The following is a 230,686-nucleotide window of genomic DNA, read 5'->3' as shown; positions in this document are numbered from 1 at the left end:
TGGCGGAATAATTACAATTGAAGAACACGGACAAACCGACAGTGTTACAACAGCCCATGCCCAAAATACCGATCCTGTTCAAATGGCTCATGCCAATCCTGGCGTAAATAAACCTATACCTAAAGCTGATTACCCGGTTGTAAATCATATTACAATTGAAAACATTGAGAACAGGAAGAATTTCACTCCGGTGAAATCCGGTGAAACAAATACTGTCGGAAAATTTTACGTACGGCCTAATGAAAACTGCAGTTTTACGGCAAATATAGCCAAAGGGAATAAAAATCTTGCTTCTTGGGTGGTTTACGACGGATTTGAAGCCGGTAAAGATAAAAAGCTCTTGACCAAAGAACAAATAGGGACTTCTTTCTCCAACTCTTTTCCTGCTTTAGGCAATTACAGGATAGAAGGTTATGGAAAGCCTAAAACAAAAGAATTCGAAAAAGGAAAATTTGATAAAAATTACCCTTCCTGCTCCATTGATATCACAGTAGCTGTTAATAAGCTGGATGATAAAACGTTACTGCCCCATGGAGGTGATGATTTTACAGCAAAAATTGGTAGTGTAGTTAATTTAAGAAAAGATTTTCCGGCAACGTTCACTGCTAAATTTTTAATGCATCCCACAAAGGAGGAACTTGCCCGGTTGGAAATGTATGTGACAGATGAAGCGGGTAACAGGTTAACCGATTTCAAACAGGAAGGAAGATTTCTGACTTTTACCCCAACGAATTCAGATGCGGTATACAATTTTTATGCAGTTTACCAGGATGCGGAAGGAAATAGCTGGACACAAACTTTTAAAGGAAAAACGCTGGCTAAAAATTATGTGGTATCTATCAGTCATACAGATCAGGTGGTGCGTGAGTTCACAGGAATTAACTTTGAAGTGAAACAAATGAGAATCAGTTCTCAAATCCTGGCCGATGGAGATTTGACTACAGCTGAAATCCAAAGCATAAAATGGAATCTTAATAATGTTTATCAAGGAAACGGCAGGGTTTTGTCAATACAGGAAGGACTTCCGGTAGGTAGTTATATTGTAGAGGCCTATTGTATCAGCTCAAACGCTATTGGTACAAAAGCAGCTAAACAGGACGACGACTGGCGTTTTGAAGTCAAACGCAATGACGTTGTCGAAATCCAGTCGGATCCGATTTTAAAAATTGGAAAAAAAGCTGTTTTTACTGCAGGCGGATTTATATTTAAAGACTTGCTTCCTTCCGAAAAAGTGAATTGGACATACAATGCACAATCGCTGCCTAATACAAAAAGTATAGAAGTTACCCCTTCTATTGTAGGTAATGTAACTGTAACAGCAAAAATTAATACCGAAAAAGGAATCACTAAAAAGTTTGAGGTTGTTCAGCCCGTATTGCAAAAAGTGATGTTTACGGATAATAACGGAATTGGAATAGAAAAATCAGCTTGGGGAAATAAAATCAATATTTGGTTGAAAGAAGAATATCTGATAGGTGAAAAGCTTAAAGTTTCATTGCAGGACAAAGGCACTACGGTACATTATTTTCCTGAAAAAATTTATGATGGAGGTTTAATTCCATTAGAACTTAATGATGCTTTACGAAAATATACAAAAGATTATGCCGAATTAAAAGTCGTGGTTTCGTCTGATAATTTAACTTTTACTAATGAAAAAGTAGCGTTAGGATTGCTAAAAGTCAATTTTGCCCGAGAAGTTTACAGCGGACTGATAGGAACAGAAGACGCACGCTACAGACATGACAAAGTAGATTATGACATGATAAGCTGGTTTTACGGAAAATCAAGAGGAATTAAAGAAAGTGAAAAAGTAACGATTGAAATTTGGGAAGATAATTTATTAATCGATGAAAAACTTTTATCAGGCGAAGTATCCCCGGATAAAAGTGGTTGCATAAAATTTAAAATCGATTGGGGTAAAATTTCAAAAGGGAAACAAACCAAATGGAAGAATGTTTATGTTAAAGTATTTGATAATGTAAACCAAAAAGCACTACTATATGACGGTAGTAGTTTTTTAACCAGAAACCTTGTGCCGCTGATACAAAATAGTAAAGTAACCAATATTACAGGTTACAGTAGCGCGGCGATTGTGGGGAGCACAAATTTAAGCATTGCTTCAAAACCTTCATCGTGTCAATGTAAATTTAATGATTTAATATGGAGTTCAAAAGTTAGTTGTGAGTTTTTAAGGAAAGTTGAAGATATTTCTAAAAGGCAAAATATTGATCCAAATATTTTTATGGCAGCTATGGCACATGAAACAGGAGGAACTTTTGATCCAACTTGTGGAACATTTGATTCTCATAGAGATGAGTCTAAAGAAGCCTATGTTGGTTTGATTCAAATAGGGAAAGATGCTGCTAAAGATATTTCAACAACAAGAACAAAGCTTTTAAAGATGTCGCAAATCGAACAATTAGATTATGTTGAGAAATATTTACAATTGCCATGGCTTAAAGGGAAATTAAACACATTGGTTGATTTTTATTTAGCAGTAATTTTTCCTTATGATTGCGGTAAAGGAAATGAACCCAACCACATTGTTTTTGATAACAGTTTACCAATTACTTATCAAGCTAATGGAAAACCAATCCAAAATATAAATTATTGGAGAAATGTTGGTTATGCTGCTAATAAGCCTTTTTTGAAAGAAGGGAAAAATGAAAATGGTAAAACATATGTTTGGGAAATTGAAGAAAATATTAAAGAATGGTATGATAGAGGTAAATTAAACAAGAAAAGAATATTAAAATGTGATTATGATTTCCTTTACAAAGGAGTAAAGAAAGAAAATAACTGGCATGATCCAGTTGATAATCCGATGCTTTGTTTGTATACTCAAAATGGAAATTATAGACCAAGATATAATGTTTTTGGAACAGTTCGTAAAGAGCGTTCAAACCATAATCATCAGGGTATTGATTTATTGGCAATTCCAGGTAGTAATGTCTACGCTTGCGTTGATGCTGAAATTGAGTTCGTATCGATTCAAGACGGATACGGAAAAGTTATTTGCTTAAAAGTAAAAGATACAAAAGCATTTTTGGAAAGAAAAAAAGATTACAAATTAATTTATGAAAGTGAAGGAGAATTGCTTCAAGGTGATGGATTTGATTTTAATGGTGACATTTTCTTGTTTTATGCACATTTACAGTCAACATATATTAGGGCTATTGATAAAGAAGTAAAATGCGGGGATATAATTGGAACCAACGGAACAACTGGATATGGTACCACTAAAGATCCGCATTTGCATTTTGAGATTAGAAATAAATCAGCTGCACCAGGACTAACTCATAGATGTCATCCAGGTTATTTTATTAATTTTAAAAACGAAACCGAACAATCAGTTGAAGAGAAAAAGTATCAAGAAAACATTGCTAATTATGGATGGGATTAAAATTATGATTAAAATATTAATTGTTTCTTTTATGTCTTTTTTTATTTTCTGTACAGAAAACAAAAAAGACATTGCTAAAGTTGAAAGTAGTTTTAAAATTGATGAGATGCTATCTCAATCAGGTTCGCTTTATGAAAAAGTGAATCTTAAATGTGATAAGGTTGATTTACCTAATTCTTGTAACTATCAGGATTTTAAAATTAAATTTAATTATAATGATCATTTAAATTTTTTAACTATTTCAAATAGAGTAGAGGAAAAAAAGTTTTCAATAGAAGAAAATTTTAGTGGCACTGGATTAAGGTGTAGTCTATTTGAATCAAAATCAAAAAAATATAAATTAGTTATAGTCGAATTGGAATATGAATATTCCCTTGAAAGTTATTTTTATTTGATTTCAAGTAAGGAAATAAAATTTAGAGGAAAATTTTTATCTGAAATTCAATCTGATGATTTTCAAGGATTGGAATATAAAGTTTCAGATAATCTTACCTCTGCAAGAATTCAAATAAAGAATGGGAGATCAATTAAAACATATACTGTTAACTATGCTGAAATTTCTAGGAATAATTCAGTGTCCAATGTAAAAGCAGATACTCATTTAAGCGATCAAGAATCTAAATCAATAATCGATTTAAAGAATATAAAAGGAGAGTATTATTTGGATATTGAAAAAGATGAAGTTCAACTTCTTTTGGAATTTGAAAAGGATTTTGTTTTTCTGATTGAATCTGGAAACATGGGAAGATTGTATAATAAACATTTGTTAAAGACAATTATAGAAGCTCAAAAAATGAAATTATATTATATTGAAACAAAAAATGGAAGTCCAAAACATCTTAGAGCAAATCTAAAGATTGGAGAATTGTTTATTGAAAATAATACTCTATTCATTGATTCTGATTTTTTGAAAAATGAGTATGATTTGAATAATAAGGTAAGAGTGGTTAAAAGCAAATAAAACTTTAATAATTATAATTTCATGAATTATGGTTTAACTAAAAACAAACCAATTATATTAACTGAATGTAATTAGTAGAAATTATTTAGTTAATATAATTGCATGTTAGTTATCAAGTAAATTCTTCTTTCATAAGTTAAAATTAAGGTTTTAGTCTTAACTTGAACTGTAAGCTAAATTATTATATCCAATACAGTATTGCTTAAAAAATGTATAGACGATTAAAATAGTTCTAGTTTTTTTGTGTTAAGGTTTGAATTAAGAATTGCAAAAAAATGAAAAATGAGAAATAGAATTTTAGTGTTATTAGTTGCATGCGTATTATTGTTAAGCTGTAAAAGTGATAGGGAAGAGATAGAAAAAAACAGAGTCAGAGAACAATCAGATGTTGACAGCTTAAACACCGCTCAAGCTAAAAGTAAACCAGAAACCAAAAGGTGTGAGGATTATGTTTTTCAGATTGTTAAATCGAGTGACTTGGAACTAAATGATTATCCGGAATATTTTGTAAGGATTGAAAGTATTGAAAATGATGAGGTAAAGATTCAGGTTTATGTGGAAAATAATATTTCAGATAATCCAGAAATAAAGCAAATGGTAGAGAGTACCATTGCTTGGCTGGTATTTGTGCCCAATGAATCAAAACTATTAAATATTACTGCCGACCCGGAATTCCCTACAGAAGTGCATTTCAATAAAAAAATAGTGACTAAAAACATTTTTGAAAGCTGCAATATCAATTTCAAGCCTAAAAAAGAAAATAATAAAATTGATTGTCAGACAAATCAATTAGAAATGGGGCAAGAAGAAGTATGCAGATTTAAAAACGCTGTTTTGAAAGATGTTTATTTCTCCATCATTCAAAACAAAGAAGTCGATGGTTCACATAGTCTAAAAAAAGAACTGCCTTCAAAATCTGATTATTGCAGCATTAATTCAGATGGATTGATTGCTGTCGAATATAAAATAACTAAAGATCAGGCTGAAATAAGAATGTCATTTGATGGAGGAGAGACAACAATAGTATTAAAGCAAACAGGTAATGATGTGAAGAGAACTATTGTGTATAGCGCAGATTAATTTTTGAACTTTTAATAAGTAGTTTTTTTGTTTGATTGAGAATGAAAAATATATGCACAAAACAGTTTTATTAAAAGCGGTCAAAGACCATTTGAGTTCATATGATTTCTATGCAAGGAAACATACAAGAAAATAGATTTAAAATGAAAAAATATTTAACCGCTGCAATATATGCAATTGTTATTTCTGCTGGATTGTTGAGCTTCACTTCATATAGTGCCTATACAAAAAGCTATTGGTGCCAAAGTAGAAATGATTTAGGAGATAAGAATATGATTAACTGTGAGTTCCCATTGAAATGGAGCGCTTTAAATGAGGTTGATGATCAAAATCCCGATTTTAAAATTAAAAGTCTCAATAAAGGATATGATACAATAATGTATTTTTTGGAAAAGCATTATTATGATCTCTATGATCAAGCAAAAATCAACAAGAAAAAAGAGATTGAATTTTCTTTTTTTAAAGATGGATCGGATATAAAGAACAAACGAAATTATATAAAAGCAGATAACGCATATTTTGTAAAAACAATTAAAAACTCGAATGGTGTTAAAATTGATTTATATAAAGATGGAGGTAAGTTTGATAATTTCTCAATTACTGAGCAATTTAAAGTTTTAAATTACCTTGCCTTAATAATAAGTGGAGAGAATGGGAGGATTATTGATAGCAAAATAATTTATTATAATTGTAAAAACATTATTGAAAGTGATAATTCGTTTTTTTATTTAACTGATGATTTATTTTTATTTATCAAGAAATTCCATTCGGATGAAACAGATCATTATTACAAAGGCGAAGAAAAATATGAAATAACTGCTGAAGGGATAAAAAAACATAAAAAAAAATAGGTGGAAGAGTTGAAGCCCTGTCACATGAATTTATAAGCTTTTGGATATCCATTCTAGTAAACGCAAAATAAAATGAGACTATTGAATTATCTATTCGTAGCAATTTGCTTTTCATGTAATCAAAAATCAAATTCTAGTATATCAACAACAAATAAATATAATAATGGAGATACATTAATTAGCAGTAATGTATCTCAGGAAAGTGTTATTAAAGAAATAAAATTGCCTTTTGATTCTAAGCAATTGAATTATTCAAAAAGAGATAAGAACGGTTATTATATATATGATAAGAGTTTTATAAAAAACAAGAACAGATTTTCAAGAGCTGTAGGGAAATATAAATCAAACGAAAATGTTGAAATTGTTATTGTTGAATTGAAGCCAAATGGGGATGAACATATTGACCCGATTGTTAAACTTTATTCTTATTTCAAAAACCAAATTACTGATTCACTTACGATATACGAAAATGTGCAATGGGAGGGAACAAAGAAAAAAGAATTTGAGATAAATCAAAATAAAATTATAAAAATTACTGAAAAGTCAGTTGGAGTTGATTTTGATGAAAGTGGTAAAGAAATAGAGATATCTTCAAATAGTTCTGATATATATGAGGTTACAAGTAAAGGTCTTTTTGTTGCAAACAAATGGAAAGGAAAATATTACTTCGAAACAACAAATAGAGATGATTTAAAAACAAGTTTTGATATTACTATAGAGAGTTTAAATAACATAACCGTTAAATATGTTGGAGATGGAAGTGCCGTTGAAATATATAAAAACCTTAAAGCTGAAGAATTATCGGTAAATAAGATTAAAATAGTCTTCAATGAAAAATACGAAGAAATGGGTGAGATATATCTTCAAAAATACAAAGATAGTTATGAGATTTCCGGAAAAGTTATATACTTCATAAACCCAGGAAATGATACTTATGAAATTGAAAAAGTAAAATTATAAGATTTAATAATGAATTTTGCATATTTAATCATAATCTTATTAATGTTTTTTATCTCATGTAAAAATGAAAGTAAAAATATAGTTAGTCTAAAGAATAGAATTGAAATCAAAGAAAATGGTAAGAACAACTCATCAACTTATAAGTTTATTGAAGTGAAAATAGGGAGGAAAGATTTCATAGAACAAGGGGAAAAATATTCCAACGAATATAAGGTTGATAATTTAAATATTAAGATTGCTGATAATCTCGATGTTAAAAATAATTATAATCTAAAACAAGTTTATATTAATAATAAATTGATTTTTTCTACAAAAAGTGAGACATGGATTTTTAAACCTTATTATTGTAAGAATTCAAAAAATAAAATACTTTTTTTTGAAGAAGGAGATGAAAGCGGAACTTGGGGATATAATATTTTTCTTTTAAATGATAATAATGTTAAAGAAGTAGTTTTTTTAGAAATTTCTTCATTGAATAATTCAGAGTTGAACAAATATGTTTCTTTGTTTGGACATAATAATCTCATTCAATTTAAATTTTTAGAAGATGAGATTTTTTTAGAAACAGAAAACAATGTGATTAAGACTAAGGATGCAGATATCAAAATAGATACTAATACTTTTAAAATTTTAATAAATAATAAAAAAGGGAAGCCTACACAGTATTGAAAATAGCGTGAATGAATAGGTTTTAACAATCAAATTATCTGCAATTTCAGTTAGTCGGTAAATGAATTTTATTAGTGCATGTGTAATGATTTTAAGAATAAAAAGAAGCCACCTTTTCAGGTGGCTTCCATTTCGAAAAATAAAACATATTCAACGTTAAAACTGTGCTGTTTCAGTTGAGTCTTTCATCGCAACCGTTGAGGCTAAACCTGCGGTTACGGCATTTTGTACTTCATCAAAATAAGTGGTGCCAACAAAGTTTTGGTGTTTAACCGCTCTGAATCCTTCAGCTTGTAAAGCGAATTCTCTTTCCTGTAATTCAGAGTAGCCTAACATGCCTTTGCGTTTGTAGGCTAAAGCCAATTCAAACATTGAGGTGTTCAGGGCATGGAAGCCGGCAAGGGTGATAAACTGGAATTTGTAGCCCATTTTTGCCAACTCTTCTCTAAAAGTTTCCATTTGTCTGTCGGTTAGTTTTGCAGCCCAGTTGAATGACGGCGAACAGTTGTAAGCCAGTATTTTGCCCGGATATTGTGCATGAATGGCTTCGGCAAATAAGCGTGCCTGTTCTAAATCCGGTGTTGAGGTTTCCATCCAGATCAAATCGGCATATGGCGCATACGATAAACCACGGTCGATTCCTTGTTCTAAACCTGCATTTACATAAAAGAAACCTTCTGAGGTTCTCTCGCCGGTAATAAATTTTTTATCTCTGTCATCAATGTCACTTGTTATTAAATTGGCCGCATCTGCGTCAGTACGTGCAACGATCAGTGTTGGTACACCCATTACGTCAGCTGCTAAACGAGCTGCAACCAATTTATTAATCGCTTCTTGCGTAGGAACCAATACTTTTCCACCTAAATGGCCGCATTTTTTTGCTGAAGAAAGCTGGTCTTCAAAATGAACACCTGCCGCGCCTGCTTCTATCATTCCTTTCATTAACTCAAAAGCATTTAGATTACCGCCAAAACCTGCTTCTGCATCGGCTACAATCGGTACTAAATAATCTTTTTTCTTTTCAACTTTATTGACTGATTGTATTTGGTCTGCACGCAGCAAAGCATTGTTGATTCTTTTAATTACCTGCGGAACACTGTTTGCCGGATACAGGGATTGGTCAGGATACATTTCGCCGGCCAGATTTGCATCAGCGGCTACCTGCCAGCCACTTAAATAAATGGCTTCCAATCCGGCTTCAACTTCTTGTATTGCCTGATTTCCTGTCATAGCACCTAAACCTGCTACCCAATCCTGTGTGTGTAGTTTTTTCCAAAGTGTTTCGGCACCATGACGCGCGATAGAGTGTTCAATCAGATAAGAACCCTGGAGCTGGACTACTTTTTCGGCAGTATAAGGTCTTTCAATGCCTTTCCATCTTGGGTTTGTAGTCCAATCAGTAATTAATTGTTGAATTCTTTCTTGAGTTTTCATAATTTTGTTGTGCTTTAAATAGTTATTTATAATTATTTTAATGATGGACTGTCAAGTGTTGCCGCACTTGGCAGTTTTGTTTTTATATGTATTGATAAGCTTTTGTAGTTAAAAAATCTTCTAATTCATCATTTAATGATAATTCGGTGAAGAGTTGTGTTGCCAATTCGAATTTTCCCGATTCAAACCGTTCTGTGCCCACGTACTCTTTAATTTTATCCAGTTCTTCGGCTACTAAAAGATCCAGTAATTGAGAGGTGAAAACTTCTCCTGATGCAACCGTTACTTTTTTGTTTAACCAATGCCAGATTTGCGTTCTGGAAATTTCAGCCGTGGCGGCATCTTCCATTAAATGATATAAAGCAGCGGCGCCGACACCCATCAGCCAGGATTCTATGTACAGAACCGCTACATTGATGTTTTTTCGGATGCCTTCAAGTGTGATTTCTCCTTTAGGTAATTCCAGTAATTGCGCTTCTGTAATAGTCAGTTCGCTTCGTTTAATATGCATCTGGTTTTTTGTCGGCATATTTTCATTAAAAACTTTCATAGCCAGCGGTACCAAAGCCGGATGTGCCACCCAAGTGCCGTCGTGTCCGTTTTTAACCTCTCTTTCTTTGTCGGCTATAACTTTGTTAAAAGCTATTTGGTTGGCTTCTTCGTTGTTTTTAATCGGAATTTGTGCTGCCATTCCACCAATAGCCAAAATGTTTCTTTTGTGGCAAACCTGAATAACACGTAATGAATAAGCACTCATGAACGGACTTGTCATAGTGATTTGGTCACGGTCAGGCGCAATAAAGCTGTCTTGTTTGTTTAATTTTTTGATATAGGAAAATATATAATCCCAACGCCCGCAGTTCAAACCGGCAATGTTTTCTTTTAGTTCGTAAATGATTTCGTCTAACTGAAAACTTGCTGTGATAGTTTCAATTAAAACCGTGGCTTTGATAGTGCCTTGTGGTAACCGTAAATAATTTTCTGCGAAAGTAAATACATTGCTCCACCATCTTGCTTCATAATAATGTTCTAATTTCGGTAGGTAGAAGTAAGGCCCCACACTGTTTTCGATTAATTTTTTGGCATTCAAAAAGAAAAAGATTCCAAAATCGACTAATGAACCCGAAGTGATTTCGTCGTTGATTAAAATGTTTTTTTCTTCCAAGTGTAATCCACGCGGGCGGACTAATAAAACAGTTTCTGTATTGTTTAATTGGTACGTTTTGCCATTTTGTTCTAATGAAATGGTTTTGTTTACGGCATCTCTTAAATTGATTTGTCCTTCCATCAAATTAGTCCAAGTAGGAGAACAACTGTCTTCAAAGTCGGCCATGAAGGTTTTTGCGCCAGAATTCAATGCGTTAATTACCATTTTGCGATCCACTGGTCCAGTGATTTCAACTCTTCTGTCAAGTAACGCTTCAGGAATTGGATTAGCAGTCCAAGTAGAAGTGCGAATGTTTTCTGTTTCTAAAGGGAATATAGGTGATTCTCCTTGGTTAAATTTATCTTGTTGCAGTTGTCTGTTTTCAAGCAACGCCAGTCTTCTAGTGTTGAAGTTGTTGTGAAGCGCTGTTAAAAACTCTTTTAATTCTTCATTGAAAAGTGTTTCGAACTGATTTTCATTTTTGAATTCTAGTTTAGATAACAGTATGTTTTCCATAACGTTGGTTAGTTTATTGATTGTGCGAACAAACATATAAAATAGTTTTTTAAAAAACAAGCGAACGTTCGCAAAATATTTTAAAATTGCGAAACAGATTAAAAAAGCTATATTTGTATATCCTATTTAAGAAGCATGATTGAAGAAGAATACATCCGATTGATTTTTGGGTTAAAACTCAAACAGATCCGTACAGAAAAGAATTTGTCATTGTTTGGTTTGGCAAAAATTACAGGGCTTTCAAAGTCGTATTTGAATGAAATCGAAAAAGGGAAAAAGTACCCTAAGCGGGATAAAATTTTAGTATTGGCCGAAGCTTTAGAAAGCAATTACGATCATTTGGTTTCGTTGAAGCTGGATAAAAATCTGGCTCCCATAGGGGAGATACTGCAATCCAATATACTGAAGGAAATTCCGCTGGAGCTTTTTGGGATAAAAGAAAGTGATTTGATTGATATTATCGCCGAAGCACCTCTGAAAGTAAATGCTTTTATAAGTACCTTGTTTGAAATAGCGAAGCACTATAATCTGACACGGGAAAGTTTCTTTTTGGCCGCATTACGCTCGTATCAGGAGGCTAACAACAATTATTTTGAAGAGATTGAGGCTAAAGTTGAGCAATTTGCAAAAGCCTATTCGATAGATCTGAATAGAAAACTTACGGTTGAAGAGTTGGAAGAAATACTGATTGAAGAATACGGCTATACAATAAACAACGAAGAATTGTCACAGCATAAGGAATTGGTTAATTTGCGTTCTGTTTTTGTGCCAACTTCCAAAACGCTGCTGGTTTCGAATGATACAGATGCATCGCAGCGTATGTTTATTTATGCCAAAGAAATTGCATACAATTATTTGAATATAACAGACAGGCTGTATACCTTTTCCTGGATAAAGTTTGAACGGTTTGATCAGGTTTTGAATAATTTTCTGGCTTCTTATTTTGCAGGAGCTTTGCTTATTCCTAGAAAAGCATTGGTTAAGGATTTAAAAGTGTTTTTTGCGCATGATGTTTTCAATGCACAGGAATTTCAGACTTTAATGTTCAAGTATACTGATTCACCCGAAACGTTTTACCAGCGTTTGACCAATATACTGCCGAAAGATTTCAATTTAAAAAATCTGTTTTTTCTGCGTTTTAGTTTTAAACCTGAACGCAGTGATATCAAGCTCACCAAAGAATTGCATATTACCAACTTATTGGAACCACATGCTAACGAAAGCAATGAGCATTATTGCCGTAGATGGATTTCGCTGCAGACATTAAATAAACTGCCAGAGACAAATGAAGAACATTTGTTTGACAGTCAGATTTCGAGTTATGCGCATAGTGAAGTGGAGTATTTTACAATGTCTTCAGCAACTAAAGATCCTTTTAGAAAAGGATATTATAGAAGTATAGGTTTTGGGATTATGATAACGGCAAATTCGGCTTCTAAAATCAATTTTTTAAAAGATAGTAGTATAAAAAGGAGAGAGGTAGGAGTGACCTGTGAATCTTGTCGTATTTTAGACTGTCAAGAACGTGTGGCACAGCCTAAAACTTTAGAGAAAAAGATACGGTTTACAAAAACTGACGAAGTAGTAAAAGGGATTTTTGAAAAGTATAAATAAAAAGAGCGTTCAATTGAACGCTCTTTTTTTATCATATATGTTGTATTAGAACATTTCTCTTCCTGCAAAATGGAAAGCACCTTCAATAGCAGCATTCTCATCAGAATCTGAACCGTGAACTGCATTTTCGCCAATTGAAGTAGCGTATTTTTTACGGATAGTTCCTTCAGCAGCATCAGCCGGGTTTGTAGCGCCGATTAAAGTACGGAAATCCTCAACAGCATTGTCTTTTTCTAAGATAGCCGCAACAATAGGACCACGGGACATAAATTCTACTAATTCACCGTAGAATGGTCTTTCAGCGTGAACTGCGTAAAATTTTTGTGCATCAGCAACTGTTAATTGAGTTAATTTCATAGAAACAATTCTGAAACCACCTTCAGCAATCATATTTAAAATTCCTCCGATGTGTCCTTTTTCAACAGCATCCGGCTTAATCATAGTAAAAGTTCTGTTACTTGCCATTTTATATTTTTTTAATTTGCGTGCAAAAATACAGTTTAAAAACCGAAAGTCAAAAATCAAAAGTTAAAAAGATGTTACTTTTTTGAAAAAAGCTTCGTCTGACTTTTGAAATTATAAAGTGATAATAGTGAATTGGTTTTCAAGAGGTTGAAGTTCTTGAAGTAACTTTGTGAAAAAGTCATCCCCATATTCGATATAAAACTCCGCAAAATTAAGTTGGCGTTCCTGTAAACTCTTATTTGGGAACAATTCATTTTGAAGCAGTGTTATTCTTTCCAGTTTATCAGCATGAATTCTTTTTTCGGCTTTTAATAAACGCTTTTCTAAATTTTCAAGACCTTTGATTTGTTTTGCCAATTGCGCTTTTACGGCACCGGTAAAAGATTTGTCAGTTTGTGAGGCCATTTGCTCCAATTTCTCAAATTGTTGTTTTAATGTTGATTTTTGGTCAGTGAAATCAATCTCAAATTGAGAGAATTCTTTTGTTTTGCGCTTCAATAATTCGTTTTGTTGTGAAAACAAATCTTTCCACTGCAATTCTAAATTATCTGCTTTTTTAGCCTGTTTTTCACTGGCTATTAAAACCGAATTACGCAATAATACTATTGGGAATGGTATTGTAAAGGCTTCAAACATGGATTTTAATTCCAACCAGTACGCAATTTCTCCGCCACCGCCTATGTAAGCTAAATTAGGTAAGATGGTTTCTTGATATAATGGGCGTAAAATTACATTTGGACTGAATTTTTCCGGTGTGTTTTCAACCATTGTCAGAATTTCGGTTTCAGTAAATTCTAAAGTAGTATTGTTGACTTTGTATTTGTTGTTTTCACATAAAATACGCTCGCGTAAATTATCTTCTATATAAAATAGATTTATTTCTCTCGGATTTACCTGTATTGGATACTTGAAATCAGAAATGGTTTCGGTTACTTTTACGAATGAAGTTTGCTGTAACAATTCTTCTTTTATTGCAGGAACAAATAGTTTTTTCAGATTTTTATCATCGCCATCAATAATAACCAAACCTTCATTTTTGAAAAATTCGTTGACTAAAAAGCGTGTTGCTTCAGTTAGCGTGTCTCTTTTTAAATAGGCTTCTTCAAAGAGAGAAAGCAAATGTTTTGCATTGTCATTTGTTCCAAAAACAGTTTTTATTTCTTCGAAAATTGCTTCTAATTCTTTTGTTTTAATTCTACCAACCGGACCTGAAGTGTTTTTTTTCCACAATATTTTTTGATTGTGGAATTTAAAATGATTGATTTCCTCAAAATCATGATCTTCAGTTGCCATCCAATAAATTGGAACGAAATTACAGTCGGGATATTCTGCTTTTAATTGTTTGCACAAGTTAATAACTGAAACAATCTTGTAAATAAAATACAAAGGACCTGTGAATAAATTCAGTTGATGTCCGGTGGTTATGGTAAAAGTGTTTTTATGTTTTAAAAGTTCAATATTATGTGAGCTTGTTTCACTTACTTCAATCGAATTGTTTTGTTTTGTAAGAGAATCAACTAAAACGTTTCTGTTTTCCTGAGAAAATTGAATTGATTTTTCTTCAATCTGGTTTTTGAAATTTTCAATCGAAGGGAAACGGTTATATAATGACTGTAATTCAGTTTTTTGGTTTAAATAATCAATAATGAGTTTTGAAAAATATCCTGAATTTTGATAAGTGATACAGTCGGTAGGCATGTTTGAAAATTATTTTCGCTAAGTTAACAAAAATTGAAATAGTAAAAATCGGTTTAACAAGGCATTATGATTTTCGTTTTTTAGAGTTACTTTTGCAAACTAAATTGTTTAATTTTGAAAGACATCCTTCTCATCACACCACCTTTTACCCAGTTGAATACGCCGTATCCGGCTACAGCTTATTTAAAAGGTTTTTTGAATACCAAATCTATTCCTTCTTTTCAAATGGATTTGGGGATTGAAGTGATATTGGAATTGTTTTCAAAAAATGGATTGAGTTCGGTTTTTAATAGTGTTGAAGCTATAAAAAATGAGTTGTCTGATAATTCAAAGCGGATTTTATCCCTGCAAAATGACTATACAAGTACGATTGATAGTGTAATTGAATTTTTACAAGGTAAAAAGCCAACATTAGCCAGACAGATTTGTTCCGGGAATTTTTTGCCCGAAGCCTCTCGTTTTAATCAACTGGAAGATTTGGAATGGGCATTTGGTTCCATGGGAATGCAGGACAAAGCAAAACATCTGGCTACTTTGTATCTTGAGGATTTGTCTGATTTTATTGTGGAATGTGTAGATGATAACTTTGGTTTCAGCCGGTATGCCGAACGTTTAGGTCGAAGTGCCAACTCGTTTGATGAATTATATGGATTTCTGCAAAATGAACCGACTTACATAGATACTATTACTCTTCAGATTCTTAAAAAAAGAATTATTGAAGTCAGTCCTAAACTTATTTGTTTTTCTGTTCCTTTTCCCGGGAATTTGTATAGTGCTTTTCGATGCGCTCAATTTGTTAAAAAGTATTTTCCGCAAATAAAAACATCAATGGGCGGCGGTTTTCCTAATACGGAATTGCGAGACTTAAAGGATGCTAGAGTCTTAGAATTTTTCGATTTTATTACGCTTGATGATGGAGAACTTCCTGTAGAATTATTATATAATTCAATTTGTCATTCTGAAACTGAATATAAAAGAACTTTTTTGCTTGAAAATAATCAGGTAACCTATAATAATAATTCTGCCCGCCACGATTATAAGCAGAGTGAAGTAGGAACCCCTGATTATACGGACTTACTTTTAGATAAATATATTTCGGTAATTGAAGTAGCCAATCCAATGCATAGTTTGTGGAGTGACGGACGATGGAATAAGCTTACCATGGCACATGGCTGTTACTGGGGTAAATGCACTTTTTGTGATATTTCACTGGATTATATAAAAGTGTATGAGCCTATCCATGCAAAAATTCTTGTGGATAGGATGGAAGAGCTTATTGCTCAAACTGGTGAAAACGGATTTCATTTTGTTGATGAAGCGGCACCACCTGCCTTAATGCGTGAAGTTGCTTTGGAAATTTTGCGACGGAAATTGGTTGTGACCTGGTGGACAAACATCCGTTTTGAAAAGAGCTTTACGTACGATTTGTGCCAATTATTTAAAATGTCAGGTTGCATCGCTGTTTCTGGTGGACTGGAAGTGGCTTCTGATAGGTTGTTGGAACTGATTAAAAAAGGAGTGACCGTAGAACAAGTGGCTCGTGTTACAAGAAACTTTACAGAATCAGGAATTATGGTGCACGCTTATTTGATGTACGGTTATCCTACGCAGACTATTCAGGAAACAATTGATAGTCTGGAGATGGTCCGTCAGATGTTTGAGTTGGGAATTCTTCAAAGCGGGTTCTGGCATCAGTTTGCTATGACAGCCCATAGCCCTGTAGGAATGAATCCGGAGGAATTTGGGGTTGTCCCACAATTAAACGAAGTTACTTTTGCGAATAATGACGTTCAGTTTAAGGATAAAACCGGGATTAATCATGATAAATTCAGTTTTGGCTTAAAAAAATCATTGTTTAATTATATGCACGGGATGTGTTTTGATTTTGAACTGCAGGAATGGTTTGATTTTAAAATTCCAAAAACTAAAATAGCACCTGATTATATTCAAAACTGTCTGGATGTTGAAAACACATTCGAAACAAAACCCAATGCTAAATTGATTTTTACAGGAGCCAAACCTCAGATATCTTCTTTTGTAAAGACTAAAAAAGGGAAAAGCTGGAATATGACTTCTTTGACCTTTCATTCTAAAATGGATGTCACAGAGATTGTATTGGAGGAAGATAAAGCAAATTGGTTTTTAGCTAAGTTAGATTTGCTTTCTTTTGAAAATAGTAAACCAATTACCTTTCAGCTGCTTAAGAGCGATTTTGAAAGTGAGTTTTCCGATTTTGAATTGTTTTGGTTTTCTAAACCAATTTTGAAATTTAGAGAAAATCATTTATTTACTATCTGATTTTGTAATAAATACGTAAAATTTTGTTAAAGTTGTAAATATTTATTATGTTTATATGGCATAAATTATTTTTTTTATTATGATAAAAATTGACAAGCTTTCTATTTATTCTAAGTTGTTGTTGTTGATTTTTATTATTAGCATCTCTTTTGTAATACTTTTTTTTTCCTTATCCTATTATACTTCAAAACAGGAAGAGGAAGTTTATTCTCTTACCCAAAAACAATTGAATGATGAGGTGAATTCTGTTATGCAGTTGAACTCTGAGACCCATTTGTCTATTCTGGCAGATATTACCTATTGGGATGAGTTAGTGAAATTTGTCAAGAGTAAAAATGTCAAATGGTTTGATAATGTTATAGGAAGTTCAATAAATATGTATTTTGTTGAATATCTTGGAGTATATGATTTGCAGGGTAATGAAGTAGGTAGTAAATATACGGGTAAGATTAAACAGCCTGTTGAGTTTGTTACCGCGTCATTGCTGGAAAAGGTTTACAAGGAAAAAAACATGAACTTTTATGTGAAATTATCTGAAGGTTTTGCAGAAGTTTTCATGGGAACCATTCATCCTAATAATGATCCTGAAAAAAACAAAACAAGGCCTGAGGGATATTTTGTAATGGTCAGACTGCTGGATGATATATATGTCAAAAGACTGGAAAAAATTACAAGTTCTGAAGTTACTTTTACTCAGACAGAAAATAGTTTGATATTCAGAGATAATTTTATAAACGATGATTATGTGTTGAAAGGATGGGATGGTAAAAAAATCACCAATCTGTCTTTTAAGCGGAGATTTTTTGTGAACTTCAAAAGCACAGAGAATATTCTTTTGATAATAGTTGTTTTCTTTGTCGTGTTTTTACTGATATCGGTTTCTAAATTAAGAAAATGGATTTCCACTCCTTTGATGCTTACGACAAAAATTTTGGAAACCGGAAGTAAAAAGGCTGTCAAACAGTTAAAAAGATCGCCCGGGGAGTTCAGTAAAATTGGTTATTTGTTTGAGGAGGCTTTTTCACAGCGCAAATTGCTGGAGAAAGCAAAAGCAAAAGCTGAAGAAAGCGATAAGCTTAAAACAGCTTTTTTAACCAATCTTTCGCATGAAATACGAACACCTATGAATGCTATAATTGGGTTTTCCGAATTATTGAATCATAAAGATATTGATGAAAAAGAAAAATCAGAGTATATCGAAATCATCACAAAAAGCGGTAATAATCTCGTTTCAATTATAGATGATTTGATAGAAATGTCCAAAATTGATTCCAATCAGGTTGTGCCTAACTTATCGAGTGTTAATATTGATGATTGTGTGCATGAAATTTTTGAATCGGTTAAGATTACAATTCCTAAGAGTAAAAAAATGGAATTTGTTCTTGAAAAACCCGAAGAAGATTTGCCTTACTGTCTGTTTACCGATGTGGTAAAACTGAAGCAGATTCTTATCAATTTGCTTACAAACGCCATTAAGTTTACAGATACAGGATGCGTTAAACTGTCTTATGAATGGAATAAAAAGAAAAATCAATTGGAGTTTTTTATTGAAGATACCGGTTTAGGGATAGAAAAGAGAAATCAGGAATTTATATTTGAACGTTTCAGAAGGGTTGACAGCGATTATTCCATCAAAGTGGGTGGATTGGGACTTGGACTTGCAATTACAAAAGCGTATGTGGAATTGCTTGGCGGCGATATTGCTTTGAAATCTGATATAGGCAAAGGTTCTAAGTTTAAATTTACTTTACCGGTTATGTTTGATAAAAGAGAGGACAGTTTGCTGGAAAAAATAGAAGTTATAAAAGAAGATGTTACTGCTTCTTCTAAGACTAAAACTATTCTGATAGCAGAAGATGATAATATTAACTTTCTGCTCTTTGATAAAATCATGAGAGATTCAAATTTTTGGATTATAAGAGCAAATGACGGTGAAGAGGCGGTTAGTCTTTTTAAGGAAAATCCAGATATAGATTTGGTTCTTATGGATATCAAAATGCCTAAAATGAGCGGTTATGAAGCTTTGAAAGAGATTAAAATGTTTAAGTCTGATGCTGTGGTGGTTGCACAAACGGCCTTTTCTTCTTCAGATGAAATTGAAAAAATAAAACATGCAGGTTTTGACTCTCACATTACCAAGCCTATCAATAAAGAAAAACTATTTGATGTTATTTCATCAGTTTTACACTAAAAAATAAAAGCCTTCAATTAATGAAGGCATTTTATATAGAGAACAAATATGGATGGATGTACTTTTTTAAACAGCTACTTGAAATGGATTGATATTAGTGCTGTTTGCAATCATGTTAATCATTTGTGCCAAATCTTCTTTTTTGAATGAATACTGATCGTTGTCAAGTAAATACACCTGATATTCCAGCATCTTTTTATATTTGGATAATTGATTTTCATCAGCTGAGATAAAATAAGTTTCTGTATATTCATCCCACTGGTTCGTTTTCTCAACTAAAAATCCAAAATAATGATAGTGAGGATTTCTTCTGGCATTGAATCCTTCAAATTTGATTACATCCAGATTCAGCTGACTTTTTTCAATCTCTGATAATGATTTGATTGTCTCATTAAGTCTTTTGTACATGTATAAAATCTGTGTGGTTTCCTCACAAACTTCTAAAGCGATTTCTTCTGTATTCACATCAAATACTTCATAGTATTTTTCTGTGTATCCATTAGTCAGGATTTCTATTTTGGTTTCATAATCCTCAGTCGGGTCGCCTATTTTAGACAGTATACGGTATTGATTGGAAAGAATTTGTCTCTCAACCATTGTTAGTGTTTCTGGAATCATCTTTAGTTTAGTTTTATGAGGCTAAGTTAGTGTCATATTTTGAAATTGCCTTACGGTTTTCCCGTAAAAAATGTTAAACTTAAGGTTAAGAAATTGCTTTTTAAGGCAGTGTAGTTGGACTTTATTCTTTGTGGCTTAGGTGTTTAAGTTTGCCTTTCCTGTAATTTTTTAACTAATATTTTAATAAAGTTTATAAGATCTGATGCAGAGTTGGTTTAAAAATGATAATTATGTAATTAGTGTCATTTTCTTGACTTTAATCTAAAGCCTATTCCGTGTAAATTTTCAATTGTAATATTATCTTGCGATGATAATATTTTTCGAAGTCGGGATATGAATACATCAAGACTTCTTCCTAAAAAATAATCGTCGCTTCCCCATAATTTTGTCAGGATTAATTCTCTTTTTAAAACTTCGTCTTTATTGTCTAAAAACAACTGTAACAATTCGGCTTCCCGCTGCGTTAAAATAGTTTTTGTGTTTTGATCAGTTACGGTGTAATTTTTAGCATCAAATATTAAGTTTTCTAAAGTGTAAATTTGGTCTTCATGTATTGTGGTTTTTAAAGAACGTCTGATAAAAACCTGTATTTTTAGTTCCAGTTCTTCAATACTGAAAGGTTTAATCAAATAATCATCGGCACCTGTTTTTAACCCTTTTATCCGGTCATCTTTATGTGTTTTTGCGGATAGGAAAATGATGGGAATATCATTGTTGACTTTTCGTATGCTTTCTGCTAATGAAAAACCATCCATTTTGGGCATCATAATATCAAAAATACAAAGGTCAAAATTGTTGTTTGTAAAACTCAGCAGTGCTTCCTGGCCATTTTTACAATGGGTAACCAGATATTTTTCTTCCAATGCATCTTTGGTTAAAAGAGCAATGGTATCATCATCTTCGGCATATAATATTTTAAACCTTTCCATAATATTTTTGCGGGATTTTAATGTGTATTGATAATCCACTTGGCTGGTTGGTTTGAGCTTCTAACTGCCAATGATGGGCTTCAATAACTTTTTTTGCATAGAATAAACCTAACCCAAAACCATTGGTTTCATTACTGAGTTGATTCTTTTCACGATAAAATTTTTCAAAAAGAAAAGGAATATTCTTTTTGTCGACTCCTAATCCGTTGTCTTTAAATACTATTTGCAACGAGTCTCTTTGGTTGGAAACTACTATAGTTATTTCAGGCTTGTTTTCACTGTATTTAACGGAATTGTCGATTAAATTATAACACAAATTGGTTAAGTGGAATTTATCTGCTTTTAACTGATAATCAGCATCCATAGTCAGATTAATTTCCAATAAATCATATCTGGTTTTTGCATTTGTAATCAATTCTTCTAAAAACGCTCTTAAATTTATTGAATCAATGTTTAGATGAAAAGCAGTGTCATCTGATTTTGCAACATTTAAAACCCTTTCGATATGCTGATTCAGCTTTTGTCCTTGTTGAATAATAATTTGGGTGTACTGATTAAGCTTTTCATCATTAGTTATGACGTTCTGTTTGCTTAAATAATTTGATGCCAATAATATTGATGATAGAGGTGTCTTGAATTCATGGGTCATGTTGTTTACAAAATCCCTTTGCAGTTCACTGTATTTTTTTTGTTGGATTAGAGTGTATACTGAATAAACATATATGATAAGTATGAATAACAGCATTAGGGTTAATACCAGCCAAAATTTCATTGAGCCTAATAAAAAACTTTTTTCTGTTGGAAAACGAATGGCAAAATAATACACTAAATCCTTGTGTTTGGGGAAATGTATGCTTTTGTCTTCTGTTTTTGAATCTGACATTGAGATGTATTTCCCATAAACCATTTCTTCACTTTGACAATTGTACATGGCGTATTCAAAATCAGTATTAATCGAGAAACGTGTGAATTCCTCTTTTAAATAATGTTCTAAAATGTCGGGTGCGAAATCATTTTCTACATTAGCGATATAATAATCATTCGAGATTTTTTTTACCGGCTGGTCGGCTGGGATTTCTCTGTTTGTTCCTTGGTATAATTTTTTAACTACTTCCAATAAAGCGATATGTACTTTTTGAGAGAATTTCTTTTCCTGTATTTGAAAAGCTTCTTTGGTCCATAACAATTGGGCAATCAATATCCCAACGATTGCAATCAGACCTAAAAGTATGAGTATGTTTAGTTTGTTTTTCTTCATGACATTTTCAGTATGTAATATTACTAAAAATTAAGGTTTGTTTTTTCCATTAACAAGTCGTTAACAAACGTTAGATAGTGGTTAACAAGGAGGTGCTTAAATCTGTTCTACTTTTGAATTATTAAACTTAAAAAAACTTTATTATGAGAAACTTAGTTCTAATTACATTGACATTCATTGCAGTGGTATTAATGTCATTTTCGGTTAAAGAGTTAGTGGTGTGGAAAACAGATGTGATTGATTCAGGTACTATTTCGCAGGGTGTTCCTAAAACTTTTGAATTTGTATTGACTAACGAAAGCAGCAAAGATCTGGTAATTACCAGTGTAAGGGCTTCTTGCGGCTGTACCGCATCAGAATATACTAAAGAAGTTATTAAGCCGAACAGTAATGGTGTTGTGAAAGCAGTTTATAATGCTTCAGTAAAAGGGGCTTTCAACAAAGTGATTACTGTTTATACATCGGTTGATTCTAATCCAAAAGTATTGACTTTAAAAGGAGTTGTGAATTAATTTTAATAAAAAGACCTGACAGTTTAACTTTGCCAGGTCTTTTTTTATTCATTTAAAACTGCAATTAAGCAGGTTCACCGTATAAGTCGAATTCAGTAGCATCGATAATTTTGATGTTGGCAAATTCGCCTGTTTTAAGGTAAAATTTAGAAGCATCAATCAATACTTCATTATCTACATCCGGACTGTCAAATTCTGTACGTCCTACAAAGTATTGTCCTTCCTTACGGTCAATAATGCATTTGAATGTTTTGCCGATTTTCTCCTGATTTAGTTCCCAAGAAATTTGAGCCTGAATTTCCATGATTTCATTTGCTCTCGCTTGTTTTACATCATCAGGAACATCGTCTTCCAAACTGAAAGCATGAGTGTTTTCTTCATGTGAATACGCAAAACATCCCAAACGTTCAAAACGCATTTCTTCAACCCAATTTCTTAAAATCTGAAAATCTTCTTCCGTTTCACCTGGATAACCAACAATAAGCGTTGTTCTTATGGTCATATTAGGAACGGCTTTACGGAAATCTTTCAATAATTGCGTGGTTTTTTCATACGTAGTTCCACGACGCATTGATTTAAGAATTTTATCAGATATATGCTGTAAAGGAATATCTATATAGTTGCAGATTTTTGGTTCGCGGTTCATCAATTCCAAAACGTCCATAGGGAAACCAGTCGGAAATGCATAATGCAATCTAATCCATTCGATACCTTCAACTTTTGCAAGATTTTCAAGTAATTCAGCCAGATTTCTTTTTTTGTATAAGTCTAAACCGTAATAAGTTAAGTCCTGAGCGATAAGAATTAATTCTTTTACACCGTCTTTGGCAAGATTTTCAGCTTCTTTAACTAATTTTTCAATAGGCTGCGAAACGTGTTTTCCACGCATTATAGGAATTGCACAAAAACTGCAGGGACGGTCACAGCCTTCGGCAATTTTTAAATAAGCATAATTTTTAGGAGTTGTAGTTAAACGTTCTCCTAATAGTTCGTGCTTATAATCGGCTCCTAATGCTTTTAAAAGCAACGGTAAGTCAGTAGTTCCAAAATATTGATCTACGTCCGGGATTTCTTTTTCTAAATCCGGTCTGTATCGTTCAGACAAACATCCGGTTACGAAAACTTTGTCAACAATACCCTGGTCTTTCTTTTCAACATACTCAAGGATAGTGTTAACCGACTCTTCTTTGGCGTTATTAATAAAACCGCAGGTGTTAATTACAACAATATTGCCTTCCTGTTCATGAGCTACATCTTTTCCGCTGGCTTTTAACTGCCCCATTAAAACTTCGCTGTCATAAACGTTCTTTGAACATCCAAGAGTAATTACGTTGATTTTGTTTTTCTTTAATGATTTGGTTCTCATTGACTTAAAAATTGGAGTGCAAAATTACGATAAATATTTTAATATCTTATTTGTATAATAATAATTCCATAAAAACTTAAATCAAGTTTTTATGGAATTGTCTGTTTTGGGTACGATATTAATTTTTGATAAAATCTGATAATGAATTTTTATCTGCTTACGATTTTTGTTCTTTGTTGAAGTAAACTAAGTAATAATACATTTGTTTTTCCTCATCCCAGCCTTTTTCTACAAATTTTTCGGCACTTTCGGGATTTACAAAATCCAATTTGATTTGAATATTTGTATCCAATTCGATTACATTTTTCATTTTACGTCGTGCGTCAGTAACCGCGGCATTTGCAATAGGGAAGGTGGTTAAATCTTCAATGCTGTATTTTTCACCTTTGTCTACTTTGAAATTTTTGAACTCTGATATCAAATCTGGATTGTCAATTACTTCGTTTAAGAAATTGGTTTCTTCAAAATTATCGTTTTTAGCAAAATGGTTTACCGCACGGTTCATGAATAAAACTTCTTCTTTTTTGTCTTCTGCCGGTAAAACAACTTCTTTTGCAAAATCCTGACAGAATTTCAAATACTTTTTAGTCATGAAATTTTCATCCTGAAAAGCATCTACTGAAAGGAAATGCTCCAGCCAATAACGGGCATCATATCTGTTGCTGTCAACGGTTAGAATTTTGTAGCCTTCTTCTTTTTTATAGTTGAAGATCAAACAGCCTTTGTCTAATTTTTGAAGATTAATTCCTTGCTGTAAAATCATTTCAAGGTTAGTGTCTTTTTCTTCAAACTGAAGGAAATCCGATTTAATTTCACTTTTAAAAATTCCAATGGCATCTACTGGTTTGTTATCGATAGAAACATTGGTTAAGTATGCCACATAAACTTCTCCGTTTTTTATATGCGGATGGTTAGATTGCTCAAATAGATGTTGAGTGATTTTTTTAGAAATTCCATGAACATTACCAGGGTTATTGAAAATTTCAGTAGCCAGGTTGAACATTTCATTGTATTCTAAATCTACATCGTGTGCAAATTGATAGTAGTTTTCTTCTCCGCTTCTAAAAGGTTTAAAGAAAAATTCCTTCAATAATGGCATAATCTCATCGTTTAGACCATAAGGTTGGTCTGAAAGGAATATTGCTTCGTTACGGCTTTTATTTCCTACACGATGGATGGATAGATTTTCTATGTGGGTGTTGAATAAGTTTATCATTTGTTTTGATTGCTGGCTATTAGCAGTAAGCTTTTAGCTTTTTAAAATAATAATTAATGTATGGAAGCTTAAAGCATATTGCTTACAGCTTTTAGCTGAAAATTAATTCCAGTTTTCTTCAAAACCGTAATCTTCAAACGAATCGTCTCCGTCGAACATATCGAGATCTTCCTCATCATAATCGTCTTCAAATTCGTTGAATGAATCGTCATTATCGGCTTCAAAATCTTTGTTGGGTGCCAATGAAGGCATAATACCGTGTGTAAATAATAAATCAGGGTAGCTGACACCGCTTTCTGCTTCTTCGACAGCTGCCAATTCTACAAAGAATGTCCACATATTCATGAAATCATACACATAAATCATTTTTGTGTTTTCTTTGTCAAAAGTTGATGACAGTATATGATCAGCCATTGTAAGACCTTCGCCGGGGTTATCACCTGTGTCAAACAAAGGAATTTCCTCATCCTGATTCCATTTGTCATCACAAGTATAAAATGCTGCCATTTCCATACCGTCAAACCCAAAGGCGTTTACGATAGTGTTGTGTAAATCTTCTAAACTATCATTTTCATCAATTGCAATGTCTCTAAAAACATCTTCTTCCGCGTCAAGAATGACTCTGAATTTATATATCATAACACTAATTAATTTGCGAGGGTCAAAGGTAATTATAATTTTAGATTTTAGATTTTAGTTTTCAGATTTGTTGAAAACATTTTGGTTACTTTTGATAAAATTCGATTGGTAAATTGTCAGGATCAGCAATAAAGAAGAATTCCTTTTTAGTGTATTCGTCTATTCTTATGGTTTCTGATTCAATGTTTTGCGAAAGTAAATAATTTCTGGTTTCTTCTATATTATCTACTTCAAAAGCCAAATGTCTCAAACCAGCAGCTTCGGGTCTCGAAACTCTTTCCGGCGGATGAGGGAATGAAAATAATTCGATGGCATAGTTTCCATTGATGGCCAAATCAAGTTTATAGGATTGTCTTTCGGTTCTAAAAACTTCCCGAACAATTTCCAAACCTAAAATACGGGTGTAAAAACGCTTCGATTTTTCATAATCGGAACAAATTATGGCAATATGGTGTACTTTATTTAACTTCAGCATTATAAGAAATAAGTCATTGCAGGTAAATTGGCACCAGGATTTTCTGCCAATGCATCTGAATGTAATTTATCAATTAAAATTTTAGTTGCTGTGATATCATCAATTCGGAAAAGGAATTGGACTTCATTTTCAACATCAGCGTTCTCCCAAATATGTTCCAGATACATTCCCTGAGAAGCGTGGAATTCAGCATCTTTATGTAATACTTCTTTTATAACTTCCAAAGGTACATTGGTAAGTTTAGCTAATAGGTGCGGCATCGTTGTTTGGTTTTATTCGGTTACTGATTTTGTTTTTAAATTTAGTAAACTTTTTGCTGGTAGGATACTGCCTGTTGGAAGTCATATTATTAAAAACCAATGCGACTGAAAAAAGTATCAGAGCTCCCGTCAAAACAGGTGTTATGACATACCAATAGCCTAATTTTAAAATGGCCGGTGATCCCGTTACCGCAATCAAGGCGGTAGCCCCGCCCGGAGGATGCAGTGTTTTTGTAACCTGCATTAAAACTATAGCTCCCGCAACTGCCAAAGCTGAAGCCAGCCAAATGATATCAGGAAAAAGTTTAGCGGCAGTAACACCGGCAATGGCTGAAATTACATGGCCGCCTATTAAATTCCGGGGTTGTGCCAGCGGACTCTGAATTACACCGTACACTAAAACACATGAGGCTCCAAAAGACCCAATGAGGAATACAAAGTCTTCTTTAGGGAAGGCATTATACTGTAAATAAGCAATGATTCCCATGCCTGTAAAAGCGCCTGTAAATGCCCAAAAGTGTTCTTTAAAATCAACTAAAGTTTCTTTGTAAAGAATATAGCGTGTTTTGCGATACCCTTTTTTAATTTTGGTTATTGGCATGGCGTGTTGTAAGTAAAAATTTATTTAAAACGATTTTTTGGCTACTTTATCGTGTAATTCCGGAGTAAGCATTAAAGCTGCTGAAGAATACCAAGGGGTAAGTTCCACATCAAAAATTTTAGCTCGAACAGCCGGATCTGTTTCGACCAGTTTTTGAGCTTCTTCAACTGTTTTGCAGTTAAAAATAAAGATACCCCGATAGTTTTTGTCATTTTTCATGAAAGGTCCGGCAATAACCAATTTGCCTTCTTTAGCTAATCTATTAATGTTTGCCATGTGTCCTTCAAAATATTTTTTCTTTTCTTCAGCTGTTGCAGTTGTGTTGCTTCCTGTTTTTAAAATACAAAAAACATAGTTTTTCATACCGTGCTCATCGGCACCAACTTTAACAGCTAGGGTTTCGTCATAAACAGATTTGTTTTCTTGAGCAAAAATGGTTGTTGAAATTAAGAATAAAAAGTAGATAGCGTTTTTCATCATTCATTGAATTTACACAAAGATATTAAATGTCTTTTTATCTTTTTTTCTATTCTTTTACTCTAAAGAAAACATTTCGTCCATCAAAATCGACAATTCGGTCAACTTAAATTTAATTGGTAAGGATTTCATGGCAATTTTGGTTCATCAAATAAACAGAATCATGAAATCTTTATTACAACTTACATTATTGCTTATTTCTATAAATGCTTTCGCTCAGTTTAAAATTGAAGGAAAAGTAATTGACAAAAAAAATAAACCTTTAGTTGGTGCTAATGTATTTATTGAAGGTACTTATGATGGGGCAACGACCAACGAAAAAGGTGAGTTTTTATTTGAAACAACTGAAAAAGGAAAACAAATACTAAATATTTCATTACTTGGATTTGATGATTTGAAAACTCCTGTTGAAATTGAGAAATGCATTTTTCAGACGTATGTTTTAAAAGCCGGCATGAATTCTCTTGATGCTGTTGTAATAACAGCCGGCTCATTTAAAGCAGGGGATAACAGTAAAGGTTCTGTTTTAAAACCTTTGGATATTGTAAGTACTGCCGGTTCTGTAGGTGATATTGTGGGAGCATTGCAAACGCTTCCGGGCGCACAGGTTGTCGGCGAAAGCGGCCGGTTATTTGTCAGAGGCGGTGAAAGCGATGAAACACAAACATACATCGATGGGGTAAGAGTGGCTCAGCCTTACGGGGTTAGTGCCAATAATATGCCCACACGAGGAAGGTTTTCACCTTTTTTATTTAAAGGTATGACTTTTTCAACCGGAGGATATTCAGCCGAATATGGTGATGCCCTTTCCAGTGTTTTATTAATGAATTCAATTTCTGAACCCGATCAGGATCAGACTGATGTAAGCTTTATGACTGTTGGTTTGGGCTTAGGAAAAACAAAAAAATGGCAGAAAAGTTCTTTAAGTTTTAATACTTCCTATATCAATTTACAGCCTTATCAGTGGTTAGTACCTCAAAAAGCGGATTGGAATAAACCATACCAATCTATCTCAGGGGAAAGTATCTATAGATATAAGTTTAATAAAGGATTATTCAAATTATATGCTGCCTTTGAAACAGCGGCTTTTGATTTGAATCAGGATGATATAAATAACACCAACCCAATACGAATCGATAATAAAAACAATAACTTATATGTGAATAGTAATTATAAAGGGAAATTTGGAAATGGATGGACAATTACTACGGGAGGAAGTTTAGGAATAAACAATGTAAGGATTGGGATTGAACAGGACCAACTGAAAAATCAGGAAATTGCATCACATTTGAAGGCTAAATTGGAGAACAAACTATCTGATAAGATTGGGATTGCATTTGGAGGGGATTATTTTGTTACTGATTTTGATGAGAGCTTTAAACCAAAATCGGGTGAAAGTTTTAAATACGGATATAAAAGCAATGTAGGCGCTTTGTTTGCTGAAACTGATTTCTTTTTCTCTCCTGAATTTGCTCTAAAATCAGGCGTTAGAGTGATGCGGAATGATTTGTTGAATAAAAATGTTTTTGAACCCAGAATTTCTTTAGCTTATAAAGTGTCAAAAGCAAGTCAGTTTTCTTTGGCTTATGGTGATTTTCATCAGGCTCCTAAACAGGATTATTTGAAATATTTTCAAAATCTGGACTTTGAGAAAACACAGCATTACATTTTAAATTATATGCATTCTGTTGCTAAAAGAACTTTACGTGCAGAAGTATATTATAAAAAATATGATGACTTAATAAAGTATAATACTGCCACTCCTGTATTTAACAGTGATTATAATAATCAAGGTTTTGGTTACGCAAAAGGATTGGATATTTTTTGGAGAGACAGCAGGACTTTTAAAAAAATAGATTATTGGATTACCTATACTCTAACTGACAGTAAACGGAATTTTAAAAATTACAGCAAAGAAGTTAAACCAACGTTTGTGGCTGATCATACACTTTCATGGGTTGGTAAATATTGGATTCAGGACTGGAAATCGCAAATAAGTGTCACTAATACATTTGCTTCGGGCAGACCTTATAATAATCCTAATCAGACACAATTTATGAACGGAAAAACAAAAGAATACAACAATTTGAGTATGAGCTGGGCTTATTTGTTATCACAGCAAAAAATTCTATTCTTCTCGGTGACTAACATTTTAGGAAGAGATAATGTATTTGGGTATCAATATGCCAACTCGCCTGATTTGAGTGGTGTTTATCAAAGACAGGTAATAGGGCAGCCGGCAGATCGATTCTTCTTTGTGGGTTTCTTTTGGACTATCAGTAATGATAAGAAAACAAATCAATTGGATAATTTGTAGACTGGATTATTAGATGGTTGGATTTTTAAATCATTGGACTTCTTGGATTATTAGAAAAGAAGAGAAAATAAATTATTATAAATCCAATAATCTAAAAATCCAACCATCTAAGAAGTCTAAAATAAAACAATTCATCATCAAAAAACGACAGTTCGGTAAGTATAAATTTTAAAAGAGACAGTACCAAAGTAATTTTGGTCAGGAATAATAAAAGAATCAATAATCAATAAAAAACAATTTTAAACTAAATTATTATGGTACGATTAATCACAACAGTATTAGTGTTAGTTTGTTCAGCAGTTTTTGGACAGGATGGAAAATTTGAGCAAGGGATGGGAAAAGCCTTCGGGGTTTGGAAAGAAGGTAAATCGGCAGAAGCTTCGGCTTTATTTGAAAGAATTGCAACCGCTGAAAAAGCAAATTGGCTGCCGGATTATTATGTAGCTCTAATCAATTGTACTGAAGCTTTCAAACCGGAAAACAGAGAAAAATCAACCACTTTAATTGAAAAAGCACAGACAGCATTAAACAATGCAGGTTCAAAAAGTCAAAACAACGCCGAGATCAATGTAATGCAGGCTTTGATTTACACAGCAACCCTAGTTCAGGATCCAATGACAAACGGAATGAAATATACAATGCTTGCAAACGGTGAATATGCAAAAGCAAAAGCTATTGCTCCCAACAATCCACGTGTTGTTTTTTGTTGCGCTGAATTTGCATTGGGAGGAGCAAAATGGTCAGGAGCCGATACACAACCTATTTGTGCAGAAGTTAGCCGTTCTATAGATCTTTTTGCTAATTTTAAACCTGAATCTTCTTTTCATCCAAACTGGGGATTGGACAGAGCAAAACAAACTGCAGAAAACTGTAAATAATATAATAACAAAAGCATAGCTTAATGAAAATAAGTAATAAGGAAATAGGTAAAGTATTCTTTTTTGGGATAATTGTATTTATTATCATTCAATTAATCAATTTGGCCTACGGTAGCGAGATAAAATTAAACAATCATCTGCTGATAAGTTTTCTTTACACCATGCTTTATACCTTTTCATTAGGTTATGCCAACAAAGCGGTCTTTGTTTTACTGGATAGAATTTTCGAAGAAAACAGATTTTCGGTTAAAAGAATTGTCATCGGTTTTGTAGCTTCATTTATGGTTTCGCTGCTGGTTATTTTTCTGCTCCGGATTACCGAGGATGTAATTGTCAAAAAGAAAACTTTTGCTGATTTTATAGCCAATGAAAGTGCTTCAAATTATGTGTTTGCTATCGTAATTACTTTTATAGTTTCCGTTTCGCTCTACGCTTTTCATTTTTACAGAGCCTATCAGGAAAATAAACTGAAAGAACAAAAAGTAATTGCAGGAACGGCTTCGGCCAAGTTTGAAACACTGAAAAATCAAATAGATCCGCATTTCTTGTTCAACAGCTTGAATGTGTTAAGTTCTTTGATTGAGGAAAATCCGGATCAGGCACAACGGTTTACCACTTCGTTATCTAAAATTTACCGATACGTTTTGGAACAAAAGGATAAAGAACTGGTTTCGGTTGATGAAGAATTATCGTTTGCAAAAACGTACATGAATTTACTGAAGATGCGGTTTGAAAACAGTATCACATTCGAATTGCCTACCGATTTTAATAACAGCGAAGCTAAAGTGGTACCACTCTCTTTACAATTGCTTTTGGAAAATACGATCAAACATAATGTGGTAAGCGAAAAGAAACCGCTGCACATCAAAATTTATATTCAGAATAATTATCTGATTGTAGAAAATAATCTGCAAAAGAAAGAAGTGCTTCAGGATCGTAAGGGCGTTGGTTTGCAGAATATTGTAAACCGTTACGGATTGATTTCTGAACGGAAAGTATTAATCGAACAAAATGAGTCGGTCTTTAGAGTTATGATTCCGATTTTAACAAAACAAATTGCATATATGGAAAGTCAAAATATATATAACGAAAATACAGCTTACGCCCGTGCAAAAGACCGGGTGGAAAAACTGAAAGGATTTTACGGAAATTTAATTTCATACTGCTGTGTGATTCCTTTTCTAGTGTTTATTAATCTTCAGACATCTTCAAAATTTCAATGGTTTTGGTTTCCGTTGCTGGGTTGGGGTTTTGGGTTGCTGATGCATGCTTTCGAAATCTTTGGTTACGGTAAAAACTGGGAGGAAAGAAAAATTAAAGAAATCCTTAATAAAGAAAACAAGATAAACAATAAATGGAACTAATGATGGAAAATAGTTATACAACTCAATCAGAATTGGAAAAAAATGCTCGAAAAAAAGTTGAGGAAATTAAAAACTTCTACATCCATTTGTTCATCTTTTGTATTGCTGTGGCTGTTTATTTGGGTAAGACTTATTTTGGGGTAAGAATAAATTTTTTTCCTTTCACACTTATAGGTGAAACAGTAATGTTTTTTTGGACAATAGCAATTTCAATTCAGGGTTTTTCATTGCTTTTAAAAGAAAAAGTATTAGGTAGAAATTGGGAGCAAAGAAAAATTCGACAGTTAATGAATAAAGAAAAATTGGAAAACAATAAATGGGAGTAATTATGGAAAGCTTTAACAGAGAAGAAATGGAAAGTTACGAACGTGCAAGAAAACACGTGGAAGAAATAAAAGGATTTTACGGAAATTTGATTGCCTACCTGTTGGTAAATGCTTTTTTAGTGTTTATCAACCTGAAATTCACACCGGATCATTTATGGTTTTACTGGCCTATGCTGGGGTGGGGTATAGGTGTTTTATTTCACGGCTTCAGAGTCTTCAGTTGGTTTCCTTTTTTGAATAAAGACTGGGAGCAGAAAAAGATAAAACAATTCATGGAAGAAGAAAAAAAGAAGCAGGATTTTAAATAAAAAGATAATGAATACAACAGAAGAAATAAAATACCAGCAGGCTCTGAAAAGAGTTAAGAAAATAAAAGGGTTCTATACTCATGCAGCAGTTTATGTAATTATAAATATCATGATTGTTGTTTTTAATATACAGGAGTTGGACGAAGGTGAAAGTTATTTTCAGTTGCATAATTTTTTCACCGCATTTTTCTGGGGACTGGGACTATTGGCACACGGACTTTCGGTGTTTATGCCTGGTATGGTAATGGGAAAAGATTGGGAGGAAAGAAAGATTAAAGAATTAATGGAAAAGGACAAACAAAATAAGTGGCAGTAATTATATAAAGAGGTAAAGTGAAAAAACAGCAAAGCAGCAAAATTTTTATATTAAACATTTTTTAAATTTTAATCTATTTCACTTTTAACTCTAAATCTTTGACACTTTGTGACTTTGTAACTCTGTCACTCAAAAAATAAAAAAATGAACATCATTATCATAGAAGACGAAAAGCCTGCAGCACGTTTGTTGCAGCGGAAAGTTGAGAAATTAGGATTGCATGTCAATGAAATGCTGCATTCAGTGGAAGAAGCGGTCAATTGGTTTCAAAATAACACACACCCTGATTTGATTTTTCTGGACATTCAGCTTTCGGATGGTTTATCGTTTGAAATTTTTGAAACTATCGATATTAAAAGCGCTGTGATTTTTACCACTGCTTATGATGAATATGCATTAAGAGCCTTTAAATTAAACAGCATCGATTATTTGTTAAAACCTATCGATGAGGATGATTTGGAAGTGGCTATAAACAAATTCAAGCAACGTAATCAGCCACAAAATTTATCATTGGATTTTGAAATGATAAAACGGATGCTGATCAATCCTGTGGAAAAAGAATATAAAAAACGCTTCACAGTTAAAATCGGCCAGCAGTTAAAACTGATAGATATTCAGGAGGTGGAATGTTTTTTCAGTCAGGATAAAGGAACGTATTTACATACTTTGGATAACCGGGATTATTTACTTGATGGAACTTTAGAACAGCTGGAAACAGAGCTTAACCCCGAAGATTTTTACCGTGTTTCCCGAAAATTTATCGTGCCAATGAAAGCCATTAAAGAAATCCAAATGCACAGCAATTCGCGTTTAAAACTCATTTTGCCTACATACAAAGATGATGAGGTAATTGTAGCCCGCGAGCGTGTTGGTGATTTTAAGGACTGGATTGGGTGATTAGTTGAGGTAGTTATCAATAAGTTTTGAAAAATCACTTTTCATCTCATCAGAAATATCGTGTTTAACCTCTTTATATGTGTTGATTTTTGCTTTGAATGAATTTGTTTTAAGAAGTTTAATGTGTTTTTTAGCATCATTAATGTTTACAATTGGATCGTTCTCACCATGAAAAACTGCAATAGCTGCTTTAGGTTTTGTTTTGGCTTTATTGATAAGCCGGTTGTCAATAGTTGCCATTAACGGACAGGAAAGACCTATTAAAGTGTTATGATGTACAGCAATAAAATAGCTTAAGTCGCCTCCTTGTGAAGCACCTATGATAACAGGTTTTTTATTTGAAGGATATTTTTTAGAAATAAAATCAATGAAATCAGCAAGTTTTTCTCCCTCTGTTTTAAGGACATTCATTTTGTGGTCTTCATCCATTTTGTAGTAGTTTTGAAGCTCTACAGGATAAAAAGAAAAACCTTCCTTGTAAGGATAGCGGCCTTCAGGCAATATAATTCTGGCTGGTTTTTTGATGTCTTTTAAAAAAGTAAAGAACTCATCGGGATTGGAACGCATCCAATGCAATCCAATAATTAACGGGAGACTGTCATGTGCTGAAGCAGTATTTACAATCAGTTCCTTATACCGAAATCCTTCAAGTTCTTTTACTGTATTTTGAGACCAAATTAAGTTTTGGCTTAAAAAAAGTAAACCAATAAGAATTGAATGGATTTTTGTCCTCATTTTTTATTTTGTTTGTTTCTTCGTTTCTAAAATCATATAAAACTGTACTCCAAATAGAATTGATGCAATGACTAAGTGGATTGTCTGGCTTCCAAATGGAAAATGTGAGTAATACATTGCCATTCCTGAAACAATTTCAGCCATCAGAAGCAATATTACCCAATTGATTTTAGTAACGCCCAGATTAAAACGTTTATTACGCAGATATAAAAATAAATTGGCAAGGAAAACGACAACTGAAAAACTTCTATGGAAATAAAAACTGACTTCGGGCTTACTTAACCAAAGCGATTGATTGTTAACTCCGGATTTAACCTGCTCATCTACAAACTGACGGACTTGAGTGCCTAAAACCACCTGAACTAATGTCATAATAAGGGTTAACCACAGCACATACTTAAAAGCGGCGTTTACTGGTATTGCTTTTTCTTTAGGATTAGCCAGATAAATTATGTACAGAATTACACCTACAATGATTAAAGCCATAACCATATGCAAAGTAATTTTGATAGGATTTAAAACAGAATAAACCACTGTAGCACCTAACCAGGCCTGAAATCCCATCATGAAAACCACCAACCAGGAAAGCAAGGTAACTGCTTTGTTTTTTTTCCAGAATCTGAAAGAGGCAACAGCCATTGCAAGGCAGGCTAAACCTGATAAGGCTCCAAAAAGACGGTTAATGTACTCGACCCAGGTGTGTGTTGGGTTGAAAATCGCATAATCATGTTTTGTATAAAGTTCCCATTGAGAAGCATCAAAAGTTTCTCCGGTAAGACAGTCTTCCTTAGCGACAAGAAGTTTCTCATCTTTAATAATAACCATTCCTTTTTTGAAAACACGATTTTCAGACCAAGTCAGTTCCTTAACATCTGTTGGAGGAATATAATAACCAAAACATTTTGGCCAGTCTGGACATCCCATTCCGGAACCAGTCATGCGAACAAGCGCTCCTGCAATGATTACTAAATAAACCAGGATTAAAGCGGTTTTGGCAATTTTATTAAAGTTCATAGTAAATTATATTTGATGCAAATTCACGAATGTTTTTTTACTTATAAAATGATTTTGGTCATTATTTTAGACTTTGTTATTTTGAAACTCTTTTTAATCCCATTTTTTCAGCTTTTTTCATTACAAAATCATAAGCTGCTTGATATTCGTTAGGTATTTCGCCTTCTAAAATTGCTTCTTTTACAGCTTCTTTTAAAATACCAATTTCGCGTGAAGGTTTTAAATTGAATAGTTCCATAATTTCTTCACCGGTAATTGGCGGTTGAAAAACACGCACCTTGTCACGTTCTTCTACTTCTACAATTTTCTCACGGACAATCTTGAAGTTGTTATGGTATTTCTGAAACTTTTTAGGGTTTTTGGTCGTAATATCGGCTTCACACAGCGTCATTAAATTTTCTACATCCTCACCTGCGTCAAAAACCAGTCTGCGCACGGCACTATCAGTAACGATATCCTGCGCCAAAACAATCGGACGTGAACTCATCATCACCATTTTTTGAACAAATTTCATTTTTTGGTTCAAAGGCATGTGCAGTCTTTCGAAGATTTTTTTAACCATTTTACCACCTAAAAACTCATGGCCATGGAAAGTCCAGCCTTGCTTTTTGTGAAATTTTTTGGTTGGCGCTTTTCCTATGTCATGTAATAATGCAGACCAGCGCAACCATAAATCATCCGTGTTAGGGCAAATATTGTCAACCACTTCCAGCGAGTGGTAAAAGTTGTTTTTATGTGTGTGCCCTTCAACTTCTTCCACATTGTTTAAGGCAGTTAATTCGGGTAAAATAATGTTTAATAAACCGGTTTTGTGAAGGAGTAAAAATCCAACAGAAGGTTTTACTGAAAGTAAAATTTTATTGAGCTCATCTACAATTCTTTCCCCGGAAATTATCTTGATGCGTTCTTTATTTCTTGAAATGGCTTCCAAAGATTCAGTTTCAATTTCAAAATGTAATTGTGTCGCAAAACGGATGGCACGCATCATTCGAAGCGGATCGTCAGAATAGGTGATATCCGGATCGAGTGGTGTGCGGATGATTTTATTTTCCAAATCAGAAACACCATTAAAAGGATCAACCAAATCCCCAAAATTATCTGAATTTAAAGAAAAAGCCATCGCATTGATGGTGAAATCCCTACGGTCCTGATCGTCTTTTAAAGTACCGTTTTCAACCAAAGGTTTACGACTGTCAAAATTATAACTTTCCTTACGGGCACCCACAAATTCGATATCCATATCTTCAAAACGAAGCATGGCGGTGCCGTAATTTTTAAATACCTGTACTTTAGGGTTGTGGGGAATCAGTTCGGAAACTTTTAAAGCCAGATCAATGCCACTGCCTACGGCAACAATATCAATATCTTTTTTATGTTCCCTTTCTAATAGAATATCACGTACAAAACCACCAATTACATAACATTCTACGTTAAGTGATTCAGCTGCTTGTGATACAATATCAAATATTTTATGGTCTAAATGCTGTTTGTAGTTCATTTTTTATAAAGCCACGAATTCACGAATGTTTTTATAAAACTATTCGTTTATATTCTAAGTTGTCTTTTGTGAAATTGGCTAGAATAGCCAATTTGTTATTCGATATTTTTAAATAATTAATGCATTGGGCAATGTGAGCGTCTATAATTGATTCACAAGATTTTATTTCAAGGATAATTTTATCAAATACAACAAAATCTGCATAAAATTTGTGCTTCAATATTGTGTCCTTGTAATTCACAACGTATTCTTTTTCTCTTTGGAAAGGAATAGTATACGTGTTTAATTCATATTCAATGGCGTCTTTATAAACAATTTCTGAAAAACCACTACCCAGTTGATTGTGGACTTCAAAATGAATCCCCATTAATTTATAGCTTTCTTCCTGATAAATTATTTTAGACATTTATTCGTGTATTCGTGGCTTATAAATTTATTTACGTATAATCTTAACCTGACTGTCATTCGTTAGTTTGATAATAGTCGAAGGTTTATCGCAAATTTTATCGTGGTGCAAATTTACTACATAGTCAACACCTTTTATAATTTCGGGAGAGATTTCTTTAAATGATTTTGGTGTAGGTTGTCCTGAAATATTTGCTGAGGTGGAAACCAATGGTTTTTTCATGCGTTCCATCAATTTAAAGCAAAAAGGTTCTTTTACCATTCTTACCCCAAGGGTCTTGTCTTCGGCAATGATATTTTCTGCTACATTCCGTGGATTGTCAAGAATTAAAGTAGTAGGTTTTTCGGACAAATCCAGAATCTGCCAGGCTACTTCGGGAATTTCCTTAAATACATTATACATCATTCGCTCACCATTCATCAGTACAATCATGCTTTTGGTTTCTTCACGTTGTTTTAAGGCAAAAATCTTTTTGATGGCTTCCGGATTTGTTGCATCACACCCTATTCCCCAAACCGTGTCAGTAGGGTAAAGGATGATTCCGCCATTTTTTATGATTTCAAAAGCGTTGTGAACTTCGGTGTTGATGTCTTGCATTATTTAAATTTTTTAACAAAAATAAGTAATGTTTTTAAGATTTTAAAAATTCTTAAAACTTCGTTAAATTATAATACATTTGCTTATATATTTTAGTTATGAGATTGATACAATTTACTGCCGCTGATGGCTGGAGAGGGCACGAACAAAAGATAATTTACCTATATGAAGCCTTTAGGGATATGAATCTGGTTGAAGACCAGTGGATTGTCTGCAGGAATGATTCAATGGTTAAAAAAGTAGCTCTTGAACGCGGATTTAAAAATGTTTTGAGTTTTGATTTCAAATCGGAATACGATCTTGTATTTGCTAAAAAATTAAGGGATTTGTCTCATGAACTGAATGCTGATATAATTTTTATGCATAGCAGTAAAGCCCATACATTAGGCGTTTGGGCAAAATTACTTTTTGGATTAAAATCTTCATTGGTACTTTGCCGGACAATGATTGAAAGAGTTGATACCAACTTTTTCAGAAAATGGAAATATAACTACAGCGGGATTGAGAAAATTATCTGTGTATCACAACCAGTTGTTGATATTTTGAAGTATGCTGTTAAAGATGTTTCCAAAATGTGTGTGGTAGGAAGTGTAACAGATATCAATAAATTTCAAAAACAGCACAAAACGGGTTTGCTGCATGCAGAATTTAATATTCCGTCTGATTATAAAATCATTGGGAATATTGCCGCTTTTGCAGGGTTTAAAGACCATATTACCTGGATCAGAACTGTAGCTGAATTAAAGAAAAGAGGACTGAAAGCAAAATACATTTTAGTGGGTGAGGGACCTTTGGAAGGACAAATCAGAGACTTGGTTAAAGAGCTTGATTTGATTGATGATGTAATTTTTGCCGGTTTCAGAAAAGATATACCTGAAATTTTGCCGGAATTCGATTTGTTTTTGTTTACGTCAAATAATGAGCCAACAGGGGGGGTGTTGTTAGAATCTTACGCCTGTCATGTGCCAATTGTAGCAGCAAAAGCAGGTGGTATTCCAGAGGTGGTTGTTGATGGGAAAACCGGGTTTTTAGCAGAAGTAGGTAACCCTATAAGTTTTGCGGACAAAGTAGAAGAGCTTTTAAGCAATAAAGAACTGCAAAACGAGTTTGTAAAGAATGGTTATCAATATTTGGTGAATAATTTTACAAAAGAAGTTATTGCAAAAAAAATGTTTGCTGAGTTGAATGACGTTTTAATTAAAAAACAAAAATGATAAAATTCTTAAAAAGAAAAGCACTGCAGCTTTACGTTGGGTTATTGAAGCTTACAGGAGCAAATGATGTTGCTGTATCTAAGGCAAAATATTACCTTAAAAACAATAAGCCACTTAATTTGGGAGCTCCTGAAGAGTTTATGGAAAAATTACAATGGCTTAAACTTTATCATTACAAAGAAGAATTTGCCAGATATGTTGATAAATACGAAGTCAGAAAATTTGTTGAGGAAAGAGTAGGTGAAAAATATCTCAATAAAATAATAGGTGTCTATAATAATGTAGAAGATTTGAATTACAATGATTTTCCAAATCAATTTGTTTTAAAATGTACGCATGGATCCGGATTAAATGTTATTGTGACTGAAAAAGAAGGTTTTAATGTTAAAAAAACAAATAATTTGCTGAATAAATATTTAAAAGAAGATTACAGCAAAGAAAATCAGGAAGCTATTTACAAAGGCGTAAAACCAAGAATTATAGCCGAATATTATTTGTCAGAGTTAGGGGAAGAAAATATAATTGATTATAAGTTTTTTTGTTTCAGTGGAGTGGTAAAAAGTGTTTGGGTAAAAACTTTTGATAAAGGACTTTACAAAAATTGTTACTATGATTTAGACTGGAATAAAATTAATGAAGATGAAAAGCGTAATAATTTCCTTGATGTTGATGTGAAAAAACCTGAAAATTTTGAAGAAATGATTGAAGTAGCTCATCAATTATCAAAAGATTTCTTGTTTATGCGGGTTGATTTGTACTCTATTCAAAATAAAACATATTTTGGAGAGTTGACTTTTTTCCCTTGGGGAGGAAAACAAAGGCTTACTGTAGAAAAATTTAATAAGGAGTATGCGAGATTAATTGAATTGCCGGTTAAAAACTACGCTTAATCTTTTATTAATAATTTTAAAAAAACAGATGAATTTAATTAAACGTGAATTTTTTAAGGTTTATTTAGAAATTTTAAAAAAATATTCTAAAAATGATCTCTTAATATGTCAGACGGAATATCTTATAAAAAATAGAGTAGCATTAAATTTAAAAAATCCACAGGAGATTGCAGAAAAAATCCATTGGCTCAAACTTTATTATTATGATGAAAAATTCAAGCAGATTGCTGATAAATACGAGTGCAGGAAATATGTTGAAGAGAAAGTTGGAGATCATATATTGGTAAAAAATCTCGGCGTTTATTCAAAATTTGATGAGATAGATTTTGATGCATTGCCCAATCAATTTGTGTTGAAGGGTACTCATGGCTCAGGATATAATTTAATTGTGACCAATAAAGAGAGTGAGAATTTTAAAGAAGCCAGATACAGATTTGACAAATGGTTGAAACAAAATTATTACTACAAGTTCAGGGAACGTGTTTATAAAGATATTGAACCCAGAATAATCTGTGAGCAATTTTTAATTGATAATGAATTAAATGAATTAGTGGAGTATAAGTTTTACTGTTCAAATGGTAAGCCCTTCAATGTAGTTGTCAAAGCTAAAGAAGAAGGAAAGTATAAAATGGCTTATTATAATATGGATTGGGTGAAAATTGCTCCTGATGATTCAACAAAAAACTACCTGAACAGGGAAATTAAAAAACCTGCCAACTTCGAAGATATGAAGGTAATTGCTTCCAAGCTGTCAGAGGATTTTTATTTTATCAGAGTTGATTTATATTCTGTTAATGGTAAAATTTATTTTAGCGAATTAACTTTTTTTCCAAACGGTGCCATGAAAAGATTGATGATCGAACATATGAATAAAACTATGGGTGAATTTGTTGATATCAGTCATTTAGTTTCCTGATTTTATTCTGTTTTTAAAAAGTTTAATGTAAGCATAAATTCTTCTCTTCGCTGGTATTCTAAATTTTAATCCTTCAGTAAATGCCGTCAGACAAGGTTTGCATTTTCCGCATGGTTTGTTGTTTTTGGGTTTGTGGCAAAACCAGGTAGAATCCATAATTTCCATCCATCCGTTTTCTTTGGATATATTTAAAATGTCAACTTTTGTAACTTCAAATAAATTGAAATTGAAATAGTTAAATATACGGATGACTTCTTCTTTTAAAAGTGAATTTGGATTTGGTAAATTTTCTTTGAAAAAAGGGGAAATAAAGTTGAAGAAAGAATCTGTTCTATTGTCTTTTTCAATACTTAATTCAATTGAATCAATCTCGTTTTGTTTGCAAAAAGAGGCTAACCAAAGATATTGAGAGCCAATTTTTTTTACATCACATATTTTGTCGTAACATTCTTTTAAATCAGGATCAATGACAATTTGATTTTTGTCAATTACAATCAGGGGTTTTATATTTTTTATAGCCTCAGGATGGTGCTTTTCAATTTTATCAAGAATAAGATCAATGGTTTCCAGTTCTTTTCTATATGATTTACGGTCAATATCCTTGACATAGACAGGTTGAACTTCCCTTTTTTCAGTTAAAACCAATTGAAGGAGTCTAAATGTAGAGTCCCATCCTCCCGTCCAAAGTATTTTTGTCATTTCTTAAATTTGTAAATCCCTAATTTACGTTTTAAAATCTTACTGTACAACACCATTTTAACATACAGTAAGTTTTTTAAACTCAAAAACCACCATTTTGAAAAAGAGACCTGTTTGTTCAATATAGTTTCATTCATTGATGGACTAAGAACAAAATCGTTATTGATAGCATTCCAGTTTACATTGCCGTAACCGTCAAATTCATTGACTTTGTTTTTCTGGTGAATAATAGACATCCATAATCTTTTATCAGTAATCCGGGTGATTCTGTTTTCTTTTTTCCACATGTTATGGTCACTCAGCCAAACTGTTTTAGGATTGTCATTCTTTTCAATTAGACTGATAAAAGGATTAAATATGTGTTCTTTTTTTCCTAAGATTATTTCTGGTTCAATTTGTAAAGAATATCCTTTTATAATATCTATTGCCTGAAAATTTTGTTGGTTAAAATTTTGTTGAATTGTTTTTATAAAATCTTTATGGATACAATCATCATTATCAATTCTTGAAGTAATCAAAAATGGAGTTGTAATATTTTTGATATATTCTTTTATAGAAGGATAGAAAGCATTCATTCCATCAATAAAAAAAACTTTTATATTGTTTTTTTCTTGAACCAACTTACTGATTTCTTCTTTAAATATTTCGGAAGTTGTAGTGTCAAAATAAATCAGCCACTGGAAATTATCCGTTGATTGCGCACATACTGAAGGTAAGCAGAAGTTTTTAAATAACTGCATTCTGCTGTGCATCCATTCATCATTTAAAAGACTTTCATTGTTTTTTGTGAAATCCCATTTTGGGTTTCTTAAGTTAAAACGGGTAATTAATAAATGTTTAAACATAAAATGTGAGCTGAAATGCAAAAGTAACAATTATTGCAGAATATAAATTAATGATTGATTTATTTATAAATTTGCACAAAACTACAATATGCAATTTCTCGTCTATATACTATTTTACCCTATAATATATTTTATTTCTATTCTTCCGTTTAGAATATTGTATCTCCTGTCAGATTTTGTTTTTCTTTTAGTATTTCATGTTTTTAAATACAGAAGAAAAGTAGTTGTGAACAACTTAAAACTTGCTTTGCCACATTTGTCAGATAAAGAAAGAGGTGATGTTGAAAAGAAATTCTACAAACATATGTGTGATATGTTTTTGGAAATGATTAAAACCATGAGTATTTCTGATAAGGAAATTGAGGAGCGTTTTAAATTTAAAAATCTTGATGAATATCTGGAGCTTGAAAAACAAAATAAAAGTGTAGCTTTATTGGCATCTCATTATGCAAGTTATGAATGGGTTATTTCTATGAACAGAAAAATTAAGTTCAGAGGTTTTGCCATATATAAAAAGCTTAGCAATAAATATTTTGATGATTTGGTTAAAAAAATCCGTTCCAGATTTAAAGCAGATTTAATTGTGAGTCAGCACACAAAAAGAATAGTAGAAAAAAATGAAATAGAGGGGATAAGAGGAATATATGGTTTTGCAAGTGATCAATCGCCACAATTAAAACCACATATTTATTGGACCAATTTTATGGGAATTGAAGTACCTGTGCATACGGGTGCTGAAATGCTTTCAAAACGCTTTGATATGAATATGGTGTATCTTAAAGTTGAAAAAGTTAAAAGAGGCTATTATGAAGCCGAATTAGAGGTTTTAACAACAGATGCAAAATCGGTTCCTGATTATCAAATCACAGATACCTTTTTAAGAAAAGTGGAGCAGCAGATTTATGAGAAACCCGAGTATTATTTATGGACTCATAAAAGATGGAAACACCGTGGAAAAAATAAGAAAGCAGTTGCTCAGGAATCAAATTAAATTTATTAATAAATTTGTAAAAAAATCAAATGAAGATATCAGTAGTTGTCAGTACCTATAATGCTGAAGAATGGTTAGAAAAAGTTCTGATTGGATATAGTGTCCAAACCTATAAGGATTTTGAAGTAATCATAGCTGATGATGGTTCCCGTCAGTCTACAAAAGACTTAATTGATAAATATGCGGTAAATTATCCGGTGCCTTTGCGTCATTTATGGCATGAGGATATGGGATACCGCCGTCAGGAAATTTTAAATGTAGCCATAATTGAAGCGGCTAATGAATATATTATTATGACTGATGGTGATTGCATTCCGCGTGAAGATTTTGTTGAAGTTCACGCAAAGGAAGCGGAAAAAGGAAAGTTTTTATCCGGAGGTTATTGTAAACTTACCATGAAAACGAGTAAACATATTTCTAAAGAAGATATACTTAATCAAAACTGTTTTGATGTTAAATGGTTAAAAAATATTGACAAAATAGGGTTTTCTAATTTTTTGAAATTGGGTTCCAAAAAACCAATTACCTCACTCTTAGATTTAATCAGTCCAACCACACCTTCGTTCAATAACTGTAATTCTTCAGGTTTTAAAGCAGATATGATTGCAGTGAATGGTTATGATGAGCGAATGAAATATGGTGGGCCGGACAGAGAATTTGGTGAGCGTTTGGAGAATTTTGGTGTTAAAGGAAAGCAAATCCGTCACAATGCTATTGTACTGCATTTGGATCATGCACGCGGATATAAAACTCCGGAATCACTGGCTGCGAATTTGGCAATCAGAAAAGAAGTAAAAGATAAAAAAATCAAATGGACACCATTTGGTATAAAAAAACAAGAACAACCAGCATAATGAGAATATTAGTAACTGGGGCTGCCGGATTTATTGCATCACATTTGTGTGAAAAATTACACTCATTAGGTCATGAGGTTGTCGGAATTGACAATATCAATGATTACTACGATGTTAATTTGAAAGAATTAAACGCTAAAGATTTAGCAGATAAAGGAATTTATATTCATAGAATTGATTTGAACTCGGATTTGAGTGCTGTCTTTGATAAACCATTCGATTATGTGTACCATTTGGCTGCACAGCCGGGAATATCTTCAACCACTTCTTTGAAAGAGTATGTGGATAATAATATTTATGCAACACAAAACTTGCTGGAAGCAGTTTTGGAATATAATCCAAACTTGAAGTCGTTTGTTAACATTGCTACATCATCTGTATATGGAATTGAAGCCACTGTTGATGAGGAAGTGCCTGCAAAACCGGTTTCTTTTTACGGTTCGACCAAATTAGCTGCAGAGCAGTTGGTGTTGGGATTACAGCGTACTGGTAAACTGAAAGCGTGTTCTATCCGTTTGTATTCTGTTTTCGGACCAAGAGAGCGTCCGGAAAAGCTGTATACTAAGCTTATCGAAAATCTATATTATGATAAACCGTTCCCTTTATTTGAAGGTAGTGTTAAGCATGAAAGAAGCTTCACGTATGTTGGCGATATCGTTGATGGTTTAGCGGCTATTATTGGTAAAGAAGATAAAGTTGACGGTGAAATCATTAACTTAGGTACGGATGAAGTAAATACCACTGCAGAAGGTATCAAAGCTGTAGAAGAAATCATGGGAAAAACATTGATTATCGATAATCAGCCACCAAGAAAAGGAGACCAGCAAAGAACAGCAGCTGTTATTGATAAAGCCAGAAAATTATTAGGTTATGAACCTAAAGTAAGTCTGAAGCAAGGGTTGCAGGAACAGGTTAACTGGTATTTAGAGAAATTTACGAAGTAATTCTTTTAATAAAATCAACTAATGACGCTCGGTATAAATCGGGCGTTAATTTTTTGTACAAATCCAATGCCTGTTGTTTGAAATGTTTTGAATGTTTGCCATTGTAAATCTCCGGATAATAATCATTCAAATGAACCGCGACATGGTTCTTATCGTCTGTAAGCATATTCCATGAAGACTTGTTAATCCATGGAGAGAAAATGGTAAATGTAGGTATATTTAAAGCTTTAGCCATATTTACCGCGCCTCCTTCGTTACCAATCATGGCATCACATTGCGATAATACAGCTAAGAAGGTACGTAGGCCTTTGGTATAAAAATCTAAAACTATTTGATTTTGTGTTTCAGGTAAGCAAGCATCATAAATGGCTTTTGCTTCTGCGTCTTGATTCGGCATGAAATTGAATAATAATTGGGCACTGCTTTCTGCTGCAATGTGATCCAATGTTGCTGCCATTTGGTTTGTGGGTAAACTTTTATTGGTATCACTTCCTAAAACACTAATCATAAAGATAAATCTGGTAGTATCCAGACGATCCTGAATATTTTTTTGTGCAGATGTTATTTCTTTATCGGTCAGATAAATTTTAGGAAATAGGACAGCAGCAGGTTTTTTTAGTAAGGCTTCGGCCAACTGCAGTCTATGTGCAATGGCCGAACCTTCAATATTTTTTTTGGGAACAATAGTTTGGGTGTAAAGCAATTTGGTGTACCATTTTTGATTACCAATTCTGATTTTCGCTCCGGAAAAATAAGCAGGAATAATACTTTCCCATTTTCCGTAAGCGTCGATAACCGCATTGTAGTTCTCTTTTTTGAGTTGAAGACCAAATTGGATTAACTGAAGTATTCCATCTTTTTTTTTCTTCTCAAAATAAATTATTTTATCAATGAAAGGATTGTGTTCTACAACAGGCTTCGTGTTGGGTTGTATCATATAATGAACTTTCCAGTCAGGATGTTGTTTTTTGATGGCTTCGCAAATCGCTGTACTGGCTAGTACGTCGCCAATCATTTTGGGTTGAATCACTAATACTTTCATGAAGGATTTTATACCGCTACGTTATATTCTCTTAACGCATCGTTAAGTGACGTTTTTAAATCAGTTGATGGTTTTCTCTTTCCAATAATCAAAGCACAAGGAACCTGAAACTCACCAGCTTCGAATTTCTTTGCATAACTTCCTGGAATTACTACTGAACGTGCTGGAACAACACCTTTGTATTCTACAGGTTCTGAACCAGTAACATCAATTATTTTTGTAGATGCAGTTAAACATACATTTGCACCTAATACCGCTTCTTTTTCTACACGAACACCTTCTACGACAATACAACGTGAGCCAATGAAAGCACCATCTTCGATAATTACAGGAGCCGCTTGTAAAGGCTCTAATACACCACCTATTCCTACACCACCACTCAGGTGAACATCTTTGCCTATTTGCGCGCAGCTTCCCACAGTTGCCCATGTATCCACCATAGTTCCTTCATCTACATAAGCGCCAATGTTTACATAACTAGGCATTAAGATTACTCCTTTAGAGATGTAAGCACCGTGACGTGCTACAGCGTGAGGTACCACACGGATTCCTTTTTCTGCATAGCCTCTTTTCAATGGAATTTTATCATGATATTCGAAGATACCCACTTCAAAAGTTTCCATTTTCTGGATAGGGAAGTACATTACAACAGCTTTTTTAACCCATTCGTTTACCTGCCATCCGTTATCTGTTGGTTCAGCTACACGAAGTGTTCCGGCATCTAATAAAGCAACTACTTCTCTGATCGCATTTTGTGTTGGTTCTTCCTGTAACAATGCTCTGTTTTCCCAGGCCTGTTCTATAATTGGTTGTAAGTTTTGCATTATAATTGATTTTAAAGCAAAGATAAAAGATTCATAAATGTTTAGCTACTCTTATACTAAAAATGTTGAAATTGTTAAATATTTCTTTGTGAAGAAAGTTAATTAGTAATTGGAGGTTGTGAAAAAAAAGTTTTTTTGTTGGATTATTCACATCTTCGTTCTTCAGATAGTTGGGAATTAACTAAAAGAGCTGCTTTTGTTTAATAGGCAGGGAATAGTTGTATTTTAAAAACACTTAAAATATTTTTCTTTCAAACAATTCGCCTCTGTGTGGTTTTAAAGCATCACGTACAGCAATCATATAGCTGTCAGTAACAACCATCCAGGCAATAGCATGCGTGTCGTTAATAATTTCAAAACCAGTAGTCTTAATAGGCAGTTTTTCTATTTCAATATATTCTTTTAAATGAATTTCGTGGTGTTCGGCAGTTTTTGTTGCTGCAGGCCCGCGGAAATCCCAAATCAATTTTATCTTACGTTGCATTATATTTTTTTACAAAAATAAAAAAACGGCTGCTAAGTTTTAAGCAGCCGTTCTAATTATTTGATTGATATTATTCTATAATTATTTGTTTCTTTAAAACTCCTTCTTCTGTATCTATCTGTAAAATGTAAACGCCTTTAGCTATTCCGGTTATGTCTAAAGCATTATTTGCATCTGACAGTTTGTTGGATTTTAACTTTCTCCCGTGAATGTCCAAAATTGTTGCATTTTTAGGGATTAGTTCGTTAAAGTTAATATTTAAAATAGAATTAGCAGGATTAGGGTAAACAGCAATTTTGCGTTCTAACTCAAAATTATTGCTGCTTAAAACTGTTGCATAGTTAAAAACTAGTAGGTCACATCTATTAGAATTAGTAATGCTGCCATTTCTTTTTAACCATTCATTTCTATCGTTGATAGTTGCTGCATTTATTTGTGAAATTGTTTTTCCTGAATAATTAAAAGATGCATTGTCAGATTCTGTATAAGGAGCTTCGGTCCCATCAACTACCATAATAGCGTTTACTCCATTTGTGAGTTGAGAAGGCAATGCTGATTTTGAGCCGGAACTGGTGTAATTATCCCATGTTGATAACTCACTGGTTGGTTCAGCATTCATTTGAATACCGGTTATAAATTTTGGGTTTCTGGTAGTACCCTGATGTACGAAAATCTGGTCGCCATCCTGACTGATTGACATAGTAAAACCTACTTTGTTAGTTGTGGCAGTGCCGGATGGTAAATAGGCAATATAAGGATCAGATACAAGTAGAGGTATTGTTACTCTGATATTGTCATATTGATTAACAGCATCGTTAAAATTTAAAATAAAACCACCTTCAATATTTGATAAACTGGACGTGTTGTTGTTGTATCCGCTATCAGTAAAAAAAAGTTTCGTTCCTGCCGGCAAACCGCCGTTTTTTAAGACAACAAAGCTGAAATCCGCTGAAAATTGTGGGTCAGCAACATAGTTATAACTATTGTAGCCGGTGAAAGCGATATCTCCAGCATTTAAAGTCAAAGGTGCTGTGTATGAGTTAAAGTAGTCACTTCTGGCTACTGCACCACAACTTATCAGGGGGGTACAACCCAAATCGTTTGTCAAATCCAATCGTATATCACCTTCTCCGGACCAATCTATTGTCACATTCCAGATATTTGTATTTGTTGTTTGTGTAACAGAACTGATATTTGCAATAATATCACCTCTGGTTTGAAGAGTAAAATTTGAACTGCTTAGATTGTTCAATTCTGATATAAAAGTTACAGTATAAGTTACCGTGTTTGCAGTTTCTGAGCTCATTAAAATAGTGGGTGTATTTATTACTGGAATAGCATCATTGCCCCCAAGGGTCAAAGTTCCTGAGCAAGAGTCAGATAACCAGCAAATAGTAGGAGGGAGATCCGAGTTTTTGTCATTGTAAAAAGCTGTAGTCCAGGTGTCTTCATAATACTCCTGTAATTCCCATCTGTAAAAAATGTCCGACCATACAATTTTTAAGTCAGTGCCTAAAACGTATTTGTTTTTTCCGTTTTCCTGACCATCAAGAGTGTAAGTTCCTGCTTTTGGCAGAATGTTTAAGCAATTGTCAATATCAAGTGTAGCGTTAATAGTTTGAGCAAATTGAACAGAACTTATTAGTAGAAAAACTAACGAAAATATTTTTTTCATCATGTTTGTTTTGATTTGTTTGAAAAGTAAAAATAAGTGTTTTTTTTTAACAAAAAATAAAAACTTAATTTTGCCAAAGAAATAACGATACATGTCAAGAGAACTTCAAATACAAGTACCGCCGGAAATTGCGTCAGATGAAACAATGCTTAAAGAACATTTGGCAAAATTAATGCAGGTGTCTTCAAAAGAAATTAAGCATTTAAGTATTGAAAAGCGTTCGATAGATGCACGCCAGAAAGCGGTAAAATTTAATTTAAAAGTAAATGTTTTTTTTCAGGATGAAGAGGTGGTTGTTGATAAACCGGAACTTCCTGAATATAAAAATGTTTCAAACGCTCCTGAAGTGATTGTCGTAGGGGCAGGTCCTGCGGGACTATTTGCGGCTTTACAGTTAATTGAGCTTGGAGTAAGGCCTATTCTGATTGAAAGAGGAAAAGATGTGCGAGGACGCCGCAGGGATTTGAAGGCAATCAATAGGGATCATATTGTAAATGAAGATTCTAATTATTGTTTTGGAGAGGGAGGAGCAGGGACTTATTCTGACGGGAAATTATACACCCGTTCTAAAAAAAGAGGGGATGTTGACAGGATTTTAAAGTTATTGGTGGCTTTTGGAGCGTCATCTGAGATTTTAGTTGATGCGCATCCGCATATCGGAACCAATAAATTGCCTCAGATAATTCAGGATATCAGAGAAAAAATAATAGAATTTGGAGGTCAGGTTCTGTTTGAAACCCGTGTAACTGATATTTTACTGAAAAATAACGAAATCGACGGAGTAGTTGTTCAGAACGGAGATAAAATACATGCCAAAAAGTTAATTCTGGCGACAGGGCATTCAGCTCGTGATATTTTTGAATTGCTGGACAGGAAAAAAATATTGATAGAAGCAAAACCGTTTGCTCTTGGTGTTCGTGCCGAGCATCCGCAGACATTAATTGACAGTATTCAGTATTCCTGTGATTTCAGGGGTGAATATTTGCCACCGGCACCATATTCTATAGTGAAGCAGGTTAATGGCCGTGGGATGTATTCTTTTTGTATGTGTCCGGGTGGGGTGATTGCTCCCTGCGCAACCAGTCCGGGTGAAGTGGTTACAAACGGATGGTCACCGTCAAAACGTGATCAGGCAACTGCCAACTCTGGAATAGTAGTTGAATTGAAACTGGAGGATTTTAAACCTTTTGCAAAATTCGGGGCATTGGCAGGGATGGAATTTCAAAAAGCAATCGAGCAAAAAGCGTGGCATTTAGCCGGTCAGACTCAAAAAGTACCCGCTCAAAGAATGGTTGATTTTTCACAAAAAAAGATTTCTTCCAGTATTCCTAAAACTTCATACGTGCCTGGTACGGAAAGCATTGAATTAGGTGAGGTGTTTCCGGGATTTTTAACACAGATAATGCGTGAGGGATTTGTTCAGTTTGGCAAATCAATGAAAGGATATTATACAAATGATGCTATTCTACACGCTCCTGAAAGCAGAACCTCTTCACCGGTTAGAATTCCGCGTGATAATTTTACATATGAGCATTTACAGATCAAAGGGTTGTATCCATGCGGTGAAGGTGCAGGTTATGCAGGTGGGATTATATCGGCAGCAATTGATGGTGAAAAATGTGCTGTTAAAGTTGTAGAGTCTTTATAAAAAGAAAACAGAGAGTAAAACTACTCTCTGCTTGTTTTTTAAAATACAATTGTTGGGACTGACATGGTGAAGGATCCTTCCGGTCCTGCAGTGGCATTTGTGGTTGAAATTAAAGTGTCGCCTCTGAAAACTTTGATAGTTAAAGTCTTTCCGCTTGTGCCACTGTTTCCTGCGGCTGCAAAAGATGCGCTTGTGACAGTTGAATCGTAAGTTATGCTTAAATTCCATGGTAAACTGGAAATGTTCCCATTTACAACGCCGCCACTTTGAGTTGTATAGCTTATACCAATACTTCCGTCGAAAGTACCGCTGACTTCATATCTGACATCTCTCGATAAATTGCTTTCTTCGCTGCCACTGTCGCATGAAACCAACAGCAGAATTGTCATGAAGAAATAAATGATTTTTTTCATAGAATTGATAATGTTTAATTATTTGGGTTTTTATTGAAAACTAAAATAATAAGAGTTTATTTTATGTGGTATGAAAAAAAGTTTTTTTGGTAGACATATCTTTATAGAACGTAGATTGAAATAACTAAGTGCAATCCCTGTTAGGTTTTGGTATAGTTTTCGTATTTTTACCCGGCAAATTAATTTTATGATTGAAGAGAAAGTAATTTTAGTTAACGAAAAAGATGAGCCGATTGGCTTGATGCCAAAAATGGAAGCTCATGAAAAAGCCTTATTGCACCGTGCTTTTTCTGTTTTCGTATTAAATGATAAAGGTGAAATAATGCTGCAGCAAAGAGCAAATCACAAATATCATTCACCATTGCTTTGGACAAATACCTGCTGCAGTCATCAGCGTGAAGGTGAAACGAATGTTCAGGCGGGGAGAAGAAGATTACAGGAAGAAATGGGGTTTGATGTTGAGCTGAAAGAACTTTTTAATTTTATTTATAAGGCTCCTTTTGATAATGGTTTGACTGAACATGAGCTGGATCATGTTATGATTGGTTATTATAATGATGAACCGGTTATTAATCCTGAAGAGGTTGAATCCTGGAAATGGATGCCTATAGAAGATATTAAAAAAGATATTGAATCCAACCCGGATATTTATACGGTTTGGTTTAAGATTATTTTTGACGAGTTTTATCATTTTCTGGAAGAACACACATTATGAAAGTAACAGTAAACAGAAAAGCTCATTTCAATGCAGCGCACCGCTTGTACAGAAAAGACTGGAGTGATGAGCAGAACCAACGTGTTTTTGGGAAATGCAATAATCCCAATTTTCACGGACATAATTATGAGCTGATAGTTGGTGTGACGGGAGAAATTAGTCCAGAGACCGGTTATGTTATTGATATTAAAGATTTGGCAGATATTATTTACGAGGAAGTTGAAGTTGCTTTTGATCATAAAAATTTGAATCTTGATGTCCCTAATTTTTTTAATTTGAATCCAACTGCAGAGAATATTTCAGTGGTGATTTGGAATAAAATCAGAAAAAGAATCAAACCGGAACTGGATTTAGAGGTGACTCTTTATGAGACTCCCCGTAATTTTGTAGTATATAAAGGAACTTAAAAAATGCAGGAAGGATTAAAAGTTGGAGATAAATTACCCTCATTTGGTGCAAAAGACCAAAACGGGAATGATTTTTATATTGACTCTGTTTTAGGAAAGAAAGTTTTGGTGATTTATTTTTATCCAAAAGATGATACGCCGGGCTGTACTAAACAGGCATGTTTTTTACGCGATCAGTATGAGGAATTTAAAGCTATTGGTGCCGAAGTTATAGGTATCAGCGGTGACAGTGTTCCAGCGCATAAAAAATTTGCCAGTAAATACGATTTGCCTTTTATTTTATTGTCAGATGGAGATAAGTCACTTCGTAAGCTTTTTGGTGTAAAAGCCAATCTTTTAGGTATTTTGCCAGGTAGGGTTACGTTTGTGGTGGATAAAAAAGGTATTATTCAGATGGTTTTTAATGATATGAATGCTGAAAACCATTTGGAAAAAACGGTTGAGAAAGTAAAAAGTTTGATTTGATGATGAAGATGTATCCTTTAGTTTTCGAGCCAATTTTGAAAGAAAGAATTTGGGGAGGAAATAAATTAAAGTCTGTTTTGAATAAAAAATCAGTAAATGAAACTACCGGTGAAAGCTGGGAGTTGTCTGCTGTTTCAGGTGATGTGAGTGTGGTGGGTAACGGATTTTACAAAGGAATGTCGCTAACTTCTCTTTTAGAGCAATTTCCTGAAGAAATACTTGGTAAAGAAGTTTATAAGCGTTTTGGAAGTGAATTTCCATTGCTGTTTAAATTTTTAGATGCCAAAGAAGATTTGTCTATTCAGGTGCATCCAAATGATGAGCTGGCAAAGCAAAGACACAATTCATTCGGTAAAACTGAAATGTGGTATGTGATGCAGGCTGATGAAAATGCAAAGTTGATTATAGGTTTTAAAAATGATTCTTCAAAAGAGGAATATCTCAGCCATTTGGAAAATAAAAAATTGGTTTCCATTTTAGATGAAATACCGGTTAAAAAAGGAGACGTTTTTTTTCTTGAAACAGGAACAGTACATGCTATAGGTGCCGGGACTTTAATAGCTGAAATTCAGCAGACATCAGACATTACGTACCGTTTGTATGATTTTGAGAGAAAAGATGCGAACGGAAATTTACGTGAATTGCATGTGGATTTAGCGCTTGATGCTATAAATTACAAGAAGACCAATGCTCGTAAAGAATATAGTTTAAAAAGCAATGAATCGGTAAGTATAGTCGATTGTCCTTATTTTACAACAAATGTGATTGTGCTTGAGGGAGAGATAAATAAGGGTAATTCCGGAGATTCATTTTTAGTATATATGTGTACAGAAGGCAGTTTTTCTGTAAATATAAACGAAGAGAATTTTGATTTTAAAAAAGGCGATACAGTTTTAATTCCGGCTTCAATTTCTGATTTTCAGTTGGTTGGTAAGGCAAACTTGTTAGAAATAACGATTTCCTAATGATTATTCAGAAGAATAATTGTACTTTTGCAACCGTAATTTAAAATAAATACAAATGGCAAGTGTTAGAAACTTAAAAAAAGACATCAACTATGTAATTGGTGATATCATTGAAGCAGTTTATTTATATGAAATGACTTCAACAGGACAACCTACAGAAGCTACTAATGGAATCATTGATGAGGCTTTAACTGCTTTTGATGGCTTAATTAAAAAAGTAAACGCTAATAATGTAGAAAATAAAAAAGCACATTTCAGACAAATCAATAAAGATTTAGAAGTGACTGCTAACCAATTAGTTGATAAAATCAACGCATTATAATTGAAAAAAAGCTATAAAAATTAGGGTGTAAGGTTTTGGAAGTTTAAAAAACTCTATTATATTTGCACCCGTATTTGAGTCGCCGGTGTAGCTCAGCTGGCTAGAGCAGCTGATTTGTAATCAGCAGGTCGTGGGTTCGAGTCCCTCCATCGGCTCCAATAAAATTTAAAGTTTCAGGACGAGAAATTTATCCTGAGCTTGTCGAAAGGAGTCCCTCCATCGGCTCAAATTTTTTAAAATATTGTAAATACACTTTGCCGGTGTAGCTCAGCTGGCTAGAGCAGCTGATTTGTAATCAGCAGGTCGTGGGTTCGAGTCCCTCCATCGGCTCCAAAAAAGGTCTTCATTTGAAGGCCTTTTTTATTTTTATAATTATTCTGATTCTACAGAAGGACCAGGGGATGTTTGAAACAAGGCGTTTGCTTTAGATGTAGTTCCAGAAATCTTTTCGCTTGTTAAGTAAAGTTTTTCATATCTTGAGGAGTTCTGTTTGTTTTATTCGCTTTCTTTAATTAGTTAGTTCCCTTTTTTAACATCTTTTTCGAGATAAATCCCTTCAGTATATAACTCTCCAAATTTATGTTGACATTCACGATTTCTTTTTTTAGCGCCTTTTTTCAGTATGTCAATTGCTAACTTTCTGGTTTCTTCATTTAGCGGTTCCAATTCATGTTCGCCAAATTTTCTATCAACATCAGTTAAACAATCATATGTGTCCGAAAAAGCCAAATGGTATTCTTATTTGTTAGCCATTATGAGTGCAGTTTCTAAAAATCCTTCATATGGTGAATCCGCATAATCTTTACTTAAATTATAATAAGCATTTGTATCGCCTTTGGTTAATGCATCTTCTTTCCATCTGGCAATGTCTGAATTATTAACATTCCACATTGGTACTGATTCCTTCTTTTTGTTTTTACATGAAATAGTAAAAAAAGTGAATATGATTATAATTTTCGAAATTATTACAGTCATATTTGATTCATTTTTTTCTTTTTTTTTTGACTTCTGACTAATGTTTCATGGTTTGGTACAGTAGTGACCCGGATGGAGTGATTTATTTTTTGATAAGATTAGATTTTCAACGGAAAACCGGTGTGTGATTAAGATAATTGCGGCTGTTGGGACAAATCACTGTTAGTGGCTGGTGTTATTTTAGAGATTAAATTGATAATATAAATATCCTGGTAAGTATTCTTGTTTTACAAAGCCAAAGTTCTCATAAAGTTTTTGAGCAGAATAATTGTCAATAGCGGTATTCAATGAAATGAAATTAGCTCCTTCATTTTTTGCAAAACTTAAAGCTGTATTTAGTAATTTTTCTCCAATACCTTTCTTTCTTTGATCCATTTCAACATATAAATCTCCAATATGCCAATTCTTTTTAGCTGAGACTGAAGAGAATTTTGGATATAACAGTGTAAATCCTATTGGTTTTAGATTTTCTTTTATGAATGCAACATAGATTTGTGCTTCATTTTGTTCAAGGCGTTCTTTTATATATATATTTGCGAGTTCTATATCTGAAGGTTGTTTGTAAAATATTCGATATTTATCAAATAGTTCAGTTACTATTTCACTTTCAGTGGAATTAATTTTTTTGATTTCAATATCCATAATATGTTTTCTTGTTTTTTAGTTTCGTTTTAGTGTGCTTGTCACTAATTCATAAATATACAATGTTCTTTTAACAAGCTAAAATAAAAATCTTTCGTTGCAATGTGCATCTACCCGTGGACGCAAAGAGAGTGAAAATATAGTCTTAGTTAGCTGATTTTGTCAATTTTTGATTAACAGTTGTAAATCTTGCGTTTTTTATCCTGAGTGGATATCTAATGTGAATTCTCTAATTCTTGAAGTATTGATGATGATTTACGCAAAATAAAACGAAACTAAAGCACATGTTTAGCTTGTTATGCAGATTCAGAATGTGATGTTTTAGAAATGAATTTATGGATATATTATGTGGTTTGTTTTACTATAAAAGTGTTTATATTTCTTCCGTTCAAAATATTTAAAATTCTACAAAATATTCCTTTGAAATAAAATTTTTAAAATAGTAAAAAGATACCATTTGATAATTGGCTTTTATGTAAATAAACTTAATTTTAACGTTGAAATATACAATTCAATAATCCTCATTTTTATGCAACACCTTTTTTTTGGTATACTATTTTTAGTATTGCTTGTCTCTTGTCATGATAATAAAATTGATAGAGTTGAACGTGCTTTTTATTATTGGAAATCAGGTGAATATAGTTTAAGTGATGATGAAAATAAATGCTTAGACACCTTAAATGTTAAAAAGCTTTATGTTAAATTTTTTGAAGTCACACATGATGAAACAATGGGTAACATTCCTATTTCAAAAAACAGATTGGATATCTATAATTATGAGGGTAAGAATGAAGAAGTTAATAGTAATGTTGTCCCTGCTGTTTTTATTAAAAATGAAGTTTTTATCAAAAGTTCAAAGAGTGAAATAGATACTTTAATTTCAAATGTTGAATTTCTTGTAAAAAAATACAAGAGGGAGCACTTTTCTACAAAGAACAATGAGATTAAGGAAATTCAATTTGATTGTGATTGGACATTAAAATCTAAAGAAAATTATTTTTACTTTTTGAGAGAATTTCATAAAAAATCGAAAATTGATTTGAGTTGTACTTTACGCTTGTATCCATATAAATACAGAAGTAAGATGGGGGTTCCTCCCGTTAAAAAGGTCACTTTAATGTGTTATAACTTAATGCAGCCTTTTGAAAGTAAATCAAAAAATTCTATTCTTGATATTGAAGAATTAAAATCATATTTAACTGTAGTTGAAAAATATCCACTGCATATGGATATCGCTTTGCCGATATTTTCTTGGTGTTATCACTATCAATATGACCAATTTCAAAGATTTACAAATTTAAATGCAGGTGATTTAAAAAAAATTGCAACAAGAAAAAGTAGTCTGTGGTATGAAGTTACTAAGGACAGTGTTATAAATGAAGTTTATTACCGACAGGGTGATAAATTAAAGTTTGAAGAAGTCAATCAAAATACTGTGCAGGATGTTATAAAAATATTGAAGTCAAAAGTACAGCTTGATAAAAAAAGTACAGTAATATTATTTCACTTAGATTCTAACAATTTAAAATCTTACAATTATGAAACTTTGGGTAAGTTTTACACTTCTTTTAGTATTTAGTTTTATACCAAATACTTATGCGTGTTATTTTTATCCATACGGTGAAGATATACGGTTTAGTGTTTTTAATCCTCAAAACTTTAAATATGATCGTTTTTGGATGTATAATTATACTTATTATAATTATTATTCAGGAGATGATACTAAATTGAACAGCAATATTACAGAAAATGATGTCGAATGGCAAAAGCATTGTGAATACAAGGTTTCATTGCCTGAGATTAGAAAAGCAATTTTTGAAATTGGGATCGAAGAATGTAATGGAAAAAGCAAAAATTTATTTATTCAATATTTATTTAAAAGCAAAGATTTTGAGACAATAGATTATTTGAAATTTGCCAAAGAAGTTGAAAAAATTGCTGAGACAAACAGTAATGAACTTTGGGAAAAAGAGGATTACAAGAAAAATCAGTTTATTCAGAAAAAAATTGCATTTGCTAAAAAAAAGATAGTATCCATAAAAAAAAACAATAGTTAAGAAAAGATATTATTACCAAATTTTTAAACTTTTAGACTATTCTTCTTATGCAAACCAAGAATCAATTGACTTGTATCGCGAATATATAAATCAATTTAAAACAAAAGATTTTATTGATAATTGGGCATTGTATTACAGGATGAACGCCGAAGAGGATAAGGTGAAGGCTAACTTTTTGGCAGCTCAGGTTTTTGTTAGAGGTACTGATAATAGGTTTAATATTCAATGGCATTTCAATAAAAATATTCCTTTAGGACAAGTTTTAAAGTTTGCAAAAACAAATCAGGAAAAAGCAAATGTTTATGTTTTGTATTCTTTTAAAAACATCAAACCTAACTTAGATGCCATACAAAAAGTAATTGAACTAGATCCTGCTAATATTGGTTTAAGTTTTCTTTTATTAAGAGAAATTAATAAAATTGAAGACTGGGTGCTAACTCCAATTTATACTATGTTTTTACCGGCTTTAAGGCCTGATTATTGGGAAAATACAAATTCAGGCAGATTATTAAATAGGGTAGAAGTAGATAGGAAATATGCGGAAAAACTTTTAGAAGTAGTAAGTAAATTAGATTTCGAAAAAGTAGAGAATAAAAATTTTTATTTGCTAGTAAAAAGTTATTTAGAATTTTTGACCAAAGATTACAATAGTTCCATTCAAACATTGAAACCTTTAGAGAGAAAGGGCATAGATAAAGATATAAAAAGACAATTAGATATAGTAAAAGCCTTGAGTTTAACTGCTAATCAAAAAATAGATAAAGCAATTATTTTAGGTGAAATAAAACCTATTGTTTTAAGAGAATCAAAGAATAAAAATTTTTCCTTTTTGTTTGCGATAGCAAAAGAACTAGAGTTTTTAAATAATAAAGTAGATGCTGGGTATTTAATTTCTCAGATAATATTGGATGGAGAATACGATAGTGTAAACTCAATCTTTTGGAAATCACGTACACGTAAAATTACATTACAAGATGATTTTTATAGTGATTGGTATGGATATATAGATGCAGATTTAAATACACTTGATCTTCAAAAGATTGTTAATGAAATGAATTTGAAATCAGATTCATTTGATAGATGGAAAAAAAGAATATTGAAAAATGATCCCAATCGGGTTTATGATTTATTAGGTGTTAAATATATGAGGGAAGACAAGCTGGAACAAGCTTACTTTTATTTTTCTAAAATTAGCAAAACACATTACACAAACCTTTTATTTAATGAAAATCCTTTTTATAAAATAAAGGGTTATATGAATTATGATTCTAAGCAAACGGCAAACAATTTTACAAAAGCTAAAGTAACTCTTGAATTAATAAATTATTTAAAAAGAGCAAAAAACGTTAAGAACGCTAGAAGAGATATAGATTATTTTCTTGCTGCTAACTGTTATTACAATATGAGTTATTATGGTAATTCTTGGATGCTCAAAAGGATTTATTGGTCATCTTCTGCCGCTGAAGCTAATATGAAGGATGAGAAGGAATATTATACATGTTCACAGGCAAAAAATCTTTATGAACAAGCTTTTAAATATACTAAAGATGATAAGTTTAAGGTGCTGTGTGCTTACATGATTGCAAAATGTGAAGCCAGAAAAAATGAGTATGAATACTTGACCAAAAGAGACTATTTCTGGGATATGGAGTATTATAAATTAAAGGAGAAGTTGAATGGAAAATCATTTAAAAATTTTAAATTTAAATATAAAGATGAATATGAAGAAATGATTTCAAATTGTGAAATATTTACTAATTATTACAAAAACAGAATTAGAAAGAAAGTGTAAACCAAGTTATTTGTTTTTACATTGATTGAGATGTAGAATATATTAACGTTTAATGTGTGTAGAATTAAGTTATGATTTAATTTATATTACATTTATGATTAATATGTGTATTCTATTTTAAATGCATAGTCATACTTGACTTTTTTCCAAAATAGTGTCTAACTTTTTTGGGCAGTGCAAAACCGGCTCTTTTTTTGTTAATAAACCATTTCATTGACAATTTTTAAACTACCGAATAAGTTACAAATACAGCATAAAAAATCCCTAACTACTTTAAGTAATTAGGGATTGGTATAATTTAGATTGTGAGATTACTCATTTACGATAACCCATTCTCCAGAAGCTAAAAGCGGTTCTGCTTTTTTGAACTTCATGGTTTCTGATTTACCGCTCATGATGTGTTTGATAGTAACGTTATCATTACGGTTAATCTTAGGCTGGTCACGAACAATAGTTTCCGTTACATGGTGCTGCTGTGGATGTCCTGCATTTTGCACAGCTTCACGGCTTCTTCTTTCAGCTTGTTCTTCCATGTTTAATACTTCTTCTTTGCTTTCAATATAGCTGTCATGTTGAACATCTTCGATTGCTTCCTGAATCGAATCGTTTTGATGTGGTAAATCTGCTTTGAATAAGAAAGAAATAACATCTTTATTGATCCCATCCAACATGTTTTTGAACAAATTGAACGATTCAAATTTATAAATCAATAACGGATCTTTTTGTTCGTGTACTGCAAGTTGAACTGATTGTTTTAATTCGTCCATTTTGCGTAAATGCTTTTTCCATGCTTCATCCACAATAGCCAGTGTGATGTTCTTTTCGAAATCGGCAACCAATTGCTTTCCTTGAGATTCATACGCCTTTTTCAGGTCGGTAACCACGTTCAAAGTTTTGATGCCGTCACTGAAAGGAACTACAATACGTTCAAACTGATTGTTTGGATTTTCGTAAACATTCTTGATAATCGGGAATGCTTCATTGGCATCACGGTTGTTTTTGTCATGATAATATTCGGTTGCCGCACTGTAAATTAATGAAGTGATTTTTGCATCCGGTAATTTGTCAAAATCAGCTTGTGATATAGGAGATGTGATTGATAAATAACGGATTAATTCAAATTCGAAATTTTTGAAGTCTTTCGTTAATTTATTTTTTTCTACAATGTTATCACAAACATCATAAATCATGTTAGCAATATCCAGTTTTAAACGCTCTCCGTGTAATGCATGGCGGCGGCGTTTGTAAACCACCTCACGTTGTGAGTTCATTACGTCATCATATTCCAATAAACGCTTACGAACGCCAAAGTTGTTTTCTTCAACTTTTTTCTGTGCTCTTTCGATAGATTTGGTCATCATCGAATGCTGGATAACTTCACCTTCTTTTAAGCCCATGCGGTCCATGATTTTTGCGACACGGTCTGAACCAAATAAACGCATTAGGTTGTCTTCCAATGAAACATAGAATTGTGAACTACCTACGTCTCCCTGACGGCCTGCACGACCACGTAACTGACGGTCAACACGACGAGAATCGTGACGTTCAGTGCCTATGATAGCTAAACCACCGGCAGCTTTTACTTCGTCAGTCAATTTGATGTCGGTACCACGACCGGCCATATTTGTTGCGATCGTTACCACCCCTGGTTTACCGGCTTCGGCAACAATTTGTGCTTCTTGTTTGTGTAATTTAGCATTTAATACATTATGGTTGATGCCTTTCATTTTAAGCATACGGCTTAATAATTCAGATATTTCAACCGAAGTTGTACCAATTAACACCGGACGTCCTTGGTTTACCAATTCTTGTACGTCATTAGCTACTGCATTGAATTTTTCACGTACCGAGCGGTAAATCAAATCCTCTTTATCATCACGGGAAATTTTTCTGTTGGTAGGAATTTCAACTACGTCTAATTTATAGATTTCCCAGAATTCTCCAGCTTCTGTAACAGCTGTACCTGTCATACCGCCAAGTTTGCTGTACATACGGAAATAGTTCTGTAATGTAATGGTTGCGTAAGTTTGCGTAGCTTCTTTAATACGAACATTTTCTTTAGCTTCAATCGCCTGGTGTAGCCCGTCAGAATAACGGCGGCCATCCATGATGCGGCCTGTTTGCTCGTCAACGATCATTACTTCGTTATCCATTACTACATACTCAGTGTCTTTTTCAAACAAAGCGTATGCTTTTAATAATTGTGTTAACGTGTGTATACGTTCGCTTTTTACAGAGAAATCAGCAAATAAAACTTCTTTCTTCTCAGCTTCTTCTTCCTTCGAAAGATTAGCTTTTTCTATGTTGGCGATTTCTGTACCTATATCCGGTAAAACGAAGAATTTATCATCAGTGTTTTTAGATAATTCTTTAATACCGCTTTCTGTAAGTTCAACCTGATTGTTTTTCTCTTCAATAACAAAGTACAATGCTTCGTCAACTTGGGGCATTTTACGGTTGTTATCAGCCATATATTCATTTTCAGTTTTTTGAAGTAATTGTTTTACTCCTTCTTCTGATAAGAATTTGATTAAGGCTTTGTTTTTTGGTAAAGCACGGTGGGCACGTAATAATTGAAAGCCCGCTTCTTTTGTGTTGCCTTCTTTCATTAATTTTTTAGCTTCAGATAAGAATCCGTTAGCTAATTGACGCTGCATGCCAACTAAATTATCGATGAAAGGTTTTAATTCGTTGAATTCGTGACGGTCACCATCAACAACCTGACCTGAGATAATTAACGGAGTACGCGCGTCATCAACTAATACAGAGTCAACCTCGTCGACAATTGCATAGTTGTGTTTACGTTGTACCAAGTCGCTAGGCGAGTGAGCCATGTTGTCACGTAAATAGTCAAAACCAAATTCGTTATTGGTTCCGTAAGTAATATCAGCTTCGTATGCTTTACGGCGTGCTTCAGTGTTAGGTTGGTGATTGTCAATACAATCAACTGTTAAACCGTGGAATTCGAATAAAGGTGCTTTCCATGTGCTGTCACGGCGTGCCAGGTAATCGTTTACGGTAACTAAATGAACACCATTTCCAGTTAAGGCATTTAAATATAATGGCAATGTCGCTACTAATGTTTTACCTTCACCTGTTTGCATTTCGGCAATTTTACCTTGGTGAAGTACAACACCACCAATCATTTGCACATCATAGTGGATCATGTCCCAGGTAACTGTTTTACCTGCAGCGTCCCATGAGTTAGCCCATACTGCATCGTCACCTTCAATTGTGATGTATGATTTTGCAGCTGAAAGTTCGCGGTCTTTAGGTGTTGCTTTTACTTTAATCTGAGTATTTTCTTTAAAACGGCGTGCCGTTTCTTTAACTACTGCAAAAGCTTCAGGAAGAATTTCGTTTAAAGTTTTTTCGGAAATTTCATAGGCTTCTTTTTCAAGCTTGTCAATTTCTGAATATACGTCTTCACGTGCATCAATATCTTCGATAGCTTCTACATCTATTTTCAGTTTTGCAATTTTAGCATCTTTTTCTTCACGGGCTTGTTTGATTTTTTCTTTGAACTCGACAGTTTTAGCTCTTAATTCATCATTTGATAATGCATTAAGTGTGCTTTCAAAAGATCTTATTTTGTTAATAATAGGCTCAATAGCTTTGACGTCTTTTTGTGATTTGTCGCCTACAAAAACTTTTAATATATTGTTAATGAAACTCATACGGTTTGTTTTAAAAAATGTCTGTAAAAATACCAAAAAAAAAGCCTCTGACGAGACTTTTTTAGTAGGTTTTATGATTAATATTCATCCTCGTTCCAAAGATAATCTTCGTCTGTTGGATAGTCTGGCCAAATTTCTTCCATCGATTCATAGATTTCTCCCTCATCTTCGATAGATTGTAGATTTTCTACCACCTCCAGAGGAGCGCCTGTTCTGATAGCGTAGTCGATTAATTCGTCTTTGGTAGCAGGCCACGGAGCATCACTTAAATACGATGCCAATTCTAATGTCCAATACATCTCAGTTAAATTTTTAATTTGTGCAAATATAATTTTTCTACTTAAAAAATCAAGTTTTTTTTGATTTATTTTCAGTTAAATTTTAAGAACTTATTGATTTTTGATTTTAGAGTTTAGATGTTAGATTTTTGAAGGATATTTCATAATTCTAAATTCTGAAATCAGCAATCTGAAATCACTTTCTAGGTATCCATGGTACCTCGTCAGCGTGCAAATCAAGTGACAACTTTCGTGCCAGTACAAAAAGATAGTCAGAAAGTCGGTTCAGGTACTTCAAAACAAGCTCATCGGTAGGCTCAATTTCATGCAAATGGGTAGCTAAACGCTCGGCACGACGGCATACACAGCGTGCTATATGACAATATGACACAGTGGAGTGGCCTCCTGGTAGGACAAAATGTGTCATAGGAGGTAAATCGGCTTCCATAGCATCGATTTCATTTTCAAGATATTCAATATCGGCTTCTGATATTCCTAAATTTTTAAGTCGTTTTTCTCCATTTTTCAAAACTTCCTTTTCAGGTGGAGTGGCAAGAACTGCACCGAGAGTAAACAATCGGTCCTGAACTTCAATCAAAACATTTTTGTATAATGGATTAATCTCCTGATCACGGATTAAACCAATATGTGAATTTAATTCATCAACGGTTCCGTAGCTTTCAATTCGGATATGGTGTTTAGGAACGCGGGTGCCTCCAAATAAGGCTGTGGTTCCTTTATCTCCTGTTTTTGTATATACTTTCATTTTGAGTTTTTTGTTTCACAGAGTTCAGTACAGAGCTTTACAAAGTTTTTATTGCGTCCTTTGTGTAATTCTTTGCAAACTTAGCGGTTAAATTTTTCCAAATCCAAAAATATAAAATTGTTATCGATTAAAACCTTTTGTATAGTTTTTTAATGTTTAATTACACTTTTTGCTGTTGTTGTGTATGTTTTCATTTGGAAGTTTTGTTTCACAGAGTTACACAAAGTTCAGCACAGAGTCACACAAAGTTTATATTGCGCGCTTCGCGTAATTCTTTGTGGACTTAGCGGTTAAATTTTTAAATAAAAAAAGACCATTCTTTCGAACGGTCTTTTCAGAAATTATTTTAAAGGATTTTAGTATCCAAATAACTCTTCCAAAGAGATTTTCTTCACTTCACCTAATTTTTTCATATCATCCATAGTAACTTTTTTCTCAGAAGCTACAATAGCATACGTATATGGCTTTCCAGAGAAATTGTTTTTGTGGAAATTTTGTACATCCTGCATCGAGATTGCATCTACAGAGTTGTAGATTTTCTTTCTGATATCAGTCGTTTCACCCAATTGTTTATTCGCTAAATAAGTGAAAATGATATTGTCCTGCGTGATACGTTCTGTTTGAATGTCTTTTTTAACACCTGTTTTAGCTAAATCTAAATTGTTAGGTAATTCAGGCATTTTTGTCAATAATTCATTCATTGCAACTGTCGCTTCTTTGAATTTGTCTGCCTGACTTCCTACATAACCTAACATGTAATATTGTTGATCTTTCTTTTGCGGAGCAACATAAAAACCGTAAGTACTGTAAGCTAAAGCTTTACTTTCACGAATTGTCTGGAAAACTAATGAACCCATACCGCCGCCAAAGTAGTTATTGAAAACATTTACCATTGGTGCTTTGTTCGCATCATAATTTTCAGTGTTTCTGATCCAACGTGTTTCAGCCTGAACCATGTCATAATCAGTGAATAATACTTGGTTTGCTGTTTGAGCAATTTGTTTGAAATCCTTCATAGCCGGCGCCACTGCAAATGCTGCAGGTACTGTGTGCGTAGTTTTTAATTTACCAACAATAGCTGTTAAAGGCTGCGGACCGTAATAAATGATAGTCTGCTCGTAATTGTTTAAGTTCTTGATACGATCCAACAATTCCTGAGCAGTGATAGCTTCCAGGTCTTTATCAGAAAGTGTATTGTTGAATTTGTTTTTAGGACCAAACTGAGCATAGCTTGTTAATCCTTGAAGAATTGCTCCTTTATTAGCTTTTGCATCTTTACGGGCTTTCGCTAAACGAGCTTTTAATGCTTTTAATGCAGCTTCGTCAGCTTTTACACCACTTATTACTTCTTCGTATAATTTAACCGCTTTTTCAAAGTTTTCCTGTAAACCTTCAACAGAAACTGTAGTGTATTCTTCTCCGGTGCTTACATTGAAGCTGCAGGCAATTTTGTAAAACTCTTTCGAAATTTGTTCAGCACTCATTTTATCTGTTCCTAAAAACTGTACATATTGAGAAGCTATTGATTGTTTTAAGTCGTTTAATGAACCAATTTTATAACGGTATTTTAAACGGAAAATATCATTGTCTTTGTTCGCTACATATAATACTTCCGCTTTACCGATTTTAGATTTTTCAATGTCTTTGTTAAAGTCTAAAAATACAGGCTGTGCAGGAGTACTAGGCATTTCATTAACCATTTTTACAAAAGCTGATTGTTTGTCGGCATTTGTTTCAACCGGTGTGATTGATGGTTTTTCAATTTTATTCGATTTAGGAGCTTCTCCCTTACGTTTTAAAATGGCAACATAGTTTTCACCTAAATATTTGTTGGCAAATGCAACAATGTCTTCTTTTTTGATTTTAGATAAATCGTTTACATATGCAACTTGGTCTTTCCAATCCAATTCAGAAGTAAAAGCATCCATTAAAGTGCTTGCTCTGTCTGAATATTTCTCAGTTTCATAAATTTTGGACTTTTTGATGTTGTTGATGATTGAAGGAATCAAATTGTCATCAAAATTTCCTTTTTTCAAGTTTTCAATTTCAGCCAATACTAAAGTCTTCACTTCTTCAAGCGATTGTCCGTTTGTAGGAGCTGCTGAAAAATAAAGAACACCATGATCGATTAATGTATAAGTGAAAGCACTGGCTCTTAGTAATTTTTGTTTTTTAACTAAGTTTAAGTCTAATAAACCTGCTTTTCCGTTAGTTAGGATTTGGCCTACTAAATCAGCTAGCAATGCATCTTTGTCTTTGTTTCCAGGTAAACGGTAACCAATAGTTAAACTTTCAGCATCCGGTCCAACAATTTCTTTTATTATAGGGGCAGCAATAGGAGCTTCAGGCTGGAAAGTATATTTTTCAATAGTTTTGTTTTGCATCGGTCCAAAAGCCTTGTCAATTTTTACAATAATTTCATCCGGATTGAAGTCACCTGATAAAATTACCCCCATATTATTTGGAACATAGTATTTGTTAAAATATTTTCGGATTTCAACTAATGATGGATTTTTCAAATGTTCAACAGTTCCAATAGTTGTTTGTAATCCATAATTATGTTTTTGAAATAAGTTGGCAAATAATGTTTCAAAAACTTTACGGCCATCATTGTCCAAAGTACGGTTTTTCTCTTCGTAAACAGCTTCTAATTCTGTATGGAAAATACGTAAAACCGGGTTGCGGAATCTTTCAGCCTGAACCGTTAAGTATTTGTCAATTGAGCTGCTTGGAACATCGTCTGTATACACTGTTTGTTCAAAAGAAGTGAAAGCATTTGTGCCTTGTGCTCCCATTGCGCTCATCATTTTGTCGTATTCGTTGGCAATAGCATATTTACTTGCTACTCCTGAAATAGAATCGATTTTTTTATAGATGGCTTTACGTTTTGCTTCGTCAGTTGTTTTATTGTACTGTTCGTATAAACCATCAATTTTGTTTAATTCAACTTGCTCTTTAGCCCAATCTAAAGAACCATATTTGTCAGTTCCTTTAAACAACATGTGCTCTAAGTAGTGTGCTAATCCTGTGTTCGTAGAAGGATCTGTTTTACTACCTGCTTTCACAGCAACATAAGCTTGAATTCTAGGATCTTTTTTTGTAGGGCTTAAAATTACAGTTAAACCGTTTTTTAAAGTGTAAAAGCGTGCTTTTGTTGGGTCATTGGTCACATACTTGTATGTGTAACCATTTCCAGAGGCTTCTTTCCACTGGTACTGACTTTGGGCAAATGTTACAGTTGATAAGGCTACTGCAACTAAAGCTAATTTGAATTTGTTTAGCATTTTAGTTAAAAATTAATTTATAGAGTCAAAAATAGTTTTAGATTTTTTTAAACTGATAACAAAATGTTAGATTGTTGTTTTGAATGGTCAGTTTCAATTAAACCGTCTTTTAAACGAATAATTCTATGGGCATGCTGTGCAATGTCTTCTTCGTGAGTTACCAGAATCACAGTGTTTCCATTGGCATGAATTTCACCAAATAGTTTCATGATTTCCTCAGATGTTTTACTGTCAAGATTCCCTGTAGGTTCATCTGCAAGTATTATTGATGGATGATTGACTAATGCCCGTGCTACGGCTACACGCTGACGTTGTCCTCCTGAAAGTTGATTAGGTTGGTGGTCCATCCGGTCGCCTAAACCAACTTGTTTTAGAACTTCTTCAGCGCGTTCAGAACGTTCTTTTTTAGAATAACCGGCATAAATCATTGGTAGGGCCACATTGTCCAGCGCCGTTGTTCTTGGTAAAAGATTGAAAGTCTGGAAAACAAATCCTATTTCCTTATTCCTGATTTCTGCCAATTCATCATCCTCCATTTTAGAAACATCTTTCCCGTTAAGAATGTATTGTCCGGAAGTAGGCGTGTCCAAGCAACCTAAAAGGTTCATTAAAGTTGATTTTCCAGAGCCCGATGGTCCCATTAAGGCAACGTATTCGCCTTTGTTGATTTGAAGATCAATTCCTTTTAAAACATTAATGGTTTCACTGCCTAGCTGGAAATCACGTTTGATATTTTTTATGTTAATTAATGAATTACTCATTTGATTTTTGAATTAAGATCTACTATTAGTAAAATAAAATCGGTTTTTGTTACAAAATGGAGATTGTTTTTTAACCGCAAAGTGCGCCAAGTTTTCGCAATGTTCGCAAATAATTTGGAAATTCACTCAAAAATATTGCAAGACAGCATTTAAGTAAAAAAATAGAACTTAGTGTTCCTGGCGGAAACTTGGCGCACTTTGCGGTTAAATAGATTAAGCTCTGATTGTAAAATGCTCTTTTTCCTGTTCTCTTCTGAAAAAAACGAAACCCCATTGAAAAGTATCAATGGTAACGGTGACTTTTGGATGGGTTTTGATTATTTCCCAAGCTTCTTCCATATCTTTTGACCAATGGATATCATCGAAAATCCAAACAGAATCATTGGTTATAGTAGGAAGTAATAATTCGAAGTATTCTAAAGTTGCTTTCTTTGAATGATTGCCGTCGAAATAGATGAGTTTCCAGTGTTCAGGATTTAGTGAGCAGTTGGTTAAATAACTTGAAAATTCAGTATTTACCGATTCGATGTTATTGAAATTGAATTTTTGAAATTGAGATTGCGCTTGTTTTAATGTGTTTGGACAACCTTCTAAAGTAGTTATTTTTGTTTTTTTATTTCCAAAAACCAAAGCAGAAGTAGCTAATCCTAATGAAGTTCCAATTTCTAAAATATTATTTGGTTGAAAATATCTTACAATTCGAAATAACAACTCAGCTCTTTTTTTAGATATGCCCGCATTCTTAGCTATGGCTGAAACTTTTCTATGATTGGATTTAAAAACTCTTGACCCAGCACCAAAATCGGTTACTTCAATTATGTTGTGGTTTTGTAATAAGCTATTTCGGAACTCTTTTAAAAGTTTGTATTCAGGATAGTTGGTTTTGTCGTAAAAACATTTGGTAACTAAACTAAATACAAAAGGAGAGTGGACTCCATGTTGATTGGTGGAGTTTTTTAAGAAATTCAGATAGGATTTTAAGATGGCTGACATTTATAATTGCTTAAAATTTATATCCAATGCGAAGCCCAAAAGCAATGTTTTCTCCTTTGCCCGATGCCTTTTCTTCGTCATTAAATCTTATAAAACCATGAATGTCGTCGTCTTCAACGTGTCCTAAGCTTTCATTATAGGTTCTGTCGAAATTTTTAATATTTCTTTTAAGAGCACCAATATAAAGATAAGGTTCTAGAATAAGATTGTTTATTGGAATTTGATATCCGAAACACAAATTAATTCCATAAACTTCTTTTTTGATTCCATAATCATCAATTATCTTATTTGTGTTATTATCATAACTATTTTGATCAGGAAAATAGTAAAATCGTTCATTGTAATTGTTTTTTCTGTAGAAAGCTTGTATTCCGGTATATAATCCATCTGATTTTCTTTTTTTTGTATTATCTTTTTTAAGATAGTTAAAAAGATAAAAACGACCTTCTGTAATTAATCTAAAACCAGAATTGTCAACAGAAAGTGTATCTGCATTGTTTCTAAAACTATAGGCTTGAATTCCGGCTTCGGTTTGAATACTGAAATATGGTTTTATTTTTCGCTCGACTGCAAATTGGATAGTGGGGAAAGAAAAACCATCAATTAATGCTGTTGCATTGATTTTAGCGATCCATTTTTTTTCCAATATTGATGTTTGCTCTGTTTGAGCAATAAGATTTAAGCTTGTTAACGAAATAAAAAATAAAAGAATAAGTTTTTTCATAAAGGTTTTTATAAACGTACTAATTTCCCTCCATTTTTGCGCTTAACTCAAACCATCGTTCCTCTTTCTCTTCCATTTTTTTGATGATGTTCTGCAATTCGTTAGCTTTCTTTTCAATATCTGCATCGGATAATTTTCCATCAGAAAACAATTGCTCGATTTCTTTTTTCTTCTGCTCTAAATCCTTGATTTCGCGTTCTATTTTTTGAAATTCTTTCTGTTCGTTAAAGGATAGGCCAGAAGTCGAAGGATTATTTTGTTTCCAGTTTACTTTTTCCTTAGGTTCTTCTTTTACAGGCTCAACGCTATCTTCATAAGCTCTGAAATCAGAATAGTTGCCTGGGAAATTTTCAATTTCACCTTCGCCTCTAAATACAAACAAATTATCCACGATTTTATCCATGAAATAACGGTCATGAGAAACCACTAGTAAGCATCCAGGATAGTCTAAAAGGAAACTTTCAAGAACATTTAATGTTACAATATCCAAATCATTGGTTGGTTCATCCAGAATTAAGAAATTTGGGTTTTGGATTAAAACCGTACACAAATACAAACGTTTCAATTCGCCACCACTCAGTTTTTCTACGTAATCGTATTGTTTTTTAGAATCGAATAAAAAGCGTTCCAAAAGTTGTGAAGCAGAAATAATTCGTCCTTTAGCTAATGGTATATATTCTCCGTATTCTTTTATAATGTCGATTACGCGCTGACCTGGTTTAGGATCTATACCGCTTTGTGTGTAATAACCTATTTTGATGGTCTCTCCTTTAATTACTTTTCCGCTATCCAAAGGAATGGTTCCAGTAAGTAAATTAAGGAAGGTTGATTTTCCGGTACCGTTTTTACCAATGATGCCAATGCGTTCGCCACGTTGGAAATCGAAACTGAAATCATTAAGAATGATTTTGTCTTTGAATTTTTTAGAGATTTTATGAAGCTCGATGATTTTGGTTCCCATACGCTCCATATTAATTTCCAATTCCACAACATTTTCCTTGCGTCGGCTTTGTGCTTTTTCTTTGATAACATAGAAGTCGTCTTGGCGTGACTTTGACTTGGTGGTACGTGCTTTGGGTTGGCGACGCATCCATTCCAATTCTTTTACGAATAAGTTTTTGGCTTTATCAATGCTGGCATTTTCTGAAGTAATACGTTCTTCTTTCTTCTCTAAATAGTAAGAATAGTTTCCTTTGTATTGGTATAATTTTCCGTTGTCTAATTCGATAATTTCATTACAAACTCGCTCTAAAAAGAAGCGGTCGTGCGTTACCATGAACAAGGTGATGTTTTCTTTGGCAAAATAACTTTCCAGCCATTCAATCATTTCAAGATCCAAGTGGTTGGTTGGCTCATCTAGAATGAGTAAATCAGGACGATTTATCAAAATAATAGCTAACGATAAACGCTTTTTTTGTCCACCAGAAAGGTTCTTAACTTTTAGTTTGAAATCTTCCAATTTCAGTTTGAATAAAATCTGTTTGAATTGTGTTTCAAAATCCCAGGCATTGTGGCGGTCCATGTCGTCAAAAGCTTTTTGGTAAGCTTCTTCATCTTCTGGATTTTCTAATGCTTTTTCATATTTTTCAATAACTTTCAAGACTTCATTGTCTGAAGCAAATATGCTTTCTTCAATAGTTAATTCGTCTTGTAGATTATGATCTTGTGACAAGAAAGCCATTTTGATATCTTTACGTACAACCACCTGTCCGGTATCCGGTTCATCTTCACCATTGATGATTTTCATGATGCAGGTTTTGCCTGATCCATTCTTGGCAATGAAGGCTATTTTTTGGTCTTTGTTGATTCCGAATGAGATATTCTCAAACAAAGTGCGTTCGCCAAAAGACTTCGATATATTTTCTACTGATAAGTAATTCACTTTGGTAATTTTTTTGCAAAAGTAATCTTTTGTATTGAGTTAATTAAGAGGAAATAAAAAAGCTGCCTAAAAAGACAGCTTTACTATTATTTGATGACATCAACTTCCAGATGACTATCGTTAAAAACTTTGATAAAGGCTTTTGTGTAATCTTCTTTGTTGGCCAGATACTGGTTTTCTAAAAACTTTTGCGGGTTGACAGCCATTAAAGGATACCAGGTACTTTGTACTTGAATTTGAATTTTATGTCCTTTTTTGAAGGTGTGTAACACATCTTGTAAACGGAATTTTACTGCAGTTGATTGATTAGGTGTTAACGCTTCTGGTTTTTCAAAACTATTTCTAAAACGAGCAGGCATGATTTCACTGCGAACCATTTGGTGGTAATTAGCATATACTACGTTAGGTTTGTCTTTATTCTCAGGTTCGTCAGCTGGGTAAATATCTATTAGTTTTACCACAAAATCGGCGTCTGATGAAGAGGAAGCGATATCTAAAATAGCATTTATTTCTCCTCCTAAAGTCAGGTCTTCGGTCAAATATTCAGTAGTAAAAGTCAATACATCAGGACGGTTTGCAGTAAAACGCTGGTCTTCCGACATATAATTTCTTGGTGTGAAACCGTTCATTTCAGAATAAATCATAGTACTTGGAACAGGTTTGTTAGGGTCGCTGTAGTATTCTGAAAAACCGTTAATATCAGACTTTGTATTGGTCAGTTTTCCGTTTTCTGTTAAGAAAAAATTTACTTTTTTAGATTCTTTTGGAGGCCAGCTTGTAAATTCATTCCATACTTTTTTTCCCGTATCAAACATATAAGCTTCAGGTAAAGAAACTGGAGTTTTTGAATTGTCTTTTAAATAATGGTAAAAGAATTTTCGTTCTACATTTTTCTGAAAATGGGTAGTTATGCTATCTCCAAAATAGATATCGTTATGGAAATGTTTTCCTTTTTCAAGAGCCCAGCCACCATGAGAAAATGGCCCCATTACAATTGTATTTTGTGTTTTAGGGTTGTTTTTCTCTAATGTTTTGTAAATGTTCAGCGGTCCGGTTAAATCTTCTGCATCATACCATCCGCCAACAGTCATGACAGCATGTTTAACGTTTTTAAGATGAGGCAGTAGGTTTCTTTTTTTCCAGAAATCATCATAACTCGGATGATTAACAACTTCCTGCATAAAAAAGTTGTCCTTGTAATATTTGTCAACAGCTTCTTTAAGAGTGCCTATTCCTTTATAAAAAACAGAACCGTCTTTTGATGTGGGTTTGATCATTTGGTTTTCATACCAGTGCTGACTTGTTGCAGTTGTTTTCTGCACTCCAAAAACAGGGAAAGTTCTAAAATAACTCATTAAAAATGCACCATTATGGTGAAAATCATCAAAAAAGAAATCGGATATTGGCGCTTGTGGTGAAGAGGCAACTAATGCCGGATGATTAGCTAATGTTCCTACGGCAGTATAGAATCCAGGATAAGAAATGCCGTATTGACCTGCTTTTCCGTTGTTGTTGGCAATGTTTTTGATTAGCCAGTCTATAGTGTCGAAAGTATCAGTACTTTCATCAATATCTTTTTTTGTTTTATGATCCACTTGTGGCGTCATATTGGTGAAAGTACCCTCACTCATGTATCGCCCTCTGACGTCTTGAAAAACAAAAATATATTTATCTTTTTCTATGAATTTGTTGTACGCTAAATACTCCGGGAATTTATCTTCTCCGTAGGGTTCAATACTATAACAAGTTCTTGTCATTAGAAAAGGATATTTGTTTTTGGTAGAAATATCTTTCGGGATATAGATGCTTGTAAAAAGTTTAACACCATCTCTCATGGTTATATAAAGTTCTTTCTTGGTGTATTCTTTTTCCAGGTTCGTCTGTGAGAATGTATTAAAAGAAAATAAAAAGAGTAAAAATTGAAGAGTTAATTTCATTTTGAATTTTTTTTCGAATTTACTAAAAAATAAAAAATATCAAGATTTAGTACTGAGTTAATTTCTGAATTTACGTGTTAATAGTTATTTTCGCAATATGCAACTCTCAGTAATCATCCTAAACTATAATGTCCGCTACTTTTTAGAACAATGTGTTTTAAGTGTTCAAAAAGCACTTGGAGGTATTGAGGGGGAAATTATTGTAGTGGATAATTTTTCTGAGGATGATAGTTGTCAAATGATGAGAAGCCGGTTTCCTGATGTAAAACTGATTGAAAACAAAGAAAACTTTGGTTTTCCTAAAGGAAATAATATTGGTGCAGCAGAAGCCAAAGGAGAATATATTTGTATTCTTAATCCTGATACCGTAGTAGCTGAAGATACTTTTTTAAAAATACTGAAAAGCGAAAACTGGAAACCTGCCACCGGAATAATAGGTTGTAAGCTCATTGACGGAACCGGGAATTTTTTGCCGGAATGTAAACGTGGCGTACCAAATCCCTGGGTGGCATTTACCAAAATTTTCAGTTTGTATAAATTGTTTCCTAAGACATCTTTATTTAATCAATACTATGCACAACATTTATCTGAAAATGAATCAGGTGAAGTTGATATTCTCGTGGGAGCTTTTATGGTGATGAAACGTGATTTGTATTTGCAGGTTGGTGGATTTGATGAAAACTGTTTTATGTACTCTGATGATATCGATTTAAGTTATCTGATAAAAAAAGCGGGTTATCAAAATTATTATTTCCATGAGACCAGTGTAATACATTATAAAGGGGAAAGTACCGTTAGAGATGAGAAGTATGTAGAGCGGTTTAGGGAGGCAATGCGGTTCTTCTATAAAAAGCATTTTGGAGGTTCCTGGATTTTTGATGTTTTTATGAAAATTGGAGCTTTTGCATTTGCATTGTTTAAAAAAAGTCAGCAAAAGCAAATTTATTATCAGGTAGATGAGTATGTTTTGATGTCAAAAGATGAAAAATTGTATCGGCATTTAATGAAAGTCTTACAAAAAAATATAGTGAACGTTACAGATATTTCTCAAAATCCGTTATTTTCGCAAACAAATAACTTAAAAAGGCATACCGAATTTATATTGGATAACAATAGTTTTTCTTTTAAAGAAATCATTGCTTTTTTAGAAAAAAATAAAAATAAAGGCTTTACCTTTAAGATTCTTCCAATGGATTCTAAATTTATGCTGGGAAGTAATAGTAGTAATGACAAGGGTGAAGTAGTAAAAGTTGATTAAAATTATATTTTGTAAAATTTTTAATCAAAATAATTAGTAATTTCGCAATCTAAATACGAAAACACAACTTTAGTTTAAAAATATGGCAAAGTTTGAATTGAAATTACCTAAAATGGGTGAAAGTGTTGCTGAAGCAACAGTTACAAACTGGTTAAAAAATGTAGGCGACAAAATTGAAATGGACGAAGCAGTGCTTGAAATTGCTACCGATAAAGTAGATAGCGAAGTGCCAAGTGAGGTTTCAGGAACATTAGTTGAAATTTTATTCCAAAAAGACGATGTAGTTCAGGTTGGTCAGACTATTGCAATCATTGAAACTGAAGGTGGTGCGGTAGAGTCGGCCCCTAAAGCAACTGTTGTGGCATCAGAAACTTCGACTCCGGTTGCTGAAGTGGCTAAAACTGTTGAAACTGCAAAAGAAATCGCAGCTCCTGCTGATTTTTCTTCGTCTGATAAATTCTTTTCACCATTAGTGAAAAACATCGCAGCTGCCGAAGGTGTTTCTTTAGCAGAATTGGAATCAATTACAGGTTCAGGGAAAGATGGAAGAGTAAATAAAGAAGATATCTTAAATTATATAAAAAATAGAGGAAGTAAGTCTGCAACGGCTGTGTCAGAAGCTCCAAAAGCAGTTCCGGCTCCGGTTCAAACATCAACTCAGGCAGTTCCCGTATCTGTAAACGGTGCTGATGAAATTGTGGAAATGGACAGAATGCGTAAGCTTATCTCTAAATACATGGTGGAATCTGTTCAGACTTCCGCTCACGTGCAGTCATTCATTGAAGTTGATGTGACAAACATCGTAAAATGGAGAGATAAAGTGAAAAATGCTTTCGAAAAAAGAGAAGGAGAAAAATTAACTTTTACCCCAATCTTTATGGAGGCAGTTGCAAAAGCTTTAAGAGATTTTCCTGGAATGAATATTTCGGTAGAAGGTGATTATATCATTAAAAAGAAAAATATCAATTTGGGTATGGCTGCGGCGTTGCCAAACGGGAATTTAATTGTGCCTGTAATTAAAAATGCAGACCAATTAAACTTAGTAGGAATGGCTAAAGCGGTTAATGATTTAGGAAACCGTGCTAAAGCCGGGAAATTGAAACCGGATGATACACAAGGAGGAACATATACAGTAACAAATGTGGGTACTTTTGGTTCTGTATTTGGAACACCAATTATCAATCAGCCACAAGTAGGTATTTTGGCTTTAGGTGCTATTAGAAAAGTGCCTGCAGTTATTGAAACGCCTGAAGGAGATTTTATAGGAATTCGTCAAAAGATGTTCTTATCACACTCTTATGATCATAGAGTTGTTGATGGAGCTTTAGGAGGAAGCTTTGTAAAACGAGTTGCTGACTATCTTGAGGCTTGGGATATTAACAGAGATATTTAAAATGAATAATTTTTAAATAATAAACCCGACAGTTTTTAAACCAGTCGGGTTTTTTTATATTTGCTTTACAAACTAAACTAATTAATGGAATTAAAACTAAATAGACCAATCTGCTTTTTTGATCTTGAAACTACGGGTACAGACATTACTAAAGACCGGATAGTGGAAATTGCGATCATAAAAGTATATCCTAACGGAAATAAGGAAAGTAAAACATGGTTGGTAAATCCTACTATTCCTATTCCGTATCAGGCAACTGCAATACATGGAATTTCTAATGAAAAAGTAGCTAATGAGCCTACATTTTCAGAATTGGCTCCTATGGTTCACAGTATGATAAAAGATTCTGATTTGGCAGGATTTAATTCTGACCGATTTGATATTCCTTTATTAGCGGAAGAGCTTTTGCGTGCCGAAGTTGATTTTGACATGAAAAATAGGGTTTCAGTAGATGTGCAGACTATTTTTCATAAAAAAGAAGAACGTACTTTGGGTGCTGCTTTTAAATTTTACTGTGGGGAATCGCTTGAAAACGCTCATAGTGCAGAAGCTGATACTCATGCTACGTATGAAATCTTAAAAGCACAACTGGACCGTTATCCTGATTTGGAAAATGACATGAAATCATTGTCGGAGTTCACTACCAGAAAGAAATCGGTTGATTTTGCGGGTTTCATAGCTTTCAACGAAGATGGTCAGGAATTCTTCACATTTGGTAAGCATAAAGGAGCTTTAGTGGAAGATGTTTTTGATAGAGAACCAGGGTATTTTGGCTGGATTCAAAATGCTGATTTTCCTCTTTATACTAAAAAAGTACTTACGGCAATCAAATTGAGAAAGTTGAATACAAAACAGTAACTTCGAGAACCTCAGTTACCGTTTAGTAAATTCCATTTTAAAATTTGTTGGCTGAGGTTCTCAGACATGTTGGCTGAGGCTCTCGAAGCCAACTATTAATGAAGAAAATAAAATGAAAATAATCTGTATAGGTCGCAATTATGTAGACCATATTTCTGAATTAAATAATGAACGTCCAAGTGAACCGGTAATTTTTATGAAGCCGGATACTGCAATTTTACCAAAACAATTTCCTTTTGTTTTGCCTGAATTCAGTAATGATGTGCATCACGAAGTGGAAATTTTGGTTAAGATTAATAAAGTCGGTAAATATATTGATGCCAAATTTGCTCACAAATACTACGACGAAATTGGATTGGGAATCGATTTTACGGCTCGTGACTTACAGGGTAAACTAAAAGAAAAAGGACTGCCTTGGGAAAAAGCAAAAGCTTTTGACGGTTCAGCGGTTATAGGTGACTTTTTATCGAAAAAAGATTTTAGTTCGCTTGAAAATCTTAATTTTGAGTTAAGAAACAACTCCCAAACTGTTCAAAAAGGCAATACGAATCAAATGTTGTGGAATATAGACGAAATTATCGCTTGTGTTTCACAATATTTTACACTTAAAACAGGTGATATTATTTTTACAGGAACTCCTGCTGGTGTGGCAAAAGTAAATCCTGAAGATGTTTTGGAAGGATTTATAGAAGATAAACAACTATTTAAGATTCAGGTTAAATAATGGCAATACACTATAATTTAGCAAAAGTATATGCGATTTCTGACGACGACGAGGATTTCGTACGTCAAATTATAACGCTTTTTGTGGAAGAAGTTCCGGGGGACGTAAAGCAAATGAAAGAAGGTATTAAAGAGAAGGATTATGCGAAAGCGTATGGTTTTGCGCATAAGACTAAACCGACTCTGGATTTGCTGGGAATGGATGCTGCAAAAGATGAAATACTTCAAATCGAGCAATGGACTCGTGATAAAGGCAAGAAAAAAGAAATCAAAGAAGTTTACAAAAGCTTAAAAGGGCGTATTGATGCTGCTCTTGATGAGGTGAAGAAAGATTTCAATGTATAAGTGTCTTTAGGTGAATTCTAAAATCTAATATCTAAAATTTAATGAACGCAGCTATTGTAACTATAGGTGATGAAATCCTTATTGGTCAGATTGTAGATACTAATTCGGGTTTTATTGCTAAGGCATTGGAGAAAATTGGTATTCGGGTTCATGAAATGCTTTCGGTTTCTGATGAAAAACAGCATATCTTAAATACACTTGCGAGCCTTCAGAACAAAGTGGATTTGGTTGTGATTACAGGTGGGTTAGGACCTACAAAAGATGATATTACCAAAAAAACTTTGTGTGAATACATGGATGATACTTTGGTTTACAATAATGAGGTATTGGCTCATGTGACTGAATTGATTGAGGCATATTTTAAGAGACCGATAACTCAGGTTAATAAAGATCAGGCCTTGGTGCCTTCAAGGTGCGAAGTGCTTTTTAATAGGGTAGGTACTGCTCCGGGAATGTGGATGGAAAAAGAGAATACTATTTTTATTTCCCTGCCCGGCGTTCCTTATGAGATGAAGTATTTGGTTGAAAACGAGATAGTATCTCGTTTAATTGAGAAATTCGACCGCCCTTATATTATTCACAAAACGTTACTGACTTATGGAGTAGGTGAAAGCTTGTTGGCTGAACGGATTGAAGATTGGGAAGATAATCTGCCTGGATTTATAAAGCTGGCATATCTGCCAAATCAAGGAAGTGTTCGCCTGCGCCTGACAGCTCGCGGTACAGATGAAAAAGTACTTCAGGATGCAGTTGAGGCCGAAATTGAAAAATTGCAGCCACAAATTCAGGATTGTTTAGTAGGTTTTGAGGAAGAAGATACTTTAGAAGTTGTGTTGGGAAGACTGATGACGAAAAAAAAGTTAACCATTGCAACGGCTGAAAGCTGTACAGGGGGAAAAATAGCATCATTGCTTGCTTCTGTCCCGGGCGCTTCAGTGTATTTTAAAGGAAGTGTGGTGAGCTATGCCACTCAGGTCAAAGAAGATATTTTGAAAATTCCTTCAGAGATTATTCAAAAATATTCTGTCGTAAGTGCTGAAGTTGCTCAGGTCATGGCGCTAAATGCTCAAAAACTTTTTAATGTAGATTATGTAATTGCCGTAACAGGAAATGCAGGACCTTCAAAAGGAGAAGCAGATGCTGAAGTTGGTACTGTTTTTATAAGTGTAGCTACGCCGCAAGGTGTTTTTACTGAAGAGTTTAATTTTGGCCAGCCCCGTGAAAAAGTAATTGACAGGGCTGTGAATAAAGGAATGGAGCTCGTTTATAAAGAAATTTTAAAAAACTAATAAAAATATTTTGCTTAATCGTTTTATTTTTTGTTACTTTGCACCCTGATTTTGAATAACGATAAAAGATAAGATAATGTCAAGAGTTTGTGACCTTACAGGAAAAAGAGCGATGGTAGGAAACAACGTTTCTCACGCTATGAACAAGACAAAGAGAAAATTCTCTGTTAACTTGGTTAAAAAACGTTTTTACCTTCCTGAAGAAGATAGATGGATTACTTTAAGAGTAGCTGCTTCTACTATTAAAACGATTAATAAAAACGGAATTTCAGCTGTGTTGAAACAAGCACAGGCTAACGGATTAATTAAATAATCTATTCCTAAATAAATATATATCAAGATGGCAAAGAAAGGAAATAGAATCCAAGTAATTTTAGAATGTACAGAGCACAAAACTTCTGGTGTAGCTGGAACGTCTCGTTACATTACAACTAAAAATAAAAAGAACACTCCGGATAGATTGGAAATTAAAAAATTCAACCCTATCTTAAAAAGAGTGACTGTTCATAAAGAAATTAAATAATTAGAAGTTTTTTATAAAATTTCAGTAAATAGTATAAGTCATGGCAAAGAAAACCGTTGCAACCTTACAAACAGCTTCTAAGAGATTATCAAAAGCTATTAAAATGGTAAAATCTCCTAAAACTGGCGCTTACACTTTTGTTGAGGCTATCATGTCTCCAGAAGAAGTTGATGAATTTCTAAAAAAGAAATAATTTTATCTATTCAATATAACTGAGCTACTTTCTTTAGGAAGTAGCTTTTTTATTTTATATTTGCTCGGATTTTCGACCAACCAATTTTATAATTTTTTAATTCATCATTAAAAATGAATTTCTTTAAAAAAATATTTTCTTCTGATAAAAAAGAGACTTTAGATAAAGGACTTGAAAAATCAAGTACTTCCTTTTTATCTAAGCTGACCAAGGCTGTTGCGGGTAAATCTAAAGTTGATGATGACGTATTGGATAACCTTGAAGAAGTATTGGTTACTTCTGATGTAGGTGTGAATACAACCTTGAAAATTATTGAGCGTATTGAGGAACGTGTTTCTAAAGATAAATATTTAGGAACTGAGGAGCTGAATAAAATTCTTCGTGAGGAAATAGCCAGCTTACTTTCCGAAACAAATACCGGTGAAGAAACAGAATTCACTATTCCTGCCAACAAGAAGCCGTATGTAATTATGGTGGTTGGGGTAAATGGTGTTGGAAAGACTACAACCATAGGCAAATTGGCAAACCAGTTTAAAAAAGCCGGATATAAAGTTGTTTTAGGGGCAGCCGATACTTTCCGTGCGGCAGCTATTGACCAATTGCAAATTTGGGCTGATAGAGTAGGTGTACCAATTGTAAGACAGCAAATGGGCAGTGATCCTGCTTCGGTAGCGTTTGATACTTTGCAGAGTGCTGTGGCACAAGATGCAGATGTTGTTATTATTGATACTGCCGGGCGATTACACAATAAAGTTGGTTTAATGAACGAGCTTACCAAAGTGAAGCGTGTAATGCAGAAAGTGATTGGAGATGCGCCACATGATGTTTTATTGGTTTTAGACGGATCAACAGGGCAAAATGCTTTCGAACAGGCAAAGGAGTTTACTGCGGCTACTGAAGTAACTTGTCTGGCAGTTACAAAGCTTGACGGAACCGCAAAAGGAGGTGTGGTAATAGGTATTTCCGACCAATTCCAGATTCCGGTAAAATATATTGGTGTAGGTGAAGGAATTAACGACCTTCAAGTGTTTAATAAATACGAATTCGTAGATTCATTCTTTAAATAATATGCAAAGTTTTAAAGCCTTTCATTTTTTCTTATTTGCCACTTCTGCTTTGTTGCTGGCACAGACAGTAAAAAACATTTATGTGTCAATTGGTTTTTACGGATTAGCTTTAGTATTGTATATTTTAGCCTGGATAAAGTTTAATAAAGAGAAGAAACTGTAAAATCTAAAAATAAAAAAAGGGCCATTCAAATTTGAATGGCTCTTTTTTTATACAGCACCTAAAGTGTATAATTGTTCCATGGTAGGGGTTTTGCTGCCTCCTTTAGGTTCTAATGTTATACCAAAAGCTTCAGCATCACTGGTTGTGTTAACTTCAAATATTTTGATGTCATTATTTGTAAAATCCGATAAAAGTCCAATGCTCGTCGGGGTTAAAGCAGGTTTTAATTTTAATGACCATATTTGATATTCTTTTCCGCTTGGCGGTTCCGGTAAGCCGGAGGCATCAATATATACTTTTTGTGTTTTTTTATTCCAATAGACTTTAGCCGAAGCTTTTGGCGCTGCTGTTTGTCCCGCCAGGGATACTATAGTAGTTTGATTATCAGTAATCGCATCAAGATATTCTAAAAATTTTTCGTTTTCATTTTTCGAACTAACTACTATTTCATTCAATTTTTTATTGTTTTCTTTCAGCTCTGCTTGTTGTTGGTACTGATAACCTATGAAAACTAAAAACACCGCGGCCGCCGCCCATCCGATATATCGCGATATAGCTACTGTTTTAGTCGTAGACTTGTAATTTGTATCAAAGTTATTCCCGTGTTTTATTTCAAGCTTATTTTTTATCTTTTCAAAGTTTTGTGAGGATAAAAATGGTGAAAAACTTGTAGATAATGATGATATAGATTTTTCTATTGATAAAATTTCTTCCTCAACTTCTTTATTCGTCTTTGATAGTTCATAAATTTCTTGATTTTGTTTTTCATCAAGTAATCCATAAACATAAAGTTCTAATATTCCGGATTCTATATATTCTTTACTGTTCATTATATTTTTAAAAAAGCCCTTAAATCGTTAATACAATTCCTGTTTTGAGTTTTTACTGTTCCTAATGGTATTTCTAATTCCTCAGAAGCCTCTTGTTGTGTATATCCTTTAAAAAACAGTAAATCGATTAAAGCAATGCATTTGGGTTTTAGTTTTTTTATAAATTCCTGAATGCCAATGGCTTCTATTTTAAAAAGTGATTTATTGCTTTCATCAAAGAGATGTACGAAATTATCGGTAGTTAGGTTTTTTTTATTGTTGTTAAAGTTTTTAGAACGTAATTTATCTATAGCTGTATTTCTGGCTATGTTGATTACCCAAGTATAAAAACGGCCTTTGGATTCATGGTAAGTATCCATGTTTTTCCAAATTTTGATAAAAACTTCCTGAAGTATATCTTCTGCTTCTTCTCTATTATTTATAATATTAGTAATCACTGCAAAAAGACTTTTTGCATACATATCGTATAAAATTGAATATGCCCTGTCGTCTTTTTTTTGGAGTAATACAACTATTTCTTCCTGGCTCATATTTGGATTATGAATACTTATACATCTGTAAATATAGCACAAAATCAAATGATTAATATTTTTTTTTAAAAAACATTACTTTTTTAAAACCATGGTTGAAGTATTTACGTAAGTGTTATTATAAATCATTAAAAAACAAAAAAATGAAAAACACAAAATTGTATTTAGGTTTATCTCTGGTAATTGCAACAGGCTTGTTGTTAATTGCTGCAGATCATGCTGACGCACCGGCAGTAACAGGAAACGGTAATGATATTACTGATGTGTATGCTTTTCAGGGGCAGGATAGCAACAACATGGTATTTGTCATTAATAGTCAAGGACTTTTAAGCCCAAATGCTACGGCTACGGCAGCATTCAGCGAAAATGTTTTGATGGAAGTTAACATCGACAATAATGGCGATAATGTTGAAGATTTAGTGATTCAAGCAATTAAAAAAGGTAGTAAAATGTATTTCTTTGGTCCGGTAGTTCCAGGAACAACTGGAACTTCCAGTACAATTAAAACTAACGCCGCTTCAGGAAGTGTTGATATTTCTAAGTATGGTCAATCACCTGTAATTGCTACTAAAAATGGAATGAAATTTTTTGCAGGACCTAGAGATGATCCATTCTTTTTTGATTTGAATCAGTATAAAGCTATTCTAGGTGGTACTGCATCAGGATTTAATGATCCTGGAACCGACACTTTTGCTGGGACTAATGTGCTTTCTACAATAGTTGAAATGCCTAAAACATTATTAGGAAATTCTTCTTCGATCAATGTATGGGTTGAAACTAAACAAAAACAATAATTCACATTTTAAAATATATACTTATGAAATCAAATATTTATAAAATCACGACAGTTCTTTTTTTTGCGACTTTTTTATTCGTTAGTTGTAATGATGATGATTCAATGAGTTATGATCCTGATTTTTCAGGAACATACATGCAAAAAGATCAAATGGCTAGACCTGCAATAAATACAGTTTTTATCGAATCTGGTTCGCCTAAAGATAATTTCAATATGACAATTCCTTCTTCAATGGCTTCAAGTTATCAAACAGTATTTAAAAACCGACTGTTGGCTCTAAATTCTGGTTATACAACCAATGCTCTAGGACAAAATGCAGATCAATTTACAGGTTTGTTAGCAACAGATGTTTTAAATGTAAGCAAATCAGGTAAGACAACTTTTTTTGATGGAACAAATGTATTAACAGGTAGAGCACTTGCTGATGATGTAATTGATGTAGAATTATTATTAATTTTTGGAGGGCCATCTGGAACGTCTAATTCAGGTTTAACATCTGATAATGTTGATGTAAATGATAAAGCTTTCTTATCGAGTTTCCCATACTTAGCTTCTGCTTGGTAAAAGCTTTAAAGAGCATGCTTAATTAGCATGCTCTTTAAATTTTCAAACTTTAAATTTTAATCTATGAAATCAGGTTTTGTCTTTTTTAGTGTCTTTTTACTATTCATCATTGGATGTAATAAAGAAAATAGTAATGTTATGAATTCTTCTGATTATAATTCTTTTTTAGAATTAAAAGATAATAACACAATTGATTTTGCTCAAAAAGAAATTCTTTTTTGGGAACAAAAATTTAAAAATGCCCCAACTCAAATAAACTATTTAAATATTATAGCGTCTAACTATACAGTACTTTTCGAACAAACCGGAAAAATAAAATATTTGTATAAAGCAGAAAATTATCTCTTTGAGTCTTGTGAAAGACTTAATTATTCTGATGCATCATCTATAAGAGCTTTAGCCCGAAATTATATAACACAACACAGATTTAGTGAAGCATTACTTTTAGCGCAAAAAGCGTTGAAGACAAAAAGTAAAATTACCGAGACACACAAACTTTTATTTGATATTCAAATGGAGTTAGGTGATTATAAAAGTGCTCATAAAAGTTTAAAGCAAATTTATAATATGGATGATTTTGATTATTTGATTCGTTTAGCAAAATGGAGCGATTATAAAGGTAATCTTGATTCTGCGATTTCAATGATGGAAAAAGCGACTTCAATTGCGTTAAAGTGGAATAATAAAAAAATAATAGCTTGGTCGTATTCTAATTTAGGAGATATGTATGGTCATGCCGGTAAAATTGAAAAGGCATACAATTACTATCTTAGAGCGCTTCAAATTGAACCTAATAATTTTTATTCCTTAAAAGGTTTGGCTTGGATTGCTTTTTCTCATGAGCAAAATACAAAAGAAGCAAAACGAATTATTGAAAATATTTCTAAACGACATAATTCCCCCGATTTTTATTTGTTAAAGGCAGAGATTGCCGAATTTGAGAAGGATTACGATCGCCAAGAACAATATTTGAAAGACTATTTTAAAATGCTTGTTAAAGAGGATTATGGGGTTATGTATAATTCGTATAACGCTTTATTGTTCTCCAAAAAAAAAGATACACATTCATTCGCTTTTTCCATTGCTACTAATGAAGTAAAAAGCAGACCAACACCCCAATCTTATGATTTGTTAGCTTGGGCTTACTTTAAAAAAGGTGATCATAAAAAAGCTCTTGACATAGCTCAAAAATTTGTAGCCAACAAAACTTTTGAGCCTGAAGTTCTATATCATTTAGCAAATATTTATAAAGCCAATGATATGCCAAATGAAGTAGCGCCAATTAAAGAAGAATTAGAAGCAAGTGTTTTTGAGTTAGGACCTAATATGAAAAACAAAATTCAGTATTTATAATGAAACATTTATTAAGTATAGTTTTTATTTTATTTGTAACTGAAGTCCATTCTCAAATGCAAAAAGGTATAGTTTTGGATTCATTAGGTTACCCAGTTGAAAGCGCTTATTTGGTGAATGCCAAAAATAATAAACATGCACATTCTGATGAAACAGGAAATTTTATAATAGAAAATACCAGTTCAAATGATGAGATACTTGTTTCAGCTTTGGGTTTTAAAAAGAAGACATACTTAGTAGATAAGGTAAATGATTTTAAAATTATTTTAACTCCAGATGTATATCGATTAGACGAAGTAACTATTTCTTCTAAAGTAAATGTTTTGAATGAAATAGCAAGGATAGATTTGCAAACGTCACCTGTAAAATCATCTCAGGAAATTTTAAGAAAAGTTCCAGGACTATTTATTGGACAACATGCTGGTGGTGGGAAAGCCGATCAGATTTTTCTTCGAGGTTTTGATATTGATCATGGAACTGATATAGCTATATCTGTCGATGGAATGCCTGTTAATATGGTTTCCCATGCTCATGGTCAGGGGTATGCCGATTTACATTTTGTGATTCCGGAGACTATTGATAAAATTGATTTTGGAAAAGGAAGTTATTATGCTAATAAAGGTGATTTTGCTACAGCAGGATACGTTTCATTTAAAACAAAAGAGTATTTAGATAAGAGTTTTATAAGTGCAGAAATAGGACAGTTTAACACCCTAAGAACCGTTGGAGCTTTCAATTTACTGGATCAAAAATCGAAAGACAAAGCATATTTCGCTACGGAGTATGTTTTAACTGACGGACCTTTTGATTCGCCTCAAAATTTTAAAAGAATTAATATATTAGGAAAATATACAACGAATTTGTCTAACGCAGGAAAAGTATCTTTTTTTGCTTCAAGATTTAGTAGTAAATGGGATGCTTCAGGACAAATCCCACAACGATTAGTAGACAATGGAACTATCTCGCGTTTTGGTGCTGTTGATGATACTGAAGGAGGAATTACTTCAAGAACTAATTTTAATGTTAGTTTACTAAAACCTTTAACAGAAAAGACAAATATCAATGCAAATGTTTTTTATTCGAATTATCAATTTGAATTATACTCTAATTTTACATTCTTTCTTGAAGATCCAGTAAATGGAGATCAAATACGACAAAAAGAAAATAGAGATATTTATGGTTTGAATGCTGAATTAAGCCATAAAATGAATGGGAGTCAATTGCAATTCGGATTTGGATTTAGAGCAGATGAAACTATAGATTCTGAATTATCTCATACCAAAAACAGACAGCAAACTCTCGAAAGAATTAAACTGGGAGATATTAACCAAACTAATATTTTTTCCTATTTGAATGCCGAATTTAATTTCGGAAAAATTAAGATAAATCCGTCTTTGCGCATTGATTTTTTTAAATTCAATTATCAGGATAAGTTAGTAGATACTTATAAAACACAATCAGAGGGTAAAGCAAAATTGTTGCCTAAACTAAATTTAATTTATGCTCAAAATAATAATTTTCAATTGTTTTTGAAATCAGGTTTCGGCTTTCATTCAAATGATGCCAGAGTTGTAGTTGAGCAAAATGGAAAGAAAATACTGCCAACCTCATTTGGCGCTGATTTAGGATTTGTCTATAAGCCATTGCCTAAATTAGTAGTAAATACCGCTTTATGGATGCTCGATTTACAACAGGAATTTGTTTATGTGGGTGATGCAGGAATCGTTGAACCAAGTGGTAAATCGGTTAGAAGAGGTATTGATCTAGGGATTCGATACCAATTGAATCAATATTTGTTTTTTGATGCTGATGCAAATTATACGTATGGAAGAAGTGTAAATGAACCTCAAGGTCAAAATTATATTCCTTTGGCACCTGATTTTACAACAACCGCGGGACTAAGCCTGAAAAATTATAAAAATTGGTCAGGAGGATTGCAATACCGTTATTTAAAATCTCGTCCTGCAAATGAAGATAATTCAATCGTTGCCAAAGGATATATGATGACTGATTTTAATCTGAATTACAAATGGAAAAATATGACTTATGGATTAACTATCGAAAACCTTTTCAATACGGAATGGAACGAAACGCAGTTTGCTACTGAATCACGCTTAGAGAATGAATCACAAAGTGTAGAAGAAATACACTTTACACCTGGAACTCCTTTTTTTATCAAAGGAAAAGTTGTTTATAGTTTTTGATATAGTGCAAATTTAAACCCTGAGTACTCCTCTAAAACCTCTGGCCGCATAATAGGATGAAGCGCCGTTGTGATAAATAAAAACAGTATCATAACGAAAATCAGCAAATAAAGCCCCTCCCAGCTTTCTGATGGCTTCAGGAGTTTTTATCCAGCAGGAGGTTTTAGCATCAAAAATACCCAGTTTTTGCAATTCTCTATATTGTGTTTCATCAAGTAATTCAATTCCCATGGCTTGTGCAGAATCTAGTGCCGAATTTTCGGGTTTGTGTTCTTTTCTGGAATCTAAGGCTTCGCGATCGTAGCAATAACTTCTACGTCCTTTAGGGGATTCAATACTACAATCGCAAAAAAGATATTCACCAGTTGTTTGATCTCGTCCTATAACATCAGGTTCACCACCAGTCTTTTCCATTTCATTGAGTGACCATAGCTTTTTAGGGTTTGCTTCAAGTTTTGCTTGTATGGCATCCCATTGTAAGTCATTATGACGAGAGTGGTTTTTTGTAAAGCGGTTTTTTAGTAGTATTATAAGTGCTTCTTTTTCTTCTACGGATAAATCGTTAGCCATGATTTGCTTTTATTTGATTTATACTAAAGTAGTAATTTATTTACAGATAGAAGTTGAATTGATTTAAGAGAAGATATTCTTATAAAAAAACGTTAGTTTTGCTGATTGTATTGCTTCAATATCTTCTCCAATTCTTTATATTCGCCTGATTGACCAAATTGCGAATCGTTATAACGTTCACCTATCATTTGGTGTTTCATGCAATTAAAATCAACTTTTGCCATACCAATTATATGGTTGTTTTTTCTGAAAATCAAAACATCTCTATATTCTGAACTGCAATTGTTTTTTTTAGGTTCTGAAGTTTCTCTGAAGGAAAACAAATGTGATATTTTTAAATGCATTTTGGTGTCAATAGTATCTTTTTTAAAATTAAGAATTTCCATGTTTTTTATAAACATTGTGTCTTTTATGGATACGGGTACATTACCTGTTACGATTTGTAATAATGCCTGTTCTTCTCTTGTTTTATTTGACTTTGTTATTATTGTATGAAGCTCTTCTTTTGTAATAGTAGGGCGGTAGTATTCTACTTTGTCAAAGTGAAAAAAGGGTAAATCAGTATTGGTTGCTGATTTTTTATTTTCATTGCAGGAAAATAGTAGTAATGATATAAGAAGAGCTGAGAAGTATTTCATTTTTAGTTTAGAGACTTGAATTAACTTATTGATAATTAGTTAGATTTTGTTTTGCTGAATAGAGATTAAATCCTTTATTCCTGTAGTTTTAAGATGTAATTGATATTAATGTTTTAAAAAAACCTTAAATCTATTTAAGTAAATGAATTTAAGGTTTTTTGAGTTAATTAATTTTAAAATAGAAATTTTTAAATCCCATTTATAATTCCAATAAAATCATCTGCTTTTAATGCTGCACCGCCTATCAATCCACCGTCAACATCAGGTTGAGAGAAAATTTCTTTTGCATTATCTGGTTTTACACTACCTCCATAAAGAATTGATACATTTTCAGCAACTTCACTGCCATAACGCTCTAAAATTGTTTCTCTGATGAATTTATGCATTTCCTGAGCCTGTTCCGGTGAAGCAGTTTCGCCGGTACCAATAGCCCAAACTGGTTCATAAGCTAAAACTATGTTTTGCCAGTCTTTTTTATCTAAATGGAACAAAGTATCTTTTAATTGGTATTCTACCACATTAAAATGTTGTTTATCATGACGGTCTTTCAGTTCTTCACCAAAACAAAAAATGATTTTCATCTCATGTTTTAAAGCAGTATCAACTTTATTGGCTAATAAAGAATCTGTTTCGTGGAAATAAGCACGACGTTCTGAATGTCCTAAAATAACAGTTTTAATACCAATGCTTGTCAGCATATCTGCCGAGATTTCGCCTGTAAAAGCACCGCCTTCTGCCTGATGCATATTTTGTGCAACAACTTCAATTGCTGTTCCTTTTGTTTGATTAACAGCTTGTGCCAGATTTACAAACGTAGGTGCAATGATTATTTTTGCAGTTGTTTGCGGAACTTTTTGTAATAATTCGGCAATCAATTCTTGAGTTTGTAACGCATTTTTGTTCATCTTCCAGTTTCCGGCTACTATCTTTTGTCTCATTTCTTTATTTTTTTATGTCTTTCAAACTTTATTCAACCACTTAAATTAGTTCGCTAATCCTTTTAGTAATGCTTCTACTTTTTCATTATCTGTTTCAATAGCTCTATAAAGCTCAACTTTCCCTTTTTGGTTCAATACCATATAACGAGGAATCCAGTCTATACCAACAGCTTTACCAAAATCACCTTTCATGGTTTCACCCACATAGTACTGTTCGCCCACTAATTCATGTTTCTCAATACCAGCTTTCCATGCTTCAGGTGTTTTGTCAAATGAGATGAAAACAAAATCGGTAGTTGGATTTTCAGTTTGTAATTTCTTTACATTTGGCATATTCTTTACACAATCACCACACCAAGAAGCCCAAAATTCTAAAACCACAGCTTTTCCTTTATGGTTTTTGATGATTTCCTTTAAAGCTACTTTTTTGCCTGCTGCATTTGTTAATTCAAAATTTAAGGCTTTATCTGATAATTTTTCTCTTGTATTAGAACAAGAAAGGTTTAAAATTACTGCTAATGCAAGTATTATTATTTTTTTCATGATTTTATAATTTCGTTACTGTTATTTCTTATTCAAATATTTTATTTATCTGTTTTTTGTTGTGTAAAATATTTATAAAGTTTTATACAATGTAAAAAAGCCAATGTTCCCCAAATTATTTTGGTTGTATTTGAATTTTCAGTTAAAGGGATTAAAATAAAACCTAAAACGATAAATGCAATTGATAGATATAAATGAATTTTAGAATTTCCTATTTTGAACATGATTATTTTTTATTTAATTCTTGATACGTTTTATTTATTAACTGTTCATAATCTTTTGGATTGAACTGATTTTCTGTAATTCCAAAATAGTATTTGTACTCATTACCATTCCATAAATATTTTACGCCAGGGGTGTCTTTTCCTGTTCCTAATAATTTCCAGAACGGGATGATTTCCACAATCTTATAAGGATATTCTGCGCCGGCTTCTTTAAAGAAATCAGGGATTTTGTCTGCTTCCTCATTCATGAAAAGAACAAAGACTTCAGGAGCATTTTTATTTGTTTTCTTTAGTTCAGTAAGTTCTTTGGCAACTAAACGGCAATGGTCGCACCCAGGAACAAAGAAACAAAGCGTTTTACGTCCGTTATCTATTTTAGAAAAGAATTGGGCATAACCTGATTTCTTTTTAGGCGGTTCATTTGCAGCTTTTTCTTCTACTTTTTTAGGTTCTGTTTTTGCGACAGAATCTTTCTTAATTCCTGTTGGGATTATCGTATCTTTAGTTACAACTACTGAATCTACAATTGAAACGGACGAACTATCTGTAGGAAGTTCTGTAGGTAAAGCTAATTCTTCATTTGACTTTATTGGAGCAATTACAAAAATAGTAATGATAGTCAATAGGGTTACCACTGCTAAAGGCCAGAATTTATGTGTTTGATTTGAGTCTTTAGGAATCATGAATAATAATAACCCAAGAAGAATCATGGCAATTAAATTCTTGAAAATAGCCTCAATAGGTGTCATAGGTATTAATTCACCAAAACAGCCACAGTTTCCTGAATTGCCGCCGTTGATGAAACTTTCATACGATAAATGAATCACAAAAACAGCTAATAGTGCAATTGTCGCAGGGATAATTATCTTCTTTAGGTAATTATTCTGAAGTAGTAAAAATCCAAGGGCTAATTCGATTCCGATTAATATCCTTGAAAACCAGGGAGCGATACTTTCAGAAAAACCTAATGGATATAATTGTTTTACTTCAAAGGTGGAAATTGCAAAATAAGGCGAAGGATACATTTTTGCCACTGCTGATACAATGAAAAGCAAAGCAATAATTACTCTAAAAAGGATGGTTATATTTTTTTTCATAATTAAATAAATACAAGGCGAATTCTATTTGTTATTTCCTAATAGTATTAAAGCAAACACAGAATAATTAATCATATCCTGATAATTAGCATCAATACCTTCTGAAACTAATGTTTTTCCTTTATTGTCTTCGATTTGTTTTACTCGAAGAATTTTTTGTAAAATCAAATCTGTTAATGAGCTAACTCTCATATCACGCCATGCTTCACCATAATCGTGATTTTTAGCTTCCATTAAATCTTTGGTAAGCTGCACTTTTTCGTCATACAGCTTTACGGCTTCTTCTACATCTAAATCGGGTTGATCAGCCACACCTTTATCCAATTGAATCAAAGCCATTATTGAATAATTGATTATACCAATGAATTCGGAAGCTTCACCTTCATCTACTTTTCTTACTTCATTTTCCTGTAACGAACGGATGCGTTGGGCCTTTATAAAAATCTGGTCGGTCAATGAAGGCAGACGTAAAATACGCCAGGCGCTCCCGTAATCTTTCATTTTTTTACTGTATAAATCGCGGCATATAGCAATTATTGCATCGTATTGTTGAGAGGTATTACTCATTACTATAGTATATTTGTATCAAAATTGCTCAAAAATAGCGAAAATTCAATAATAAGCTGTTAATAAATTGCTAATGGCAACAATAAATTGCAAAGATCAACTCATAGACTTGTCGGTTCCTAAAGTGATGGGGATTGTAAATATTACTTCGGATTCTTTTTATGATGGTGGAAAACTGTCTTCTGATGCCTTGATTTTAAGTCAGGTAGAAAAAATGCTGGCTGATGGCGCCGCATTTATTGATTTAGGTGGACAATCAACACGCCCTGATTCAACTTTTTTAACCGCCGAAGAAGAATTGGAACGACTGGCACCTGCTATGGAACTGATTTTAAATAAATTTCCAGAAACATTGATTTCTATTGATACGTTTCACAGCAAAGTGGCAGATGAGTGTCTGAAACTTGGCGCTACAATGATTAATGATGTAGCGGCAGGAGGACTGGACGATCAAATGTTTGAAGTTGTGGCTAAACATAAGGTTCCGTATATAATGATGCACATGCGAGGTACGCCCAATACCATGAATACGCTTACGGATTATGAAGATTTAACCAAAGAAGTTTTGTTTTATTTTTCCCAAAAAATAGAAAAAGCCAGAAGTTTAGGAGTTAATGATTTGATTTTGGATCCTGGTTTTGGTTTTGCCAAAACACTTGAACAAAATTTCGAACTGCTTTCAAAAATGGAATTGCTTCAAATTGCTGAACTTCCAATTCTTGTTGGTGTTTCAAGAAAATCTATGGTTTGTAAAACTTTAGGGGTTACACCGCAGGAAGCTTTAAACGGAACTACTTTTTTGAATACTATTGCTTTAACAAAAGGAGCAAAAATTTTGCGGGTTCACGATGTGAAAGAAGCTGTGGAATGTGTAAAACTGTATTCTGAATTATAAGAAAAGGAACCTTTAAGGTTCCTTTGTGTATTTTAGTTCATTATCAGGCTTTCTATCTGCGGAATAGTATCCGGTGCCACAGGTCTACCGTTTTTAATGGCAACTCCGGTTACTTTTGCTGACAAAATAGGTTTATTGTCTTCCAGTCTGATAATATCCTGATTGAAAACTACTTTTAGATTTCCTTCTTTCTCAGCTGAAACTTCAATTTTAAATTTATCACGGCTAACCAATGAATTCTTGAAATTCATTTCGATGCTTTTTACTACCAGCATTATGTTGTTTTGTGCAAAATCAACAAAATCAATTCCGTGGTGGTGTAAAAACTCATGACGCGCATGTTCTAAATAATTTTGATAAACCGAATTGTTTACGATGCCTTGTACATCTAATTCATAATCTCTTACAGATAATTCGATTGAAAATTTTTCCATTGTTTAGTATTAGTTGTTTATAATGATTTTTAAATTTCTTCCGCATGATTTACAAACTGAGCTTCGTACAATTTGCGGTAATAACCGTTTTCATTTTGTAGTAACTGCTGATGGGTGCCTTCTTCTACTACAGTTCCTTTGTCTAAAACTATAATTTTATCTGCATTGACAACAGTTGCCAGACGGTGTGCGATTACAATAGAAGTTCTGCCTTTTGTTAAAGTATCAGTTGCTTTTTGAATTAACTCTTCCAAGTAGGCATCTATTGAAGAAGTTGCCTCATCCAATATCAGGATACTCGGATTGCTCACATAGGCACGCAAAAAAGCAATTAACTGACGTTGGCCTGAAGACAGCATTGCGCCGCGTTCTTTGACATCATAATCATAATTTCCCGGTAAGCTCATAATGAAATTATGGGCACCAATTGCTTTTGCAGCTTCAATTACTTCTTCACGGGTTATTGAAGGATTGTTGAGTGTTATATTGTTGTGAACGGTGTCTGCAAATAGAAATACGTCCTGCAGCACCACCGCAATTTGCCTGCGTAAGCTGTCTAAGGTGAAATCTTTTATGTTTTTATCATCTATAGAAATTGTCCCCGATTTTATGTCGTAAAAACGGTTTAATAAATTGATGATTGTTGATTTTCCGGCTCCGGTTGCTCCCACAATTGCTATGGTTTCCCCTGAATTGACATTCAAATTGATGTTTTTAAGAACATCCTCATCAGGTTTATAACCAAAAGTTACGTTTTTGAAGTCAATTTTTCCGTCAAACTTAGCAGCTGTTTTAGAGCCGCTGTCTTCTGCATCAGTATTTTTATCAAGAACTTCAAAAACACGGTTTGCGGCAATCATCCCCATCTGCATCTCATTGAATTTATCAGCAATTTGGCGTAGCGGCGTAAAAAATATTGAAATGTACATAGTATAGGCAAACAAATGGCCAATATTTGTAAACGGATCGTGATTTAACAGCAGAATAGAACCGTACCAAATGATTAAACTCAAAGTCAGATATGTTACAATATCAGCAATAGGGAAGAAAATAGAGTTGTACCAAACGTTTTTCACCCAGGCTTTACGATGCAGATGGTTTATTTCTTTAAACTTTTGATATTCGGTTTCTTCACGGGTAAAAAGCTGGACGATTTTCATTCCGGTAACACGTTCCTGTACAAAAGTATTCATGTTAGCCACCTGGGTACGCACTTCTTCAAATGCCGACTTCATTTTAATCTGAAACACGCGGGTAGCATAAATCAATATGGGCATAGCACCTATAACAATAAGTGTCAGTTTCCAGTTCATGGCCAGCATAAAGACTAAAATGGCCAGCATTTTAAGTAAGTCACTTAAAATCATGAACAAGCCCTGACTGAAAATACGGGCAATAGCTTCTATATCTGAAACTGAACGGGTGATTAATTTGCCTACTGGCTCATGGTCAAAATATTTTACCTTGAAACTTGTAATATGTTTGAAGAGCTTAATGCGGATGTCTCTGACTATGTCCTGTCCCAATATATTTGCCCAATACACGAAATAAAATTGAGCTAAAACCTCTAAAACGAGCGTTACAGCCATGAAACTAATCATGATTATAAATCCATTCACTTTTTTTGGGATTACATAATCATCGATGATGTCTTTTAGTAAATAAGGGCGTAAAGCAGCAAAAACTGAAAGTAAAACTGCCCATACAATAACACTGTAATAGCGCCATTTATAAGGCTTGGTATATTGAAGAATGCGTTTAAAAAGGTGCGTATCAAATGCTTTCATCTATGTATGGATAGGTAATTTTACTTAAAAATAATCCTTGAGCTGGTACTGAAAATCCAGCTTTGCGCCGGTCTTTGCTTTCTATAATAGTAACCAAATCCTGTTTAGTGATTTTATGAGTTCCAATGTCCACCATGGTTCCTACTATGGCACGAACCATATTTCGCAAAAAACGATCAGCAGTGATGGTAAAGATAAGTTGATTATTTTCTTTACGCCAGTAGGCTTCTGTTATTTTACAGTTAAAAGTATGAACATCAGTATGTGTTTTTGAAAAACATTCAAAATCAATATGATCAAACAAAACTTTACAAGCCTCATTCATTGATTCAATGTCTAATGGCTGATGATTGTACCAAACAGTTTCAGTGGTAAAAACATCTTTTAGACTTGTAATATAATAATGGTAGGTTCTTGAAGTGGCATCGAATCTGGCATGGGCTTCATCATGTACAGGAAGAATTCTGAATATGGCTATATCCTTAGGTAAAAATGAATTGGCTCTTTGTTTTAATTTAGCCCGATCGATTTGTTTTTCTGTATCAAAATGGCCAAACATCTGCGAAGCATGAACTCCGCTATCAGTCCTTCCCGCACCAACAATTTCAATTTCTTCTTGGAGTAGGGTAGAAAAAACTTTGTTCAGGGTTTCCTGAACAGATATGGCGTTAGGCTGGTATTGCCAACCATGATAATTTGTCCCTTTGTATGCGAATTCAATGAAGTATCTCAAGAGGTATTTTTATTTGCAAAGATAAAGCAAATGATTGAAAATAGACATCGCCCTGTGTTTGGTTATTTCTTAAAGATGATATAAAAAAAACAGAGAGCCTTAGCTCTCTGAATTTCATATTTAAGTAGATGAAAAATTATCTTCTTCCGTGACCGTGACCATTTCCATGTCCGTTTCCTCTTCCGTTTCCACGTCCTTGATTGTCGTCATTGTCTCTTCTATACTCTCTGCGATCATCATCGTTTCCTCTTCTGTATTCTCTATGATCATTATCATTACCTCTTCTGTAATAGTTGTCATTGTCTCTGTAATTTCTATAATCACGTCTGTCAACAACAGCTACATGATTTCCTCTGCGGTTGTAATTAGGACCGTAATATTCTCTGTGGTAATTTCTGTAATTGTTTCTCCAGTAATGTTTACTGTGGTAACCAAAATTTACCCAAGGAGAAGCCCCTCTGTAATCAATTACAACTCTCGGTGCTCTGTGAATATCATATCCGTGGCAGTAATCAGGTAAGTATGAAGAACGAACCCAACCTCTTGGACCATAGTAAATGTAAACTTGTGCAAAATTATCGTAGTAACATTCTAATTCAGGTAAATATACATACTGTACTCTATCTTCATGATAATGATCGCACCAATCCGGGCGTCCGCCAATATTTAGACTTACTGAAACCTGCGCATTTGACTGCAGTGTAAACAGGACTAAAAAGGTTCCGATAATAAATTGTAACTTTTTCATAATTCTATATTTTTAAAAGATATTGGGTTAATACTATAACGAAATCATTTTTCAATTAGTATCCAATTACTGTGCCAAAAGAATTATAATGGAGTTAAAAACTTAAAATTTTAATAGATAACGATAAACTTTTTCGGTAGGTAAACCAACTACGTTTGTGTAGGAACCATCAATTTTGGAAATACCGGTAAGTCCTATCCAGTCTTGGATTCCGTAGCTTCCGGCTTTGTCAAAAGGCTTGTGGTTTTCTAAATAATAGTGAATAGCTTCATCGGATAAATCACTAAAAGTAACTTTTGTAATTTCGTTGATAATTTCTTCTTTTTTTGAAGTTTTAAAACAAACCGAAGTAATTACTTCGTGGGTTGCATCCGATAAACTTTTAAGCATATTGAAAGCATCGCTGTAATCAATAGGTTTACCCAATGCTTTATTTTGATGCCATACCAAAGTGTCGCTGGTAACAAGAATTTCGTTCTCTTTCAATTCGCCGTCAAATGCCGAAGCTTTCAGCTTCGCCAGATAATCTGTAATTTCCAAAAACTGCAGCGATTCAGGGTAAACTTCTTCTATTTCTTTGATTCTGATTTCAAAATCAACATCAAAATCCCTGAAAAATTGTTGGCGTCTTGGCGAACCTGAAGCTAATATAATTTTGTGTTCTTTAAATTTGTTACGAAGCATAATAGTGCATGTTTATTCCAATAACGCCAATAGCCAGTATTCCAAAAAAGACTACCAATTTTAGTACATTACTTAAGTGTTTGTAATCTTTTTGACTGTCGGCTGTCCATATTTTTATAGCAAAATACAGTAACGGACCAATTACAAATCCTAAAATGTATAAAGTGGCGTAAGTTAATTCGAATAAATTTATGTAGATGTAAAATAATATCAAAACAATAGGAATAAAGCTTAAACCAAATACAAGTTTCAATGTTCTGTTGATTCCTAAAATAATTGGCAGCGTTTGAATGCCTTGATTGTAGTCACCTTTCACATCTTCTACGTCTTTTACAATTTCCCGCAAAAAATTAATCATAAATGCCATGATAGAAAAATCAATCAATACAGAAAATACGGTGCGCATTTGGTCACGGTTTGTATAATCTGTAGCTGGAAAAATCATGTATAATCCAACAATAATGATGCTGAATGCCAATAGTGACGATACAATTATGTTTTTAAGCAATACTATCTGTTTTAAATTTGTTGCGTATAAATATAGTAATGCAGCGCAGAGTATAAAAACTGTTACAAACGCCGGTCTCATGATTACATTGGATAAGTAAAAGCCTATCCCCACACCGGTTAGTGTGAATCCAACATAAAGATTGTAGGCTGCATTTTCTGAAATTTTTGTACCGATGACTCTTTTTTCAGGTTTGTTTATGGCATCGGTTTCCTGGTCAAAAATATCATTAATGATATAACCGCCTGCAGTAATGAATATCGTTGCAATAATTAATAGGTAGTATTGCCATTTTGCCAATGCTAAAGGTATTTCCTGCATTTCTAAAAAACCGTAAAGCACAGTCAGTTGCATTACAGCAATCATTAGCAGGTTTTTATAACGGATAAGATTTAGGTATTTCATTTTCTGTTATTACTGTTTGTTGAAGAATTCATTAAAAAAACTTCCCGTTAAAATAAGTGTTCCATTTTTCCTGAACTTTCATAACCTGTTCTATTACATCACGTACCGCTCCTTTGCCGCCATGTACATGAGAGATGTATTTTGAAATTCCTTTAATTTCAGGACTTGCATCCTGCGGGCAGGTAGGTAAACCCACTAACTGCATTACATGATAATCAGGAATATCGTCACCCATGTATAATACTTGTTCCGGTTTGATATTATATATGTCTGTATATTCTTTAAATGTTTCCACTTTATCAGGCGAACCCAAATAAATGTCTGTGATGCCTAAATTGCGTAATCGTATACGGACACCTTCATTGCTTCCGCCTGAAATAATACAAACATTATAGCCACTTTCTATAGCCGCTTTCATAGCAAACCCATCACGGATATTCATTTCACGAAGCATTTCACCTGTAGGGGTAACATGAACGGTACCATCAGTAAGAACACCATCTACATCAAAAACAAAAGTAGTGATGCCGTTCATGATTTCTTTATAACTCTTAGACATTGTCAATAATTGATTTGGTTAATATTTTATAGATTTCTTTTTTATTGGCATCATTTAAAAAATTAAGATGCGAATTTATCGTTACAGTATCATTTCTTCTTGCTGGTCCGGTTTGTGCTTCCTGAGGAGACAGTGTTTTTATTTTATTGGCGGTTTCTTCAATCAGCGGATGCAGAATTTCAAAGGGAATATTGTTCTCTTTGCATATTTCATTTCCTAATTGGTATAAATGATTTACAAAATTGCAGACAAAAACTGCCGCAACATGAATTGCTTTACGTTGTTCTGAATCTATTTGATAACATTTTGAACTGATTTTTCCAGCCAAAGTATTCAATAACAAAAAGTCTTTGTCATTTTCAGCCTCTAAACAAATAGGGATTTCTTTAAAATCAACTTCTTTGTTTTTTGTAAACGTCTGCAAAGGATAAAAAACACCTTTTCTGTTTTTATCAGAGAGTATGTTCATAGGCATACTCCCGGAAGTATGGACTACAAATTTATTTTCAAAAGGAATTTGGTTTGCCAGTTCATTTATAGCAGCATCAGTAACTGAAATTATATAAACATCAGCATCTGTAAGCTGGTCTATCGAATGGATAACTTTTTCTTTTGGGAAATCAGGAATTGTAACCGATGTATTTCTGGCAAAAACCTGCTTTATTACTATTTCATTGCTTTTCTGAAAAGCAGAAATCAAATGGGAAGCCACATTTCCAGAGCCCAAAATAACTATTGAAATCATTTTGCTAAAATACGAAAAAATGTAAATAGCCTGAAATCTTGTACTGCGCTGATTTTTAAAGCTTTTAACAAAAAATGTTGATATTTTTTTTAAAAGATTGGTGAATTAATGAAGAAAGATTTTATATTAGCGTCCATAATTTAACCTTAAATCATATACTTATGAGAAAATTATTAAGCTTAGCTGTAATGTTATTCTGCTCAGTGGCAGGATTTAGCCAAATTAAAGTTCTTCCTACAACTCCATTAGAAAGATTGGGAAGAGTAGGGCAAAGTAATATTTATGTGCAAAAAGAAGGTACAAACTACACCTTTTTCTATAAAAATATTGAAGATGCAGAAGAATCTGGTATCCGTACCTTTTCATTCAAAAATGTAGACAATGATTATGAAAACTTTTTCAAAATCATTGCAGATGGATTTAATGCGTCACCTATGTATGATATTAAATTAGAATTGCCTAATGATTATGTGTGGCTGCATTATTCAAAAACAACTGCAAAAACAACTGTTCAGTTCATGACGACAAACAAAGTAACAGGAATGACTGGTATTTCTGAGATGATGACTGTCGAAGATGTGAAAAAATTATTTGAGAAAGCGTAAGTTTCTTAATATTGACTTTGAAGGCGGAATCTGTTTTGGATTCCGCCTTTTTTATTTTGATAAAAAACTCTTAAAATATTATTGGTTTTGATAATCTAAAGAAACTAATTGAGTATTTTTGTGCGACTTTAAATTGAATCTCCAAATCATGGATAAAAAAATATTCTCTTTCCTATTTTCAACCCGTTTAATGGCTGTTTTGTTCTTGGTTTTTGCAGCAGCAATGGCAGCGGGAACTTTTATCGAAGATGCATATAATACCGATACAGCAAGGCTTATAATTTACAATGCCTGGTGGTTCGAGGTTATTATGGTGTTTTTTGTTATAAATTTTGTTGGAAACATTGTAAGATACCAACTGTACAAAAAAGAAAAATGGGCAACTTTATTACTGCACTTATCTTTCATTTTTATTTTAGCGGGGGCATTTATAACGCGTTATATCAGTTATGAAGGGATTATGCCTATTCGTGAAGGGGCAACTGAAAATCAGTTTTTTTCTGACAGAACGTATTTAACGTTGTTGGTTGACAGTATGCATGAAGGTGAGTTTAAAAGACGCACTTTTGAAAAACCACTTTTATTGTCAGGAGCTGTTGATAATAGTTTTACGGACGAAGATAAGTTTGGGAAGATACCATTTAAAGTAGAATTGGTTGATTTTATCATGGGAGCAAAAGAAACTGTAAAACCCGATGAAAAAGGAGTGTTATTCCTTAAAATGGTAGAAGCAGGAGGAGGGCAGCGTCATGAACATTATCTGAAAGAGGGTGAAGTTGCCAGTATTCATAATATTCTTTTTGCCTTAAATAAATATACTGCCGGAGCTGTAAATATTACTATAAGCGATAAAGGTTCTACAATTGAGACACCTTTTGATGGTAATTTCATGCGTATGGCCGACCAGTTAAAGGGGCAGGTAGTAAAAGACCAAAAGGCTGCTTTGATGTACCGTTCATTGTATAACGTGGGCGGATCACAATTTGTTTTTCCTGAAGCTGCCGTAAAAGGTGTCAAAGAATATAAGTCGAATGGAAATTATAAAGACAAAGAAAGTAACGATGCTCTTGTCTTGAAAATTTCAAATGAAGGTAAAGAAAATACTATCACACTTTTGGGGCAAAAAGGAAGCCCAGGGGAGCCACAGGCGTTCAAACTAGGAAGTTTAGAGTATACTGTTTTCTATGGCAGCAAAGTGTATGAATTGCCATTTAAAATACGTTTGAATAAATTTATCGCCACTAAATATCCTGGAACAGAAAAAAGCTATTCTTCATTTGAAAGCCAGGTGACCATTCAGGATGAAAAACCTTTTGATGCACGAATTTATATGAATCATATTTTAGACCATCAGGGTTACCGTTTCTTCCAGTCTGGATTTGATCCTGATGAAAAAGGAACCAAATTATCCGTAAATCATGATTTTTGGGGAACCTGGATAACTTATATCGGTTATACTTTACTTTATATAGGATTAATTGCGATTTTATTCTTTGGTGATTCGCGTTTCAATAGCTTAAAGAAAAAACTTGAAAAAGTGAGAGCTAAAAAAGCAGGTATTGCAGTAATGACAGCTTTATTTTTGAGTTTTTCAGGGTTTGCTCAAAAGCATGACCATAAAGTCCCAACAGAACAGCAAGTGGATTCTATCCTGAAACGTTACAAAGTTCCTGCGGAGGAAGCAGCTAAATTTGGCCGTCTGGTTATTCAGGATGAAGGCGGACGTATGAAGCCTATCAATACATTTGCATCAGAATTACTTCGAAAAGTAAGTAAGAAGGATATGTATAAAGACATGAATTCTGATCAGGTATTCCTGTCAATTACACAATTTCCGCAAGTTTGGTATGAAATTCCAATTGTTTATTTGGAAAAGAATAATGACAGTATTCATAAATTATTAGGAATAGAGAAGAAAGTTAAGTATGCTAAATTAATTGACTTTTTTGATAAAAGAGGTAATTATAAGCTAAGTCAGCAATTGGATAAAGCATACAGAGCTACTGTTCCAAATCAGTTTGAAAAGGACTTTATTGATGCTGACAAAAAAGTAAATCTTTTGTACTCGGCAATTTCAGGACAAATACTAAAGATTTTTCCTGTTCCCGGAGATAAAAATAATAAATGGATAAGTTTCCTGGAAATCAGCCATCCTACAGGGACATCGTTGGATACAATTAAAAATGTACTGCCGTTTTACTTAAATTCATTGGATAAAGCTTCGGCTTCTAAGGATTATAAATTATCTACCAGTTTAGTAACGGGAATTGAAAAATATCAAAAAAAATACGGTGCATCTGTAAGGCCATCGGATAATAAAATTGATACTGAAATATTATATAATAAATATGATGTTTTCAAAAAACTATATTCATGGTATATGTTGGCAGGTATTCTTATGTTCATATTTGTGATTATAAATATTTTCAATAAGAAAAAATGGGTAAGATTTTCTGTGAATACTTTTCATGTTATTATTGGATTGTTGTTCGGTCTTCATACTATAGGATTAATTGCCCGTTGGTATATATCAGGGCATGCACCTTGGAGTAATGCGTATGAATCCATGATTTATGTTGGTTGGTCAATAATGTTCTTTGGATTGGTATTTGGTAGAAAGTCAAGTTTAACACTAGCCTCGACGGCTTTTGTGGCAGCAATGATTTTGTGGTCTGCACACCTGAGTTGGTTAGACCCGCAAATTGGAAATTTAGTACCCGTTTTAAACTCCTATTGGTTAATGATTCACGTAGCAATAATTGTGGGTAGTTATGGCCCACTTGCTTTAGGTGCGATTTTAGGATTAGTGGCAATGCTGCTAATGCTGTTTACCAATAAAGAGAATAAAAAAGTAATGGACTTAAACATTAAAGAAATTACTTATATCAATGAAATGGCGCTGACTGTTGGTTTAGTAATGCTTACAATTGGTAACTTCCTAGGAGGGCAGTGGGCAAACGAAAGCTGGGGGCGTTACTGGGGCTGGGATCCTAAAGAAACCTGGGCTTTAATCAGTATTATGGTGTATGCTTTTGTAATACATATGCGATTGGTACCTGCATTAAGAGGTAAATTTATTTATAACTTCTTCAGTGTATTGGCATTTGCATCTGTATTAATGACTTATTTTGGAGTGAACTTCCATTTAAGCGGATTGCATTCATATGCCAGTGGTGAAAAACAGAATGTACAAATCTATATTAGGATATTAATTGGGTTTTTAGTATTTTCAGGTATTGTATTGTACAAAGTGCAAAAGTTAAAAAAGCAAAATGTATAAAATTGTTGTAACTTTAGTAATGCTTTTGTCTGTTGTAACTTTTGGACAAAATAAAAAAATAAACACTGTTAAAATGAATACTATCTATCAGTTTAAAGTAAAAGATATAAGCGGTAACGACTTTGATTTAGCTTCTTTGGAAGGCAAAAAAGTCATGATTGTCAATACAGCTTCTGAATGCGGGCTTACGCCTCAATATGAACAATTAGAAGAATTGTATGAAACGTTTAAGGATAATAACTTTGTAATTATAGGTTTTCCAGCTAATAATTTTGGTGCTCAGGAACCAGGAAGCAATAATGAAATAGCAACTTTTTGCCAAAGAAATTACGGAGTAACATTTCCTATGATGGAAAAAATTTCGGTTAAAGATGAAGATGTACATCCTTTGTATTTGTTCTTAACCCAAAAGTCAAAAAACGGATTAGAGGATAATGAGGTAAAGTGGAATTTTCAAAAATATCTTATTGACGAAAAAGGTCATTTGGTGAAAGTAATACAACCACAAACTTTACCAATAGACGAAGAAATAATAAATTGGATAAAATCTTAACTATTTAAAGCTCTTTTTTAGAGCTTTTTTTGTATTTTAACAAAACATTAAGTTTTATTAAAAAATGTAGGGTTAGTATTAAGTTTTTTTTAATTTCGCTGTAACCAAAACAAAAATGACTAAAAAATGAAAAGAAGTTTACTTGTAATATTAACAATCTTTGCTTTTTCCTGTAAAAACCAAGAGGAGACTTTGAAAAATGATGAATCAAATAAAAGTACCAATATTGAAAAACAGGAAATAACGATTGTAAAAAATCTGGAAGGACAAGCTATTTATCAATTTCAAGCTGCTGATATACAAGGAAAGTCTTTTGATTTTGCTAAATTAAGAGGTAAAAAAGTGATGGTGGTGAATACAGCTTCTGAATGTGGTTTTACTGATCAGTACGAACAACTGGAGGCAATGTATGAAAAATACAAAGGGAAAGGATTTGTTGTGGTAGGATTTCCTTCAAATGATTTTGGCGAACAGGAACCTGGTACAAATGAGCAGATTATGGCTTTTTGTAAAAAAAATTACGGAGTGACTTTTCCTATGATGGGCAAAATTTCGGTTAAAGGGGAAAATATACATCCTATATATAAATTTTTAACACAAAAATCTCAAAACGGTTTAAAAGATAATTCTGTTCACTGGAATTTTCAAAAATACTTAATCAATGAAAACGGACATTTAGATCAGGTTCTGGGTCCACATATCAAACCTGATGATCCTGCAATAATTGATTGGATAAAATCTTAATAATAAAAATGCGCTAATTAATCAGCGCATTTATTTTTTCCCATAAAACCTCGTCAAAATCTGAAAGGGCCATGTTGCTTCCATCGGCTGCATCGCCCATTCTAATAATAACCATTTTTTTACTTGGAATAACATATATTTTCTGATCGTTTTTCCCTAAAGCCATAAACATATCTGTTGGTCCTGATGGAATAATGCTTCCGTTTAACTGCAGCTGGCTTTGAGGTAAATGGTAGCTTGCTTTTCCATTAAGCCACCATAAATAGCCATAAGCTAAATTGATGTTTTGTGAAGTGTTTGTTGCTTCTGTGAAAAAGTTTTCATTTAAGATTTGTGTTCCATTCCATTTGCCTTTATTTAAAGCCAATAGTCCAAAACGTGCCATACTTCTGGTGTCACTCCAATAAACGCTTAAATCACCTGTTTGCACCCACGAGCCACTCATGCCAATAGGGGTCTTTAGTTTTGCTGAAAAATAATTCGACCAAGTCTGATTCGCCGCTTCTGCAACTACATCCTGTAAAAGTACATACACGTTATCATATGCCCAGCGGTTACCGGCATCTGCTTTGTAAATCAGATCCTGAGGCAAAGTTGAGTCTGCATTATATTCATCATCCAAACCCGATGTCATGGTCAGCAGGTTTTTGCAGGTAATTAAATTCTCCTGACTTAAGGTTTCACTGGTCCAACCTGTTCCTAAATAGTTTGAAACTTTATCATTAATATTTAAAAAACCTTCTTGTTGTGCTATACCTGTAACTGCAGAGGTAAGTGTTTTACCGGCACTCGCCCAGTACCATGGTGTAGTTTGTGTGTGCCCGTTGAAATATTCTTCCATTACAATTCTTCCGTTCACAAGTATCATGAATGATTTTGAATGTTTTTCTGTCAGATAATCTTTCAATGGCTGTAAAGCATTCTGATTCCATCCAAGACTGGATATACTTTTGGTTTCCCAGGTTGAAGAATTGTTGGGAGGAAAGTACATAGTCTGATTTTGAGTTGCTTCTTCAGAAGAACAGCTTACAAGGTTCAAAGTAGCTAAAAGGAATAAATACAAAGGTTTCATAATTGTTGATTGGTTATTTCAAATTTAGACTAAAATTGTTCGTAAAGGTTTAACGGAATGTTTTATTTTTACAGCATGAAAAGATTACTGATAAGTTTACTTGGTTTATTCTTTTTCTCATGTGTGGAAAAAGTAGAAGTTTCGGAGTTAAATCATTTGAATGGCTACTGGCAGATTGCGAAAGTTGAAACTGCCGAAGGCGAGGAAAAAGAATATAAGGCAAATGAAAACTACGATTATTTTGAGTTTAAAAATAAAACCGGTTTCCACAAAAAAGTACGCTGGCAGCCTAACGGTAAATTTTTGACAGATGATCTGCAGGAACAGATACAAACTGTTGAAAATAAAGACGGATTATATTTGGAGTTCAGTTCTTCCTTTGGAAAACACAAGGATAAAGTCGTAAAGATTTCAGATAAAGAATTGGTTTTAGAGGCCGAAAACGGCAATGAAAATTACTACTCAAAAGTTGATGTAAATGGCGAAACGACTAAGTAACGACAGCCCGATAGGGGATATCCTAAAACAAATTATTCAGGTCAATAAATTGGAAAAAGGCCTGAACCAGATTTCTGTGGCTGATGCCTGGAAAAACCTGATGGGTAACGGCGTGAACAATTACACTAAGGATGTTATTCTGAAAGGGTCAACGTTGTATGTTGAACTGACTTCTGCCGTACTGCGTGAAGAACTTACTTACGGTAAATCAAAAATCATTTCTATGATTAATGAAGAGCTTGGCAGTGAAATTGTAAAAGATGTGGTGCTGAGGTAGTTTGAAGTGTTTAATGTTATTGCCTATAATATCCTAAAAAATATTTTTTAGAAACAACATAAATTTTGATAATAAAAAAACAAACCTCTTTTAAAGTGATTTAAAAGAGGTTTGTTTTTTGTTTAACAGCTTTTATAATAATTATCTGTTTTTTTAATTTATGATTATTTTTCCGTCAAGATCATAATTGAAACCCCAGGTTTTGGTTGATTCAGAAGTTATTTCATCGTTGTTATAATGTACTTCTGTATATTTTCTGAAATTATTTTTAGAAAGTGAACGGTAGAAAAAGTCATCCAATAACTGCAGTCTTTTGAAAGGATTGGTTGAATTGTCATAATCTTCGAATGTCCGTATAATTTTCACTCCTTTATTTACACCATTGCGCTTTTCAAAATATTCAGTCTTGGTCAGATTTCCATTAGAATCGTAATAAAATTTTTCTGAATATGTCAGTATATAATCCCATGGATCTGTTGGGTCGTAGGGCATATTTGGTAATGTGGTTTCAATTTCCGATAATTTATTGTCTAAATACTTAAAAGTAAGTTTTTTATATAAATAGTTCTTAGTGTTTGGGATTTCTTTGGTAATTATTTGATTTTTAGTGTTTAGGGTAAAATATCGGGTATTTTTTTGAGGACTTATTTCACCTGAAGAAAGCTCTTCAACTGTTACCTTATTGGAATTATAAGTTAACAAAGTGTAAAATTGGGTAGTGAAAACGTGACTAAAACCTATTGCTTCTGAAACCGATATTATTCCTCCAATTTGTTTTGTGAGTCTTTTATTTGTGTCGTATTCAAAATTTAATTTTGAATTATTTTCACTACTTGGTGATAAAGAGTGATAAATGATGTATGGAAACATTTTAGTTGTCAGAGGTTCATCAAAATGATTTGGATCATTATCATCAGTTGTTGAACATGAAGTGATAAATAATCCTAAAAATGCGAATTTAATTAAGTTTTTCATTTTATTTGAATGAGACAGTTTTAAGTATTAGGTTTCTATATTTACCGTGTAAATGTAGCCAAAATCTTTCAAGTTTTTAATAAATTGATGCAGCTGAATTTTTTAAAACGTGAAGTTGGAAATTTCATGGTTTTATACTTGTTGCCGATTTAAATCTGGAATGGTTAACAGTGTCTCTGTTATATATTTTTTTTCTGATGATTGTGTCAAGGCAGGATTTCGATTTGAGTATCAATTTTTACTGCATTATAAAGTTCATCAATTTCTTCATCAGTAACTGCTATACATCCTAAAGTCCAGTCGTGCCAACGATGAAATTTGCCTATAAATCCAACTCCGTTTCTAAGTCCGTGTATTTTAACATCACCCCCGGCAGGCAATCCAAGGCTTTTTACATTTTCAATATCCTCTTTATTAGGATAAGAAATACCTAAGTTTTTATGGTAACCGCTATTCGGGTTTTTATCGTTGATGAAGTAAATGCCTTCCGGAGTTTTTTTGTCTCCTTCAATTTCCTTGTCACCAATCGGCTGTTTGCCAAGTGAAATTTTATAGGTCTTGACAAGTTGCCCGTTAGCGTAGGCATGCATCTGTCTTTTCGATTTATTAACAACAAGCCTGTCAATTTGGATATTGGTTGGAAGTCTGTCTTCCGGATAAAAGTAATAAATCACGAAGCCTAAAATCATTAGAGAAATTGTCAGCCTTAAAATTTTTCCTGTTGCCATAGAAATTGCATTGTAATATGCTAAAGTTACCTATAATGATTCAAAGTTTTGATTTTAGTCTGTTTTCTGCTAAAAAAAACACAACAAATAGTTTGTAATCAACTTTACAATTGAGTAAAAATTATTGCTTGAACAGATTTTTAACTTCTGTCAAATGTTCTTGGAATTAAATTTTTGTCACTTTCACCGCAAAATGTCCAGGAAATAATATACCAACGATTACTTTCAAAAATGAGCTGAATACTGTTTATTCCTCTTCTTGCAACTTTTCCGTTTTTTTCCAATCTTGTTTCGTAAGTACTCCAAACGTGTGCAATATTGCCAAAAAGCCTGACTTCCCTGTTAACCTCTTTTTCGTAAAAAGCAGTTGCAAAGACCATGTCATCGGTTAGCTTATGAAATTCCTGTAAAGTCATAGTAACCTGTTCCTTACTTTCTTTGTCAAAAAATGAATATACTGCTTTTGGGTGGTGCAGATTGTTGTCTCTTTCCCATTGCCTTTTTGCTCCTTTTTCGCCTGAAACAACTTCATAACTGGCTTTTATCAGCGCGTCAATAGTTGTTACGTCATTTTCAAATGATTTGTTTTGTGCGTTTAAATTTCCCGTTGTCATAAATATCATGGTTGCTAAGTAAAATAAAAAATGTATCATAATCTTTTTTTACAAAGCAACCCACAAAAATGAAGTAAATAAAATAAGTTATTCTGTTTGTTCCGTTTTTTATGTAATCGGTTGGAATCTTTATTCAGAGCAGTAATTTGTCTATACTTTTTAGCAGACAATCTTTGTGGCTTTTTGCTATGACAATTTTATTTTCGCCAATAATCAGATGATTGTCTTCAATGTAATCCACATTTTTCAGATTCACGATATTTGAATTATGGACTCTCATAAATTCGTCAGGCAGTTTGTCAATGAGTTCTTTTAAAGTCTTGTAATAGATGTATTTCTTGTTATTTCTGACAAAAATTTCTACATAATTTCCCAATCCTTTTACAAATAAGATATCATCAAAATTTAATTTGATCAGTTTTTTGTCGGATTTTATAAAAGTGAAATTTTGCTGTTCTGTCATCTTATAGTTTTCTTTGAAATTTCCACTGGCTTTCGCATGTGAAAAGGACATTGACAGACAAATATAGCAATAAAACCTTGTTAAAAAATAGTGGGAAATTTACTTTGATTATGTAATTTATTTTTACTACGGTTTCTGTTTATTTGAATCGAAAGTAAAATTTAAGAGGGAAAAAGGCTTTTGTAACAAATGATTAATATAAAATAAGGTTAGTTGTAATTCGAATTTTACGTTTTTATTTGACAATCAATGAATGAAACGATGCTATTTGTAAACTAAAACAAATCGGTTTTATTTCTTTCTTTGAGCGAACAACCATTTCGGCAATGTTTCTTCTAGAATCTGTGACGTAAAAATATTGTCATGTGCTGTGGCTTTTAATTTCCAAAACAGCACATTTTTATCGGACTCCCTGTAAAACTGTTCATCACTGTTGATTGGATTTTCGGTGTCGTCTATACCGTGAATCAGCCAAATAGGAGTGTTTTTCAATTCCTGAGTTTTGTCAAACTGCGGTATCCCCGAAATACTGATTCCTGCGGCAAATAATTCCGGTTTTGCAGCTAACGAATTGATAACGGTTGAACCTCCCATTGAAAAGCCAATGACATAAATTCTTTTATGGTCAATGTTCAAATTCGACTTAAGAGAATCGATAAGTTGAAATACTGTAGTAAGACATGGTCTTGATGTTGACGAAAGTAAATTTCTTTTGGTGTCTTTTTGATAATCAGAAGAGCGGGTGGGAAATTGAGGCGCCAGTATATAAGCAGGGTATTTCTCCTGAATGTCAGGAACTGCAAAAAGTTTTGCCAAAATTCCAAGCTGCGATTTATTGTCTGTCCCAACCGCTCCTGAACCATGAAAAAGCACTACTAAAGGATATTTTTTATTGTTTTTCTGTTTTTTTGGTTTAAATAAACGGTACTTAATTTCTATTTTGTCATTACCGGTAAAGGTTGCAGCATCAAAAACGGCATTGTCTAAACTTTTGATTTTTAAAACACTTTGTTTTGAAAAAGTCGTGTCGGCAGTATTCTCAATTGTAAATTCTCCGGATTGTTTTTTGTTGGCTGAACAGGATGCCAGTAAAGTGATTGAAGCCAATGCAACTAAAAATAGTCTTGTCATTATTTAGTTTTTGCTTATTTGTTGCTGGTTGTTATTTTTCAATTTTACACTCATCAATTTTCCAGCCATTGGGCTGTTTGATTATCGTTAGATTCACTTTGTATTTTTCTGTTTCGTTTGTAGAAAATTTTATTTCCCAGATATCATTTATTTTTACGTTGTATTGTGAATATTTATCAGTTCCTTCTTTAAAACTCACGCTCACAATCTGTTTTTTTAAATCTGAAATTTCCTGAACCTTTTTCGCCATTTTCTCAGTGCAGAATTCTTTGGCTTGGTCAGGACGATTCCGGCCGATTGCATACATAAAAGCATCTGCTGTTGCTCTGGGACTTAATTTGGAGATAAACCCGATTGAGTTTTTGTCTTTTATAAACCGGCAGACAATAGTTCCATCAGCACTTGATATTTTTATGCTGTTTTTGTTGTAAACAACATCTATTACAGATTCGGTATTTTGTTTTTTATTTTCATATTCTGTTTTTTGAGTTATTTTCAAAACTCTGTTTTTATCATCAAATTGGTTTATGATTATTCTAGTTTCATTATAATTAGCACCAACAAATACTTTCTCCTCCCGATTGATGATAAATCCTTTCAAATTATAAACTGTTTTTATTTCTCTTCTCACACCATAACTTCCAAATTTCGTATACGTTTGGGTCATTGTGTTGTCATGAAAAGAATAGTTGTATTTTTCATCACCAAGTTTATATGTTTCAAAGGTTTCATTTTCTATTTCAATCCAATTTTTTTTGTATCCGAAATAATTGTTCAGATCAGTTTTTTTGTAAACGGAATCATTTATTATTTCTACCAATGAGTCTTTTTCTTTGAAATCCAGATATTTATTAGTTTCGAAAACTGTAAATGCATCGACTGATAATTTTCTGTTTTTTGATAATTCAAATGGAGCTGCAAATTCTGTTTGTCCAAAACTCAGTTTGAATATGAATAGTATAATTATTAAAATCAGTTTTTTCATTGTTGATTCAGATTGTCCGTGAAATGTTTTGATGTTTTGCCTGTAGTGGTAATCCTTTACTTGTGATATTCAAAAACAACTTGCAACGGTAGTTTTTTACTTCTCGAAATTCTTTTTTATTTTATTGAATTTATAATATTCCCAAATAATTAAAACCCAGACAGGGAATAGTAGCGCACAGATAAACAGCAAAATGTAGTTTCCCTCTTCATCTGCTAAAAAAAGCAGTATTATATAGGAAGCTATTAAAGGTAATAAGACGAATGATAAAAGAGAGAATATATCATTATGAATTATTTTTTTAAAAAAAGTAAGAAATATGGTGATGGAAGCCAACGAAATAAAAAGTGAAAATCCCGAAAATATTATTTCTGTAAATAATGGCATATAACAGTTCCTCATTTTTTCTCCATGCTCCACAATAAAAATCTGTATAATAAGAGTGAAAATGAAAGTCAGCAGCACACTGTATCCGATAATCCTGAAAAATGTTTTCAATAGGTACTTTTTCATTTATATGGTAAAATTATTACTGATACGGTTTGTTGATTTATGCCGGTGAAAATTTGTCAACCGCTAATTCAATTTAATCCAAGGCATCTTTTTTATAAAACCGAAGTTTCAGTTGTATAATTCAAATGTATGAAAATTCGTAAAGTTGCTTGTGTTGAGAAGAAAGATATTTTTTTCTATGTATGAAATCAAAAAAAGGTATTTTGTTCACAAAAAACTAAAGTTTTTAAACAAAATTCTATTCTGATGTTGTGAGCAGTTATAGCAACTTAATAGTTTTTTTGAAATTTTCAAACTCTATAGATGCGATTTGATTTTGAGCTTTTGATTGATGAAAGTTAAAATCGTAATAAAAACCATTGTGTTCTGTTTTTAAAGTTTTAAGCTCAACTTTTAATGGCTCATTTATTTCAATATGTTCAAACAGGTATTCAGAGTCACATTCATAAAACTTGTTACCACTAATTAAAAATGGTTCATAACGTTTCACAACTTTAAAATCTCTAAGAATTTGTGCTACTCCTTTTTCCGACAATTCCATCAATTCTTCAAAACTATTGAAACCATACGATTCCAGTTCCTCCTTAGGAGTTATGTTTAGGGTTATTGTTGGTGAAAAAATACCTTTGTTTTCTTCAAGATCTTGATAATACTTTGTTATTATACAGATTGGATCTCCTAAATCTTCCCAGACTTCTTCTTTATAATCTTCCCAGCCATTGCCTAAAATTTGTTCATTTTTAAGTTTGCCAAAATCTTTAATATTTATGAATCCCCAATCATTTGGTTTATAGAAAAGAATTCCTAATTTTTTATTTATGTAGATATTGTTATTTGTGATTACTGATTGTAATGGATTGATAGCAAGACCGGCAACTGCTAAGCCAGTTAGTTTTAAAAAATTCCGTCTCCCGATTCCCATGGCTTTTTTTAGTTGCGTTATTTAATGGTTTTTGCAACTTTTCGCCGTATTTGTCGCCGTTGCGTAAATATATCACAATAGTTTGCAAGTACAAAACAAAGCCGATTTTCGGATAAAATTAGGTGGTACAATCAAGTCTGGCAATGGCACAAACCGCAGTTAGTGGCTGACTTTTATTATTTCTTCGATTAATCTATTCATGTTCTTTGTGTTTCGTCCCATTGACACAACGGAGCTTCGTTTGTCTGGATCACAAATACTATTCACTAAAACTTGATTTTTGTCAAACAATATTGTTATTTGTTCACCCCAACTTCCTGAAAAGAAATTTGGATGTGTTTTAGCGATTATCATTTTTTTGTTTACTACATAAGATGTCCATTCAAGTTCTTTAGCTACTTTTTCTATTATTGGGTCAAGTTCTTCTCGAGTCAATCTTGTTTTAATGCTTTTGAATTTTAGTCTGTTTTTTGAAGTAAGTAAAATAATAGTCCGAGTATAGAAGGGATTATAATAAATAAAATTTCACCTTCTCGAAATGGTTTTGGATTTCCTTGGAAGTAGTCTTTTAAATTTATAAAGATGAGTGTAATAGGGATTATAAATAGAAAACCCACTATTTCATAATGACTGAATTTTTTCCAAATTCCAAGTTTTATTTCATCTGTTTCAATTGAATGTTTTATCTGTTCGTTCGTCATTTCATGTAAGCTTATTGCTAACGTTTTTTGGCTTTGTCACCGTTACGTAAATATATCACAATAGTTTGCAAGTACAAAACAAAGCTGATTTGCGGAGAAAATAGGTGGTACCAATCAAGTCTGACAATGTCACAAAACGCTGTTAGTGGCTGGCTATTTTAATCTTATTTTATTTTTTTCAACACTGTCAATAATCTAGGTATTTTATCCACTTGTGTTTCTGTCCAAAAAGTATAATTTAGAATTTTATCATTATCATAGCTATTGAGTTTAATAGTTATCTTTCTGACTTTTTCATAAACAAAATATGAGAAAGTCATTTCTTTAGCTTTAAAAATAAACTCAGCAGATTTATCTTTAAATTTTAGATCTAAGTTTGGAATAACATTATTTTCAACAAATGTTATAAACTCTTCAACTTCATCAATACCGACCCAAGCAGTTTTTAAAATGTCAGGATTTTTAATATACATATCAAGTTGTAAAGCATTTACTTTTTCACCAGTTTTAAGATCAATGACTTCTATCGGATAAAAATTAACATATTCTCCAATTCCGGATTTAAATTCTGCAATAGTAGTCCAATCTTTATTAATTCTAGTGAATTGAGCTTTATCAATAAATTTTCTTGTTGAAGACTCTTCATTTTCTTTTTGTGAATAAGAAAAGATTGAAAATAGAACTGCAATTAAAGTGATATAATATTTCATATTTTTCAATGTTTTAATGTTGAGCTCTGTATTCTGCGGTTAGCTTGCCACTAACTTTATATATACGCCATAAAGTAATCCTTTCAATACCAAAAACCAGGCTTTATATCGTAAAGTACCTTTTTACGAATATATAGAAAAGATTATAAACCGCAAACAGCTTTTAAATCACATCATAAAATAGTTAACCACTTTACGAGATGATGCATAGAAATTGAAAATCACAAGCCGTTATTTTCTCTTTCTGGAAATTGGGTTGGGTGTAGCTTTGGGTAAACTGGCTTCTTCGGTTTTGCTCGAGGGAGCAATAAGCTGGTTTAATTCTTTAATTTCGGCATCTGTCAAATCACGATAACGCCCCAGTGGAACATCGAGTTCGATATTGATGATTCTAACGCGTTTCAAGCGGGTGACTTCATAGTCTAAATATTCACACATACGGCGGATTTGTCTGTTTAATCCTTGCGTTAGTATGATTTTGAAAACAAATTTGCTTACCTGTTCTACTTTACATTTTCTGGTAACGGTATCCAAAATAGGAATTCCGTTGCTCATGCGTTGTATAAAACGTTCTGTAATGGGTTTGTCTACAGTAACGATGTATTCTTTTTCGTGATTATTGCGGGCACGGAGTATCTTGTTTACAATGTCACCATCATCAGTCATGAAAATTAATCCTTCACTGGCTTTGTCCAATCTTCCAATAGGGAAGATTCGCTTAGGATAATTGATATAATCAACAATGTTATTTTTAACCGATAGGTTTGTGGTACATTCAATACCCGCCGGTTTGTGGAAAGCAAGATAAACAGGTTTGGATGTTTTTTCACGGATTAGTTTTCCGTCAACACGAATTTCGTCTTCTACTGAAACTTTGGTTCCCAATTCAGGAACTTTACCGTTAATGGTGATTCGGCCTTGTTCTAAAAGTTTGTCGGCTTCACGACGCGAACAATAACCGGTTTCAGATAAAAATTTATTGATTCGTGTTTTATTTTCTTCCATGCTGCAAAGATACTATTCCGTTTTTAGTTTTTAATGGCAGTAGAAGTATTTTTATTTTTCGGTTTAGAAACTTAAAATGCATACAAAGGTTTCTTAATTATAACTGAGGTTTCCGAATGGTAGCAGAAGTTCCCGAATGGTAGCTGAGGCTCTCGAATGGTAGCTGAGGCTCCCGAAGCTATCCATTAAACAAAAACGCATAGACTTCCTGATACAGTTTATCATCATGTAAGGAATGTCCTAAGCCTTTGGTTTCTATAAAATGGGAATTCTGCCAGGCCTGGGCAATTTTTTTTCCTTCATTTACAGAAACTACAGTGTCTTCGCTGTCATGTGCAATCAAGCCTTCAATTTTGCTGTTGGAAACAAACCGTTGTGCCGAAAATTCTTCTAACTTTTGTTTGAAGTTATTGATGTATTGGTTTTCTAAATCTTTAGCCAATTTGGAATTCAGATTTAAAATATTGACATAGTTACTTAAAATAATCTTGAAGTCGCAGGGAGCACCCAGAATAACCATTTTTTTGATAGAATCATTGGGATAGGTGTAATGGTAATATAGACACGTTTTTCCGCCAATTGAATGCCCTATGATGTATTGCGGCTGATGTATTTCAGCTGTTTTATGAATGAATTCGGCATATTGAGGTATGCTGAATTCTTTTCCGCTGGATAAACCGTGAGCCGGAGCATCAATGGCAATAATTGTACTTCCTGATTTTTTTAAATAGGGAATTAAATTTTCCCATCGCGCTGCGTTGCTTTCCCAGCCGTGAACCAATAAGATTTTAGTATCGTTGCCTTCCCAGATATAGGTTTGGAAAGAATGTTCGTTGAATTGAAAAGTTTCTGCCTTTGCTTCCTGCAGTACCAAAGGCAATTTTCCTTTTTGCAGTTTTCCTTCCCGGGGATTGCTGAAGTACATAAAGGTTAGCTGACTGGCTTTTTTAGGGTACAGGAAACTCAGCAGGTTAAGGTATAACCCAAGCGATTTTGTAAATAAAAAGTAGATAATTTTATTCATAAAAAAACCCTGATTTCTCAGGGTTTAAGTTACTTATAATTTTGCAAATAATTGCTCCATTTTTTCTTTTTCTTCGTTGGCAAGTGCGTTGTCAACTAAGATTCTTCCACTATGCTCATCAGTGATGATTTTCTTGCGGGAAGCAATTTCCATTTGAGTTTGTGGCGGAATTGTAAAGAATGAACCTGCAGAAGCACCACGCTCAATAGAAACCACAGCCAAACCATTACGTACACTACCACGGATACGTTTGTAAGCTTTTAATAAACGGTCTTCAATTTGTGATTGGTATTCTTCAGATTTTCCTACTAAGAATGTTTCTTCTTTTTCAGTTTCAGACATGATTTCGTCTAATTCTGATTTTTTATGCTTTAAGTGAGTTGATTTTGCGTCTAATTTTTCTTTAGTTTGCGCAACAGCTTCTTTTTTATGTTCGATAGAAGCTTTCATTTCACGAATGTGTTTTTCAGCTAATTGAATTTCAAGTTCCTGGAATTCAACTTCTTTTGTTAAAGAGTTGAATTCGCGGTTGTTGCGAACTTCTTTTTGTTGCGTAGTGTATTTTTTGATAGCTTCTTTATGCTCTTCAATAGAAACTTTTTTACCTTTAATTTGGTCTTCGATAGTTTCTAAATCAGCTTTAAGCTTTTCTAAACGTGTAGTTAAACCAGCAACTTCATCTTCTAAATCTTCTACTTCAAGAGGTAATTCACCTCTTACGTTTCTAATTTCGTCGATTCTTGAATCTATTAATTGTAAATCATACAACGCTCTTAACTTTTCTTCAACGTTCAATTCTTTTGTTGCCATATTTTATAAGTACTTAACTGGATTTGTATTTATTTCCGATAAAATTATCTTGTCTAAAGACAAAGAGTCTGCAAAATTAGCAATTTTTTTCGTAAGATAATCAACAATATAATTTTTTGTAAATCTTTCACTTTCAAAATGTCCAATGTCGGCCAAAACAATTTTGCTTTCAGCTTCATAAAAGTTGTGGTATTTCAAGTCGGCCGTCAAATAAATATCTGCTTCGGCCTGAATGGCATTTTTAATGGCAAAAGCACCGGAACCTCCTAAAACAGCTACTTTTTTAATAGGTTTGTTTAAAAATTCGGTATGTCTTATGCCACCGCAAAGCATTTTTTCTTTAACCATTTTTAGAAAATCGATTTCGCTCATTTCAGTTTTTAGCTCGCCTGTCATTCCTAAACCTATATTTTGATGAACATTTTCAACGTTGTAAATTTCATAGGCTGCTTCTTCATACACATGGTTTTTGAATAGCGCTTTTAGTATTTTACTTTGCAAATGTTTTTCAAAAGTAACTTCTATTTTAATTTCCTCAGCTTCTACAAATTCAAATCGTTCGCCTATTTCAGGATTGCTGTTTTCGTTACCCATGTATGTTCCAATTCCTTTCGAATTGAAACTACAGTCCTCGTAGTTGCCAATTTGACCTGCACCTGCATCAAATAATGCATTGCGTAATTTTTCAACATTTTCAGGAATAGTATAAGTGACAAGCTTTTGAATAAAATTTTGTTTTGGGATTAAAACCTTTGTGTTTACTAAATCCAAAGCATCACAAAAAATTTTGTTTACACCATGTTGATGATTGTCCAAGGCAGTATGGACGGCATATATGGCAATGTCGTTTTTAATAGCTTTTAAAATAGCACGCTCTACATAGTTTTTACCCGTAATCTTTTTGATGCCTGAAAATAAAATAGGATGAAAACAAACCACAAGGTTATATTCTTTATTGATGGCTTCATCAATTACTGCTTCCAAAGCATCATGGCAAACTAAAACTCCTGTTGCTTTTGCTTCATTGTCACCTACTAATAAACCTACGTTATCAAAATCTTCAGCATAGGCTAGCGGAGCCATTTCTTCGAGTATAGAAAGTATTTCTTTGATTTTCATATAACAAATTAACGAATAAACAAATCAACATAAAAATAAAAAATCCTACTTTCGTAATATGAATTTATTACGAAAAATCCTTTTTCCGTTCTCTATTATTTACGGATTTATCACTTCCATCCGAAATCTATTATATGATAATGGCATTTTTAAATCGTATTCTTTTGATGTTCCAGTAATTGCAGTAGGTAATCTTAGTGTTGGCGGAACCGGGAAAACACCACAGATTGAATATTTGATCCGGTTATTATCAGATAACTATAAGATAGTAACATTAAGCAGAGGCTACAAGCGTAAATCGGAAGGATTTGTGTTGGCTGATGGAAATGCAACCGCTGAAATTTTGGGGGATGAACCCTATCAGTTTTTTCAAAAATTTCCTGAAATACAAGTAGCTGTTGATGCTGACAGGAAAAACGGAATTGAACAATTATTATCGCAAACAAATAAACCTGATATTATTTTGTTAGATGATGCTTTTCAGCATAGAAAAGTAAAAGCAGGATTTTATATAATGCTTTCATCGTACGACGATTTGTTCTTTAACGATTTTATATTACCAACTGGTAACTTGCGGGAGAGTAGAAGCGGAGCCGATAGGGCGGATATGATAATTATCACAAAATGTCCAAGAGATATTTCTGAAATTGCCCAAGAAAAAATAAAACATAAAGTAAGAAGCTACGCGCAAACAGAGGTTCTTGTTTTCTTTAGTTTTATAGAATATGATGAAATGTTATTTTCTGAAAATGAAAAGATTAAGTTGGATTCTTCAGTGATTGTTGATAACTTAGTGGTTGCTGGCATTGCAAAACCCGAACCTTTTTTTGCATATTTGCAGGCTGGCCAAAAAAGAACGATGGTTTTTCCAGATCATCATAATTTTAATGATAAAGACATTCAATCAATTCTTGAAAAGGCGGGCGATGAGAAAATTATTACAACCGAAAAAGATTATGTGCGTCTAAAAGGGAAATTGCCTGCAGGGCAACTGTTTTATTTGCCTATAAGGAGTTCGTTTGTGAATGGTAAAAATGAATTTGATAAAAAGATTTTAGATTATGTGGGAGCAAGTACAAGAAACCGTTGATTACATTTTAAATAAAACCAATTTCAATCCTGAGTATGGAGTGATTTTAGGCTCCGGTTTAGGCGGATTTACAGATGATATCGAGATAGATTATATTTTATCTTATAATGAAATTCCTAATTTTCCTGTATCAACTGTAGAAGGGCATAAAGGAGCTTTGGTTTTTGGACATATTCATGGAAAAAAAGTCGTTGCAATGCAGGGACGCTTTCATTTTTATGAAGGATATAATATGAAAGAAGTTACGTTTCCTGTAAGAGTGATGAAACATTTAGGGGTTGAAAAACTTATTGTTTCGAACGCTTCGGGAGGGGTGAATCCAAATTACAAGGTAGGTTCAATTGTAATTATTAAAGATCATGTGAATATGATGCCTGAGCATCCGCTTCGCGGGAAAAATGATGAACGTTTTGGTCCCCGTTTTGTAAACATGAGTGAGCCTTACAGTAGAAAAATGATGGCAAAAGCTAAAGAAATTGCTTCGGATTTAGGAATTACAGTTCAGGATGGAGTATATTTAGGATTACAGGGGCCGACTTTTGAAACTTTGGCTGAATACAAAATGGTTAAAGCTTTAGGTTGTGATTGTGTGGGAATGAGTACGGTTCCTGAAGTTATAGTGGCGCGTCACATGGAATTGGAAACGTTTGGTATTTCTGTAATTACTGATATGGGAGATGCTGAAAGTATTGATACAATTACTCATGAAGAAGTCTTGGAAGCGGCCAGAGAGGCTGAACCGCACGTAAGAAAATTAATCAAAGAATTAATTACGCAATATTAAGTTGCCGCCAATAAGTTAGTCTCGATAATTTTATAAAAGTTATCGGGATTAAACGGTTTGGTAATAACATCTGTCATGCCGTATGACATAAGCATTTCCCTGTTTTCGTTTAATGAAATTGCCGTTAATGCTATAATTGGAGTTGAGTCGTTGAATTTTCTTATTTCCTCTGTGGCATGAGTCCCGTTGATACCCGGCAGGTGCACATCCATTAATACTAAGTCGTATTTGAAGTTGCGTGCCATGTCTATAGCATCTTCACCGGTTTCACAAATAGCAACATTCATTGCTTTTTTCTCCAGCATTTTTTTAGTGATCATTTGGTTGATTTTATTGTCTTCAACCAATAATACTTTCTTGTTGATGAATACTTTGTCATCAAGCTCTTTTTCTTCAAATATGCTCGTTTGTGAAGTGCTGTTTTTAAACTCTAAATCAAAAAAGAATTTAGACCCCAGATTTACTTTACTCTCTACTTTTATTTCACCTCCCATTAAGCTCACCAATTTTTTTACGATTGTTAATCCAAGACCGGTTCCGCCGTATTTTCGGTTAATTTCTACAGAACCCTGTGAGAAACTTTCAAAAATCTCTTCCTGCTTATTTTCCGGGATTCCTATACCTGTATCATTGATTTCAAAATGAATCTTGCATTTATCATTTTCATTTTTAATCAAGTTGGCAATCATAATCACTTCTCCTTTATGTGTGAATTTTAGAGCGTTGTTAATCAAATTTATAACTACCTGTGAAAGTTTTGTAGGGTCACCAATTAAATTTTGGGGTATTTCAGGATCGATTATTATTTTGAAGTGATTATTGTTTTGGCCGGCTAATTCTTTTAACGTATTGTAGATATTATTGAGCAGTTCTCTGAAATTGAAAGAAATGTTTTCGAGTTCAATGTTGTCTGATTCAATACGGTTGATTTCAAGGATTTCATTAATGTAGGTCAACAAATAATTTCCTGAAAATTTTAATGATTTTAGATACTCAATCTGACTCTCTTTTGGATTTTCTTCCAGTAAAATATGGGAAATACCATTTATTGCGTTTAACGGAGTCCGTAATTCATGGCTGACAGTTGAAAGGAAATCAGCACGGGCCTGCGATGCTTTTTCTATTCTTGCTTTAGCTTCTTCCAGTTCGTTGTTTTTTTCCTTTAAAAGCTCATTGGATTTGTTACGGATAATGTTGTTCTTGTATAGTGATAAACTCAAAAGCGATAAAATCGTAATCAAAGCAATACTTAGGATGTTGATTAATTTCGAAAATTTACCGGCTTTTTCCTGTTCTTTTTTGTCTTTGTCCAGTTTTTCCATTGAACGCATTAATTCGTCAATGTTTACCTGCTGGGAAATTATGTTCTGATTTTTCTTGGAATTGATTTTTTCCAGTGAATCCTTTAGTTTAAGGTGAATTTTTAAAAAAGCCAATGAGTTGTTTGTCAGGGCCATTTCGTCATAAACTTTGCTTAAAAGTTTAGTCGTTTTTATCTGTAAGTCTAAGATTGATTCTTTTTTGCTTAATTCGTAGGCTTTGTTTAAATATACTATTGCCTCGGTGTATTTTTGCTCTTTGTGTTTTACATTTCCAAACTGATAATTAACTTCTGATAATATTTTATCGGTTAATTTATAATCCGAATTTTTTTGATCGATAATGCTTTGCAGTGCAGTTTCGGCTTTTTGAATTTGGTTTTTTTCAATATAGAATATTGCTTTCTGCAAGTTGACCATGTCTTTGGCACTGCTTAAATCAATATTGTCATAAACCGAATTTGCTTTACTGAAATAGGACTCTGCTCGTTCGTAATTGTTTTTTTGAATGTAGCAAACGCCTAAATTGTAATACGATAAAGCTAATTTAGTACTTGGTTCTATGGTGTTGTAAACTGAAACTGCACGGATGAATTTTTCAATTGCATTATCGTATTTTTTTAAATCCGAATAGATTAAGCCAAGGGTGTAGTAGCCGTTTGCGAGAGAAGCGTTATTGGTGTTTTTTTTAGCGAAATCTATTGATTTGTTGGCGTTTTCGAGCGCTTTTTCATATACTTTCAAATCTTTGAAGCGCATTGCTGTTTCTGCATAGTAATAGGAACTGTCGATGGCTAAAACCGGAGTCTCGGTTTTCTTTTCAACAGCAAATAGATTTATGTAGAAAAGTAGTAAAAAGAGTATTCTTTTTTGCATAGGGAGCTTCAAAAATTCCTTAAATATAACTATTTTTTGGTTAAATGATTAATTAAGTCAATAATTCTTGAAGAATAGCCTATCTCGTTATCGTACCATCCAACTACTTTTACCATCTTGTCAATTACAGAAGTAAGTTGTGCATCAAATAAGCAGGAGTTTCTATTTCCTTGAATGTCAACAGAAACTATAGGGTCTTCTGTATATGCTAAAATACCCTTTAAATGATTTTCAGAAGCTTTTTTGAATGCATGATTGATTTCTTCTATAGTAACTTCACGTTTGACATTAAAAGTTATATCGGTAAGTGATCCATCCGGAACCGGTACACGAATGCCGCATCCTCCTATTTTTCCGTCAAGTTCTGGAAAAATCTTTGTCAAGGCCTTGGCCGCTCCGGTTGTTGTAGGTACGATAGACTGTGCTGCAGCACGTGCTCTGCGGAGATCCTTGTGCGGCTGGTCATGCAGGCTCTGGTCGGTAGTGTAAGAGTGAACAGTGGTTATGTAAGCCTGTTCAATACCGCATAATTCCTGAATGACTTTAATCATAGGAGCGGCGTTGTTTGTTGTACAGCTGGCATTCGAAATTATAAGTTCCGTACCGTCAATAATACTTTCATTTACCCCCAGAACTACGGTTTTGATAGTGTCAACTTCAGCAGGAGCGGAAAGTATTACTTTTTTAGCACCAGCTTCAATATGTTTGTGGATATCTTCGTAAGTCTTGTACTTTCCAGTACTTTCAATAACAAAATCTATAGCATGATCAGTCCAATTGAGATTGTTGATTTCTCTTTCATGAAAGAAAAGATATTCCTTTCCGTCAATTACTATTGCTTTTTCGTTATGTGAAACGTCACTTGGTAAAATACCGTGAATGCTGTCGTATTTTAAAAGATGTGCCATTGTTTTATTGTCGGCAATATCATTTATTGCAACAATTTCAATATGCGGATGGTTTACTAATAATCGGAAAAGGTTTCTTCCAATACGACCAAATCCGTTAATGGCAATTCTAATTTTCAATTTGCTTATGGTTTAATAGTTTGAAGTTTAAAGTTAAGAACTTTGAACCTTAAACTTCAAAACTATATTAAAGAATATGTTTTTCTGCGTGATAGCTTGAACGAACCAATGCGCCGCTTTCAACATGACGGAATCCTAAATCTTTTGCGAATTTCTCATAATCTGCAAATTCTTCAGGAGTAACGTAACGTTTAACAGGTAAGTGTTTTTTACTTGGTTGTAAGTATTGGCCAATAGTGATGATATCTACATTTTGATTGCGGATATCACGTATGGTTTCATATACTTCTTCTTGAGTTTCACCAAGACCCAGCATGATTCCTGATTTTGTACGACGAATACCTTGGTCTTTTAAGTATTTTAAAACAGCTAAACTACGGTCGTATTTTGCTTGGATACGTACTTCTCTAGTTAATCGACGCACAGTCTCCATGTTGTGGGAAACCACTTCAGGATTAGCTTCTACAATTCGGTCAATAATCCGTTCCACGCCTTGAAAATCTGGGATAAGCGTTTCAAGTGTGGTTTGAGGATTCATTCTGCGGATTGCTTTAATTGTTTCAGCCCAAATGATAGACCCCATGTCTTTTAAATCATCACGGTCAACACTGGTGATTACCGCATGTTTGATTTTCATTATTTTAATGGAACGCGCTACTTTTTCAGGTTCATCCCATTCTACATCTTCTGGGCGACCCGTTTTTACTCCACAAAACCCGCAAGAGCGTGTACATACATTTCCTAAAATCATAAAAGTAGCTGTGCCTTCACCCCAGCATTCTCCCATATTAGGGCAACTTCCTGAAGTACAGATGGTGTTAAGCTTGTACTTGTCAACTAAACCACGTAATTCGGTATATTTTTCACCAATAGGTAATTTTACTTTTAACCATTTAGGTTTTCCGGTAGGTAATATATTTGAAGCTGTTGCTGTTTCCATATTGCATTAATTTCACTGCAAAGATAAGCATTGTTGTTGATACGTGGATTTGTTTATTTGTTATATTTGATTAAAATAGGTTTATGAAAATTGTTAAGTTATTTTTTCTATTATTGTGTTTTCTTTTGATTTCATGTGAAAATGAAAAGGAAAAAAACGAGGTTAATTCGTTAGAATTGTTTCAACTAGTAATTAATGATCTTAAACCAATCTTATCTTTTCCTGTTTTGGAAAGAAAAGAGTCAGAAAATAATTTTGAATATGATATAAGATTTAATGATAGTTTGAGAAGTAATGAGAGATGTTATGAAAAGGGTACTTGTGTCTTGAATATTTATGTTGAAGATACATTAGTAAATTCAAATCTTTTGTTTCATGAAAAAAAATATTTCAAAAAAGATGTTTCAAATTCACTTTTTAAAAAAATACCAAAAGAATTTAGCGAAACTAAAGTTGTAAATCTTAAAAATCTAACCATTAAGAAAAGTAATTTGGTCAGACTAAAAGAAAAAATATCTGATGAAATTTTAAATTCAAATAGAGATGATAAATATTATGCAAATGTAATTTTTTCAAACATTGTATTTAATGGTGATTTTACAGAAGCAATTTTTTTATATGAATATTATTGTGGTTCTAAATGCGGGTATTTGAATATGGTAATTGGAAAAAAGATTAATGGTAAATGGACTGTTAAATAAAAAAGGCATACTGTTTTTTAAAGAAAAACCACCACAAACTTTACTTTGTGATGGCTTCTTGGTTTGGTGTTTAGATTTTAATTCACCTGTACAGTGATTGGAAGTGAATATTGTGTTCTTACAGGCTGTCCTTGAAAAATACCCGGTTCCCATTTTGTTTTGATAGATTTTAAAACTCGAATAGCTTCTTTATCCAAACCATATCCAGGGCTTCTTGGAACGGTTATGTTAGAAATTGTCCCATCTGTTTCTACTACAAAGAATACAATGATTTTTACAGTATTGCTTTCTTCCATTTCAGGTGCCTGAAAACGGTTGCCTACAATTCTTAAAAACGCATCAACACCACCTGGAAACATTGGGTTTTTTTCTAAAACAGCCATTGATACAGGTCCTTCAGGTGCTTTAGGCGTTTCAATTTTTGGAGTTGGCTCTGTTGTTGTCCCTGTTGAGCTTCCGGTAGTACTTCCATTTAAAGCCAATGGATTGTCAGAAATTGGTTTGCCTACATCTTGTGGTTTTGTAAATTCTGTTTCCGGTGCTTTTACGGCATCAACTACATTTGGATTAACCAAATTTTCAGTTTTGGGAGCTATAAATTCCGCTTTTTTAATTTGTTGTTCTATTTTCTTTTGTTCTTCTTTTTTAGGAAGGATTACTTCTGTAACCACTAATGGGTCGTCAAATTCAGGTTTATCAATTGTTACTGATTTATCAGCAAAAGAACTTAATAATACAGGTAATAAAGCTAATCCTGTTAGTGTTATCAAGGCGCTTAAAAATGCTTTAGTGGTTGTTGTTCCGTCTTCCTGACGTAATTGGTACGCTCCGTACGCTTTGTTTTTTCCTTCAAAAACAAGTTCTAACCACTCTGTTTTGTTGATGTTTAACTTAGACATAATTTTTCGGTTTTTATAGTTAATTAATAATCTTTTACTGATGTAATTAACTGCATGAAAAAATTGTGCCAAAATTTTGTTAAAACAGATAAAATGATAAAATTTCTCTTAAAACTTTAATTATTCGGTAAAATCTAAGTCGGAATTATGTGTTTCCCGAATGGTCACAGTAGCGTAAATTCCTAGGCCAAAAGCCATTATTCCTATTATAGTTGCTGAAGTGATTACACCTTGATTAACTTTGAAAAAATCAAAACCTATAAGCATTAAAGGTAAAATTCCACGAACCATATTGGGAACTGTTGTGGTGGCTGTACTGCGAATGTTAGTGCCAAATTGCTCCGAAGCTACAGTTACAAACATTGCCCAATAACCTGTTCCTAATCCTAGCCAGACACAGTAGAAATAATACATGTTTTCGGTCATTTTACCACTGTACAGCATTAAAACAACCCCTAGAATAGTGAAAAGCATCATGTAAAGAATGGCTTTTTTTCGAGAATGAAGCGCGTGTGAAATAAATCCGCTGGCAAAATCACCTATAGATATTCCAACATAAGCCCACATAATTGCTTTTCCGGGAGTGATGCTGTTTATGCCTAAATCCGGTGCAAACTGGTTTGCCATTACGGCTAAAATACCGATACAGAACCAGGTTGGCAAACCAATGAAAATACATTTTATATAACGGACAAACCGGTTCCAATTTGTGAAAAAAGAAAGAAAATTTCCTTTTGAAACAGATTCTGAATGTTTGATGTCTTTATATATTCCTGATTCTACTACACCTACACGTAAGAATAAGAGTAATAGCCCTAATCCGCCTCCAATAAAATAGGCGGTTGTCCAGTCTCCTGATAATTCAACGGTTAAGTTGGCTACGACAGCTCCAAATAAACCAAATCCGGCTACGATAGAGGTTCCTATAGCCCGTAATTGTTTGGGCAGAGATTCGGCAACCAGTGTGATTCCCGCTCCAAGTTCTCCTGCCAATCCTATACCGGCAATAAAGCGGAGTAGGGCGTAAGTCATTGTTTTGTCTGCAAACGGATAGTGTGGTAAAAATCCGCAGGCAATATTGGCTAATGAATAAACAATGATTGAACCAAAAAGAACAGATAGCCTTCCTTTTTTATCTCCTAAAATTCCCCAAAGAATTCCTCCAATAAGCAAGCCTGTCATTTGGAAATTCATGATTAATGTCCCTGAAGTATCCGGATTTAATCCTAAATCCTTTAAACTTGGCACACGAACAATACCAAATAGTAATAAATCGTAAATGTCAACAAAATAGCCTAAGGAAGCTACGATTACAGGTAAAGAAAATAAATGTTTTAGTTTTTCTTCTCGGGTGAAGGTTTGCATTGGTTTTTTGGTTTTCGCCAAAGATATAATTTTATTCAGTTCCAGTTAACGGTTTTTTGTGTTTACTGTGAACTGTGACTGCAAACTAAATTATGCTTTTTCAATAATCTCTGCCAATAATTTCTTAGCGCGAAGCAGTTTTATTTTTACGTTGTTTAAAGGTTCGTTAAGTTCGTCAGCTATTTCCTGATAGCTCATTTCCTGAAAATAGCGCATTTGTATCACTTCCTGATAAGCGGGTTTTAACTGCTTTATGAATTGAAGTAATCTATTAAGGTTTTGTTCCGTGATAATTTGATCTTCGGCAGATGGTGAGTCATCAGCTATCCCGTAAGCAATATCATCTTCTTCATCAGTAATATCAATGAATAGTGTTGATTTTTTCTTACGCAACAAATCGATATGTACATTCTTGGCAATAGCGATTAACCAAGTGTTAAACTGAAATTCGGGATTGTAAGTGGCAATTTTGTCAAATGCTTTTGAAAAAGTTTCAATAGTAATGTCTTCAGCATCAGTTTCGTTTTCTGTGCGTTGTAACATGAAGGCATACACTTCATTCCAGTACTTATCAAGTAAATAGGTAAAAGCTACCTGATCACCTTTGATTGCTTTGTCAATATAATTTTTTATTTCCAAGTAACTGGTTTTGAGGTCATATTTTTAAAAAACACGTTCAGTTGTGTGAAGATAAGAATAATTTCTAAAACCGGATACCAGTACATTACATCTTTTTCTTCTAATTTTCCTGCTGAAAATCCTAATGAAATCCAAGCTGTTAAATAACGGAAAACAATTAGGCTTAGTACAATTATCCATTGGAACTGAAACGCTAACAAGGTGATAGGTGTTAAGAAGAATAATAATTGCGAAATGTAAAATAAAGCTAATTGCGAGCGATCAAAAGCTTTGTAATGTTTAGCTGTTGAGACATGACGTCTCTTTTGCATAAACCATTCTTTAAAAGTTTGTTTTGGTACTGAATAAGTAAAACTTTCCGGATTATAGCAAATAGCAGTATTCTCTGAATCTGAAGCTTCGTTTATGAATAAATCATCATCACCAGAACGGATTTTCATATGATTGATAAAACCATTGGTTTTGAAAAATTCATCGCGCTTGTAAGCTAAATTACGACCTACACCCATATATGGCCTGCCTAATTTTGCCCATGCAAAGTATTGTGTAGCCGTTAATAAAGTTTCAAAACGAATCAATTTATTTAGAAGACCTTCTTCTTTTTCATAAGCTCCATAACCTAAAACAATTGTTTTATGCATGGTGAAATGAGACGCCATTTCTTTTATCCAATTTTCAGAATTTGGAAAACAGTCAGCATCTGTAAGTAATAAGTAATCTTTTGATGCTGTTTTAATACCTAAGGTAAGGGCGAATTTTTTATTTCCCCAAAAAGCTTCGTTGTTTTCAACTTTAACCAACTTTAAGTTAGGGATTTCTTTTTGAAAATCTTCAACTAAGTATCTGGTATCATCTGAAGAGGCATCGTCAATGATTATAATTTCATAATTGGGATAGTTTTGTTTTGCTAAAATAGGAATAAGTGTTTTTAAATTTTCCTCCTCATTTTTAGCACATACAACAACTGATATAGAGATGTGTTTTTCTTTGCTTTCCTGAGGCTTAGCGAAAGAAAACTTACCAAAAATAAACAAATAGTAAACTACTTGGATAGTTACTATTGCTATAAAAAAGTAAAATAAAATGAGTAAAAATAGCTCCATAAATCCTTTTGAAATTGCTGTGCAAAGGTAGAAGTTTAAAATTCAAATCCCAAAAAACAAATTTCAAATTTGCAGTAAGAAAAAAGGAATTTTATTGTCTGTTTTTTTGCATTTCTTTTGCAATTTCCAAGTCATTGTTATCATTGGATTTTTCCAGATGGCTAATAATGCTTTTATAGTTTTTGTCGTCACGATTTTGAGAAAGCTTTTTCTTTGCTTGAATTTCAGTGATGGTTATTTCAAAAGCAAGTATGCCTTTTGCCTGACGCATGGTTTTCTCGGAAAGATTTTCAACTCGAAGTGGATTTTCTTGTTTCTTTTCGAATTTGTCTACCAGTTTTTTTAAGGATAAAATCGTTTCTTCGTAATCCAATAACCGGATTTTTCCATAAACATGCACTGCAATATAATTCCATGTCGGCACATTTTCATGATCGTACCAGGAAGATGATATATAAGTGTGGGGCCCGTTGAAAATTGCCAAGACTTCTTCTTCGTTTTGTAAACTTTCTGCCTGTGGATTTTCTCTGGAAATATGTCCGCTTAAAATCAGTTTGTCATCAACCTTTTCAAAAAACAGGGGTGTATGCGTTCCCCAAGGTTTATCATTTGTGGTGTTGATTAGAATGGCAAATGCATTTTCCTGAAGGAATTGCTCTATTTCCTTTGGATTTTCGTTTTTATAAAGGTCAGGGATGTACATATGAATTTAGATTTTAGAATTCTGAATATTCAGACCATTTTAAATTATTTGGCAGAGTTTGATTTGAAAACTCAATATGAATAACACGTCTTCGTTTATTGTTTGTAGTTTTTGTTGATGCATGCAGTGTTAATGGTTTCATAAGCATTATACCTCCTTTTGAAACTTCACATTCGACTTCTTCTTTTTTGTCAAGAAGTAAATTGTTCATCAGAATTATTCCGTTCTTATGTGAACTGGTAATGACTTTTACGGCTCCATTGTGTTTAGTTGTATCGTCGAGATGAACGCGGACAGTAAATATATTTTCTAAAATTGGAAGTGGGGGCTGAACCGCTACCTGATTATGTTTAGAAGTCCAATTGATATAATTTTCAGTTTCTATTTTTTCTTCTAGTGCAATGGTGAGGTCTTGGTGATAAGGAACAACCCAATTTGAAGTTTCAGGCTTGTCAAAATAAATTGATTTCACTAAAAAATAGTCAGAACCACCAATTTCATTGATAATTCTTTTTAACCTTTTATTGAAAATTAGATTTTTAAGCTCAGGAATTTCTTTTATAACCTGCCTTATTGCAAATACATCATTACTTTTTCTAAAATTAGCATTTGCTTTTTCATTTTCTTCGATTTGTTGAAGAATTTCAGAAACTTCCTTCTCTGTATATATGTTTTCAATGATACCGTATCCATTTTTACAAAATGAATCAATAGTTTGAGAAAGTTCTAGTGTTGAATTCATTTTATTTCAAGTTCCTTTGAAATTATAAGAAGTATAATTGTTATTTTTAAATCACATTCACTTCTGCCTCAATAGCAATTCCGAATTTATCCAAAACCTTTTTTTGAACTAATTTTGATAAATTTAATATGTCCTGACCGGTTGCATTTCCATAATTTACAAGAACTAAGGCTTGACGTGCATGTACTCCGGCGTCACCATCGCGATAACCTTTTAAACCTGCTTGCTCAATCATCCAGCCAGCAGGGACTTTAACTTCGGTTTCAGAAACATCATAATGTTTAATCTCTGGATGTTGTGTTTTGGTTTTGTTAAACTGTTCTCTCGAAATGATTGGGTTTTTAAAGAAACTTCCGCTGTTTCCTAATTCTTTTGGATCTGGTAGCTTACTTTGACGGATAGCAATTACTGCATCGCTTACATCTTTAATTGTTGGCTGAGTAATTCCTTTTGATTCCAATTCTTTTTGAATATCACCATAACCAGTGTTGATTTTATGGTTGTTCTTGGTGAGTTTAAAAACGACTGAGGTGATGATGTATTGGTCCTTTGCCTCTTGTTTGAAAATACTTTCACGGTAACCGAATTTACATTCCCCATTATTAAAAGTCTTTATTTCTTGTGTGGTGATTTGCATTGCTTTACACGAAATAAAGGTGTCTTTTATTTCTGCACCATAGGCTCCAATATTTTGTACGGGAGTAGTGCCAACATTGCCAGGAATTAGTGACATGTTTTCAATGCCTCCATAATTTTGCTCGATATTCCATAATACAAATTCGTGCCAGTTTTCACCAGCTTGCGCTTCTACCCAAACATGATTCTCGTCTTCTTTGATTACTTTTTTACCTTTTAAGTCAATATGAATTACCAGAGCATCAATGTCTTGTGTTAAAAGCATATTGCTTCCTCCGCCAAGAATGAATTTCTTTTTGTTTGCGTTTTCCTGTAAAACTTTTTTTAATTCATCAGTCGAATGAACTGCTATAAATTCATTGGCTTTAGCATCGATACCAAAGGTGTTGTAATTTTTTAATGAGAAATTATATTGAATGGTCATTTGGATTTAAATATCAAAATTTAGCAATGCAAAGTACGCAAACATTTTGCAAAGTTCACAAGTAATAATTGCTTAATTATTCTTCGGTTTCTAAGGCACGGTTTAAGAAATCATTTAAGGGTTTTATCAAAATAAGTTTTTGGGCTACTTTTTTTTCAAAATCTTTTTCGGTAAACCATTTTTCGTCAATAGAATGTGAAACGGTGAAGCTTTTGAGTTTTAAAAATTCAATGGCAGGATGATTGGCATCGTATCCTTTTGGAGCTGATTTAAGTACATTTCCTTCTTCTATGTCAAGTGTGCCAAATTCTTTTTTGAATGTCTGCTCACTGACAATTTTTTCCAGATCGTCATGAAAAAAAGCAATTTCCCGACGTATTTTTTTTAGCTCTTCAGCTTCAGGACACCATACACCGCCGGCAACAAAACATTTTCCTTTTTCAAAATGAATATAATAACCAGGACTGTTTTTTCTGTTTTTGTTGGTAGTCATCCAAATACCTAAATTGGTCTTGTAAGGTGATTTGTCTTTGGAAAAACGGATGTCACGATTTATTCTGAAAGTACAGTTTTTGATTTCGAGAGGTTCTAAATTGCTGTCAAGAGGTTTGATTTCAGTAAGTACGGAAGCAATTAAATTATGGTAGTCTTTTTTATATTGCTCATAACGTTTCTTGTTGGCATGCATCCACTCTGTATTGTTGTTTGCAGTTAAATCGTTAAGGAAAGCGATTGCTTCTTTTGTCAGCATAGTTTTTTGATTGTGAATTTGAAATATAAATATAGGAAGATAATTTAAATGTAGAAAGGTAGAAGATAGACTGATAGAGAATAGAGAATAGAGAATAGAGAATAGAGAAATAGAGAATAGAGAAATAGAGAATAGAGAAATAGAGAAATAGAGAAATAGATTTTGGCTAAGAATAAATTACTGCAAATAAAAAAAGCACGAAGAAAAATCTCCGTGCCCTGTATGTTTTATTCTTTAATTTATAATTTCTTTTTCAGGTCTTCTTCAGTTATATAACCTAAGTTTTTCCAGTTTTCTTTTCCGTCTTTGAATAAAATCAATGTAGGCAGACCTTCAATTCCTAATTCCTGAGCCAGTTTTTGGTTTTTGTCAGCGTCGATTTTTACAATCTTAATCTGTCCTTTCATCTCAGTTTTCATTTTTTCAAGATACGGAGCCATTTTTTTACAAGGACCGCACCATTCAGCATAAAAATCAATCAAGACTTTTTTGTCAGATTGAGCCAGTTTTTGAAACTCGGCTAAAGTCATTCCTTCAACTGCTTTTGGTTTTGATAAGCCTTCTGCGTTCCATTTCATGATGCCACCTTCAAGATTGTATACTTCCTTGAAACCTAAATCGCTCAATTTATTCATAGCTTTTGAGCTTCTTCCGCCACTTAAACAATATACATAAACAGGTTTGTTTTTGTCCAGATTCTTAATCTTTGACTCAAAATCATCTCCATTTATATTGATGTTTGCTGCGTTGCCAATGTGCTGCGAAGCGTATTCTTCCGGAGTACGGACATCAATCAGGGTTATGTCGGCATTATTTATTTTTTCAGCAAAAACTTTTGGAGCAATAGTTTCTGAAATGTTGTTGTTTTGTCCTTTGCAACTTGTAAATGCTATCGTTGTAATGCAAATGGCACTTAATAAAAGATTTTTCATTGTATTTGAATTAATATGTAGGTTAAAAATTAAATATTTTATACGATTGATGTGTTTGTTTTACAATGTTTTCTGTTCTTTCAGCATGTGTGTCAGAGATGAATAATTGACCAAATTCATCGTTGTTTACCATGGAAACAATTTGGCTCACTCTTGTCTCGTCTAATTTATCAAAAATATCATCAAATAATAAAATTGGTTTTTCGCCACTCTGTTTCTTTACAAATTCAAATTGCGCTAATTTTAATGCAATTAAAAAAGATTTTTGCTGACCTTGTGAACCAAACTTTTTTATAGGATGACCTTCAATCAAAAAAGCCAGATCATCTTTGTGTATACCAACACTTGTATATTGTAAAGCTCTGTCTTTGTTTATGTTTTCTTGCAATAGTTGTGCCAAAGATGAGTCTTTTAACTGACTTTCATATTCTAAATTTACGTTTTCGGCAGAATTTGAAATAAGTTTGTAATAGTGATCAAAAATTGGGATGAAATCAGCTAAAAACTGTTGTCTCTTTTTAAAGATTTCAGTTCCTAAATCTGAAAGCTGCTCATTATATATATCTAAAGTATCTGCTTCAAAAACTCTGTTTAAAGCGAAATATTTAAGTAAAGCATTGCGTTGGGTCACGACTTTTTGGTACTGAATCAACTGATGCAGATAATTATTGTCCAACTGTGAAATAACACTGTCAATGAATTTCCGTCTGGTTTCACTGCCTTCACGGATTAAATCGGCGTCAGTGGGGGAGATAATCACAAGCGGAATCAACCCTAAATGGTCAGAAAACTTTTCATACAGCTTTCCATTTCGTTTCAGGATTTTTTTTTGTCCTTTTTTTAAACTGCAGACAATATTTTCCAATCGGTCCTGTTTGACAAATTCACCGTCAATTACAAAAAAATCGGTACCGTGTTTGATGTTTTGGACGGATAATGAATTGAAGTAACTTTTTCCAAATGCCAAATGATAAATTGCATCAAGTGCATTTGTTTTTCCAATGCCGTTTTTTCCTACAAAGCAATTGATTTTATGCTCAAATTCGAAATTAGCTTCTTCAAAATTTTTAAAATTGAATAACGAAATCTTTTTTAAGTGCATAAAATACTGATGATTGTTTGATTTTAAGGATAGTTGTTAAAACGCTCGCAAATTATTAAAAATAAAGCGAAAACTTATTTTGTTTTTCAATAAAAATTTTATTTTTGCACCTCACTAATTTTTAATTAAATGGCAACATATAATAAAAGAGGATATAAAGCTCCAAAACCGGAAGCGGAAAAGACTGAAAATTTAGATAACGTAGCAGATTTAGAGCAAAACATTGCAATAGATGAGAAAGATAGTGCTACGGCTAATGTATTTAATACTTTAGACGAAACTGCTAATAAAACGGAAGAGTTTGTTGCTAAAAACCAAAACATTATTTTATCAGTTTTAGGTGGTATTGCATTAGTGGTTGTAGGGTACTTAGCTTATAATAAATTTGTTTCTACGCCTGCAGAAAATGAAGCTGCAAGTGATATGTACCAGGCACAGAAATATTTCCAGCAGGCAGTTGATGCGCCTCAGGCAAATGATTCATTGTTTAAGTTGGCTTTAAACGGAGGTGAAGGTAAACAAGGTTTTGTTGATATTGCTAAAAACCACTCTGGTACAGATGCTGGTAAATTAGCAAATTACTATGCAGGTATGTCTTTTTTACATACAAAACAATTCCAAAAAGCAATTGAATATTTAAGCGAATACAAATCTGATGATGCTTATACTAATGCTTTGGCTTTAGGTGCAATTGGAGATGCAAATGCTGAATTAAACAAAAACGAAGAAGCTTTAGAATACTATGTTAAAGCTGCTGAAAGCAGTGCGAATGAATTAACAGCTCCTCGTTTCCTGTTAAAAGCTGGTCAGTTAGCTTATGCTGATGGCAAAAAAGCCGATGCTTTAAAATATTTTACAGAAATCAAAGAAAAATATGAAGACGCTCCGGAAGCACAAAACATCGATGCTTTAATTGGAATGGCTCAATAAATTAGTATTCAGTAAACCAGTGTTCAGTGAGCAGTCTGAGCACTGAAAGCTGAAGACTGTAAACTGGCAAAAATGGCTACAGCAAATAAAAATTTATCAAATTACGATAAGAATACTATCCCAAACGCGAAAGATTTTCGGTTTGGGATTGTTGTTTCTGAATGGAACGACAAGATAACAGAAGGACTTTTTAACGGGGCAGAAGCGGCGCTTTTAGACTGTGGCACCTTGCCTGAAAATATCATCCGCTGGAATGTTCCGGGAAGTTTTGAACTGATTTACGGTGCAAAAAAAATGATTGAAACACAAAATGTCGATTGTGTTATTACCATTGGTTGTGTAATCAAAGGGGAAACGATGCATTTTGAGTTTGTTTGTGAAGGTGTTACTCAGGGAATCAAAGATTTAAACGTACAGACAGATGTGCCTGTGATCTTTTGTTTGCTGACAGACAACAACGAACAGCAGTCAATTGACAGAAGCGGCGGGGTTCATGGAAATAAAGGAACCGAAGCAGCAATTGCAGCAATCAAAATGGCTGACCTAAGAAAAAAAGCATAAAAAAATATTGATAAGTGTCATTTTGAAACAAAGAAAAAGTCTCATGAAATTATAGACTCTTTCTTTGTTTGAGAATGGCATTTTTTTCTAAATGCTCAATACTTCTTTGACTATTAAACCCATTCCTTTTTTTAAATTTGAATAAAAACCAAAAATGCTGAAACACACTATTATTTTTTTTTTTCTTTATTTTATTTCAGGGGATAATGTTTTCACAGAGTCCGGTAAACATTGAATTAAAAAATAAATTGGACGAAATTCTTAAATCGGACCAGATATTAAGAGAATACTCGAATTCTAACATATCTGAATCCAGAAAAAAAGAAATTTTAAAAATTGTTGGCTGTACTAAAGAAGAATTGGATAAAAATCTCTGGTCAATTGTTAATAAAAATGACTCCATTAACCTTGTAAAGGTTGAGAAAATCATAAAAGAATATGGCTATCCCGGTAAAACTTTAGTAGGAGAGCCAACAAATAAAGCAGTTTGGTATGTTATTCAGCATTCAAAAAAAATACCTGAATATTTTGAGTTAATAAAACTTTCCGGTGAAAAGAATGAGATACCAATGACTTTGGTGGCAACTATGGAGGATAGAATGCTTATGTATGAAGGTAAAGAGCAGATTTATGGAACTCAGGGAGCTGGAAGAATGATATACGATGAAAAAGGGAATCAAGTTTTTTTCAATTTTATTTGGCCGATACAAAATCCTGCAAAAGTTAATGAGCTTAGAAAAAAAGTAGGTTTTAATGGAACGATTGAAGATTATGCAAAAAGTTTAGAGATTCCTTATTCATTATTTACGATGAAAGATTTTAAAAAATTAAAGTTGGTGACTACTTTTAAACATTAAAATTCTTTCCTTTAAAAACCCATTACTTTTCTTTAAATTTGTTTTCCAACGATTTTTTTGGATTCAAATTATAATTCATTTAATGTCAAGTATAATACAATTACTTCCTGATCACGTAGCGAACCAGATTGCTGCCGGAGAAGTCGTACAGCGGCCTGCTTCAGTAGTTAAAGAATTGGTTGAAAATGCTATTGATGCAGGAGCTACTGATATCAAACTTATTTGTAAAGACGCAGGTAAAACACTTATTCAGGTTATCGATAACGGTAAAGGAATGAGTGTGACCGATGCCCGTTTGTGTTTTGAGCGTCATGCCACTTCAAAAATCCGTAAAGCAGAGGATTTATTCGATTTGCACACCAAAGGATTTCGTGGCGAGGCTTTGGCTTCTATTGCCGCAATTGCCCATGTGGAATTGAAAACCAAGCAGGATCAGGAGGAATTAGGCTCGCATCTTATCATTGAAGGGAGTAAATTTGTTTCGCAGGAACCTTCCGTTTTGCCCAAAGGGACTTCTTTTTCAGTTAAAAACTTGTTTTTTAATATTCCTGCGAGAAGAAATTTCCTGAAATCAGATACGGTTGAATTAAAGCATATTATTGATGAGTTTCAACGTGTGGCCTTGGCACATGCCAATATACATTTTACATTGTATCATAACGGCAGCGAATTGTTTAATTTACCGCAGTCTAATTTTCGCCAGCGTATTGTAAATGTTTTTTCTGGAAAAACTAATGAAAAGTTGGTTCCGGTTTCAGAAGATACTGAAATTGTAAAACTGACCGGATTTGTTGGTAAACCTGAATTTGCAAAGAAAAACCGTGGAGAGCAGTTCTTTTTTGTAAATGACAGATTCATAAAGAGCGGTTATCTTCACCATGCAATCATGGCGGCTTATGAAGGCTTATTGAAAGATGGTTCACAGCCAAGTTATTTTTTATATTTAGAAGTTCCGCCACATACTATTGATATAAATATCCACCCGACTAAAACGGAAATCAAGTTTGATGACGAGCATGCCTTATATGCCATTCTACGCTCAGCTATTAAACACAGTTTAGGGCAGTTTAATGTGGCTCCGGTTTTGGATTTTGAGAGAGATGCCAATCTTGATACACCTTATGATTATTTGAATAAAAGTGCAGATATGCCTTTAATACAGGTAGATGCAACTTTCAATCCATTTGCTGCTGATGACGTGTCAGCCAAAAAGGAAACAACATCTGTAAGTTCTTCTTTTAGCTTTAAACCAAAGAAAGAAACTCAGAGCTGGGAAAGTTTGTATGTAGGTCTAAAAGATGCTTTTGAGCCTCAGGAAATGCAGTTTGAATCGGAAACGGTTACTAGTTCATTATTTTCAGATAGCGAAGTTGAAAAGGCTAAAACGGCGACCTATCAGATTCATAAAAAATATATTGTCAGTCCTATTAAATCAGGAATGCTGATTATAGACCAGCAAAGAGCACACCAGCGTATTTTGTACGAACAATTTTTAAAGAATATCACCGTTTTGCAGGCCAGCAGCCAGCAGTTGTTGTTTCCGCTTACCATGTATTTTTCAGGAAACGAATTAGGATTACTAACTGAATTAAAGCCTTCACTGGAAAGCACCGGTTTTGTTTTTGATACTTTTAATTCTGAATCAGTTGTTATTTCCGGTATTCCTGTTACGATGACAGAAAGTGAAGTATCTATAGTTCTGGAAGAATTGATAGCCGATTTGCAGGATGAAATTCCTGAAAGCAGTTTCAGTCAAATGGACAGTATGGCAAAAAGTATGGCCAAGAGTATGGCGGTAAAAACCGGAACGTATTTAACCGAAACGGAGCAGGAAAGCATCGTTAATAATTTGTTTGCCTGCAAGGAACAATCTGTTTCACCATTTAATAAACCAACTTTCATTACGTTAAGTGTGGAAGATATTGATAAAAAATTTAGTATATGATGAATATGACCGAAGCTGTTAAGCAGTTGCTGATAATTAATATTATTTTCTTTGTTGGAGCCAATTTTGTCGGAGATTTTGCCTATCAATTATTATCTATGCATTACATAGAAAATAAGGATTTTAAATTTTGGCAGCCATTGACTTACATGTTTATGCATGCTCCGGTATATAAAGGAATAGCTGGAAATCTAATGCATATTGTTTTCAATATGTTTGCCTTAGTTTCCTTTGGTGCAGTTTTGGAGCAATTTTGGGGATCAAAAAAGTTTCTTTTCTTTTATGTTTCATGTGGATTAGGTGCTTTGGCATTGCATATTGGAATTAACTATATTCAAATTCATTCGTTGATGGATGAAGTCGCAAGTCTTAATTTTACGAAATCTGAATGGCAGCTTATCTTGAATTCTGATTATAGAAGCCTTTTTGATAATAATGGAAAGTTGATAGCCGGTCCTGTGAAAACAATATTAGAAAATGCTCATTGTACACAAGAGCAGTTTAATGTAATTAGCGAGGCAATTTATATCAATAAAGGTACAATGATTGGAGCGTCAGGTGCAGTCTATGGTTTATTAGTGGCATTTGCATTTATGTTTCCTAATGCTCAATTAGGCTTAATGTTTATACCAGTTCCTATTAAAGCTAAGTATTTTGTTCCGGGATTGTTAGCAATTGATTTGTTTTTAGGGCTTAAAGGAAGTTCTATTTTTGGAAGTGGAGGAACTGGAATTGCTCATTTTGCTCACATAGGTGGCGCATTAATAGGTTTTTTAATGATGTGGTATTGGAAGAAAAACTCGTTTAATAATAAGCGTTGGAATTAATATTTGATAACTTTTAATTTTTAAAAGATGAATATTTTACAGGACTTAAAGCAACAGTATAGAATAGGGGATATCGCAACCAAATTGATTTTTTGGAACATTTTACTTTTCATTATTCCGACACTAATTTTTAGTTTGTTAACGTTGTTTCTTGTTCAGATAAATTATTTGACATGGATTGCGCTTCCTGAAAATATTCAAGATTTTTTGTATAAGCCGTGGACTATTATTACGTATAATTTTTTTCACAGCAATTTGTTGCATTTGGTTTTTAACATGATTATGCTCCATTTTGCAGGCCGTATTTTCTCAACTTATTTTACCCAAAAGCAATTAGTAAGTGTGTATGTGTTAGGTGGAGTTTTTGCAGGAATAATCTATATGGTGAGCTATATGTTTTTGCCTATGCTGGCTAATCAAAAAGTTTTACTTGTAGGGGCTTCTGCTTCTATTATGGCTATTGTTTTTGCGACCACTACTTATCAGCCACATATGAATCTGCGTTTGGCCTTGATAGGTAAAGTACAATTATGGCATATAGCCTTGGTCTTTTTAATTTTGGATTTGCTTCAATTGCCTTTAGAAAATACGGGTGGCCATTTATCGCATTTAGGAGGAGCATTATTTGGTTTTATTTATATCAAAGCGCTTAAAAAAGGAACTGATTTAGGTTCTGGATTAAATTGGGTTTTGGATTCCATTTCAAATTTGTTTTCAGAGAAAAAATCTACTCCATTCAAAACAGTTCATAAAAATGCAAAACCGCAGCCTCAGACACGAACAACCAGAGTAGTGACTAAAGATAAGACACAGCAGCAAATAGATGAAATTCTGGATAAAATAAGCCAATCGGGATACGATAGTCTGACTAAAGAAGAAAAAGAGTTTTTGTTTAAAGCGGGTAAATAATTGTCTGAATCAGCTAAAAATCGTTTATTTGTAGTAGTTTTCAATCATTTGATATAAAATGAAGAACCTTTCCTGGTTTAATAAAATTGTTTTTTTTGTTAACATCCTGCTGACAGTGCTGACTTTTTTAGCATATGTACTGCCGTTTTTAGCCCCTAAATGGTTTACATTTTTATCTGTACTTACATTAATACTGCCGTTTTTTTTGATAGTAAACGCATTGTTTTTCTTTTACTGGGTAACCCAGTTAAAAAGACAAATGGTTCTATCCGGCTTGGTTCTTTTAATGGGAATCACTTTCATTAATAAGTTTTATAAATTTTCTTCTAAAGACAGGGAACAATCGGATAAGGATTTTGTGGTTATGAGTTATAATGTTCGTTTGTTTAATCTTTTTAAATGGATTCCAAGAGAAGATGTCCCAAATGATATTTTAAGCTTTGTGAATGAAAATAATCCCGATGTATTATGCATTCAGGAGTATTCTACTTCGGCTACGGCAAATGTTGATTTTAAATTATATCCTTATCAGGCTATTTTTATGAAAGGGAACTTGATTAAGACCGGCAATGCTATCTTTTCAAAATTTCCCATCGTGAACGAAGGTGAAATAACATTCCCTGAATCGAACAATATAGCCTCTTTTGCCGATGTGAAAATAGGAAAGGATATTGTAAGGGTTTACAATCTGCATTTGGAATCCATCAAGATTTCTCCTGACGTAAACGAAATGTCTGAAAATGTGGAAGGATTCAGTCAGGCAAAGTCTGAAATGATTTTTAAACGGATAGGTGAGGCGTTTCAAAAACAGCAGCGTCAAGCGGAAATTTTTGTGGAGCATAAGCGTGAGTGCAAGTATCCTGTTGTGGTTTGCGGAGATATGAATAACAGTGCTTTTTCTTATGTGTACCGAATTGTAAAAGGAAATCTGCAGGATGCCTTTGAAGAAGCCGGAAAAGGCTTTGGACAGACGTACAACTTCAAATATTATCCTGCAAGAATTGATTATATTTTTGCAGACCCACGCATGACTGTGAAAAGCTTTACCAACTTCCCTAATTTTGTCAATTCAGATCATTTGCCAGTGATGACAAGAGTATCGTTGTAGTTTTATAGCTTTTGCTGTAATAAATATTCTTTAGCGTAGCGTCCTTCGTTAAACAATAAATCCAAGATGCTCAAATTGTTTATAAAGCCATGTTTTTCCTCAAAAACCTGTGTATAAGGAGCGGTAATAGTGTTGTCTTTTTTGCCATTAGCCAAAATTCGTAAGTCGTTGAATTCAGGTGCATCGTGAAAATATTCTGTTGTTTTATGATGTTCAAAATTCAAACCGAGACATTTTGAAACAATTTCAATCGTTTCAAAGTTTAAATCCATCAAAAAAGTATGTTTTTTTTCAAAAATAGGAGCGATAGCATCTTCGTAATATTCAAAAAACGGAGAAGTTCTATAAGCCGCTTCTAATGATTTAAAATGCTGCTTTTGCCAGTCGAAAGCAGTTTCCAGGCGGACATTTTTTGTTTTTTGATGTGCTTCCTTACTGTGCTTAACAGGAATGTTCAAAAGCTGAATTCCGTTAGGGCTGTAAATATACATTCGGTTTCTGTTAGTTTGCTTTTGAAAATTATCGTCTACTTCAAAAGTAACTTTTTCAGCCTGCGCAATTGCTGCGAAATGACTGATAGAAGGAAAATATGTAGGGTGTATTAAAATGCTGTTCATTTGGTAATTTGTTGATTTGGTTATTTGGAAACATCAACTGATTTTTCAATTTGATAATTTCTTAAACCATTTAATTTATTAGTAATGCTTTCTAATTGTTGTCTTAAAAAGAAATAGCTTTCTTCATTAAGAAAATTTAATTCATATGACAAAATTAATTGATTTAGTACTTCTACAGAAGAACCAAATGCCATTGTAGTGAAATGAGCTTTGTCTTTATACGATTTCCTTGCTGAACCTTCGGCTATATTTGAACAAATAGAAACTGAAGCCCTTCTTAATTGTGAGATTAAGCCAAATTTTTCACTATCTGGAAATTTTTCTGTAGTTAAGTATATTGCCTTTGAAAATTCTTTAGATTCAATCCAAACTTCTAATTTTTCAAATGAATAGGTATACATAGTTTAAGTCAAATAACCAAATCCACAAATAACCAAATTAAGCTTTTTTCTTCTTGTTTCTATACCAATCAAATCCAAACCAAGCTACCAATGCTATTAAGAAATATTTGAAGTAAGATACTGGCTGACCGTCGCCGCCCACTGTACAGAATAATCTGTCCCAACGTATTTTATCTATAGCTTTAGCCCAAGGAATATTAGGATCAATACTCCACCAGATGAACACTGGCTTTCCTACCACATGATCCATAGGTACAAATCCCCAGTAACGGCTGTCTTCAGAACGGTGTCTGTTGTCACCCATCATCCAATAATAATCCTGTTTGAAAGTGTAGTTTGTGGCTTCTCTATCATTGATATAGATTTTGCCACCTTTTTCTTCCAGTTTATTACCTTCATACACTGTAATAAGTCTGCGGTAAAAAGGTAATGTTTCTTTATTTAGGATTACAGTTTTATTAGCTTCAGGAATATAAATAGGGCCAAAGTTGTCTAAAGACCATTTTTGATTACGAGGAAAAATACTTCTATCAACCTGTGCTGGTGCTGGTGTTAGGTTTTTAATAACCGATTTTATAATGGGAATACTTTTTATTTTTTCAACATTTTCATCAGTTACTGCTCCAAAATAATACTCATTTGGTTTGCCGGTTGCAAGAATACCATCGGTGATTTTTAATTCATTGATTAGATATTCTGCATAAGTATCCAATGGAGAGCCATCAGTGGTAACTAAATATGAATATTGAGGTTTAGCTCTTTCAGGTAATATTAATTTTTTATTGTTTATATATACGAAGCCGCCTTTTATAGAAAGATTGTCACCAGGTAAACCAACGCATCTTTTTACGTAATTGGAACGTTTGTCTTTAGGTTTGTCAATGTGTCTGCCAGAGGTGTCGAAAAATTGATAAACAGTATCTGCAGGCCAATTAAAACATACAATATCATTGTGTTTGATTTTCTGTAAACCAGGCAAACGGAATGAAGGTAATTGCGGTTTGCTTAAATAGGATTTGGCCTTCACAACTATTAAACTGTCATGTACCATGGGCATTGCTATAGCTGTAGAGGGTGTGCGGGCGCCATAGTGAAATTTGCTCACAAACAGGAAGTCACCTACCAATAATGATTTTTCCAAAGAAGATGTCGGGATATTGAAAGGCTGCATTATATACGTATGTACCAGCGTTGCCACAACTATCGCATACAATAATGAAGCAACAGTGTCTCCTGTTTTTGTTGTAGGAACAAGGCTTCTGTCTCTTTTGTATTCTACGTTTTCAAAATAGTTTACATAGTAAATGTAAAAACCCAAAGTAATCACCCCTAATAAGGTGTCTTTTTCTTTGTTTTTACCAAAGCTTCTTAAAGTTTCTACCCAAACTACAATAAACATAATCAGGTTTACAATGGGAATAAAAAGTAAAGCAGTCCACCATGTAGGGCGATTAATGATTTTCATTAATATGATAGAATTGTACACAGGGATAAAGGCTTCCCATGATTTTCTACCTGCTTTTTCATATAATTTCCAAGTTCCCAGTCCGTGAATTACCTGTACGGCTAAGAAAAATATCAACCACTGTAATGCTGTCATTTTGTTGTTTGTTTGCTATATGCTTTAGGCAATAAGCCTTAAGCTGAATTATTAATAATAGTTTTTTGCTTTGAGCATAAAGCTTATTGCTTATTGTTATTGAAAAGAACATCTTTCATAGTGAAAATTCCTTTTTTATCCGCTAACCATTCAGCAGCTATCACAGCACCTAGTGCAAAACCTTCACGATTGTGGGCTGTGTGCTTGATTTCAATTTGATCTACTGTGCTATCATAGAAAATACTGTGTGTTCCGGGAATGTTTTCAATTCGTTTTGCCTCAATATGAATTTGGTTTTCTTTTGGTGTGTCTAAAGTCCATGATTCATAGTTGGAATTTTTAATAATTCCATCGGCTAATGAAATAGCTGTACCGCTTGGTGCATCCAACTTTTGCGTATGGTGGATTTCTTCCATTGAAACTTTGTATTGCTCCAGATTGGCCATCATCTTTGCCAGATAATCATTCAATTCAAAGAAAATATTTACGCCCAAACTAAAATTCGAACCATATATAAATGCTCCGTTTTTTTCTGTACAAAGAGCTGTAATTTCATCGTATTTTTCCAGCCAGCCTGTTGTGCCGCTCACTACCGGTATATTAGTAGCAAAACATTCAGAAATGTTACGCACTGCACTGTCAGGAACACTGAAATCGATGGCAGCATCAGCATTGGAAAGTCCTTCGAAGGTATCCTGACTGGATTTTTTTAACACAATTTCATGACCACGTTCCAAAGCAATTATTTCAATTACTTTTCCCATTTTTCCGTAACCTAAAAGTGCTATTTTCATTTTTTTGCTGGATTAAAATTTGAAATTAAGTGCTAAACCTATATTTTGCTTATTGTTGAAATCGTTCTGCTGCATTTCAGGGCGGACAGTTAATTTGCCATTCACGTTAAATTGCTGTAAATGTGCATCAACATTGGCGTCAATAATGTTTAAAGCATAAAAAGCAACAGTGACAAGTAAAGATAAGTCTCTGTTTTTTTGATGGAATTTTTGCGCCTGAATAAGCTGGTCTTTGCTCAGACTTGAGTAGTCAGGGTTTAAATCTGTTTCGTTCGCAAGACGTTTTTTGTATTCAGTACGATAGCTGTTGTATTTTTTTTGATTCCAAATGTAGGCATAAGTACTTGTACCCATAGCTGCGTAGACAAGAGGAATTTTCCAGTAACTTTTGTTGTAAGCCTGCCCGGCGCCGGGAAGTAAAGCTGAAAAAAAAGCAGCTTTTGAAGGGCGTAACGGGTCAATGGTTGTAGTAACAGTATCGTTAGCAATCAGTTTGACTTCTTCCTGGCCAAATGCCGAAAAATTTCCCAAACTAAAGCTAACGAATACTATGTATATCCAATATTTCACTAAGATTTAATCAATTTTAAAATACGGTTGAAGTCTTCTTCTGAATGAAACGGAATGGTGATTTTTCCTTTTCCGTTGCCGGCTACTTTGATGTCTACTTTAGCACCAAAATAATCCTTGAAGGCTCTTTTCTCTTCATCCTCAACGTCAAAAGGAGCAGTTGTTTTAACAGCAGGCACTTCTTTTACTGTGCCTCCTTCATGATAAGCTTTTACTAAAGCTTCGGTTTCACGGACAGAAAGATTCTGACTTACGATTTTTTGGTAAATTTCAGTCTGAGCATCGTGATCATCAATTGTAATGATGGCACGGCCGTGACCCATTGAAATGAAACCATCTCTGATTCCTGTTTGAATGATTGGGTCTAATTTCAATAAACGCAAATAGTTTGCAACGGTAGAACGTTTTTTGCCCACACGGTCACTCACTTGTTCCTGTGTAAGCTGGATTTCATCCATTAAACGCTGGTATGACAATGCAATTTCAATTGAATCCAAGTCATGACGCTGAATGTTTTCAACTAATGCCATTGTCAGTGATTCGTTGTCATCTGCCAAACGGATGTATGCCGGAACCGTTTTTAAACCTACTAATTTAGAAGCACGTAAACGACGTTCTCCTGAAATTAACTGGTATTTGTTAAAATCAGTTTTACGGACAGTAATAGGTTGGATAACTCCTAATTCGCGAATAGAGGTTGCCAGCTCTTGTAAAGCTTCTTCGTTGAAGTTGGTACGCGGTTGAAACGGATTGATTTCAATAGATTCAATCTCTAATTCAATGATGTTGCCTACTACTTTATCTGCATTTTTATCGGTTACTGATTTGATATCGTTTTCAGGATCTTTCAATAATGCCGATAATCCTCTACCCATTGCTTGTTTTTTTGCCAATGCCATATAATCCTCCTAATACTTATTTACTTGTTTAACTATTTTTCTTGATGATTTCTTCTGCTAAGTGTAAATAGTTGGTTGCTCCTTTGCTGGTTGCATCGTAGTTGATAATACTTTCACCATAACTAGGCGCTTCACTTAGCTTAATGTTACGTTGAATTACCGTTTCAAACACCATGTTGTTAAAGTGTTTTTGTACTTCTTCCACCACTTGGTTAGATAAACGTAAACGCGAGTCGTACATTGTTAACAGTAACCCTTCGATATCTAAATCAGGATTGTGGATTTTTTGTACGCTCTTGATAGTGTTTAGTAATTTTCCAAGACCTTCCAAAGCAAAATATTCACATTGAATAGGAATAACAACAGAATTTGCTGCTGTTAAAGCATTCAAGGTAAGTAATCCTAAAGAAGGAGCGCAATCAATGATGATGTAATCGTATTTGTCAACAACCGATTGTAATGCTTTTTTAAGCATGTATTCACGGTTTTCTTTGTCAACCAATTCGATTTCAATTGCGACTAAGTCAATGTGTGCCGGAATCACATCTACATTAGGTGCCGAACTTGTGATGATGGTTTCTTCAGGAGTGCTGCTGTGTTCAAGAATTTGGTAAGTACCAGCCTCGACACTTTCTACATCAATACCTAATCCGGAAGTGGCATTTGCCTGAGGATCCGCATCGATAAGTAAAACTTTTTTTTCTAAAGCCCCTAAAGCGGCCGCTAAATTGATAGAAGTGGTTGTTTTTCCAACGCCACCTTTTTGATTAGCTATTGCAATGATTTTACCCATTTGATTTTTGAAATTTTGAGCCGTAAAAATACAATTATTTATGGGTTTTGAAAATCTATTTTGTTAACAATTTAACAAAGTTTGAACCTCTTGATTGCAGGTTCATATTTTATCAATGTTTACAGCCTTTTAATTAGTGTGAATGGTAAACTGCTTTTTTTTTATTTATTTCCTTTGGATTTAATCATTGCTTCAAGCATGTCCCAAAGTTCTGTTGGTATGGCTTCCAGAAGATTGAATTGTCCAGCTCCCTGAAGCCATTCGCCGCCATCAATGGTAATGACTTCTCCATTAACATAAGCAGAGAAATCTGAAACTAAATAAGCAGCTAAATTAGCTAATTCCTGATGTTCACCCACACGTTTTAAAGGGACTTTCTTTGCCAGATCGAATTTCTCTTTTAAATCACCCGGTAGTAATCGGTCCCAAGCTCCTTTGGTAGGAAATGGTCCCGGTGCAATTGCGTTGGTTCGGATACCGTATTTTGCCCATTCCACTGCTAAACTGCGTGTCATGGCCAGCACACCTGCTTTTGCCGTAGCACTTGGAACTACATAAGCAGAACCTGTCCAGGCATAAGTGGTTACAATGTTTAGGATATTTGTATTGGTCTGTTTTTTGTCAATCCAATGTTTTCCAAATGCCAATGTGCAGTTTTTGGAACCTTTTAAAACAATATCTATAATGGTGTCCCAGGCATTGGCCGATAATCTTTCAGTTGGTGATATGAAATTACCTGCTGCATTGTTCAGTAATACATCTACTTTTCCGTATTCTTTCAAAACATTGTCAAGCATGGTTTCTACCTGATCATAATAACGCACATCACATTGCAATGCTAGACATTTTCCTTTGGTTTCAGTCTCTAATTCTTGGGCGGTAGCTTTTAGTTTCTCTAAATCACGGGATGTTATGGCTACTTTCGCACCAAGTTCCATAAAATATTTGGTCATCGCTTTTCCCAAACCGCTGCCACCGCCGGTTACAACAATGACTTTGTCTGCTAAAGCATTATCTCTAAGCATTTTTGCTGCTAAATCCATAGTTTTTAGTTTTTTGAATGAGAAGTAAATTTACTAAAATTATTATGTAAGAATTGAATGATTTAGGAAGTGTACGATTCAATTTGAAGAAAAAAAATAAAAAAAAATATAGTGTCCCAACCTTTTGTGTGAAATTGCACTCTTAAGTAAGTAAAAGGTTGAGTTTTTTGATAATTGTTAGAATGTCTATGAAAATATTTCTATCTCAATTGGGAACAGTAAAAGAAAATCAAAATCTAGCTGAAATCACTTTAAACTAACCATCATTATACTCATTACCATTGTGATTTTAGCGGAAAAACACCAACAATTTGTTGGTGTTTTTTTATGGTTGAATGTTAGATTTTAATTAGTTTTTCAGCAGCTGCAATTAAGGTTTCATCAGTTTTGGCAAAACAAAAACGAAGCATGTGTCTGTCTGTAGCATCATTGTAAAAAACCGAAATTGGAATTGCTGCCACGCCATGAGTAGTGATTAATTCTTTAGCAAAGTCCACATCATTTTGTGTAGAAATTCCACTGTAATTGACCACCTGGAAATACGTTCCGTCACAAGGCATTAATTCAAATCGGCTATCCTTTAATAACGACTGAAATAAATCGCGTTTACGTTGGTACATTCTTGAAACTTCACTGAAGTCAACAACATCTAGGTATTCAGCAATGGCATGTTGTGAAAAACTGTTTACGCTGAAAACTAAAAATTGATGTACTTTTTTCATTTCGTACATTAAATTTTCCGGAGCAATTAAGTAACCAACTTTCCAGCCCGTTACATGCAATGATTTTCCAAAAGAAGAAGCGACAATTGTTCTATGTTTCAACTTTTCTCTTGTATTGAATGAAATATGAGGTTGTGTGAAAGTAATATATTCGTAAACTTCATCTCCTAAGATTAGAATTTGAGGATGTTTTTCTAAAATATCTTCTAATGCTACAAAATCACTTTCAGTCCAAATTCGTCCCGTAGGATTATGAGGGTTGTTGATTACTATCATCTTTGTTTTTGAAGTGATAGCATCCTCTATTTTGTTAAAATTAGGGGTGTAATCATTATTTAATGATACTCTAACAGGTTTTCCACCAGCCACTAAAACCGATGGCTCATAACTGTCATAACTTGGATCCAATATAATAACTTCATCACCGGCAGAAACAAAAGTATTAATAGTGGTAAAAACACCTTGTGTAGCTCCCGCAGTGATTAACATTTCAGTAGCAATGTCAACATTTCTGACATATTGCTTCGCTGTTTGCTGTGCAATTTTTTCCATTAGTGAAGGTAAACCTGCCATAGGAGTATATTGATGGATGTTTTCTTGGATAAGGCGTTGTGAGATTTGCAGCAAACGCTCATCTTCAGGAAAATTAGGAAAACCTTGTGATAGATTTATAGCTCCGTGTTGGTTCGCTAATTGCGACATTACAGAGAAAATACTGGTTGTGATATTGGGTAATTTTGACATGATGCAAAAATAGGAAAAACATAATTAGGATTTCATATTTTTGAATAGCACTTAACATTATATAAAATGGCAGCAAATCCAGTTTTGACTTCACTGAGGAACAGAATTTTAGAAGGAGAATCATATGCAACAGTCAGTTGGTCAGAAGAATTAGAACAATTGTATAAGAATGGTATTGGATTGGATGAAGCTTTGCAGTATTTGTATTTTGAAAAGCCTTCAGTAATCGAATTCGAGACTTGGATTGAAGAAAAAGCAGCCAAGTTAATGGTTTGTAATGAAGATGAGAAATTAGTGTTGACTGAAAGTGATTTACATTTTTTTGAAACCAATGGATATTTTGTGCTTAAAAATGCAATTTCTAAAGAGGATTGTATGGCAACACAAAATATAATTTGGGATTTTTTAGAGATGGATCCAGATGATAGTGCGTCTTGGTATAAAGATCATCCTGAACAAAAGGGATTAATGGTCAATTTTTTTGATCACCCTGTTTTGGAAAAAAACAGAGCTTCTGCCCGTATAAAAAAAGCCTACGAACAACTGTATCAATCGGAACAAATCTACAAGACTATAGATAAAGTTAGTTTTAATCCACCCGTTACTTCTAAATATTCTTTTAAAGGAAGTAATCTGCATTGGGATGTGAGCTTGCAATTGCCTATTCCTTTCCGTTTGCAAGGACTTATTTACCTTTCTGATTGTGGACCTCTAGAAGGCGCTTTTCATTGTGTGCCAGGTTTTCATCGTGATATAAATGAGTGGATGTCAAATGTACCAACTGATAAACATCCCAGAGATTACGCTTTAGAAATGTTGAAGCCAATTCCTATTATTGGGAACACTGGAGATATGGTTATTTGGAATCAGGCATTGCCACATTGTGCTACGGCTAACAATGGAAGTAAACCTCGAATGGTTCAATATCTTACTTACTTTAGAGAAGGGTATAAAGAGCAGGAAAAATGGATTTAAAATATAACTTTCTTTTTTTGAATAGTATTTTGCAAACACATTTATCTTTGTTGGCTTTATAGCTTTTTTAAAAATGAAGAAAATAATTATTTTGACTCCAATGGAGATTGAAAAAGAGAAAGTAATTGCCGCTTTATCTCAAATTTCTGATTTAAAACATTCTTACCAAATTGTCGTTTCTGGAATAGGAAGGGAAAGTACTGCTAAATCAATGATGCAATTACCCCCACACGACGTTTGTATTTTGATGGGGTTTGCGGCAGTTGTAGGAAAAGAAAGAGAATTGCCATCACATTTAGGAATGGGGAAGCCTATTGAAATAACAAATGCATCATTATATGGTTATGAAGGAGGTTTATTTGAAAATGGTAAGCCAATAGAGGTCAACTCAAAAACTAATCTGCCGAGTTTACATTCTTTAACTTCAGATAAATTTGTTAGAACTACTGATCTTGCTGTCCAAACGGTAGTAAATATGGAAGATTACACTTTTATGTATCTGAAAAAACCGCAAGATCTTATTGTCCGAATAATCTCTGATTTTTTACCTCACGAAATAGAAATTGATTTTTTTGAAGAAGTAGCACCTATTTCATTTTTATTGGCGATAGAAGCTGTTGAAGTGTTGTTTTGATTTTTAATTAACTGATATTTAGGTATTTATTTATGGTTGGCTCAGTATGTTTTTGTAACTTTAAGAATTAATTTAAAATCAATTGTTATGAAAATGTTAGTCAATGTTGTTTTACCAATTGAACCTTTTAATTCGATGGTGAGAAACGGTTCTGTAGGTGAACTACTTAATAGAATTATTGAAGAAATTAAACCAGAAAGTATTTATTTTTCTGAACAAGATGGTAATCGTGGAGCAGTAATGATTGTTGATGTTAAGGATGCGTCTTCAATCCCTTCCATTGCTGAACCTTGGTTTTTGATTTTTGAAGCACATTGTGAATTCAGAATCGCAATGACAGCTGAAGATTTAATGAAAGCAAATATTGCCCAACTTGCCGAAAAATGGCATGATGTTCCCGTTTTTCATCATAATTAAATGCAGAACAGCGTATCATGTTAAACCGTTTATAGTAAAAAGACCAACTGATAAGTTGGTCTTTTTTATTATTTTTAAAACAGATTTTTTTAATTGTTTATTTCTCTGAACAATTTATATTGTGTATCAAGTACAGCCTGATTAAAACCATGAGCAGTTTTAGCGAGCGGAATATATTTTTTCGAAGGAGCTTTTATTTTTTCAAAATAAGCTTTGGTACTTTCGGCAGGAGTTAAAATGTCTTCTTCTCCCTGAATAAAATAAATTGGTATTTTAAATTCTGTATAATCCCTAAGATTATCAATGTTAGCTGTCATTGGCTTGACACCAAGTTTACTGTCTCCAACAAAATTCACAAAAGAATAATCGTCTCCATCGGCACTGTTTTTTATGTCAGTATCATTGTTGTAAGCTGGAGCCAATACAAACCATGAATCGGGTGCAGGAATAGAATTTTTTCGTTCGTATTTTTTAATAACTCGGTAAAATTTACCTGTATTTCTTGCCTGACTGTAAGGTGGAGTGCCAATAGTCTTTAAGATTTCCAACGATTGCTGATCATTAGCTTTTTGTGCCATATCAGTTATTTTTTGATACGTTTTGCCTTCATTGTCTGTTTCATTTACAACTTGTGAATGTCCTACGTAAGCGTTGAATAGGTCAGGACGTTTTGAAGCCATTCTTACACCTAATACGGAACCCCATGAAGTTCCAAAAAGTGTTATTTTTTGCTTCCCAAGGTATTTGGCTAAGTATTCAGTAAGCGCAATCCCATCGTTTGAGATTTGATCCACTGTTAAAGGGTTTGCTTTCAAATATTCGGGTGATAATTCAGGAGGTGCAATACGGCCAAAGGTTTTGCCTGCTCCTCGCTGGTCCCATTGTATGATGATGAAATCTTTTTCTAATGGTCCATATAAAATATGGGAATAAGGACTGATAGGGCTTCCCGGTCCACCATGAAGAAATAATATCGCTGGTTTTGAAGGATTACCTTTGATGGTTACCCATTGCTCTATTCCGTTAATGGTGATGAAACGTTCTTCCTCAATCCTGTCTTTTTTTGCATTGATTTCAATCGATTGGCTGTTTTTTTGAGATTGGGATTTTGTAGAAAAGGTGATAAGAAACAGTAAAGCAATTTGGAATATTTTACTGAACCTTGAAATTTTTGACCCAGAGGTCATTAGTTTTTTCATGAAAGTTTGATTAATGATTTGTAAGTAGACGCAAAAAGTCTTTTTTGTTACAAAATTGTATGAATTAGAATACATAAAACTTAAGTTTTAATTCTTTTTGTATTAAAAAACGAATAATTAAAAGTTTTTTTGAAAAGTTGGAGTAACGGTAAATTAATGAGTTTGCGACTAAATTTCAATGGCTTGAAAATGATTAATTATTAACTGAAAAACAAAACAGTTTCTTTAGACTGAATAAAAATTTCAGTAACCATTTGGATATTAAAGAAATAATTTAGAAAATTTGTCTCCGAAAATTAATAACAATTAAAACGAAGAAAAAAATGTTTGTATTCAATCTAACAAATTATGGTTACCAATCAGCGGGAGCTGGTGTAGCTACTCTTCGTGGTTTTACTTTAAGTTAGATAAAAAACTTCACTATATGATAAAACCCGAAGACATCTAGTTTCGGGTTTTTTTATGCATTAAACTTTCCCGAGACTGATAAATCAGAAATCCAATCAAGAGCCATCGCTTTTGAAAGGACAGTGTATTATTCAATTTTAAATTTATGGGAAATAAATTATCAGGGAAAGACCTAATTAAAATAGGTTTCCCTAAGAACAATGCTATCAATATTGCTTTAGGGCAAATCAATAGATATAGAAAAAGAGAAAAAAAGGAAGCAATACTTACAGAAGCAAAAGAAGTATTGTTAGATCCTGAAAAATTCAAAGGACACGGCACTTGGGGGAAAGTTGCAGAAGGTTTAGTAAACCCAGTTCAGGTAAAATTCAATCAGTTGATGAACACTCGAGCTCCTTTTTCAATCTTTGGAGAGAATGAAATAGCAGAACAAGCTAAATTCCAATTGTACGATGCTTTAAAATTGCCAATTGCAGTAAAAGGTGCTTTAATGCCTGATGCACATTCAGGGTATGGATTACCAATTGGCGGAGTATTGGCAACAGATAACGCGGTAATTCCTTACGGAGTAGGAGTTGATATTGGATGCCGAATGAGTTTGTCAATTTTCGATTTGCCAGCGACATTTCTAAAAGGGAAAGACCATCAGTTGCAGGCAATTTTGAAAGACAATACGAAATTTGGTATGACCGAAATCCACAAAATCAAAGCAGATCATGAGGTTTTTTACCGAAGCGAATTCAAAGATATTCCAGTGGTAAAGCAGTTGCTGGACAAGGCATACAAGCAATTAGGAACGTCGGGTGGTGGTAATCACTTTGTGGAATTTGGAGTGGTAAAGCTGGATAATCCACTTCCAGAATGGAAACTGGAACCCAAAGAATATCTGGCAGTTTTGTCGCACAGCGGTTCACGCGGATTAGGGGCCAATATTGCAAAACATTACACGTATTTGGCTACAAAACAATGTCCGTTGCCTAAAAATGTGCAACATCTAGCTTGGTTAGATCTGAATACTCATGACGGACAAGAATATTGGATGGCAATGAATTTAGCAGGCGATTATGCTAAAGCGTGTCACGAAGACATTCACCGCCGAATCGCTAAAGCCTTAGGTAAGCGTATTGTAGTGACCATCGAAAACCATCACAATTTTGCATGGAAAGAAATGGTCGACGGAAAAGAATGTATCGTGCATCGCAAAGGCGCTACGCCAGCGGGTGAGGGACAACTGGGAATAATTCCAGGTTCAATGACCGCTCCAGGATTCATTGTAATGGGTAAAGGCAATGCCGAAAGTTTAAATTCTGCTTCTCATGGTGCAGGCCGATTGTTTTCGAGAGCAAAGTGTAAAGCATCTTTTACACAAAGCCAAATTAAAAAAGTTTTGGCAGACAATGAGGTGACTTTAATTGGCGGCAATATCGACGAGGCGCCTATGGCCTACAAAGACATTAACAAAGTGATGAGTTTGCAAACGGAATTGGTGGATGTATTAGGAACTTTTACACCTAAAATTGTAAGAATGGACAGGTAGTATGGAAAAGATGATACAAATAACCTCAGGTAGAGGTCCTGCAGAATGCGATTGGGTAGTGGCTCAAGTATTAAAACGTCTGCTGGTTGAAGCGGAAGAAATGAAGTTGGAAACCGAAGTGCTCCATCGCGAAGGAGGACAGGAAAATGGAACGGTGGTTTCGGCTATCGTTTCCATTAAAGGGAAAAAGGCTGATGATTTTGTGACCAGTTGGATAGGAACTATTCAATGGATTGGGCAAAGTACAATCAGAAAATTTCACAAAAGAAAAAATTGGTTCATAGGAATTTTTGAAATTCATTCAGGAAATAAAGTAGCGATTGATGAAAAAGACATTCAGTATCAAGCGATGCGAAGTTCCGGAGCTGGAGGACAACACGTGAACAAAGTGAGTTCGGCTATTCGTGCGACGCACATTCCTACGGGAGTCGCTGTGGTGAGCATGGATTCGCGTTCACAACATCAAAATAAAAAACTGGCAACCGAACGCTTATTTCAAAAGTTACTGGAATATGAAAAAGTTCAAATGCAACAACAGTTTCAAGATGTTTGGATGAACCAAATGCAAATTGAACGTGGTAATCCTATCCGGATTTTTGAAGGAACCGATTTTAAAAGTGATAGAAGAATTAAAAATTTTAAAAAAGAAAGACAGCAACTTAAGAGTAATTTGAAAAGTCAGTTGTGGAATGAATAACCGCAAAGTACGCAAAGAAATTGCAATGAGCGCAAAGTAAAAATTAGTAAAGTTCTTAGCGAACTTAGCGTATTCCGATAGCTATCGGGTTTGCGAACCTTGCGGTTAAATAAACAGAAGGATAAGGTTTAAAAAGTAAAGAATGAATAGTGAAAAACTTTGTGAGACTTTGTGTTTAAACTTTGTCCAACTCTGTGAAACTAAATAATAAAAATATGCAATCAATAGATAAATATGTAGTGCAAGCCTTGGATAATTATCCGTATTGGCTTGAAGGGACGTTGGAATCGCTGGGCTATGCCTTGGCGTATGACAATAAAAACGTCACGGCCTTATGGCTTTACGGCAGGTTTCATACCGAGCAATTGCAGGATTATGAAACTGCGAAACAATATTATGCGGAAGCATTAGCTGCGGATATTCATGCCTTAGCCGTATATCCTTATTATGCCGATGTCCTGTTGCAGAATGAAGATTATGAGGAAGCGTTGAAGCTGATTGAATTTGCCTTGACCATCAAAGGAATTGACAAACCGCTTATGTTGCTGAAAAAGATTCGTCTTTTAGAAATCCAACGCAATTGGAAAGAAGCTTCCAAATTAATCAAAGAGGCTAAAATCCTTGATAACTCAACTCATTTGCACGCAATAGAAGAAATTGAAAAAAGGATTAAAAACAAAAAAGACCTTTTAAAAGAAAAGAAAAAACCGAATAAGAAAAAATCGGAAAAAAAGAAAGATAAAAAAGATAAGAAGTAATCAGTGTTCAGTTTGCAGTCACAGTGTTGTGGTTCTAAAAAAACTTCGTGTGACTTTGTGTTAAACTTTGTGAAACTCTGTTAACAAAAGATAAAAATTATGGCAAAATTATTAGATAAAATACTCGTGGTCGATATTGAAGCCACGTGTTGGGAAGGCAAGTTACCTGAAGGTATGACTAATGATATTATTGAAGTAGGCGTTTGTTTGCTGGATGTCGAAACTGGTGAAATAACCGATAATAAAGGTATTTTAGTAAAACCAGAACGCTCAACGATAAGTCCGTTTTGTACCGAGTTAACAACAATAACTCCCGAATTGATAGCACAAGAAGCCGTTTCCTTTGAAGAAGCTTTACGTATCTTAAAAAAAGACTATATGAGTCAAAGCAGGGCTTGGGCAAGTTTTGGCGCTTATGATTTGAAGCAATTTCAAAGGCAATGTCAGGATTTGGGTAAAGGGTATCCCTTTAGTCCTTCACACATCAACGTGAAAACTTTGTTTGCACTCAAAAACAAATTAGGTCATGAATTAGGTATGGATAGCGCACTAAAATTTTTAGACATCCCATTAGAAGGTACACATCATAGAGGTGTAGATGATGCTAAAAATATCGCAAAGATTTTAAGGGAGATTTTGAAATGATAAAACCAGCTGTGAGGCTGGTTTTTTTTTTAAATCGTCCCAACTTTTTAATAAAAATTTCCCTCTATATAAGAAAAGGAGTTTATTTGTAACGCCCAAAATTTAATAATATGAAAAAAGCGCTATTTATTTTGTTGTTTTTATCTGGTTTCATTACCAAAGCACAAAGTCCACAATTACATATAAAAGAAGGAGATTCACTTCAAGTAAAGATGAGCCAATTATTGGTTAATGTCAAGATTGTTGGAAATATTGCCTATACAACCGCAGAAATGCATTTTACAAATAGTAGTAATAGACAAATGGAAGCAGAATTATTGTTCCCGTTACCTGAAGGTGTTTCTGTTTCCCGTTATGCAATTGATATTAACAATAAAATGAGAGAAGCAGTTCCTGTAAATAAAAATAAAGGGAAACAAGTTTTTGAGGCTGTAATTCATCGCCGAGTTGATCCAGGATTACTTGAAAAAGTAGAAGGGAATAATTTTAAAACAAGAATTTACCCTATACTTCCTAATAAAGAAAGAATTGTGATTATTGGTTATGAAGAGGAACTGGCAAGTTTTGATAAAACTAATTTAGCATATCAATTGGTAAGTAGTTATTCCAGAAAATTGGAAAAATTTGAATTGAATATTACTATAGTCGGAGCGGTTTCAGTTCCAACAATTAATGATAATAGTATTGAAAAATCTAACGAAATAAGTTGGAATCAATCCTATCAAACATCGATTAAAAAAGAAAATTATCAGCCATCTGAAAAATTTATCATTAAAATTCCCATTCAACAGGAAATTCCAAGTGTGGTAGTGCAGTCTGTTAACAATCAGCATTATTTTTATTCCAATATGGTTGTGGAGAATGAGAAAAGGCTTAAAAAGAATGCTAATACGATAGGTTTAATCTGGGACAATTCATTAAGTTGTAAGAATCGTGATTTGAAAAAAGAATTGAATCTTTTGGATAATTATTTTAAAAAATTGCAAAATACAAAAGTGACTTTATATTTATTGTCTTATGATTTTGAAAAAGCAGGAACTTATGATATTTCGAACGGTAATTGGGAGTTATTGAAAGAAAAGTTAGAACATATTGTTTATGACGGGGGAACACGTTTCTCAAAAATTAAATTACCAATTCATGATGAGTATTTATTTTTTACTGATGGACTTTCATCTCTTAGTAGTAATGAATTAGGAAAAATAAGTAAACCGGTTTATACAATTACTTCATTGGCATCAGCTGATTATGCTTTTATGAATTACAATTCAATGAAAAGTGCCGGAAGTTTTATCAATTTGAATACGTTGGATATTGATAAAGCTTTAGAAAAACTGATGTACCAAAATTTAAAATTTTTAGGAATAAAGGAAAACTATTTAGTAACTGAAATATATCCAATGATTGGTTCACCAGTTTCAGGCAGCTTTAGTATTTCCGGAATTTCGTTAAAGCCACAAAACGAAATGACTTTACTTTTTGGTTATGACAGTAATCCAGTTTTAGAAAAAAAAGTAATTATTGATGCAAAAAACAATTTATCCAATGAAGTTAGTATTGAAAAACTTTGGGCGCAAAAGAAAATTGCCAATCTCGAAATCCAGTATAAAGAAAATGCTGACGAAATAGAAAATTTGGGCAAAAAATACGGTATCATAACTCAAAATACCTCTTTGATCGTTTTAGAAGATATCAACGATTATATTCTATATGATATTTTGCCTCCAGTAGAATTGAGAGATGAATATGATAAAATTATAAAACAACAAAGGGAAAATAGATTAGCAGAGCAAAAAGATAATTGGGATAATATTGAAGAATATCATAATTCAATTACTTCATGGTGGAATAAAAATATAAAGTATGAGATTCCTAAACCAAAGAAAGTTATAAAACCCAAAAAGGTAATCAATACAAACACAGATAGAAATAGAGGCGTTGGAAGTGTTACTTCAAGTGGGGTGGCTAATGGTACAATTACGGGTGTTGTTTCTGATTCTTCAGGTCCGTTGCCAGGTGCTAATGTGGTTGTAAAGGGGACAACCAGAGGAGTAAGTACGGCATTTGACGGAACATATTCTATAAACGCAAATGTAGGGGAGAAGTTAGAGTTTTCTTTTATGGGAATGGAATCTAAAGAGATCACTTTAGGTAATGCCAGTGTTTATAATGTAAGTTTAGTTGATAATAGCGCTCAATTAAGTGAAGTTGTCGTAACCGCTGTAGGTGTTAGAAGAGAGCGGTCTGTGAGTTATTCAACAGAGTCAGTTTCTGCTAAATCTCTAGAAGAAAATGATTCCAATAATGTTGTCCAACCATTGTCAGGAAGCGTAGCGGGTATTCAAATTTCAAATAATGCAGCAATTGGTGTTTCCTCAGGCGTAGTTTTAAGAGATTCTTTAAGTGGAGTATTTGATTATGGTCGTGAACAAATGGTAAATATCAAAGTCAATTCATGGAATCCAGATAGAATTTACCTAAAGGCAATTGATGGGGCTCCAATAGATAAAAAATATGCAGTTTACATGCAGTTAAGGGATGAGCAACTAAATAATCCTAGTTTCTATTTTGATGTGGCTAACTATTTTTATAGTATTGGAGATAAGCAAAAGGCATTACTAATTTTGAGTAATATAGCTGATTTAGGTCTGGAAAATCATCAATTATATAAGTCATTAACGTATCAGCTACGTCAATGGGAAGCTTATGAAGATGCACTTTTTACTGCAAACCAAGTTGTGAAATGGAGACCATTTGAGCCACAAAGTCACCGTGATCTTGGTTTAAGTTTAGAAGATAATAAACAATATCAAGCAGGTTTTAATGAATTATTGAAAGCGCTTCAGGTGAACTATTTTGGAAATATGAGTGGTCAATATGAAGGAGTGGAAGATATTATTTTGATGGATATAAACAGGATAATTTCAGCACATCCATCCATTGATACAAATAAATTGGATAAAAAATATTTGAATAAAATGCCAGTTGCGGTTAGAATTATTTTGAATTGGAATTTAATGGATACAGATATTGATTTGCATGTTATTGAACCAACAAATGAAGAATGTTATTATGGCCATACTGGTACCGAAATTGGGGCAAAATTTTCCAAAGATTTTACGCAAGGGTATGGGCCAGAGCAATATTTACTTCGTAATGCAGTAAAGGGCAAATTTCAAATCAAAACCAATTTTTATGGAGAAAATAGTTTAAGTGAAAATGGACCAACAACAGTAATGGTTGAGGTTTATATCAATAAGAATGGTAAAATTGAAAAGAAATTGCAAACCATTCAATTAGGGAAAGTAAAACAAAATGAAAACTTAGCAGAAATAGTAATAGATTAAATTAATTTTAATATAGCTTCTTTGTTTGGTAAGACTCAAAAGTATTCTGGAAAAATAAAAAAAACCAACATTTCTGCTGGTGTTATTATGCTCTTTTTCGGTTTTACACCTGACAGGTTTCAAAAACCTGCCAGGTGTCATTAAAATAATGGCCTATAAGCTATTTGAATTCGATGTGTTTTTTAATAAAATGACAGCATCATAAATATCGGATAGTTTTGAAATTTCGTAGTAGTCTTTATCTTTTTCCTCTTTTCCATAGCCTACTAATCTTATTTTTCGTTTCTCTTCGGGTAAATTTGATAAGGATTCTTTGTTGCTATATTTGTTGCAATACAATTCATTGTTTGCTAATACACTATTCCAAGAGTTTTGATTTAGATCTAAAAAATCAGCACTTAAAAGTTTATCATCATAAACTGTGTCATTATTGATGAATCTATTTTCTATATATGAGTATTTTCCATCAGCACTAAGTAAGCCAAGAGAAAAATACTGATTTGACATTTTTTCTTCAATTTTTTTGCCCATTAGTCCTATTTCATTGTCAATGATGTCTTTTTTTGAAATATGTGCATTATGGGCTAATACTATAATTTTATTCTTAGGGTCAGTTGCATGAAAAAGAACTCGGTTAGCCATGATTTCATCTCTTGAAATAAATATACCTTGAGACCATTTTTTGTATGGTAAGTTGACTGTCTCTAATTCTGTTATTAATTCATTTATGGTACTGTTTGAGATGTTTGAGGAATTAATAACTGCCTTTGTTTTTATTACTAAATCGTAAATTTGAGCGAAAAATGATATCTGACGATTTTTTGATTTGTCTTCTGTTTTATGGTATTTTGTACAATAATCGCTATATGAGAGTAATTGTGTATCTAATAGTTCTTGGATCAAGTTGTCTACTACTTCATTTTTTTGATATTGTTTTATACTTTCTTTGAGCATTTCTATGGCTATAAGTTTACTGTCGTCACACCCTTTTAAAATAATTTTATTTTTATGATTTGCATTGTGTTGTTTAACCCAAAGAAAGAAATCTTTCATTTCTTTGGTTTGATAAATCGAAAACAAATGCTTTTTCATGAGAGAATCAAGGTTTGAAGTCTTTTGCAAATCTTTATTAAATTGTAACATATTATCACTCGGGTTTTCAAGGATAATCATGTTGAATCCTTTTTTAAGAATCAATTCTTTGGAGATATAATGTCTTATAACCTGAAATTCTCTTGTGCCATGAGTGTCTTCCCCAATGGCTACAATTTTTTTGTCACCTACATCTTTTAGGATGCTTTTAGTTTCGATATTTTGTGCGAATACTATCAAATTGTATAAGCTTATACAAATTGTTAAAAGAGTTTGTTTCATAACTGTTTATTTTATTAATTATGAATCAAAGCTAAAGTTTGCAAAGAGTAAAGAATTGTAAAAAAAAGACATTAACATTCGTTAACATTTTTGAATTCTTTATGATGTGAGAGTAAATTTAAAAAAGGAAGAAAAATTTGGTAGGATTACTAATATTTGAAATATATGTTGTTTTGAAAGTTGATGTTTATTTCTTTGAAAAAATCTTTAGGTAATAAATGACTCATTTTTTTAAATTCATTATTGAAAGCTGCCTGATCATAATACCCACTATCCATTGCTATTTCTTTTAATTTATTTGTTTCATTATTCTTGATTTTTTCTATGGCATTTCTAAACTGAATAATTCTTTTGAACTTAACAGGGGTAACTCCACAATTCATATGGAAAGCTCTATTATACGTTTTAAGGCTTAACGGTACATGGGATAGTATATCAGTTATTTTTGGATTTTCAGTGTTATAATGATGAATGCTAGAAATAATATGTTGGAGATGGTTTTTCTCAGCTAATTTCTGAATCAGATACGAATCGATTGAGTTTATTTTATTTTCTGTTTCTTGTTCGAAGAAAGAAGGATTTTGGATATAAAAATCTTTGAAGTCCTTTAAGATAAATACAGGGGTTTCTGTTTTAACTGAAAGGCTATTTGTGAATTGTGCTAATCCAAAAGGTTTGAAGACAATGCAGAATTCTTCAATGTCATTTTTAGGATTTATATAGATAGGAAATACATTTTTTTTGGCTACAATAACTTTTGAAACCGAATTTTCATGGCTCTCGAGATCAACACCGTATTTTGATAAAGTAACTTCTGTGTTTTTAATAAAAGCCAACGGATTGTTATAATGCGGATAGGCAAAATAAAACTTATTAATGCTACCGGTGTAGTAATAATCGATGTACTTTTTTAGAATTGTTTCTTTTGGTTGATGAAATTCGAAATCCATATAAGTATTTTTAAAGCACCTTTTTGTTTCTTGGTTTGAATGAGTGAAATATAATTAACAATTGGAGTGAAAAAAAAGGTAGACTTTTAAAAGACTACCTTATTTCTGAAAATTTAAAATGTTTTATAATTTGTAACTGTTATTCTTCCAATAAAACTTCCAATATCGTAATCGCCGCATCACTAATTTTAGTTCCAGGGCCAAAAACCGCTACAGCTCCTGAATCAAAAAGAAATTGGTAATCTTGTGCCGGGATAACTCCCCCTACAATCACCATAATATCCTCACGACCGTATTTTTTTAGCTCTTCAATTACCTGAGGAACCAATGTTTTATGTCCAGCAGCTAAAGAGGAAACTCCTAAAATATGTACGTCATTTTCAACGGCTTGCTTAGCGGCTTCCTGAGGCGTTTGGAACAAAGGTCCAATGTCTACGTCAAAGCCTACATCGGCATAACCTGTGGCAACCACTTTAGCGCCACGATCGTGTCCGTCCTGACCCATTTTGGCAATCATAATACGAGGACGACGGCCTTCTTTTTTGGCAAAGACATCGGCTAATTGACGGGCTTTTTCAAAGCTTTCGTCATTTTTTATTTCTTTACTATACACGCCACTAAAACTTCTAATTTGTGCTTTGTATCTTCCAAAAACAGTTTCCAAAGCATCACTAATTTCGCCCAATGTGGCTCTGTTGCGTGCGGCATCCACTGCTAAATCTAATAAATTCCCCGGTTCTCCTTTGGCACAAGCGGTTAGTTTTGCTAAACATTCCTGTACTTTGGCATTGTCACGGGTTGCTTTGATGTGGTCTAAACGCTCGATTTGTTGTTTGCGAACGGTTTGATTGTCCACTTCAAGGATATGTAACGGATCTTCTTTTTCTAAACGGTATTTGTTAACCCCAACAATAATATCTTGTCCGCTATCAATACGGGCTTGTTTACGCGCTGCAGCTTCTTCAATTCTTAATTTTGGAATTCCCGCTTCAATCGCTTTGGTCATTCCACCCAGTTCTTCTACTTCTTCGATTAAAGCCCAAGCTTTTTCTGCGATTTCAGCAGTCAAACTTTCTACATAATAACTACCAGCCCAAGGGTCAACCGTTTTACAGATTTTGGTTTCTTCCTGTAAAAAGATTTGAGTATTACGGGCAATACGCGCCGAGAAATCGGTTGGTAATGCAATGGCTTCATCTAGTGCATTGGTGTGTAACGATTGTGTTCCGCCAAAAGCAGCAGCAGCAGCTTCAATAGCTGTACGAGCTACATTATTAAAAGGATCTTGCTCGGTTAAACTCCAACCTGAAGTTTGACAGTGCGTTCGTAAAGCTAATGATTTGTCGTCTTTTGGATTGAATTGTTTTAGTAATTTCGCCCAAAGCATACGACCTGCACGCATCTTAGCAATTTCCATAAAATGGTTCATTCCAATAGCCCAGAAAAACGAAAGGCGAGGAGCAAAAGTATCCACGTCCATTCCTGCAGCTAAACCGGTACGGATGTATTCCAATCCATCGGCTAAAGTATACGCTAATTCGATATCAGCGGTTGCACCTGCTTCCTGCATGTGATAACCAGAAATAGATATCGAATTGAATTTTGGCATGAAATTACTCGTATATTCAAAGATATCAGCAATAATTTTCATGGAAGGAGTAGGTGGGTAAATGTACGTATTACGTACCATGAACTCTTTTAAAATATCGTTTTGGATAGTTCCTGATAGTAAACTAGGAGAAACTCCTTGTTCTTCGGCAGCTACAATGTAAAATGCCATAATAGGTAATACGGCTCCGTTCATGGTCATGGAAACCGACATTTCGCCTAACGGAATTTGATCGAAAAGGATTTTCATGTCCTCTACCGAGTCGATTGCCACACCGGCTTTTCCCACATCACCTATCACACGTTCGTGATCTGAATCGTAACCACGGTGTGTAGCCAAGTCAAATGCAACGGATAAACCTTTTTGTCCAGCAGCAAGGTTACGGCGATAGAAAGCATTACTTTCTTCGGCAGTTGAGAAACCTGCATATTGGCGGATTGTCCACGGGCGACGGACATACATCGTAGCATAAGGACCACGTAAATTAGGTGCAAATCCAGCACCGAATTCTAAATGTTCTAAGCCTTCAATATCTGATTTCGAGTAATTTGATTTTACTTCGATACCTTCAGCGGTATTGAATTTAGGTTCCAAGTTCAAATTTCCAATTTCCAAGTTTTCTTCGACAAGCTCAGTATGACCTTTGGAATTTGTGTTTTGTATTTTGGAATTTTCTAATGTAATATGTTGAATGTTTTTTCTCATGAATTTTTCTTTAACAATTGTTCAAATTCATCAACAGTGGGAATGTTTTTTTCTAATTGTTTTGGTAATATTTCTGTAAATGTATATTCGCTGACTCCTATAGGTTTGTTAATGTCTCTTAATGCATATTCAACTTCAATTCCGTTTTTACCATTGCAAAGCAAAATTCCAATGGAAGGATTGTCTGTTTCGGTCTTTACTAAATCATCAACGGCTGATAAATAGAAGTTGAGTTTTCCAGTAAATTCGGGTTCAAATTCAACCGCTTTTAATTCAATAACAACATAACATCTTAATGTTACATGATAAAAAAGCAGGTCTAAAGCATAAGATTTATTGTTTATTTCAATTGGATATTGTCGTCCTATATAGGCAAAACCTTTTCCTAATTCCAATAGAAATTTGGTGATATTATCTGTAAGTGATTTTTCTATTTGTAACTCATGAACTTTTGATTCAAAGGTAAGGAAATCAAAATTATATGGATCTTTAAGAAGCTGGCTGGCTAATTGTGCCTGATTGAAATCCAGTGTTTTATCAAAGTTGGTTATTGCTTTGCCTTGTCTTTCAAACAATTTTTGTTTTAATTGTATTGATAGTACAGCTCTGCTCCAATTATTTTTACATGTTTCTTTTATATAGAAAAAAGCTTCTTCTTTTGAGTTTGTTTTTTCTAAAATGAGTACATGATGTCCCCACGGAATTACTACTAATTCTTCCAGTCCAACAACTTGTTGGATTGTAATTTGCTTTTCCATTCCAACAGCTTGTTGGACGGAATTGCCTGTGTAAAAATTATAGAATTTTCTAATGTTGAATAGATTACTTCTCGAAAAACCTGAAATTGAAGGGAATTCTGCTTTAATATCTTTTGAAAGCTGCTCGATAAAATTATTTCTTCCTTCTAAAAGTGACTGATTTTCAAATATCATCTTACCGATATTCCAGTATAAAAGAATCAATTCTTTATTTACTGAGAACACGGCTTTTTGCTGGGAATTAAGAATCTGGTTCTTAATTTCAACAATCAACTCTTGATATTTTGAAAATTGTGAGTTCACTTAAAGTTAAATACTTTCTTAAAATTTATATTATTCTGTAATTTTAAATGTATAATTTCTATAGATCAATGCTTTGTCTTTATTGTTAACCAATGCTCCTGTAATAACAGTTCCCAAACCACCGGTAAAAAGAGCAAAAGCACTTCCGTTTTTAGCCAAACCCGCTACTCCGGAACCTACAATTAGTCCGGAACCTACTCCGTAAAGAATGTTTTTTAGTTTGCGGCCGCCTTTTGGATATTTTTTAATACTGCTGATGTTTGAAATTGCTATATCATTGCCATTGACAGAAATTGTTTCCGCATTTTTGATGGTCATCTCACCTACAAACTTTTGACGGTTCAGAGTGTTTATTTTAACTCGGGATCCTTCTGCAATACTGGTAGTCTGTCCTGTCTGGTTGTTTGTGGCTTCAAACTTTTTTTGAGCAAAAAGACTGACAGATAAGGTAAGCAATAGAATGGTTAACAGTTTTTTCATAAGGGGTTGGTTTTTATCAAAAATGATAAGTTTTAATTGATTGAGTTTCTTAAATAATTGATTGTCATTATTTCTTGTCTAGCTCATTCCAATACTTAATAACATCTGATTTTATTGATTCTTTTAAATTTTTGAAATTATCCGAATAAGTAAATTCTTGGTAGTTATCTTCTTTTTTGGCAGAAATAAAGTAAAGCTCTTCATTACTGCAGAGTAATAAATGAACAGATTCCTGCTCTTTGTCTTTATTGTGTTTTGAAAAAATAAACAATGCATCTATGCTTTTATTTTTATCGCTGTCCATGAAAGCTTTTCTGCTTTTCCAAATACTCAAAAAGCCATCATGAGAAAATGAGATGCTTTTAATTTTTTTCCAATTTCCGCTTTTATTCTTGTAATGCTGAAAATAAAGAGAATCAGGTTGCTTATTTGCTTCAATTTTAGAAAAAATATACACGTTTTCTTCTTTGTCCGGAGAATGAACTTCATCAATACTTATAATTCTGGTTCCCTGATAAGGAAAAACATCCTTAGTATAAGAAAGAATATTTTTTGTTATATGTGAGACTTGCCCCATCATAAACTGAGTGACAAGAAAACAACCGATAAGAATTATTTTATTCATAATGTTATATTTCATTTTGCAGTCTTTCCTGTTCCATTTTTTCTGCTAAACGTTTCTCTATTATTGGAGTGATTAAAGTTTTTCTCGGATTTTGCTTCACAAAAGGATATAATTCCAAGTCGTTTTTCATTTGGTCATTTTTATTGGGATACTTGTTGGTTCCTAATAAAATTTCTTTGCCTGAGTCAAACAATTCCTGCTCTTTATCGGCGCTTTCTTTTATTTTTCTTTGAATTGTGCCTTCAATTAACTGTGTAATCAATCCTCCGTTGTTTTCAATGTCTTTGAATAATGCCAAAGCTTTATCGGCTAACTGCTGCGTTAATTCTTCAATGTAGTAAGCACCATCGGAAGGATTGTTTACCTTGTCAAAATAGCTTTCATTTTTTAAAACCAATAATTGGTTACGCGAAATACGGTCGCCAAATTCATTGTCTTTGTGGTAAATGGCATCATAAGCTAAATTGGCAACCGCATCAGCACCTCCTAAAACAGCACTCATGCATTCGGTTGTGGTACGAAGCATGTTTACATTATAATCATATAAAGTTTTATTACGCTTAGTAGGTGTAGCAATAATGTGACAATCAATATTGTGATTGTATTCTTTGGCTAAGATATTGAATAATAACCTTAATGCACGAAGCTTAGCTATTTCAAAGAAATAGTTACTGCCTACAGCTGCATTTATGGTTATGGGTGAATTGATATTTTGAACTCGGTTGAAATATTCGTTCACATGAGCCAGTGTATAAGCTAATTGTTGTACGATATTGGCACCCGCATTTTGATAGGTTTCGGTATTTACACTTATTGTAGTGTTCAATTGGTTTAAAATACTAAAATCTGATTCTAAATTTGAAAACCAGTTTCCGTCTTTAACCAACTGACCTATCGGATCTAATTCAATAATAGTATCGGGTCGGACAGTTTGAATTTTTTTAACAAACTCCGATTTTAAAAATACAGGTTTGATGTATACCTGAACGTCAGAAGGAATAGATGATAAAAGTTTTTCAACATCTAAAGCTTCGTTTTCAATAGTAAAACGAATGCTTTCAGCGCCTCGGTTTAAAGTTTCCAATGCTCTTTTGATGGATTTCTCCACATCATGAACAAAGATGTTTTGAACTATTTTAAAACCATGTGTCGTTGAAGGAACATTGTAAGGAGTAATTGTTTCATCGATATGATAAAATGGCTTTACTTTGATTCCTTCCGGACTTTCCCAGACTAAAGTTTCGTTGTAATCGGCTCCTTTAAGTTCGTATTGAATTTGCTGCTTCCATTGCTTGGAAGTCACTGCGTTGAATTCGTTAAATAGTTTGTCTTTCATAGCTGGTAAAACTGTTTACTGTAACTGTAAACTGAATACTATTGTATAGTATCTCCTTCAAATTCGATGATGTAAATATCTTCGTTTTCGCGTTTCATATAATATTTTTCACGCGCGTATTTTTCTGTTTCTGCAGGATTTTTGAGTTTTTTGATCTGCTCTTTGTCCTTTTCAATTTCTTCTTTGTAATATTCCTTATTATCCTCCAATTCTTCTATCTCTTTGTTTAAAAGACGATGGTCCAGATAAGAATAGTTGTCTAAAAATAACATCCAAACAATAAAAAAAGCAGTAACCAGAAAGTACTTGTCACTTACAATTTGAAACCAGGATTTTCCCTGAATTATTTTTTTGAGTGGATTTACCATTTAAACTAAAAATTACATGTACTTATTTGGAATTGCCTGTTAAAAATGAAATAGGCTTTTAAAAATAATAAATATTTATGATATACGCTGATTAATTACGGCACGTACCACATCAATTGCCACAGTATTGTATTTGTCATTTGGAATGATAATATCTGCGTGTGCTTTTGAAGGTTCGATAAATTGCTCGTGCATAGGTTTTAAAGTAGTTTGATAACGGTTTAAAACTTCTTCCATGTCACGTCCACGTTCAGCAATGTCACGTTTTAAGCGACGGATAAGTCTTTCGTCAGAATCGGCATGAACAAAAATTTTAATATCAAACATGTCGCGAAGCTCAGGATTTGTTAAAATCAAGATCCCTTCTACTATCATTACTTTACGTGGTAAGGTATGAATGGTGTCTCCGGTACGGTTGTGTTTTACAAATGAATAAACAGGCTGATCGATAGCTTTTCCTTCTTTTAAATCTTTTAAATGCTGTACAAGAAGTTCGAAATCAATAGAACGGGGATGGTCAAAATTGATTTTTGTACGTTCGTCCAAACTTAAATCATTAGTTTGTTTGTAATAATGATCCTGTGAAATGATACCTACCTCAGTTTCTGGTAATTCGTTCATTATTTGATGAACAACAGTTGTTTTGCCAGATCCTGTTCCTCCTGCAATGCCTATAATTAACATAATTGAATTATTTATGACTGCAAAAATAGGCATTATGGATTTATTTTTTGTAGTGCTGTTAATTATTCATAAAAAAAATAATACTTTTATTACTTGAACTAACTAAATATTAAAAAATGAAGAAAATTGCAGTTTTAGCGTTACTGTTTGTAACATCTTTTGCTTTTGCTCAAAAAATTAAAGTTGAGAAAGGAGACTTTAAAGCATTAAAAGGTCAGACCGAAGTAAATGTTGTATTTGATTACAGTAAATTACAACTTATGAAAGAAAATTTGACTGAAGCCCAGTATATTGAAAACAGAGCTAAAGAACTTAACGAAAAAAATAAAGGAAACGGTGAAGTTTGGAAAAAGAAATGGAGTGGTGCTAAAGATGGAATCTGGAGTCCTAAGTTTTTGGAAATTGCAAATGTAGTTTCAACAAAAGAAAAAACCGGAATTTCATTTCAGGAAGGTTTAAATTCCGCAAAATATACAATAATTGTGGAAGCTGTTTGGATTTACCCGGGATGGGATGTTGCGATGATGAAACAACCGGCAAAAGTTACAACCCGTATTAAATTAGTTGAAACAGCAAATAAAGGGAATGTTCTTGGTGAAGTTTTCAGTGAAAATGCACCCGGAGATCAATGGGGAAGTAATTTTAGCAACGAATCAAGAATTGGGGAAGGTTTTGCTAAAACTGCAAAGACTTTTGTGGCTAAAATTGTAGCTAAAGACGTTAAGTAATACTTTTGATGTATTTACAATAAAAAACCCATCTTAAAAAGATGGGTTTTTTATTGTCTGCTCTTTTTCCATATTCAGCATGTGGGCCATATTTCTAATCACATTGTCATGTTTTTTGACAAAAGGATTTTCCTGATCCCAAACATAACCTGCTAACACAGCACAAATTTTTCTTTTTACATCCGGGTTTTCCGGCTGGTGGAAGAATAAAGTCTGTAAGTTTCCGGTGTACCACTCTTTAACATAAGTTGTAAACACACCTATACCGCTGCGCATGTATTCAGTAAATTCAACTTCCCAGTCAATTTTTTCTCCCTGTAACTGACGGTGTATTAATTTAGCCGAAAGCATTCCTGATTCAGTAGCAAAAGCAACTCCTGAGGAAAAAACAGGATCCAAAAATTCTGAGCTGTTTCCCGTTAATGCAAATCCGTCACCGTACATTTTTTTAACTGAACGTGAATAGTTTTCCAGTTTTACCGGTTCAAACAGAAATTCAACCCCTCCAAAACGCTTAATATAATAATCAGAAAGCTGAATTGCATTTTTTAAAGCCTCAGCGTTGTCCTTGTTTGTGGACAGTGAATTTATAAAACTAGTTGGGCCTACAACTCCTAAGCTGGTATTTCCGTTTGAGAAAGGAATAACCCATAGCCATACTTCGGTTTCTAATATGTCGAATGAAATAAGTGTGCCTTCTTCTCCTTCCGGTCTGTTAATATCTTTTACATGTGTAAATATTGAAGAATGGGGGTCTAATTTCGAAGGAGTGTCTAAATCAAGTAATCTTGGTAAAACCCTGCCGTAGCCGCTTGAGTCTATAATAAATTTGGCATGGATTTCTTTCAGATTGCCGTCTTTGTCTTTTACCGTAGTGATAGAATCACTTCCATTGAATTCTACAGCAAGAACTTCACTTTCAAATTCCAGATCAATTCCTTTTCTGATTACTTCCTGAGCCAAAGTATTGTCAAAATCTGCTCTGGGTACCTGCCATGTCCAGTCCCAGCCTTCCGAAAATTTATTGCTGAAATCAAAAACACAAATTTCCTCGCCACGGATAAAACGGGCCCCTAATTTTTTCTCAAAATTCATTGCGTCCAAAGCATGAAACAGGCCTGCTTCGTAAAAATGGTCCATAACTCTGGGAATAAGGCTTTCACCTACAACAAGACGGGGGAATTTAGTTTTTTCAACCACCTTGACTTTTACGTTGTTGTTATGGAGATAAGAAGCTGAAACGCATCCTGAAGGACCGGCGCCTATTACTAAAACATCTATAAATTCTTGTGTCATATTTTTCTTTTTTCTTCTTAAGAATGTATTACCTTTGGAGCCACCAAAAATAAATACATATTTTTTGAAATTAAAATAAAATTGCCTATTTAATATTCTTGTAGGTAAAAACATTAAATTAATGAGTACGATTAACGAATTTTTAAGTTTAAAAGATTTTACATCAATAGTTTTTGATAACAATAAAGTTGATGTAAGTGATGCGGTAATTAATAGAGTTGAAGAAAGCTTTAATTTCCTTAAAGAATTTTCGGGAAATAAAGTTATTTATGGAGTTAATACCGGTTTTGGTCCTATGGCCCAGTACCGTATTAAGGATGAAGACAGATTGCAGTTACAGTATAACTTAATAAGAAGTCACTCGTCAGGAACAGGGAAACCTTTAAGTCCGATATATGTTAAATCGGCAATTTTAGCCAGATTAAATACATTGTCATTGGGTAATTCCGGTGTGCATCCTTCATTGATCCATTTAATGAAAGAATTTATAAACCGTGATATTACTCCATTAATCTTTGAGCACGGTGGTGTTGGGGCAAGTGGTGATTTGGTGCAGCTGGCACATTTAGCGCTTACTTTGATTGGTGAAGGGGAAGTTTTTTATAAAGGAGAAAGGAGAAGCACTAAAGAAGTTTTTGAAATTGAAGGTCTTCAGCCTATAAATGTAGAAATAAGAGAAGGACTTGCATTAATGAACGGTACTTCTGTAATGACAGGTATCGGTATAGTTAATGTATATAATGCAGAAAAGGTCTTGGATTGGTCAGTTAAAATATCGTGTGCCATAAATGAACTGGTACAGGCATATGACGATCATTTATCAGAAGAATTAAACGGTGTCAAGCATCATTTCGGGCAGCAGGAGATTGCCAGAAAAATGAGAAATCACCTAGCCGATAGTTCTTTGGTAAGAAAAAGAGAAGATCATTTGTATTCAGGAGATAATACTGAAGATGTTTTTAAAGAAAAAGTTCAGGAGTATTATTCATTACGATGTGTGCCTCAAATTTTAGGCCCTGTTTTGGATACCATAAACGGAGTTGCAAAAGTCTTGGAGAACGAGATTAATTCTGCTAATGATAATCCTATTATTGATGTGAAAAACAAGCATGTGTATCATGGTGGTAATTTTCATGGAGATTACATTTCTTTAGAAATGGACAAATTGAAAATTGTTGTGGCTAAACTGACAATGCTTGCTGAAAGACAGTTGAATTATTTGTTGAATTCTAAAATTAATGAAATTTTGCCTCCTTTTGTAAATTTAGGAACTTTAGGATTTAATTTCGGTATGCAGGGAGTTCAGTTTACAGCTGTTTCAACAACTGCGGAGTCACAAACTTTGTCTAATCCTATGTATGTGCATAGTATTCCTAATAATAATGATAATCAGGATATCGTCAGTATGGGAACGAATGCTGCGGTTATGGCCGGAAAAGTGGTTGAAAACGCTTTTGAGGTTTTGGCTATTGAATTAATCACTGTTGTTCAGGCTATAGATGCATTAGGATTTAAAAATGAAGTGTCTTCGACAACAAAATCAATTTATGATGAAGTTCGAAAAATTGTACCTGAATTTAAAGAAGATATGGTGATGTACCCTTTTGTACAGAAAGTGAAAGATTATTTGATGGCTTAATTTTTGATTGTTTAAAATGAAAAATATATTTTTCTTATTTGTTTTATTTAACGGCTCATTTTTTGCACAGGAATTTGCATTGGTCAGGGATAAAGGTAAAGCAGGTTTTTTAGATCGGGAAGGAAATTTTTTTAAAGAAATTCAGTTTGAAGATGCCAGAAGCTTTTCAGAAGGCTATGCAGGTGTATTGATAGATAATAAATGGGGTTTTATAAATTTGAAGGGAGAACTGGAGATAAAACCTCAGTTTGACAGAGTCAAATATTTTAACAACGGCATTTGTGTTGTTTTGGTGAATAAAGAGTGGTTTTATATCAATTCAAAAGGCGAAAGAATAGGTGTGCCGCCTTCGGAAAAAGTTTTTGATTTTGAAGAAGGTGTGGCTTTTATAAGACAAAATGCTAAAATAGGTCTTATCAACACTAATATGGAAGTAATTGTAACACCAAAATATGATGTGATCCGCTCTTTTTATCAGGGATTTGCCAAAGTGAAAATTGGCGAAAAATGGGGAATAATAAATACGAAAGGTGAAGAGATAGTTCCTGTTGATTATGATGAAATAGGCGATTATTCAACGAATGTAACCTGGGCAAGAAACGGAAAGCAGTTTGGAGTTGTTAAAGATGGCGTTTTTAAAGTTTTGGAAGGTGTAGATAAAATTTTCGATTTTGACGGACAGGGTTGGACTGTGGCGAAAAAAAATGGAGATTTTGGATTTNGACTGTGGCGAAAAAAAATGGAGATTTTGGATTTATTGATACTGAAGGTAATTGGAAAATAGCCCCTCAGTTCAGTAAATTAAAAAGATTTTCCGAAGGATTGGCACCTGCAAAAAAAGGCGGGGGCTGGGGTTATATCGATGCATCAGGCAAATGGATTATTGAACCGCAGTTTGAAGATGCAGAATGTTTTAATGCTGAAGGATTGGCACCGGTAAGAAAAATGATGTGGGGTTATATAGATAGAACAGGTAAAAATGTTATTGCCTGTAAATTTGAAATTTCACCTGAATTTGGTAATGTTTCCTCGAAAGATAAAAATTTCAAAAATGGTTTGGCCAGGGTGAAATACACTAATAAATGGGGTTTCCTTAAAAAAGACGGAACAGTTTTGTCAGCCAAATGGTATGACAACGCTGAATTGTTTTCTAAATAATTGAATTAAAAGAATATATACTAATATGAAATGTGCTTTAGTAACAGGCGGTTCCCGGGGAATTGGAAGCGCAGTCTGTCAAAAATTAGCTGAAGATAAAAATTACCATATCCTGATCAACTATCAGGGTAATCAGGAAGCTGCTGAAAATACTTTGGAAAAAGTTAAAGAATTTGGAGCTACCGGTGAAATTATTAAATTTAACGTCGCTGATGCTGAGGATGTTAAAAATTCTTTGACGGCATGGCAGGATGCAAATCCGGATGCTGTTGTTGAAGTTATTGTAAATAATGCAGGGATTACCCGTGACGGTTTGTTTATGTGGATGTCGCATGAAGATTGGAATAATGTTATTAATACCAGCCTTAACGGATTTTTCAATGTAACGAGTTTTTTTATGCAGAAAATGCTGCGTAATAAATACGGAAGAATTATAAATATGGTTTCAGTTTCCGGTGTAAAAGGAACTGCAGGCCAGACAAATTACTCGGCGGCAAAAGGAGCTGTTGTGGCAGCAACTAAAGCACTGGCTCAGGAAGTTGCAAAAAGAAATATTACTGTAAATGCTGTAGCACCGGGTTTTATCAGAACGGATATGACAGGGGATCTGGATGAAAAAGAATTAGTGAAACTAATTCCGGCAAATCGTTTTGGTGAAGCACAGGAAGTAGCTGATTTAGTAGGTTTTCTGGCTTCTAAAAAAGCAGGCTATATAACAGGAGAGATTATTAATATAAACGGTGGGATTTATTCATAAAATTACTTTTTTGAAGAATGGATAGGAGAGTGGTTATAACCGGGATGGGGATTTATTCTTGTATTGGTACTTCGTTGGACGAGGTGAAAAATTCGCTTTATGAAGGAAAGTCAGGAATTATTTTTGATGAGGAAAGAAAAGGTTTTGGTTTTCGTTCGGCTTTAACCGGAAGTGTTCCCAGACCTGATTTAAAAAGTCTGCTAAACCGAAGACAACGTATCAGCATAGGTGAAGAAACAGAATATGCCTATATGGCTACTATTGAAGCATTAAAAAATGCTAAAATAGAAGACAGCTTCTTTGATGAAAACGAAGTAGGTATTATTTATGGGAACGACAGCGTTTCACTTGCAGTTATAGAGGCTACAGATATTATCCGGGATAAAAAAGATACAGCTTTGATAGGTTCCGGAGCTATTTTCAAATCGATGAATTCCACAGTAACTATGAATTTATCGACTGTTTTCAGACTGAAAGGTGTAAATCTTACAATCAGTGCCGCTTGTGCCAGTGGATCACACTCGGTAGGTTTGGGATTTCATCTGATCAAAAGCGGACTTCAAGATATGATTATCTGCGGCGGAGCCCAGGAAATCAATAAGTATGCTATGGCAAGTTTTGACGGTCTTGGTGTTTTTTCCACAGATGAACAAAATCCGACAAATGCTTCACGTCCTTTCGATGCTTCCCGTAACGGATTAGTTCCTTCAGGCGGGGGAGCAACACTTATTTTGGAAAGTTATGAGTCGGCTGTTAAAAGAGGTGCTCCAATTATAGCTGAAGTGGTAGGCTACGGATTTTCATCAAACGGCGGACATATTTCAACTCCAAATGTTGATGGGCCTGCGGCAGCAATGAAAAAAGCTCTTGAACAGGCAGGCGTTGACCCAAGCCAGATAGATTATATAAATGCCCACGCTACTTCTACCCCTGTAGGTGATGCAAACGAGGCTAAGGCAATACATCAGATTTTTGGAGAATACAATACTTTGGTGAGTTCTACAAAATCGATGACGGGTCATGAATGCTGGATGGCGGGTGCAAGTGAAGTGATCTATTCCATTTTAATGATGCAGCATTCTTTCGTAGCTCCAAACATCAATTTTGAAACTCCTGACGAAGATTCTAAAAAATTAAATTTAGCTACAACTACCATAAATAAAAAAATTGACCTATTTTTGTCGAATTCTTTCGGATTTGGCGGTACAAATTCGGCATTAATAGTTAAAAAAGTCTAGTGTTTACAATGGTTAAAGAAGAAATTATTGACATTATCAACGGTTTTTTGGTTGAAGAATTTGAAGTAGATGGGGATACAATTACTCCAGAAGCAGGTCTAAAGGAAACTTTAGGGCTGGATAGTCTTGATTACGTGGATTTAGTAGTGACTATCGAAGCAAATTTTGGTGTAAAGTTAGGAGAAGCTGATTTTATCGGTATTGATACATTTCAAAAGTTTTACGATTTAATAGAAAATAAAATAAAAGCAAAGGGATAACCTAAATGAGCGAGTGGGACGGAAAATCTAAAGGAACGCTTCTAGGATATAAAATATTTGTTTTCTGTATAAAAAAGCTCGGAATCAAAGCAGCTTATTCTGTTTTGATTTTTGTAGCTTTTTATTATTTCTTATTCGAAAAGAAATCAAATCGTGCCATGTATTATTATTTTCATGACCGGTTAGGATATTCTTTTTTTAAGGCAAAATGGTGTGTGTATAAAAGCTATTTTACTTTTGGACAGACCATTATCGATAAGACAGCAATTTCAGCCGGATTGAGAAATAAATTCACCTATGAATTTGATGGTATAGAATTACTGAAAGATTTGTTGGCAGAAAAAAGAGGCGGAGTTTTAATCAGTGCGCATGTAGGCAATTTTGAAATAGCCGAACATTTTTTTGGCGAAATCGATTTGGATTGTCAGATTAATTTGGTTACTACTGACATGGAGCATTCCATTATCAAAGAATATCTCGAAAGCGTAACTAACAAATCATCCATAAAATTTATTATTGTTAAAGAAGACTTGTCTCATATTTTTGAAATAAACAGTGCTTTAGCAAATAATGAATTGATTTGTTTTACCGGTGACCGTTATTTTGAAGGCACTAAAACAATATCAGAAACGATTTTGGGTGAAGAAACCCAGTTTCCGGCCGGTCCTTTTCTGATAGCATCAAGATTAAAAGTTCCCGTGGTTTTTGTTTATGTCATGAAGGAACCTGATTTGCATTATCATTTATACGCCCGCGTAGCACAAGTGAAACAACGTGATGAAAAAGGACTTTTAAAAGCCTATACCCAAAGCGTGGAATCTATTTTAGATAAATATCCTTTACAATGGTTTAATTATTTTGATTTTTGGGGGAAATTAAAAAACTGATTTAAATGAAAAAAAACGTACTATTTCTATACTATACACAATCAGGACAGCTTGAGGATATTGTTAAAAACATAGCACTTCCTTTACTTTCTGATGAAAGTATCAATGTTACGTTTTGCGATATCAGTTTGGAGAAGCCTTTTCCGTTTCCGTGGAAAAAGGAAGTTTTTTTTAATGCCTTTCCAGAATCATTTTTACATATTCCGGCAAAAGTACTGCCTCCGTCTCAGGAAGTATTGAATCAAAAATATGATTTGATTGTTCTGGGATATCAGGTGTGGTATCTGTCGCCTTCTATTCCTGTGAATTCATTTTTAAAGAGTGAGTATGCTAAAACACTTTTTAACGGAACTCCGGTTGTAACAGTAATTGGTGCCCGTAACATGTGGGTAATGGCACAGGAAAAAATGAAGATTATCCTTAAAGAGCTTAATGCACAATTAGTGGGTAATATTGCTCTTGTTGACAGACATATCAATCATGTAAGTGTAATTACTATAGTTGAATGGATGTTTACAGGGAAAAAGGAAAAGTTCGGTATTTTTCCCAAGCCGGGGGTTTCAGATGAAGAAATCAATGGTGCTTCAAAATTCGGGAAAGTTATTCTTGACAATTTAAAAAATAATTCTTTCGGGACACTGCAGCAGAATTTAATAGCTGCTGATGCAGTCGAGATCAGACCTTTTTTAGTTGAAATGGATAAAAAAGCGAATAAAATGTTTAAAAAATGGGCAAATTTGATCATTAACAGACCTAATTCACGCCCTAAACTGCTGAAAGCATTTAATGTTTATTTATTGGTTGCAATTTGGTTAATCTCACCAATTGTATATATCTTGCACCTTTTGAAATACCCATTGGTTTTTAATAAGATTAGAAAAGAAACAACATACTTTAAAGGGGTTTAAAAATACTATGTTTGAAGTTTACATTACAAAATCAGGAAAGTTTTTGCCTAATAGGCCCATTTCTAATGACGAAATGGAATCTTTTCTTGGTTTGATAAATAATACGGCATCAAAAGCCAGAAGAATTATTTTGCGTAATAACGGTATTGTTACCCGTTACTATGCATTGGATGAAAATGGAGTACCAACACATACAAATGCAGGATTGACCAAACTGGCAATCGAACAGCTCTGTGATGATACGTTTTCTGTTGATGATATTCAGGTGCTTTCATGTGGCACATCTACGCCGGATAATTTACTGCCTTCTCATGCAGCTATGGTTCACGGATTATTGAATAATCGATCGGTAGAATTGAACTCTTCTTCAGGGGTTTGCAATGCAGGTATGAATGCTTTGAAATTCGGATACTTGTCTGTAAAATCAGGAAATACTCAAAATGCTGTTTGTACAGGATCGGAAAGAGTTTCTACCTGGATGAAATCTGAAAAATTCGAGAATGAGATAATCAATTTAAAAAATCTGGAAGAACAGCCTATTATTGCTTTCAAAAAAGATTTTTTACGTTGGATGCTTTCTGATGGTGCAGCCGCTTTTTTATTGGAAAATAAACCAAAAGGTGAAATTTCATTAAAAATTGAATGGATGGAGGCATTTTCCTATGCGCATGAACTGGAAGCATGTATGTATGCAGGTGGTGACAAACAGGAGGATGGCAGTATAAAACCATGGAGTGATTATAATGCCAATGAATGGCTGGAACAATCAGTTTTCTCTATAAAGCAGGATGTGAAGTTACTGGACCAGTATATTCTGGAAAAAGGAGCTTTGAGCATGAAAGGGGCTATGGATAAAAACAATATAACAGTAAGTGATATTGATTATTTTTTACCGCATGTTTCCTCTCATTATTTTGTAGATGGTTTGTATAGAAATCTTGCAGAAAAAGGGATTGAAGTGCCAAAAGAAAAATGGTTTATGAACCTTAAAAATGTTGGTAATGTTGGTTCAGCATCAATATATTTAATGTTGGAGGAATTGATGAATTCAGGTAAACTTAAGAAAGGCGAAAAAATTCTTTTGTCAGTTCCTGAAAGCGGAAGATTCTCATACTCTTATGCCTATTTAACAGTTTGCTGATGGGAAAAACACTACCTATTTTAGATGCCGCTTTTGTTGGGAACTTAATTCCTCAAAAATTTCCGTTTGTAATGGTTGATAAATTGCTTTCTTTTGATGAAAATCAAGTTAAAGCAGGATTAACAGTCTCTTCAGAAAATATTTTTTTTAATGAAGGAAAGTTTCAGGAATCAGGACTTATTGAGCATATGGCACAATCTGTAGCATTATTTACAGGTTACCAGTATTATTTAAAAAACGAGCCGGCACCTACAGGGTATATTGGCTCGATTAAAAGTATAGAAATTTTAGATTTACCTTCTTTAGGGAAAAATATAGAAACTACGGTTAACGTTTTACATGAGTTTATGGGAGTTACTTTAGTGGATATTTCTGCTAAAGTTGATGATAAAGAAATTGCCCGCGGGCAAATGAAAACTGTTTTAGCACAATAATGTATGGAGTTTTTACAAAATGTAATAGAAATTCAAAATTACCTGCCTCATAGAGCACCAATGCTTATGGTGGATTTTATTTTGGATCTTAATGATCATGAAGTAAAGACTGTTTTTAAAATAAAGCCGGACAATCTGTTTGCAGATGCGAATGGTTTTTCTGAGGCTGGTTTAATTGAAAATGCTGCGCAAACCTGTTCAGCTATTGTAGGACAGACTTTTTTTCTTGATGAAAATCAAAAAGTGAAGGAGGATGTTGAAGTTATTGGTTTTATCAGCGGAATTAAAAAAGCAAAAGTGTATGCGTTGCCTAAAATGGACGAAACAATTACAACCGAAGCTGTTTTACATTCACGTTTTGATGGAGAGAATTACAGTATTTGTACAATGCTGTGTAAAACCACAATGGATAAGGAATTGCTTTTAGAAGCGGAAATCAATTTATTCATCCAGGAGAAGTAATGAAAAAAGAAGAAGTACCTCAGGATAAAAGTAACCTTTCAAAAAGCAATTTGAGAGAGCTTTGTTATGCAACTGATGAAAATGGAAATTACACCACAGCTTTAAGCACCGGTTGGGAACCTAAAACAATTGCACTCGAGAATTCGATTCAGGATATTAACGAACGGATTGAGCAGGCCAAATCTGATGTAAAAAACGGTGTGGCAAGTCCAATAGTTTATTTTATGGAAGTCCATAAAATGGATTGGATAACACTGGCAGGTTATGTGGGTATGTGGACATGGAGAGTGAAACGCCATGGCAAGCCTTCGGTATTTAAAAAATTAAATGAAAAAATTCTTTCGAAATATGCTCAGGCATTCGAAATTACAATAGAAGAATTAAAGAATTATAATGGAAACTAATTTCATTCATCATCAATCTGCGCATTGCGAAAACGGAGTGGCTTCAAATTTGTTGAAGCATCACGGAATTAATATCAGTGAGCCTATGGTTTTTGGTATTGGTTCAGGATTGTTTTTCTTCTATTTGCCTTTGTTAAAAGTAAATCATGCTCCGGCTATCAGTTACAGACCTATGCCTGGCTCTATTTTTAACAAAGCGGCCAAAAGATTAGGAATAAAAGTAAAAAGAGTTAGGTTTTCGAATCCGCAGTCTGCCCAAAAGGCTTTGGAAGAAAATCTAAATAAAAATATACCTTCAGGACTGCAGGTTGGAGTTTACAATCTGACGTATTTTCCTGATGAGTACCGCTTTCATTTCAATGCCCATAATTTGGTGGTGTACGGGAAAAATGAAAATACTTTTTTAATCAGTGATCCGGTAATGGAAACGGTTACCACATTAACTGAAAATGAACTTGAAAAAGTACGTTTTGCAAAAGGAGCATTAGCACCAAAAGGGCATATGTACTACCCGACATTTATTCCTGAAAATATCAATTTGGCTTCGGCTATTAAAAAAGGGATTAAAGATACCTGCAATGCTATGCTGGCACCTATGCCTATTGTAGGTGTTGGAGGAATGCGTTTTCTGGCAAGAAGTATCAGAAAATGGCCTAAATCAAAAGGGGTAAAAGTAGCAAATCATTATTTGGCACAAATGGTCAGAATGCAGGAAGAAATAGGTACAGGAGGCGGCGGTTTCCGTTTTATTTATGCTGCTTTTTTACAGGAAGCTTCTGAGATTTTGAAAAATGACGAATTGAAAAAACTTTCTGCCGAAATGACCGGCATAGGGGATCAATGGCGTGATTTTGCCGTTAATGCAGCACGTGTTTATAAAAAAAGAAGTAATCAGGAGGATGTTTACAACAGTCTTGCAGATGAGTTGCTTCATTTATCTGATTTAGAAGAAGCATTCTTCAAAAAACTTAAAAAAGCTATTTAAAAATGAGTGAGTCAATTATCCATATTGAAGCACTTTATAAAAAATATAAAGAGGCTGAAGATTTTTCTGTAAACAATCTTAGTCTGGTTGTGGCGGAAAAAGAAATTTTTGGCTTGCTGGGACCTAACGGAGCCGGTAAAACCACTTTGATTTCAATGCTCTGTGGTTTGGTGAAGCCTACTTCAGGCAAATTTACCATTAATGGGTTGTCTTACGATAAAAATGCTACTGAAATAAAAAAAATAATTGGTGTCGTTCCTCAGGAATATGCTTTATATCCCACATTGACGGCACGCGAAAATTTAATCTATTTCGGGAGCATGTACGGGCTTAAAGGTAAAGAACTCAGGACTAAAGTAGATACTGCTTTGGAGCATTTAGGCTTGCTTAAATTTGCCAATAAAAAAGTGGATACTTTCTCAGGCGGCATGAAGCGCAGAGTAAACCTGATAGCCGGAATTCTTCATGAACCCAAAGTTTTGTTTCTGGACGAACCTACCGTAGGTGTGGATGTGCAGTCAAAGCATGTAATTATTGAATACCTGAAAGAACTCAATGAAAATGGGACTACCATTATCTATACGTCACATCATTTGACTGAGGCACAGGATTTTTGTTCGCATATTGCCATCATTGACAGAGGAAATATTTATGCTCAGGGAACTCCCGAAGGACTTATTGCAGGCACACCTAATTCGCATAATCTTGAAGATGTTTTTATTTCATTAACCGGAAAAGAATTAAGAGATGATGCATAAATTTTGGATGTCAGTTTATAAAGAAATTTTACTGCTGAAGCGTGATTTTGGCGGTTTGGTTATTCTTTTTATAATGCCATTGGTTTTAATTATTACAATCACATTAATTCAGGACAGTACATTCAAAACAGTTTCGGAGTCAAAAATTCCTGTTTTGTTTGTAGATAATGATAAAGGCGAAATTGCCGGATCGGTTGTTAAAAATCTTAAAGAAAGCGGTTCGTTTGAAATCGTTTCGCAGATTGATAAAAAAACGATAACTGAAGAATTAGCTCAGGAGCTGGTTTTTAAAGGAAAGTACCAAATGGCAATTGTCATTCCTGATGACCTGAGCAAAGATTTACAAACAAAGGTGAACCAAAATGTAGAAAAAATTCTGAGTAATTTTGGAATGGAAGATTCTACGAAAGTTGCTGTTGCTGCTAAAGAACTGAAACCAAAACAGGTAAATCTTTATTTTGACCCTGCAACGCAACTGGCTTTTAAAAATGGTGTAAAAAGTGCTATTGATAAGTTGATTTCTCAAATTGAAACCAAGTCAATTTATGCAACTTTTCAGGATCAGCTTGGAGAAACAGGCGAGCCTTTGTTTGAACAAAAGAATTTCATTTCGTTTAAGGAAATTGTTCCTACGAAGAATGATAAGGAAATAATACCTAATTCGGTACAGCATAACGTTCCGGCTTGGACACTTTTTGCTATTTTCTTCATTGTGGTGCCTCTTTCAATCAATATTGTTAAAGAAAAAAGTCAGGGAACTTTAGTGCGTTTAATTACTAATCCAGTTCCTTACGCTATAGTTATTTTAGGAAAAACCGCAACCTACCTGATTATTTGTATGATTCAGTTTTGGCTTATGGTGGTAGTTGGTGTTTACCTTTTTCCTTATTTGGATTTACCGGTTTTAGACATAAACGGCAAGCTGTTGCTGATGAGTATTGTTGCTCTTTTTTCAGGATTGGCCGCAGTGGGATTTGGAATTTTACTGGGTACAATTGCGAAAACACAGGAGCAATCGGCGCCATTCGGAGCAACATCTGTAGTGATTTTAGCAGCAATTGGCGGGGTTTGGGTACCAGTATTTGCCATGCCTAAAATAATGCAGTTGTTTTCTCATATTTCACCTATGAATTGGGGACTGAATGCTTTTTATGATGTGTTGCTGCGTAATGGAGGGGTTTTGGATATTCTTCCTGAAATAACATTGTTACTATTGTTTTTTGTGTTGACGACTTTAATAGCCATTATTTATGATAAAAAGAAAAGAGCAGTATAAAGAAGTGCCGGAATTAACCATTTCTCACGATATCAGAGTAAGGTTTAATGAAACAGATCCTTTAGGAATTGTTTGGCATGGCTATTACATTACTTATTTTGAAGATGGAAGAGAGGCTTTTGGCCGTGAGCATGGAATTTCATATCTGGATGTACAGCGTAATGGTTACACGACACCAATTGTAAAATCGGAATGTGAACACAAATTGTCTTTGCGTTATGGTGATGTGGCTAGAATCGAAACTACTATTGTAGATACACCGGCAGCTAAGATGATTTTTAGATATAAAATTTTTGACACAGCTGATAATGTTGTATGTAAAGGCGAAACAATACAGGTTTTTGTTGATGCCAAAGGCGATTTGTCATTAAATATGCCAACTTTTTTTGAAGAATGGAAACGTAAAGTTGGTTTGCTTAAATGAGTGCAGGAAAAATATATATAACCAAGTCGAATTGTATAACGCCCTTAGGTTTTGATGTTGTATCAAACTGGGATGCCGTGCAAAAAGGTATTTCAGGAATCAGACAGCAACAAAAAACAGGTCTGCTGGATAATTTTTATGCTTCGGTTATTGATATTGAGGAACTGAATACCGCATTTCATTCTATTGAGAAATCGGAAGGTTTTTCAAGACTGGAAAAAATGCTTATTCTGGCGTTGCAGCCATTAATGCAATCGGATAAAATAAGTGATAGAACTGCTTTTGTTTTTTCTACCACTAAAGGAAATATTGATTTGCTGGAAAATGAAACGGCTCAAATCGAATCTGTGCAATTATCCGTTCTGGCAAAAAAAATCAGTGATTATTTTGGATTTAAAACACAGCCTGTTGTAGTTTCAAATGCCTGTGTTTCGGGTGTACTGGCAATAGCCGTGGCAAAGCGGTTAATCCAAAGCGGTATGTATGATAATGCTTATGTAGTGGCTGGTGATGTGGTTTCGGAGTTTGTGCTTTCCGGTTTCAATTCGTTTCAGGCAATGAGTGCCTCACCGTGCAGGCCTTATGATGCCGGAAGAAATGGAGTTACACTGGGGGAAGCGGCCGCTGCTGTTTATATCACTTCTTCAGAAGAAGAGGTCAATAATCACAGTTTTCAGATTTTAGGTGACGGAGCCGTGAATGATGCGAATCATATCTCAGGACCTTCCAGAACCGGAGAAGGATTGTTCAGAAGTATTGCAAGTGCTATTAAAGAAGCACAAATCGAATCTGATTCGATAAACTATATCTCGGCACACGGTACGGCAACTATGTACAATGATGAAATGGAAGCTATAGCTTTTAACCGTTTAGGGCTGCAAAACGTACCGGTAAACAGTTTAAAAGGATATTACGGACATACGCTGGGTGCTTCGGGACTGCTGGAAACAGTCTTGGCTATGCAAAGTGCCGTTCACAACCGGTTAATTGTGTCTAAAGGGTACGAAGAATGCGGTGTGACACAGCCTGTGAATGTAATCACTCAAAAAAATGAAGTCACTATTGACCGTTTTTTGAAAACAGCTTCCGGTTTTGGAGGTTGTAATACAGCTGTTTTATTTGAAAAAGTGAAATAATTTTGGATTCAAACTATAAAATATCAAATTATTGTGTCATTCAGGACAATGCCGTTTATGTAAACGGTGAGGAACTGTTCAGTTTGGCTGATTCAAATTTTGCTGCATTTTCAAAAGCGGCTTACAAGCATTTTGAAATGGAGTATTCTAAATTTTTCAAGATGGATGCTTTGAGCAAGCTGGCTTTTCTGTCCTCTGAAATAATTTTGAAAAAGGTTGCAAAAATGGATGAAGAAAATGATATTGCGCTCGTTTTTGCAAATCGTTCCTCAAGTTTGGATACAGATGTAAAGTACCAGGATTCAATTACAGATAAAGAGAATTATTTTCCCAGCCCGGCTGTATTTGTTTATACTTTGCCAAATATCTGCATCGGAGAAATAAGTATAAAGCACAACTTAAAATCGGAAAATATTTTTTTTGTGTCTGATGAATTTCCGGGCAGATTGATGGAAAATTACTCCCGTCAGCTTTTGGAATCACAAAAAGCAGAGAAAGTCCTGTGTGGATGGGTTGAATTATATCAGGAAAACTACAAAGCAGTTGTTTATCTTGTCGAAAAAGGAGAAACGGACACTCACAGTTTAGAAAAAATAAATAAATTATATACAGATAGATTATGGACGCTTTAAAACACGAATTAAAATCAAAAATCATCGAAGTTTTAAACTTGGAAGATATTGCAGTAGAGGATATTAATGATAATGATGCTCTTTTTGGAGATGGTTTAGGATTGGATTCTATTGATGCATTGGAATTGATTGTACTTTTAGATAAAGAATACGGAATCAAATTGACTGATCCTAAAGAAGGAAAAACAATTTTCCAGTCTGTTGAAACAATGGCAGCATACATTTCTGCAAACAGAACAAAATAAATTAGAAATCGGACATCAGGAATACTAATTTCTGATGTGGTTTCTAAACTCTAAAATCTAATTTTAAAATGAAAGTTGCTATAACAGGAATGGGAATCATCTCTTCAATAGGAAAAACTGTTGAAGAAAACTTTAATGCATTAACTTCAGGACAAAAAGGTATTTCTGCAATTGAAAATTTCCATACCGTTCACAAAGATGTTATTAAAGTAGGTGAAATTAAATTAACCAATTCACAGTTAGAGCAGCTTCTTGACCTGACACCCGATAATAATTATTCCAGAACGGCCATGCTGGGGGCATATGCTGCAAAAAAAGCAGTTGAAAATGCAGGGATTTCAAACCTGAATGACTATCGATCAGGTTTGATTTCGGCAACCAGCGTTGGGGGCATGGATATGACTGAAAAGTTCTATTACGAATATTTTGAGGATGAAGCCTGTAGAAAGTATATCAGCAGTCACGATGCCGGTGATTCTTCTCATAAAATAGCAGAATATATAGGTCTGGAAGGTTTTGTTTCCACAGTAAGTACAGCGTGTTCATCAGCAGCAAATGCTATCATGATGGGTGCGCGTATGATTCAGCAGGGGAAACTGGACCGCGTAATTGTAGGAGGTACAGATGCTTTGGCAAAATTCACCATCAACGGATTTAAAACCCTGATGATTTTATCGGATACTTACAATACACCTTTCGATAATAACCGGAAAGGATTGAATTTAGGTGAGGCGGCTGCTTTTTTAGTGCTTGAATCTGACGAAATTGTTCAGAAAAACAATAAAAAAGTACTGGCTTATGTTTCCGGATTTGGAAATGCAAATGACGCTTTCCATCAAACCGCTTCTTCAGAGAACGGTGACGGAGCTTATTTAGCTATGCAGAAAGCATTAAAGACAGCTGATTTACAGCCTTCGGATATTGATTATATCAATGCTCATGGAACTGCTACGCCTAATAATGATTTGTCTGAAGGACGTGCTTTAATCAGAATTTTCGGAGAAAATTCTCCTGAATTCAGCTCTACAAAGGCTTTTACCGGCCACACGCTGGCAGCTGCAGCAGCTATTGAGGCGGTTTACAGCATACTGGCGTTAGAGCATAATGTGGTATTTCCTAATTTGAATTTTGTTACTCCTATGGAAGAGTTCAGTTTAATACCGCAAACGACTTTAAAAAATAAAGAAATAAACCACGTATTGTCCAATTCTTTTGGATTTGGAGGGAATTGTTCAACTGTAATTTTTTCTAAAAAATAATGAAAGGCTGTTATATCAACGGAATGGGAATCGTTTCGGCTCAAAATACTTTTGAAGCTGAATTTTTAGAAAACACAGCAGTCAATACTACTGACGCAGTAATTTATGCACAGCAGCCTTCATATAAAGAGCTGATTCCGCCGGCAATGATCCGCCGGATGGCAAAAGGTGTTAAGATGGGTATTTATGCTTCTACAAAAGCATTGAATGAGGCAGGAATAAAAAATCCTGACGCCATAATTACCGGAACAGGGATGGGGTGTGTGGAAGACTCGGAAAAATTTCTAAAAGCAATTTTGGATAATAACGAAGAGTTCCTGACGCCAACTTCTTTTATCCAGTCTACGCACAATACGGTTGCAGGTCAGATTGCTTTGGGACTGCAGTGCAAGAGTTATAATTTTACATATGTAAACGGTGCCGTTTCTTTGGAAACAGCTTTAATTGATGCTAAAATGCAGTTGGATGCCGGTGAGGCGCAGTCAGTTTTAGTAGGTGGGATTGATGAAACTGCTGAACATACAATCTCTCTTTTTAAATTAATTAATATAATTAAAAAAGAAGAAGATCTTCCTGGTGAAATTGTTAACCCTGTTTCTAAAGGAGTTGTGTTTAGTGAAGGTGCTGCTTTTTTTGCCTTGGAAAATGAGAATAAAGCTTCTTCTTATGCAAAAGTGCTGGATGTTGAAATAAAAAACATTATAAAATCTGATGAAGTTGAGGAATTTATACAAAATTTCCTGACGTTAAATAATATTACAGCAGAACAAATTGATGCTATAGTTTTAGGAAATAACGGTGACTCAGAATTTGATCATTTTTATGATGGAGCCAAAAAACTTTTAAAAAATGCACCGCAGGTTTACTACAAACATTTAAGCGGTGAGTATAACACAGCAAGCGGATTTGGATTGTGGATGACTTCATCAATTATAAAACATCAGACTATACCGCCGGTTGTTAAAATGAATGATATTGAAAAATCAGAATATCAGTATGTTTTGATGTACAATCAATATCAGGGAAAAGACCATAGTTTAATCTTGCTTCAAAAATGCTAAAGCATAAAAATAGTATTGTTTTATGTTTGATTTTATTTTTCGCTCTCATTGTTTTTAATGCAGGGTGGGGATATTTCGTACTGTTGTTTCTTTTCTTTTTAGGAATGACTTCATGGGGTTCTTTTGATATCCGATTGGAATATTTTGTAAAAACTTTCAATTCCAATCCTTTAGAAAAAAATAAAAGAATTGCGCTTACTTTTGATGACGGACCTCATGAAATGACCATTGAGGTTTTGGATTTATTGAAAAAATATAATGCAAAGGCAACTTTTTTCTGTATTGGCACACAAATAGAAAAATATCCCGAAATTTTGAAACGCATCCTTGCTGAAGGGCATCTCGTGGGAAATCATACCTACACACATTCTAAATCGATTGGTTTTTTTTCAACTGAAAAAGTCATTGAGGAAATCAAAAAAACTAACACAATTTTAGCACAGTTTACCAATCAGGATAACCTGCTTTTCAGACCTCCTTTTGGGGTAACAAATCCAAATATTGCAAAAGCCGTTTCGGTTTTAAATCAAAAGGTTATAGGGTGGAATGTCCGTTCACTGGATACGGTAATTCAGGAAGAGGATAAAATTTTAAACAGAATTATAAAAGGTACAGCTCCGGGAGCAATCGTATTAATGCACGACACTTCTATTAAAACAGTACACGTTTTGGAACAGTTATTGCTATTTTTGCATTCTGAAAGTTATGAAATGGTTACAGTTGACCAATTATTGAATATTGCTGCCTATGAAAACTAAATTTTTAATAGTTATATTTTCCTTTTTATCAATTGTTTTATTTGCTCAGGAGCAAAAAATGTCCCCTGCAGAAATTACAAATTTTAAAAATGATGTAGAAAAAGAAACAAAAAATATTAAATCTCTTAAAACCGATTTTATCCAGTACAAGCATATGGATTTTCTGTCAAAAGATATAGAAACATCCGGTAAAATGGCTTTTAAAGCACCTGGTATGCTTAACTGGCAATATACAAAACCTTACCAGTACAGTATTATTTTTAAGAATAATAAGATTTATATAAACGATCAGGGAAACAAAAGTACAGTTGATGCTAAAAGCAAAATGTTTGAAAAAATAAACAAACTGATTGTTGGGAGTGTCAGCGGTAATATGTTTGACGATAAAGAGTTTACCATTTCTTATTTTAAAATAAAGGATTTTTATATTGCCAGATTGAATCCAAAAACGGCAACAGTAAAAAAATACATTAAGCAGGTAGAATTGTTTTTTCCTGTAAATGATGCTACAGTAGCACAGGTAAAATTAATTGAGCCTTCGGGAGATTATACACGGATTGTGTTTAAAAACAAAGTAATTAATGCAAAACTTGATGACTCGGTTTTTACTAATTAGTTTATTGTCGGTTACTTTGTTTTCGTGCAGCTCCTATAAGATTGATGCAGCGAAAAAAGAAAATTCAATTACTGAATTTAAAAATCCTTATTTTGAAAATCCACAGACTGATTATGTTTATAAAGCCCATATAGAAGTATATGGTAATAAACTGGGAGGCATTTTTATTACCAAAAGAATTAGTGATTCGGTACACCGTGTGGTATTCACCACAGAATTCGGGAATAAATTAATGGATTTTGAATTGTCTGAAAATGATTTTAAAGTCAACTATATAATCGATGACTTAAACCGGAAAATTATTTTGAATACTCTGGAAAAGGATTTTAGAATATTGCTTAAAATCAACCACAAATCAGAAGAAATATTTGAAAACAATAATTTTTTGATTTATAAAACTAAAAATGGTAAGAATTTTGATTATTTCTTTTTTAACAAAGCAGAAAATAAATTATCACGTTTAGTACATGCTTCAAAAAGCAGCGAAAAGGTTGTTTTCGATTTTGTATCAAAAAACACTACTTTTGCCGAGGGTATTATAATTAGTCATAAAAATATCAAACTTAAAATAGAACTAAATCAAATAATTAATTAACCCATTTATCAAATGAAAAAATCGATTATTATAGCATTTTTATGCTTTTTTGGATCCACACAAATAAACGCACAGGTATCTTTTAAACCGGGATTGAGAGTAGGAGCGAACTTTGCTCATTTAACACAGACAGATGATCCAAATGAAAAATTTGGTACCAGAACTGATTTTTATATCGGAGGATTCGGAACTTTAAACTTATCAAAGGTATATGCTTTACAGCCGGAAATCAATTATTCAAGACAAGGTGCGGAATACCAGTACATAGACCAGAATAACGTAAGACACTCGTATGATATTAAGTTGGCATACCTGTCACTTGGTTTAGCTAATAAATTCAAATTTGATAAATTCAATTTTCAGGTAGGTCCTACATTTGATATTAGAGTAAATGACAATAAAAAAGTATTGGGAGATACTTACAATGATTCATACAACTATTACGATGATGATCTGACAGGAATAGATTTGGCTTTCTTTTTGGGAGCCGGATATAATTTTACTGAAAACTTTGGTATTGAAGCGAGAATCAAAAAAGGAATTGTTCCTTTTGATGATGATTTTGATTCTACAAACGTAGTTTTTCAAACAGGTATCACTTATACTTTTAAATAAAATATATTATACAGACATACATATGTTACTTAAGGATTTTTACACGGTAGAAAAATTAGAAAATGTTGCTGATGGAAAATATAATGCAACAGTTATGCTTAACAGGCAGCACGATATTTTTAAAGGGCATTTTCCTGGGAATCCTGTGACTCCGGGTGTGTGTATGATGCAGATTATAAAAGAACTTTCTCAGGAAATCCTGGGAAGTTCTTTATTTATGACAAATTCCTCTAACGTTAAGTTTATGGCGCTTATCAATCCGGATATAAACCCTAAGCTTAATCTGGAACTGGAAATATCAGGTGATTTATCTTCTGAAATTAAAGTAAAAAACACTACAAGTTTTGATGAGACTGTAGCTTTAAAATTGACAAACACTTACAAAAAAGCATAATTTTGAAGTTTTTATTTTCAATAGTATTTTCCCTTTGGATGTTTTTTATGCAGGACTTGTCTTCTGTAAGGGAGGAGTATTATGCCGCTTCTAAAACCAAACAAAGCGCTCTTGAATTTTACAATCTAATGGCTGATTATTCAAAAGACAATAAAACGCTTTTAGCATATAAAGGCGCAGCCATTGCATTGAAATCCAAATTTACATTCGAAAAAATCAAGAAGAAAAAACTGTTTATTGAAGCAGTTACGCTTATTGAAAATTCGGTTAAAGCGGATCCTAATAATGCCGAAATACGATTGGTTAGACTGAGTATTCAGGAAAATACGCCCAAATTCCTCAAATACAAAGCCAATATAGAAGAGGACAAAAAAATAATCCTCACTTCTTACGATAAGCAATCAAAGGAATTGAAAGAATATATAAAAATCTATATCGGACAATCCACAGTTTTTACAGATTCAGAAAAACAAAAAATCAAGTAACACAATATGAATGACGTTCAAAAAGTTTCGGAAAGAATCAATGAGCTAAACGTTTGTGTTATTGTCCCTACTTATAATAACCACAAAACGCTTCGAAGAGTTATTGACGGGGTTTTAGAACAAACTCACAATCTGATTGTGGTTAATGACGGTTCGACCGATGTAACTTCTGAAATTTTAAATTCTTATAACGAGTCTTTTACCTTAATTAATATTGATAAAAATCAAGGTAAAGGAAATGCACTTCGTGAAGGTTTTAAAAAAGCAAAGGAACTGAATTATGATTATGCAATAACCATTGATTCTGACGGACAGCATTTTCCTGATGATATTCCTGTATTTCTTGATGCTTTGGAGAAAGAAGGAAAAGATGTTTTGCTTATCGGCAGCCGTAATATGAATCAGGATGGTGTGCCAAAGAAGAGCAGTTTTGGAAATAAATTTTCAAATTTCTGGTTCTGGTTTGAAACCGGTATTACTTTGCAGGACACACAGTCTGGTTTTAGATTGTATCCTTTGAACAGTATTCCGGAGAAGTTTTTTACCAAAAAATTTGAATTTGAGATAGAAGTTATTGTCCGCACTGCGTGGAATGATGTGATGGTGAAAAATGTACCCGTTAAAATTCTATATGATCCAAACGAAAGGGTTACACATTTCAGACCATTTAAAGATTTTACAAGAATAAGTATTTTAAATACTTTTTTGGTGCTGATTTTATTTATTTACATCAAACCAAGAAATTTCTTCAGAAGTTTAAAAAAAAAAAAACTTTAAGGATTTTTTCAAAGAAGACATTTTAGCCAGTTCTGATTCCAATCTAAAAAAAGCATTATCCATTGCGCTTGGGGTTTTTTGCGGTATTGCACCTTTCTGGGGATTTCAAACCGCCGTTGTAATTTCTGTTTCAGTTTTGCTGCGTTGGAACAAAGCCCTTGCGTTTGCTTTTTCAAATATCAGTATTCCTCCTATGATTCCGTTTGTTATTTATGGATCACTTAAAACCGGAGGTTTGTTCGTTGCGGATAAAGCTAAATTTTCTTTTAATCACCCCATTGAATTCAGCCACATCAAAACCAATATTGTTCAATACCTTATAGGCAGTTTTGTTTTGGCAACTGTTATGGCTTTTATTTTCGGAGTTGGAAGTTATTTATTACTTTCGCTGACCAGAAAATCAGAACAGTAAATGCACCATTATTTTATAAAAATCCATCAGTTTGTACAAAAAAATAAAGTACTGGCAATAACTATTGCTTTAAGTATTTTGTTGGTGTTTGGTTTTTTAGCTTCAAAGATTAAATTTGAAGAAGACATTACACGAATTATTCCTAAAAATGAAAAAGCCGATGTCACTGCAAAAGTATTGCAGCAACTCAGGTTTTCTGATAAAATCACTGTAATTGTTGAAAAAGATAAAAACGCAACTGTTGATGATTTAACTGAAACAGCAGATGTTTTTTTGGATAGTGTCCAATCGTGCAGCGAATACATTAAAAACATACAGGGTAAAGTTGATGAAGAAAATATTCAGGAAACATTTCAGTTTGTTTTTAATAATCTTCCTCTGTTTCTGGAAGACAGGGATTATCACCAAATTGAGAAAAAATTATCAAGCGACAGTATTGCAATTCAGGTTGATAAAAACTACAGAACTTTAATTTCTCCGACAGGAATAATTGCTAAAGATTTTATTATTAATGACCCTTTAGGAATTTCATTTATTTCTTTAAAGAAACTGCAGCAACTGAGTATTGGTGACGATTTCCAGTTAAAAAATGGTTATGTGGTCACAAAAGATGAATCCAAACTCCTGTTGTTCATTAATCCCAAACTGGGCGGAAGTGAAACGGAAAAAAACTCACTTTTTGCTGAAAACCTATACAATATCAAAAAACAGCTGAACAAAGAATTCAAAGGAAAAGCTTCAGTTGATTATTTTGGTTCTTCATTGATTGCTGTGGCTAATGCCAAACAGATAAAATCAGATATTGTTACGACCATTTTGGCTTCACTTGGAGCTTTAATGCTTATTTTGATTCTTTTTTACCGCAAAATATTTATACCGGTTATTATATTCATTCCAACGCTTTTTGGAATTGCAGTGGCTATTGCGGGACTGGTTTTTTTAAAAGGAACTATTTCAGCCATTTCATTAAGTGTCGGCGCAGTGCTGTTAGGAGTGACTATCGATTATTCGCTTCACATTATGACGCATTACCGTCATAACAGTAATGTTGAAGCTTTGTATAAAGATATTACGATGCCTCTTCTTATGAGCAGTTCCACTACAGCTGTTGCGTTTTTATGTCTGCTGTTTGTGAATTCTGAAGCACTAAAGGATCTTGGGATTTTTGCGGCAATCAGTGTAATGGTATCGGCAGTTTTTTCATTATTGATTATTCCGCATTTATACAAACCGAAAGAAGGTGTAACCATAGAACGTCAGACGGTTCTGGATAAAGTTGCCGGTTTTTCATTCGAAAAAAATAAATTTCTGATTATTTCAAGCGTAATTGTTATTGCGGTTAGCCTGTTCACTTTTGGGAATGTAAAATTCAATAACAATTTGGCCGATTTGAACTTCATTCCTTCTGAAATTAAAAACGCTGAAAATAAACTGGAGAGTTCCTCAAATCTGACTTCTAAATCAATTTATCTGGCAACCTATGGCAATTCTATTGATGAAGCTTTGAAAAACAATGCGGCATTGTTTCAAAATCTTTCAGAAGAAAAGTCAGAAAATAAAATTTTAAATTTCAGTTCTATAGGAGGTATCGTGCTTTCACAGGAGGCACAAAATCAAAAAATTGAAAAGTGGAATTCATTTTGGAGTGCCCAGCGAAAAGCGGAAGTTAAAAGCAGGCTTATTGCCAGTGGGGCGAAACTTGGTTTTAAACCGGAAGCCCATCAGAATTTTTATGACATGCTGGCTAAAGATTTTGCACCGATAACTTTTAAAGAGTACTCACAACTGAAAGCTTTGTTTTTAGAAGAATTTGTAACCGAGAAAAACGGATTTTACACAATTTCTTCGGTTGCCAAAGTTTCTCCGGATCAAAGAGACCGTTTTGTGTCCACAATGGATGTCCAAAAAGAAGTAATCACTATCGACCGTCAGCAAATGAACGAAACTTTTTTAGGAAAGCTTCGTGACGATTTTAACAGTTTGATTAATTACTCGTTTATTGCAGTAATTTTGATTCTGTTTATGTTTTTCAAACGGATAGAACTGGTAATTATCAGTACTATTCCTATCGCTGTAACCGGTGTGGTTACTGCCGGTATAATGAGCTGGTTTGATATTCAACTGAATATTTTCAGTTTAATTGTCTGTACACTGATTTTTGGTCACGGAGTCGATTTCAGTATTTTTATGACAAGCGCTCTGCAAAAAGAATATACAACCGGTAAAAACGAAACAAAAACCTATAGGATATCAATAATTCTGGCGGCATTAACGACTGTTTTAGCCATTGGAGCTTTAATTTTTGCAAAGCATCCTGCATTGAAATCGATATCGGCAGTGTCATTAATCGGAGTATTTGCCGCCTTGATTATTACGTTTGTATTTTACCCTGTTTTATTCAGGATATGTTTCTTTAGCCGGGTTAAAAAAGGAAATTCTCCAATAACTTTTTTTACATTTATACATTCGGTTATATCATTGATTTATTACGCATTAGGCGGAATTCTCCTGTCTACTTTTGGACGTTTTCTGGTTAAGGTATTACCTGGAAAACCGGAAAAAAAGATGCTGCTTTTCAGAAAAATGATGGCTAAGTTTGTAACATCGGTTTTATATTCTAATCCTTTGGTGAAAAAACAGGTAGTTAATAAGTTTAATGAAACCTTTGAAAAGCCGGCGGTTGTAATTGCAAATCATACATCAGTACTGGATACTTTGGCCTTAGGTATGGTAACGCATAAAATTGTGTATCTGGTAAATGATTGGGTTTATAAATCACCAATTTTCGGAAAAGCGGTAAAAGCCATGGGATATTATCCCGTTTCACAAGGCATAGAAGGAGGTGTGGACCATTTGAAAGAAAAAGTGGAGCAAGGCTATTCATTAATGATTTTTCCTGAAGGAACGCGCTCGGAAGACAATGTGGTGAAACGTTTTCACAAGGGAGCTTTTTTCCTGGCACAGGAATTTAATCTGGATATTCTGCCGATTTACATACACGGTAATTCAGAAACTGCTCCTAAAGGTGATTTTATGATTTACAACGAAAGTATTTCGGTTGTGGTAGGAGAGCGTATAAAAGCTGATGATGCTTCGTTTGGAATTGATTACACTGAAAGAACTAAAAAAATAAATAAATTCTATCGTCAGGAGTTTGCAAAAATCAGAACTGATTATGAGGACGAGAACTATTTCCGTCAAAAACTGTTCCTGAGCTTTTTGTATAAAGAAGAAGAAATTGTAACAGCAGTTAAGACCGATTTTAAAAAAAATAAAGCACTGTATTTTAACCTAAACAAACACATTGCTGAAGATGCCTGTATTTTGCATCATGCAGATGATTTCGGACAGATTGATTTCCTTTTAGCAATACAGCAGCCCAAACGAAAAATCCAGTCTTTGTTTGAAAATGAGGATAATAAAGCTATAGCATCTGCAAATTATCTTGTAAAAAAGAGAGATATAAAGTATATTGATAATCTGTCAGAAGTCAATCACAAGTTTGACACAGTGTTGATTTCTGATACGCATGAGCTGCATGAAGAAAAAATGCAATTGGCTTCAAAAGCAAACAAAATACTGCTGACAGCAAATTTTGAATTAAAGTCATATTTTGAAAGTTCAGGATTTGTTACTCAGGTTAATAATAAAGATCTTATAGTTTTAGTAAAGTAGTCTTGGAAAATAAATACGATATAGTAATCATAGGAAGCGGTCTGGGCGGATTAGTCTCGGCAGTTATATTGGCTAAAGAGGGTAAGAAAGTCTGTGTTTTGGAAAAAAATAACCAGTATGGCGGTAATCTGCAGACATTTGTCCGTGACAAGACAATTTTTGATACCGGTATTCATTACATTGGCGGATTGACAAAAGGACAAAATTTACACAGCTACTTTACTTATTTAGGTATCATGGATGAGCTTCGTTTAAAAAAAATGAACGAAGACGGTTATGATTTTATAACTTTTGATAACGATTCCAATGAATATCCTCATGCGCAAGGCTACGATAACTTTGTAAAACAACTGAAAGTCTTTTTTCCTGAAGAAGAGGAAACATTAAGAAAGTATTGTGAAAATCTGCAGTATACCTGTGATTCTTTCCCTTTGTATAATTTGAGAAACGGAAACGGTTATCAGGAAGAAATTCTGTCGATTAATGCTAAAAATTATTTTGACGAGCTGACAACAAATGAAAAACTGAAATCGGTTTTGACAGGATCCAACTTTTTATATGCGGGAATTGCTGATAAAACTCCTTTTTATGTCCATGCACTTTCTGTAAATTCATACATACAAAGCTCATGGAGATGTGTTAACGGTGGAAGTCAGATAACCAAACAGCTGATAAAGCAGATTAGGAAATATGGAGGCGAAGTTTTTAAGCATAGCGAAGTAATTGATTTTGGTTTTGAGGAAGGTAAACTGGTTTCGGCAAAAGTAAAAAACGGAAAAGAGTATTTTGGTGATGTTTTTATTTCAAATATTGAACCTAAAACAACACTTAAAATGATAGGGGAGGACAAACTCAGAAAGTCCTACTATAAGCGGATTCAGGAGCTGGATGTTCTGATTGCTCCGTTCAGTATTTATGTTGTTTTCAAACCGGAATCGTTCAAATATATCAATCATAATTACTATCACTTTAAAGATGCAGACCGTATTTGGGAAGCTGGAAACTATACCGAGCAGTCATGGCCGGAAAGTTATATGGTTTCTATGAATGTTGCATCTGAAAATCAGGAATGGGCAGAAAGCTTAACCGGAATTACTTATATGCGTTTTGATGAAATGAAACCATGGGAATCAAGCCATAATACAGTTGCAGAAACGGAGGACAGAGGAGAGGATTACGAAGCTTTTAAGCAAAGGAAGACAGAAGTCTTTTTGAACGAGCTGGAGAAAAAATTTCCCAATATCCGGGAACATATAAAATCGGTTCATGCCTCAACACCATTGTCCTATAGAGACTATATAGGCGGACATCATGGTAATTTATATGGTTATGTGAAAGATTCCAATAATCCAATGAAAACATTCATTTCACCTAAAACAAAAATTGAAAATCTGCTGTTAACAGGTCAAAGCATTAATATGCATGGTGTTTTAGGAGTAACTATCGGAGCTGTTGTAACTTGTTCGGAAATTTTAGGAAAAGATTATCTGATTAATAAAATCAACAGCGAATTGAAAAATAAGTAATGAAAAGAAGAATCCAAATACTGTTTTTCATTGGAATTGTTTTTTTGTTCTTTTCCTGTGGTATTTCAAAATCTATTCATCATAAGCCCCATTTGATTGGTTATGATAATAAAATGCCTGATGTTAAAAAGCATTCAGATAGTCTCTTTACTTCGGACAAAAATTTTCTGATTAAGAATAAGCAGAATATCTGGGAATTATACATTGAAGGTGATCCTTTGCAACGAGGGCTTTTACATGGCAGTCTGGCTAAAAATATGGTGGAAAAGCAGGAACGTGTTTTCTTTTCCAGGATTGAGGATTTAGTGCCTTCAAAATTCAGGCAAAAGCTTTTACGTCATTTTTTAAAATGGTACAACCGGAAATTATATTTAAACATTCCTGAAGAATATAAGACTGAGATATATGGTATTTCTCAATTTAGTTCTGATAGATTTAACAACATTGCGCCTAAATATTTAAGAAGCCTGTATTTACACGGTGCGCATGATATTGGTCATGCCATGCAGGATTTGGCACTGGTTGGCTGTTCTTCAATGGCCGTTTGGGGAAATAAGACAGATGACGGAGAATTACTGATAGGAAGAAATTTTGATTTTTATGCCGGAGATGAATTTGCTCAGGATAAGATGATTTCTTTTGTAAAACCGGATAAGGGTTATCCGTTTATGAGTGTTGGCTGGGCAGGTATGACCGGAGTGGTTTCCGGAATGAATAATGAAGGTCTGACAGTGACTATAAATGCAGGGAAATCTAAAATCCCTCTGGTAGCCAAAACGCCAATATCAATCGTTGCCAGAGAAATTCTGCAGTACGCTTCGACCATACAGGAAGCTGTTGAAATTGCTAAAAAAAGTCAGGTTTTTGTTTCTGAATCAATCATGATTGGAAGTGCAAAAGATAAAAAAGCGGTTTTAATAGAAGTATCTCCTAAAAATTTTGGAGTTTATGAAGTTCAAAATTCGAATCAGTTGGTTTGCTCCAATCATTTTCAAAGCAGTGCTTACCGTGAAGATAAAAGAAACCAGAAGCATATAAAAGAAAGCCATTCCATGTATCGTTTTGAGCGGATGAATGAATTACTGGTTGAAAATAATAAAATGAACCCGCAGAAAATGGTTCAGATTCTTAGAAACAGAGAAGGTTTAAATGATAAGGAAATTGGTTACGGGAACGAAAAAGCTTTAAATCAGTTGCTGGCACATCATAGTGTTGTTTTTAAGCCCGAAAGCAAATTGGTTTGGGTATCCACTAATCCGTATCAGTTAGGTCAATTTGTAGCTTACGATTTAAATGAAATTTTTAAGGATAAACCAAAGGATTTTGTAGTTTTAGAAAACGAATCACTTGCAATTCAGAAAGAAGATTTTGTAAATTCCAAAGCCTTTGCTGATTATGAAAAATTCAGAATTCAAGACAGAATTGTTGATGATGCTTTGAAAAATGATAAAAATTTAGATCCAAATTTTATCAAAGAATATCAGGAGCTGAATCCTCATTTTTGGGTTGTGTATACAAAAACCGGAAAGTATTATTTTGGTAAAAAATTATATAAGGAGGCTAAGGTGCAGTTTGAAAAAGCCCTGACTAAAGAAATAACGACAGTTCCGGATAAACTTCAAATCGAAAAGTATCTGAGAAAAATTAAAAGAAAAATCCAATGATTCCATTAATTGAAAAGGCATCTGAGAAAGAAATAAACCAGCTTCAGGAAATGAAGCTGAAGGAATTACTGGCGTATTTAAAAGAGTTTTCGCCTTATTATCAATCTGTTTTTGAAAAAAATAAAATTGATATCAGTGATATAAAATCCATTGATGATTTGTCAAAAATTCCTGTAACTACTAAAACAGATCTGCAGGAAAACAACGACGATTTTTTTTGTGTTCCCAGACATAAAATAATTGATTATGCAACTACATCAGGAACTTTAGGGAATCCGGTAACTTTTGGACTAACCGACGGAGATTTGGATAGACTGGCATACAATGAAGCAATTTCATTTGCCTGTGCCGGAATACAGGAAGGCGATGTGGTTCAGTTGATGACTACAATGGATAGGAGATTTATGGCTGGTTTGGCCTATTTTTTAGGATTGAAAAAGCTAAAGGCAGGCATAATCAGGGTGGGCGCCGGAGTACCTGAATTACAATGGGATTCTATCCTGAAATACAAGCCCAAATACCTTGTTGCGGTGCCTTCGTTTTTATTGAAAATGATAGAATATGCAGAAAATCATAATATCGACTTCAATGCTTCGGGTGTCAAAGGTGTGGTTTGTATAGGTGAATCACTTAGAAATCAGGATTTTTCTCCTTCAATTTTAGCAAAAAAGATAACGGATAAGTGGAATGTCCAGCTTTTTTCTACTTATGCCTCAACTGAAATGAGTACCGCTTTTACTGAATGCAGCCAGTTTCACGGCGGGCATCATCATCCGGAACTTATTATAACAGAAGTACTGGATGAAAATGATAATCCGGTTGCTCCGGGCGAAAGCGGCGAATTAACAATAACTACCTTAGGAGTAGAGGCAATGCCACTTTTGCGTTTTAAAACCGGAGATATTGTAAAACTGCATACTGATCCATGTGCCTGCGGAAGGAATACATTGCGTGTTGGTCCTGTTATAGGCAGAAAGCAACACATGATAAAATACAAAGGAACTACTTTGTATCCGCCGGCTATGCATGATTTACTGAATTATTTTGAAGCTATTCAGGCACATGTAATAGAGATTTCGACAAATGATTTAGGAACTGACGAGATTTTAATTAAAATTGCGGCAAGAAATAACTCCGAAGCTTTTTTAAGCGAGATTAAAGATCATTTCAGGGCAAAACTAAGAGTGACACCTAAAATTGAATTTGTGCCTTTTGAGGTGTTGAACAAGGTGATTTTCACTCCAATGAGCCGAAAGCCCATTACATTTATTGACAAAAGAATTTAAAAGATATGAAAACGGTTATTATCACTGGTGCTTCAAGTGGAATAGGTGCAGCAACAGCAAAATATTTTTCAACAAATGGCTGGCACGTTATAGCAACGATGACATGTTTTGATCATGGTAAGGAAATTGTAGGGCTGCCTAATGTAAGCAGTTATATTATTGATGTGACATCAACTGAAAGTATTGAAAATGCCAAAAAGGAAATACTGGCAAACCATAAAACCATAGATGCGATTATTAATAATGCAGGAATTGGTTATAGAAGTTTTGTGGAGCTTTCTGAAGATGAAAAAATAAAGCATATTGTAGATGTTAACTGGTTTGGAGTTGTAAAAATGAGCCGTGCTTTTATTCCGGTATTCAGAGAACAGCGTTACGGTCAGTTTATCAATATATCCTCTATTGCCGGATTGGTTAATCTGCCTTTGGGAAGTTTTTACCATTCTACAAAGAAAGCGGTTGAAAGCTTCTCGGAATGTATGTCGTATGAATTGCTGGATTTTAATATCAGTGTGAGCACAGTTCAATTTGGAAACGCACCAACAGCTTTCCAGAGCCATGTTGTAAAATCAGAAATGTCGGGAATTGATTCATATGATCTGTTAATGGAGAAAATAAGCAGCATTCTTCATAAAAAAACAAAGAAGAATACTAATCTTACTTCCGAAATAACCAAAACACTTTTCAGTATTGCCAACAATCCCAAAAAGAATTTTACGCGCTATACAATTGGTTTTGATGCAAATGCAATGAAACTGCTTCGGTCTAATTTAGGGTATAAGCTGTTTAACCGAATTATAAGGAAATCGGTTTTCAGGTAGTAACAAAATAAAAAAACCTTTCTGTGTGAACAGAAAGGTTTTTTTGCTTTCATAAGACCGTTTCATTTTATATGATACAGACTTTTTTGTCGGGGTGGCAGGATTCGAACCTGCGACCTCCTGGTCCCAAACCAGGCGCGATGACCGGGCTACGCTACACCCCGAAAGCGGGTGCAAATATAAGAACTTTTTTTAGTTTTAAAAGAATTTTTTTATTTTTTTTTAAAAAGAATTGTTATTGTTTATAAAACTATTGATAAGTGTAATTGAAGTTTTCCGTCAGGCCGTATAAATTCCTTATTTTTGGGCTGAAAAAATTAAAATTTATGTCAGATACTATAGAAAAAGTAAAATGTTTGATAATAGGTTCTGGTCCTGCAGGGTATACTGCGGCAATTTATGCAGCCAGAGCTAATATGTTTCCGGTTTTATATCAAGGTACACAGCCTGGAGGACAATTGACTACAACTAATGAAGTGGAAAATTTTCCCGGTTATCCGGATGGTGTTACGGGACCGGAAATGATGGTGCAGCTGCAGGAACAGGCAAAACGTTTTGGAACTGATGTCCGTGACGGATGGGCTACTAAAGTTGATTTTTCCGGTGATATTCATAAAGTTTGGATTAATGATACAAAAGAAATTCATTGTGAAACTGTAATTATATCAACAGGAGCTTCAGCTAAGTATTTAGGTTTGCCTTCAGAACAGCATTATTTGAATATGGGCGGGGGAGTTTCTGCTTGTGCGGTTTGCGACGGATTCTTTTACCGTAATCAGGAAGTAGTTATTGTAGGTGCCGGTGACAGTGCATGTGAAGAAGCACATTATTTGGCTAAAATGTGTAAAAAAGTAACTATGTTGGTGCGCAGCGAACAATTCAGGGCTTCTAAGATTATGGAAGCACGTGTTCGTAAAACAGAAAATATTGAAATTTTAATGCATACTGAAACTGATGAGGTTTTAGGAGATGGTCAAGTGGTTACAGGTGTAAGAGTTGTTGATAGAGCTACTGGTGAGAAAAGAGAAATTCCTGCAACTGGTTTCTTTGTAGCCATTGGTCATAAACCAAATACTGATATTTTCAAAGAGTATATCACTCTTGATGAGACAGGTTATATTGTAAACACACCTGGAACTTCAAAAACAAATGTTCCCGGAGTATTTGTTGCTGGAGATGCTGCGGATCATGTATACCGTCAGGCAATTACTGCGGCGGGAACTGGATGTATGGCTGCGCTGGATGCTGAACGTTATTTAGCGGCTAAAGAACATTAATAAAGAGAATCAGAATTGAAAAAAGCAGTCTTAAAACTTAAGGCTGCTTTTTTTTATATAATCTTTTATGGGTATTGAATCAATAATTACATCCTTAATCACACCTTGGCCATCTTTTATGGCAATTTCTGCATAGATGTTTTTAGTTTGATCGCGGCTAATTGCATTGTACACTTTTTCAGCTATTGGCGCTTTGTATTCGTTCATGTAAAATCTGTTGAAAGGCAATTCTATCGAAACCTGAGTTTTACCGTTATATTCGTATTGAGAAGAAGCTTTGACTTTAAGGTAAGAATTCGGTTCAGGAGGAATACTGGTTGTAATTCTCTTGACTTTTACAAAGCCATCCTTGTCATTTTCTAAAACAGCATATACATCTTTTGAAACATCTATTTTTTTGTCTGAATATGCAGTGTTTATATCAAAACTTAAATCAATGTACTTGCCTCTGAAAGCATCGTATGGATCAAATGGGATGCATTTGAATTTGAATGTTTTTCCGTTTTCTAGGATATCGTTGTTGCTTCTTATCATTTGAAAAGGAATTGCCAGCTGGACCAGTATTAAAATTCCAAATGCTGCATACAACAGTTTTTTATTTTTTATCATGACTTCTTTTTTTTATTAAATAATAGTTCATGGCGAAAAAACCAATTCCAATAACAAGGAAGAGAAGCCCTCTTACAACAAAACTCATTTCGGTGTCAAAAAACCGGCAGATAATTAATAAAGTTATTGTTGATAATCCCATGTTTAGTTTGTAAATATTGTCTGAATCAGCTCCTTTTTTAATTTCATAAATTCCTGTCAACAGAATAAAGATATTGGCAAATGCTGCTAATGCATAAGTTTCTGTTTTATTGCGGAAGAAATACAGGAGTGCAAATAATATAAAACCAAAAGCAATTGGGTTAATGACTGAAAGGTTTTCTTTTTTAATTTGGTTAATAAGAAAAGAAACTGCGATTACAGCTAATGCTGAGTATATTATCGAGTCCAATCCGAAAATATTTTCGGTTTTGCCCTGAATCTCTTCCCAGAGATCTTTAAAACTGAAAATGAAAATCAGTAATAAGATTCCAATTTTCCCAATGAGCCAATAAGCATTTCTGAATTGGTTTAGTTGATTGAAGAAATTTATTTTTCCAATGAAATAAAAAATGCTTAACAAAGCTGAAAAGCCTATTATTGTAAACGTGTTGCTTTTATATGAAACCGAGGGAAGCATAATTAATAATGCTGCCACAAAAAACCAATGATGAAATCGTGTGAAGTTGGATTTAGGATTGTTTTTTAATAAATAGTAATAATGCGGAAGAATAAACAGCAGTAATCCCCAGTGGTACCATTCCTGAGCTTTGGGGTAACCATAATTGACCACACAGTAATACCATGTAATTCCTGCAATAGTCAGTAAAGAAACAAATGAGGAATTGATGATGTAAATTAAAGGCAGTGCCAGGATTATCCAGGTTAATAAAAAACCATCAAAATTATCGGGTAAATTATACACCTGAGCTGTCAGGGAAATCGTGGCTGCAATAGCAAAAAGTAAAAAAGCCGCACTCGATTCCCGCCAGGTTTGTGAATCAGATTTTTTAAGCAAAGTGTAAAAACATGCTGTTTGACCCAGTAATAATGGTATAAATGAAATTGTTGTTTTTGTAGCTACAGAAAAGCCATCCCAATTGTGTGCGAGAATTAATATTACTCCAAGCCCGCCCAGAAGAGCTCCTATTATTCCAAAAATCACAAATAACCTGTTAGGGCTTTCATTTGGTTTATTTTGGTAATAATTTTTAATGTTTTGGGCAATTTCCTCGGTAATAACATTTTTGGAAATCAATTCAGGGAGTTCCCGTAAAATTTGTTTAGACATAGCGGTATGTTAATGCAGTCTAAAAATAGTTATTTTTTTAAAATATATATCTAAAATAATGATAGTTAATTTATTTTAATTTATAATTTTGCCTCGATTTAAATCCTATTTAAAATGGTAAAAGATTTATTCGAAAGAATTCAAAACAATAAAGGTCCATTAGGAAAATGGGCTTCTCAAGCTGAAGGTTATTATGTTTTCCCGAAACTAGAAGGTGAACTTGGACCTAGAATGAAGTTTCATGGTAAAGAAATCTTAAACTGGTCAATTAATGATTATTTAGGATTGGCAAACCACCCTGAAGTTAGAAAAGTTGACGCGGAAGCTGCTGCGCAATACGGTGCTGCTTACCCTATGGGTGCGCGTATGATGAGCGGTCATACTACATTACATGAGCAATTGCAAAATGAATTGGCAAGTTTTGTAGGTAAAGAAGCTGCCTATTTATTGAATTTTGGTTACCAGGGAATGGTTTCTATTATTGATGCTCTTGTAACTAAAAATGATGTTATTGTTTATGATGTTGACGGACACGGATGTATTATTGATGGTGTGCGTCTTCATATGGGTAAACGTTTTACGTATAAACATAATGACGTTGCAAGTTTAGAGAAAAACTTACAGCGTGCTACAAAAATGGCCGAAGAACTTGGAGGTGGTATTTTAGTTATCACTGAAGGTGTTTTCGGGATGAGAGGGCAGCAGGGAAAATTAAAAGAAATTGTTGAGCTTAAGAAAAAATATAAATTCCGTTTGTTGGTAGACGACGCTCACGGATTTGGTACTTTGGGTAAAACCGGTGCCGGAGCAGGTGAGGAGCAGGGATGTCAGGACGGTATTGATGTTTACTTCTCTACTTTTGCTAAATCTATGGCAAGTATTGGTGCTTTTGTGGCGGGTGACAAGGATGTAATTGATTATTTGAAATACAATTTACGTTCTCAAATGTTCGCTAAATCGTTACCAATGATTTTCACTGTAGGTGCTTTAAAGCGTTTGGAAATGCTTCGTACTATGCCGGAGTTGAAAAACAAACTATGGGAAAACGTAAATTATCTACAAAACGGATTAAAATCAAGAGGTTTTAATATTGGCGATACTAATACATGTGTGACTCCTGTTTATCTTGAGGGTTCTATTCCTGAAGCAATGGTAATGGTAAATGATTTAAGAGAGAATTATAATATTTTCTTATCAATCGTTGTGTATCCGGTTATTCCAAAAGGAATTATTTTATTGCGCATGATTCCAACAGCTTCACATACAATTGCTGATATTGACGAAACATTGTCAGCTTTTGAGGCAATCCGTGAGAAATTGTCAAACGGTACTTACAAAGCGCTTGCTGATGCAAATGTGGAAAACGTTTCTTAATTAAGATTGAAAACTATAAAAAAATCCTCATCTTTTTTGATGAGGATTTTTTATTTATAAAGGTTTACTGAAAGTACATCTGCGTTTTGTAATTATTGGATTGAAGTTTTTCCATAAATTATGGATGGCATTATTTTCTTCCAGTTCAGGTGTCCTGATACATTTTTTTATTCCTTTTTGCTCAAAAATTCTGTAATATTCTTCAAAAATTACAGCTGTAACGCCTTTGCTTTGATATTCCGGTAAAACACCTATCAGATAGAAAACCGCTTCTTTACTGTTTTTCTTCGCATTTAACATTTTTAAAAAGCCAAACGGGAATAACTTTCCTTTTATTTGTTGCTGTGCCTGTGCATAATTAGGCATTACTATGGCAAAAGCAATTATATTGCCATCTTTGTCTTCGATAAATTTAATGTATTCGGGGTTTACAAAAGGAATGTATTTCTTTTTGAAATAATCTATTTGTGTTTTGCTTACCGCAACAAAAGATTGAAGTTTTGAATATGTTTCGTTAAACAATTCAAACATCCGGTCAACATAAGGAACTATTTCTTTGGTAGATTTAAAACCTATTGGTTTAAGACCATAACGTGCTTTTATTAAGTCGGCAGCTTTTTTAATAGGTTCATGAGTTACTCCATCAAAAGAAAATTCACTTTCAATATATTTTTTTTCAACCTGAAAACCCAACTGCTCAAAATGCGATGCATAATATGGGTGGTTATACCAGCCAATAGCTGTGCTTAACTGGTCAAAACCTTCGGTAAGGCATCCTACTTTATCAAGATTGGTGAAACCCATTGGGCCTTCCACTTGCTCCATATTGTGTTTCTTACCCAAATCATATACTTTTTCAAGTAAAGCTTTTGTTACTTCTATGTCATCAATCGCATCAAACCAGCCAAAACGGACTTTCTTTTTTCCTAATTGATTTACTTCGTCCCAGTTGATAATAGCGCTGATACGGCCAACAACTTCATTGTTTTTGTAAGCCAGATAGAAATAAGCCTCGGCACTTTTAAAAGCAGGATTTTCGTCTTTATTGAATGTTGCCAGCTCGTCACTGATTAAGGGCGGTACCCAATAGTTGTTGTCTTTATATAGTTTAAAAGGAAACGTTACGTATTCTTTTAAAAGTTTCTTGTTGTTAGCTTCTACAATTGTAATCATTATAAAAAAATTATTCTCCTGTTTCTAAATCATCCACACGTTTTTTCTTTTCTTCAACAGGCTTTTCAGATGGTTCTATTTCTTCAGACTTGTTTTTTCTTTTTCTCTTTTCAGCTTTTTTGGCTTCTTTTTCTAATTCTTCTTCTGATAAAACTCCGTTTTTCGATTTGTCTTTTCTCGATTTTTTATCACTTTTTACTTCTTTTCCTTCTTTAATTGCAGGGTCTTCGTGTCTTTTATCAAAACGCCATGAAACGCCCAGACCACCTGAAAAGTGAGAAGGTTCGTTTTCTATATTTTTATTTATAACAAAATCAAGCTGCAGGTTTTCTTTAAGCAAATAAGTAGCTCCGGTTGTAAAGGTAGGATCATCATTAAAGTCATCTTTAATAATCCTTCCTTCAAGCATGGCGCTCCATTTTTCATTTATACCATAAGTAACAGTAGCTATAGCTCCGTAATTAAATCCGTCAGTAGCAATTTTATCAGCAATAATATTTGTGACCAATGCCCATTTATGTGTAAAGTGATTTTGAGTAATTAAAACCACTTTCGGACTAAAACCGCTTAAGTTTTTAGTATAATAGTCATTTTTCATCAGATAATTAACAGCTACATATCCTGAAATGGCAGGAATTAATGATTTCCATCTGAACTTATGATTGGCTCTCCAGCTGTAAATGTTTGGTTTTTCCTCTTTCTTTTTATAATAAGGATCGTAAAAAAGATATTTAGCGCCTAAAGTGGTTTGTTTTAGACCGCTGCGGTCGGTTTCAAAAAGATCGGTTGAGTATTTATCTTTCTGGAACTGGAGATCCAGTGAAACTTCAAATTGTTCTTTCCAAAATCCATAACGGGCTGTTAGGTCTAACCCAAATCCGCTTACATCATAATCAGAGGTGTTGTGCGATTCGTTTATATAGTTAACTCCTGATTCCAATTGAAAGACAGTTTTTCCAACAGAATAGGCGCCCATCGAATTCCCCGGACGGTTTGAGTTGATCTCATCAGTAAACTGTGCTTTGATTACTGAATTTGTTGATAATAAAAATAATAAAAACAGAGGTTTAAGTAATTTCATTAGGATTGATTTGTTAGTTTCAAATGTAATGTTTTTTCTTATTTTTAAAAGAATCAGGGCTTATATTTTATTTGTTTATCCGGCTTGGATGATAAATTCTTACAGCTTGAATTCTGTTAAAAATAAAGTTAAAACATATAAAACGTAAAGTGAATAATGATTATTTTTGATGAAAAAATAAAAAATGCAGGAAGCTTCATTTCAAGGATTGTTTAAAACCATTGTTTATATAATAGGATTTTACTATTTGGTTAAAATTTTATCCAGAATTTTCATGCCTATTTTGATGAAAAAGGTAATGGATAAAGCACAGGATAATTTTAACCGTCAATACCAGCAGGGAAATTTCAATCAATCAGCCGCAAGCGATACTTATACTCAGGAAAAAACACAGCGTGACTTCAAAAAACCCACAAAACAAGTTGGGGAATATGTAGATTACGAAGAAGTGAAAGAGTAATTTACCGCAACCACAATTCAAAAATCTAAAATCTGATAACTAAAATCCAAAATTTAGTTATCTTCACGCCTTATTTTAGACCAGCTATACTTTTTATGGATAAATTAAAACGTTTTTACCCGCATGCACTGGCCGTTTTAGGTTTTGTGCTGATTTCTCTTGTTTATTTTTACCCGGTTTTAAGCGGTAAAAAAATTCTGCAGTCTGATATTGTCCAGTACAAAGCTACTGCTAAAGAAGCGATAGATTACAGAGAAAAAACAGGTGAGGAAACCTATTGGAGCAACAGCTCTTTCGGGGGAATGCCGACTTACCAGTTAGGAGCTCAGTATCCGCATAATTATATCAAAAAAATAGATGCCGTTTTACGTTTTTTACCCCGTCCGGCTGACTATCTGTTTTTATATTTCTTAGGATTTTATATTTTGCTTTTAGCCTTAAAAATAAAGCCTCTTAAAGCTTTTTTTGGAGCTTTGGCTTTTGGATTATCCACTTATTTGATTATTATTCTTGGTGTTGGACATAATGCCAAGGCGCATGCGATAGCTTATATGCCAATGGTGGTTGCAGGAGCTATAATGGTCTATCAAAAAAGATGGATTGTTGGAGGTTTACTGACTATGGTTGCAGCAGCTTTGGAATTGAATGCCAATCACTTCCAAATGACATATTATCTGTTAATTTTTTTATTGGTGCTGACAGCGTATTTTGTTTATAAAGCAATCAAAGAGAACGACTTAAAAGAATTGATTTACAGCTTTGGAATTTTTCTTATTGCCGGAATGGTTGCAATAGGAGTAAATGCGACCGGAATATTGGCTACGCAGGAATACGCTAAAGAAAGTACCCGTGGTAAAAGTGAATTGACTTTTACTCCGGATGGAAAGAAAAGCGAGTCCAATACATCGATGACATATGATTATATCACTGAATATAGTTATGGTTTGGCTGAAAGTTTCAATTTGATATCACCAAGAATTTTTGGAGGTTCAAACAGTGAAAACGTAGGAACTAAATCTGCATTATATGAGTTTGCAATTTCTCAGCAAGTACCGGAAGACCAAGCGAAAGAAATTGTGAAAGGTTTGCCTACATACTGGGGTGACCAGCCTATAGTAGCGGCTCCGGCCTATATAGGGGCTGTTGTCTTCTTTTTGGCAGTATTGGCATTTTTTGTGGATAAACGCAAAATCAAATATGCTTTTTTAGCAGGTGCAATAGTTTCGTTAGTATTGTCTTGGGGTAAAAATTTCCCTTTACTCACCGATTTCTTTATTAATTACGTACCAATGTACAACAAGTTCAGAGCAGTGTCTTCAATTCAGGTTGTGCTGGAACTATGTATGCCGGTATTGGCAATTTTAGGTTTGCAAAGCTTTTTTAAAGCTGATGAGGTTGAGAGAAAATCAGGTTTATTGAAATCGGCTGCAGTAAGTTTAGGTATTTTAGTTGTTCTATTGCTGGTTAAATCAATGTTCAGTTTTGCAGGTTCCGGGGATGGTTATTTATTGGATTCTTACGGTCCGGAATTTATCAATGCTCTGAAAGAGGACAGAAAGTCATTATATACAGCTGATTTGTTGCGTTCAATGTTATTGATTGTTCTTGCCTTTGGGACTTTGTTTTTAGCCATAAAAAATACAGTTTCAGAAAAAGTAGGAGTAATTGTTATTGGTCTTTTGATGATTGCTGATTTGTTCCTAATAGATAAAAATTATGTTAACGCATCGGACTTCGTAAGTGCTTCAGAGGCTGACTCTCCTTTTGTTATGGCTCCTTTTGATGAAATGATCTTACAGGACAAATCACATTACAGAGTCTTTGAAGTTTCTCCAAATGTGATGAGTGATTCCCGTGCATCGTATTTCCATAAATCTATTGGAGGTTACCATGCCGCCAAGCCAAAAAGAATGCAGGAATTGTTTGATTATCAAATTGCTAAAAATAACATTGAAGTTTTGAATATGCTTAATGTTAAGTATTTGATTCAGAAAAATGAAAAGGGAGAACAATTACCAATGCAAAACTCGCAAGCTAATGGTAATGCCTGGTTTGTGAAATCTATTAAGTTCGTTGATTCAGCTGATGAAGAGATGAAATCCTTAGATAAATTTAATTCCAAAGAAGTTGCTGTAATTAATACATTAGCTGAAGAAGGACAGGATTTTAAAGGTGCAGACCATATCTCAAATGAAAATTCAAAAATAATTTTGAAGAATTATCAACCTAATGAAATGTCGTATGAGTCAATTAATCCGAAAAATGGTTTTGCAGTTTTCTCTGAAATGCATTATAGTAAAGGATGGAATGCTTATATAGATGGTAAATTAACACCACATTATAGAGTTGATTATGTTTTACGAGGATTACCGATTCCAGCTGGAAAACATACAATTGAATTCAAGTTTGAACCGCAGGTGGTGAAAACAGGAGGTATGATCTCGTTAGTAAGTTTTGTATTGATGTTGGGCTTGATAGGAGGCGGAATTTATCTGATTAGGAAGAAAAATAATTGAAAACAATCTTTTATATAGCATTAGGTGGTGGGTTAGGCAGCGTTTTACGTTACTTAACCTCGCTTTTTTTTACTAAATTTCAATTAGGAAATTTTCCATTGGGGACATTCGTGGCGAATGTAGTGGGGTGCTTCCTTATTGGGGTTTTCTTCGGTTATTTTGAAAAGCAAACCGGTTCTTCACAGGATTTGAAATTCTTTTTAATAACGGGGATTTGCGGTGGCTATACCACTTTTTCTGCTTTTTCAAATGAAAACATACAATTGATTCAAAACAACCAAATTGGAACGGCCTTTTTATATACTGCGTTGAGTATTGTTTTAGGTTTCGGAATGACTTATTTGGGATTACAGATTATTAAAAGTTTTTTTTAAATCAATCACATAAGACATATAAGAAATTTAAGATTTTTTGAGTTAGAGTAACTTTTGTATTTTTAGAATTCAACCATCTTATAGACTATAGTAAAAATACTTTTGTGTACTTATATGGCTTATATGGTTCAAATATTTTAATGATATAAGCTTTGTAGAAAGGAAAAGCTTTTGTGAACTTATATTACTTATATGTTTTATAAAATGAAAAAAGTATTAATTATAACATATTATTGGCCGCCTGCAGGAGGTCCCGGAGTACAGCGTTGGTTGAAGTTCGTGAAATATCTTCCCGATTTTGATATACAGCCTATTGTTTATATTCCTGAAAATCCAACATACCCTTTAGTTGATACGAATCTACTTGCAGAAGTTCCTAAAGAGGTAACCATCTTAAAAAATAAAATCATTGAACCGTATGCCTGGGCATCAATGTTTTCAAAAAACAGCACAAAAAAGATCAGTTCAGGAATTATACCGGCACAAAAAAAGCAGTCTTTTATGCAAAAAATGATGCTTTGGGTTCGTGGTAATTTGTTTATTCCTGATGCCCGTGCGTTATGGGTAAAACCTTCAATAAGTTATTTGTCTGAATACATTCAGGAGAACAATATCGAAACAATTATTACTACCGGGCCACCGCATAGTCTTCATTTGATAGGTCTTGGGTTGAAGAAAAAATTAAACGTTAAGTGGATTGCCGATTTTCGTGATCCCTGGACAACCATAGGTTATCATAAAGCTTTAAAACTGACTAAAAAATCGGCTCAAAAACATAAAGATTTGGAAAGCGAAGTTATGAATTCGGCTGATGAACTAATTGTGACGAGTCCAACAACCAAAAAGGAGTTTGAAGCAATCACTAATAAACCTATTCATGTTATTACCAATGGCTATGATGCGGAGAGAATTGCGAAGCTGTCTTTGGATGAAAAGTTTACGTTAGCGCATATTGGTTCGTTTTTATCTGATAGAAACCCTCAGATTGTATGGCAGGTGCTAGAAGAATTAATAAACGAAAATGCTGATTTCGCTTCTGATTTTCAGTTGAAATTAATTGGAGCTACAAGTCAGGAAGTTTTGGCTTCAATAAATGACTATGGATTAAATGACTATGTGAATAATTTAGGTTATGTATCACATCAGGAAGCAGTGGAACATCAAAGAAAATCACAGGTTTTGTTGCTGATAGAAATTGATTCGGAAGAAACTAAAAGCATTATTCCAGGGAAAGTCTTTGAATATATTGTTTCGGAAAGGCCAATTGTTGCTGTAGGTCCTCAAGGTTCTGATTTTGCTGAAATTATCACAGGTACGAATACCGGTAATTTCTTTACTTACAATGAAAAAGAAAATTTGAAGACAATCCTTCAAAAACATTATGAAGCTTATAAGAGAAATGAATTGAAAGCTTATGGTGTAGGATTGCAGCAGTATTCAAGAAAAAATCTGACTCAAAAACTTTCAGAGATTATTAAATCACTTTAAAATATATCAAAACAAAAAAATATATGTAATCATGCTTTTTTAAAGAACAGCATGATTACATATAAAGTTCTTTTTTATTTCGTATGATTTAATCTTATAATTCCTTCCGTAATTAAATATTGTGCAATCAGGTAGGTTATCATTATAAAAAAACCTGACTTCGGCAACTCGGTGTGAAATTTGTTTATAGCCAAAATACTGTCGGAAGAGATAAAAAACAAAGCGCCGAACAGTATAGTCTGGTTGTTAGGTTCGCTCCAGTTGAAATATCCTTTTATTGCCAGTAAAAGCATTAATGATATTGTTATGGCATAAACTGCTACAGGTATCTTTAAATCGCCTAATTTCGGAAACAGAAGTGACAGCATTCCAAATAAATAGAACACTACTCCCAAAACGCTTAACCAGAATAATTTAGGGGTTTTGCTGTTTTCTTTGTTTTGTTTTATAAATAAGAAAATAAAGAGAACATGTGCTATCAGGAAGGATACCAGCCCGAAAATAAAGTATAGTTCTCCTTTATCTGTAAACATTAAAACGATATCTCCAATCCATGAAAAGACCAATGCAGAAAGAAGCAGGTTTTTAGTTTTAAATTTTTCAGATGAATATGTTTCCAAAATCAGAAAAGGAAGTAAAACGGGTTTTAAATACCAGGCAATTTCATCCTGATCAAAAAACAATAAAATTAGATAGAATACACTTATTCCAATGAAAATTTTTAAATAATTACTCATAAAATCAGCTTAAAGCAGGTTGGTTTTGGGTTTCTTTGAATTCAACAGTTGCAAAATAAATGCTGATCAAAAGAGATAGGGTTAGATATCCCATAATAATAATAGTACCGTACGGAATAACATCATCTATTTTAAACCAGCTTCCGGTGAAGTAAACAATTGCAATCGCAAAAGCATACCGGATGCCTTCGTAGATAAAAGCATATCTGTTTTTGTCCATCAATTCACTGTAACTGTAAATTGTTGCAAAAATGAAAAAACCATAAATGAAAATCCCCGGGATTCCAATTTTTGCAATATTGTCAAATAAGTAAGAGATAATCAATAAAGTAATCAATAATTGTGCAATTGACCAGCCAATCAGTGTTTTACTGTTGTCAGTTCCGAATTTTTGAAAATTATAAACATTATCAATTTTATGGATTGGATATTTTTCATCAAATCCCTCCGGGCGCCATCCTGTAGGCATAAACCATATTTTTAGTTTATCTGTAAATTTTTCTGCATGCCAGGCATCTTTGATCAGAACCCATAAATGCTGAAAGTTTATTTTGAAAGGATTCCACGTTTCTGCAGGACGGGTAATTCCAAAAACAGCGGGGACATTTGGTAATTCTTCCTGAAAAGTACCAAACAGTTTATCCCAGATTATAAATACCTGTGAATGGTTCTTATCCATATATTCCGGATTAATAGCGTGGTGAACTCTATGGTGGGATGGTGTTACAATAATTTTCTCTAAAAAGCCCATTTTATTGATGTATCTGGTATGGTACCAAAATTGTACAAAAAACTGGATTGGAAGTGTTATGGCAATAACTTTAGCAGGGACTCCCAATAAAGCAGCCGGTAGCAAAAGGAACGTAAATAAATTGAAAAACTGCGAAACAGATTGACGCAATGCACACGAAAGATTAAACTCTTCACTACTGTGGTGAATAGCGTGCTTGTTCCAGAAAAAATTGATCTGATGAGCCCATCTGTGTGTCCAATACCCTTGAAAATCTATAGCAATAAAAGCGATAATATAGGCTAAAGCTGATTCTTCAATAGTGAAAAACGCCAGTTTGGAAACCATCAATTCATAAGTCAAAAGAGAAATGCTCAATCCTAAAACATCCTTAACGGCATTGGTAATACCAGAACTGATACTTGAGATACTATCCATGACAGGCACATGATCAATTCCTTTATAATAACCGTACAATTTTTCAATAATAATCAACGCCAAAAAACAAGGCATCGCGATAATGAGTATTTTTCCGTAAACTTCCATAATCAATCAAAATTTAGGATGGAAAGATATATAGAAATAAGGATTTTACAAATTTATTGTTAAATAATTTCAGCACTCAAGCCAGCATCCAATAATGCACTGCATTGAGGTTTTAATTCGTCAAAAGAACCTGTTTTAACTCCGCATTTTCCTGTGTAATGAACAAGTAATGCGCATTGTTCTGCCTGTAGTTCCTCGTGGTTACAAACCCGGATCAGCGTTTCTATTACGTGGTCAAAAGTATTTACGTCGTCGTTATATAAAATAATTTCATTGTTGGTAGCAACCAACTCCAGTACATCTACTTGCTCTTGTGTTTTTTCAATTGTTGCCATTTGAATTTTTATGATTTACCTTATTACGAATTTACATATTTTAGTGATACCCAGTTGTTTCGGTTGATTTTTTTAACAAAAGTTAACCCTTTTTCTGTACAAGAAGCATCTATGAATGGGATGTCTTGTTCGTAAAATCCACTGAATAAAATAATGCCATTTGGATTCAAGCAATCAACATAAGTCTGCATATCATTCAGTAATATGTTTCTGTTGATATTGGCAATAATTAAATCGTATTTTTTGCCGGTTAAAAGTGAAGCATCACCTTCGTAAACAGATATGTGTCTGCAGTTATTTCTTTCTGCATTTTCTATAGAGTTTATAAAACACCAGTTGTCAATATCAATAGCATCGATAGGTTGTGCACCTTTCATTTCTGCTAAAATGGCTAAAATGGCTGTCCCGCAACCCATATCAAGAGTTTTCATTCCTTCAACATCCATTTCCAATAAATGTTGAATCATCATATGAGTAGTTTCATGATGTCCTGTCCCAAAACTCATTTTAGGCTCAATCACGATATCATATTTTGCATCCGTTTTTGGGTGGAATGGAGCACGTACATGGCATAATCCATCTACATCAATGGGCTCAAAGTTTTTTTCCCATTCTTCATTCCAGTTTTGTTGTTCAATTTCTTCAAAAGTAAAACTGATTTTGAATTCCGGATTGTTTAAAATATAGATGTCATCTAAAATGTTTTCATTCCATTCATCCTTAGGGATATAAGCAGAAAAACCATTTTCTGTTTCAATAAAACTATCAAAAGGAAGTTCTCCTAATTCAGCAATTAAAATTTCTGATCCTAATTCTTTTGGTTCTACTTGAAAATGGTAGCCTATATATATGTTTTGCATGAAATTTTTTTTGCAAAGGTAGTTATTTAGAAGTTTTAGTCACAGTTTTCAGTCACAGTTTTCAGTTTTTACACAGATACTGCGATTTCTTATTACGGTTGCTTACAGCAAAGGTTTGTTACGACTATAAAAGTATCTGTACAAAAACAGAATCCAGCCATCTGTCAAACTTAAATCCGGTTTCTTTAATATGGCCAACTTCTTTAAACCCCAGTTTCTTATGAAATGCTATACTTCCCAGATTTTCCGAATCAATGACACCTATCATCGTGTGCAGGTTTTGCGTTTTTGCAATTTCAATAAGCTCTTTTAAGAGAATTGAACCGGCACCGTTCCCGTGATGGTCTTTATGAACATAAACCGAATGCTCTACAGTAAACCGGTATCCTATTTTGTGTCGGAATGGGCCATAAGTGCCGAAACCAATTATTTTGCCTTCTTTTTCTGCAACTAAAAACGGAAAATTTTTTTCTGTTTTTTCTTTTAAAATAGCCTCCTGCTGTGCTAAAGTTCTTACGTCATAATCCCAAATTGCCGTTGTGTTAAGAATTTCGTAATTCACAATTTCAAGAACTGACGGCATGTCTTCGATGTTTGCTTGTCTTATTTTAATTGACATAATCTTTTGAATATGATTTTTTTAATATTAAATTTATATATTGCTACTCTCAAAGGGAGCAGGTAAAGGATATATGAAGTTACAAATTTTCTCAAAAATATTGATAATTCTATACTTTGTAAATTTATTACTGTATAGTTTTTCTTCTTTATTGGAGCTGCAGGAATTTGAAACTGTTTTTTGGTTTGTCAGGATCCCTGTTTTAATGATACTTTACTACATAAGCTCTTCAAAAAAACAGATAGTTTATATAATAGGATTGCTTTTTTATCAGGGAGCATCTGTTTTTTTTGCAACTGGAGACACTTCGTTATTTGTTTATGGAACCCTTTCTTCGGTACTGTTCAAATTATGCCTGTCAATACTGGTGTTGGATTTGGTTACTTCTAAAAACAGACTGGCAGTAAGTATAGCATTGATTCCTTTTTTTGTTATTTATCTATATATTATCAATTTTGTTATGGACTCGTTAGGGGACTCATATTATATATGGATAATGAATGCTTTTCTGACTTCTTTTTTGGGTGGAGTGGCGATAATAAATTATATAAATACGCCGGGGAAAAAAGAATACTGGCTTTTAGTAAGTACCATATTTTTTATTATTCAGATAGGAGCTTTTTTTATTAATAAGTTTTATGTGAAAAATGAAGCTATTTACCAAATGGTAATCTTGCTTTATGGGGTTTCCCATTTTACGTTTTATCAATTTTTGATTTTAAAAGAAGAAGAAGGAAATGATAAAAAAGACGGGCAACTTCGTAACTTTGCTTTTCTGAAATTTTAAAAATGATTTATCCAAAAATACCTTTAGCACAAAGTGTAATTGAAATCTGTAAAGCTAAAGAAATTCAACATATTGTTATTTCACCGGGGTCAAGAAACGCACCTTTAACAATTGGTTTTACTAATAATCCTGCTTTTAAATGCTATAGTATTGCTGATGAGCGCAGCGCTGCTTTTTTTGCACTTGGAATGGCACAGCAGCTGCAAAAACCTGTGGCTGTAGTTTGTACTTCGGGTTCAGCATTACTGAATTATTATCCCGCGGTTGCGGAGGCTTTTTACAGTCAGATTCCTTTAATCGTCATTTCTGCAGACAGACCTCACGATAAAATTGATATTGGAGACGGGCAAACGATCCGTCAGGAAAATGTGTATGCAAATCATATCCTGTGTAATGCTAATCTAACCGAAGAAGCTTCGGAAGAAAATGATTTAAAAATACAGGAGGCAATTTTTACGGCAATTTCTAAAAAAGGACCAATACACATTAATGTTCCTTTTGAGGAACCTTTGTATGAGACCGTTGAGGAACTTTCAGTTAAACCGGTAATAGTAAACTTGGTTTCAGAAGAAAACGAACAGGTTGACTTAGAAGAGTTTGTTCAAATCTGGAATACATCACAAAAGAAACTTGTTCTTATTGGCGGGAATTATCCTGGTGCCATTTCGCAGGAATGTTTAAATAAACTTGGTGAAGATACATCTGTAGTGGTGATGACCGAGGTAATTTCAAATGCACATCATCCTAATTTTATCACCAATATTGATACAATAATTACTCCTTTTAATGAAGATGATTTTAAGGAATTTCAGCCTGATATTTTACTGACACTGGGTGGAATGATTGTGTCGAAGAGAATTAAAGCGTTTTTAAGAAAATATAAACCAAAACAACACTGGCACGTTGATACACTCCGTGCCTATAATACCTTTGACTGTTTATCACAGCATTTTGAAGAAGAACCCGATAATTTCTTCAGAAGGTTCTTCCCAAAAACAATAAATATAGATAGTGTTTACCAGCAGAAAGCCATTGAAATAAGAGAATTCAGAGCAGAAAAGCATAAAGAATATCTTGATCAAATTCCGTTTTCTGATTTAAAGCTTTTCGAAACTATTTTAAGAAAATTGCCTGATAATATCCAGCTGCAGGTCAGCAATAGTTCACCTATACGTTATGCACAGCTTTTTCCTGTAGATAAAAGTATTGAGGTATATTGCAACCGTGGAACCAGTGGTATAGATGGCAGTACAACTACAGCAATAGGAGCATCGGTAATTTCTAAGAAGCAAACTGTTTTTATTACGGGTGATATCAGTTTCTTTTATGACAGTAATGCGCTTTGGAACAATTATATTCCTAAAAATTTCAAAATTATCTTAATTAATAATGGAGGAGGGGGGATTTTCAGAATTTTGCCCGGACATCAGGAAAATGAAACTTTCAATACATATTTTGAAACCTCTCATAACTTAACTGCTGAACATTTGGCAAAAATGTATGGTTTTAATTATTTGAAAGCAGAAAACGAAAGTGGTTTAATTCAAAACTGGAATGACTTCCTGAAAGATGAAAAACCAATGATTTTAGAAGTCTTTACTCCTGAAAAAGAGAATGATACGATTTTAATTGAATATTTTAAGAGTTTGAAGCAGTTAAAATAAAATGGCAAAAATCCCGTTAATTCTATTTATATTTGAGAGTACTATTAAACTAAAAAACTTCAACTATGAGTAAAAGAGACGAACTAATTGTAAAGTACGCTGCTGATTTGAAAGAAAAATGCGGTGTAACACCAGACATGGGTTTGCTGACAAAAGTTGTTATAGGATGTGGTCCATCTATTTATAATCCTGATGCGGCTACTGTTTCCGGTTCGCAGCAATCAGAATTGGATACTGTTAAAAACAACTTTTTAATCAAAAAATTAGGATTAAAAGACGGCCCGGATTTAGATAAAGGTATTGATGCAGTAATTGAAAAATACGGACGTGCAAATAAAAATAAATATCGTGCAGTAGTGTATTATTTATTGGCACAACATTTTAAAAAAGAAAGTGTTTATAAATAAGATATGCAGTTACAATTATAATCCCGGTTTTTATCGGGATTTTTTATTTGTACCTTTGCCGTCGAAATTGATGACAAATGATTGAAATAGGAAAATTCAATACTTTAAAAATTGCCAGAAGCACTAATGTAGGTTTGTACCTTACTGATGGAGCTTCCGATGTGTTATTGCCTAATAAATATGTTCCTTCGGAGTATGAGATTGATGATGAAATCGAGGTTTTTGTGTATCTTGACCATGAGGAACGTCCGGTAGCCACAACGCTGGAACCTTATATCTTTTTGAATGAATTTGCTTTATTGCGGGTGAATTACATCAATAAGTTTGGTGCGTTTATGAACTGGGGGATGGAAAAAGATTTGTTTGTGCCTTTTAAGGAACAGGCACGTCCTATGGAAGAAGGCAAGCGCTATTTAGTGTATATGTATATTGATGAGAAAACTAACCGTTTGGTTGGCTCAAGCAAAACCAATCAGTTTTTAGACAATAAAAATATCACCCTTGAAAAAGGAGAAGAGGTAGATTTAATAGTTTCCCATATTACTGAAGTGGGTATTAATGTGATTATAAACGAAAAGCATAAAGGTCTTTTGTATAAAAATGAAGTTTTTGAAGACTTACGCACAGGGGATAGAATTATAGGTTACATTAAGAATATCCGTCCGGATGGTAAAATAGATGTGTCACGCCAGTCTTTTGGTGTGGAACGTATAGATGCTTCAGCTCAAAAAGTATTGGATGAATTAAAAGCCAGTCGGGGTTTCCTGCGTTTGCATGACAATAGTAATCCGGAAGATATTAAAACAATACTTCAAATGAGTAAAAAGACCTTCAAAAAAGCTGTTGGAACTTTGTACAAGAAAAAATTGATTGAAATTAAAGAAGACGGAATTTATTTAATCAAATAGTCTTTTTATAAACCAAAATAAAAAATGCCAACCTTATGGAGATTGGCATTTTCCTCTAATTATTACAGGAATTCAGCTTTTATCAAGACTTCATTCTCTGAAATAACCGATAACATACGTAAAGAGTTAATAACATACTACTTTACAATCAAAAAATTAAATAAACTTTTTAAAATAGAATAGTTCCTTTCAATAGAGGAAATCGTTAACATTTCCTCTTTCTTATTCTATTTTGATTTTTTTGTTTTTGCCGACAGACAACTTGGGGAAATTGTTTCGCACAAAGACCAATATCTCGCTTTTTTACCTATAGAAGTTTTATTTCTTATACGGATTGTAGCGTGTTAATTATTTTTTGCTAATCGAATCCACTGCGGTTTCTACAGGTGCTACTGTATCGGTTTGAATACTATCAACAACTTGAGCAGTTGTGTCCTCAACAGGCATTTGTTCTTGGGTAGACGCATCTACCTTTTTGTTACAACTTGTAAGCAATGCGCTTATTGAAAGAGCGGCAATTAAAACAGTTTTTTTCAAAGATCTCGTTTTAAATTAATAATTCAGTGAATAAATTTACTGATAATCATCTGACTTTCAGTATTATAAAAGTATTAAAATATAGTTAACTACAATGTTAAAAAATACATTTTAACACTTGTTGAAAAATAGTACAAGTTTGAAAGTCGAATATTGTTTTTTGAGCTAAAATTGAAGTATTTTTACACAAGAATTTTTAAATTTTATTTAATAAAAAATATATTATGAGTAAAATTGAGTGGAAAACAGCTATCGAGTTCGAAGATATTACGTATAAGAAATGTGACGGAGTAGCCCGTATTGCTTTTAATCGACCTGATGTGCGTAATGCATTCAGACCTAAAACAACTTCAGAGTTATTAGTTGCATTTAGAGATGCCCACGAAGATACTGCTATTGGGGTTGTATTATTATCAGCGGAAGGACCATCTTCTAAAGATGGTATTTGGTCTTTTTGCAGTGGTGGGGATCAACGCGCCCGTGGTCATCAAGGATATGTTGGAGAAGATGGTTATCATCGTTTGAATATTTTAGAAGTTCAAAGACTAATTCGTTTTATGCCTAAAGCTGTGATTGCAGTAGTGCCAGGATGGGCTGTAGGTGGCGGACATTCATTACATGTTGTATGTGATTTGACTTTGGCAAGCAAAGAGCATGCTATTTTTAAACAAACTGATGCTGATGTTACTAGTTTTGATGGTGGCTATGGTTCAGCATATTTAGCTAAAATGGTTGGTCAGAAAAAAGCACGTGAAATTTTCTTTTTAGGGCGTAATTATTCGGCTCAGGATGCATACGAAATGGGAATGGTAAATGCTGTGATTCCGCATGATGAACTTGAAGATACTGCGTATCAGTGGGCACAGGAAATTCTTGAAAAATCTCCGATTTCAATTAAAATGCTGAAGTTTGCCATGAACTTAACCGATGACGGTATGGTAGGCCAGCAGGTTTTTGCAGGAGAAGCTACACGTTTGGCGTACATGAGTGATGAAGCCATTGAAGGGAGAAATGCTTTCCTTGAAAAACGCAAACCTAATTTTGACAAAAAATACATTCCATAATAGTTAATAAATGAGAAAAATAGTATTTGGATTATTGTTAGTATCATCGATGTCTTTTGCTCAGAATGAAAAATTTATGATTGGTCTTCACTATGTAGGAGATGTTTCAAAAGAAGAAATAGTACCTAGAAATTTTGATGGGATTCTTGGATTAGAAGCAAAATATAATTTTTCTCCATTGGGAATAGCTAGTTTTCAAGGAGGAATTTGCGTTGATTTATTAAACCCTAAAAAGAATAGCTCTGATGATTCAAATTATGATAAAACTATTCTTTTAAATCCTAATGTTGGAGTTGAATTAGACGTGTTTAATTCAGGACTGAAACCATTCATAAATGTTGGGTATGCATTTTATAATGTAAGTTACAATGTAAGCCCTAATTTTACGGATCCAGATCCCGCTATTCAAGAAGAGAAGAAAATTACTTTTGATTATAATTCAATCACTATAAATCCTGGTTTGCGTTATAATTTTAAAAAAATGTTTTATTTGGAAGCAAATTATAAGTTCTTGCCTGTAGATAAAAATTATAATTTACATTTTGTAAATGCAGGATTAGGGATAAAAATCTAATTACTAAATTAATATTTTAGGTTTATAATGAAACACTGGATACAAGCGGCACGATTAAGAACACTTCCGTTATCAATATCAGGGATATTGGTTGGGAGTTTATATGCTTTATCGGCACCTACAAATAAAATTTTAACTCCAACGCAGGTGTTTGACTGGCAAATATTTGTTTTGGCATTGTTGACAACAGTTAGTTTTCAGGTATTGTCAAATTTTGCTAACGATTACGGTGATGGTGTAAAGGGAACTGATGCTGACAGAGTAGGAGAAAAGAGGATGGTGGCAAGTGGTGTTATTACTTCTGCTCAAATGAAAAAAGCGGTAATTGTAACAGCTTTGATTTCATTGTTTTTTGCTGTAAGTCTGATTTATCTTGCTTTCGGAAAAGATAATTTTTTATATGCGGTATTGTTTTTAGGTCTTGGTATCGCTTCAATTATTGCTGCTGTTAAATACACTGTTGGTTCAAATGCTTATGGTTACAGTGGTTTTGGAGATATTTTTGTGTTTATTTTCTTCGGACTTGTAAGTGTTTTAGGATCCAACTTTTTATACACTAAAGAATTTCATGGACTATTGATGCTGCCTGCAATCGCAATTGGTATGTTAAGTACAGCGGTGTTAAACTTGAACAATATGCGTGATGAGATTTCTGATAGGAATGTAGGTAAAAATACATTGGTGGTAAAAATGGGCGGAAAATGGGCTAGAAACTACCATTATTTTTTGGTTGTAGGCGCAATGATACTTGTTTTGGTTTTTGCAGTTTTATCAAAATTCAGATGGGATCAATATGCCTTTATTGTGGCTTTTTTTCCATTGATGAGTCATTTAAAGACAGTGAAAAATACTTCTGATAACAGAGCTTTGGATCCACAATTGAAAAAATTAGCGATAAGCACGTTTTTACTTTCGTTGATTTTAGCTATGGTATTAATATTCTAAATAGTAGCATTATGAAAATTACTTTTTACGGGCATGCGTGTATAGGAATAGAAGTTTCAGGTAAAAATATTCTTGTCGACCCGTTTATTACAGGAAATCCTAAGGCATCACACATAGATATTAATACCATTAATGCAGATTATATTTTAGTTACACATGCTCATAACGATCATACATTAGACGTTGAAGCAATAGCCAAAAGAACAAATGCAGTAATTATTTCAAATTATGAAATAGCAATGCATTTTGCAAAAAAAGGATTAAAATACCATCCCATGAATCATGGTGGAAGCTGGGATTTTGATTTTGGAAATGTAAAATATGTGAATGCAGTACACACAAGTTCATTTGCTGATGGAACTTATGGAGGAAATCCTGGAGGATTTGTAATTGAAGGTGAGCATAAAAATATCTATATCGCAGGAGATACTGCACTTACGTTTGATATGAAACTTATTCCTATGCGAACTAAACTCGATTTAGCTATTTTACCAATTGGCGATAATTTCACAATGGATGTGGATGATGCTATCGTAGCATCAGATTTTCTTGATTGTGACAAAATACTTGGATATCATTACGATACCTTTGGTTTTATTGAGATAAACCATGAAGAAGCTAAAAAGAAATTTTTTGATGCCGGAAAAGATTTAATGTTGCTTGAAATTGGGGAGAGCATTGAATTGTAAATGGCATTGAAATTGATTTATATTATTGAAATTATTTAAATGAAAACAAAAATATTTTCTGTTTTACTAGTAACCTCTTTGTTAAGTTTTGCCCAATCACCTCAAGGATATTGGGACAACCAAAGAGCTACCACGAAAGAAATAAAACTCTCTGCTGGAGACAAAGTAATCATAAAATCTGAAGAATTTCCTGTTGGAACAACAGAATTCGCTTATAGAATTACCTTACTTGATGAAAATCAAAAAATGGTGAACGATTTGGCTTCGGTATTAAAAGCAATTCCTGATCCATATTTTATTGGGAAAGGAACTGGTGGAGCGATTTCTTTATTATCAAACATTTCTGGAAGTGACAAATGTACTTATGCTTTATTTGTAAATGAAGCAATAGCCTCTGATTTTATAGGTTCAGAAAATACAAATAAAGCCTGTTTGTTTCAAAAAAATCCCGTGAGTAAAGATGCTAAAGTGGTTTCAATGAAATCGACCTGTCTGAATGAAGATACAAAATATCTTTGGTTTGCATTTAAGAATCAAAACTGGATGATGGGAGAAAAAATTGTTCTTGAAATTGTGCCTTGGGTGGATAATTTGGCTAGTCGTGGTTGGACTAAGAAGAATAAAGAAATATTGTTGCCGCAAATCTTAAAAACTGAGGTTTCAAAGTCTCTTGTTGATACACAAAAGCAAAAATATGCTTATAAATTAATTGAAAGTATCTCCAAAGAATATCGTTTTCAGGATTTTACTTCTTTGAATGCAACAGAGCAAAAATCGGTTATAGAGAAATTCGAGGAACCTTCGTTACAAGCTATTGGATTACCAACAAAATACAATGACTATTTATGTTTAAAAGCAAAGGAAATAGCCGGTAAAGGAAATTACGAAGAAGCTATTTCTTTGCTTAACGATAAAGTTATTGGCAAACCAAATGCTAAAGCTTTACATCTGAATACACTTGCAGAGTTGTATATAGAATCAAATCAGTTTGGTAAAGCATTACAAACGTTGCAAACAGCTGAAAAACTTGATGCAAGTGAATTAAAAGTAAAACTGAATCTGGCACACACCTATATGTTCATGAATGAGATTTCTAAGGCAAGAGAAATTCATAAAAAATATATGAACCAAAACATTTCAGCAAAACAGACTTGGAAGAACAAAGCAATCAATGATTTAGATAGATTAAAAAAATCGAATCTTCCGCAGGATAATATTCAAAAAATCTGGAGGCTTTATAATTAGATAAAAGGTCTATGTTTTAACTCACAACTCATAATTTTTTGAAAGCATTCTACAAAAAATACATTCTTGATTTTAAAAGGCCTTCGGGAACTTCCAGAGGTATTCTGACTCTAAAAGAGACTTGGTTTTTAATTTTGGAAGAAAATGGAAAACAAGGGATAGGAGAGTGTGGTATTTTGCGTGGACTTTCAGCTGATGACCGGCCAGATTACGAGGAGAAATTGAAATGGGTGTGTGAAAACATTCATTTAGGGAAAGATAAGCTTTGGGAATCTTTGAAGGAATTTCCATCTATTCAGTTTGGTGTTGAAATGGCTTTTTTGTCACTTCAGTCTAATAATCCGTTTGTTTTATTTCCTTCCGAATTTACATCAGGAAAAGAATCGATACCAATTAATGGATTGATCTGGATGGGTGATGAGGCATTTATGAAACAACAAATTGATGATAAAATAGAGCAGGGATTTCACTGTATCAAGATGAAAATTGGTGCTATTGATTTTGAAAAAGAATTTAAACTACTTCAATTTATCCGTCAGCATTTTACACCTGAGCAAATAGAAATCAGAGTAGATGCAAATGGCGCTTTTTCTCTAGAAGAAGCTAATGAAAAGCTTAATAGGTTGTCACAATTGGGAATCCATAGCATAGAACAGCCTATTGCAAAAGGACAAATCAAAGCAATGTCAAAGCTGTGCGAAACTACTTCTCTACCAATAGCTTTAGATGAAGAATTAATTGGGGTGTTTTCGTTTGAAGAGAAAGAGGTACTACTACAGAATACTCAGCCACAGTATATTATTTTAAAACCTAGTTTTATAGGAGGAATACGAGGCACTGACGAATGGATTAAACTGGCAGAAAAATACAATATTGATTGGTGGGTTACTTCTGCCTTAGAATCGAACATTGGTTTGAATGCTATTGCACAATATACTTTTACCAAACAAAATAAAATGCCTCAAGGATTAGGAACCGGAGCACTGTATACGAATAACTTCGATTGTCCTTTAGAAGTTAAAAAAGGAGAATTATTTTATAATAATGAGTATTTGTGGTCGGTAAATGATTTAGGAGTCTTATTTCATACTTTTAAATAATGCAATAAGGCTGATTCCTGACCAGGTACCTTCTAAAATAATGAAAGGGACATAATTAATTAAAAAAGATGCGTAACAGGCTAATCCGGCTCCCGCAAAATTCATAAAATAATAAACTGTACTCGTAGGGTTAAGCCATTTTAAAATACTCAAAAAATAAGCTATTAAAACAATTGAAACTCCTATGGTGCCTATAATGTCATTGTAATTCATTAGATAAAGATAAAAAAATGATAATATTCTCAAATTAGAGAAATCCACAATTATTCATTTCCTGCATTTAATGAATCTTGATAATCTTTTAATTCTCTCCATTTTCCTAAATAAGCTAAATGTGCTTGTTTTGACCAAGTTTCAGGATTTGAAGTTCCATATCTTGTTCCAGCTTCATCTAAAATTTCCCTTGAAATTTTTTTAGGGGTATTAGCTAATTGTTCCCACGTTTTTATACCAGCTTTATGAAAGAGTTCTTCTATTTTTTGACCTACACCTTCAATTATAGTTAAATCATCTTTAATTATTTTTTTTCCAAAAACTGAAAAAGCTAAATCAGAATCAAAAGGAACTTCAAGTTCAGGAATTGATATAAATTCTTCAAGTTTTGATTTTAAGGTATCTATTTCTGTTTGTAATTGTATCGAATGTGATTTGCATTTTTCTAATTCAGCCTTTAATTGATCTAAATTGTTACTATTCTCTGAATCTGAATTTCTTTGTAAAAGATATAATTCATTATTTAGTTTTTCATTTTCGGCCAGGCTGACATCTAATTTAGATTTCAAATTGAGTTGGTTTCCACCAGAAACCATATTGCCCAATAAATAACCCAATAGAGCACTTATCAGACCGGTTAGAAGAGGAATTAAAAAGCAAGTACCCATATTGTTATTTGTTTAAGTTAGTCTATTTTAAAGTGATGACAGTTCTTCTGTTTTCTGACTTTCCTTCGGGAGTTAAATTGTCTGCTATTGGCTCATCCGGGCCTTTAGAAACCGCATCAATTCTATCTTTAGTAATCCCGTTTTTAATAAAGTATTCTTTGGCAAAATTTGCTCTGTCCAGCCCTAATTGGATATTTATATTTCGGTCGCCGGTATTGTCTGAATGACCCTCACAGTGAATTTTTGCTGATGTGACATTGTCAAGATACCTTGTTAAATCAGCTATTTTTGTGCGTTCTTCATCTGTAAGCGTAATTTCTGTTTGATTTGTATTAAAATACAGAATTAATGGGTTTCCATTTATTTTTTCCTTTAAAGCTTTCCAATCACCACCCTTAGCTTCAACAATGTCATTTATTATAATGTAGTTTACAGGTCCCAATATAAACTTTTCGTTTGCTTTCCAGTTATTCTTTATTTCTCCTGAAGTTTCAAATCGGTTGGAAGAAACACCTTTGGAAATAAAATAATTTTTAATATCGATAGCTCTTGCATAGCCTAGATTCGGAAATGCAGAAATATTTTTTTCAGAATTCAAACAATAACCGGTTATTTTTAAAATTGCATTTGGATTTTTGTCTAAAAAAGATTTGAGTTTTAAAATTCCATCGTCGATACATTTATCAACAGGAATTTCATGATTGAAACTTTTAGGAAGAAAATTAAAGTTTCCATCGCATGAATATTCAAATCCGCTTCCGGTCAAATTGAATGAAGAATCTATTTGAGGTGAATGCTTTTTTTTTACTTTTTTTACAACTTCTTTAGTGTCACAATAACAGCAATGTCTGCAGTATAACCATGAACCTAACAGTATTGTTAAGGCTATGCCGATGAGGTAAATGGTTTGTTTTGACATGGTAACAGTTTTTTTTGTATAATCAAATTTAACAAAATTATACTTATAATATATTTTGTTTTGATAATATATTTTGATTTTTATTAAAAATAAATCAAATTTTATTCTTTAAAAGTAAAAAAATATAGTGTTTTGAAGATAAAAGTTACTAATATTGTATTTAGTATACCCTTAAACAATTAACTATGAAGAAAAACTACATTAAACTTTTTTCTGTTTTTGCTTTAATTGCGTTTGAAACGCATGGGCAAGAAAATGTCAAATACAATTCTGAAAAAGAATTTCAGAGAACATTACGTTTGGAAAAAGGACTTTCCAGAGAGAAAGCAATCGAAGAAATGGGTAAAAAGTATGGTTTGGATAAAAACAACCAG

General features: G+C 33.7%; 236 protein-coding genes, 3 tRNA genes and 1 pseudogene (2 of these 240 only partly in view). 125 read left to right on the top strand and 115 right to left on the bottom strand.

The features are described from left to right. The 6 genes from EZM65_RS10040 to EZM65_RS10015 all read left to right on the top strand — a co-directional run. A protein-coding gene (locus EZM65_RS10040) for a PAAR-like protein (protein ID WP_136668421.1) crosses the window boundary here: on the top strand, window positions 1-3,403 show its 3' portion. It extends 617 nt beyond the left edge of the window; only the last 3,403 of its 4,020 coding nucleotides appear in the window; its start codon lies beyond the left edge, outside the window; the stop codon is at window positions 3,401-3,403. After that, entirely contained in the window at window positions 3,390-4,364 is a 975-nt protein-coding gene (locus EZM65_RS10035; RefSeq protein ID WP_136668420.1) for a hypothetical protein, read from the top strand. The genes EZM65_RS10040 and EZM65_RS10035 overlap by 14 nt, the downstream gene beginning before the upstream one ends. Before the next feature lie 282 nt (window positions 4,365-4,646). Next, window positions 4,647-5,444: a hypothetical protein gene (locus EZM65_RS10030; RefSeq protein ID WP_136668419.1), complete on the top strand. Its 798-nt coding sequence runs from the start codon at window positions 4,647-4,649 to the stop codon at window positions 5,442-5,444. A gap of 143 nt (window positions 5,445-5,587) precedes the next feature. Further along, window positions 5,588-6,295, top strand: a complete 708-nt coding sequence (locus EZM65_RS10025) for a hypothetical protein (protein WP_136668418.1) — start codon at window positions 5,588-5,590, stop codon at window positions 6,293-6,295. 72 nt (window positions 6,296-6,367) lie between these two features. Further along, a complete protein-coding gene (locus EZM65_RS10020; protein ID WP_136668417.1) occupies window positions 6,368-7,255 on the top strand; it encodes a hypothetical protein in 888 nt (295 codons plus the stop codon). 9 nt (window positions 7,256-7,264) lie between these two features. Further along, window positions 7,265-7,924, top strand: coding sequence for a hypothetical protein (locus tag EZM65_RS10015; protein WP_136668416.1), 660 nt, complete (start codon window positions 7,265-7,267; stop codon window positions 7,922-7,924). A gap of 156 nt (window positions 7,925-8,080) precedes the next feature. On the opposite strand, the gene aceA is transcribed toward EZM65_RS10015, so the two are convergent. Together aceA and aceB are read right to left on the bottom strand one after the other, a co-directional pair. Continuing rightward, window positions 8,081-9,358, bottom strand: coding sequence for an isocitrate lyase (aceA, locus tag EZM65_RS10010; RefSeq protein ID WP_136668415.1), 1,278 nt, complete (start codon window positions 9,356-9,358; stop codon window positions 8,081-8,083). A gap of 82 nt (window positions 9,359-9,440) precedes the next feature. Continuing rightward, window positions 9,441-11,021 (bottom strand): malate synthase A, encoded by a 1,581-nt coding sequence (gene aceB, locus EZM65_RS10005; RefSeq protein ID WP_136668414.1) that lies wholly within the window; start codon window positions 11,019-11,021, stop codon window positions 9,441-9,443. Between the two features lie 135 nt (window positions 11,022-11,156). Between aceB and EZM65_RS10000 the strand changes: the two genes are divergently transcribed. Then, complete coding sequence (locus tag EZM65_RS10000; RefSeq protein ID WP_136668413.1) at window positions 11,157-12,635, top strand: helix-turn-helix domain-containing protein; 1,479 nt, start codon at window positions 11,157-11,159, stop codon at window positions 12,633-12,635. Between the two features lie 45 nt (window positions 12,636-12,680). On the opposite strand, the gene EZM65_RS09995 is transcribed toward EZM65_RS10000, so the two are convergent. Both EZM65_RS09995 and bshC read right to left on the bottom strand, forming a co-directional pair. Next, window positions 12,681-13,100 carry a nucleoside-diphosphate kinase gene (locus tag EZM65_RS09995; RefSeq protein ID WP_136668412.1) on the bottom strand — a complete coding sequence of 140 codons (420 nt, stop codon included), beginning with the start codon at window positions 13,098-13,100 and terminating at the stop codon, window positions 12,681-12,683. Between the two features lie 111 nt (window positions 13,101-13,211). After that, a complete protein-coding gene (gene bshC / locus EZM65_RS09990) occupies window positions 13,212-14,798 on the bottom strand; it encodes a bacillithiol biosynthesis cysteine-adding enzyme BshC (RefSeq protein WP_136668411.1) in 1,587 nt (528 codons plus the stop codon). 114 nt (window positions 14,799-14,912) lie between these two features. On the opposite strand from bshC, the gene EZM65_RS09985 reads away from it, so the two are divergent. Both EZM65_RS09985 and EZM65_RS09980 read left to right on the top strand, forming a co-directional pair. Continuing rightward, window positions 14,913-17,096 carry a radical SAM protein gene (locus EZM65_RS09985; RefSeq protein ID WP_136668410.1) on the top strand — a complete coding sequence of 728 codons (2,184 nt, stop codon included), beginning with the start codon at window positions 14,913-14,915 and terminating at the stop codon, window positions 17,094-17,096. A 79-nt stretch (window positions 17,097-17,175) separates the two neighbouring features. Beyond that, the gene (locus EZM65_RS09980) at window positions 17,176-19,287 is read left to right on the top strand and encodes an ATP-binding protein (protein ID WP_136668409.1); all 2,112 of its coding nucleotides are present in this window, start codon (window positions 17,176-17,178) and stop codon (window positions 19,285-19,287) included. Window positions 19,288-19,353: 66 nt separating this feature from the next. On the opposite strand, the gene EZM65_RS09975 is transcribed toward EZM65_RS09980, so the two are convergent. The 3 genes from EZM65_RS09975 to EZM65_RS09965 all read right to left on the bottom strand — a co-directional run bounded on the left by EZM65_RS09975 (window position 19,354) and on the right by EZM65_RS09965 (window position 22,092). Beyond that, window positions 19,354-19,905 carry a YfbU family protein gene (locus EZM65_RS09975; RefSeq protein ID WP_136668408.1) on the bottom strand — a complete coding sequence of 184 codons (552 nt, stop codon included), beginning with the start codon at window positions 19,903-19,905 and terminating at the stop codon, window positions 19,354-19,356. 242 nt (window positions 19,906-20,147) lie between these two features. Further along, window positions 20,148-20,834: a response regulator transcription factor gene (locus EZM65_RS09970; RefSeq protein WP_136668407.1), complete on the bottom strand. Its 687-nt coding sequence runs from the start codon at window positions 20,832-20,834 to the stop codon at window positions 20,148-20,150. Then, the gene (locus EZM65_RS09965; protein ID WP_136668406.1) at window positions 20,821-22,092 is read right to left on the bottom strand and encodes a sensor histidine kinase KdpD; all 1,272 of its coding nucleotides are present in this window, start codon (window positions 22,090-22,092) and stop codon (window positions 20,821-20,823) included. Before EZM65_RS09965 ends, EZM65_RS09970 begins: the two co-directional genes overlap by 14 nt. Before the next feature lie 143 nt (window positions 22,093-22,235). Here EZM65_RS09965 and EZM65_RS09960 point away from each other — a divergent pair, with 143 nt between their 5' ends. Continuing rightward, window positions 22,236-22,604 carry a DUF1573 domain-containing protein gene (locus tag EZM65_RS09960; protein WP_136668405.1) on the top strand — a complete coding sequence of 123 codons (369 nt, stop codon included), beginning with the start codon at window positions 22,236-22,238 and terminating at the stop codon, window positions 22,602-22,604. A 64-nt stretch (window positions 22,605-22,668) separates the two neighbouring features. Here the strand turns inward: EZM65_RS09960 and rimO are convergent, their stop codons facing one another. The 7 genes from rimO to EZM65_RS09925 all read right to left on the bottom strand — a co-directional run bounded on the left by rimO (window position 22,669) and on the right by EZM65_RS09925 (window position 27,638). Beyond that, a complete protein-coding gene (gene rimO, locus EZM65_RS09955) occupies window positions 22,669-23,970 on the bottom strand; it encodes a 30S ribosomal protein S12 methylthiotransferase RimO (protein WP_136668404.1) in 1,302 nt (433 codons plus the stop codon). A gap of 157 nt (window positions 23,971-24,127) precedes the next feature. Then, on the bottom strand, window positions 24,128-25,186 hold the full coding sequence (locus EZM65_RS09950; protein WP_136668403.1) for a nucleoid-associated protein: 1,059 nt from the start codon (window positions 25,184-25,186) through the stop codon (window positions 24,128-24,130). A gap of 102 nt (window positions 25,187-25,288) precedes the next feature. Further along, window positions 25,289-25,825 (bottom strand): plasmid pRiA4b ORF-3 family protein, encoded by a 537-nt coding sequence (locus EZM65_RS09945; protein WP_136668402.1) that lies wholly within the window; start codon window positions 25,823-25,825, stop codon window positions 25,289-25,291. Between the two features lie 85 nt (window positions 25,826-25,910). Next, window positions 25,911-26,300, bottom strand: coding sequence for a VOC family protein (locus EZM65_RS09940; RefSeq protein ID WP_136668401.1), 390 nt, complete (start codon window positions 26,298-26,300; stop codon window positions 25,911-25,913). Then, complete coding sequence (locus EZM65_RS09935) at window positions 26,300-26,560, bottom strand: hypothetical protein (protein ID WP_136668400.1); 261 nt, start codon at window positions 26,558-26,560, stop codon at window positions 26,300-26,302. Before EZM65_RS09935 ends, EZM65_RS09940 begins: the two co-directional genes overlap by 1 nt. After that, entirely contained in the window at window positions 26,541-27,161 is a 621-nt protein-coding gene (locus EZM65_RS09930) for an HPP family protein (RefSeq protein ID WP_136668399.1), read from the bottom strand. The genes EZM65_RS09935 and EZM65_RS09930 overlap by 20 nt, the downstream gene beginning before the upstream one ends. 24 nt (window positions 27,162-27,185) lie before the next feature. After that, window positions 27,186-27,638, bottom strand: a complete 453-nt coding sequence (locus EZM65_RS09925) for a YciI family protein (RefSeq protein WP_136668398.1) — start codon at window positions 27,636-27,638, stop codon at window positions 27,186-27,188. A gap of 163 nt (window positions 27,639-27,801) precedes the next feature. On the opposite strand from EZM65_RS09925, the gene EZM65_RS09920 reads away from it, so the two are divergent. The 7 genes from EZM65_RS09920 (at window position 27,802) to EZM65_RS09890 (ending at window position 34,044) form a co-directional block, all read left to right on the top strand. After that, window positions 27,802-29,955, top strand: a complete 2,154-nt coding sequence (locus tag EZM65_RS09920) for a carboxypeptidase-like regulatory domain-containing protein (RefSeq protein WP_136668397.1) — start codon at window positions 27,802-27,804, stop codon at window positions 29,953-29,955. Between the two features lie 254 nt (window positions 29,956-30,209). Beyond that, complete coding sequence (locus tag EZM65_RS09915) at window positions 30,210-30,833, top strand: hypothetical protein (RefSeq protein ID WP_136668396.1); 624 nt, start codon at window positions 30,210-30,212, stop codon at window positions 30,831-30,833. 23 nt (window positions 30,834-30,856) lie between these two features. After that, window positions 30,857-32,197, top strand: a complete 1,341-nt coding sequence (locus EZM65_RS09910) for a 2TM domain-containing protein (protein ID WP_136668395.1) — start codon at window positions 30,857-30,859, stop codon at window positions 32,195-32,197. Beyond that, on the top strand, window positions 32,188-32,523 hold the full coding sequence (locus tag EZM65_RS09905) for a 2TM domain-containing protein (protein ID WP_136668394.1): 336 nt from the start codon (window positions 32,188-32,190) through the stop codon (window positions 32,521-32,523). The genes EZM65_RS09910 and EZM65_RS09905 overlap by 10 nt, the downstream gene beginning before the upstream one ends. Further along, window positions 32,514-32,831, top strand: coding sequence for a 2TM domain-containing protein (locus EZM65_RS09900; protein WP_136668393.1), 318 nt, complete (start codon window positions 32,514-32,516; stop codon window positions 32,829-32,831). The genes EZM65_RS09905 and EZM65_RS09900 overlap by 10 nt, the downstream gene beginning before the upstream one ends. Window positions 32,832-32,838: 7 nt before the next feature. Next, window positions 32,839-33,147 carry a 2TM domain-containing protein gene (locus EZM65_RS09895; RefSeq protein ID WP_136668392.1) on the top strand — a complete coding sequence of 103 codons (309 nt, stop codon included), beginning with the start codon at window positions 32,839-32,841 and terminating at the stop codon, window positions 33,145-33,147. A gap of 144 nt (window positions 33,148-33,291) precedes the next feature. Next, entirely contained in the window at window positions 33,292-34,044 is a 753-nt protein-coding gene (locus tag EZM65_RS09890; RefSeq protein WP_136668391.1) for a LytTR family DNA-binding domain-containing protein, read from the top strand. Here EZM65_RS09890 and EZM65_RS09885 read toward each other — a convergent pair whose 3' ends face one another. The 5 genes from EZM65_RS09885 to EZM65_RS09865 form a co-directional block, all read right to left on the bottom strand. Next, complete coding sequence (locus EZM65_RS09885; RefSeq protein ID WP_136668390.1) at window positions 34,045-34,779, bottom strand: alpha/beta hydrolase; 735 nt, start codon at window positions 34,777-34,779, stop codon at window positions 34,045-34,047. It lies immediately after the preceding gene. Window positions 34,780-34,782: 3 nt separating this feature from the next. Then, complete coding sequence (locus tag EZM65_RS09880; RefSeq protein ID WP_136668389.1) at window positions 34,783-35,793, bottom strand: heme A synthase; 1,011 nt, start codon at window positions 35,791-35,793, stop codon at window positions 34,783-34,785. 76 nt (window positions 35,794-35,869) lie between these two features. After that, window positions 35,870-37,291: a CCA tRNA nucleotidyltransferase gene (locus EZM65_RS09875; protein ID WP_136668388.1), complete on the bottom strand. Its 1,422-nt coding sequence runs from the start codon at window positions 37,289-37,291 to the stop codon at window positions 35,870-35,872. A 31-nt stretch (window positions 37,292-37,322) separates the two neighbouring features. Then, window positions 37,323-37,697, bottom strand: coding sequence for a GxxExxY protein (locus tag EZM65_RS09870; protein WP_136668387.1), 375 nt, complete (start codon window positions 37,695-37,697; stop codon window positions 37,323-37,325). Between the two features lie 27 nt (window positions 37,698-37,724). Continuing rightward, window positions 37,725-38,294, bottom strand: a complete 570-nt coding sequence (locus tag EZM65_RS09865) for an L-threonylcarbamoyladenylate synthase (protein WP_136668386.1) — start codon at window positions 38,292-38,294, stop codon at window positions 37,725-37,727. A gap of 98 nt (window positions 38,295-38,392) precedes the next feature. Here EZM65_RS09865 and EZM65_RS09860 point away from each other — a divergent pair, with 98 nt between their 5' ends. Genes EZM65_RS09860 through EZM65_RS09850 form a run of 3 tightly spaced genes read left to right on the top strand, consistent with a single transcriptional unit; the run spans window position 38,393 to window position 41,314 of the window. Beyond that, entirely contained in the window at window positions 38,393-39,508 is a 1,116-nt protein-coding gene (locus EZM65_RS09860) for a glycosyltransferase family 4 protein (protein WP_136668385.1), read from the top strand. Beyond that, the gene (locus tag EZM65_RS09855; RefSeq protein ID WP_136668384.1) at window positions 39,505-40,398 is read left to right on the top strand and encodes an ATP-grasp fold amidoligase family protein; all 894 of its coding nucleotides are present in this window, start codon (window positions 39,505-39,507) and stop codon (window positions 40,396-40,398) included. Before EZM65_RS09860 ends, EZM65_RS09855 begins: the two co-directional genes overlap by 4 nt. 28 nt (window positions 40,399-40,426) lie before the next feature. Next, entirely contained in the window at window positions 40,427-41,314 is an 888-nt protein-coding gene (locus tag EZM65_RS09850; protein ID WP_136668383.1) for an ATP-grasp fold amidoligase family protein, read from the top strand. On the opposite strand, the gene EZM65_RS09845 is transcribed toward EZM65_RS09850, so the two are convergent. Beyond that, window positions 41,303-42,013 (bottom strand): 7-cyano-7-deazaguanine synthase, encoded by a 711-nt coding sequence (locus EZM65_RS09845; RefSeq protein WP_136668382.1) that lies wholly within the window; start codon window positions 42,011-42,013, stop codon window positions 41,303-41,305. The two genes, EZM65_RS09850 and EZM65_RS09845, sit on opposite strands and share 12 nt — an antisense overlap. Then, window positions 42,010-42,858 (bottom strand): glycosyltransferase, encoded by an 849-nt coding sequence (locus EZM65_RS09840; RefSeq protein WP_136668381.1) that lies wholly within the window; start codon window positions 42,856-42,858, stop codon window positions 42,010-42,012. Before EZM65_RS09840 ends, EZM65_RS09845 begins: the two co-directional genes overlap by 4 nt. A gap of 88 nt (window positions 42,859-42,946) precedes the next feature. Here EZM65_RS09840 and EZM65_RS09835 point away from each other — a divergent pair, with 88 nt between their 5' ends. The 3 genes from EZM65_RS09835 to EZM65_RS09825 are packed head-to-tail and all read left to right on the top strand — an operon-like array spanning window position 42,947 to window position 45,647. Beyond that, the gene (locus EZM65_RS09835; RefSeq protein WP_136668380.1) at window positions 42,947-43,849 is read left to right on the top strand and encodes a lysophospholipid acyltransferase family protein; all 903 of its coding nucleotides are present in this window, start codon (window positions 42,947-42,949) and stop codon (window positions 43,847-43,849) included. A 29-nt stretch (window positions 43,850-43,878) separates the two neighbouring features. Next, window positions 43,879-44,703, top strand: a complete 825-nt coding sequence (locus EZM65_RS09830) for a glycosyltransferase family 2 protein (protein WP_136668379.1) — start codon at window positions 43,879-43,881, stop codon at window positions 44,701-44,703. Further along, window positions 44,703-45,647, top strand: coding sequence for an NAD(P)-dependent oxidoreductase (locus tag EZM65_RS09825; protein ID WP_136668378.1), 945 nt, complete (start codon window positions 44,703-44,705; stop codon window positions 45,645-45,647). Before EZM65_RS09830 ends, EZM65_RS09825 begins: the two co-directional genes overlap by 1 nt. On the opposite strand, the gene EZM65_RS09820 is transcribed toward EZM65_RS09825, so the two are convergent. The 4 genes from EZM65_RS09820 to EZM65_RS09805 form a co-directional block, all read right to left on the bottom strand. Next, window positions 45,637-46,689: a glycosyltransferase family 9 protein gene (locus EZM65_RS09820; RefSeq protein WP_136668377.1), complete on the bottom strand. Its 1,053-nt coding sequence runs from the start codon at window positions 46,687-46,689 to the stop codon at window positions 45,637-45,639. The two genes, EZM65_RS09825 and EZM65_RS09820, sit on opposite strands and share 11 nt — an antisense overlap. Window positions 46,690-46,697: 8 nt before the next feature. Further along, entirely contained in the window at window positions 46,698-47,513 is an 816-nt protein-coding gene (locus EZM65_RS09815) for a 2,3,4,5-tetrahydropyridine-2,6-dicarboxylate N-succinyltransferase (protein ID WP_136668376.1), read from the bottom strand. 235 nt (window positions 47,514-47,748) lie between these two features. Then, complete coding sequence (locus tag EZM65_RS09810) at window positions 47,749-47,997, bottom strand: hypothetical protein (protein WP_136668375.1); 249 nt, start codon at window positions 47,995-47,997, stop codon at window positions 47,749-47,751. A gap of 70 nt (window positions 47,998-48,067) precedes the next feature. Continuing rightward, window positions 48,068-49,672, bottom strand: coding sequence for a T9SS type A sorting domain-containing protein (locus tag EZM65_RS09805; protein ID WP_169051690.1), 1,605 nt, complete (start codon window positions 49,670-49,672; stop codon window positions 48,068-48,070). A gap of 91 nt (window positions 49,673-49,763) precedes the next feature. Between EZM65_RS09805 and EZM65_RS09800 the strand changes: the two genes are divergently transcribed. Continuing rightward, on the top strand, window positions 49,764-51,320 hold the full coding sequence (locus EZM65_RS09800) for an NAD(P)/FAD-dependent oxidoreductase (RefSeq protein ID WP_136668373.1): 1,557 nt from the start codon (window positions 49,764-49,766) through the stop codon (window positions 51,318-51,320). Between the two features lie 38 nt (window positions 51,321-51,358). Here the strand turns inward: EZM65_RS09800 and EZM65_RS09795 are convergent, their stop codons facing one another. After that, entirely contained in the window at window positions 51,359-51,733 is a 375-nt protein-coding gene (locus EZM65_RS09795) for an MmpS family transport accessory protein (RefSeq protein WP_136668372.1), read from the bottom strand. A gap of 187 nt (window positions 51,734-51,920) precedes the next feature. Here EZM65_RS09795 and idi point away from each other — a divergent pair, with 187 nt between their 5' ends. From idi to EZM65_RS09760, 7 genes are all read left to right on the top strand, one after another. Then, window positions 51,921-52,448: an isopentenyl-diphosphate Delta-isomerase gene (gene idi / locus EZM65_RS09790; RefSeq protein WP_136668371.1), complete on the top strand. Its 528-nt coding sequence runs from the start codon at window positions 51,921-51,923 to the stop codon at window positions 52,446-52,448. Further along, the gene (locus EZM65_RS09785) at window positions 52,445-52,855 is read left to right on the top strand and encodes a 6-carboxytetrahydropterin synthase (protein ID WP_136668370.1); all 411 of its coding nucleotides are present in this window, start codon (window positions 52,445-52,447) and stop codon (window positions 52,853-52,855) included. Before idi ends, EZM65_RS09785 begins: the two co-directional genes overlap by 4 nt. A 3-nt stretch (window positions 52,856-52,858) precedes the next feature. Beyond that, complete coding sequence (locus EZM65_RS09780; RefSeq protein ID WP_136668369.1) at window positions 52,859-53,320, top strand: peroxiredoxin; 462 nt, start codon at window positions 52,859-52,861, stop codon at window positions 53,318-53,320. After that, on the top strand, window positions 53,317-54,285 hold the full coding sequence (locus EZM65_RS09775; protein ID WP_136668368.1) for a type I phosphomannose isomerase catalytic subunit: 969 nt from the start codon (window positions 53,317-53,319) through the stop codon (window positions 54,283-54,285). Before EZM65_RS09780 ends, EZM65_RS09775 begins: the two co-directional genes overlap by 4 nt. 55 nt (window positions 54,286-54,340) lie before the next feature. Beyond that, the gene (locus EZM65_RS09770) at window positions 54,341-54,607 is read left to right on the top strand and encodes a hypothetical protein (protein WP_136668367.1); all 267 of its coding nucleotides are present in this window, start codon (window positions 54,341-54,343) and stop codon (window positions 54,605-54,607) included. An 81-nt stretch (window positions 54,608-54,688) separates the two neighbouring features. Next, a tRNA-Thr gene (locus EZM65_RS09765) sits at window positions 54,689-54,765 on the top strand. Window positions 54,766-54,863: 98 nt separating this feature from the next. Beyond that, a tRNA-Thr gene (locus EZM65_RS09760) sits at window positions 54,864-54,940 on the top strand. 183 nt (window positions 54,941-55,123) lie between these two features. Here EZM65_RS09760 and EZM65_RS09755 read toward each other — a convergent pair. From EZM65_RS09755 to EZM65_RS09750, 3 genes are all read right to left on the bottom strand, one after another. Further along, entirely contained in the window at window positions 55,124-55,336 is a 213-nt protein-coding gene (locus tag EZM65_RS09755; RefSeq protein WP_136668366.1) for a hypothetical protein, read from the bottom strand. A 9-nt stretch (window positions 55,337-55,345) separates the two neighbouring features. Next, the gene (locus EZM65_RS15535) at window positions 55,346-55,498 is read right to left on the bottom strand and encodes a hypothetical protein (protein ID WP_169051689.1); all 153 of its coding nucleotides are present in this window, start codon (window positions 55,496-55,498) and stop codon (window positions 55,346-55,348) included. A gap of 264 nt (window positions 55,499-55,762) precedes the next feature. Further along, window positions 55,763-56,224, bottom strand: a complete 462-nt coding sequence (locus EZM65_RS09750; RefSeq protein WP_211196209.1) for an N-acetyltransferase — start codon at window positions 56,222-56,224, stop codon at window positions 55,763-55,765. Window positions 56,225-56,753: 529 nt separating this feature from the next. On the opposite strand from EZM65_RS09750, the gene EZM65_RS09745 reads away from it, so the two are divergent. From EZM65_RS09745 to EZM65_RS09735, 3 genes are all read left to right on the top strand, one after another. Further along, window positions 56,754-57,803, top strand: coding sequence for a hypothetical protein (locus EZM65_RS09745; protein WP_136668365.1), 1,050 nt, complete (start codon window positions 56,754-56,756; stop codon window positions 57,801-57,803). After that, the gene (locus tag EZM65_RS09740; RefSeq protein WP_136668364.1) at window positions 57,763-58,281 is read left to right on the top strand and encodes a hypothetical protein; all 519 of its coding nucleotides are present in this window, start codon (window positions 57,763-57,765) and stop codon (window positions 58,279-58,281) included. The genes EZM65_RS09745 and EZM65_RS09740 overlap by 41 nt, the downstream gene beginning before the upstream one ends. Before the next feature lie 139 nt (window positions 58,282-58,420). Continuing rightward, entirely contained in the window at window positions 58,421-60,073 is a 1,653-nt protein-coding gene (locus tag EZM65_RS09735) for a hypothetical protein (RefSeq protein ID WP_136668363.1), read from the top strand. Window positions 60,074-60,384: 311 nt separating this feature from the next. Here EZM65_RS09735 and secA read toward each other — a convergent pair whose 3' ends face one another. The 9 genes from secA to EZM65_RS09690 all read right to left on the bottom strand — a co-directional run bounded on the left by secA (window position 60,385) and on the right by EZM65_RS09690 (window position 74,375). Next, a complete protein-coding gene (gene secA / locus EZM65_RS09730; protein ID WP_136668362.1) occupies window positions 60,385-63,750 on the bottom strand; it encodes a preprotein translocase subunit SecA in 3,366 nt (1,121 codons plus the stop codon). A 77-nt stretch (window positions 63,751-63,827) separates the two neighbouring features. Further along, window positions 63,828-64,049, bottom strand: a complete 222-nt coding sequence (locus EZM65_RS09725) for a DUF2795 domain-containing protein (protein WP_002986941.1) — start codon at window positions 64,047-64,049, stop codon at window positions 63,828-63,830. Window positions 64,050-64,224: 175 nt separating this feature from the next. Then, on the bottom strand, window positions 64,225-64,794 hold the full coding sequence (locus tag EZM65_RS09720; protein WP_136668361.1) for a cob(I)yrinic acid a,c-diamide adenosyltransferase: 570 nt from the start codon (window positions 64,792-64,794) through the stop codon (window positions 64,225-64,227). 356 nt (window positions 64,795-65,150) lie between these two features. Beyond that, window positions 65,151-68,078, bottom strand: coding sequence for a pitrilysin family protein (locus tag EZM65_RS09715; RefSeq protein ID WP_136668360.1), 2,928 nt, complete (start codon window positions 68,076-68,078; stop codon window positions 65,151-65,153). A 47-nt stretch (window positions 68,079-68,125) separates the two neighbouring features. Further along, entirely contained in the window at window positions 68,126-68,839 is a 714-nt protein-coding gene (locus EZM65_RS09710; protein WP_136668359.1) for an ABC transporter ATP-binding protein, read from the bottom strand. Between the two features lie 213 nt (window positions 68,840-69,052). After that, window positions 69,053-69,832, bottom strand: a complete 780-nt coding sequence (locus EZM65_RS09705; protein ID WP_136668358.1) for an O-methyltransferase — start codon at window positions 69,830-69,832, stop codon at window positions 69,053-69,055. Window positions 69,833-69,842: 10 nt separating this feature from the next. Continuing rightward, entirely contained in the window at window positions 69,843-70,556 is a 714-nt protein-coding gene (locus EZM65_RS09700) for a DUF3575 domain-containing protein (protein ID WP_136668357.1), read from the bottom strand. A gap of 19 nt (window positions 70,557-70,575) precedes the next feature. Beyond that, window positions 70,576-72,438 (bottom strand): ABC-F family ATP-binding cassette domain-containing protein, encoded by a 1,863-nt coding sequence (locus tag EZM65_RS09695; RefSeq protein ID WP_136668356.1) that lies wholly within the window; start codon window positions 72,436-72,438, stop codon window positions 70,576-70,578. A gap of 86 nt (window positions 72,439-72,524) precedes the next feature. Then, window positions 72,525-74,375, bottom strand: a complete 1,851-nt coding sequence (locus EZM65_RS09690; RefSeq protein ID WP_136668355.1) for a CocE/NonD family hydrolase — start codon at window positions 74,373-74,375, stop codon at window positions 72,525-72,527. Between the two features lie 97 nt (window positions 74,376-74,472). On the opposite strand from EZM65_RS09690, the gene EZM65_RS09685 reads away from it, so the two are divergent. The 11 genes from EZM65_RS09685 to EZM65_RS15530 all read left to right on the top strand — a co-directional run bounded on the left by EZM65_RS09685 (window position 74,473) and on the right by EZM65_RS15530 (window position 82,187). After that, window positions 74,473-75,633 (top strand): glycosyltransferase family 2 protein, encoded by a 1,161-nt coding sequence (locus EZM65_RS09685; RefSeq protein ID WP_136668354.1) that lies wholly within the window; start codon window positions 74,473-74,475, stop codon window positions 75,631-75,633. A gap of 82 nt (window positions 75,634-75,715) precedes the next feature. Continuing rightward, a complete protein-coding gene (locus EZM65_RS09680; RefSeq protein ID WP_136668353.1) occupies window positions 75,716-77,026 on the top strand; it encodes a dihydrolipoamide acetyltransferase family protein in 1,311 nt (436 codons plus the stop codon). A gap of 84 nt (window positions 77,027-77,110) precedes the next feature. Beyond that, complete coding sequence (locus EZM65_RS09675; protein ID WP_136668352.1) at window positions 77,111-77,884, top strand: 3'-5' exonuclease; 774 nt, start codon at window positions 77,111-77,113, stop codon at window positions 77,882-77,884. A 112-nt stretch (window positions 77,885-77,996) separates the two neighbouring features. Further along, window positions 77,997-78,608: a fumarylacetoacetate hydrolase family protein gene (locus EZM65_RS09670; RefSeq protein WP_136668351.1), complete on the top strand. Its 612-nt coding sequence runs from the start codon at window positions 77,997-77,999 to the stop codon at window positions 78,606-78,608. Then, window positions 78,608-78,952 carry an Hpt domain-containing protein gene (locus tag EZM65_RS09665; protein WP_136668350.1) on the top strand — a complete coding sequence of 115 codons (345 nt, stop codon included), beginning with the start codon at window positions 78,608-78,610 and terminating at the stop codon, window positions 78,950-78,952. Before EZM65_RS09670 ends, EZM65_RS09665 begins: the two co-directional genes overlap by 1 nt. A gap of 41 nt (window positions 78,953-78,993) precedes the next feature. Beyond that, window positions 78,994-80,241 carry a CinA family nicotinamide mononucleotide deamidase-related protein gene (locus EZM65_RS09660; RefSeq protein ID WP_136668349.1) on the top strand — a complete coding sequence of 416 codons (1,248 nt, stop codon included), beginning with the start codon at window positions 78,994-78,996 and terminating at the stop codon, window positions 80,239-80,241. A gap of 76 nt (window positions 80,242-80,317) precedes the next feature. Further along, window positions 80,318-80,554, top strand: coding sequence for a 50S ribosomal protein L28 (gene rpmB / locus EZM65_RS09655; protein WP_136668348.1), 237 nt, complete (start codon window positions 80,318-80,320; stop codon window positions 80,552-80,554). 27 nt (window positions 80,555-80,581) lie between these two features. Next, entirely contained in the window at window positions 80,582-80,764 is a 183-nt protein-coding gene (gene rpmG, locus EZM65_RS09650) for a 50S ribosomal protein L33 (protein ID WP_017495179.1), read from the top strand. Window positions 80,765-80,804: 40 nt separating this feature from the next. Then, entirely contained in the window at window positions 80,805-80,957 is a 153-nt protein-coding gene (locus tag EZM65_RS09645) for a DUF4295 domain-containing protein (protein ID WP_014166478.1), read from the top strand. A gap of 113 nt (window positions 80,958-81,070) precedes the next feature. Continuing rightward, a complete protein-coding gene (gene ftsY / locus EZM65_RS09640) occupies window positions 81,071-82,024 on the top strand; it encodes a signal recognition particle-docking protein FtsY (protein WP_136668347.1) in 954 nt (317 codons plus the stop codon). Between the two features lies 1 nt (window position 82,025). Further along, window positions 82,026-82,187: a hypothetical protein gene (locus tag EZM65_RS15530; protein ID WP_169051688.1), complete on the top strand. Its 162-nt coding sequence runs from the start codon at window positions 82,026-82,028 to the stop codon at window positions 82,185-82,187. A gap of 47 nt (window positions 82,188-82,234) precedes the next feature. Here the strand turns inward: EZM65_RS15530 and EZM65_RS09635 are convergent, their stop codons facing one another. Together EZM65_RS09635 and EZM65_RS09630 are read right to left on the bottom strand one after the other, a co-directional pair. Further along, a complete protein-coding gene (locus EZM65_RS09635; protein WP_136668346.1) occupies window positions 82,235-83,017 on the bottom strand; it encodes an anti-sigma factor domain-containing protein in 783 nt (260 codons plus the stop codon). Further along, window positions 83,017-83,547 (bottom strand): RNA polymerase sigma factor, encoded by a 531-nt coding sequence (locus EZM65_RS09630; protein ID WP_136668345.1) that lies wholly within the window; start codon window positions 83,545-83,547, stop codon window positions 83,017-83,019. The genes EZM65_RS09635 and EZM65_RS09630 overlap by 1 nt, the downstream gene beginning before the upstream one ends. A gap of 143 nt (window positions 83,548-83,690) precedes the next feature. On the opposite strand from EZM65_RS09630, the gene EZM65_RS09625 reads away from it, so the two are divergent. The 4 genes from EZM65_RS09625 to EZM65_RS09610 all read left to right on the top strand — a co-directional run bounded on the left by EZM65_RS09625 (window position 83,691) and on the right by EZM65_RS09610 (window position 88,464). Then, complete coding sequence (locus EZM65_RS09625) at window positions 83,691-84,341, top strand: DUF4331 family protein (RefSeq protein ID WP_136668344.1); 651 nt, start codon at window positions 83,691-83,693, stop codon at window positions 84,339-84,341. A gap of 23 nt (window positions 84,342-84,364) precedes the next feature. Beyond that, window positions 84,365-84,907 (top strand): DUF4331 family protein, encoded by a 543-nt coding sequence (locus tag EZM65_RS09620; protein ID WP_136668343.1) that lies wholly within the window; start codon window positions 84,365-84,367, stop codon window positions 84,905-84,907. 63 nt (window positions 84,908-84,970) lie between these two features. After that, window positions 84,971-86,260, top strand: a complete 1,290-nt coding sequence (locus tag EZM65_RS09615) for a tetratricopeptide repeat protein (RefSeq protein WP_136668342.1) — start codon at window positions 84,971-84,973, stop codon at window positions 86,258-86,260. After that, window positions 86,260-88,464, top strand: coding sequence for a TonB-dependent receptor (locus tag EZM65_RS09610; RefSeq protein WP_136668341.1), 2,205 nt, complete (start codon window positions 86,260-86,262; stop codon window positions 88,462-88,464). Before EZM65_RS09615 ends, EZM65_RS09610 begins: the two co-directional genes overlap by 1 nt. Window positions 88,465-88,476: 12 nt before the next feature. Here the strand turns inward: EZM65_RS09610 and EZM65_RS09605 are convergent, their stop codons facing one another. From EZM65_RS09605 to EZM65_RS09580, 6 genes are all read right to left on the bottom strand, one after another. Continuing rightward, window positions 88,477-89,034, bottom strand: coding sequence for a DUF4256 domain-containing protein (locus EZM65_RS09605; protein WP_136668340.1), 558 nt, complete (start codon window positions 89,032-89,034; stop codon window positions 88,477-88,479). A gap of 92 nt (window positions 89,035-89,126) precedes the next feature. After that, entirely contained in the window at window positions 89,127-89,672 is a 546-nt protein-coding gene (locus tag EZM65_RS09600; protein ID WP_136668339.1) for a hypothetical protein, read from the bottom strand. 188 nt (window positions 89,673-89,860) lie between these two features. Further along, window positions 89,861-90,610: a triose-phosphate isomerase gene (gene tpiA / locus EZM65_RS09595; protein WP_136668338.1), complete on the bottom strand. Its 750-nt coding sequence runs from the start codon at window positions 90,608-90,610 to the stop codon at window positions 89,861-89,863. A 45-nt stretch (window positions 90,611-90,655) separates the two neighbouring features. Further along, window positions 90,656-91,153 carry a TlpA disulfide reductase family protein gene (locus EZM65_RS09590; RefSeq protein ID WP_136668337.1) on the bottom strand — a complete coding sequence of 166 codons (498 nt, stop codon included), beginning with the start codon at window positions 91,151-91,153 and terminating at the stop codon, window positions 90,656-90,658. 226 nt (window positions 91,154-91,379) lie between these two features. Then, a complete protein-coding gene (locus EZM65_RS09585) occupies window positions 91,380-92,474 on the bottom strand; it encodes a MauE/DoxX family redox-associated membrane protein (protein ID WP_136668336.1) in 1,095 nt (364 codons plus the stop codon). 24 nt (window positions 92,475-92,498) lie between these two features. Then, on the bottom strand, window positions 92,499-93,041 hold the full coding sequence (locus EZM65_RS09580) for a DUF1599 domain-containing protein (protein ID WP_136668335.1): 543 nt from the start codon (window positions 93,039-93,041) through the stop codon (window positions 92,499-92,501). Between the two features lie 73 nt (window positions 93,042-93,114). Here EZM65_RS09580 and folP point away from each other — a divergent pair, with 73 nt between their 5' ends. After that, window positions 93,115-93,936, top strand: a complete 822-nt coding sequence (gene folP / locus EZM65_RS09575) for a dihydropteroate synthase (protein WP_136668334.1) — start codon at window positions 93,115-93,117, stop codon at window positions 93,934-93,936. Window positions 93,937-93,968: 32 nt separating this feature from the next. On the opposite strand, the gene EZM65_RS09570 is transcribed toward folP, so the two are convergent. The 8 genes from EZM65_RS09570 to EZM65_RS09535 form a co-directional block, all read right to left on the bottom strand. Next, window positions 93,969-94,370 carry a thioesterase family protein gene (locus EZM65_RS09570; protein ID WP_136668333.1) on the bottom strand — a complete coding sequence of 134 codons (402 nt, stop codon included), beginning with the start codon at window positions 94,368-94,370 and terminating at the stop codon, window positions 93,969-93,971. A 29-nt stretch (window positions 94,371-94,399) separates the two neighbouring features. Then, the gene (locus EZM65_RS09565; protein ID WP_136668332.1) at window positions 94,400-96,157 is read right to left on the bottom strand and encodes an ABC transporter ATP-binding protein; all 1,758 of its coding nucleotides are present in this window, start codon (window positions 96,155-96,157) and stop codon (window positions 94,400-94,402) included. Beyond that, window positions 96,144-96,890, bottom strand: coding sequence for a tRNA pseudouridine(38-40) synthase TruA (gene truA / locus EZM65_RS09560; protein WP_136668331.1), 747 nt, complete (start codon window positions 96,888-96,890; stop codon window positions 96,144-96,146). The genes EZM65_RS09565 and truA overlap by 14 nt, the downstream gene beginning before the upstream one ends. 136 nt (window positions 96,891-97,026) lie before the next feature. Further along, window positions 97,027-97,638, bottom strand: coding sequence for a hypothetical protein (locus EZM65_RS09555; protein WP_136668330.1), 612 nt, complete (start codon window positions 97,636-97,638; stop codon window positions 97,027-97,029). Window positions 97,639-97,740: 102 nt separating this feature from the next. Then, the gene (locus EZM65_RS09550) at window positions 97,741-98,322 is read right to left on the bottom strand and encodes a Maf-like protein (RefSeq protein WP_136668329.1); all 582 of its coding nucleotides are present in this window, start codon (window positions 98,320-98,322) and stop codon (window positions 97,741-97,743) included. Further along, a complete protein-coding gene (locus EZM65_RS09545) occupies window positions 98,312-99,235 on the bottom strand; it encodes a geranylgeranylglycerol-phosphate geranylgeranyltransferase (protein WP_136668328.1) in 924 nt (307 codons plus the stop codon). The genes EZM65_RS09550 and EZM65_RS09545 overlap by 11 nt, the downstream gene beginning before the upstream one ends. Before the next feature lie 31 nt (window positions 99,236-99,266). Further along, window positions 99,267-99,794 (bottom strand): HAD family hydrolase, encoded by a 528-nt coding sequence (locus EZM65_RS09540; RefSeq protein WP_136668327.1) that lies wholly within the window; start codon window positions 99,792-99,794, stop codon window positions 99,267-99,269. After that, entirely contained in the window at window positions 99,787-100,539 is a 753-nt protein-coding gene (locus EZM65_RS09535; RefSeq protein ID WP_136668326.1) for a Rossmann-like and DUF2520 domain-containing protein, read from the bottom strand. Before EZM65_RS09535 ends, EZM65_RS09540 begins: the two co-directional genes overlap by 8 nt. 161 nt (window positions 100,540-100,700) lie before the next feature. On the opposite strand from EZM65_RS09535, the gene EZM65_RS09530 reads away from it, so the two are divergent. From EZM65_RS09530 to EZM65_RS09515, 4 genes are all read left to right on the top strand, one after another. Continuing rightward, window positions 100,701-101,144 (top strand): hypothetical protein, encoded by a 444-nt coding sequence (locus tag EZM65_RS09530; protein ID WP_136668325.1) that lies wholly within the window; start codon window positions 100,701-100,703, stop codon window positions 101,142-101,144. A 148-nt stretch (window positions 101,145-101,292) separates the two neighbouring features. Continuing rightward, window positions 101,293-104,424, top strand: coding sequence for a cytochrome c biogenesis protein CcsA (gene ccsA / locus EZM65_RS09525; RefSeq protein ID WP_169051687.1), 3,132 nt, complete (start codon window positions 101,293-101,295; stop codon window positions 104,422-104,424). A 19-nt stretch (window positions 104,425-104,443) separates the two neighbouring features. Continuing rightward, on the top strand, window positions 104,444-104,977 hold the full coding sequence (locus EZM65_RS09520) for a glutathione peroxidase (protein ID WP_248574853.1): 534 nt from the start codon (window positions 104,444-104,446) through the stop codon (window positions 104,975-104,977). A 126-nt stretch (window positions 104,978-105,103) separates the two neighbouring features. Further along, window positions 105,104-105,721: a glutathione peroxidase gene (locus tag EZM65_RS09515; RefSeq protein WP_136668323.1), complete on the top strand. Its 618-nt coding sequence runs from the start codon at window positions 105,104-105,106 to the stop codon at window positions 105,719-105,721. A 13-nt stretch (window positions 105,722-105,734) separates the two neighbouring features. On the opposite strand, the gene EZM65_RS09510 is transcribed toward EZM65_RS09515, so the two are convergent. Further along, window positions 105,735-106,793, bottom strand: a complete 1,059-nt coding sequence (locus tag EZM65_RS09510; protein ID WP_136668322.1) for a serine hydrolase — start codon at window positions 106,791-106,793, stop codon at window positions 105,735-105,737. Between the two features lie 75 nt (window positions 106,794-106,868). On the opposite strand from EZM65_RS09510, the gene EZM65_RS09505 reads away from it, so the two are divergent. Next, window positions 106,869-107,291 (top strand): lipocalin family protein, encoded by a 423-nt coding sequence (locus EZM65_RS09505; protein ID WP_136668321.1) that lies wholly within the window; start codon window positions 106,869-106,871, stop codon window positions 107,289-107,291. Beyond that, window positions 107,272-107,568, top strand: a complete 297-nt coding sequence (locus EZM65_RS09500) for a DUF721 domain-containing protein (protein WP_136668320.1) — start codon at window positions 107,272-107,274, stop codon at window positions 107,566-107,568. Before EZM65_RS09505 ends, EZM65_RS09500 begins: the two co-directional genes overlap by 20 nt. A gap of 153 nt (window positions 107,569-107,721) precedes the next feature. On the opposite strand, the gene EZM65_RS09495 is transcribed toward EZM65_RS09500, so the two are convergent. The 13 genes from EZM65_RS09495 to EZM65_RS09435 form a co-directional block, all read right to left on the bottom strand. Continuing rightward, window positions 107,722-108,543 carry a hypothetical protein gene (locus EZM65_RS09495; RefSeq protein WP_136668319.1) on the bottom strand — a complete coding sequence of 274 codons (822 nt, stop codon included), beginning with the start codon at window positions 108,541-108,543 and terminating at the stop codon, window positions 107,722-107,724. 206 nt (window positions 108,544-108,749) lie between these two features. Continuing rightward, window positions 108,750-109,271, bottom strand: a complete 522-nt coding sequence (locus EZM65_RS09490) for a murein L,D-transpeptidase family protein (RefSeq protein WP_136668318.1) — start codon at window positions 109,269-109,271, stop codon at window positions 108,750-108,752. 140 nt (window positions 109,272-109,411) lie between these two features. Further along, window positions 109,412-109,885 carry a hypothetical protein gene (locus tag EZM65_RS09485; protein ID WP_211196208.1) on the bottom strand — a complete coding sequence of 158 codons (474 nt, stop codon included), beginning with the start codon at window positions 109,883-109,885 and terminating at the stop codon, window positions 109,412-109,414. A gap of 133 nt (window positions 109,886-110,018) precedes the next feature. Next, window positions 110,019-110,399, bottom strand: a complete 381-nt coding sequence (locus EZM65_RS09480; protein ID WP_248574851.1) for a LytTR family DNA-binding domain-containing protein — start codon at window positions 110,397-110,399, stop codon at window positions 110,019-110,021. A 240-nt stretch (window positions 110,400-110,639) separates the two neighbouring features. Then, entirely contained in the window at window positions 110,640-111,479 is an 840-nt protein-coding gene (locus tag EZM65_RS09475) for an alpha/beta hydrolase-fold protein (protein WP_136668317.1), read from the bottom strand. Between the two features lie 31 nt (window positions 111,480-111,510). Continuing rightward, window positions 111,511-112,464, bottom strand: coding sequence for a hypothetical protein (locus EZM65_RS09470; RefSeq protein ID WP_136668316.1), 954 nt, complete (start codon window positions 112,462-112,464; stop codon window positions 111,511-111,513). Between the two features lie 772 nt (window positions 112,465-113,236). Next, on the bottom strand, window positions 113,237-113,899 hold the full coding sequence (locus tag EZM65_RS09465) for a twin-arginine translocation signal domain-containing protein (RefSeq protein ID WP_136668315.1): 663 nt from the start codon (window positions 113,897-113,899) through the stop codon (window positions 113,237-113,239). Window positions 113,900-114,058: 159 nt separating this feature from the next. Then, complete coding sequence (locus EZM65_RS09460) at window positions 114,059-114,334, bottom strand: hypothetical protein (RefSeq protein ID WP_136668314.1); 276 nt, start codon at window positions 114,332-114,334, stop codon at window positions 114,059-114,061. 430 nt (window positions 114,335-114,764) lie between these two features. Further along, entirely contained in the window at window positions 114,765-115,310 is a 546-nt protein-coding gene (locus EZM65_RS09455) for a hypothetical protein (protein WP_136668313.1), read from the bottom strand. A 231-nt stretch (window positions 115,311-115,541) separates the two neighbouring features. Next, the gene (rluF, locus tag EZM65_RS09450; RefSeq protein WP_136668312.1) at window positions 115,542-116,315 is read right to left on the bottom strand and encodes a 23S rRNA pseudouridine(2604) synthase RluF; all 774 of its coding nucleotides are present in this window, start codon (window positions 116,313-116,315) and stop codon (window positions 115,542-115,544) included. A gap of 178 nt (window positions 116,316-116,493) precedes the next feature. Continuing rightward, window positions 116,494-117,339, bottom strand: coding sequence for an alpha/beta fold hydrolase (locus EZM65_RS09445; RefSeq protein ID WP_136668311.1), 846 nt, complete (start codon window positions 117,337-117,339; stop codon window positions 116,494-116,496). 33 nt (window positions 117,340-117,372) lie between these two features. Then, the gene (locus tag EZM65_RS09440; RefSeq protein WP_136668310.1) at window positions 117,373-118,149 is read right to left on the bottom strand and encodes a zinc ribbon domain-containing protein; all 777 of its coding nucleotides are present in this window, start codon (window positions 118,147-118,149) and stop codon (window positions 117,373-117,375) included. 3 nt (window positions 118,150-118,152) lie between these two features. Continuing rightward, a complete protein-coding gene (locus EZM65_RS09435; protein WP_136668309.1) occupies window positions 118,153-119,268 on the bottom strand; it encodes a Nif3-like dinuclear metal center hexameric protein in 1,116 nt (371 codons plus the stop codon). A gap of 58 nt (window positions 119,269-119,326) precedes the next feature. On the opposite strand from EZM65_RS09435, the gene lpxK reads away from it, so the two are divergent. Both lpxK and EZM65_RS09425 read left to right on the top strand, forming a co-directional pair. Beyond that, on the top strand, window positions 119,327-120,358 hold the full coding sequence (gene lpxK / locus EZM65_RS09430) for a tetraacyldisaccharide 4'-kinase (RefSeq protein ID WP_136668308.1): 1,032 nt from the start codon (window positions 119,327-119,329) through the stop codon (window positions 120,356-120,358). Next, window positions 120,330-121,142 (top strand): purine-nucleoside phosphorylase, encoded by an 813-nt coding sequence (locus tag EZM65_RS09425; protein ID WP_136668307.1) that lies wholly within the window; start codon window positions 120,330-120,332, stop codon window positions 121,140-121,142. The genes lpxK and EZM65_RS09425 overlap by 29 nt, the downstream gene beginning before the upstream one ends. Here EZM65_RS09425 and EZM65_RS09420 read toward each other — a convergent pair. The 3 genes from EZM65_RS09420 to lipA form a co-directional block, all read right to left on the bottom strand. After that, window positions 121,139-123,337 (bottom strand): response regulator, encoded by a 2,199-nt coding sequence (locus EZM65_RS09420; protein ID WP_136668306.1) that lies wholly within the window; start codon window positions 123,335-123,337, stop codon window positions 121,139-121,141. The two genes, EZM65_RS09425 and EZM65_RS09420, sit on opposite strands and share 4 nt — an antisense overlap. 29 nt (window positions 123,338-123,366) lie before the next feature. Next, window positions 123,367-124,365, bottom strand: coding sequence for a type I glyceraldehyde-3-phosphate dehydrogenase (gap, locus tag EZM65_RS09415; protein WP_136668305.1), 999 nt, complete (start codon window positions 124,363-124,365; stop codon window positions 123,367-123,369). Between the two features lie 67 nt (window positions 124,366-124,432). Continuing rightward, window positions 124,433-125,305, bottom strand: a complete 873-nt coding sequence (gene lipA, locus EZM65_RS09410) for a lipoyl synthase (RefSeq protein ID WP_136668304.1) — start codon at window positions 125,303-125,305, stop codon at window positions 124,433-124,435. 83 nt (window positions 125,306-125,388) lie between these two features. Here lipA and EZM65_RS09405 point away from each other — a divergent pair, with 83 nt between their 5' ends. Next, a complete protein-coding gene (locus tag EZM65_RS09405) occupies window positions 125,389-126,006 on the top strand; it encodes a hypothetical protein (RefSeq protein WP_136668303.1) in 618 nt (205 codons plus the stop codon). Window positions 126,007-126,083: 77 nt separating this feature from the next. Here EZM65_RS09405 and EZM65_RS09400 read toward each other — a convergent pair whose 3' ends face one another. From EZM65_RS09400 to EZM65_RS09355, 10 genes are all read right to left on the bottom strand, one after another. Further along, a complete protein-coding gene (locus tag EZM65_RS09400) occupies window positions 126,084-126,905 on the bottom strand; it encodes an energy transducer TonB (protein ID WP_136668302.1) in 822 nt (273 codons plus the stop codon). A gap of 120 nt (window positions 126,906-127,025) precedes the next feature. Further along, entirely contained in the window at window positions 127,026-128,270 is a 1,245-nt protein-coding gene (locus EZM65_RS09395; RefSeq protein ID WP_136668301.1) for an MFS transporter, read from the bottom strand. Window positions 128,271-128,360: 90 nt separating this feature from the next. After that, window positions 128,361-128,909: an RNA polymerase sigma factor gene (locus tag EZM65_RS09390; RefSeq protein ID WP_136668300.1), complete on the bottom strand. Its 549-nt coding sequence runs from the start codon at window positions 128,907-128,909 to the stop codon at window positions 128,361-128,363. Continuing rightward, entirely contained in the window at window positions 128,900-130,012 is a 1,113-nt protein-coding gene (locus EZM65_RS09385; RefSeq protein ID WP_136668299.1) for a glycosyltransferase, read from the bottom strand. The genes EZM65_RS09390 and EZM65_RS09385 overlap by 10 nt, the downstream gene beginning before the upstream one ends. Window positions 130,013-130,103: 91 nt before the next feature. Continuing rightward, window positions 130,104-130,715, bottom strand: a complete 612-nt coding sequence (locus EZM65_RS09380; RefSeq protein ID WP_136668298.1) for an FMN-binding negative transcriptional regulator — start codon at window positions 130,713-130,715, stop codon at window positions 130,104-130,106. Between the two features lie 13 nt (window positions 130,716-130,728). Further along, the gene (locus EZM65_RS09375; protein ID WP_136668297.1) at window positions 130,729-131,457 is read right to left on the bottom strand and encodes a phytanoyl-CoA dioxygenase family protein; all 729 of its coding nucleotides are present in this window, start codon (window positions 131,455-131,457) and stop codon (window positions 130,729-130,731) included. Window positions 131,458-131,503: 46 nt separating this feature from the next. Beyond that, the gene (gene murB, locus EZM65_RS09370) at window positions 131,504-132,517 is read right to left on the bottom strand and encodes a UDP-N-acetylmuramate dehydrogenase (RefSeq protein WP_136668296.1); all 1,014 of its coding nucleotides are present in this window, start codon (window positions 132,515-132,517) and stop codon (window positions 131,504-131,506) included. Between the two features lie 76 nt (window positions 132,518-132,593). Then, the gene (locus EZM65_RS09365; protein WP_136668295.1) at window positions 132,594-133,268 is read right to left on the bottom strand and encodes a DUF2461 domain-containing protein; all 675 of its coding nucleotides are present in this window, start codon (window positions 133,266-133,268) and stop codon (window positions 132,594-132,596) included. A 239-nt stretch (window positions 133,269-133,507) separates the two neighbouring features. After that, on the bottom strand, window positions 133,508-134,200 hold the full coding sequence (gene trxA / locus EZM65_RS09360) for a thioredoxin (RefSeq protein ID WP_136668294.1): 693 nt from the start codon (window positions 134,198-134,200) through the stop codon (window positions 133,508-133,510). Between the two features lie 22 nt (window positions 134,201-134,222). Continuing rightward, window positions 134,223-135,302 (bottom strand): DNA replication/repair protein RecF, encoded by a 1,080-nt coding sequence (locus EZM65_RS09355; protein WP_136668293.1) that lies wholly within the window; start codon window positions 135,300-135,302, stop codon window positions 134,223-134,225. A gap of 129 nt (window positions 135,303-135,431) precedes the next feature. Here EZM65_RS09355 and EZM65_RS09350 point away from each other — a divergent pair, with 129 nt between their 5' ends. The 7 genes from EZM65_RS09350 to EZM65_RS09320 all read left to right on the top strand — a co-directional run bounded on the left by EZM65_RS09350 (window position 135,432) and on the right by EZM65_RS09320 (window position 142,439). Next, a complete protein-coding gene (locus EZM65_RS09350; RefSeq protein ID WP_136668292.1) occupies window positions 135,432-136,232 on the top strand; it encodes a tetratricopeptide repeat protein in 801 nt (266 codons plus the stop codon). A gap of 72 nt (window positions 136,233-136,304) precedes the next feature. Then, window positions 136,305-136,793, top strand: coding sequence for a 6,7-dimethyl-8-ribityllumazine synthase (gene ribH / locus EZM65_RS09345; RefSeq protein WP_136668291.1), 489 nt, complete (start codon window positions 136,305-136,307; stop codon window positions 136,791-136,793). Between the two features lie 248 nt (window positions 136,794-137,041). Then, complete coding sequence (locus EZM65_RS09340; RefSeq protein ID WP_248574850.1) at window positions 137,042-137,650, top strand: DUF6624 domain-containing protein; 609 nt, start codon at window positions 137,042-137,044, stop codon at window positions 137,648-137,650. A gap of 82 nt (window positions 137,651-137,732) precedes the next feature. Further along, window positions 137,733-139,595 (top strand): DNA mismatch repair endonuclease MutL, encoded by a 1,863-nt coding sequence (gene mutL / locus EZM65_RS09335; protein WP_136668289.1) that lies wholly within the window; start codon window positions 137,733-137,735, stop codon window positions 139,593-139,595. Further along, window positions 139,592-140,422, top strand: a complete 831-nt coding sequence (locus EZM65_RS09330; protein ID WP_136668288.1) for a rhomboid family intramembrane serine protease — start codon at window positions 139,592-139,594, stop codon at window positions 140,420-140,422. The genes mutL and EZM65_RS09330 overlap by 4 nt, the downstream gene beginning before the upstream one ends. Window positions 140,423-140,449: 27 nt before the next feature. Further along, window positions 140,450-141,331 (top strand): rhomboid family intramembrane serine protease, encoded by an 882-nt coding sequence (locus EZM65_RS09325; RefSeq protein WP_136668287.1) that lies wholly within the window; start codon window positions 140,450-140,452, stop codon window positions 141,329-141,331. Window positions 141,332-141,389: 58 nt separating this feature from the next. Beyond that, on the top strand, window positions 141,390-142,439 hold the full coding sequence (locus tag EZM65_RS09320) for an endonuclease/exonuclease/phosphatase family protein (protein WP_136668286.1): 1,050 nt from the start codon (window positions 141,390-141,392) through the stop codon (window positions 142,437-142,439). A gap of 2 nt (window positions 142,440-142,441) precedes the next feature. Here the strand turns inward: EZM65_RS09320 and EZM65_RS09315 are convergent, their stop codons facing one another. From EZM65_RS09315 to EZM65_RS09275, 9 genes are all read right to left on the bottom strand, one after another. Then, window positions 142,442-143,056, bottom strand: a complete 615-nt coding sequence (locus EZM65_RS09315) for a WbqC family protein (protein WP_136668285.1) — start codon at window positions 143,054-143,056, stop codon at window positions 142,442-142,444. Between the two features lie 20 nt (window positions 143,057-143,076). After that, entirely contained in the window at window positions 143,077-143,457 is a 381-nt protein-coding gene (locus EZM65_RS09310; RefSeq protein ID WP_136668284.1) for a four helix bundle protein, read from the bottom strand. Window positions 143,458-143,494: 37 nt separating this feature from the next. After that, window positions 143,495-145,057, bottom strand: a complete 1,563-nt coding sequence (lepB, locus tag EZM65_RS09305; protein WP_136668283.1) for a signal peptidase I — start codon at window positions 145,055-145,057, stop codon at window positions 143,495-143,497. 83 nt (window positions 145,058-145,140) lie between these two features. After that, window positions 145,141-145,851, bottom strand: a complete 711-nt coding sequence (gene dapB / locus EZM65_RS09300; RefSeq protein ID WP_136668282.1) for a 4-hydroxy-tetrahydrodipicolinate reductase — start codon at window positions 145,849-145,851, stop codon at window positions 145,141-145,143. A gap of 12 nt (window positions 145,852-145,863) precedes the next feature. Beyond that, complete coding sequence (locus EZM65_RS09295; RefSeq protein ID WP_136668281.1) at window positions 145,864-146,421, bottom strand: DUF5683 domain-containing protein; 558 nt, start codon at window positions 146,419-146,421, stop codon at window positions 145,864-145,866. Further along, window positions 146,421-147,320 carry a ParB/RepB/Spo0J family partition protein gene (locus tag EZM65_RS09290; RefSeq protein ID WP_136668280.1) on the bottom strand — a complete coding sequence of 300 codons (900 nt, stop codon included), beginning with the start codon at window positions 147,318-147,320 and terminating at the stop codon, window positions 146,421-146,423. The genes EZM65_RS09295 and EZM65_RS09290 overlap by 1 nt, the downstream gene beginning before the upstream one ends. 28 nt (window positions 147,321-147,348) lie before the next feature. Further along, window positions 147,349-148,113: a ParA family protein gene (locus tag EZM65_RS09285; RefSeq protein WP_136668279.1), complete on the bottom strand. Its 765-nt coding sequence runs from the start codon at window positions 148,111-148,113 to the stop codon at window positions 147,349-147,351. Window positions 148,114-148,274: 161 nt separating this feature from the next. Continuing rightward, entirely contained in the window at window positions 148,275-149,156 is an 882-nt protein-coding gene (locus EZM65_RS09280) for an SDR family oxidoreductase (RefSeq protein ID WP_169051686.1), read from the bottom strand. A gap of 338 nt (window positions 149,157-149,494) precedes the next feature. Beyond that, window positions 149,495-150,622: a methionine aminotransferase gene (locus EZM65_RS09275; protein ID WP_136668278.1), complete on the bottom strand. Its 1,128-nt coding sequence runs from the start codon at window positions 150,620-150,622 to the stop codon at window positions 149,495-149,497. Window positions 150,623-150,688: 66 nt separating this feature from the next. Between EZM65_RS09275 and EZM65_RS09270 the strand changes: the two genes are divergently transcribed. From EZM65_RS09270 to EZM65_RS09260, 3 genes are all read left to right on the top strand, one after another. Next, window positions 150,689-151,597, top strand: coding sequence for a phytanoyl-CoA dioxygenase family protein (locus EZM65_RS09270; RefSeq protein WP_136668277.1), 909 nt, complete (start codon window positions 150,689-150,691; stop codon window positions 151,595-151,597). A gap of 73 nt (window positions 151,598-151,670) precedes the next feature. Then, the gene (locus EZM65_RS09265; protein ID WP_136668276.1) at window positions 151,671-152,231 is read left to right on the top strand and encodes a hypothetical protein; all 561 of its coding nucleotides are present in this window, start codon (window positions 151,671-151,673) and stop codon (window positions 152,229-152,231) included. 87 nt (window positions 152,232-152,318) lie between these two features. Further along, the gene (locus EZM65_RS09260; RefSeq protein WP_136668275.1) at window positions 152,319-152,648 is read left to right on the top strand and encodes a panthothenate synthetase; all 330 of its coding nucleotides are present in this window, start codon (window positions 152,319-152,321) and stop codon (window positions 152,646-152,648) included. A gap of 89 nt (window positions 152,649-152,737) precedes the next feature. Here the strand turns inward: EZM65_RS09260 and EZM65_RS09255 are convergent, their stop codons facing one another. Then, the gene (locus EZM65_RS09255) at window positions 152,738-153,847 is read right to left on the bottom strand and encodes an alpha/beta fold hydrolase (RefSeq protein WP_169051685.1); all 1,110 of its coding nucleotides are present in this window, start codon (window positions 153,845-153,847) and stop codon (window positions 152,738-152,740) included. A 553-nt stretch (window positions 153,848-154,400) separates the two neighbouring features. On the opposite strand from EZM65_RS09255, the gene EZM65_RS09250 reads away from it, so the two are divergent. From EZM65_RS09250 to EZM65_RS09230, 5 genes are all read left to right on the top strand, one after another. Then, entirely contained in the window at window positions 154,401-155,792 is a 1,392-nt protein-coding gene (locus EZM65_RS09250; protein ID WP_136668273.1) for an RtcB family protein, read from the top strand. Between the two features lies 1 nt (window position 155,793). Continuing rightward, window positions 155,794-156,489, top strand: coding sequence for a peptide chain release factor H (prfH, locus tag EZM65_RS09245; RefSeq protein ID WP_136668272.1), 696 nt, complete (start codon window positions 155,794-155,796; stop codon window positions 156,487-156,489). Window positions 156,490-156,704: 215 nt separating this feature from the next. After that, the gene (locus EZM65_RS09240; protein WP_136668271.1) at window positions 156,705-157,247 is read left to right on the top strand and encodes a hypothetical protein; all 543 of its coding nucleotides are present in this window, start codon (window positions 156,705-156,707) and stop codon (window positions 157,245-157,247) included. A 99-nt stretch (window positions 157,248-157,346) separates the two neighbouring features. Further along, window positions 157,347-157,892 (top strand): 3'-5' exonuclease, encoded by a 546-nt coding sequence (locus tag EZM65_RS09235; protein WP_136668270.1) that lies wholly within the window; start codon window positions 157,347-157,349, stop codon window positions 157,890-157,892. Between the two features lie 110 nt (window positions 157,893-158,002). Beyond that, a complete protein-coding gene (locus EZM65_RS09230) occupies window positions 158,003-161,239 on the top strand; it encodes a VIT domain-containing protein (protein ID WP_136668269.1) in 3,237 nt (1,078 codons plus the stop codon). Between the two features lie 153 nt (window positions 161,240-161,392). Here EZM65_RS09230 and EZM65_RS09225 read toward each other — a convergent pair whose 3' ends face one another. The 9 genes from EZM65_RS09225 to udk all read right to left on the bottom strand — a co-directional run bounded on the left by EZM65_RS09225 (window position 161,393) and on the right by udk (window position 170,431). Beyond that, the gene (locus tag EZM65_RS09225) at window positions 161,393-162,613 is read right to left on the bottom strand and encodes an erythromycin esterase family protein (RefSeq protein ID WP_136668268.1); all 1,221 of its coding nucleotides are present in this window, start codon (window positions 162,611-162,613) and stop codon (window positions 161,393-161,395) included. A gap of 149 nt (window positions 162,614-162,762) precedes the next feature. Further along, entirely contained in the window at window positions 162,763-163,563 is an 801-nt protein-coding gene (locus tag EZM65_RS09220; RefSeq protein WP_136668267.1) for a helix-turn-helix domain-containing protein, read from the bottom strand. Window positions 163,564-163,702: 139 nt separating this feature from the next. After that, window positions 163,703-165,877 (bottom strand): methylmalonyl-CoA mutase, encoded by a 2,175-nt coding sequence (gene scpA / locus EZM65_RS09215; RefSeq protein WP_136668266.1) that lies wholly within the window; start codon window positions 165,875-165,877, stop codon window positions 163,703-163,705. Beyond that, window positions 165,874-166,908, bottom strand: coding sequence for a YhcG family protein (locus EZM65_RS09210; protein ID WP_211196207.1), 1,035 nt, complete (start codon window positions 166,906-166,908; stop codon window positions 165,874-165,876). Before EZM65_RS09210 ends, scpA begins: the two co-directional genes overlap by 4 nt. Before the next feature lie 60 nt (window positions 166,909-166,968). Next, window positions 166,969-167,418 carry a hypothetical protein gene (locus tag EZM65_RS09205; protein ID WP_136668264.1) on the bottom strand — a complete coding sequence of 150 codons (450 nt, stop codon included), beginning with the start codon at window positions 167,416-167,418 and terminating at the stop codon, window positions 166,969-166,971. A gap of 67 nt (window positions 167,419-167,485) precedes the next feature. Further along, window positions 167,486-168,043 (bottom strand): hypothetical protein, encoded by a 558-nt coding sequence (locus tag EZM65_RS09200; protein ID WP_136668263.1) that lies wholly within the window; start codon window positions 168,041-168,043, stop codon window positions 167,486-167,488. A gap of 4 nt (window positions 168,044-168,047) precedes the next feature. Next, window positions 168,048-169,379 carry a methylmalonyl-CoA mutase subunit beta gene (locus EZM65_RS09195; RefSeq protein WP_136668262.1) on the bottom strand — a complete coding sequence of 444 codons (1,332 nt, stop codon included), beginning with the start codon at window positions 169,377-169,379 and terminating at the stop codon, window positions 168,048-168,050. A 38-nt stretch (window positions 169,380-169,417) separates the two neighbouring features. Then, window positions 169,418-169,747, bottom strand: coding sequence for a septum formation initiator family protein (locus EZM65_RS09190; protein ID WP_136668261.1), 330 nt, complete (start codon window positions 169,745-169,747; stop codon window positions 169,418-169,420). Window positions 169,748-169,822: 75 nt separating this feature from the next. After that, window positions 169,823-170,431: a uridine kinase gene (gene udk, locus EZM65_RS09185; protein WP_136668260.1), complete on the bottom strand. Its 609-nt coding sequence runs from the start codon at window positions 170,429-170,431 to the stop codon at window positions 169,823-169,825. 116 nt (window positions 170,432-170,547) lie between these two features. On the opposite strand from udk, the gene EZM65_RS09180 reads away from it, so the two are divergent. After that, window positions 170,548-171,159 (top strand): hypothetical protein, encoded by a 612-nt coding sequence (locus EZM65_RS09180; RefSeq protein ID WP_136668259.1) that lies wholly within the window; start codon window positions 170,548-170,550, stop codon window positions 171,157-171,159. A 33-nt stretch (window positions 171,160-171,192) separates the two neighbouring features. Here the strand turns inward: EZM65_RS09180 and EZM65_RS09175 are convergent, their stop codons facing one another. Then, the gene (locus EZM65_RS09175) at window positions 171,193-172,455 is read right to left on the bottom strand and encodes an NAD(P)/FAD-dependent oxidoreductase (RefSeq protein WP_136668258.1); all 1,263 of its coding nucleotides are present in this window, start codon (window positions 172,453-172,455) and stop codon (window positions 171,193-171,195) included. 121 nt (window positions 172,456-172,576) lie between these two features. Between EZM65_RS09175 and hutH the strand changes: the two genes are divergently transcribed. The 33 genes and pseudogenes from hutH to EZM65_RS09010 all read left to right on the top strand — a co-directional run bounded on the left by hutH (window position 172,577) and on the right by EZM65_RS09010 (window position 203,143). After that, window positions 172,577-174,094: a histidine ammonia-lyase gene (gene hutH / locus EZM65_RS09170; protein WP_136668257.1), complete on the top strand. Its 1,518-nt coding sequence runs from the start codon at window positions 172,577-172,579 to the stop codon at window positions 174,092-174,094. Window positions 174,095-174,110: 16 nt separating this feature from the next. Next, a complete protein-coding gene (locus EZM65_RS09165; RefSeq protein ID WP_136668256.1) occupies window positions 174,111-174,878 on the top strand; it encodes a WG repeat-containing protein in 768 nt (255 codons plus the stop codon). Further along, window positions 174,821-175,252: a WG repeat-containing protein gene (locus EZM65_RS09160; RefSeq protein ID WP_169051684.1), complete on the top strand. Its 432-nt coding sequence runs from the start codon at window positions 174,821-174,823 to the stop codon at window positions 175,250-175,252. The genes EZM65_RS09165 and EZM65_RS09160 overlap by 58 nt, the downstream gene beginning before the upstream one ends. A 25-nt stretch (window positions 175,253-175,277) precedes the next feature. Beyond that, a complete protein-coding gene (gene fabG / locus EZM65_RS09155) occupies window positions 175,278-176,009 on the top strand; it encodes a 3-oxoacyl-ACP reductase FabG (RefSeq protein ID WP_136668254.1) in 732 nt (243 codons plus the stop codon). Between the two features lie 17 nt (window positions 176,010-176,026). Beyond that, window positions 176,027-177,247: a beta-ketoacyl synthase gene (locus EZM65_RS09150; protein ID WP_136668253.1), complete on the top strand. Its 1,221-nt coding sequence runs from the start codon at window positions 176,027-176,029 to the stop codon at window positions 177,245-177,247. Between the two features lie 8 nt (window positions 177,248-177,255). After that, a complete protein-coding gene (locus EZM65_RS09145) occupies window positions 177,256-177,507 on the top strand; it encodes an acyl carrier protein (RefSeq protein WP_136668252.1) in 252 nt (83 codons plus the stop codon). Window positions 177,508-177,512: 5 nt separating this feature from the next. Continuing rightward, complete coding sequence (locus EZM65_RS09140) at window positions 177,513-178,394, top strand: lipid A biosynthesis acyltransferase (RefSeq protein ID WP_136668251.1); 882 nt, start codon at window positions 177,513-177,515, stop codon at window positions 178,392-178,394. A gap of 5 nt (window positions 178,395-178,399) precedes the next feature. Then, window positions 178,400-179,302, top strand: a complete 903-nt coding sequence (locus EZM65_RS09135) for a dialkylrecorsinol condensing enzyme DarA (RefSeq protein WP_136668250.1) — start codon at window positions 178,400-178,402, stop codon at window positions 179,300-179,302. Window positions 179,303-179,309: 7 nt separating this feature from the next. Next, window positions 179,310-180,443: a beta-ketoacyl-ACP synthase III gene (locus tag EZM65_RS09130; RefSeq protein ID WP_136668249.1), complete on the top strand. Its 1,134-nt coding sequence runs from the start codon at window positions 179,310-179,312 to the stop codon at window positions 180,441-180,443. Further along, window positions 180,443-180,877, top strand: a complete 435-nt coding sequence (locus EZM65_RS09125) for a hypothetical protein (RefSeq protein WP_136668248.1) — start codon at window positions 180,443-180,445, stop codon at window positions 180,875-180,877. The genes EZM65_RS09130 and EZM65_RS09125 overlap by 1 nt, the downstream gene beginning before the upstream one ends. Before the next feature lie 3 nt (window positions 180,878-180,880). Next, a complete protein-coding gene (locus EZM65_RS09120) occupies window positions 180,881-181,339 on the top strand; it encodes an ABC transporter permease (RefSeq protein WP_136668247.1) in 459 nt (152 codons plus the stop codon). After that, window positions 181,339-181,743, top strand: coding sequence for a hypothetical protein (locus tag EZM65_RS09115; RefSeq protein WP_136668246.1), 405 nt, complete (start codon window positions 181,339-181,341; stop codon window positions 181,741-181,743). Before EZM65_RS09120 ends, EZM65_RS09115 begins: the two co-directional genes overlap by 1 nt. Continuing rightward, on the top strand, window positions 181,733-182,728 hold the full coding sequence (locus tag EZM65_RS09110; protein WP_136668245.1) for a BtrH N-terminal domain-containing protein: 996 nt from the start codon (window positions 181,733-181,735) through the stop codon (window positions 182,726-182,728). The genes EZM65_RS09115 and EZM65_RS09110 overlap by 11 nt, the downstream gene beginning before the upstream one ends. 2 nt (window positions 182,729-182,730) lie before the next feature. Then, the gene (locus tag EZM65_RS09105) at window positions 182,731-183,486 is read left to right on the top strand and encodes an ABC transporter ATP-binding protein (protein ID WP_136668244.1); all 756 of its coding nucleotides are present in this window, start codon (window positions 182,731-182,733) and stop codon (window positions 183,484-183,486) included. Then, on the top strand, window positions 183,476-184,762 hold the full coding sequence (locus EZM65_RS09100; protein ID WP_248574849.1) for an ABC transporter permease: 1,287 nt from the start codon (window positions 183,476-183,478) through the stop codon (window positions 184,760-184,762). Before EZM65_RS09105 ends, EZM65_RS09100 begins: the two co-directional genes overlap by 11 nt. Beyond that, the gene (locus EZM65_RS09095) at window positions 184,737-185,186 is read left to right on the top strand and encodes a thioesterase family protein (protein WP_136668243.1); all 450 of its coding nucleotides are present in this window, start codon (window positions 184,737-184,739) and stop codon (window positions 185,184-185,186) included. The genes EZM65_RS09100 and EZM65_RS09095 overlap by 26 nt, the downstream gene beginning before the upstream one ends. Then, window positions 185,183-186,322 (top strand): beta-ketoacyl synthase, encoded by a 1,140-nt coding sequence (locus EZM65_RS09090; RefSeq protein WP_136668242.1) that lies wholly within the window; start codon window positions 185,183-185,185, stop codon window positions 186,320-186,322. Before EZM65_RS09095 ends, EZM65_RS09090 begins: the two co-directional genes overlap by 4 nt. 2 nt (window positions 186,323-186,324) lie before the next feature. Beyond that, complete coding sequence (locus tag EZM65_RS09085) at window positions 186,325-186,954, top strand: 3-oxoacyl-ACP synthase (RefSeq protein WP_169051683.1); 630 nt, start codon at window positions 186,325-186,327, stop codon at window positions 186,952-186,954. Next, window positions 186,942-187,199, top strand: coding sequence for a phosphopantetheine-binding protein (locus EZM65_RS09080; protein WP_136668240.1), 258 nt, complete (start codon window positions 186,942-186,944; stop codon window positions 187,197-187,199). Before EZM65_RS09085 ends, EZM65_RS09080 begins: the two co-directional genes overlap by 13 nt. Window positions 187,200-187,267: 68 nt before the next feature. Continuing rightward, complete coding sequence (locus tag EZM65_RS09075) at window positions 187,268-188,458, top strand: beta-ketoacyl synthase (RefSeq protein WP_136668239.1); 1,191 nt, start codon at window positions 187,268-187,270, stop codon at window positions 188,456-188,458. Beyond that, window positions 188,458-189,519, top strand: coding sequence for a beta-ketoacyl synthase N-terminal-like domain-containing protein (locus EZM65_RS09070; RefSeq protein WP_136668238.1), 1,062 nt, complete (start codon window positions 188,458-188,460; stop codon window positions 189,517-189,519). The genes EZM65_RS09075 and EZM65_RS09070 overlap by 1 nt, the downstream gene beginning before the upstream one ends. Next, complete coding sequence (locus EZM65_RS09065; RefSeq protein ID WP_136668237.1) at window positions 189,513-190,277, top strand: polysaccharide deacetylase family protein; 765 nt, start codon at window positions 189,513-189,515, stop codon at window positions 190,275-190,277. Before EZM65_RS09070 ends, EZM65_RS09065 begins: the two co-directional genes overlap by 7 nt. Further along, window positions 190,267-190,893: an outer membrane lipoprotein carrier protein LolA gene (locus EZM65_RS09060; RefSeq protein WP_136668236.1), complete on the top strand. Its 627-nt coding sequence runs from the start codon at window positions 190,267-190,269 to the stop codon at window positions 190,891-190,893. The genes EZM65_RS09065 and EZM65_RS09060 overlap by 11 nt, the downstream gene beginning before the upstream one ends. Further along, window positions 190,871-191,488: a hypothetical protein gene (locus EZM65_RS09055; protein WP_248574848.1), complete on the top strand. Its 618-nt coding sequence runs from the start codon at window positions 190,871-190,873 to the stop codon at window positions 191,486-191,488. Before EZM65_RS09060 ends, EZM65_RS09055 begins: the two co-directional genes overlap by 23 nt. Window positions 191,489-191,500: 12 nt before the next feature. Beyond that, on the top strand, window positions 191,501-192,103 hold the full coding sequence (locus EZM65_RS09050; RefSeq protein ID WP_136668234.1) for a porin family protein: 603 nt from the start codon (window positions 191,501-191,503) through the stop codon (window positions 192,101-192,103). Between the two features lie 22 nt (window positions 192,104-192,125). Beyond that, a complete protein-coding gene (locus EZM65_RS09045; RefSeq protein ID WP_136668233.1) occupies window positions 192,126-192,497 on the top strand; it encodes a 3-hydroxyacyl-ACP dehydratase in 372 nt (123 codons plus the stop codon). Window positions 192,498-192,499: 2 nt separating this feature from the next. Continuing rightward, the gene (locus EZM65_RS09040) at window positions 192,500-192,982 is read left to right on the top strand and encodes a hypothetical protein (protein WP_136668232.1); all 483 of its coding nucleotides are present in this window, start codon (window positions 192,500-192,502) and stop codon (window positions 192,980-192,982) included. 6 nt (window positions 192,983-192,988) lie between these two features. Beyond that, window positions 192,989-194,171: pseudogene (locus EZM65_RS09035) on the top strand (DUF2062 domain-containing protein). After that, the gene (locus tag EZM65_RS09030) at window positions 194,172-197,846 is read left to right on the top strand and encodes a 1-acyl-sn-glycerol-3-phosphate acyltransferase (protein WP_136668231.1); all 3,675 of its coding nucleotides are present in this window, start codon (window positions 194,172-194,174) and stop codon (window positions 197,844-197,846) included. It abuts the pseudogene before it with no gap. A 2-nt stretch (window positions 197,847-197,848) separates the two neighbouring features. After that, window positions 197,849-199,372, top strand: a complete 1,524-nt coding sequence (locus EZM65_RS09025; RefSeq protein ID WP_136668230.1) for an NAD(P)/FAD-dependent oxidoreductase — start codon at window positions 197,849-197,851, stop codon at window positions 199,370-199,372. Then, window positions 199,372-201,036 (top strand): C45 family peptidase, encoded by a 1,665-nt coding sequence (locus tag EZM65_RS09020; RefSeq protein WP_136668229.1) that lies wholly within the window; start codon window positions 199,372-199,374, stop codon window positions 201,034-201,036. The genes EZM65_RS09025 and EZM65_RS09020 overlap by 1 nt, the downstream gene beginning before the upstream one ends. Then, window positions 201,033-202,322 carry a phenylacetate--CoA ligase family protein gene (locus EZM65_RS09015; RefSeq protein WP_136668228.1) on the top strand — a complete coding sequence of 430 codons (1,290 nt, stop codon included), beginning with the start codon at window positions 201,033-201,035 and terminating at the stop codon, window positions 202,320-202,322. Before EZM65_RS09020 ends, EZM65_RS09015 begins: the two co-directional genes overlap by 4 nt. Window positions 202,323-202,327: 5 nt before the next feature. Next, a complete protein-coding gene (locus EZM65_RS09010) occupies window positions 202,328-203,143 on the top strand; it encodes an SDR family NAD(P)-dependent oxidoreductase (RefSeq protein WP_136668227.1) in 816 nt (271 codons plus the stop codon). A gap of 89 nt (window positions 203,144-203,232) precedes the next feature. On the opposite strand, the gene EZM65_RS09005 is transcribed toward EZM65_RS09010, so the two are convergent. Continuing rightward, a tRNA-Pro gene (locus EZM65_RS09005) sits at window positions 203,233-203,307 on the bottom strand. A gap of 162 nt (window positions 203,308-203,469) precedes the next feature. Between EZM65_RS09005 and trxB the strand changes: the two genes are divergently transcribed. Then, entirely contained in the window at window positions 203,470-204,420 is a 951-nt protein-coding gene (gene trxB, locus EZM65_RS09000; RefSeq protein ID WP_136668226.1) for a thioredoxin-disulfide reductase, read from the top strand. A 30-nt stretch (window positions 204,421-204,450) separates the two neighbouring features. On the opposite strand, the gene EZM65_RS08995 is transcribed toward trxB, so the two are convergent. Both EZM65_RS08995 and EZM65_RS08990 read right to left on the bottom strand, forming a co-directional pair. Further along, window positions 204,451-205,029: a GDYXXLXY domain-containing protein gene (locus tag EZM65_RS08995; protein WP_136668225.1), complete on the bottom strand. Its 579-nt coding sequence runs from the start codon at window positions 205,027-205,029 to the stop codon at window positions 204,451-204,453. Continuing rightward, complete coding sequence (locus EZM65_RS08990) at window positions 205,016-206,299, bottom strand: DUF2157 domain-containing protein (RefSeq protein ID WP_136668224.1); 1,284 nt, start codon at window positions 206,297-206,299, stop codon at window positions 205,016-205,018. Before EZM65_RS08990 ends, EZM65_RS08995 begins: the two co-directional genes overlap by 14 nt. Before the next feature lie 114 nt (window positions 206,300-206,413). On the opposite strand from EZM65_RS08990, the gene EZM65_RS08985 reads away from it, so the two are divergent. Continuing rightward, complete coding sequence (locus tag EZM65_RS08985) at window positions 206,414-207,673, top strand: aminotransferase class I/II-fold pyridoxal phosphate-dependent enzyme (protein WP_136668223.1); 1,260 nt, start codon at window positions 206,414-206,416, stop codon at window positions 207,671-207,673. Between the two features lie 54 nt (window positions 207,674-207,727). On the opposite strand, the gene EZM65_RS08980 is transcribed toward EZM65_RS08985, so the two are convergent. Next, window positions 207,728-208,846: a GNAT family N-acetyltransferase gene (locus EZM65_RS08980; protein WP_136668222.1), complete on the bottom strand. Its 1,119-nt coding sequence runs from the start codon at window positions 208,844-208,846 to the stop codon at window positions 207,728-207,730. A 10-nt stretch (window positions 208,847-208,856) separates the two neighbouring features. Beyond that, window positions 208,857-209,927 carry a transporter gene (locus EZM65_RS08975; protein ID WP_136668221.1) on the bottom strand — a complete coding sequence of 357 codons (1,071 nt, stop codon included), beginning with the start codon at window positions 209,925-209,927 and terminating at the stop codon, window positions 208,857-208,859. 184 nt (window positions 209,928-210,111) lie between these two features. Here EZM65_RS08975 and EZM65_RS08970 point away from each other — a divergent pair, with 184 nt between their 5' ends. The 4 genes from EZM65_RS08970 (at window position 210,112) to EZM65_RS08955 (ending at window position 214,765) form a co-directional block, all read left to right on the top strand. Further along, a complete protein-coding gene (locus tag EZM65_RS08970) occupies window positions 210,112-210,387 on the top strand; it encodes a DUF4834 family protein (RefSeq protein WP_136668220.1) in 276 nt (91 codons plus the stop codon). A 95-nt stretch (window positions 210,388-210,482) separates the two neighbouring features. Next, window positions 210,483-212,903 carry a YfhO family protein gene (locus EZM65_RS08965; RefSeq protein WP_136668219.1) on the top strand — a complete coding sequence of 807 codons (2,421 nt, stop codon included), beginning with the start codon at window positions 210,483-210,485 and terminating at the stop codon, window positions 212,901-212,903. Continuing rightward, window positions 212,900-213,277, top strand: coding sequence for a fluoride efflux transporter CrcB (gene crcB, locus EZM65_RS08960; protein ID WP_136668218.1), 378 nt, complete (start codon window positions 212,900-212,902; stop codon window positions 213,275-213,277). Before EZM65_RS08965 ends, crcB begins: the two co-directional genes overlap by 4 nt. 204 nt (window positions 213,278-213,481) lie before the next feature. Further along, window positions 213,482-214,765, top strand: a complete 1,284-nt coding sequence (locus tag EZM65_RS08955; protein WP_136668217.1) for a glycosyltransferase family 4 protein — start codon at window positions 213,482-213,484, stop codon at window positions 214,763-214,765. A gap of 74 nt (window positions 214,766-214,839) precedes the next feature. On the opposite strand, the gene EZM65_RS08950 is transcribed toward EZM65_RS08955, so the two are convergent. From EZM65_RS08950 to EZM65_RS08930, 5 genes are all read right to left on the bottom strand, one after another. Continuing rightward, window positions 214,840-215,502: a lysoplasmalogenase gene (locus tag EZM65_RS08950; protein WP_136668216.1), complete on the bottom strand. Its 663-nt coding sequence runs from the start codon at window positions 215,500-215,502 to the stop codon at window positions 214,840-214,842. Between the two features lie 4 nt (window positions 215,503-215,506). Beyond that, the gene (locus tag EZM65_RS08945; protein ID WP_136668215.1) at window positions 215,507-216,778 is read right to left on the bottom strand and encodes a sterol desaturase family protein; all 1,272 of its coding nucleotides are present in this window, start codon (window positions 216,776-216,778) and stop codon (window positions 215,507-215,509) included. A gap of 59 nt (window positions 216,779-216,837) precedes the next feature. Next, a complete protein-coding gene (locus EZM65_RS08940) occupies window positions 216,838-217,113 on the bottom strand; it encodes an ATP-dependent Clp protease adaptor ClpS (RefSeq protein ID WP_136668214.1) in 276 nt (91 codons plus the stop codon). 23 nt (window positions 217,114-217,136) lie between these two features. Then, window positions 217,137-217,973, bottom strand: coding sequence for a 50S ribosomal protein L11 methyltransferase (gene prmA, locus EZM65_RS08935; RefSeq protein WP_136668213.1), 837 nt, complete (start codon window positions 217,971-217,973; stop codon window positions 217,137-217,139). 124 nt (window positions 217,974-218,097) lie between these two features. Continuing rightward, window positions 218,098-218,592 (bottom strand): GNAT family N-acetyltransferase, encoded by a 495-nt coding sequence (locus tag EZM65_RS08930; protein WP_136668212.1) that lies wholly within the window; start codon window positions 218,590-218,592, stop codon window positions 218,098-218,100. Between the two features lie 73 nt (window positions 218,593-218,665). Here EZM65_RS08930 and EZM65_RS08925 point away from each other — a divergent pair, with 73 nt between their 5' ends. The 4 genes from EZM65_RS08925 to EZM65_RS08910 all read left to right on the top strand — a co-directional run bounded on the left by EZM65_RS08925 (window position 218,666) and on the right by EZM65_RS08910 (window position 222,358). After that, complete coding sequence (locus EZM65_RS08925; RefSeq protein WP_136668211.1) at window positions 218,666-219,379, top strand: hypothetical protein; 714 nt, start codon at window positions 218,666-218,668, stop codon at window positions 219,377-219,379. Between the two features lie 2 nt (window positions 219,380-219,381). Continuing rightward, window positions 219,382-221,043, top strand: coding sequence for a 2-succinyl-5-enolpyruvyl-6-hydroxy-3-cyclohexene-1-carboxylic-acid synthase (gene menD, locus EZM65_RS08920; RefSeq protein ID WP_136668210.1), 1,662 nt, complete (start codon window positions 219,382-219,384; stop codon window positions 221,041-221,043). 65 nt (window positions 221,044-221,108) lie between these two features. Then, entirely contained in the window at window positions 221,109-221,450 is a 342-nt protein-coding gene (locus EZM65_RS08915) for a DUF2853 family protein (protein ID WP_136668209.1), read from the top strand. Window positions 221,451-221,527: 77 nt separating this feature from the next. Further along, window positions 221,528-222,358: a S1 RNA-binding domain-containing protein gene (locus tag EZM65_RS08910; protein WP_136668208.1), complete on the top strand. Its 831-nt coding sequence runs from the start codon at window positions 221,528-221,530 to the stop codon at window positions 222,356-222,358. A gap of 348 nt (window positions 222,359-222,706) precedes the next feature. Here the strand turns inward: EZM65_RS08910 and EZM65_RS08905 are convergent, their stop codons facing one another. Beyond that, window positions 222,707-222,895, bottom strand: a complete 189-nt coding sequence (locus EZM65_RS08905) for a hypothetical protein (protein WP_136668207.1) — start codon at window positions 222,893-222,895, stop codon at window positions 222,707-222,709. 224 nt (window positions 222,896-223,119) lie between these two features. Here EZM65_RS08905 and EZM65_RS08900 point away from each other — a divergent pair, with 224 nt between their 5' ends. The 6 genes from EZM65_RS08900 to EZM65_RS08875 are packed head-to-tail and all read left to right on the top strand — an operon-like array spanning window position 223,120 to window position 228,512. Continuing rightward, the gene (locus EZM65_RS08900) at window positions 223,120-223,959 is read left to right on the top strand and encodes a 1,4-dihydroxy-2-naphthoyl-CoA synthase (RefSeq protein WP_136668206.1); all 840 of its coding nucleotides are present in this window, start codon (window positions 223,120-223,122) and stop codon (window positions 223,957-223,959) included. Window positions 223,960-223,969: 10 nt separating this feature from the next. Beyond that, window positions 223,970-224,533 carry an outer membrane beta-barrel protein gene (locus EZM65_RS08895; protein ID WP_136668205.1) on the top strand — a complete coding sequence of 188 codons (564 nt, stop codon included), beginning with the start codon at window positions 223,970-223,972 and terminating at the stop codon, window positions 224,531-224,533. A gap of 27 nt (window positions 224,534-224,560) precedes the next feature. Continuing rightward, on the top strand, window positions 224,561-225,478 hold the full coding sequence (gene menA, locus EZM65_RS08890; RefSeq protein ID WP_136668204.1) for a 1,4-dihydroxy-2-naphthoate octaprenyltransferase: 918 nt from the start codon (window positions 224,561-224,563) through the stop codon (window positions 225,476-225,478). An 11-nt stretch (window positions 225,479-225,489) separates the two neighbouring features. Continuing rightward, window positions 225,490-226,167, top strand: a complete 678-nt coding sequence (locus tag EZM65_RS08885; RefSeq protein ID WP_136668203.1) for a metal-dependent hydrolase — start codon at window positions 225,490-225,492, stop codon at window positions 226,165-226,167. A gap of 39 nt (window positions 226,168-226,206) precedes the next feature. Next, the gene (locus EZM65_RS08880) at window positions 226,207-227,412 is read left to right on the top strand and encodes a tetratricopeptide repeat protein (RefSeq protein WP_136668202.1); all 1,206 of its coding nucleotides are present in this window, start codon (window positions 226,207-226,209) and stop codon (window positions 227,410-227,412) included. A gap of 38 nt (window positions 227,413-227,450) precedes the next feature. Then, on the top strand, window positions 227,451-228,512 hold the full coding sequence (locus EZM65_RS08875; protein WP_136668201.1) for an o-succinylbenzoate synthase: 1,062 nt from the start codon (window positions 227,451-227,453) through the stop codon (window positions 228,510-228,512). Here the strand turns inward: EZM65_RS08875 and EZM65_RS08870 are convergent. The 3 genes from EZM65_RS08870 to EZM65_RS08860 all read right to left on the bottom strand — a co-directional run bounded on the left by EZM65_RS08870 (window position 228,492) and on the right by EZM65_RS08860 (window position 230,312). Continuing rightward, window positions 228,492-228,725, bottom strand: coding sequence for a hypothetical protein (locus EZM65_RS08870; protein WP_136668200.1), 234 nt, complete (start codon window positions 228,723-228,725; stop codon window positions 228,492-228,494). The genes EZM65_RS08875 and EZM65_RS08870 overlap by 21 nt on opposite strands. Before the next feature lie 50 nt (window positions 228,726-228,775). Then, window positions 228,776-229,294, bottom strand: coding sequence for a hypothetical protein (locus EZM65_RS08865; RefSeq protein WP_136668199.1), 519 nt, complete (start codon window positions 229,292-229,294; stop codon window positions 228,776-228,778). A 121-nt stretch (window positions 229,295-229,415) separates the two neighbouring features. Beyond that, the gene (locus EZM65_RS08860; protein ID WP_136668198.1) at window positions 229,416-230,312 is read right to left on the bottom strand and encodes an OmpA family protein; all 897 of its coding nucleotides are present in this window, start codon (window positions 230,310-230,312) and stop codon (window positions 229,416-229,418) included. A gap of 185 nt (window positions 230,313-230,497) precedes the next feature. On the opposite strand from EZM65_RS08860, the gene EZM65_RS08855 reads away from it, so the two are divergent. Continuing rightward, window positions 230,498-230,686, top strand: the 5' end (the start) of a protein-coding gene (locus tag EZM65_RS08855) for a M4 family metallopeptidase (protein WP_136668197.1). 2,826 nt of this gene lie beyond the right edge of the window; 189 of the gene's 3,015 nt are visible here — the first part of the coding sequence; the start codon lies at window positions 230,498-230,500; its stop codon lies off the right edge, out of view.

This window comes from Flavobacterium sp. H122 (assembly GCF_004959765.1).
GTDB lineage: Bacteria > Bacteroidota > Bacteroidia > Flavobacteriales > Flavobacteriaceae > Flavobacterium.
This window is presented reverse-complemented; position numbering and strand designations above follow the sequence as displayed.

Bases quoted from the DNA above. Each gene is read 5' to 3' on its own strand.
- EZM65_RS10035 (WP_136668420.1), top strand. From the start codon at position 3,390: ATGGATGGGATTAAAATTATGATTAAAATATTAATTGTTTCTTTTATG.
- EZM65_RS10030 (WP_136668419.1), top strand. From the start codon at position 4,647: ATGAGAAATAGAATTTTAGTGTTATTAGTTGCATGCGTATTATTGTTA.
- EZM65_RS10025 (WP_136668418.1), top strand. From the start codon at position 5,588: ATGAAAAAATATTTAACCGCTGCAATATATGCAATTGTTATTTCTGCT.
- EZM65_RS10020 (WP_136668417.1), top strand. From the start codon at position 6,368: ATGAGACTATTGAATTATCTATTCGTAGCAATTTGCTTTTCATGTAAT.
- EZM65_RS10015 (WP_136668416.1), top strand. From the start codon at position 7,265: ATGAATTTTGCATATTTAATCATAATCTTATTAATGTTTTTTATCTCA.
- aceA (WP_136668415.1), bottom strand. From the start codon at position 9,358: ATGAAAACTCAAGAAAGAATTCAACAATTAATTACTGATTGGACTACA.
- aceB (WP_136668414.1), bottom strand. From the start codon at position 11,021: ATGGAAAACATACTGTTATCTAAACTAGAATTCAAAAATGAAAATCAG.
- EZM65_RS10000 (WP_136668413.1), top strand. From the start codon at position 11,157: ATGATTGAAGAAGAATACATCCGATTGATTTTTGGGTTAAAACTCAAA.
- EZM65_RS09995 (WP_136668412.1), bottom strand. From the start codon at position 13,100: ATGGCAAGTAACAGAACTTTTACTATGATTAAGCCGGATGCTGTTGAA.
- bshC (WP_136668411.1), bottom strand. From the start codon at position 14,798: ATGCCTACCGACTGTATCACTTATCAAAATTCAGGATATTTTTCAAAA.
- EZM65_RS09980 (WP_136668409.1), top strand. From the start codon at position 17,176: ATGATAAAAATTGACAAGCTTTCTATTTATTCTAAGTTGTTGTTGTTG.
- EZM65_RS09975 (WP_136668408.1), bottom strand. From the start codon at position 19,905: ATGATTCCAGAAACACTAACAATGGTTGAGAGACAAATTCTTTCCAAT.
- EZM65_RS09970 (WP_136668407.1), bottom strand. From the start codon at position 20,834: ATGGAAAGGTTTAAAATATTATATGCCGAAGATGATGATACCATTGCT.
- EZM65_RS09965 (WP_136668406.1), bottom strand. From the start codon at position 22,092: ATGAAGAAAAACAAACTAAACATACTCATACTTTTAGGTCTGATTGCA.
- EZM65_RS09960 (WP_136668405.1), top strand. From the start codon at position 22,236: ATGAGAAACTTAGTTCTAATTACATTGACATTCATTGCAGTGGTATTA.
- rimO (WP_136668404.1), bottom strand. From the start codon at position 23,970: ATGAGAACCAAATCATTAAAGAAAAACAAAATCAACGTAATTACTCTT.
- EZM65_RS09950 (WP_136668403.1), bottom strand. From the start codon at position 25,186: ATGATAAACTTATTCAACACCCACATAGAAAATCTATCCATCCATCGT.
- EZM65_RS09945 (WP_136668402.1), bottom strand. From the start codon at position 25,825: ATGATATATAAATTCAGAGTCATTCTTGACGCGGAAGAAGATGTTTTT.
- EZM65_RS09940 (WP_136668401.1), bottom strand. From the start codon at position 26,300: ATGCTGAAGTTAAATAAAGTACACCATATTGCCATAATTTGTTCCGAT.
- EZM65_RS09935 (WP_136668400.1), bottom strand. From the start codon at position 26,560: ATGCCGCACCTATTAGCTAAACTTACCAATGTACCTTTGGAAGTTATA.
- EZM65_RS09930 (WP_136668399.1), bottom strand. From the start codon at position 27,161: ATGCCAATAACCAAAATTAAAAAAGGGTATCGCAAAACACGCTATATT.
- EZM65_RS09925 (WP_136668398.1), bottom strand. From the start codon at position 27,638: ATGAAAAACGCTATCTACTTTTTATTCTTAATTTCAACAACCATTTTT.
- EZM65_RS09920 (WP_136668397.1), top strand. From the start codon at position 27,802: ATGAAATCTTTATTACAACTTACATTATTGCTTATTTCTATAAATGCT.
- EZM65_RS09915 (WP_136668396.1), top strand. From the start codon at position 30,210: ATGGTACGATTAATCACAACAGTATTAGTGTTAGTTTGTTCAGCAGTT.
- EZM65_RS09910 (WP_136668395.1), top strand. From the start codon at position 30,857: ATGAAAATAAGTAATAAGGAAATAGGTAAAGTATTCTTTTTTGGGATA.
- EZM65_RS09905 (WP_136668394.1), top strand. From the start codon at position 32,188: ATGGAACTAATGATGGAAAATAGTTATACAACTCAATCAGAATTGGAA.
- EZM65_RS09900 (WP_136668393.1), top strand. From the start codon at position 32,514: ATGGGAGTAATTATGGAAAGCTTTAACAGAGAAGAAATGGAAAGTTAC.
- EZM65_RS09895 (WP_136668392.1), top strand. From the start codon at position 32,839: ATGAATACAACAGAAGAAATAAAATACCAGCAGGCTCTGAAAAGAGTT.
- EZM65_RS09890 (WP_136668391.1), top strand. From the start codon at position 33,292: ATGAACATCATTATCATAGAAGACGAAAAGCCTGCAGCACGTTTGTTG.
- EZM65_RS09885 (WP_136668390.1), bottom strand. From the start codon at position 34,779: ATGAGGACAAAAATCCATTCAATTCTTATTGGTTTACTTTTTTTAAGC.
- EZM65_RS09880 (WP_136668389.1), bottom strand. From the start codon at position 35,793: ATGAACTTTAATAAAATTGCCAAAACCGCTTTAATCCTGGTTTATTTA.
- EZM65_RS09875 (WP_136668388.1), bottom strand. From the start codon at position 37,291: ATGAACTACAAACAGCATTTAGACCATAAAATATTTGATATTGTATCA.
- EZM65_RS09870 (WP_136668387.1), bottom strand. From the start codon at position 37,697: ATGTCTAAAATAATTTATCAGGAAGAAAGCTATAAATTAATGGGGATT.
- EZM65_RS09865 (WP_136668386.1), bottom strand. From the start codon at position 38,294: ATGCAAGACATCAACACCGAAGTTCACAACGCTTTTGAAATCATAAAA.
- EZM65_RS09860 (WP_136668385.1), top strand. From the start codon at position 38,393: ATGAGATTGATACAATTTACTGCCGCTGATGGCTGGAGAGGGCACGAA.
- EZM65_RS09855 (WP_136668384.1), top strand. From the start codon at position 39,505: ATGATAAAATTCTTAAAAAGAAAAGCACTGCAGCTTTACGTTGGGTTA.
- EZM65_RS09850 (WP_136668383.1), top strand. From the start codon at position 40,427: ATGAATTTAATTAAACGTGAATTTTTTAAGGTTTATTTAGAAATTTTA.
- EZM65_RS09845 (WP_136668382.1), bottom strand. From the start codon at position 42,013: ATGACAAAAATACTTTGGACGGGAGGATGGGACTCTACATTTAGACTC.
- EZM65_RS09840 (WP_136668381.1), bottom strand. From the start codon at position 42,858: ATGTTTAAACATTTATTAATTACCCGTTTTAACTTAAGAAACCCAAAA.
- EZM65_RS09835 (WP_136668380.1), top strand. From the start codon at position 42,947: ATGCAATTTCTCGTCTATATACTATTTTACCCTATAATATATTTTATT.
- EZM65_RS09830 (WP_136668379.1), top strand. From the start codon at position 43,879: ATGAAGATATCAGTAGTTGTCAGTACCTATAATGCTGAAGAATGGTTA.
- EZM65_RS09825 (WP_136668378.1), top strand. From the start codon at position 44,703: ATGAGAATATTAGTAACTGGGGCTGCCGGATTTATTGCATCACATTTG.
- EZM65_RS09820 (WP_136668377.1), bottom strand. From the start codon at position 46,689: ATGAAAGTATTAGTGATTCAACCCAAAATGATTGGCGACGTACTAGCC.
- EZM65_RS09815 (WP_136668376.1), bottom strand. From the start codon at position 47,513: ATGCAAAACTTACAACCAATTATAGAACAGGCCTGGGAAAACAGAGCA.
- EZM65_RS09810 (WP_136668375.1), bottom strand. From the start codon at position 47,997: ATGCAACGTAAGATAAAATTGATTTGGGATTTCCGCGGGCCTGCAGCA.
- EZM65_RS09805 (WP_169051690.1), bottom strand. From the start codon at position 49,672: ATGAAAAAAATATTTTCGTTAGTTTTTCTACTAATAAGTTCTGTTCAA.
- EZM65_RS09800 (WP_136668373.1), top strand. From the start codon at position 49,764: ATGTCAAGAGAACTTCAAATACAAGTACCGCCGGAAATTGCGTCAGAT.
- EZM65_RS09795 (WP_136668372.1), bottom strand. From the start codon at position 51,733: ATGAAAAAAATCATTTATTTCTTCATGACAATTCTGCTGTTGGTTTCA.
- idi (WP_136668371.1), top strand. From the start codon at position 51,921: ATGATTGAAGAGAAAGTAATTTTAGTTAACGAAAAAGATGAGCCGATT.
- EZM65_RS09785 (WP_136668370.1), top strand. From the start codon at position 52,445: ATGAAAGTAACAGTAAACAGAAAAGCTCATTTCAATGCAGCGCACCGC.
- EZM65_RS09780 (WP_136668369.1), top strand. From the start codon at position 52,859: ATGCAGGAAGGATTAAAAGTTGGAGATAAATTACCCTCATTTGGTGCA.
- EZM65_RS09770 (WP_136668367.1), top strand. From the start codon at position 54,341: ATGGCAAGTGTTAGAAACTTAAAAAAAGACATCAACTATGTAATTGGT.
- EZM65_RS15535 (WP_169051689.1), bottom strand. From the start codon at position 55,498: ATGTGGAATGTTAATAATTCAGACATTGCCAGATGGAAAGAAGATGCA.
- EZM65_RS09750 (WP_211196209.1), bottom strand. From the start codon at position 56,224: ATGGATATTGAAATCAAAAAAATTAATTCCACTGAAAGTGAAATAGTA.
- EZM65_RS09745 (WP_136668365.1), top strand. From the start codon at position 56,754: ATGCAACACCTTTTTTTTGGTATACTATTTTTAGTATTGCTTGTCTCT.
- EZM65_RS09740 (WP_136668364.1), top strand. From the start codon at position 57,763: ATGAAACTTTGGGTAAGTTTTACACTTCTTTTAGTATTTAGTTTTATA.
- EZM65_RS09735 (WP_136668363.1), top strand. From the start codon at position 58,421: ATGAACGCCGAAGAGGATAAGGTGAAGGCTAACTTTTTGGCAGCTCAG.
- secA (WP_136668362.1), bottom strand. From the start codon at position 63,750: ATGAGTTTCATTAACAATATATTAAAAGTTTTTGTAGGCGACAAATCA.
- EZM65_RS09725 (WP_002986941.1), bottom strand. From the start codon at position 64,049: ATGTATTGGACATTAGAATTGGCATCGTATTTAAGTGATGCTCCGTGG.
- EZM65_RS09720 (WP_136668361.1), bottom strand. From the start codon at position 64,794: ATGAAAGTATATACAAAAACAGGAGATAAAGGAACCACAGCCTTATTT.
- EZM65_RS09715 (WP_136668360.1), bottom strand. From the start codon at position 68,078: ATGCTAAACAAATTCAAATTAGCTTTAGTTGCAGTAGCCTTATCAACT.
- EZM65_RS09710 (WP_136668359.1), bottom strand. From the start codon at position 68,839: ATGAGTAATTCATTAATTAACATAAAAAATATCAAACGTGATTTCCAG.
- EZM65_RS09705 (WP_136668358.1), bottom strand. From the start codon at position 69,832: ATGTCAGCCATCTTAAAATCCTATCTGAATTTCTTAAAAAACTCCACC.
- EZM65_RS09700 (WP_136668357.1), bottom strand. From the start codon at position 70,556: ATGAAAAAACTTATTCTTTTATTTTTTATTTCGTTAACAAGCTTAAAT.
- EZM65_RS09690 (WP_136668355.1), bottom strand. From the start codon at position 74,375: ATGAAATTAACTCTTCAATTTTTACTCTTTTTATTTTCTTTTAATACA.
- EZM65_RS09685 (WP_136668354.1), top strand. From the start codon at position 74,473: ATGCAACTCTCAGTAATCATCCTAAACTATAATGTCCGCTACTTTTTA.
- EZM65_RS09680 (WP_136668353.1), top strand. From the start codon at position 75,716: ATGGCAAAGTTTGAATTGAAATTACCTAAAATGGGTGAAAGTGTTGCT.
- EZM65_RS09675 (WP_136668352.1), top strand. From the start codon at position 77,111: ATGGAATTAAAACTAAATAGACCAATCTGCTTTTTTGATCTTGAAACT.
- EZM65_RS09670 (WP_136668351.1), top strand. From the start codon at position 77,997: ATGAAAATAATCTGTATAGGTCGCAATTATGTAGACCATATTTCTGAA.
- EZM65_RS09665 (WP_136668350.1), top strand. From the start codon at position 78,608: ATGGCAATACACTATAATTTAGCAAAAGTATATGCGATTTCTGACGAC.
- EZM65_RS09660 (WP_136668349.1), top strand. From the start codon at position 78,994: ATGAACGCAGCTATTGTAACTATAGGTGATGAAATCCTTATTGGTCAG.
- rpmB (WP_136668348.1), top strand. From the start codon at position 80,318: ATGTCAAGAGTTTGTGACCTTACAGGAAAAAGAGCGATGGTAGGAAAC.
- rpmG (WP_017495179.1), top strand. From the start codon at position 80,582: ATGGCAAAGAAAGGAAATAGAATCCAAGTAATTTTAGAATGTACAGAG.
- EZM65_RS09645 (WP_014166478.1), top strand. From the start codon at position 80,805: ATGGCAAAGAAAACCGTTGCAACCTTACAAACAGCTTCTAAGAGATTA.
- ftsY (WP_136668347.1), top strand. From the start codon at position 81,071: ATGAATTTCTTTAAAAAAATATTTTCTTCTGATAAAAAAGAGACTTTA.
- EZM65_RS15530 (WP_169051688.1), top strand. From the start codon at position 82,026: ATGCAAAGTTTTAAAGCCTTTCATTTTTTCTTATTTGCCACTTCTGCT.
- EZM65_RS09635 (WP_136668346.1), bottom strand. From the start codon at position 83,017: ATGAACAGTAAAGAATATATAGAATCCGGAATATTAGAACTTTATGTT.
- EZM65_RS09630 (WP_136668345.1), bottom strand. From the start codon at position 83,547: ATGAGCCAGGAAGAAATAGTTGTATTACTCCAAAAAAAAGACGACAGG.
- EZM65_RS09625 (WP_136668344.1), top strand. From the start codon at position 83,691: ATGAAAAACACAAAATTGTATTTAGGTTTATCTCTGGTAATTGCAACA.
- EZM65_RS09620 (WP_136668343.1), top strand. From the start codon at position 84,365: ATGAAATCAAATATTTATAAAATCACGACAGTTCTTTTTTTTGCGACT.
- EZM65_RS09615 (WP_136668342.1), top strand. From the start codon at position 84,971: ATGAAATCAGGTTTTGTCTTTTTTAGTGTCTTTTTACTATTCATCATT.
- EZM65_RS09610 (WP_136668341.1), top strand. From the start codon at position 86,260: ATGAAACATTTATTAAGTATAGTTTTTATTTTATTTGTAACTGAAGTC.
- EZM65_RS09605 (WP_136668340.1), bottom strand. From the start codon at position 89,034: ATGGCTAACGATTTATCCGTAGAAGAAAAAGAAGCACTTATAATACTA.
- EZM65_RS09600 (WP_136668339.1), bottom strand. From the start codon at position 89,672: ATGAAATACTTCTCAGCTCTTCTTATATCATTACTACTATTTTCCTGC.
- tpiA (WP_136668338.1), bottom strand. From the start codon at position 90,610: ATGAGACAAAAGATAGTAGCCGGAAACTGGAAGATGAACAAAAATGCG.
- EZM65_RS09590 (WP_136668337.1), bottom strand. From the start codon at position 91,153: ATGAAAAAAATAATAATACTTGCATTAGCAGTAATTTTAAACCTTTCT.
- EZM65_RS09585 (WP_136668336.1), bottom strand. From the start codon at position 92,474: ATGAAAAAAAATATAACCATCCTTTTTAGAGTAATTATTGCTTTGCTT.
- EZM65_RS09580 (WP_136668335.1), bottom strand. From the start codon at position 93,041: ATGAGTAATACCTCTCAACAATACGATGCAATAATTGCTATATGCCGC.
- folP (WP_136668334.1), top strand. From the start codon at position 93,115: ATGGCAACAATAAATTGCAAAGATCAACTCATAGACTTGTCGGTTCCT.
- EZM65_RS09570 (WP_136668333.1), bottom strand. From the start codon at position 94,370: ATGGAAAAATTTTCAATCGAATTATCTGTAAGAGATTATGAATTAGAT.
- EZM65_RS09565 (WP_136668332.1), bottom strand. From the start codon at position 96,157: ATGAAAGCATTTGATACGCACCTTTTTAAACGCATTCTTCAATATACC.
- EZM65_RS09555 (WP_136668330.1), bottom strand. From the start codon at position 97,638: ATGAAAAAGTTACAATTTATTATCGGAACCTTTTTAGTCCTGTTTACA.
- EZM65_RS09550 (WP_136668329.1), bottom strand. From the start codon at position 98,322: ATGCTTCGTAACAAATTTAAAGAACACAAAATTATATTAGCTTCAGGT.
- EZM65_RS09545 (WP_136668328.1), bottom strand. From the start codon at position 99,235: ATGAAATACCTAAATCTTATCCGTTATAAAAACCTGCTAATGATTGCT.
- EZM65_RS09540 (WP_136668327.1), bottom strand. From the start codon at position 99,794: ATGTCTAAGAGTTATAAAGAAATCATGAACGGCATCACTACTTTTGTT.
- EZM65_RS09535 (WP_136668326.1), bottom strand. From the start codon at position 100,539: ATGATTTCAATAGTTATTTTGGGCTCTGGAAATGTGGCTTCCCATTTG.
- EZM65_RS09530 (WP_136668325.1), top strand. From the start codon at position 100,701: ATGAGAAAATTATTAAGCTTAGCTGTAATGTTATTCTGCTCAGTGGCA.
- ccsA (WP_169051687.1), top strand. From the start codon at position 101,293: ATGGATAAAAAAATATTCTCTTTCCTATTTTCAACCCGTTTAATGGCT.
- EZM65_RS09520 (WP_248574853.1), top strand. From the start codon at position 104,444: ATGCTTTTGTCTGTTGTAACTTTTGGACAAAATAAAAAAATAAACACT.
- EZM65_RS09515 (WP_136668323.1), top strand. From the start codon at position 105,104: ATGAAAAGAAGTTTACTTGTAATATTAACAATCTTTGCTTTTTCCTGT.
- EZM65_RS09510 (WP_136668322.1), bottom strand. From the start codon at position 106,793: ATGAAACCTTTGTATTTATTCCTTTTAGCTACTTTGAACCTTGTAAGC.
- EZM65_RS09505 (WP_136668321.1), top strand. From the start codon at position 106,869: ATGAAAAGATTACTGATAAGTTTACTTGGTTTATTCTTTTTCTCATGT.
- EZM65_RS09500 (WP_136668320.1), top strand. From the start codon at position 107,272: ATGGCGAAACGACTAAGTAACGACAGCCCGATAGGGGATATCCTAAAA.
- EZM65_RS09495 (WP_136668319.1), bottom strand. From the start codon at position 108,543: ATGAAAAACTTAATTAAATTCGCATTTTTAGGATTATTTATCACTTCA.
- EZM65_RS09490 (WP_136668318.1), bottom strand. From the start codon at position 109,271: ATGGCAACAGGAAAAATTTTAAGGCTGACAATTTCTCTAATGATTTTA.
- EZM65_RS09485 (WP_211196208.1), bottom strand. From the start codon at position 109,885: ATGACAACGGGAAATTTAAACGCACAAAACAAATCATTTGAAAATGAC.
- EZM65_RS09480 (WP_248574851.1), bottom strand. From the start codon at position 110,399: ATGTCCTTTTCACATGCGAAAGCCAGTGGAAATTTCAAAGAAAACTAT.
- EZM65_RS09475 (WP_136668317.1), bottom strand. From the start codon at position 111,479: ATGACAAGACTATTTTTAGTTGCATTGGCTTCAATCACTTTACTGGCA.
- EZM65_RS09470 (WP_136668316.1), bottom strand. From the start codon at position 112,464: ATGAAAAAACTGATTTTAATAATTATACTATTCATATTCAAACTGAGT.
- EZM65_RS09465 (WP_136668315.1), bottom strand. From the start codon at position 113,899: ATGGGAATCGGGAGACGGAATTTTTTAAAACTAACTGGCTTAGCAGTT.
- EZM65_RS09455 (WP_136668313.1), bottom strand. From the start codon at position 115,310: ATGAAATATTATATCACTTTAATTGCAGTTCTATTTTCAATCTTTTCT.
- rluF (WP_136668312.1), bottom strand. From the start codon at position 116,315: ATGGAAGAAAATAAAACACGAATCAATAAATTTTTATCTGAAACCGGT.
- EZM65_RS09445 (WP_136668311.1), bottom strand. From the start codon at position 117,339: ATGAATAAAATTATCTACTTTTTATTTACAAAATCGCTTGGGTTATAC.
- EZM65_RS09440 (WP_136668310.1), bottom strand. From the start codon at position 118,149: ATGGCAACAAAAGAATTGAACGTTGAAGAAAAGTTAAGAGCGTTGTAT.
- EZM65_RS09435 (WP_136668309.1), bottom strand. From the start codon at position 119,268: ATGAAAATCAAAGAAATACTTTCTATACTCGAAGAAATGGCTCCGCTA.
- lpxK (WP_136668308.1), top strand. From the start codon at position 119,327: ATGAATTTATTACGAAAAATCCTTTTTCCGTTCTCTATTATTTACGGA.
- EZM65_RS09425 (WP_136668307.1), top strand. From the start codon at position 120,330: ATGTGGGAGCAAGTACAAGAAACCGTTGATTACATTTTAAATAAAACC.
- EZM65_RS09420 (WP_136668306.1), bottom strand. From the start codon at position 123,337: ATGCAAAAAAGAATACTCTTTTTACTACTTTTCTACATAAATCTATTT.
- lipA (WP_136668304.1), bottom strand. From the start codon at position 125,305: ATGGAAACAGCAACAGCTTCAAATATATTACCTACCGGAAAACCTAAA.
- EZM65_RS09405 (WP_136668303.1), top strand. From the start codon at position 125,389: ATGAAAATTGTTAAGTTATTTTTTCTATTATTGTGTTTTCTTTTGATT.
- EZM65_RS09400 (WP_136668302.1), bottom strand. From the start codon at position 126,905: ATGTCTAAGTTAAACATCAACAAAACAGAGTGGTTAGAACTTGTTTTT.
- EZM65_RS09395 (WP_136668301.1), bottom strand. From the start codon at position 128,270: ATGCAAACCTTCACCCGAGAAGAAAAACTAAAACATTTATTTTCTTTA.
- EZM65_RS09385 (WP_136668299.1), bottom strand. From the start codon at position 130,012: ATGGAGCTATTTTTACTCATTTTATTTTACTTTTTTATAGCAATAGTA.
- EZM65_RS09380 (WP_136668298.1), bottom strand. From the start codon at position 130,715: ATGTACATCCCTGACCTTTATAAAAACGAAAATCCAAAGGAAATAGAG.
- EZM65_RS09375 (WP_136668297.1), bottom strand. From the start codon at position 131,457: ATGAATTCAACACTAGAACTTTCTCAAACTATTGATTCATTTTGTAAA.
- murB (WP_136668296.1), bottom strand. From the start codon at position 132,517: ATGACCATTCAATATAATTTCTCATTAAAAAATTACAACACCTTTGGT.
- EZM65_RS09365 (WP_136668295.1), bottom strand. From the start codon at position 133,268: ATGCTGACAAAAGAAGCAATCGCTTTCCTTAACGATTTAACTGCAAAC.
- trxA (WP_136668294.1), bottom strand. From the start codon at position 134,200: ATGAAAAATCTTTTATTAAGTGCCATTTGCATTACAACGATAGCATTT.
- EZM65_RS09355 (WP_136668293.1), bottom strand. From the start codon at position 135,302: ATGCACTTAAAAAAGATTTCGTTATTCAATTTTAAAAATTTTGAAGAA.
- EZM65_RS09350 (WP_136668292.1), top strand. From the start codon at position 135,432: ATGGCAACATATAATAAAAGAGGATATAAAGCTCCAAAACCGGAAGCG.
- ribH (WP_136668291.1), top strand. From the start codon at position 136,305: ATGGCTACAGCAAATAAAAATTTATCAAATTACGATAAGAATACTATC.
- mutL (WP_136668289.1), top strand. From the start codon at position 137,733: ATGTCAAGTATAATACAATTACTTCCTGATCACGTAGCGAACCAGATT.
- EZM65_RS09330 (WP_136668288.1), top strand. From the start codon at position 139,592: ATGATGAATATGACCGAAGCTGTTAAGCAGTTGCTGATAATTAATATT.
- EZM65_RS09325 (WP_136668287.1), top strand. From the start codon at position 140,450: ATGAATATTTTACAGGACTTAAAGCAACAGTATAGAATAGGGGATATC.
- EZM65_RS09320 (WP_136668286.1), top strand. From the start codon at position 141,390: ATGAAGAACCTTTCCTGGTTTAATAAAATTGTTTTTTTTGTTAACATC.
- EZM65_RS09315 (WP_136668285.1), bottom strand. From the start codon at position 143,056: ATGAACAGCATTTTAATACACCCTACATATTTTCCTTCTATCAGTCAT.
- EZM65_RS09310 (WP_136668284.1), bottom strand. From the start codon at position 143,457: ATGTATACCTATTCATTTGAAAAATTAGAAGTTTGGATTGAATCTAAA.
- lepB (WP_136668283.1), bottom strand. From the start codon at position 145,057: ATGACAGCATTACAGTGGTTGATATTTTTCTTAGCCGTACAGGTAATT.
- dapB (WP_136668282.1), bottom strand. From the start codon at position 145,851: ATGAAAATAGCACTTTTAGGTTACGGAAAAATGGGAAAAGTAATTGAA.
- EZM65_RS09290 (WP_136668280.1), bottom strand. From the start codon at position 147,320: ATGGCATTGGCAAAAAAACAAGCAATGGGTAGAGGATTATCGGCATTA.
- EZM65_RS09285 (WP_136668279.1), bottom strand. From the start codon at position 148,113: ATGGGTAAAATCATTGCAATAGCTAATCAAAAAGGTGGCGTTGGAAAA.
- EZM65_RS09280 (WP_169051686.1), bottom strand. From the start codon at position 149,156: ATGGATTTAGCAGCAAAAATGCTTAGAGATAATGCTTTAGCAGACAAA.
- EZM65_RS09275 (WP_136668278.1), bottom strand. From the start codon at position 150,622: ATGTCAAAATTACCCAATATCACAACCAGTATTTTCTCTGTAATGTCG.
- EZM65_RS09270 (WP_136668277.1), top strand. From the start codon at position 150,689: ATGGCAGCAAATCCAGTTTTGACTTCACTGAGGAACAGAATTTTAGAA.
- EZM65_RS09265 (WP_136668276.1), top strand. From the start codon at position 151,671: ATGAAGAAAATAATTATTTTGACTCCAATGGAGATTGAAAAAGAGAAA.
- EZM65_RS09260 (WP_136668275.1), top strand. From the start codon at position 152,319: ATGAAAATGTTAGTCAATGTTGTTTTACCAATTGAACCTTTTAATTCG.
- EZM65_RS09255 (WP_169051685.1), bottom strand. From the start codon at position 153,847: ATGAAAAAACTAATGACCTCTGGGTCAAAAATTTCAAGGTTCAGTAAA.
- EZM65_RS09250 (WP_136668273.1), top strand. From the start codon at position 154,401: ATGGGAAATAAATTATCAGGGAAAGACCTAATTAAAATAGGTTTCCCT.
- prfH (WP_136668272.1), top strand. From the start codon at position 155,794: ATGGAAAAGATGATACAAATAACCTCAGGTAGAGGTCCTGCAGAATGC.
- EZM65_RS09240 (WP_136668271.1), top strand. From the start codon at position 156,705: ATGCAATCAATAGATAAATATGTAGTGCAAGCCTTGGATAATTATCCG.
- EZM65_RS09235 (WP_136668270.1), top strand. From the start codon at position 157,347: ATGGCAAAATTATTAGATAAAATACTCGTGGTCGATATTGAAGCCACG.
- EZM65_RS09230 (WP_136668269.1), top strand. From the start codon at position 158,003: ATGAAAAAAGCGCTATTTATTTTGTTGTTTTTATCTGGTTTCATTACC.
- EZM65_RS09225 (WP_136668268.1), bottom strand. From the start codon at position 162,613: ATGAAACAAACTCTTTTAACAATTTGTATAAGCTTATACAATTTGATA.
- EZM65_RS09220 (WP_136668267.1), bottom strand. From the start codon at position 163,563: ATGGATTTCGAATTTCATCAACCAAAAGAAACAATTCTAAAAAAGTAC.
- scpA (WP_136668266.1), bottom strand. From the start codon at position 165,877: ATGAGAAAAAACATTCAACATATTACATTAGAAAATTCCAAAATACAA.
- EZM65_RS09205 (WP_136668264.1), bottom strand. From the start codon at position 167,418: ATGAAAAAACTGTTAACCATTCTATTGCTTACCTTATCTGTCAGTCTT.
- EZM65_RS09200 (WP_136668263.1), bottom strand. From the start codon at position 168,043: ATGAATAAAATAATTCTTATCGGTTGTTTTCTTGTCACTCAGTTTATG.
- EZM65_RS09195 (WP_136668262.1), bottom strand. From the start codon at position 169,379: ATGAAAGACAAACTATTTAACGAATTCAACGCAGTGACTTCCAAGCAA.
- EZM65_RS09190 (WP_136668261.1), bottom strand. From the start codon at position 169,747: ATGGTAAATCCACTCAAAAAAATAATTCAGGGAAAATCCTGGTTTCAA.
- udk (WP_136668260.1), bottom strand. From the start codon at position 170,431: ATGTTAATTATAGGCATTGCAGGAGGAACAGGATCTGGCAAAACAACT.
- EZM65_RS09180 (WP_136668259.1), top strand. From the start codon at position 170,548: ATGAAGAAAATTGCAGTTTTAGCGTTACTGTTTGTAACATCTTTTGCT.
- EZM65_RS09175 (WP_136668258.1), bottom strand. From the start codon at position 172,455: ATGACACAAGAATTTATAGATGTTTTAGTAATAGGCGCCGGTCCTTCA.
- hutH (WP_136668257.1), top strand. From the start codon at position 172,577: ATGAGTACGATTAACGAATTTTTAAGTTTAAAAGATTTTACATCAATA.
- fabG (WP_136668254.1), top strand. From the start codon at position 175,278: ATGAAATGTGCTTTAGTAACAGGCGGTTCCCGGGGAATTGGAAGCGCA.
- EZM65_RS09150 (WP_136668253.1), top strand. From the start codon at position 176,027: ATGGATAGGAGAGTGGTTATAACCGGGATGGGGATTTATTCTTGTATT.
- EZM65_RS09145 (WP_136668252.1), top strand. From the start codon at position 177,256: ATGGTTAAAGAAGAAATTATTGACATTATCAACGGTTTTTTGGTTGAA.
- EZM65_RS09140 (WP_136668251.1), top strand. From the start codon at position 177,513: ATGAGCGAGTGGGACGGAAAATCTAAAGGAACGCTTCTAGGATATAAA.
- EZM65_RS09135 (WP_136668250.1), top strand. From the start codon at position 178,400: ATGAAAAAAAACGTACTATTTCTATACTATACACAATCAGGACAGCTT.
- EZM65_RS09130 (WP_136668249.1), top strand. From the start codon at position 179,310: ATGTTTGAAGTTTACATTACAAAATCAGGAAAGTTTTTGCCTAATAGG.
- EZM65_RS09125 (WP_136668248.1), top strand. From the start codon at position 180,443: ATGGGAAAAACACTACCTATTTTAGATGCCGCTTTTGTTGGGAACTTA.
- EZM65_RS09120 (WP_136668247.1), top strand. From the start codon at position 180,881: ATGGAGTTTTTACAAAATGTAATAGAAATTCAAAATTACCTGCCTCAT.
- EZM65_RS09115 (WP_136668246.1), top strand. From the start codon at position 181,339: ATGAAAAAAGAAGAAGTACCTCAGGATAAAAGTAACCTTTCAAAAAGC.
- EZM65_RS09110 (WP_136668245.1), top strand. From the start codon at position 181,733: ATGGAAACTAATTTCATTCATCATCAATCTGCGCATTGCGAAAACGGA.
- EZM65_RS09105 (WP_136668244.1), top strand. From the start codon at position 182,731: ATGAGTGAGTCAATTATCCATATTGAAGCACTTTATAAAAAATATAAA.
- EZM65_RS09100 (WP_248574849.1), top strand. From the start codon at position 183,476: ATGATGCATAAATTTTGGATGTCAGTTTATAAAGAAATTTTACTGCTG.
- EZM65_RS09095 (WP_136668243.1), top strand. From the start codon at position 184,737: ATGATAAAAAGAAAAGAGCAGTATAAAGAAGTGCCGGAATTAACCATT.
- EZM65_RS09090 (WP_136668242.1), top strand. From the start codon at position 185,183: ATGAGTGCAGGAAAAATATATATAACCAAGTCGAATTGTATAACGCCC.
- EZM65_RS09080 (WP_136668240.1), top strand. From the start codon at position 186,942: ATGGACGCTTTAAAACACGAATTAAAATCAAAAATCATCGAAGTTTTA.
- EZM65_RS09075 (WP_136668239.1), top strand. From the start codon at position 187,268: ATGAAAGTTGCTATAACAGGAATGGGAATCATCTCTTCAATAGGAAAA.
- EZM65_RS09070 (WP_136668238.1), top strand. From the start codon at position 188,458: ATGAAAGGCTGTTATATCAACGGAATGGGAATCGTTTCGGCTCAAAAT.
- EZM65_RS09065 (WP_136668237.1), top strand. From the start codon at position 189,513: ATGCTAAAGCATAAAAATAGTATTGTTTTATGTTTGATTTTATTTTTC.
- EZM65_RS09060 (WP_136668236.1), top strand. From the start codon at position 190,267: ATGAAAACTAAATTTTTAATAGTTATATTTTCCTTTTTATCAATTGTT.
- EZM65_RS09055 (WP_248574848.1), top strand. From the start codon at position 190,871: ATGACTCGGTTTTTACTAATTAGTTTATTGTCGGTTACTTTGTTTTCG.
- EZM65_RS09050 (WP_136668234.1), top strand. From the start codon at position 191,501: ATGAAAAAATCGATTATTATAGCATTTTTATGCTTTTTTGGATCCACA.
- EZM65_RS09045 (WP_136668233.1), top strand. From the start codon at position 192,126: ATGTTACTTAAGGATTTTTACACGGTAGAAAAATTAGAAAATGTTGCT.
- EZM65_RS09030 (WP_136668231.1), top strand. From the start codon at position 194,172: ATGCACCATTATTTTATAAAAATCCATCAGTTTGTACAAAAAAATAAA.
- EZM65_RS09020 (WP_136668229.1), top strand. From the start codon at position 199,372: ATGAAAAGAAGAATCCAAATACTGTTTTTCATTGGAATTGTTTTTTTG.
- EZM65_RS09015 (WP_136668228.1), top strand. From the start codon at position 201,033: ATGATTCCATTAATTGAAAAGGCATCTGAGAAAGAAATAAACCAGCTT.
- EZM65_RS09010 (WP_136668227.1), top strand. From the start codon at position 202,328: ATGAAAACGGTTATTATCACTGGTGCTTCAAGTGGAATAGGTGCAGCA.
- trxB (WP_136668226.1), top strand. From the start codon at position 203,470: ATGTCAGATACTATAGAAAAAGTAAAATGTTTGATAATAGGTTCTGGT.
- EZM65_RS08995 (WP_136668225.1), bottom strand. From the start codon at position 205,029: ATGATAAAAAATAAAAAACTGTTGTATGCAGCATTTGGAATTTTAATA.
- EZM65_RS08990 (WP_136668224.1), bottom strand. From the start codon at position 206,299: ATGTCTAAACAAATTTTACGGGAACTCCCTGAATTGATTTCCAAAAAT.
- EZM65_RS08985 (WP_136668223.1), top strand. From the start codon at position 206,414: ATGGTAAAAGATTTATTCGAAAGAATTCAAAACAATAAAGGTCCATTA.
- EZM65_RS08980 (WP_136668222.1), bottom strand. From the start codon at position 208,846: ATGATTACAATTGTAGAAGCTAACAACAAGAAACTTTTAAAAGAATAC.
- EZM65_RS08975 (WP_136668221.1), bottom strand. From the start codon at position 209,927: ATGAAATTACTTAAACCTCTGTTTTTATTATTTTTATTATCAACAAAT.
- EZM65_RS08970 (WP_136668220.1), top strand. From the start codon at position 210,112: ATGCAGGAAGCTTCATTTCAAGGATTGTTTAAAACCATTGTTTATATA.
- EZM65_RS08965 (WP_136668219.1), top strand. From the start codon at position 210,483: ATGGATAAATTAAAACGTTTTTACCCGCATGCACTGGCCGTTTTAGGT.
- EZM65_RS08955 (WP_136668217.1), top strand. From the start codon at position 213,482: ATGAAAAAAGTATTAATTATAACATATTATTGGCCGCCTGCAGGAGGT.
- EZM65_RS08950 (WP_136668216.1), bottom strand. From the start codon at position 215,502: ATGAGTAATTATTTAAAAATTTTCATTGGAATAAGTGTATTCTATCTA.
- EZM65_RS08945 (WP_136668215.1), bottom strand. From the start codon at position 216,778: ATGGAAGTTTACGGAAAAATACTCATTATCGCGATGCCTTGTTTTTTG.
- EZM65_RS08940 (WP_136668214.1), bottom strand. From the start codon at position 217,113: ATGGCAACAATTGAAAAAACACAAGAGCAAGTAGATGTACTGGAGTTG.
- prmA (WP_136668213.1), bottom strand. From the start codon at position 217,973: ATGCAAAACATATATATAGGCTACCATTTTCAAGTAGAACCAAAAGAA.
- EZM65_RS08930 (WP_136668212.1), bottom strand. From the start codon at position 218,592: ATGTCAATTAAAATAAGACAAGCAAACATCGAAGACATGCCGTCAGTT.
- EZM65_RS08925 (WP_136668211.1), top strand. From the start codon at position 218,666: ATGAAGTTACAAATTTTCTCAAAAATATTGATAATTCTATACTTTGTA.
- menD (WP_136668210.1), top strand. From the start codon at position 219,382: ATGATTTATCCAAAAATACCTTTAGCACAAAGTGTAATTGAAATCTGT.
- EZM65_RS08915 (WP_136668209.1), top strand. From the start codon at position 221,109: ATGAGTAAAAGAGACGAACTAATTGTAAAGTACGCTGCTGATTTGAAA.
- EZM65_RS08910 (WP_136668208.1), top strand. From the start codon at position 221,528: ATGATTGAAATAGGAAAATTCAATACTTTAAAAATTGCCAGAAGCACT.
- EZM65_RS08900 (WP_136668206.1), top strand. From the start codon at position 223,120: ATGAGTAAAATTGAGTGGAAAACAGCTATCGAGTTCGAAGATATTACG.
- EZM65_RS08895 (WP_136668205.1), top strand. From the start codon at position 223,970: ATGAGAAAAATAGTATTTGGATTATTGTTAGTATCATCGATGTCTTTT.
- menA (WP_136668204.1), top strand. From the start codon at position 224,561: ATGAAACACTGGATACAAGCGGCACGATTAAGAACACTTCCGTTATCA.
- EZM65_RS08885 (WP_136668203.1), top strand. From the start codon at position 225,490: ATGAAAATTACTTTTTACGGGCATGCGTGTATAGGAATAGAAGTTTCA.
- EZM65_RS08880 (WP_136668202.1), top strand. From the start codon at position 226,207: ATGAAAACAAAAATATTTTCTGTTTTACTAGTAACCTCTTTGTTAAGT.
- EZM65_RS08870 (WP_136668200.1), bottom strand. From the start codon at position 228,725: ATGAATTACAATGACATTATAGGCACCATAGGAGTTTCAATTGTTTTA.
- EZM65_RS08860 (WP_136668198.1), bottom strand. From the start codon at position 230,312: ATGTCAAAACAAACCATTTACCTCATCGGCATAGCCTTAACAATACTG.